The sequence below is a fragment of the Delftia sp. WSY_16 genome (genome assembly GCF_043104415.1).
In the GTDB taxonomy this organism is placed as follows: Bacteria; Pseudomonadota; Gammaproteobacteria; order Burkholderiales; family Burkholderiaceae_C; genus Comamonas; species Comamonas tsuruhatensis.
On sequence record NZ_JBICKS010000003.1, the window covers coordinates 1 to 224,592 of the forward strand.

General features: G+C 67.4%; 203 protein-coding genes, 1 pseudogene and 1 CRISPR repeat array (1 of these 205 only partly in view). Of the genes and pseudogenes, 74 read left to right on the forward strand and 130 right to left on the reverse strand.

Annotation, left to right across the window (positions count from 1 at the left end):
- Window positions 1-169: 169 nt before the first annotated feature.
- The 10 genes from ACF8O7_RS00820 to ACF8O7_RS00865 form a co-directional block, all read right to left on the reverse strand.
- Window positions 170-919, reverse strand: a complete 750-nt coding sequence (locus tag ACF8O7_RS00820) for an electron transfer flavoprotein subunit beta/FixA family protein (RefSeq protein ID WP_070080669.1) — start codon at window positions 917-919, stop codon at window positions 170-172.
- A 122-nt stretch (window positions 920-1,041) separates the two neighbouring features.
- The gene (locus tag ACF8O7_RS00825) at window positions 1,042-2,016 is read right to left on the reverse strand and encodes a nitronate monooxygenase family protein (RefSeq protein ID WP_013804143.1); all 975 of its coding nucleotides are present in this window, start codon (window positions 2,014-2,016) and stop codon (window positions 1,042-1,044) included.
- A gap of 7 nt (window positions 2,017-2,023) precedes the next feature.
- On the reverse strand, window positions 2,024-3,037 hold the full coding sequence (locus tag ACF8O7_RS00830; protein WP_392442034.1) for a Bug family tripartite tricarboxylate transporter substrate binding protein: 1,014 nt from the start codon (window positions 3,035-3,037) through the stop codon (window positions 2,024-2,026).
- Between the two features lie 65 nt (window positions 3,038-3,102).
- Window positions 3,103-4,122: a tripartite tricarboxylate transporter substrate binding protein gene (locus tag ACF8O7_RS00835; protein ID WP_016450303.1), complete on the reverse strand. Its 1,020-nt coding sequence runs from the start codon at window positions 4,120-4,122 to the stop codon at window positions 3,103-3,105.
- Window positions 4,123-4,240: 118 nt separating this feature from the next.
- Complete coding sequence (locus ACF8O7_RS00840) at window positions 4,241-5,497, reverse strand: CaiB/BaiF CoA transferase family protein (RefSeq protein WP_392442037.1); 1,257 nt, start codon at window positions 5,495-5,497, stop codon at window positions 4,241-4,243.
- A gap of 42 nt (window positions 5,498-5,539) precedes the next feature.
- Entirely contained in the window at window positions 5,540-6,340 is an 801-nt protein-coding gene (locus ACF8O7_RS00845; protein ID WP_013804147.1) for an oxepin-CoA hydrolase, alternative type, read from the reverse strand.
- 16 nt (window positions 6,341-6,356) lie between these two features.
- The gene (locus ACF8O7_RS00850) at window positions 6,357-7,493 is read right to left on the reverse strand and encodes an acyl-CoA dehydrogenase family protein (protein WP_392442040.1); all 1,137 of its coding nucleotides are present in this window, start codon (window positions 7,491-7,493) and stop codon (window positions 6,357-6,359) included.
- Between the two features lie 22 nt (window positions 7,494-7,515).
- The gene (locus ACF8O7_RS00855; RefSeq protein ID WP_016450299.1) at window positions 7,516-8,712 is read right to left on the reverse strand and encodes an acyl-CoA dehydrogenase family protein; all 1,197 of its coding nucleotides are present in this window, start codon (window positions 8,710-8,712) and stop codon (window positions 7,516-7,518) included.
- A 166-nt stretch (window positions 8,713-8,878) separates the two neighbouring features.
- Complete coding sequence (locus ACF8O7_RS00860) at window positions 8,879-10,075, reverse strand: acetyl-CoA C-acyltransferase (protein WP_012203324.1); 1,197 nt, start codon at window positions 10,073-10,075, stop codon at window positions 8,879-8,881.
- Between the two features lie 172 nt (window positions 10,076-10,247).
- Window positions 10,248-12,365 (reverse strand): 3-hydroxyacyl-CoA dehydrogenase NAD-binding domain-containing protein, encoded by a 2,118-nt coding sequence (locus ACF8O7_RS00865; protein ID WP_133073955.1) that lies wholly within the window; start codon window positions 12,363-12,365, stop codon window positions 10,248-10,250.
- 290 nt (window positions 12,366-12,655) lie between these two features.
- Here ACF8O7_RS00865 and ACF8O7_RS00870 point away from each other — a divergent pair, with 290 nt between their 5' ends.
- Window positions 12,656-13,567 (forward strand): LysR family transcriptional regulator, encoded by a 912-nt coding sequence (locus tag ACF8O7_RS00870; protein ID WP_267178189.1) that lies wholly within the window; start codon window positions 12,656-12,658, stop codon window positions 13,565-13,567.
- A gap of 1 nt (window position 13,568) precedes the next feature.
- Here the strand turns inward: ACF8O7_RS00870 and ACF8O7_RS00875 are convergent, their stop codons facing one another.
- The 8 genes from ACF8O7_RS00875 to ACF8O7_RS00910 form a co-directional block, all read right to left on the reverse strand.
- Complete coding sequence (locus ACF8O7_RS00875) at window positions 13,569-13,928, reverse strand: YXWGXW repeat-containing protein (RefSeq protein WP_026062496.1); 360 nt, start codon at window positions 13,926-13,928, stop codon at window positions 13,569-13,571.
- A 128-nt stretch (window positions 13,929-14,056) separates the two neighbouring features.
- Window positions 14,057-14,482, reverse strand: a complete 426-nt coding sequence (locus ACF8O7_RS00880; RefSeq protein WP_034365028.1) for a type II toxin-antitoxin system VapC family toxin — start codon at window positions 14,480-14,482, stop codon at window positions 14,057-14,059.
- On the reverse strand, window positions 14,482-14,739 hold the full coding sequence (locus ACF8O7_RS00885; protein WP_016450294.1) for a type II toxin-antitoxin system Phd/YefM family antitoxin: 258 nt from the start codon (window positions 14,737-14,739) through the stop codon (window positions 14,482-14,484). Before ACF8O7_RS00885 ends, ACF8O7_RS00880 begins: the two co-directional genes overlap by 1 nt.
- Before the next feature lie 153 nt (window positions 14,740-14,892).
- Window positions 14,893-15,771: a protease HtpX gene (gene htpX / locus ACF8O7_RS00890; RefSeq protein WP_013804154.1), complete on the reverse strand. Its 879-nt coding sequence runs from the start codon at window positions 15,769-15,771 to the stop codon at window positions 14,893-14,895.
- Window positions 15,772-15,853: 82 nt separating this feature from the next.
- Window positions 15,854-16,663: a DUF3025 domain-containing protein gene (locus ACF8O7_RS00895; protein ID WP_016451780.1), complete on the reverse strand. Its 810-nt coding sequence runs from the start codon at window positions 16,661-16,663 to the stop codon at window positions 15,854-15,856.
- Window positions 16,660-17,568 (reverse strand): NYN domain-containing protein, encoded by a 909-nt coding sequence (locus tag ACF8O7_RS00900; protein ID WP_043789946.1) that lies wholly within the window; start codon window positions 17,566-17,568, stop codon window positions 16,660-16,662. The genes ACF8O7_RS00895 and ACF8O7_RS00900 overlap by 4 nt, the downstream gene beginning before the upstream one ends.
- Window positions 17,569-17,601: 33 nt before the next feature.
- Entirely contained in the window at window positions 17,602-18,642 is a 1,041-nt protein-coding gene (gene pyrC, locus ACF8O7_RS00905) for a dihydroorotase (protein ID WP_047469741.1), read from the reverse strand.
- A 6-nt stretch (window positions 18,643-18,648) separates the two neighbouring features.
- Window positions 18,649-19,386: a Crp/Fnr family transcriptional regulator gene (locus ACF8O7_RS00910; protein WP_310035855.1), complete on the reverse strand. Its 738-nt coding sequence runs from the start codon at window positions 19,384-19,386 to the stop codon at window positions 18,649-18,651.
- Between the two features lie 153 nt (window positions 19,387-19,539).
- On the opposite strand from ACF8O7_RS00910, the gene ACF8O7_RS00915 reads away from it, so the two are divergent.
- Genes ACF8O7_RS00915 through ACF8O7_RS00945 form a run of 7 tightly spaced genes read left to right on the forward strand, consistent with a single transcriptional unit; the run spans window position 19,540 to window position 28,825 of the window.
- Entirely contained in the window at window positions 19,540-20,604 is a 1,065-nt protein-coding gene (locus tag ACF8O7_RS00915; RefSeq protein WP_154835735.1) for a porin, read from the forward strand.
- A 9-nt stretch (window positions 20,605-20,613) separates the two neighbouring features.
- Window positions 20,614-22,740, forward strand: a complete 2,127-nt coding sequence (locus tag ACF8O7_RS00920; protein WP_392411617.1) for an acetate--CoA ligase family protein — start codon at window positions 20,614-20,616, stop codon at window positions 22,738-22,740.
- The gene (locus tag ACF8O7_RS00925; RefSeq protein WP_392411619.1) at window positions 22,737-23,759 is read left to right on the forward strand and encodes a Bug family tripartite tricarboxylate transporter substrate binding protein; all 1,023 of its coding nucleotides are present in this window, start codon (window positions 22,737-22,739) and stop codon (window positions 23,757-23,759) included. Before ACF8O7_RS00920 ends, ACF8O7_RS00925 begins: the two co-directional genes overlap by 4 nt.
- 25 nt (window positions 23,760-23,784) lie before the next feature.
- Entirely contained in the window at window positions 23,785-25,170 is a 1,386-nt protein-coding gene (locus ACF8O7_RS00930; RefSeq protein ID WP_126311322.1) for a DUF1254 domain-containing protein, read from the forward strand.
- Between the two features lie 8 nt (window positions 25,171-25,178).
- Window positions 25,179-26,534, forward strand: a complete 1,356-nt coding sequence (locus tag ACF8O7_RS00935; protein ID WP_392411622.1) for a DUF1254 domain-containing protein — start codon at window positions 25,179-25,181, stop codon at window positions 26,532-26,534.
- Entirely contained in the window at window positions 26,531-27,784 is a 1,254-nt protein-coding gene (locus ACF8O7_RS00940) for an alkyl sulfatase dimerization domain-containing protein (protein WP_392411625.1), read from the forward strand. The genes ACF8O7_RS00935 and ACF8O7_RS00940 overlap by 4 nt, the downstream gene beginning before the upstream one ends.
- A 51-nt stretch (window positions 27,785-27,835) precedes the next feature.
- The gene (locus tag ACF8O7_RS00945) at window positions 27,836-28,825 is read left to right on the forward strand and encodes a Bug family tripartite tricarboxylate transporter substrate binding protein (RefSeq protein ID WP_392411627.1); all 990 of its coding nucleotides are present in this window, start codon (window positions 27,836-27,838) and stop codon (window positions 28,823-28,825) included.
- Window positions 28,826-28,829: 4 nt separating this feature from the next.
- Here the strand turns inward: ACF8O7_RS00945 and ACF8O7_RS00950 are convergent, their stop codons facing one another.
- The 3 genes from ACF8O7_RS00950 to ACF8O7_RS00960 form a co-directional block, all read right to left on the reverse strand.
- Window positions 28,830-29,858, reverse strand: a complete 1,029-nt coding sequence (locus ACF8O7_RS00950; protein WP_392442044.1) for a Bug family tripartite tricarboxylate transporter substrate binding protein — start codon at window positions 29,856-29,858, stop codon at window positions 28,830-28,832.
- A 76-nt stretch (window positions 29,859-29,934) separates the two neighbouring features.
- Window positions 29,935-30,951, reverse strand: a complete 1,017-nt coding sequence (locus ACF8O7_RS00955; protein ID WP_154835751.1) for a tripartite tricarboxylate transporter substrate binding protein — start codon at window positions 30,949-30,951, stop codon at window positions 29,935-29,937.
- A 14-nt stretch (window positions 30,952-30,965) separates the two neighbouring features.
- Complete coding sequence (locus ACF8O7_RS00960; protein ID WP_046987580.1) at window positions 30,966-32,135, reverse strand: M20 family metallopeptidase; 1,170 nt, start codon at window positions 32,133-32,135, stop codon at window positions 30,966-30,968.
- Between the two features lie 77 nt (window positions 32,136-32,212).
- On the opposite strand from ACF8O7_RS00960, the gene ACF8O7_RS00965 reads away from it, so the two are divergent.
- Window positions 32,213-33,160: a MurR/RpiR family transcriptional regulator gene (locus ACF8O7_RS00965; protein WP_016450279.1), complete on the forward strand. Its 948-nt coding sequence runs from the start codon at window positions 32,213-32,215 to the stop codon at window positions 33,158-33,160.
- Here ACF8O7_RS00965 and ACF8O7_RS00970 read toward each other — a convergent pair.
- The 8 genes from ACF8O7_RS00970 to ACF8O7_RS01005 all read right to left on the reverse strand — a co-directional run bounded on the left by ACF8O7_RS00970 (window position 33,153) and on the right by ACF8O7_RS01005 (window position 42,476).
- Complete coding sequence (locus ACF8O7_RS00970; protein ID WP_392442046.1) at window positions 33,153-35,567, reverse strand: TonB-dependent siderophore receptor; 2,415 nt, start codon at window positions 35,565-35,567, stop codon at window positions 33,153-33,155. The two genes, ACF8O7_RS00965 and ACF8O7_RS00970, sit on opposite strands and share 8 nt — an antisense overlap.
- Before the next feature lie 360 nt (window positions 35,568-35,927).
- Window positions 35,928-36,974, reverse strand: coding sequence for a FecR family protein (locus ACF8O7_RS00975; RefSeq protein ID WP_392442049.1), 1,047 nt, complete (start codon window positions 36,972-36,974; stop codon window positions 35,928-35,930).
- Complete coding sequence (locus ACF8O7_RS00980) at window positions 36,971-37,582, reverse strand: RNA polymerase sigma factor (protein ID WP_224986090.1); 612 nt, start codon at window positions 37,580-37,582, stop codon at window positions 36,971-36,973. Before ACF8O7_RS00980 ends, ACF8O7_RS00975 begins: the two co-directional genes overlap by 4 nt.
- 190 nt (window positions 37,583-37,772) lie before the next feature.
- A complete protein-coding gene (locus ACF8O7_RS00985; protein ID WP_016450275.1) occupies window positions 37,773-38,510 on the reverse strand; it encodes an amino acid ABC transporter ATP-binding protein in 738 nt (245 codons plus the stop codon).
- A 150-nt stretch (window positions 38,511-38,660) separates the two neighbouring features.
- Window positions 38,661-39,332 (reverse strand): amino acid ABC transporter permease, encoded by a 672-nt coding sequence (locus ACF8O7_RS00990; protein ID WP_016450274.1) that lies wholly within the window; start codon window positions 39,330-39,332, stop codon window positions 38,661-38,663.
- Between the two features lies 1 nt (window position 39,333).
- Window positions 39,334-40,086: an amino acid ABC transporter permease gene (locus ACF8O7_RS00995; RefSeq protein WP_016450273.1), complete on the reverse strand. Its 753-nt coding sequence runs from the start codon at window positions 40,084-40,086 to the stop codon at window positions 39,334-39,336.
- A gap of 113 nt (window positions 40,087-40,199) precedes the next feature.
- Entirely contained in the window at window positions 40,200-41,099 is a 900-nt protein-coding gene (locus ACF8O7_RS01000) for a transporter substrate-binding domain-containing protein (protein ID WP_016450272.1), read from the reverse strand.
- Between the two features lie 441 nt (window positions 41,100-41,540).
- Entirely contained in the window at window positions 41,541-42,476 is a 936-nt protein-coding gene (locus tag ACF8O7_RS01005; protein WP_193615942.1) for a LysR substrate-binding domain-containing protein, read from the reverse strand.
- A gap of 326 nt (window positions 42,477-42,802) precedes the next feature.
- Here ACF8O7_RS01005 and ACF8O7_RS01010 point away from each other — a divergent pair, with 326 nt between their 5' ends.
- From ACF8O7_RS01010 to ACF8O7_RS01020, 3 genes are read left to right on the forward strand one after another with little or no spacing between them, the layout of a single operon-like run.
- On the forward strand, window positions 42,803-43,342 hold the full coding sequence (locus ACF8O7_RS01010; RefSeq protein WP_016450270.1) for a TRAP transporter small permease: 540 nt from the start codon (window positions 42,803-42,805) through the stop codon (window positions 43,340-43,342).
- Entirely contained in the window at window positions 43,339-44,637 is a 1,299-nt protein-coding gene (locus ACF8O7_RS01015; RefSeq protein ID WP_126311313.1) for a TRAP transporter large permease, read from the forward strand. The genes ACF8O7_RS01010 and ACF8O7_RS01015 overlap by 4 nt, the downstream gene beginning before the upstream one ends.
- A 32-nt stretch (window positions 44,638-44,669) precedes the next feature.
- The gene (locus ACF8O7_RS01020) at window positions 44,670-45,713 is read left to right on the forward strand and encodes a DctP family TRAP transporter solute-binding subunit (protein WP_016451795.1); all 1,044 of its coding nucleotides are present in this window, start codon (window positions 44,670-44,672) and stop codon (window positions 45,711-45,713) included.
- Between the two features lie 170 nt (window positions 45,714-45,883).
- Here the strand turns inward: ACF8O7_RS01020 and ACF8O7_RS01025 are convergent, their stop codons facing one another.
- On the reverse strand, window positions 45,884-46,552 hold the full coding sequence (locus tag ACF8O7_RS01025; protein ID WP_126311312.1) for a TetR/AcrR family transcriptional regulator: 669 nt from the start codon (window positions 46,550-46,552) through the stop codon (window positions 45,884-45,886).
- Between the two features lie 116 nt (window positions 46,553-46,668).
- On the opposite strand from ACF8O7_RS01025, the gene ACF8O7_RS01030 reads away from it, so the two are divergent.
- Complete coding sequence (locus tag ACF8O7_RS01030) at window positions 46,669-47,109, forward strand: hypothetical protein (protein WP_227472485.1); 441 nt, start codon at window positions 46,669-46,671, stop codon at window positions 47,107-47,109.
- An 8-nt stretch (window positions 47,110-47,117) separates the two neighbouring features.
- Here the strand turns inward: ACF8O7_RS01030 and ACF8O7_RS01035 are convergent, their stop codons facing one another.
- From ACF8O7_RS01035 to ACF8O7_RS01065, 7 genes are all read right to left on the reverse strand, one after another.
- Window positions 47,118-48,065, reverse strand: coding sequence for a 2-hydroxyacid dehydrogenase (locus ACF8O7_RS01035; RefSeq protein ID WP_046240112.1), 948 nt, complete (start codon window positions 48,063-48,065; stop codon window positions 47,118-47,120).
- A 79-nt stretch (window positions 48,066-48,144) separates the two neighbouring features.
- Window positions 48,145-49,107, reverse strand: coding sequence for a PDR/VanB family oxidoreductase (locus ACF8O7_RS01040; protein ID WP_046986253.1), 963 nt, complete (start codon window positions 49,105-49,107; stop codon window positions 48,145-48,147).
- A 34-nt stretch (window positions 49,108-49,141) separates the two neighbouring features.
- Window positions 49,142-50,218, reverse strand: a complete 1,077-nt coding sequence (locus ACF8O7_RS01045; RefSeq protein ID WP_016451800.1) for a Rieske 2Fe-2S domain-containing protein — start codon at window positions 50,216-50,218, stop codon at window positions 49,142-49,144.
- A gap of 29 nt (window positions 50,219-50,247) precedes the next feature.
- A complete protein-coding gene (locus tag ACF8O7_RS01050) occupies window positions 50,248-51,600 on the reverse strand; it encodes an MFS transporter (RefSeq protein WP_016451801.1) in 1,353 nt (450 codons plus the stop codon).
- Window positions 51,601-51,854: 254 nt separating this feature from the next.
- Window positions 51,855-52,328, reverse strand: a complete 474-nt coding sequence (locus tag ACF8O7_RS01055) for a MarR family winged helix-turn-helix transcriptional regulator (RefSeq protein WP_016446419.1) — start codon at window positions 52,326-52,328, stop codon at window positions 51,855-51,857.
- 96 nt (window positions 52,329-52,424) lie between these two features.
- Window positions 52,425-53,516: an aromatic ring-hydroxylating dioxygenase subunit alpha gene (locus ACF8O7_RS01060; RefSeq protein ID WP_012203282.1), complete on the reverse strand. Its 1,092-nt coding sequence runs from the start codon at window positions 53,514-53,516 to the stop codon at window positions 52,425-52,427.
- Window positions 53,517-53,643: 127 nt separating this feature from the next.
- On the reverse strand, window positions 53,644-54,402 hold the full coding sequence (locus ACF8O7_RS01065; RefSeq protein ID WP_012203281.1) for a GntR family transcriptional regulator: 759 nt from the start codon (window positions 54,400-54,402) through the stop codon (window positions 53,644-53,646).
- A 230-nt stretch (window positions 54,403-54,632) separates the two neighbouring features.
- Between ACF8O7_RS01065 and ACF8O7_RS01070 the strand changes: the two genes are divergently transcribed.
- Window positions 54,633-56,525 carry a S9 family peptidase gene (locus ACF8O7_RS01070; protein ID WP_126311349.1) on the forward strand — a complete coding sequence of 631 codons (1,893 nt, stop codon included), beginning with the start codon at window positions 54,633-54,635 and terminating at the stop codon, window positions 56,523-56,525.
- 60 nt (window positions 56,526-56,585) lie between these two features.
- On the opposite strand, the gene ACF8O7_RS01075 is transcribed toward ACF8O7_RS01070, so the two are convergent.
- Entirely contained in the window at window positions 56,586-58,412 is a 1,827-nt protein-coding gene (locus ACF8O7_RS01075; RefSeq protein WP_016446422.1) for an ABC transporter ATP-binding protein/permease, read from the reverse strand.
- A gap of 41 nt (window positions 58,413-58,453) precedes the next feature.
- On the opposite strand from ACF8O7_RS01075, the gene ACF8O7_RS01080 reads away from it, so the two are divergent.
- On the forward strand, window positions 58,454-58,930 hold the full coding sequence (locus ACF8O7_RS01080; RefSeq protein ID WP_012203278.1) for an acyl-CoA thioesterase: 477 nt from the start codon (window positions 58,454-58,456) through the stop codon (window positions 58,928-58,930).
- A gap of 71 nt (window positions 58,931-59,001) precedes the next feature.
- On the opposite strand, the gene ACF8O7_RS01085 is transcribed toward ACF8O7_RS01080, so the two are convergent.
- Window positions 59,002-59,667 (reverse strand): polymer-forming cytoskeletal protein, encoded by a 666-nt coding sequence (locus ACF8O7_RS01085; RefSeq protein WP_016446423.1) that lies wholly within the window; start codon window positions 59,665-59,667, stop codon window positions 59,002-59,004.
- 218 nt (window positions 59,668-59,885) lie between these two features.
- Here ACF8O7_RS01085 and ACF8O7_RS01090 point away from each other — a divergent pair, with 218 nt between their 5' ends.
- Together ACF8O7_RS01090 and ACF8O7_RS01095 are read left to right on the forward strand one after the other, a co-directional pair.
- Complete coding sequence (locus tag ACF8O7_RS01090) at window positions 59,886-60,353, forward strand: MarR family winged helix-turn-helix transcriptional regulator (protein ID WP_043789930.1); 468 nt, start codon at window positions 59,886-59,888, stop codon at window positions 60,351-60,353.
- Complete coding sequence (locus ACF8O7_RS01095) at window positions 60,350-61,729, forward strand: MATE family efflux transporter (RefSeq protein ID WP_126311311.1); 1,380 nt, start codon at window positions 60,350-60,352, stop codon at window positions 61,727-61,729. Before ACF8O7_RS01090 ends, ACF8O7_RS01095 begins: the two co-directional genes overlap by 4 nt.
- 40 nt (window positions 61,730-61,769) lie before the next feature.
- Here the strand turns inward: ACF8O7_RS01095 and ACF8O7_RS01100 are convergent, their stop codons facing one another.
- The 15 genes from ACF8O7_RS01100 to ACF8O7_RS01170 form a co-directional block, all read right to left on the reverse strand.
- Window positions 61,770-62,261 (reverse strand): thioesterase family protein, encoded by a 492-nt coding sequence (locus tag ACF8O7_RS01100; RefSeq protein ID WP_043819902.1) that lies wholly within the window; start codon window positions 62,259-62,261, stop codon window positions 61,770-61,772.
- Window positions 62,255-63,049 carry an enoyl-CoA hydratase gene (locus ACF8O7_RS01105; protein WP_013804194.1) on the reverse strand — a complete coding sequence of 265 codons (795 nt, stop codon included), beginning with the start codon at window positions 63,047-63,049 and terminating at the stop codon, window positions 62,255-62,257. Before ACF8O7_RS01105 ends, ACF8O7_RS01100 begins: the two co-directional genes overlap by 7 nt.
- 16 nt (window positions 63,050-63,065) lie before the next feature.
- Complete coding sequence (locus tag ACF8O7_RS01110; RefSeq protein WP_126311310.1) at window positions 63,066-63,896, reverse strand: acyl-CoA thioesterase II; 831 nt, start codon at window positions 63,894-63,896, stop codon at window positions 63,066-63,068.
- Window positions 63,897-63,933: 37 nt separating this feature from the next.
- Window positions 63,934-64,836: an alpha/beta fold hydrolase gene (locus ACF8O7_RS01115; RefSeq protein ID WP_016451807.1), complete on the reverse strand. Its 903-nt coding sequence runs from the start codon at window positions 64,834-64,836 to the stop codon at window positions 63,934-63,936.
- A 176-nt stretch (window positions 64,837-65,012) separates the two neighbouring features.
- Window positions 65,013-66,209 carry an acetyl-CoA C-acyltransferase gene (locus ACF8O7_RS01120; RefSeq protein WP_126311309.1) on the reverse strand — a complete coding sequence of 399 codons (1,197 nt, stop codon included), beginning with the start codon at window positions 66,207-66,209 and terminating at the stop codon, window positions 65,013-65,015.
- A 167-nt stretch (window positions 66,210-66,376) separates the two neighbouring features.
- Window positions 66,377-68,779, reverse strand: a complete 2,403-nt coding sequence (locus ACF8O7_RS01125; RefSeq protein WP_016446430.1) for a 3-hydroxyacyl-CoA dehydrogenase/enoyl-CoA hydratase family protein — start codon at window positions 68,777-68,779, stop codon at window positions 66,377-66,379.
- A gap of 54 nt (window positions 68,780-68,833) precedes the next feature.
- Window positions 68,834-69,274 carry a DUF2147 domain-containing protein gene (locus ACF8O7_RS01130; protein ID WP_016446431.1) on the reverse strand — a complete coding sequence of 147 codons (441 nt, stop codon included), beginning with the start codon at window positions 69,272-69,274 and terminating at the stop codon, window positions 68,834-68,836.
- Window positions 69,275-69,354: 80 nt separating this feature from the next.
- Window positions 69,355-71,160 carry an acyl-CoA dehydrogenase C-terminal domain-containing protein gene (locus ACF8O7_RS01135; RefSeq protein WP_016446432.1) on the reverse strand — a complete coding sequence of 602 codons (1,806 nt, stop codon included), beginning with the start codon at window positions 71,158-71,160 and terminating at the stop codon, window positions 69,355-69,357.
- Between the two features lie 62 nt (window positions 71,161-71,222).
- A complete protein-coding gene (locus ACF8O7_RS01140) occupies window positions 71,223-71,930 on the reverse strand; it encodes a TetR/AcrR family transcriptional regulator (RefSeq protein ID WP_126311308.1) in 708 nt (235 codons plus the stop codon).
- 182 nt (window positions 71,931-72,112) lie between these two features.
- A complete protein-coding gene (gene slmA, locus ACF8O7_RS01145) occupies window positions 72,113-72,808 on the reverse strand; it encodes a nucleoid occlusion factor SlmA (protein WP_012203254.1) in 696 nt (231 codons plus the stop codon).
- 82 nt (window positions 72,809-72,890) lie between these two features.
- Window positions 72,891-74,378, reverse strand: coding sequence for an ATP-binding protein (locus ACF8O7_RS01150; RefSeq protein WP_279493426.1), 1,488 nt, complete (start codon window positions 74,376-74,378; stop codon window positions 72,891-72,893).
- Window positions 74,379-74,415: 37 nt separating this feature from the next.
- On the reverse strand, window positions 74,416-75,135 hold the full coding sequence (locus ACF8O7_RS01155) for a response regulator transcription factor (protein WP_016446445.1): 720 nt from the start codon (window positions 75,133-75,135) through the stop codon (window positions 74,416-74,418).
- Between the two features lie 121 nt (window positions 75,136-75,256).
- Window positions 75,257-76,147 carry an acetylglutamate kinase gene (gene argB, locus ACF8O7_RS01160; protein WP_012203251.1) on the reverse strand — a complete coding sequence of 297 codons (891 nt, stop codon included), beginning with the start codon at window positions 76,145-76,147 and terminating at the stop codon, window positions 75,257-75,259.
- A 109-nt stretch (window positions 76,148-76,256) separates the two neighbouring features.
- A complete protein-coding gene (locus ACF8O7_RS01165) occupies window positions 76,257-77,360 on the reverse strand; it encodes a glycosyltransferase family 4 protein (RefSeq protein WP_082001651.1) in 1,104 nt (367 codons plus the stop codon).
- A gap of 5 nt (window positions 77,361-77,365) precedes the next feature.
- A complete protein-coding gene (locus ACF8O7_RS01170) occupies window positions 77,366-78,139 on the reverse strand; it encodes a glycosyltransferase family 2 protein (protein ID WP_016451815.1) in 774 nt (257 codons plus the stop codon).
- 348 nt (window positions 78,140-78,487) lie between these two features.
- On the opposite strand from ACF8O7_RS01170, the gene ACF8O7_RS01175 reads away from it, so the two are divergent.
- A complete protein-coding gene (locus tag ACF8O7_RS01175) occupies window positions 78,488-82,279 on the forward strand; it encodes a methyltransferase domain-containing protein (protein WP_046987372.1) in 3,792 nt (1,263 codons plus the stop codon).
- 152 nt (window positions 82,280-82,431) lie between these two features.
- A complete protein-coding gene (locus tag ACF8O7_RS01180) occupies window positions 82,432-84,942 on the forward strand; it encodes a hypothetical protein (protein ID WP_279493432.1) in 2,511 nt (836 codons plus the stop codon).
- A 26-nt stretch (window positions 84,943-84,968) separates the two neighbouring features.
- On the opposite strand, the gene ACF8O7_RS01185 is transcribed toward ACF8O7_RS01180, so the two are convergent.
- From ACF8O7_RS01185 to ACF8O7_RS01275, 19 genes are all read right to left on the reverse strand, one after another.
- The gene (locus ACF8O7_RS01185) at window positions 84,969-85,829 is read right to left on the reverse strand and encodes a bifunctional 2-polyprenyl-6-hydroxyphenol methylase/3-demethylubiquinol 3-O-methyltransferase UbiG (RefSeq protein WP_016446450.1); all 861 of its coding nucleotides are present in this window, start codon (window positions 85,827-85,829) and stop codon (window positions 84,969-84,971) included.
- Between the two features lie 40 nt (window positions 85,830-85,869).
- Entirely contained in the window at window positions 85,870-86,766 is an 897-nt protein-coding gene (locus tag ACF8O7_RS01190) for a bifunctional 2-polyprenyl-6-hydroxyphenol methylase/3-demethylubiquinol 3-O-methyltransferase UbiG (protein WP_016446451.1), read from the reverse strand.
- Window positions 86,767-86,820: 54 nt separating this feature from the next.
- On the reverse strand, window positions 86,821-88,110 hold the full coding sequence (locus ACF8O7_RS01195; protein WP_046987374.1) for an ABC transporter ATP-binding protein: 1,290 nt from the start codon (window positions 88,108-88,110) through the stop codon (window positions 86,821-86,823).
- Window positions 88,107-88,907, reverse strand: coding sequence for an ABC transporter permease (locus ACF8O7_RS01200; protein ID WP_016446453.1), 801 nt, complete (start codon window positions 88,905-88,907; stop codon window positions 88,107-88,109). Before ACF8O7_RS01200 ends, ACF8O7_RS01195 begins: the two co-directional genes overlap by 4 nt.
- Window positions 88,908-88,987: 80 nt before the next feature.
- The gene (locus ACF8O7_RS01205) at window positions 88,988-89,917 is read right to left on the reverse strand and encodes a peptidylprolyl isomerase (protein ID WP_016446454.1); all 930 of its coding nucleotides are present in this window, start codon (window positions 89,915-89,917) and stop codon (window positions 88,988-88,990) included.
- Between the two features lie 87 nt (window positions 89,918-90,004).
- Window positions 90,005-91,714, reverse strand: a complete 1,710-nt coding sequence (locus tag ACF8O7_RS01210; RefSeq protein WP_016446455.1) for a hypothetical protein — start codon at window positions 91,712-91,714, stop codon at window positions 90,005-90,007.
- A 232-nt stretch (window positions 91,715-91,946) separates the two neighbouring features.
- Window positions 91,947-92,381 (reverse strand): hypothetical protein, encoded by a 435-nt coding sequence (locus ACF8O7_RS01215; protein ID WP_126311304.1) that lies wholly within the window; start codon window positions 92,379-92,381, stop codon window positions 91,947-91,949.
- A gap of 58 nt (window positions 92,382-92,439) precedes the next feature.
- A complete protein-coding gene (gene gspD, locus ACF8O7_RS01220) occupies window positions 92,440-94,911 on the reverse strand; it encodes a type II secretion system secretin GspD (RefSeq protein WP_126311303.1) in 2,472 nt (823 codons plus the stop codon).
- A complete protein-coding gene (locus tag ACF8O7_RS01225) occupies window positions 94,908-95,333 on the reverse strand; it encodes a hypothetical protein (RefSeq protein WP_223275138.1) in 426 nt (141 codons plus the stop codon). Before ACF8O7_RS01225 ends, gspD begins: the two co-directional genes overlap by 4 nt.
- A gap of 230 nt (window positions 95,334-95,563) precedes the next feature.
- Window positions 95,564-96,139: a type II secretion system protein GspM gene (gene gspM, locus ACF8O7_RS01230; protein WP_016451828.1), complete on the reverse strand. Its 576-nt coding sequence runs from the start codon at window positions 96,137-96,139 to the stop codon at window positions 95,564-95,566.
- Window positions 96,136-97,299 carry a PilN domain-containing protein gene (locus tag ACF8O7_RS01235; protein ID WP_223275137.1) on the reverse strand — a complete coding sequence of 388 codons (1,164 nt, stop codon included), beginning with the start codon at window positions 97,297-97,299 and terminating at the stop codon, window positions 96,136-96,138. The genes gspM and ACF8O7_RS01235 overlap by 4 nt, the downstream gene beginning before the upstream one ends.
- A gap of 95 nt (window positions 97,300-97,394) precedes the next feature.
- A complete protein-coding gene (locus ACF8O7_RS01240) occupies window positions 97,395-98,135 on the reverse strand; it encodes a helix-hairpin-helix domain-containing protein (protein ID WP_052151666.1) in 741 nt (246 codons plus the stop codon).
- A 47-nt stretch (window positions 98,136-98,182) separates the two neighbouring features.
- Entirely contained in the window at window positions 98,183-98,863 is a 681-nt protein-coding gene (locus tag ACF8O7_RS01245) for a prepilin-type N-terminal cleavage/methylation domain-containing protein (protein WP_034365088.1), read from the reverse strand.
- Window positions 98,860-99,234 carry a type II secretion system protein gene (locus tag ACF8O7_RS01250; protein ID WP_264675414.1) on the reverse strand — a complete coding sequence of 125 codons (375 nt, stop codon included), beginning with the start codon at window positions 99,232-99,234 and terminating at the stop codon, window positions 98,860-98,862. The genes ACF8O7_RS01245 and ACF8O7_RS01250 overlap by 4 nt, the downstream gene beginning before the upstream one ends.
- Before the next feature lie 29 nt (window positions 99,235-99,263).
- Window positions 99,264-99,710: a GspH/FimT family pseudopilin gene (locus tag ACF8O7_RS01255; protein WP_034365095.1), complete on the reverse strand. Its 447-nt coding sequence runs from the start codon at window positions 99,708-99,710 to the stop codon at window positions 99,264-99,266.
- Window positions 99,711-99,771: 61 nt separating this feature from the next.
- Window positions 99,772-100,212: a type II secretion system major pseudopilin GspG gene (gspG, locus tag ACF8O7_RS01260; protein ID WP_034365098.1), complete on the reverse strand. Its 441-nt coding sequence runs from the start codon at window positions 100,210-100,212 to the stop codon at window positions 99,772-99,774.
- A 32-nt stretch (window positions 100,213-100,244) separates the two neighbouring features.
- Entirely contained in the window at window positions 100,245-101,462 is a 1,218-nt protein-coding gene (locus ACF8O7_RS01265) for a type II secretion system F family protein (RefSeq protein ID WP_047469286.1), read from the reverse strand.
- On the reverse strand, window positions 101,455-103,161 hold the full coding sequence (gene gspE / locus ACF8O7_RS01270; protein ID WP_016446467.1) for a type II secretion system ATPase GspE: 1,707 nt from the start codon (window positions 103,159-103,161) through the stop codon (window positions 101,455-101,457). The genes ACF8O7_RS01265 and gspE overlap by 8 nt, the downstream gene beginning before the upstream one ends.
- A 199-nt stretch (window positions 103,162-103,360) precedes the next feature.
- The gene (locus ACF8O7_RS01275; RefSeq protein WP_016446468.1) at window positions 103,361-104,173 is read right to left on the reverse strand and encodes a type III pantothenate kinase; all 813 of its coding nucleotides are present in this window, start codon (window positions 104,171-104,173) and stop codon (window positions 103,361-103,363) included.
- Between the two features lie 185 nt (window positions 104,174-104,358).
- Between ACF8O7_RS01275 and lysM the strand changes: the two genes are divergently transcribed.
- The gene (gene lysM / locus ACF8O7_RS01280) at window positions 104,359-104,829 is read left to right on the forward strand and encodes a peptidoglycan-binding protein LysM (protein WP_016446469.1); all 471 of its coding nucleotides are present in this window, start codon (window positions 104,359-104,361) and stop codon (window positions 104,827-104,829) included.
- A gap of 169 nt (window positions 104,830-104,998) precedes the next feature.
- Here the strand turns inward: lysM and ACF8O7_RS01285 are convergent, their stop codons facing one another.
- Complete coding sequence (locus tag ACF8O7_RS01285) at window positions 104,999-105,757, reverse strand: maleate isomerase (RefSeq protein ID WP_016451831.1); 759 nt, start codon at window positions 105,755-105,757, stop codon at window positions 104,999-105,001.
- 1 nt (window position 105,758) lies between these two features.
- A complete protein-coding gene (locus tag ACF8O7_RS01290; protein WP_016446471.1) occupies window positions 105,759-106,733 on the reverse strand; it encodes a tripartite tricarboxylate transporter substrate binding protein in 975 nt (324 codons plus the stop codon).
- Between the two features lie 105 nt (window positions 106,734-106,838).
- Between ACF8O7_RS01290 and ACF8O7_RS01295 the strand changes: the two genes are divergently transcribed.
- Window positions 106,839-107,774, forward strand: a complete 936-nt coding sequence (locus ACF8O7_RS01295) for a LysR family transcriptional regulator (RefSeq protein ID WP_012203224.1) — start codon at window positions 106,839-106,841, stop codon at window positions 107,772-107,774.
- 22 nt (window positions 107,775-107,796) lie between these two features.
- Here ACF8O7_RS01295 and ACF8O7_RS01300 read toward each other — a convergent pair whose 3' ends face one another.
- The 6 genes from ACF8O7_RS01300 to glyQ all read right to left on the reverse strand — a co-directional run bounded on the left by ACF8O7_RS01300 (window position 107,797) and on the right by glyQ (window position 114,036).
- A complete protein-coding gene (locus tag ACF8O7_RS01300; RefSeq protein ID WP_012203223.1) occupies window positions 107,797-108,237 on the reverse strand; it encodes a rhodanese-like domain-containing protein in 441 nt (146 codons plus the stop codon).
- 90 nt (window positions 108,238-108,327) lie between these two features.
- Window positions 108,328-109,296, reverse strand: a complete 969-nt coding sequence (locus ACF8O7_RS01305; protein ID WP_126311301.1) for a M48 family metallopeptidase — start codon at window positions 109,294-109,296, stop codon at window positions 108,328-108,330.
- Window positions 109,297-109,309: 13 nt separating this feature from the next.
- Window positions 109,310-110,050 carry a 1-acyl-sn-glycerol-3-phosphate acyltransferase gene (locus ACF8O7_RS01310; RefSeq protein WP_016446474.1) on the reverse strand — a complete coding sequence of 247 codons (741 nt, stop codon included), beginning with the start codon at window positions 110,048-110,050 and terminating at the stop codon, window positions 109,310-109,312.
- Between the two features lie 150 nt (window positions 110,051-110,200).
- Window positions 110,201-110,770, reverse strand: coding sequence for an HAD-IIIA family hydrolase (locus ACF8O7_RS01315; RefSeq protein WP_013804243.1), 570 nt, complete (start codon window positions 110,768-110,770; stop codon window positions 110,201-110,203).
- Between the two features lie 181 nt (window positions 110,771-110,951).
- On the reverse strand, window positions 110,952-113,063 hold the full coding sequence (gene glyS, locus ACF8O7_RS01320; RefSeq protein ID WP_126311300.1) for a glycine--tRNA ligase subunit beta: 2,112 nt from the start codon (window positions 113,061-113,063) through the stop codon (window positions 110,952-110,954).
- A gap of 34 nt (window positions 113,064-113,097) precedes the next feature.
- The gene (gene glyQ, locus ACF8O7_RS01325; RefSeq protein ID WP_016446477.1) at window positions 113,098-114,036 is read right to left on the reverse strand and encodes a glycine--tRNA ligase subunit alpha; all 939 of its coding nucleotides are present in this window, start codon (window positions 114,034-114,036) and stop codon (window positions 113,098-113,100) included.
- 358 nt (window positions 114,037-114,394) lie between these two features.
- Here glyQ and ACF8O7_RS01330 point away from each other — a divergent pair, with 358 nt between their 5' ends.
- A complete protein-coding gene (locus ACF8O7_RS01330) occupies window positions 114,395-115,507 on the forward strand; it encodes an SPFH and helix-turn-helix domain-containing protein (RefSeq protein ID WP_016446478.1) in 1,113 nt (370 codons plus the stop codon).
- 73 nt (window positions 115,508-115,580) lie between these two features.
- Complete coding sequence (locus ACF8O7_RS01335) at window positions 115,581-116,756, forward strand: zinc ribbon domain-containing protein (RefSeq protein ID WP_034365104.1); 1,176 nt, start codon at window positions 115,581-115,583, stop codon at window positions 116,754-116,756.
- 16 nt (window positions 116,757-116,772) lie between these two features.
- Here the strand turns inward: ACF8O7_RS01335 and ACF8O7_RS01340 are convergent, their stop codons facing one another.
- The 6 genes from ACF8O7_RS01340 to ACF8O7_RS01365 form a co-directional block, all read right to left on the reverse strand.
- Window positions 116,773-117,888 carry a TIGR03364 family FAD-dependent oxidoreductase gene (locus tag ACF8O7_RS01340; RefSeq protein WP_047470349.1) on the reverse strand — a complete coding sequence of 372 codons (1,116 nt, stop codon included), beginning with the start codon at window positions 117,886-117,888 and terminating at the stop codon, window positions 116,773-116,775.
- Between the two features lie 33 nt (window positions 117,889-117,921).
- Window positions 117,922-119,694: a putative 2-aminoethylphosphonate ABC transporter permease subunit gene (locus ACF8O7_RS01345; RefSeq protein ID WP_043789909.1), complete on the reverse strand. Its 1,773-nt coding sequence runs from the start codon at window positions 119,692-119,694 to the stop codon at window positions 117,922-117,924.
- Complete coding sequence (locus ACF8O7_RS01350; RefSeq protein WP_016446482.1) at window positions 119,691-120,764, reverse strand: ABC transporter ATP-binding protein; 1,074 nt, start codon at window positions 120,762-120,764, stop codon at window positions 119,691-119,693. The genes ACF8O7_RS01345 and ACF8O7_RS01350 overlap by 4 nt, the downstream gene beginning before the upstream one ends.
- A gap of 14 nt (window positions 120,765-120,778) precedes the next feature.
- Entirely contained in the window at window positions 120,779-121,822 is a 1,044-nt protein-coding gene (locus ACF8O7_RS01355) for a putative 2-aminoethylphosphonate ABC transporter substrate-binding protein (RefSeq protein WP_126311299.1), read from the reverse strand.
- 178 nt (window positions 121,823-122,000) lie between these two features.
- Window positions 122,001-122,741 (reverse strand): GntR family transcriptional regulator, encoded by a 741-nt coding sequence (locus tag ACF8O7_RS01360; protein ID WP_061287146.1) that lies wholly within the window; start codon window positions 122,739-122,741, stop codon window positions 122,001-122,003.
- Between the two features lie 10 nt (window positions 122,742-122,751).
- Window positions 122,752-124,203, reverse strand: a complete 1,452-nt coding sequence (locus ACF8O7_RS01365; protein WP_126311298.1) for an NCS1 family nucleobase:cation symporter-1 — start codon at window positions 124,201-124,203, stop codon at window positions 122,752-122,754.
- 201 nt (window positions 124,204-124,404) lie between these two features.
- Between ACF8O7_RS01365 and ACF8O7_RS01370 the strand changes: the two genes are divergently transcribed.
- Window positions 124,405-125,286 (forward strand): LysR substrate-binding domain-containing protein, encoded by an 882-nt coding sequence (locus ACF8O7_RS01370; protein WP_017407333.1) that lies wholly within the window; start codon window positions 124,405-124,407, stop codon window positions 125,284-125,286.
- 6 nt (window positions 125,287-125,292) lie between these two features.
- On the opposite strand, the gene rfbC is transcribed toward ACF8O7_RS01370, so the two are convergent.
- From rfbC to ACF8O7_RS01420, 10 genes are all read right to left on the reverse strand, one after another.
- Window positions 125,293-125,841, reverse strand: coding sequence for a dTDP-4-dehydrorhamnose 3,5-epimerase (gene rfbC / locus ACF8O7_RS01375; RefSeq protein WP_016451844.1), 549 nt, complete (start codon window positions 125,839-125,841; stop codon window positions 125,293-125,295).
- A complete protein-coding gene (gene rfbA / locus ACF8O7_RS01380) occupies window positions 125,838-126,728 on the reverse strand; it encodes a glucose-1-phosphate thymidylyltransferase RfbA (protein WP_126311297.1) in 891 nt (296 codons plus the stop codon). Before rfbA ends, rfbC begins: the two co-directional genes overlap by 4 nt.
- Window positions 126,729-126,769: 41 nt before the next feature.
- Window positions 126,770-127,672 (reverse strand): dTDP-4-dehydrorhamnose reductase, encoded by a 903-nt coding sequence (rfbD, locus tag ACF8O7_RS01385; protein WP_392442068.1) that lies wholly within the window; start codon window positions 127,670-127,672, stop codon window positions 126,770-126,772.
- Window positions 127,669-128,739, reverse strand: coding sequence for a dTDP-glucose 4,6-dehydratase (gene rfbB / locus ACF8O7_RS01390; RefSeq protein ID WP_034365112.1), 1,071 nt, complete (start codon window positions 128,737-128,739; stop codon window positions 127,669-127,671). The genes rfbD and rfbB overlap by 4 nt, the downstream gene beginning before the upstream one ends.
- A gap of 164 nt (window positions 128,740-128,903) precedes the next feature.
- The gene (gene fabB / locus ACF8O7_RS01395) at window positions 128,904-130,127 is read right to left on the reverse strand and encodes a beta-ketoacyl-ACP synthase I (RefSeq protein ID WP_016446491.1); all 1,224 of its coding nucleotides are present in this window, start codon (window positions 130,125-130,127) and stop codon (window positions 128,904-128,906) included.
- Window positions 130,124-130,648 carry a bifunctional 3-hydroxydecanoyl-ACP dehydratase/trans-2-decenoyl-ACP isomerase gene (gene fabA / locus ACF8O7_RS01400; RefSeq protein ID WP_016446492.1) on the reverse strand — a complete coding sequence of 175 codons (525 nt, stop codon included), beginning with the start codon at window positions 130,646-130,648 and terminating at the stop codon, window positions 130,124-130,126. The genes fabB and fabA overlap by 4 nt, the downstream gene beginning before the upstream one ends.
- 178 nt (window positions 130,649-130,826) lie before the next feature.
- The gene (gene lnt, locus ACF8O7_RS01405; RefSeq protein ID WP_370690605.1) at window positions 130,827-132,434 is read right to left on the reverse strand and encodes an apolipoprotein N-acyltransferase; all 1,608 of its coding nucleotides are present in this window, start codon (window positions 132,432-132,434) and stop codon (window positions 130,827-130,829) included.
- 91 nt (window positions 132,435-132,525) lie between these two features.
- Complete coding sequence (locus ACF8O7_RS01410) at window positions 132,526-133,407, reverse strand: HlyC/CorC family transporter (RefSeq protein WP_016446494.1); 882 nt, start codon at window positions 133,405-133,407, stop codon at window positions 132,526-132,528.
- A 106-nt stretch (window positions 133,408-133,513) separates the two neighbouring features.
- Entirely contained in the window at window positions 133,514-134,239 is a 726-nt protein-coding gene (locus tag ACF8O7_RS01415) for a GNAT family N-acetyltransferase (RefSeq protein WP_016446495.1), read from the reverse strand.
- A 135-nt stretch (window positions 134,240-134,374) separates the two neighbouring features.
- Window positions 134,375-134,857: an Lrp/AsnC family transcriptional regulator gene (locus tag ACF8O7_RS01420; RefSeq protein WP_016446496.1), complete on the reverse strand. Its 483-nt coding sequence runs from the start codon at window positions 134,855-134,857 to the stop codon at window positions 134,375-134,377.
- A 374-nt stretch (window positions 134,858-135,231) separates the two neighbouring features.
- Between ACF8O7_RS01420 and ACF8O7_RS01425 the strand changes: the two genes are divergently transcribed.
- Window positions 135,232-136,350: a tripartite tricarboxylate transporter substrate binding protein gene (locus ACF8O7_RS01425; RefSeq protein ID WP_227472483.1), complete on the forward strand. Its 1,119-nt coding sequence runs from the start codon at window positions 135,232-135,234 to the stop codon at window positions 136,348-136,350.
- Window positions 136,351-136,414: 64 nt separating this feature from the next.
- Window positions 136,415-137,320 (forward strand): phenylalanine 4-monooxygenase, encoded by a 906-nt coding sequence (phhA, locus tag ACF8O7_RS01430; RefSeq protein WP_126311294.1) that lies wholly within the window; start codon window positions 136,415-136,417, stop codon window positions 137,318-137,320.
- On the opposite strand, the gene ACF8O7_RS01435 is transcribed toward phhA, so the two are convergent.
- Window positions 137,254-138,243 (reverse strand): triacylglycerol lipase, encoded by a 990-nt coding sequence (locus tag ACF8O7_RS01435; RefSeq protein ID WP_047217748.1) that lies wholly within the window; start codon window positions 138,241-138,243, stop codon window positions 137,254-137,256. The genes phhA and ACF8O7_RS01435 overlap by 67 nt on opposite strands.
- A gap of 202 nt (window positions 138,244-138,445) precedes the next feature.
- On the opposite strand from ACF8O7_RS01435, the gene ACF8O7_RS01440 reads away from it, so the two are divergent.
- From ACF8O7_RS01440 to ACF8O7_RS01455, 4 genes are all read left to right on the forward strand, one after another.
- Window positions 138,446-140,146, forward strand: coding sequence for an AMP-binding protein (locus tag ACF8O7_RS01440; protein WP_126311293.1), 1,701 nt, complete (start codon window positions 138,446-138,448; stop codon window positions 140,144-140,146).
- A gap of 81 nt (window positions 140,147-140,227) precedes the next feature.
- Window positions 140,228-141,187 (forward strand): MBL fold metallo-hydrolase, encoded by a 960-nt coding sequence (locus tag ACF8O7_RS01445; protein ID WP_126311292.1) that lies wholly within the window; start codon window positions 140,228-140,230, stop codon window positions 141,185-141,187.
- Window positions 141,188-141,860: 673 nt separating this feature from the next.
- Complete coding sequence (locus tag ACF8O7_RS01450) at window positions 141,861-144,161, forward strand: catecholate siderophore receptor Fiu (RefSeq protein ID WP_126311346.1); 2,301 nt, start codon at window positions 141,861-141,863, stop codon at window positions 144,159-144,161.
- 110 nt (window positions 144,162-144,271) lie between these two features.
- On the forward strand, window positions 144,272-144,952 hold the full coding sequence (locus tag ACF8O7_RS01455) for a Fe2+-dependent dioxygenase (protein WP_016446503.1): 681 nt from the start codon (window positions 144,272-144,274) through the stop codon (window positions 144,950-144,952).
- Window positions 144,953-144,966: 14 nt separating this feature from the next.
- Here the strand turns inward: ACF8O7_RS01455 and ACF8O7_RS01460 are convergent, their stop codons facing one another.
- Entirely contained in the window at window positions 144,967-145,530 is a 564-nt protein-coding gene (locus tag ACF8O7_RS01460) for a DUF4124 domain-containing protein (protein ID WP_046983872.1), read from the reverse strand.
- Between the two features lie 108 nt (window positions 145,531-145,638).
- Entirely contained in the window at window positions 145,639-147,618 is a 1,980-nt protein-coding gene (locus ACF8O7_RS01465) for a lytic transglycosylase domain-containing protein (RefSeq protein ID WP_016446505.1), read from the reverse strand.
- 15 nt (window positions 147,619-147,633) lie between these two features.
- Between ACF8O7_RS01465 and ACF8O7_RS01470 the strand changes: the two genes are divergently transcribed.
- A complete protein-coding gene (locus ACF8O7_RS01470) occupies window positions 147,634-148,206 on the forward strand; it encodes a 5-formyltetrahydrofolate cyclo-ligase (RefSeq protein WP_016446506.1) in 573 nt (190 codons plus the stop codon).
- A gap of 141 nt (window positions 148,207-148,347) precedes the next feature.
- On the opposite strand, the gene queC is transcribed toward ACF8O7_RS01470, so the two are convergent.
- On the reverse strand, window positions 148,348-149,106 hold the full coding sequence (queC, locus tag ACF8O7_RS01475; protein WP_017406441.1) for a 7-cyano-7-deazaguanine synthase QueC: 759 nt from the start codon (window positions 149,104-149,106) through the stop codon (window positions 148,348-148,350).
- Window positions 149,107-149,194: 88 nt separating this feature from the next.
- On the opposite strand from queC, the pseudogene ACF8O7_RS01480 reads away from it, so the two are divergent.
- A pseudogene (locus tag ACF8O7_RS01480) lies at window positions 149,195-149,886 on the forward strand (glutathione S-transferase family protein).
- Between the two features lie 212 nt (window positions 149,887-150,098).
- Entirely contained in the window at window positions 150,099-151,352 is a 1,254-nt protein-coding gene (locus tag ACF8O7_RS01485; protein ID WP_034367353.1) for a multifunctional CCA addition/repair protein, read from the forward strand.
- 25 nt (window positions 151,353-151,377) lie between these two features.
- Here ACF8O7_RS01485 and ACF8O7_RS01490 read toward each other — a convergent pair whose 3' ends face one another.
- On the reverse strand, window positions 151,378-153,330 hold the full coding sequence (locus ACF8O7_RS01490; protein WP_017406439.1) for a sensor histidine kinase: 1,953 nt from the start codon (window positions 153,328-153,330) through the stop codon (window positions 151,378-151,380).
- A gap of 73 nt (window positions 153,331-153,403) precedes the next feature.
- Here ACF8O7_RS01490 and ACF8O7_RS01495 point away from each other — a divergent pair, with 73 nt between their 5' ends.
- Window positions 153,404-154,087, forward strand: coding sequence for a response regulator transcription factor (locus ACF8O7_RS01495; protein ID WP_016451856.1), 684 nt, complete (start codon window positions 153,404-153,406; stop codon window positions 154,085-154,087).
- 42 nt (window positions 154,088-154,129) lie between these two features.
- Here the strand turns inward: ACF8O7_RS01495 and trxC are convergent, their stop codons facing one another.
- Together trxC and ACF8O7_RS01505 are read right to left on the reverse strand one after the other, a co-directional pair.
- Window positions 154,130-154,564 (reverse strand): thioredoxin TrxC, encoded by a 435-nt coding sequence (gene trxC / locus ACF8O7_RS01500; RefSeq protein WP_016451857.1) that lies wholly within the window; start codon window positions 154,562-154,564, stop codon window positions 154,130-154,132.
- A gap of 76 nt (window positions 154,565-154,640) precedes the next feature.
- Entirely contained in the window at window positions 154,641-154,835 is a 195-nt protein-coding gene (locus ACF8O7_RS01505) for a DUF2905 domain-containing protein (RefSeq protein ID WP_012203183.1), read from the reverse strand.
- 133 nt (window positions 154,836-154,968) lie between these two features.
- Between ACF8O7_RS01505 and ACF8O7_RS01510 the strand changes: the two genes are divergently transcribed.
- On the forward strand, window positions 154,969-155,859 hold the full coding sequence (locus tag ACF8O7_RS01510; RefSeq protein ID WP_016451858.1) for a hypothetical protein: 891 nt from the start codon (window positions 154,969-154,971) through the stop codon (window positions 155,857-155,859).
- A gap of 26 nt (window positions 155,860-155,885) precedes the next feature.
- On the opposite strand, the gene ACF8O7_RS01515 is transcribed toward ACF8O7_RS01510, so the two are convergent.
- The gene (locus tag ACF8O7_RS01515; RefSeq protein ID WP_016451859.1) at window positions 155,886-156,899 is read right to left on the reverse strand and encodes a class I SAM-dependent methyltransferase; all 1,014 of its coding nucleotides are present in this window, start codon (window positions 156,897-156,899) and stop codon (window positions 155,886-155,888) included.
- A gap of 116 nt (window positions 156,900-157,015) precedes the next feature.
- On the opposite strand from ACF8O7_RS01515, the gene ACF8O7_RS01520 reads away from it, so the two are divergent.
- The 6 genes from ACF8O7_RS01520 to ACF8O7_RS01545 all read left to right on the forward strand — a co-directional run bounded on the left by ACF8O7_RS01520 (window position 157,016) and on the right by ACF8O7_RS01545 (window position 160,779).
- On the forward strand, window positions 157,016-157,801 hold the full coding sequence (locus ACF8O7_RS01520) for an SDR family oxidoreductase (protein ID WP_026062653.1): 786 nt from the start codon (window positions 157,016-157,018) through the stop codon (window positions 157,799-157,801).
- A 42-nt stretch (window positions 157,802-157,843) separates the two neighbouring features.
- Window positions 157,844-158,215 (forward strand): dihydroneopterin aldolase, encoded by a 372-nt coding sequence (locus ACF8O7_RS01525; protein ID WP_016451860.1) that lies wholly within the window; start codon window positions 157,844-157,846, stop codon window positions 158,213-158,215.
- Entirely contained in the window at window positions 158,209-159,180 is a 972-nt protein-coding gene (ttcA, locus tag ACF8O7_RS01530; protein WP_016446517.1) for a tRNA 2-thiocytidine(32) synthetase TtcA, read from the forward strand. The genes ACF8O7_RS01525 and ttcA overlap by 7 nt, the downstream gene beginning before the upstream one ends.
- A gap of 77 nt (window positions 159,181-159,257) precedes the next feature.
- Window positions 159,258-159,953, forward strand: coding sequence for a DUF4136 domain-containing protein (locus ACF8O7_RS01535; protein WP_065345344.1), 696 nt, complete (start codon window positions 159,258-159,260; stop codon window positions 159,951-159,953).
- A gap of 146 nt (window positions 159,954-160,099) precedes the next feature.
- Window positions 160,100-160,459 carry a type II toxin-antitoxin system RelE/ParE family toxin gene (locus tag ACF8O7_RS01540; RefSeq protein WP_126311291.1) on the forward strand — a complete coding sequence of 120 codons (360 nt, stop codon included), beginning with the start codon at window positions 160,100-160,102 and terminating at the stop codon, window positions 160,457-160,459.
- Window positions 160,456-160,779, forward strand: coding sequence for a DNA-binding protein (locus ACF8O7_RS01545; protein WP_012203174.1), 324 nt, complete (start codon window positions 160,456-160,458; stop codon window positions 160,777-160,779). The genes ACF8O7_RS01540 and ACF8O7_RS01545 overlap by 4 nt, the downstream gene beginning before the upstream one ends.
- Window positions 160,780-160,806: 27 nt before the next feature.
- Here the strand turns inward: ACF8O7_RS01545 and ACF8O7_RS01550 are convergent, their stop codons facing one another.
- Genes ACF8O7_RS01550 through ACF8O7_RS01565 form a run of 4 tightly spaced genes read right to left on the reverse strand, consistent with a single transcriptional unit; the run spans window position 160,807 to window position 166,030 of the window.
- On the reverse strand, window positions 160,807-162,534 hold the full coding sequence (locus ACF8O7_RS01550) for a dipeptide ABC transporter ATP-binding protein (RefSeq protein ID WP_392442075.1): 1,728 nt from the start codon (window positions 162,532-162,534) through the stop codon (window positions 160,807-160,809).
- Window positions 162,531-163,469 (reverse strand): ABC transporter permease, encoded by a 939-nt coding sequence (locus ACF8O7_RS01555; protein WP_012203172.1) that lies wholly within the window; start codon window positions 163,467-163,469, stop codon window positions 162,531-162,533. Before ACF8O7_RS01555 ends, ACF8O7_RS01550 begins: the two co-directional genes overlap by 4 nt.
- Window positions 163,466-164,431, reverse strand: coding sequence for an ABC transporter permease (locus tag ACF8O7_RS01560; protein WP_016446522.1), 966 nt, complete (start codon window positions 164,429-164,431; stop codon window positions 163,466-163,468). Before ACF8O7_RS01560 ends, ACF8O7_RS01555 begins: the two co-directional genes overlap by 4 nt.
- Before the next feature lie 6 nt (window positions 164,432-164,437).
- Complete coding sequence (locus tag ACF8O7_RS01565; RefSeq protein ID WP_016446523.1) at window positions 164,438-166,030, reverse strand: ABC transporter substrate-binding protein; 1,593 nt, start codon at window positions 166,028-166,030, stop codon at window positions 164,438-164,440.
- Window positions 166,031-166,384: 354 nt separating this feature from the next.
- Between ACF8O7_RS01565 and ACF8O7_RS01570 the strand changes: the two genes are divergently transcribed.
- Together ACF8O7_RS01570 and ACF8O7_RS01575 are read left to right on the forward strand one after the other, a co-directional pair.
- Window positions 166,385-166,876 carry a DUF2501 domain-containing protein gene (locus tag ACF8O7_RS01570; RefSeq protein ID WP_016446524.1) on the forward strand — a complete coding sequence of 164 codons (492 nt, stop codon included), beginning with the start codon at window positions 166,385-166,387 and terminating at the stop codon, window positions 166,874-166,876.
- Between the two features lie 203 nt (window positions 166,877-167,079).
- A complete protein-coding gene (locus ACF8O7_RS01575; protein ID WP_277849371.1) occupies window positions 167,080-167,721 on the forward strand; it encodes a histidine phosphatase family protein in 642 nt (213 codons plus the stop codon).
- A gap of 24 nt (window positions 167,722-167,745) precedes the next feature.
- On the opposite strand, the gene ACF8O7_RS01580 is transcribed toward ACF8O7_RS01575, so the two are convergent.
- Window positions 167,746-168,750, reverse strand: coding sequence for a tripartite tricarboxylate transporter substrate binding protein (locus ACF8O7_RS01580; RefSeq protein ID WP_047217760.1), 1,005 nt, complete (start codon window positions 168,748-168,750; stop codon window positions 167,746-167,748).
- A 236-nt stretch (window positions 168,751-168,986) separates the two neighbouring features.
- Between ACF8O7_RS01580 and ACF8O7_RS01585 the strand changes: the two genes are divergently transcribed.
- From ACF8O7_RS01585 to ACF8O7_RS01605, 5 genes are all read left to right on the forward strand, one after another.
- On the forward strand, window positions 168,987-170,822 hold the full coding sequence (locus tag ACF8O7_RS01585; RefSeq protein WP_392442078.1) for a lysoplasmalogenase family protein: 1,836 nt from the start codon (window positions 168,987-168,989) through the stop codon (window positions 170,820-170,822).
- 292 nt (window positions 170,823-171,114) lie between these two features.
- Complete coding sequence (locus ACF8O7_RS01590) at window positions 171,115-171,351, forward strand: hypothetical protein (protein WP_392417572.1); 237 nt, start codon at window positions 171,115-171,117, stop codon at window positions 171,349-171,351.
- A 214-nt stretch (window positions 171,352-171,565) separates the two neighbouring features.
- On the forward strand, window positions 171,566-171,973 hold the full coding sequence (locus ACF8O7_RS01595; protein ID WP_392442081.1) for a hypothetical protein: 408 nt from the start codon (window positions 171,566-171,568) through the stop codon (window positions 171,971-171,973).
- Between the two features lie 18 nt (window positions 171,974-171,991).
- Window positions 171,992-174,751, forward strand: a complete 2,760-nt coding sequence (gene mgtA, locus ACF8O7_RS01600) for a magnesium-translocating P-type ATPase (RefSeq protein WP_392442084.1) — start codon at window positions 171,992-171,994, stop codon at window positions 174,749-174,751.
- A gap of 40 nt (window positions 174,752-174,791) precedes the next feature.
- Window positions 174,792-175,508, forward strand: a complete 717-nt coding sequence (locus ACF8O7_RS01605) for an MgtC/SapB family protein (protein WP_012203158.1) — start codon at window positions 174,792-174,794, stop codon at window positions 175,506-175,508.
- Window positions 175,509-175,515: 7 nt separating this feature from the next.
- On the opposite strand, the gene ruvB is transcribed toward ACF8O7_RS01605, so the two are convergent.
- Window positions 175,516-176,601 carry a Holliday junction branch migration DNA helicase RuvB gene (ruvB, locus tag ACF8O7_RS01610; RefSeq protein WP_126311284.1) on the reverse strand — a complete coding sequence of 362 codons (1,086 nt, stop codon included), beginning with the start codon at window positions 176,599-176,601 and terminating at the stop codon, window positions 175,516-175,518.
- Window positions 176,602-176,608: 7 nt separating this feature from the next.
- Window positions 176,609-177,181: a Holliday junction branch migration protein RuvA gene (gene ruvA, locus ACF8O7_RS01615; protein ID WP_016446532.1), complete on the reverse strand. Its 573-nt coding sequence runs from the start codon at window positions 177,179-177,181 to the stop codon at window positions 176,609-176,611.
- Window positions 177,182-177,306: 125 nt separating this feature from the next.
- Between ruvA and ACF8O7_RS01620 the strand changes: the two genes are divergently transcribed.
- On the forward strand, window positions 177,307-178,278 hold the full coding sequence (locus ACF8O7_RS01620; protein ID WP_016446533.1) for a PhoH family protein: 972 nt from the start codon (window positions 177,307-177,309) through the stop codon (window positions 178,276-178,278).
- Window positions 178,279-178,354: 76 nt separating this feature from the next.
- On the forward strand, window positions 178,355-178,813 hold the full coding sequence (gene ybeY / locus ACF8O7_RS01625; RefSeq protein WP_012203154.1) for an rRNA maturation RNase YbeY: 459 nt from the start codon (window positions 178,355-178,357) through the stop codon (window positions 178,811-178,813).
- A gap of 24 nt (window positions 178,814-178,837) precedes the next feature.
- Here ybeY and ACF8O7_RS01630 read toward each other — a convergent pair whose 3' ends face one another.
- Together ACF8O7_RS01630 and ACF8O7_RS01635 are read right to left on the reverse strand one after the other, a co-directional pair.
- Window positions 178,838-179,824, reverse strand: coding sequence for an MDR family oxidoreductase (locus ACF8O7_RS01630; protein ID WP_016451875.1), 987 nt, complete (start codon window positions 179,822-179,824; stop codon window positions 178,838-178,840).
- Between the two features lie 41 nt (window positions 179,825-179,865).
- The gene (locus ACF8O7_RS01635) at window positions 179,866-180,444 is read right to left on the reverse strand and encodes a CoA transferase (protein WP_043792967.1); all 579 of its coding nucleotides are present in this window, start codon (window positions 180,442-180,444) and stop codon (window positions 179,866-179,868) included.
- On the opposite strand from ACF8O7_RS01635, the gene ACF8O7_RS01640 reads away from it, so the two are divergent.
- Together ACF8O7_RS01640 and ACF8O7_RS01645 are read left to right on the forward strand one after the other, a co-directional pair.
- Complete coding sequence (locus ACF8O7_RS01640; protein ID WP_080650098.1) at window positions 180,443-180,748, forward strand: LysR substrate-binding domain-containing protein; 306 nt, start codon at window positions 180,443-180,445, stop codon at window positions 180,746-180,748. The genes ACF8O7_RS01635 and ACF8O7_RS01640 overlap by 2 nt on opposite strands.
- A gap of 190 nt (window positions 180,749-180,938) precedes the next feature.
- Window positions 180,939-181,697 (forward strand): sulfite exporter TauE/SafE family protein, encoded by a 759-nt coding sequence (locus tag ACF8O7_RS01645; RefSeq protein WP_392442088.1) that lies wholly within the window; start codon window positions 180,939-180,941, stop codon window positions 181,695-181,697.
- A 28-nt stretch (window positions 181,698-181,725) separates the two neighbouring features.
- On the opposite strand, the gene ACF8O7_RS01650 is transcribed toward ACF8O7_RS01645, so the two are convergent.
- Window positions 181,726-182,079 (reverse strand): Arc family DNA-binding protein, encoded by a 354-nt coding sequence (locus ACF8O7_RS01650; protein ID WP_080945400.1) that lies wholly within the window; start codon window positions 182,077-182,079, stop codon window positions 181,726-181,728.
- A gap of 112 nt (window positions 182,080-182,191) precedes the next feature.
- On the opposite strand from ACF8O7_RS01650, the gene ACF8O7_RS01655 reads away from it, so the two are divergent.
- Window positions 182,192-182,572 (forward strand): hypothetical protein, encoded by a 381-nt coding sequence (locus ACF8O7_RS01655; RefSeq protein ID WP_046240413.1) that lies wholly within the window; start codon window positions 182,192-182,194, stop codon window positions 182,570-182,572.
- Between the two features lie 149 nt (window positions 182,573-182,721).
- A CRISPR array of direct repeats spans window positions 182,722-185,753; the repeat unit is 22 nt; unit sequence AGCTGCCTACGCGGCAGCGAAC.
- Window positions 185,754-185,882: 129 nt separating this feature from the next.
- Here the strand turns inward: ACF8O7_RS01655 and cas6f are convergent.
- The 4 genes from cas6f to csy1 are packed head-to-tail and all read right to left on the reverse strand — an operon-like array spanning window position 185,883 to window position 190,059.
- Window positions 185,883-186,449 carry a type I-F CRISPR-associated endoribonuclease Cas6/Csy4 gene (gene cas6f / locus ACF8O7_RS01660; protein ID WP_034366869.1) on the reverse strand — a complete coding sequence of 189 codons (567 nt, stop codon included), beginning with the start codon at window positions 186,447-186,449 and terminating at the stop codon, window positions 185,883-185,885.
- 5 nt (window positions 186,450-186,454) lie between these two features.
- Window positions 186,455-187,483, reverse strand: coding sequence for a type I-F CRISPR-associated protein Csy3 (gene csy3, locus ACF8O7_RS01665; protein WP_071954293.1), 1,029 nt, complete (start codon window positions 187,481-187,483; stop codon window positions 186,455-186,457).
- 54 nt (window positions 187,484-187,537) lie between these two features.
- Window positions 187,538-188,656, reverse strand: coding sequence for a type I-F CRISPR-associated protein Csy2 (gene csy2, locus ACF8O7_RS01670; protein WP_392411739.1), 1,119 nt, complete (start codon window positions 188,654-188,656; stop codon window positions 187,538-187,540).
- Window positions 188,653-190,059, reverse strand: coding sequence for a type I-F CRISPR-associated protein Csy1 (gene csy1 / locus ACF8O7_RS01675; protein ID WP_016451883.1), 1,407 nt, complete (start codon window positions 190,057-190,059; stop codon window positions 188,653-188,655). Before csy1 ends, csy2 begins: the two co-directional genes overlap by 4 nt.
- A gap of 503 nt (window positions 190,060-190,562) precedes the next feature.
- On the opposite strand from csy1, the gene ACF8O7_RS01680 reads away from it, so the two are divergent.
- Complete coding sequence (locus ACF8O7_RS01680; protein ID WP_016451884.1) at window positions 190,563-190,874, forward strand: HigA family addiction module antitoxin; 312 nt, start codon at window positions 190,563-190,565, stop codon at window positions 190,872-190,874.
- A 3-nt stretch (window positions 190,875-190,877) separates the two neighbouring features.
- Here ACF8O7_RS01680 and cas3f read toward each other — a convergent pair whose 3' ends face one another.
- From cas3f to ACF8O7_RS01705, 5 genes are all read right to left on the reverse strand, one after another.
- Window positions 190,878-194,366, reverse strand: a complete 3,489-nt coding sequence (cas3f, locus tag ACF8O7_RS01685; protein ID WP_392442093.1) for a type I-F CRISPR-associated helicase Cas3f — start codon at window positions 194,364-194,366, stop codon at window positions 190,878-190,880.
- Window positions 194,363-195,385: a type I-F CRISPR-associated endonuclease Cas1f gene (gene cas1f / locus ACF8O7_RS01690; RefSeq protein WP_280047543.1), complete on the reverse strand. Its 1,023-nt coding sequence runs from the start codon at window positions 195,383-195,385 to the stop codon at window positions 194,363-194,365. The genes cas3f and cas1f overlap by 4 nt, the downstream gene beginning before the upstream one ends.
- Before the next feature lie 115 nt (window positions 195,386-195,500).
- The gene (locus tag ACF8O7_RS01695) at window positions 195,501-197,324 is read right to left on the reverse strand and encodes a dipeptidase (protein WP_392442097.1); all 1,824 of its coding nucleotides are present in this window, start codon (window positions 197,322-197,324) and stop codon (window positions 195,501-195,503) included.
- Window positions 197,325-197,446: 122 nt separating this feature from the next.
- The gene (gene dtd, locus ACF8O7_RS01700) at window positions 197,447-197,917 is read right to left on the reverse strand and encodes a D-aminoacyl-tRNA deacylase (protein ID WP_017406418.1); all 471 of its coding nucleotides are present in this window, start codon (window positions 197,915-197,917) and stop codon (window positions 197,447-197,449) included.
- Window positions 197,914-198,906, reverse strand: coding sequence for a cation diffusion facilitator family transporter (locus ACF8O7_RS01705; RefSeq protein ID WP_392442100.1), 993 nt, complete (start codon window positions 198,904-198,906; stop codon window positions 197,914-197,916). The genes dtd and ACF8O7_RS01705 overlap by 4 nt, the downstream gene beginning before the upstream one ends.
- A gap of 73 nt (window positions 198,907-198,979) precedes the next feature.
- Between ACF8O7_RS01705 and ACF8O7_RS01710 the strand changes: the two genes are divergently transcribed.
- The 8 genes from ACF8O7_RS01710 (at window position 198,980) to ACF8O7_RS01745 (ending at window position 208,752) form a co-directional block, all read left to right on the forward strand.
- On the forward strand, window positions 198,980-200,530 hold the full coding sequence (locus ACF8O7_RS01710) for a sensor histidine kinase (protein ID WP_392442103.1): 1,551 nt from the start codon (window positions 198,980-198,982) through the stop codon (window positions 200,528-200,530).
- Window positions 200,527-201,168, forward strand: coding sequence for a response regulator transcription factor (locus ACF8O7_RS01715; protein ID WP_016446543.1), 642 nt, complete (start codon window positions 200,527-200,529; stop codon window positions 201,166-201,168). Before ACF8O7_RS01710 ends, ACF8O7_RS01715 begins: the two co-directional genes overlap by 4 nt.
- A 157-nt stretch (window positions 201,169-201,325) precedes the next feature.
- Window positions 201,326-201,829 carry a heme-binding protein gene (locus tag ACF8O7_RS01720; RefSeq protein WP_026062812.1) on the forward strand — a complete coding sequence of 168 codons (504 nt, stop codon included), beginning with the start codon at window positions 201,326-201,328 and terminating at the stop codon, window positions 201,827-201,829.
- Window positions 201,830-202,039: 210 nt separating this feature from the next.
- Window positions 202,040-204,112 (forward strand): bifunctional diguanylate cyclase/phosphodiesterase, encoded by a 2,073-nt coding sequence (locus tag ACF8O7_RS01725; protein WP_016446545.1) that lies wholly within the window; start codon window positions 202,040-202,042, stop codon window positions 204,110-204,112.
- Between the two features lie 3 nt (window positions 204,113-204,115).
- Window positions 204,116-205,612, forward strand: a complete 1,497-nt coding sequence (locus tag ACF8O7_RS01730) for an AMP nucleosidase (RefSeq protein WP_016446546.1) — start codon at window positions 204,116-204,118, stop codon at window positions 205,610-205,612.
- Window positions 205,613-205,674: 62 nt separating this feature from the next.
- Entirely contained in the window at window positions 205,675-206,958 is a 1,284-nt protein-coding gene (locus ACF8O7_RS01735) for a GGDEF domain-containing protein (RefSeq protein ID WP_017407066.1), read from the forward strand.
- 24 nt (window positions 206,959-206,982) lie between these two features.
- Entirely contained in the window at window positions 206,983-207,924 is a 942-nt protein-coding gene (locus tag ACF8O7_RS01740; RefSeq protein ID WP_047326246.1) for an ATP-binding cassette domain-containing protein, read from the forward strand.
- 6 nt (window positions 207,925-207,930) lie between these two features.
- Complete coding sequence (locus ACF8O7_RS01745; RefSeq protein ID WP_017406567.1) at window positions 207,931-208,752, forward strand: ABC transporter permease; 822 nt, start codon at window positions 207,931-207,933, stop codon at window positions 208,750-208,752.
- A gap of 14 nt (window positions 208,753-208,766) precedes the next feature.
- On the opposite strand, the gene ACF8O7_RS01750 is transcribed toward ACF8O7_RS01745, so the two are convergent.
- Window positions 208,767-210,359, reverse strand: coding sequence for a GMC family oxidoreductase (locus ACF8O7_RS01750; protein WP_126311269.1), 1,593 nt, complete (start codon window positions 210,357-210,359; stop codon window positions 208,767-208,769).
- A 157-nt stretch (window positions 210,360-210,516) separates the two neighbouring features.
- On the opposite strand from ACF8O7_RS01750, the gene ACF8O7_RS01755 reads away from it, so the two are divergent.
- On the forward strand, window positions 210,517-211,365 hold the full coding sequence (locus ACF8O7_RS01755) for a 3-hydroxybutyryl-CoA dehydrogenase (RefSeq protein WP_126311268.1): 849 nt from the start codon (window positions 210,517-210,519) through the stop codon (window positions 211,363-211,365).
- A gap of 81 nt (window positions 211,366-211,446) precedes the next feature.
- On the opposite strand, the gene ACF8O7_RS01760 is transcribed toward ACF8O7_RS01755, so the two are convergent.
- Both ACF8O7_RS01760 and ACF8O7_RS01765 read right to left on the reverse strand, forming a co-directional pair.
- Window positions 211,447-212,775, reverse strand: coding sequence for a HipA domain-containing protein (locus ACF8O7_RS01760; protein ID WP_016446552.1), 1,329 nt, complete (start codon window positions 212,773-212,775; stop codon window positions 211,447-211,449).
- Entirely contained in the window at window positions 212,772-213,176 is a 405-nt protein-coding gene (locus tag ACF8O7_RS01765) for a helix-turn-helix domain-containing protein (protein WP_016446553.1), read from the reverse strand. The genes ACF8O7_RS01760 and ACF8O7_RS01765 overlap by 4 nt, the downstream gene beginning before the upstream one ends.
- Window positions 213,177-213,388: 212 nt before the next feature.
- Here ACF8O7_RS01765 and ACF8O7_RS01770 point away from each other — a divergent pair, with 212 nt between their 5' ends.
- From ACF8O7_RS01770 to ACF8O7_RS01780, 3 genes are all read left to right on the forward strand, one after another.
- On the forward strand, window positions 213,389-214,204 hold the full coding sequence (locus ACF8O7_RS01770) for a crotonase/enoyl-CoA hydratase family protein (RefSeq protein WP_126311267.1): 816 nt from the start codon (window positions 213,389-213,391) through the stop codon (window positions 214,202-214,204).
- Between the two features lie 110 nt (window positions 214,205-214,314).
- A complete protein-coding gene (locus ACF8O7_RS01775; protein ID WP_047218473.1) occupies window positions 214,315-214,785 on the forward strand; it encodes a MarR family winged helix-turn-helix transcriptional regulator in 471 nt (156 codons plus the stop codon).
- Between the two features lie 67 nt (window positions 214,786-214,852).
- Complete coding sequence (locus ACF8O7_RS01780) at window positions 214,853-215,269, forward strand: organic hydroperoxide resistance protein (protein ID WP_016451896.1); 417 nt, start codon at window positions 214,853-214,855, stop codon at window positions 215,267-215,269.
- Here the strand turns inward: ACF8O7_RS01780 and ACF8O7_RS01785 are convergent, their stop codons facing one another.
- Window positions 215,270-216,022: a 2'-5' RNA ligase family protein gene (locus ACF8O7_RS01785; protein WP_126311266.1), complete on the reverse strand. Its 753-nt coding sequence runs from the start codon at window positions 216,020-216,022 to the stop codon at window positions 215,270-215,272.
- Window positions 216,023-216,052: 30 nt separating this feature from the next.
- Between ACF8O7_RS01785 and ACF8O7_RS01790 the strand changes: the two genes are divergently transcribed.
- Window positions 216,053-217,117 (forward strand): serine/threonine protein kinase, encoded by a 1,065-nt coding sequence (locus ACF8O7_RS01790; RefSeq protein ID WP_280047548.1) that lies wholly within the window; start codon window positions 216,053-216,055, stop codon window positions 217,115-217,117.
- A 116-nt stretch (window positions 217,118-217,233) separates the two neighbouring features.
- Window positions 217,234-218,184 (forward strand): diguanylate cyclase, encoded by a 951-nt coding sequence (locus ACF8O7_RS01795; RefSeq protein ID WP_016446559.1) that lies wholly within the window; start codon window positions 217,234-217,236, stop codon window positions 218,182-218,184.
- Window positions 218,185-218,258: 74 nt separating this feature from the next.
- Here ACF8O7_RS01795 and ACF8O7_RS01800 read toward each other — a convergent pair whose 3' ends face one another.
- A complete protein-coding gene (locus tag ACF8O7_RS01800; RefSeq protein WP_016446560.1) occupies window positions 218,259-218,726 on the reverse strand; it encodes a hypothetical protein in 468 nt (155 codons plus the stop codon).
- 314 nt (window positions 218,727-219,040) lie between these two features.
- On the opposite strand from ACF8O7_RS01800, the gene ACF8O7_RS01805 reads away from it, so the two are divergent.
- Window positions 219,041-220,210, forward strand: coding sequence for an MFS transporter (locus ACF8O7_RS01805; protein WP_016446561.1), 1,170 nt, complete (start codon window positions 219,041-219,043; stop codon window positions 220,208-220,210).
- Between the two features lie 28 nt (window positions 220,211-220,238).
- Here the strand turns inward: ACF8O7_RS01805 and soxR are convergent, their stop codons facing one another.
- Complete coding sequence (gene soxR / locus ACF8O7_RS01810) at window positions 220,239-220,709, reverse strand: redox-sensitive transcriptional activator SoxR (protein WP_034400108.1); 471 nt, start codon at window positions 220,707-220,709, stop codon at window positions 220,239-220,241.
- A 128-nt stretch (window positions 220,710-220,837) separates the two neighbouring features.
- Here soxR and ACF8O7_RS01815 point away from each other — a divergent pair, with 128 nt between their 5' ends.
- The 5 genes from ACF8O7_RS01815 to ACF8O7_RS01835 all read left to right on the forward strand — a co-directional run.
- On the forward strand, window positions 220,838-221,365 hold the full coding sequence (locus ACF8O7_RS01815; protein WP_016451902.1) for a RidA family protein: 528 nt from the start codon (window positions 220,838-220,840) through the stop codon (window positions 221,363-221,365).
- Window positions 221,366-221,411: 46 nt separating this feature from the next.
- A complete protein-coding gene (locus tag ACF8O7_RS01820) occupies window positions 221,412-222,650 on the forward strand; it encodes an MFS transporter (RefSeq protein WP_126311264.1) in 1,239 nt (412 codons plus the stop codon).
- Between the two features lie 201 nt (window positions 222,651-222,851).
- Window positions 222,852-223,760: an urease accessory protein UreD gene (locus ACF8O7_RS01825; protein WP_392442111.1), complete on the forward strand. Its 909-nt coding sequence runs from the start codon at window positions 222,852-222,854 to the stop codon at window positions 223,758-223,760.
- Window positions 223,761-223,777: 17 nt separating this feature from the next.
- Complete coding sequence (locus ACF8O7_RS01830; protein WP_012203116.1) at window positions 223,778-224,080, forward strand: urease subunit gamma; 303 nt, start codon at window positions 223,778-223,780, stop codon at window positions 224,078-224,080.
- Window positions 224,081-224,238: 158 nt separating this feature from the next.
- A protein-coding gene (locus ACF8O7_RS01835) for a HupE/UreJ family protein (protein ID WP_016451905.1) crosses the window boundary here: on the forward strand, window positions 224,239-224,592 show its 5' portion. The gene runs 270 nt beyond the window's last position; only the first 354 of its 624 coding nucleotides appear in the window; its start codon is at window positions 224,239-224,241; its stop codon lies off the right edge, out of view.

The following is a 224,592-nucleotide window of genomic DNA, read 5'->3' on the forward strand; positions in this document are numbered from 1 at the left end:
AGCGTGGCGCTCTTGATGGAAGCGTTGTCGTGTTCTGCGATAACCAGTGCAGTCATGGAATTCCTTTCAGTTCAATGCTTGAGCGGCGCCGGGCCGCCCCAAGCCGCGAGGGCCCCCTTGGGGGGCAGCGGACCTTGCGCATGCAAGGGGAGCGTGGGGGCCTGTTGCTTTAGATCACTTTGGCTTCGTTCTTGAGCTTGCTGACCAGGGTCGCCACATCGGGCACCTTCACGCCAGCGCCGCGCTTGGCGGGCTCGGCCACCTTGAGCGTCTTCAGGCGCGGGGCGACATCGACGCCCAGCTCTTCAGGCTTGACGGTGTCCAGCTGCTTTTTCTTGGCCTTCATGATGTTGGGCAGCGTGACGTAGCGCGGCTCGTTCAGGCGCAGGTCGGTGGTGATGACGGCCGGCAGGCTCAGGGCCAGGGTTTCCAGGCCGCCGTCCACTTCACGCGTGACATTCACCTTGTCGCCAGCGACTTCGACCTTGGAGGCGAAGGTGGCTTGCGGCAGGTCGGCCAGGGCCGCCAGCATCTGGCCGGTCTGGTTGGCATCGTCGTCGATGGCCTGCTTGCCCAGGATGATCAGGCCGGGCTGCTCCTTGTCGACCAACGCCTTGAGCAGCTTGGCGACGGCCAGGGGCTGCAGCTCCTCGGTGGTCTCCACCAGGATGCCGCGGTCGGCACCGATGGCCATGGCCGTGCGCAGGGTTTCCTGGCACTGGGCCACGCCGCAGGAGACGGCGATGACTTCGGTGACCACGCCCTTTTCCTTGAGGCGAACGGCTTCTTCGACGGCGATTTCGTCAAAGGGGTTCATGCTCATCTTGACGTTGGCGATGTCCACGCCCGTGCCGTCCGACTTCACGCGGACCTTCACGTTGTAGTCCACGACACGTTTGACGGGTACAAGGATTTTCATGAGAAAGCTCTTTCCTGGTTTTTGAAGTACGACCTACGCAAGAAGGAACAAGGCAAGCGGCTTGCCATGGGGCGCAGCACGTTGTCGCATCCTGTTTGCGTAAGTCCTGTGAAGATGGGCGGTCAGCGGGCCAGGCCGGCCAACCGCTCGTTGATCAGTGCATGGGCCTGGTCCATGATGCCGGAGATCAGCTGCTGGACCGTGGGCACGTCGTGGATCAGGCCGGCCACCATGCCACAGGACCAGACGCCTGCGTCCATGTCGCCGTCATGCATGATGCGCGGATAGACGCCGGCCACCTCGGGCGCGATGTCGGCAAAGGTGATGGCCGCTCCCAGCTCGCGCTCCTTTTGCAGCAGGCGCTCGGTGGCCGGGTTGGTCAGCACGCGCTCGGTGTTGCGCAGCGGACGCATGACCAAGCGCGTGTCCAGCTCGCTGGCCGCGACGATGGCCTGCTTGACGTTGTCGTGCACGGGCGCTTCCTGGGTGGCGATGAAGCGCGTGCCCATGTTGATGCCCTCGGCGCCCAGCGCCAGCGCAGCCACCAGAGAGCGGCCGTCGGCCATGCCGCCCGAGGCGACGAAGGGAATCTTCAGTTCTTCGGCCGCGCGCGGCAGCAGGATGAAATTGGGGATGTCGTCCTCGCCCGGATGGCCGCCGCATTCGAAGCCGTCCACGCTGATGGCGTCGCAGCCGATGGCCTCGGCCTTGAGCGCATGGCGCACCGAGGTGCACTTGTGGATGACCTTGATGCCGGCTTCCTTGAGCGCGGGCAGCCATTTCTGCGGGTTGTTGCCCGCCGTCTCCACGACCTTGACGCCGCCTTCGATGATGGCCTTGACGTAGCCCGGGTAGTCGGGCGGGTTGACCGAGGGCAGGAAGGTCAGGTTGACGCCGAAGGGCTTGTCCGTCATCTCGCGGCAGCGCGCGATCTCGCGCGCCAGCAGTTCGGGCGTGCGCTGGGTCAGGCCCGTGATCAGCCCCAGGCCGCCCGCGTTGGAGACGGCGGCGGCCAGCTCGGCCAGGCCCACATGGTGCATGCCGCCCTGGATGATGGGGTGCTCTATGCCAAAGAGTTCGGTGATGCGTGTCTTCATGTCGATGTCACTCCACTGCAATGCCCTTGTCGCGGATCAGCTGGCCCCAGCGCGTGTAGTCCTGCTGGATGCGCTGGCCCAGCTGGGCGGGGTTCTGGAAGGCGGCGATGGCGCCTGCGTTGAGCAGCTTGTCCTGGATGTCCTTGTCGGCCAGGATCTGCTGCACTTCGCTGGCGATGCGATCGACCACGGCCTTGGGCGTGCCCTTGGGCGCCAGCAGGCCGCCCCAGGAGACGGCGTCGTAGCCCTTGATGCCCTGCTCGGCAATGGTCTTGGTGTCGGGCAGCATGGCCACGCGCTGGGGCGAGCCCACGGCGATGGCGCGCAGCTTGCCGGCCTGGATGTGGGGCAGCGCGGCCACGAGGTCGGCATACATGATGGGCACCTGGCCGCCGATGGTGTCGGTGATGGCGGGCACGCCGCCCTTGTAGGGCACGTGCTGCATGTCGAAGCCGGCCATCTGCTTGAGCAGCTCCATGCTCAGGTGGCCGAAGCTGCCGGCGCCCGAGCTGGTGTAGTTGAGCGCGACCTTCTGCGCCTTGGCGTGGGCGATCAGGCTCTTGAGGTCGGTGACATCGGGCAGCAGCGTGGGGTTGACCACGATGACGATGGGCAGGTCATAGACCGTGGCCACGGGCGTGAAGTCCTTGACGGTGTCGTAGCCGGCCTTCTTGTACAGGTGCGGCGCCAGCAGCGTGGGCGTGGCCAGCATCATCAGCGTGTAGCCGTCGGCCGGGCTCTTGGCGACCTGCACGGCCGCGATGGAGCCGGAGGCGCCAGGGCGGTTTTCCACCACCACGGTCTGCTTGAGGCGCTCGCCCAGCTTCTGGCCCACGATGCGCGATGCCGTGTCGGTGGGGCCGCCCGCCGGGAAGGGAACGACCAGCCGCAGCATCTTGCTGGGCCAGCCGGTCTCGGCCAGGGCGCCGCCGGCCAGGCCGGCCAGCAGCGGGGCTGCGGCCAGGGCCAGAACGCTGCGCCGCGTGGGGCGTGCCGGGGATGCGGGATTGCGCGTGTACATGAAGTCTCCTCTCAAAGCTGTCTCAGCAGTCGTCGGTGGCGGCCCGCTACCGCGGGCCGGAAAAATCAATCAAGCTTCGCGCCGGCTTCTTCCACCAGCGCCTTCCAGATCGGCATGTCGCGCTGGTAGTTCTCGCGGAAGGCCTGCGGGCTGTTCATCAGCGGCATGAAGCCTGCGCCCACGGTGCGCTCCAGCACCTTGGGGTCCTTGGCGATTTCGCGCAGGTGGCCGTAGAGCTGGTCCACGATCTCCTTGGGCACGCCGGCCGGCGCGCCCATGGCCACCCAGCCGTAGATGGCGTAGGCGTCGTCGGTGACGCCCTGTTCATGGATGGTGGGCAGCTTGGGCAGGATTTCCATGCGCTCCTTGCCCGTGACGCCGATGGCCTTGAGCTTGCCCGAGTCGATGAAGGGCTTGGTGTTGAGCGCGCTGGAAAAGCACATCTGCAGCTGGCCGCCGATCAGCTCCTGGATCATGGGTGCCTCGCCCTTGTAGGCGGCGTGGGTCATGTCGGCGTCCATGGTCTTGCTCATGTAGGCACCGGCCAGGTGGGCATACGAGCCCACGCCCCAGGAGCCGTAAGAGAGCTTGCCCTTGTTGGCCTTCACGTAGGCCAGCAGCTCCTTCATGTTGTTGGCCGGCACCGAGGGATGGACCACCAGGGTGACGGGCGCCGCTGCGATCTGGGTGACCAGGGCGATGTCCTTTTGCGGGTTGTAGGGCAGCTTGGTGTAGAGGAACTGGTTGATCAGCATGGAGGTGCTGAGCGAGACCAGCAGGGTGTGGCCGTCGGCGGGCGCCTTGACCACGGCGTCCGTGCCCAGGATGCCGGCCGCGCCCGCGCGGTTGTCGATGACCACGGGCTGGCCCACGCGCCTGGCCAGGGCCTCGCCGATGGTGCGCGCAATGATGTCGGTGGCGCCGCCCGCGTTGAAGGGCACGACCACGCGGATGGGCTTGGTGGGCCACGCTGCCGGCTTGCCGGCCTGTGCGAGGGCGCTGGTGGCGCCCGTGGCCAGCAGGCTGGTGCCGCCGATGGCGGCCAGCCCTTGAAGAATGTCGCGGCGTGTGACTTGGTTGCTCATGGCTTTGTCTCCTGGGTGTTGCTGTCTATGGGTGCCGTCTTGGTGCGGCATGCAAACCTGGCGGGTCGGGAGCCGGGCATCAATGGCCCCCGTGGAATCAGTCGCGTGATCGGTCCTCTTATCCCTGTTGCGCGGGGGTCTCGGGCAGGGTCAGCACGCCCTTGGACTGCAGCTGCTGCAGCTGCTCGTCGCTCAGGCTCAGCAGCCGGTGCAGCACCTCGCGCGTGCCCTCGCCCAGCGTGGGCGGTGCATGGCGGATGGGCAGGCGCTGGCCGTCCAGGCGGTAGGGCGGCGCGAACACGGGCGTGGTGCCGACCACGGGGTGGGGCATGTCACGCAGCAGGCCGCCACGGCGCGTGCGCTCGCTGGTCAGGGCCTCGTGCAGGCCGGCCACACGGCCGCAGGGGATGCCGGCGGCCGTCAGGCGCTCCAGCAGCAGATCGCGCGGGAAGGAGCGGATCAGTTCCTTGAGCATGGGGCCCAGCTCCAGGCGGTTCTTGGCGCGGTTGACGTTGGTGGAGAAACGCTCGTCCTCGACGATGTCGGGGCGCATCACCACCTGGCGGCAGAACTTGTCGAACTGGGCGTTGTTGCCCACGGCGATGATCAGCGGGCCGTCGGCCGCCTCATACATGCCGTAGGGAACGATGGAGGGGTGGGCATTGCCGTAGCGCTCGGGGTCATGGCCCAGCTGCATGGCGTCCAGGCCGTAGTAGCCGGTAATCATGATGCCGCTGTCGTACAGCGCCATCTCGATGAGGCGGCCCTTGCCCGTGCGCTCGCGGCGGAACAGCGCGGCCAGGATGGCCTGGGCCGCGTACATGCCGGTCATGAGATCGACCACGGCCACGCCGAACTTGAGCGGCGGCGTGCCGGCCTCGCCGTTGAGCGCCATGAGGCCGGCCTCGCCCTGGATGACCAGGTCGTAGCCGGGGCGCTTGGCCTCGGGGCCGCTGCTGTCATAGCCGGCCACGGCGCAGTAGATGATGCCGGGCTTGATGGCCTTGAGCTGTTCGTAGCCCAGGCCCAGCTTCTCGGCGCCGCCGGTCTTGAAGTTGTGGATGATCACGTCGAACTGGGGCAGCAGGTCGTGGACGATCTTCACGCCCTCGGGGGTCTGCAGGTCCAGCGTGATGGACCGCTTGTTGCGGTTCATGCTGTTGTAGTAGGTGGTCTCGGTCTTGCCGATGCGCAGGCCCCAGTCGCGCGTGTCGTCGCCGCGGCCCGGGTGCTCGACCTTGACCACTTCGGCGCCGAAGTCGGCCAGCACCATGCCGCACAGCGGCCCCGCGAACACGCGCGAGAGGTCGAGCACGCGCACACCCTCCAGCGGGAAGTCGATGTCCTGGTTCTGATCGTTGTGGCTGTCGGCCATGTGCGTTGTCTCCTTGGAAAGTCTTTTAGGTCTTGAGCGGTTTCAGCCGCGCAGCTTGGTGAAGTCGGCAGCGCGCTTTTCGAGGAAGGCGCCAATGCCTTCGCGCGATTCCTCGCTCTCCTGCGAGCGCACCATGTACTGCGCCTCCAGCTCCAGCTGCTCTTCCAGCGTGTTGCGCGGCGCCTGGCGGCACAGGTCCTTGATCAGGGCCATGGCCTGATCGGGGCCGGTGGCCACCTGGGCGGCCAGCGCCACGGCGTCGGCCTGGGCCTGGCCCGGTTCGGACAGGCGGTTGACGGGGCCCAGGGCATGCAGGCGCTCGCCGCTGATGCGCTCGCCGGTCAGGCACAGCTCGGTCAGCACCTGGCGCGAGACGAACTCGGCCAGGAAAGCGGTGGCGCCGCCATCGGGCGTGAGGCCGACCTTGACGTAGGCGACCGAGAACACGGCGTTCTTCGCCGCCACCAGCATGTCGCAGGCCAGGGCCAGCGACAGGCCCGCGCCGGCCGCCGCGCCTTCGACGGCGGCGATCACGGGCTTGGGAAAGTCGCGCACGCTGCGGATCAGGTCATGCAGGCCTTCGAGCTTGGCGCGTCGCTCCTGCACCGGCAGCTCGCGGCGCTTGGCCAGCTGGCGCAGGTCGCCGCCCGCGCAGAAGTGGCCGCCCTCGCCCGTGAGCACCACGGCGCCCACGGTGGGGTCGGTCGCCGCGCTCTTGAGCGCCGCCGAGACGGCCGCGTAGAACTCGGGCGACAGCGCATTGCGCGCAGCCACGTTGTTGTTGGACAGCACCAGCACGGCGCCTTCGCGGCGGGTCAGCAGGACTTGGTTCGCTTCGGTCATGGCGGCTTTCCTTGGCTCAGTGTTGCGAGCCGAGTGCGATGTAACGCGACAGATGGTGGTCCTCGTCGCCGAACTGGTGGTCGATCATGACCAAGCGCTTGGCGTAGTGGGCCAGGGGCAGCTCCCAGGTCATGCCGATGCCGCCATGCATCTGGATGCTTTCCTCGGCCACCAGGGTGCCGATGCGGCCGATGCTGTACTTGGCGGCCGACAGGGCCTTCTCGCGCGCCACGCGGTCTTCGTCCGCAATGGCGGCGGCCGCGTTGATCACGGCCGAGCGCGCCTGCTCCACTTCCAGCAGCAGGTCGGCCATGCGGTGCTGCAGGGCCTGGAAGCTGCCGATGGGCACGCCGAACTGCTTGCGCGTGCGCAGGTACTCCAGCGTCTGGTCCTTGGCCACGTCCATGGCGCCCACGGCCTCGGCGGTCAGCGCCAGCACGGCGTAGCCGCTGATACGTTCCAGCAGGGACAGGCCCCGGCCCTCTTCGCCCAGCAGGGCGTCTGCGCCGACCTGCACCTTGTCCAGCACCAGCTCGGCCGCGCGGCCGCCCTCGATGCGGTTGTAGCCGCGCTTTTGGATGCCTGCGGCAGTGCCGGGGACCAGGAACAGGCTGATGCCGGCCTCGTCGTACTGGCTGCCCGAGGTGCGGGCCGAGACCAGCAGCAGGTCGGCCTTCTCGCCGAAGGCGACCACGCCCTTGGCGCCGTTCAGCACCCAGCCGTCGCCGCTGCGCACGGCCGTGGTGGCGACGTTGTTGAGCTCGTAGTGGCTGCCGGGCTCGTCATGGGCCAGGGCCGCAATGGACGTGCCGCCGATGATGGCTGCCAGCTGTTCCTTTTGCGCATCGCTGCCGGCCGCGATCAGGGCCTGGCCCACGACCAGGGCGCCCAGCAGCGGCTCGGCCACCAGGCCGCGGCCCAGGCATTCGAAGACCACGCTGATGTCGAAGCCCTGGCCGCCGAAGCCGCCAGCGTCTTCCGGGAACAGCGCGCCGATGGCGCCGATGTCCGCGAACTGCCCGTACAGCAGCGGGCTGTGGCCTTCCTCGCCATAGGCGACGTGGTTGCGCGCCTCGATGGCGTACTGCTCGGAGACGAAGCGGTTGAGGCTGTCCGCCAGCATGCGGCGGTCTTCGGTGTGTTCGAAGTTCATGTTCCGTTTTCCTTGCTGCCGATCACAGGCCCAAGATCATCTTGGAGATGATGTTCTTCTGGATTTCGTTGGAGCCGCCGAAGATCGACAGCTTGCGGTAGTTGAAGTACGCGGCGGCGGCCGTGGCGGCAGCCGCGTCGCCGATGGCAGGCTGGTCGTAGCCGGCCTGCAGGGCCTCTTCGATGAAGGGCGCGGCGTAGGGTCCCATGGCGCGGCGCACCAGGGACAGGATTTCCTGGCGGATCTCGGTGCCGCGGATCTTGAGCATGGAGCTTTCGGCGCCCGGCACGCCGCCGCCGGCCACGGCGGCGATCACGCGCAGGTTGGTGGTCTTCATGTTCTCCAGGTCGATCTCGACCTTGGCCAAGCGGGCCGCGAACAGCGGGTCCTGCGTCAGCGGCTTGCCGTTGCGCAGCATGCGGCCGGCGACGGCCTTGAGCTTTTCCAGGCCGGCCACCGAGAAGCCCACGCCCGCGATGTTGGTGCGCTCGTAGGTCAGCAGGTACTTGGCGTAGGTCCAGCCCTTGTTCTCCTCGCCGACCAGGTTCTCCACGGGCACCCTGACGTCGGTGAAGAAGACTTCGTTGACCTCGTGCTCGCCGTCCAGCGTGATGATGGGGCGCACTTCCACGCCGGGCGAGTTCATGTCCACCAGCAGGAAGCTGATGCCCTGCTGCGCCTTGGCCTCGCGGTTGGTGCGCACCAGGCAGAAGATCATGTTGGCGTGCTGGCCCAGCGTGGTCCAGGTCTTCTGGCCGTTGACGATGTAGTGATCGCCATCGCGCACGGCAGACGTCTTGACCGAGGCCAGGTCCGAGCCCGAACCCGGCTCCGAATAGCCCTGGCACCACCAGTCGGCGCCATTGAGGATGCGCGGCAGCCAGTGGGCCTTCTGCGCCTCGTTGCCGTACTTGATCAGGACGGGGCCCAGCATGCTCAGCCCGAAGGGCACGATGCGCGGCGTGCCCGCCAGCGCGCATTCATGCTCGAAGATGAATTTCTGCACCGCGCTCCAGCCCGGGCCGCCGTGCTGCTCGGGCCAGTGGTTGGCCAGCCAGCCGCGCTCGTTGAGGATGGCGTGCCAGCGCTCCATGTCCTGCTTGGTCAGCTGCAGGCCGTTCTTGACCTTGTGCGACAGGTCCTCGGGCAGCTTGTCCTTGAGGAAGCCGCGAACCTCGTCGCGGAAGGCCAGTTCTTCAGTCGTAAATTGCAAATCCATTGCTATTCCCCAGTAATCCGTGGCGTTGTAAGCCGTTTGCAGCCCTGAAATTGGCGTTCCCTAAGCGAGGGACGCCGAGCAAGGGCCGCCCCGCAGCAAGGGCGTCGTTCCCCTCCCGCGAAGCGAGAGAGGGGGAAGCGGCGCCAGCCGCTCAGGGGGTGCTTATTCAATAAATTTCGAACAGGCCTGCGGCGCCCATGCCACCAGCGATGCACATGGTGACCACGCCCCACTTGACTGACGCGTCCCGGGCCTTGCGGCGCCGGCCTTCCAGCAGGATGTGGCCGGCAAGGCGCGCACCCGTCATGCCGAAGGGATGGCCGATGGAGATGGCGCCGCCGTTGACGTTCAGGCGCTCGTTGGGAATGCCCAGCTTGCGCTGGCAGTACAGGGCCTGTGAGGCGAAGGCCTCGTTGAGTTCCCACAGGTCGATGTCCTCGACCTTGAGGCCGTGGCGTGCCAGCAGCTTGGGGACCGCGAAGACGGGGCCGATGCCCATTTCGTCAGGCTCGCAGCCGGCCACGGCAAAGCCGCGGAAGGCGCCCAGCGGGGACAGGCCCAGGCGCTCGGCCTGCCTGGCCTCCATCAGCACGCAGGCCGACGATCCATCGGACAGCTGCGAGGCATTGCCGGCCGTGATGAACTGGTCCGGGCCCTTGACGGGTTCCAGCTTGGCCAGGCCTTCCAACGTGGTGGAGGCGCGGTTGCAGTTGTCCTTGGTGGCGACCACGTCGCGGTAGGTAATCTCGCCCGTGTCCTTGTTCTTCTCGGCCATGCGCGTGGCGCAGGCAATGATTTCGTCCTTGAACAGGTCGGCGGCCTGGGCGGCGGCCGTGCGCTGCTGGCTTTGCAGCGAGAAGGCGTCCTGGTCCTCGCGGCTGATGCCGTAGCGGCGCGCCACGATGTCGGCCGTGTCGATCATGGCCATGTACAGCGCGGGCTTGTGCTCGACCAGCCAGGGGTCCATGTCGGTGGGCAGGTTGTTGCCGGGGCGGATGCCCGAGATGGTCTCGATGCCGCCGGCCAGCATGGCGTCCACGCCCTCGGCCACGATGCGGCCCGCCGCGATGGCGATGGACTGCAGGCCCGAGGCGCAAAAGCGCGTGATGGTCGTGCCCGCGATGGACAGGGGCAGCTCGGCGCGCAGCACGGTCTGGCGGCCCAGGTTGCGGCCCTGGAAGCCGTCGGGGTTGCCGCAGCCCAGGATCAGGTCCTCGATCATGGCCGGGTCGATGCCCGAGCGCTCGACCGCGGCCTTGACCGAGAAGGCCGCCAGCTGGGCGGCGGGCGTGACGTTGAACTCGCCGCGGTGCGACTTGGTCAGGGGCGTGCGGGCAGTGGAAACGATGACGGCTTCGCGCATGGTCGGTCCTTGCTTGTCTCTTGGGAATTTCTATTACTTGTTGCCGGCGCGGCTCAGTCGGGGACACCGAGGAAGGGCCTACGCCGGCCGCGCCACCCCACACCGAGGGTGTCGTCCCCCTCCCGCGTAGCGAGAGAGGGGGAAGCCGCGCAGCGGCTCAGGGGGTGATCAGTTACGCTGCCTTGTTCAGGCTTTCGAAATCGCGGCCTTCTGCCACGAGCTTTTCGAGCAGGGGAGCGGGCTTCCAGAACAGCGCGTCTTCCTTGGCGAATTCGCGGATGTCGGCCAGCACCTTGTCCAGACCTTGCATGTCGGCCCACTTCATGGGGCCGCCACGAAAGCGCGGGAAGCCGTAGCCGGACAGGAAGGTCACGTCCACATCCAGCGGGCGCAGGGCAATGCCCTCCTCCACCACCTTGGCGCCTTCGTTGACCATGGCGGCCATGTAGCGGCGCATGATTTCCTCAGGGGTGAATTGGCGCGGCGTCACGCCCTTCTTGGCGCGCTCGGCATCGACGATGGCCAGCACTTCGGGGTCGGGCTGGCCGACGCGCGCGCCCTGCGGGTAGAGGTAGAAGCCACGGCCCGTCTTCTGGCCGAACCAGCCGCGCTCGCAGACGCGGTCGGCCACTTCGACGTATCGGGCCTTGGGATCGCGCGTTGCAGCACGCCGCTTGCGCGTGGCCCAGCCGATGTCGCCGCCGGCCAGGTCGGTGACCTGGAACGGGCCCATCGGGTAGCCGAAGCCGCGCACGGCCTCGTCGATCTCGTAGGGGCTGGCGCCGTCTTCCATGATGTAGTCGGCAGCCTGCTTGTAGACGGCCAGGATGCGGTTGCCGATGAAGCCGTCGCAGACGCCGGCGCGCACGGGCACCTTCTTCATGCGCTTGGCCAGCTCGAAGGCCGTGGTCACCACGTCGGGCGCCACCTTGGCGGGCACCACGATCTCCAGCAGCTTCATGATGTTGGCGGGGCTGAAGAAGTGCAGGCCGATCACGTCCTGCGGGCGCGAGGTGGCGGCGGCAATGGCGTCGATGTCCAGGTAGGAGGTGTTGGTGGCCAGCACGGCGCCGGGCTTGCAGACGCGGTCCAGTTCCTTGAACACGGCCTTCTTGACTTCGAGGTCCTCGAACACGGCCTCGATCACCAGGTCCACATCCTTGATGTCGTCATAGGAGGTGCTGGGCGTGTAGCGCGCCATGACGGCGGCCTTGGCCTCCTCGGTCATGCGGCCCTTGGCGATCAGGCCGTTGTAGACCTTCTCCACATTGGCCTGGCCGCGCGCGATGGACTCGGCGTCGCGCTCGATCATGGTCACCGTGAGGCCCGCGTCCAGCGCGGACACCGTGATGCCGGCGCCCATGGTGCCGCCGCCGATGACGGCGATCTTGGCAAAGTGGCGCGGCGCAGCGGCCTTGGCTTCGGGAATCTTGGCGGTTTCGCGCTCGGCGAAGAAGGCGTGGATCAGGCCGGCGCGCTGCGGGCTGTTCAGGCACTCCACGAACAGGGCGCGCTCCTTGGCGATGCCTTCGTCGAAGGGCAGCTCCACGGCGGCGCGCACGCATTCCACGATCTTCAGCGGCGAGAACAGGCCGCGGCTCTTCTTGGCGGTGTCGGCGGCCAGTGCGTCGAGTTCGGCCAGGGCAGCAGCCTTGTCGGCGATTTCAATGTCACGCGTGCGGCGCGGCGCGGTATTGGTTGCCAGCAGTTCGTTGGCGTAGGCCAGGCCTGCGGCCGTGGCATCCGTGCCGTCCACCAGCTTGTCCACCAGGCCGGCGGCGAGCGCGGCCTTGGCCGACAGGTGCTTGCCGCTGAGCATGAGGTCGGCGGCCGCCTTCACGCCCATCAGGCGCGGTGCGCGCTGCGTGCCGCCAGCGCCGGGCAGCAGGCCCAGGTTGACTTCGGGCAGGCCGAGCTTGGCAGCCGGCAAAGCCAGGCGATAGTGGGCCGACATGGCCACTTCCAGGCCGCCGCCCAAGGCCGGGCCATGGATGGCGGCGACCACGATCTTGTCGGAGGCTTCGAGACGATTGAGCACCTCGGGCAGCGAGGGCGGCATGGCGGGCTTGCCGAATTCGCGGATGTCTGCTCCGGCGATGAAGGCCTTGCCCTCACCCACGATGAGCACGGCCTTGACGGCGGCATCCGATTCGGCCTGCTCCACGGCAGCCAGCAGGCCGGCGCGCACGGCCTGGCCCAGGGCATTCACGGGGGGGTTGTTGATGCTGACCACCAGCACGGCGCCGTCAAGGCGGGTCTGGACCACGGAAGCCTGGGCTTGTTCGCTCATCTGCATGTCTCCGAACTTGGGTTTTCCACTCAAAACATCCATTCTTGCCACGACAATGGTTCTTTACAATCCCATGAATGATTGACAGACTGTAAAAACGTATTTGACAGTGTTGAACACCCCCTGAGGCGCTTGCGCGCCTTCCCCCTCTCTGCTTGCTTCGCAAGGGAGGGGGACGACAGCCTCGGTGCGGGGCGGCGCGGCCGGCGTAGGCCCTTCCTCGCTGCCCCTGGCTTTGGAGCGCGCCAGTTTCATAGGCTGTGGGCGAAGCAAAGTATCTGGACATACCTATGGATCTGAACTCGCTGACCCTGCTGGTGGAAATCATCGATAGCGGCAATCTGAGCCAGGCGGCGCGCAAGCTGAAGATGACGCGGGCCAATGTGAGCTATCACCTGACGCAGCTGGAAAAATCGGTGGGGGTGCAGCTGGTGCGGCGCACCACGCGGCGCGTGGAGCCTACCGAGGTGGGGATGCGGATGTACGAGCATGGCCGCGCGATCCAGAACGAGATGATGTCGGCGCGCGAGACGATCACGTCGCTGGGCCAGGGGATGGCAGGGCGCGTGGGGCTGAGCGTGCCCAGCGGCTATGGACAGATCGTGATGAGCGACTGGCTGATCGAGTTCAAGCGGCTGTATCCGGCCATCGTGCTGGATGTGCTGTTCGAGAACCGGGCCGACCATTTGCGCGACGAGGTGGACATCGCCATCCGCGTGATCCAGGAGCCGCCGCTGTCGGTGATTGCGCGCAGCCTGGGCAATGTGCACTACGTGGCCTGCGCCTCACGCGAGTATGCGCAGCAGCACGGCCTGCCCGCCACGCTGTACGAGCTGCGCAACAGCCCGCTGATCACGGCCGGCGTGATGGGCCGCCAGCTGCGCCTGTCGGCCTACCAGGGAACGGACCGCCAGGAGGTGCTGCTGGCGCCGACCATGATCTCCGAGCACTTCCCCTTCCTGCGCCAGGGCATTCTGGCGGGCCTGGGCGTGGGCCTGGTGCCCGACTACGTGGTGCAGGACAAGGTGGCCAGCGGCGAGGTGGTGCTGACCCTGCAGGAGTACCGCCTGAGCATCTTCGGCACCCACATGTACCTGCTGTACCTGCCCGACCGCCACCAGACGCGGGCCGTGCGCACCTGCATCGACTTCCTGCTGGCCAAGGCCGGCCAGGGTGGCAGCGCCGACGCCGCCGCCACCTGACTCAGCGGCGATACCAGCCGCCGGGACGCTGGTACCAGCCGCGCGGCCCATGGTCCCAGCGGTGCGGGCGCCAGGCATAGCCGGGATGCGGCGGCGCCGCCCAATAACCAGGACGCCAGGCATAACGGCCGCCACCCCAGCCCCAGGAGCCGCCGATCCAGACATGGACCGGCGAGGGAGCGACCGGAATGACCTCGGTCTGCACCGGCGGCGGCGCCATGGGCGCATAGACCACCTCGCCCGAAGGACCTACGGGATAGGCAGGCGCCACCACGCAGCCGGTCAACGCCACCGCAGCGGCAGCCAGGACCAGGGCCGGAACCAGGCGACGGCCCGGCGTTTGAATGAATACAGGCTTCACGATGCACTCCTGGCCGCGCTTAGTACGGCCATGCAGATACAACGAAAAAGCCCCTGCCGGTTGTTGACAGGGGCTTGTGAAGCCTGGGTAAAGATCAAGTCTGGCTGTACGTGGGGTTGAGACGGGCCCTACATCCAAGGGTTCAAGACGCGCACTCCATGAACTTGGAACGGCTCGAAGTCCTTGATGTTGCGGGTGACCACGCACAAGCCATGCACCTTCGCCGTGGCCGCGATCAGGCTGTCGGCCAGCGGCCGCGGCGCAGGCACGTGGTAGGCCGCATTTTCCATGGCCACCATCGCATCCACTGGCAGCACACGTCCCTGAAAGGCCGTGAACACGCGTTCCACCAGCCAGCGGCGCAGCACCTGCCCGGCAGCCGGGTCTTGCCGGGCTTTCAACTGCACGCCTTTCTCCAGCTCCATCAGCGTGATCGCGCTGATGAAAAGGGACTCGGCCGCGACCGATTGCGCCCAGGCCACAACGCCATCGTTCGCGCGGCCCGACGATGCCTTGCGCAGTTCGGAAACGATGTTGGAGTCCAACAGATACATCAGGACAGGTCCACGGCGCGCGGCAAATCCTTCGCGCGCTCAATGTCGAAATCGATATCGGCGGCCTCGGGCATGGCCAGCAATTGAAGAATGTTCCGGGTCTGCCCCGACAGTTCACGGAATTTCTCAATGCTCATCAGCACGTGGGCAGGTTGCCCCCGGTCCAGGATGTAGACCACGTCATCACCACTGGCCGCTTTCTTGGCAGCGGAAACATGCTGGTTGAATTCACGGCTGCTGAAGGTCGAAATCTGCATGACGCACCTCCGTCAAAGAAAATGCTTGTACGTTACTACATTCGCAAAAATGGAGTACCGGACAAGCATTTCTGATGGGGCTTCGGGAAGCGGAGCCCAGTCAATGACCGGGCCCCACTGGACAGGCTCCAGCGTGTCGAACCTGATCCTGAATCAGAGGTTCTGCGCGTTTTGCAGCGCGGCAATGCGCTCTTCGATCGGCGGGTGGGTCGAGAACAGCTTGCCGATGCCACCGGCAATGCCCATGGCGGCCACGCTCTTGGGCAGCTCGCCGGGGTGCATGCCGCCCAGGCGGGCCAGGGCGTTCATCATGGGCTGCTTGCGGCCCATGAGCTGGGCGGCGCCCGCGTCGGCGCGGAATTCGCGCTGGCGCGAGAACCAGGCCACGATGATGGCGGCCAGGAAGCCCAGCACGATGTCCAGCACGATGGTGGTCACGTAGTAGCCGATGCCGGGGCCCGAGCTGCTTTCGTCGTTCTTGCGCAGGAAGCTGTCCACGGCATAGCCGATGACGCGCGACAGGAAGACCACGAAGGTGTTCATCACGCCCTGGATCAGGGTCATGGTCACCATGTCGCCATTGGCGATGTGGGCGACCTCGTGGCCGATCACGGCCTCCACCTCTTCGCGCGTCATGCCTTCCAGCAGGCCCGTGGACACGGCCACCAGGGCCGAGTTCTTGAAGGCGCCTGTGGCGAAGGCATTGGGCTCGCCCTCGTAGATGCCGACTTCGGGCATGCCGATGCCGGCACGGTCGGCGAAGCCGCGCACGGTGTTGACGATCCAGGCCTCATCGGCGTTGCGCGGCTCATTGATCACGTGCACGCCCGAGCTCCACTTGGCCAGCGGCTTGGAGATCAGCAGCGAGATGATGGCGCCGCCAAAGCCCATGATGAAGGCGAAGCCCAGCAGGGCCCCGAGGTTCAGGCCATTGGAGGTCAGGAAGCGGTTGACGCCCAGCAGGCTGGCGACGATGCCCAGCACCACCACGACGGCGACGTTGGTCAATAGAAAAAGTGCGATGCGTTTCATCAGTGGGTTCTCCACAAAGTGGGGAAAGGGGGAAGGATCTGGGCCCTGCAGCGTTGAAAAGTGAGGGCCGCACCGGCTGTTTTCAAGCCGGGTCCTGCGCCGTTGTCATTCCTTGTTGTGATGCTTGTACGGAACGGGGCGCCCGGAACACGAGAGAGTCATCATAGAAGGAAAAGTTCTCGTTTTCGCGCCACCAGCCGGGCACGCCCAGCACCGGCAAGGGCGCAAAAGGCTTGGCCGCCAGCGTGTCCGGCTCCAGCCAGGCGCTGGCGGCCAGCCAGGCGTCGATATCCGCTGCGCCAGAAGCCGGCGTGACGCCTGCACCATCCGTGTGCACGCACAGCACATGGGCCGTGATGGGCTTGCGCGGCTGCACCAGCTTTTCCAGCAGCGCATGGCCTATGGGCAGCAGCCTGGCCTGGCGCCATAGTGCGCGCTGCTCCACGAAGAGCTGGTGCCAGCGCCGGTGGCGCAGCGCCTCGCACAGCGCGGCCGGCGCCAGCAGCAGGGCGCCGTTCTCGTCCAGCACGGTGACGGCATCGCGCAGCGGCCCGCGCTGCGCGCCCACGCCCGCCTGGGCAATGGCGCCGGCCTGCAGGGCATTGCAGCGCTGCTTGAGCGCGGGCCAGCGCAGCCAGATCAGGCCGTTGAAGAAGTCATGCAGGTTGTCGCGCGTGGGAATGCAGCGCGTCTCGAAGATGAATTGCTCGTAGGCCATGCCTTCGGGCAGGTCGTGCTGGGGCACAAAGCGCCAGGGCAGCGCCTGTGCGTCGGCCAGTGACTGCAGGGCCTGCCAGACCGGCCGGCCCTGCGCCACCCGCTGGCAGGCCGCCCTGCCCTGCGTTTGCAGCCCCTGCAGCCAGGGCGCATTCCAGTCGATGGGAAACGTCAATTGCCGGACGGCCTGGACTGCGCCTTGGCCAGGCGCTTGTCACGCACGGCCACGCGCGAGGTGCCCTCGTCGCGCATCTCGAAGGCCTGCGTGGCCGCCAGCAGCTTGGTGAGCGTGGCATAGCCGTAGTTGCGCGCATCGAACGAGGCCTTGTTGCCGATCTGCGCGCCCACGGCGCCCACATGGGCCCAGCCGCTTTCGTCCTGCGTGGCGTTGACGGCGCTGCGCAGCATGTTCAGCAGGCGCGTGTCCTGGCGCAGCTCCTGCGAAGGAACGCGCAGGCAGGGGCGCTGCGGCTCGGGAACGGACAAGGAGGCAGGTGCCTGCTCGGCCTGGGCCGGCGCGCGTTCCTTGCCGGCACCGTTGGGCGGCTGGGGCACGGCGGCGGCCGATGCAGCCACGGGCGGCACCGCCGCCTGGCTTGCCTCATGCGCGGCGTCCTGGCCATTGCCGTTGGCGGGCGCCGCCTCGCCCAGCGCTTCCAGGTACAGGAAGCGCGAGCAGGCATTGACGAAGGGTTGGGGTGTCTGCGCCATGCCGAAGCCGTAGACGGCCGCGCCCTTGGAGCGCAGGTGCATCACCAGCGGGGTGAAGTCGGCGTCGGAGGAGACGATGCCGAAGGCGTCGGGCCGCTCGGTGTAGAGCAGCTCCATGGCGTCCACGGTCATCGCCATGTCGGTGGCGTTCTTGTGCTTGGAGTAGTCGAACTGCTGCATCGGCCGCAGTGCGAAATCCAGCAGCTTGCGCTGCCAGCCGCTGAGCGAATGCTTGGTCCAGTTGCCGTAGGCGCGGCGGATGTCGATGACGCCGAAGGTCGACAGCTCGGTCAGGATCTCGTCGATCATCTCGGCCGGCGCGTTGTCGGCGTCGATCAGCAGGGCGATGCGCGGTTGCGGCTCAGGCATGGCAATCCTCTGGCGGGTGGCAGTCCCGCCAGCTTAAACCAGCTTCCAGGGCAGGGCTTCGCCGGAGCGCAGCGGCTTCAGTTGCGCCTCGCCGAAGGCGAAGCTGTCCGGCGGCGTCCAGCTCTCGCGCACCAGGGTGATCTTGCCGGTGTTGCGCGGCAGGCTGTAGAAGTCCGGGCCGTTGAAGCTGGCGAAGGCTTCGAGCTTGTCCAGCGCGCCGGCATTGTCGAAGGCCTCGGCATACATCTCGATGGCGGCATGGGCGCTGTAGCAGCCCGCGCAGCCCGTGGCGTGTTCCTTGAGATGGGCCGCGTGCGGCGCGCTGTCCGTGCCCAGGAAGAACTTGGGCAGGCCGCTGGTGGCCGCCTCCACCAGGGCCAGGCGGTGCGTCTCGCGCTTAAGCACGGGCAGGCAGTAGTAGTGCGGACGGATGCCGCCCGTGAAGATGGCGTTGCGGTTGAACAGCAGATGCTGGGGCGTGATGGTGGCGCCCACGAAGCGGTCGGCCTCGGTCACGTACTGGGCGGCTTCGCGCGTGGTGATGTGCTCGAAGACGATCTTGAGTTCGGGGAAGTCGCGGCGCAGCGGGATCAGGTGCTGGTCGATGAAGGCGGCCTCGCGGTCGAACAGGTCGATGTCGCTGCTGGTGACTTCGCCGTGCACCAGCAGCAGCAGGCCTTCGCGCTGCATGGCTTGCAGCGTGGGGTAGATCTTGCGCAGGTCGGTGACGCCGTGGTCGCTGTTGGTGGTGGCGCCAGCCGGGTAGAGCTTGCAGGCCACGACGCCGGCCGCCTTGGCGCGCACGATTTCCTCGGGCGGCAGGTTGTCGGTGAGGTACAGCGTCATCAGCGGCTCGAAGGCCATGCCCTCGGGCACGGCCGAGAGGATGCGCTGCCTGTACTCCAGCGCCTGCTCGGCAGTGGTCACCGGCGGCTTGAGGTTGGGCATGATGATGGCGCGCGCAAACTGCGCGGCCGTATGCGGCACCACGCTGCGCATGGCTTCGCCATCGCGCACGTGCAGGTGCCAGTCATCGGGACGGGTGATCGTGAGGGTGTCGGTGGAGGCGGTCATGGTGCGCTATTGTCCCATTGCCGGGCCGGCTGCGGCCGCGCGCCCCAGGCCGGCAAGATCGACCAGCGTCAGCCGGCCATAGGCGGCCTGCAGCAGGCCGCGCTGCTCCAGCAGGCGCAGCTCCTTGTTGATGGTCTGGCGCGAGACCGACAGCATGGCGGCCAGGTCGCTCTGCGAGATGCGCAGCACCACGCCCTGCCCGTCGGGCGCGGGCTGGCCATGCGTTGGGGCCAGCCGCGCCAGCAGCTCGGCCACGCGGTTGTCGATGTTGCTGAAGGCGTGGCGCTGCTGGACGACGATCAGCTCGTGCATGCGCGCCAGCACCAGCAGGCAGATGTCCTTCCACAGCAGCGGATGGGCATCGAGCAGGGCCAGGAAAGACTCGCCGGGGATCTCCACCAGCACGGTGGGCTGGTGCGCGTGGTAGTCGTAGACGAATTGCGTGTGCTCCAGCAGCCGCGCCAGGCCCACGATGTCGCCCGCGCTGTGCATGGACAGCACGAAGCGCGAGCCCGTGGCGTCCACGCCGCCCACTTCCACGCAGCCCGAAGCCACCACCAGCACCTCGCGCCGCTTGGGGTCGGCGGCGCGCACCTGCTGGTGGCGCTCGTAGCGGCCCAGGCGGGACAGCGCCGTCAGCTCATCGAGCACCTCGGGCGGCCAGTTGCGCAGCATGCGGCACAGGCCCAGGGCGCGGCGGATCAGCGCCGAAGGGTCGGCCAGGGGAGCAGGCTTGGAGCGCATGGTTCTCTCACGATGTCGAAGGCCCCGGGTTAGTCCGGTGCCCATGTACCGCCATTTGTCAATGGCTTGACAGAGTGCATCCCCTGTCGCTCGGGATAGTAGCAAGCAAGCCACCGGGCAAAGCATCCGGGGCGCTACCAAGGAGACAAGTTCGTGAAGCACAAGCATTGGCTGGCCGCCGGCGGCATGGCGGCCCTGGGCACGTCCGCGTGGGCCCAGGGCAGCGTGGAGATGTTCGGCATCGTCGACGTCCACATCAACAGCGCAAGGTCGGGCGCCACGCGCCTGAGCCGGCTGGAGGACGGGGGCAGCGCGGCATCGCGCATCGGCTTTCGCGGCAGCGAGGACCTGGGCGGCGGCCTGCGTGCCCAGTTCATGCTGGAGGCCGGCGTGGCGCCGGACACGGGCCTGGGCACCATTCCCGGCCCGGGCCTGGCCTTCACGCGCCAGGCCTGGGTGGGGCTGAACAGCGGCTGGGGCGCGGTGGAGATGGGCCGCATGTACACGCCCATGTTCGGCGCGCTGTTCCGGGCCGATCCGCTGGGCATGAACGCGCTGTTTTCCTCGCTGAACCTGGTGTCGGCCACCGATGCCCAGGCCGGCCTGCGGCCGTTTGCGGCACGGGCCAACAACCTGGTGCGCTACCGCACGCCGGCAGGCCAGCCCTGGCTGGCGGACCTGGCCTATTCCTTCGGCGAAGCGGCTTCACCGAACAGCAGCAACGGCCGCCTCTACGGCGCCACGCTGGGCTGGAACCAGAAGCCCTGGTTCCTGGCCTACAGCTTCCAGAAGTCCGTGGAAGGCAGCGCCGCCGCACCCGTGGCCGCGCCCGCCACCAGCCAGTACCAGGCGTTGTCGGCCAGCTGGGAAGCCCTGAATGGGCTGCGCCTGACGGGCAACTACGTCATCAACCGCGTGGACCGTGCAGGCACACCCAAGGCGAGGCTGGCCCAGCTGGGCGCCGATTGGAGCGTGGATGCGCGCTCCAAGCTGCTGGTCTCGGTGGCGCGGCGCGAGGTGGGCGGCACGGACCGCGCCCAGAACACCTGGACGCTGGGCTACGACTACGCGCTGAGCAAGCGCACCGTGCTCTACGCGCGCTGGCTGCAGCTGGGCAACGCGGCCAATGCCTCGGCCGCCATTGCCAACGTGCCGGTGGCCGCCCACAGCGGCGACGGCGTGCGGTCCCTGGCGCTGGGCGTGCGCCACAACTTCTGAGGGACACCCATGACCGACAGCCATTGCTTCGACACTTCCCGGCTCGACGCGCTGTTCGCGCCGCGCTCCATCGCCGTGGTCGGCGCCTCGGACCAGGCCAGCAAGATCGGCGGCATTCCGCTGGACTACCTGCTGCGCTTCGGCTACGGCGGCGCGCTGTATGCGGTGAACCCGCGCGCCAGCCGCGTGCAGGGCCTGCCCGCGCACGAGCGGCTGGCCGCCATCGGCGCGCCGGTGGACCTGGCCATCGTCGCCGTGCCGCAGTCGCAGGTGGCCGGCGTGCTGGAGGATGCGGCCGCCGCGCGCGTGCAGTCCATGGTGCTGTTTTCCTCGGGCTATGCCGAGACCGGCTCCGACGGCACGGCCGCCCAGCAGGCGCTGGCGCGGCGCGCGCAGGAGGCGGGCATACGCCTCATCGGCCCGAACTGCCTGGGCTTCATGCGCCCCGGCCACCAGGTCTACGCCACGTTCTCGCCCGCGCCGGGCGGCGGCCTGGTGCGGCCCGGGCGCATCGGCATGGTCAGCCAGTCGGGCGCCTTCGGGGCCTATGCCTACAGCCTGGCGCGCGAGCGCGGGCTGGGCCTGTCGCTGTGGGCCACCACGGGCAACGAGGCCGATGTGCAGCTGGCCGATGGCCTGGCCTGGCTGGCCCAGGACCCCGAGACCGACGTGATCATGGCCTACATGGAGGGCTGCCGCGACGGCCCCCGGCTGCGCGCGGCCCTGGCCCTGGCGCAGGAGCGCGGCAAGCCCGTGGTCATGTGCAAGGTGGGCACCAGCGCCCTGGGCGCGGCCGCCGCCGCATCGCACACGGCCTCGCTGGCGGGCAACGATGCCGTCTATGACGCGGTGTTCCGCCGCTACGGCGTGCTGCGCGCGCATTCCATCACGGACTTCTTCGCGCTGGCGGCCAGTGCCTCCATCGCGCGGGCCCCCAAGGGGCGGTCCATCGGACTGTTCACGGTCTCGGGCGGCGTGGGCGCCATGATGGCCGACGACGCCAGCGCAGCCGGCCTGGACGTGGCACCGCTGTCCGATGCGGCCCAGCGCCAGCTGCGCGAATGGGTGCCGTTTGCCGCGCCGCGCAACCCCGTGGACATCACGGGCCAGGTCACCAACGACATGACGCTGCTGGAGCGCAGCGCCCGCCTGATGCTGACCGACCGGCAGTTCGACAGCTGGCTGGGCTTCTTCGCGGCAGGCGGCCTGTCCGACGCCTTCTGGCCCGTGCTGCAAAGCCTGGTGCAGACGCTGCGCACCCACCATCCCGATACCCTGCTGGCCGTCAGCACGCTGTGCCCGCCCGAGCGCCGCGATGCGCTGGAGGCGCTGGGCTGCCTGGTGTTCGCCGACCCGGGCGCGGCCATACGCTGCATTGGCGCGCTGGCCCGCCTGCATGAAACACCGCAGGCGCTGCCCGCGATGGCCGATGCAGGCAGCGCACTGCACCTGCCGGCGGGCACGCTGTCGGAGCAGCGCAGCATGGCCCTGCTGGCCGAGGCCGGCGTGCCCGTGGTGCCGCACCGGCTGGTGCGCACGGCGGCCGAGGCAGCGCAGGCCGTGCAGGCCGCGCAGGAGATGGGCGGACGCATTGCCCTCAAGGTCTGCAGCGATGCCATCGCCCACAAGTCCGACGTGGGCGGCGTGGCACTGAACCTGGCGGATGCGGCCGGCGCCCAGGCCGCCTTCGACCGCATCCTGGCCAATGCGCGCCAGGCCCGGCCCGAGGCGCACATCGACGGCGCGCTGGCCGCCCCCATGGTGCAGGGCGGCGTGGAGTGCATCGCCGGCGTGCACCGCGACCCGGTGTTCGGCCCGGTGCTGATGTTCGGGCTGGGCGGCATCCATGCCGAGATCCTGCGCGATGTCTCGCTGCGCCTGCTGCCCATCGCGCGCGACGACGCGCTGGCCATGGTGCGCGAGCTGCGGGCCTTTGCCGTGCTGGACGGCGCGCGCGGCCGCCCCCGCGTGGACCTGGACAGCATTGCCGACACGCTGTGCGCCCTGGCCGGCTTTGCGCAGCGCGCAGGCGCCACGCTGGAAAGCGCCGAGATCAATCCCCTGATCGCCCGCCCGCGCGAGGACGGCGGCTGCGTGGCCGTCGATGCGCTGGTCATCGGCAGGGAGGCTGCATGAAAGCCAATGCCCATTCCATCTCCCGCCCGGAGGCCACCATGAATACCCCCCTGCTGCGCACCGCCGCACTGACCTGTCTTGCCCTGGCCTGCAGCGCCGCGCTGGCCCAGGACGGCTATCCCGCCCGGCCCGTGCGCATCGTCGTGCAATACCAGGCCGGCGGCTCCACCGACACCGTGGCGCGCATCCTGGCCGAGGGCCTGGCCAAGCGCCTGGGCCAGCCCGTGGTGGTGGACAACCGCAGCGGCGCGGGCGGCATCATCGGCACCGAGCATGTGGCCAAGAGCGCGCCCGACGGCCACACCCTGCTGCTGACCGTGCCCGGGCCCATCACGGCCAACCTGGTGCTCTACAAGAAACTGCCCTACGACCCGCGCACCGAGCTGCGCATGGTCTCGGACGTGGTCTCGCCCTCCATGGTGATGGCCGTCAACCCGGCCGTGCCGGCCAAGGACTTCAAGGGCCTGGTCGAGGCCGTGCGCCAGTCGCCGGGCAAGTACGCCATGGGTTCCTGGGGGGCGGGCACGCAGCCGCACCAGGTCCAGGTCTTCATGGACAAGGCCTACGGCCTGCAGTCGCTGCACGTGGCCTACAAGGGCGAAGGGCCCATGTCCATCGACCTGGTCAGCGGCGTGATCCAGATGACGCTGGGCTCGGCCGCCACGCTCAAGCCCTTCATCGACGCCGGCAAGCTGCGCGCCCTGGCCGTGGCCGGACCGCGCCGCAGCAAGGCCCTGCCCGATGTGCCCACCTTTGCCGAGCAGGGCTACCGCGAGCCCGTGTATGCCATCACGGGATCGATCTCGCTGATGGCGCCCGCGCGCACGCCCGACGCCATCGTCGAACGCCTGGGCCGCGAGGTCGCCGCCGTGATGCGCGAGCCCCAGGTGCGCCAGCGTGTCGAGGCGCTGGGCCTGGAGGCCCAGGGCAACAGCCCGGCCGAGGCCAGCGCCGCCTACGCCGCCTTTTTGCCCGTGGCGCTGGACCTGGCGCGCTCCACGGGCGTGACCCTCGACTGACCCCCCTCCTGCCCTGAAGAAAACAATGGACATGAACCCGACCCCTCCCTCCCTGCCCGAAGTCCGCCGCGCCCTGGCGCGCTCCATCGGCCTGGCCGCCTTTGTCTACGGCTATCCGCTGATAGAGACCTACCGCACCTGCCGCCTGCAGACCGATGCCGGCGCCGCACGTGCTACCGGTTTGGGCCTGGACATGCGCGGCGACTTCGACACGCTGCACCACAGCCAGCGCCCCTCCACCCATGAGGACCGCGACGTGGTCACGCCCGCCAACGACCTGCTGTACTCGCTGGCCTGGATCCACCTGGCCGACGGCCCGCGCCTGCTGACCGTGCCCTCCAGCGCCGCGCATCCGGGCCGCTATTTCGTGCTGGCCCTGTACGACGCCTATACCGAGAATTTCGAGAACCTGGGACCGCGCAACTGCGCGCCCGAAGGCGAGACCGTGGTCCTGGTCGGGCCGGGCGGCCAGGTGCCGGAACACCTGGCCGGCCACCGTCTGGTGCACTGCCCCAGCAACCTGGTCTGGCTGATCGGCCGCACCGTGGTGGGCGATGCGCCCGACTGGCCTGCAGCCCGCGCGCTGCAGGCCGACATCCGGCTGGAGCCCGCGCCGGGCGTGCCGAAAGGAGGCCGCCCGGCCGCCGTCGCGAACTGGGTCGGCCCGCCCGTGGACGCCATGGCGGCCGCCTTCGAGAACCAGGAGCCTGCGGCCGAGGTTGCGCCGCGCTTTTTTGCCAACCTCTGCCATGCGCTGGCCGAGGCGCCTGGCCGCAAGGAGGACCAGGGACTGCTGGCCTGGTTCGGCCAGGCCGGCCTGGTGGCCAGCGCCCACATGGCGTGGGAGCAGCTGGAGGAGCCCGTGCGCGAAGGCCTGACCGAGGGCTTTGCCGACGGCGTGCGCACCGTGGCCGCCATGGGGCGCAACCGCCGCCCCCGGCCCTGGACCATGACGCCGTCCACCGGCCGCTACGGCAGCGAGTACCTGGGCCGCGCACGCACCGCCTACCTGGGCCTGGGCGCGCTGGCCACCAGCGAGGCCATCTACGCCGCCGCCCACCACGACGCAGGCCTGCAGCCGCTGGACGGCAGCCAGCGCTATGTGCTGCGCTTCAATGCCGCCGACATGCCGCCGGCCGACGCCTTCTGGTCCGTCACCCTGTACGACGCCGACCGCTTTCTCTACGGCAACGAGATCGGCCGCCACTCCATAGGGGACCGCACGCCGGGCTTGCTGCGCGAGGCCGACGGCAGCCTGCAGATCGACCTGGGCCATGCCCGGCCGGCACAGGGCGCCGCCAACTGGCTGCCCACGCCGCACGGGCGCTTCTACCTCATCCTGCGCATGTACCACCCGCAGGCAGGCGCGCACCAATGGCCTGTTCCGCCCCTGCAGCCCGTGGCCGCATGAGACACGCCATGGACCTGAGCACCCTGGCCGAAGAGGCCGTCATCCACACCTGCCCGCTGTACGAGATGCGCCGCATGCGCGCGGCCACCTCGCCCCGGCGCAATGCGGCCGGCGAGGCTGCGCCCGCACCGCTGCGCTGGTGCAACCAGTTCGTGCATGCGCGCCAGCTGCTGCGCGCCGGCACCAGCCGCGTGGTCACGCCCAACAACGACACGCTCTACACCAACGCCTGGCTGGACCTGGGCGCCGGGCCGCTGGTGATCGACGTGCCCGACACGGCGGGCCGCTACTACGTCCTGGGCCTGCTGGACTTCTTCACCAACCCCTTCGCCCACCTGGGCCAGCGCCTGACGGGCACGGCTGCGCGCTCCTTCCTGATCACGCCGCCCGGCTGGCAGGGGGCGCTGCCGCCACCGTTCGATGCGCCCGGCGCACACATTGCCGCGCCCACTCCCTGGCTGTGGGTGATAGGCCGCATCCTGGTCGATGGCGAGCATGACCTGCCCGCCGTGCACGCGCTGCAGGACGGCTTTGCGGTGCGCCCGCTGGCCGACTGGCAGGCGGGCACTCCCTCGCAGGCCCGCGCCTTCGACCCGGACTGCGATCCCCAGGCCGCACCCAACGCCGTGCCCAACGCTGCGTACTACGCCGCCCAGGTCAATGCCGCGCTGCGCGACAACCCGCCACCAGAGGAACACACCGCACGGGTCGCGCGCTTTGCGGCCGTGGGCCTGGGCGCCGGGCTGGGCGCACCCGATGCGGAACAGCAAGCCGCACTGCAGCGCGCCCTGGACAGCGTGCTGCCCCGGCTGCGCGCGGCCAGCACGGGCCGGCGCCTGGACTCGGGCTGGGAACTCCCCGCCCTGGTCGAAGGCAGTTTTGGCGACGACTTCCAGGCCCGCGCCGAAATTGCGCTCAAGTACATCGGCATGCTGGAAAGCCGCGAGGCCATCTACCCGCTGGCCTGGCATGACGCCCAGGGCCTGCCCCTGCACGGCAGCCGCCGCTACCGGCTGCGCTTTGCCCCAGGCGCGCTGCCGCCCGTGCAGGCCTTCTGGTCCCTGACCCTCTACGGCGCCCACGACTGCATGCTGGTGGACAACCCCATCGACCGCTATGCCATCGGCGACCGCACGCCGGGCCTGCGCCCCGACGCTGATGGCGATGGCGATGGCGATGGCGATGGCGGGTTGACTATCCACATCAGCCACGCGCCGCCGGCCAGCGAAGACCACCGCGCCAACTGGCTGCCCGCGCCGCGCGAAGGCTTTTACCTGTGCCTGCGCGCCTACATGCCACGGCCCGAACTGCTGGACGGCCGCTACGCCCTGCCCCCCATCGAACCAGACCCGGAGACCCCATGAACGCCAGAGACGACGACAAGCCCTTCTTGCTGGTGGGCACCGGCAGCGAAACCGTGGCGCCGGGCCTGCACATACTGCGCGGCCAGGGGCAGTCCTTCGTGGCCGAGACCGACGCGGGCCTGGTGGTGATCGACGCCGGCCCCGGCGGCAAGGTCAGCCAGGACATGATCGCCAGCCTGCGCCAGCTCAGCGATGCGCCCGTGCATGCGCTGTGCTACAGCCACGGCCACATCGGCTACAACGCGGGCGTGCCCGCCTGGCTGGAGCATGCGGCCGCGCGCGGAGAGCCTGTGCCGCGCCTCATCGCGCACCGCAACCTGCCGCGCCGCCAGGCGCGCTACCGCGAGACCCGGGCGCTGCAGCACCGCATGGCCGAGATCCAGTTCAACCGCAGCGCGGGCTTTTTCGAGCACCGGCTGGACATGCACGAGCCCACCGAAACCTTCGACACGCGGCTGGAGATAGGCAGCGGAGACAGCCGCATCGAGCTGTTCTGGGCGCCGTCCGAGACCGACGACGCCATCGCGCTGTGGAGCCCCGGCCAGCGCGTGCTGTACGGCGGCGCGGCGCTGCTGGACTCCATCCCCAACATCGGCACGCCCTTTCGCACGCTGCGCGACACCGTGCGCTGGGCCGACACGCTGCAGGCCATGGCCGCGCTGCGCCCGCTCAAGGCCGTGCGCGAGTTCGGTCCCGTGATCGAGGGCGAGCAGGCCGTGCAGCAGGTGCTGCTGCACACCGCACAGGCGCTGCGCTGGCTGCGCGCCGAAGTCGTGCGCCTGATGAACGAGGGCCTGAACGAGCAGCAGGTGCTCGCGGCCATGGACTATCCGCAGGAGCTGTTCGGCGTGGAGTGGATGAAGCCCACCTATGGCGACCCCAGCTACATCGTGCGCGACATCTACCGTTCGGAAAACGGCTGGTGGGACCGCAACCCGACCACGCTGCACCCGGCCCCGCCCGAGGCCGCAGGCGCCGCCATTGCCCAGGCCATCACCGACAAGCCCGGCCTGGTGGCCAGCGCCCAGGCGCTGGCCGACGCGGGCCAGTGGCAGCTGGCCCTGCATGTGATCGACGTGCTGGCCACGGCGGCCGGCGACGCGCCCGAGATCGGCCAGGCCCGCAGCCTCAAGGCCGCCTGGCTGCGCGAGCGTGCGCGCGAGGTGGACAGCTATGTCTCGCGCAACCTCTACCGCGTGGGGGCCGACATGATCGAGCAGGGCCGGCAGGCGCGCCTGGGGCTGCGCTGACGGGGCCGCGCACAGGCAAGGCGACACACGGCGACACAAGGAGACAAGTGCATGAAGACGATGAAGAAGCACGGCATGGCCCTGGCACTGCTGCTGGCCATGGCCTGCACAGGCCACGCCCAGCCGGCACAGGATGCCGGCAACTACCCCGCCCGCCCCGCCACGCTGATCGTGCCCACGGCCGCCGCCGGCGGCACGGACACCATCGCGCGGGTGTTTGCCGAAGGCCTGACCCGGCTGCTCAGGCAGCCCTTCGTGGTGGACAACCGGCCCGGCGCCAACGGCCTGGTCGGCGTGGAGCAGGCCGCGCGCGGCGCGCCGGACGGCTACCGGCTGCTGTTCACCTACACGGCGTCCATGGCCGTGAACCCCAGCCTCTACCGCAAGGTTCCGTATGACCCGATCAAGGACTTTGCGCCCATTGCGCAGATCGGCCGCGCCGGCAATCTGCTGCTGGTCTCGCGCGATCTGCCCGTGCATTCGCTCAAGGAGTTCGTGGAGCATGTGCGCGCCCGGCCCGGCCAGCTCAGCTACTGTTCCTGGGGCCAGGGCTCGGGCGGGCACCTGACCATGGAATTCCTGCTCAAGCAGGCCGGCCTGCAGATGCAGCATGTGCCCTACAAGGGCAGCAGCCCCTGTGTGCAGGGCCTGCTGGGCGGGCAGGTGCAAGCGGCGTTTGCGGACACCTCTTCCACCGTGGAGCTGGTGCGTGCGGGCCGCGTGCGCGCCATCGCCCACAGCGGCGACAAGCGCATTCCCAGCCAGCCGGACCTGCCCAGCCTGACCGAGGCGGGCTACCCGTTCCACAACTATTCCTGGTACGGCGTCTTCGCGCCCGCCAAAACGCCGCAACCCATCGTGGACAAGCTCAACGCCGCCATCAACCAGTTGCTGCAGGACCCGGCCACGGCCAAAAAGCTGGGCGAGCTCAACCTGACCGACCTGCCCCGGACCACGCCCGCGCAATTCGCCGACACGCTGCGCCAGGACCTGGCGGACTGGGGCCGGCTGGTGCGCGAGGTGGGCGTGCAGCTGGACTAGCAGCTCACTCGGCGACGATGCCCGTCCTGCGCACCACCTCGCCAAAGCGCTTGAGGCGCTCGGACATCATGGCCTCGAAGGCGGCGGGGCTCATTTCCTCGGGCGGGGTCACGCCACGGTCCTGCAGGCTGGCCACCATGGCCGGCGCCGTGGCGGCCTGGCGCACGGCCTTGAAGAGGGCCTGCACCACGGGCGCTGGCGTGCCGGCCGGCGCGGCCAGGCCGGTCCATGAGCTCATGTTCAGCTGCGGGTAGCCCACCTCGGCCAGCGTGGGCACATCGGGCAGCTGCGCCACGCGCTGCTCGGAGGCCACGGCCAGTGCACGGACCTTGCCTGCCTGGATGTGGGGCAGCATGGAGATGAGGTTGTCCAGGAACACCTGCACCTCGCCGGCCAGCACCGAGGTGACCAGCAGCGTGCCGCCCCGGTAGGGAACATGGGTGATGTCCAGGCCCGCATCGGCCTTGAACATCTCCATGTTGAGCTGGCCCATGCTGCCCGTGCCGCCGCTGCCGTAGTTGAGCTGGCCAGGGTGCTTTTTGGCATAGGCGATGAACTCCGCAAAGCTGCGGATGGGCAGGCTGGCGGGCACGACCAGCACATTGGGCAGGCGGCCCAGGATGGCGATGTTCTCGAAATCCTTGATGGGGTCGTAGCCCACCTTGGGCTGGGTCAGAGGATTGGCCAGGTGGCTGCTCTGCGAGGACACGACCAGGGTGTAGCCGTCCGGCCTGGCGCGCGCCACGGCCAGCGCGGCCACCGAGCCGCCCGCGCCGGGCCGGTTCTCCACGACGATGGGCACGCCCAGGATGCGTGCCATGGGCTCGGCATACTGGCGTGCCATGGCATCCACCGAACCGCCCGGTGGGAACGGCACGATGAAGCTGATCTGGCGCGTGGGGTAGCCGGCGGCCTTGCCTTCGGCGGCCAGCGCCGCAAGCGGCGCCAGCATACCCAGGCCCAGCCCCGCGCCAAGCACACGGCGGCGGGAAGGGTGGCTGGCAGCCTGGCGGGCGATAGGGGTCATGCTCATGTCTCCTCCTTATGGAAATACGTCGGCTGCGTCCGGCCATCCGGGGCGCCCTGGGGGCGCCCTGGGCGTGCCCTGCTTACTCGGCCACGATATGGGCCTTGCGCACCACCTCGCCGAAGAGCTTCAGGCGCTCGGCCATCATCTTCTCGAACGCGGCGGGGCTCATCTCCTCGGGCGCGACCACGCCGCGCTCCTTGAGGCTGGCCACCATGGCAGGCGCGGTGGCGGCCTGGCGCACGGCCTTGTGCAGCGTCTGCACGATGGCGTCGGGCGTGCCCGCAGGCGCCGCGATGCCGGTCCAGGAGCTCATGTTGAGCTGGGGATAGCCGACCTCGGCCATGGTGGGCACGTCGGGCAGCATGGGCAGGCGCTGCTCCGAGGCCACGACCAGGGCTCGCACCTTGCCCGACTGCACATGGGGCAGCATGAAGACCAGGTTGTCGAGGATGAACTGCACCTCGTTGCCGATGGCCGCCGTGACCAGCGGCGAGCCGCCGCGGTAGGGAATGTGGGTGGCGAAGATGCCCGTGGCGGCCTTGAGCATTTCCACGTTGAGCTGGCCCATGCTGCCGATGCCGGCGCTGCCGTAGTTGACCTGGCCGGGACGCTTTTTCACGTACTCGATGAACTCCTGGAAGTTCTTCACGGGCAGGCTGGAATGCACCATCAGCGCATTGGGCTGGCGGCCCAGGATGGCGATGTTCTCGAAGTCCTTGATGGGGTCGTAGCCGATCTTGGGCTGGGTCAGCGGATTGGCCAGGTGGCTGCTTTGCGAGGACACGACCAGGGTGTAGCCGTCCGGCTTGGCGCGCGACACGTACTGCGTGGCGACCGAGCCGCCCGCGCCGGGACGGTTCTCCACCACGATGGGCACGCCCAGGATGCGCGACAGGGGCTCGGCGTACTGGCGGCCCATGATGTCCACCGAGCCGCCGGGCGGAAACGGCACGACCAGCGTGATCGGGCGCGAGGGGTACTTGTCATCGGCGCGTGCGGCCATCGGCGCCAGCGCGGACAGGCCCGCCAGGCCAAGGCCTGCGCCCAGCAGCTTGCGGCGGGTGGGGAAGGATGCATTCACGGACAGATTTTTCATGGGTATCAGCGGAGTCAAGGATGGTCGAAGATGGCGAGGGCCACGGCCTGGGCGCGCGGCACGAAGGTGGCCAGCTCGCAGTACTCGCGCTCGGTATGGGGATGGCCGCCCACGGGGCCGGTGGCGCACAGCGTGGGCACGCCCACCGAGGCCGTGAGGCCGCTGTCGGCCGCGCCGCCCGTGAACTCGCCCTGCACGTCGAAGCCCAGCGACTGCGCGCCGCGCCGGTACAGCTGCAGCAGCGCATCGGGCGTGGGCGCCATGGGCAGGGTGCGGCGCACGGCGGTGACGCGGCCCTGGGTGCGGGGCACGGATTCTTCCTCCACGATGGCGCGGATGCGCTCCATCAGCGCATCGGGATCGGTCTGGGCCGTGTAGCGCACATCGAGCTCGGCCTTGGCATGGGGCGCCACCATGTTCGGCACGATGCCGCCCTGCAGCACGCCCACATTGGTGGTCGTGCCCGTGGCGGGATCGGTCAGCGCATGCAGGGCCAGCAGCTTGCGCGCCATGGCTTCCAGCGCGCTGGCGCCGGCCGCGTGGTTGATGCCGGCGTGGGCGGCCACGCCCTGCACCTCGAATTCCACGGCCATCGATCCCTTGCGGCTGGTCACCAGGTTGCCGCTGACGCGGCCCGGCTCGGCGTTGAAGACGGCGCGCGCACCGCGCACCGTATCCATGATGGTCTGGCGCGTGGCGGGCGAGCCGATCTCCTCGTCGCACGAGAAGAACAGCTTGAGCGGCGCGCCCAGGCCGCCGCAGCGCGCAAAGGCCTCGGCCACGAAGACGTTGAGCACCAGGCCCGACTTCATGTCGGCCACGCCGGGACCGTAGGCCCGGCCTTCTTCCACGCGGAAGGGGCGGCGCGCCACGGTGCCGGCCGGAAAGACCGTGTCCATGTGGCCCATCAGATAGATGGGCGCGCCCTCGCCGGGCCCGGGCACGTCGGCATGCAGCAGCACGCCGTAGCCGGGAACGTCCTCGAAGCGCACGGCCACGCCGGCCGTCTCCAGCCGCTCGCGCAGGGCCTGGGCCACGGCCAGGATGCCGGCTTCATCGCGGCTGCCGCTGTCGATATCGACAATCCTGTGCAACAGATCTTGCATGGCCTGCTGCTGGCCGCCCAGCCAGTCCAGCAGTCTCGCGCGCTGCTGCACGCGGCTTTGTTCGAGGGTATCGTGCATGGTGGAATCTCCAGAGTGCATGCAGTGTTGCACGCGACCCCCTATTTTGCAACACACGTTGCATATACAAGAAAAACATGAAATCACCATTGCAAAAAGCCGCGCTGCTGCTGCCGCAGCGCCTGGCGCAGCAGGGCGCGGAACTGACGGCCAGCGAGCAGACGCTGGCCCAGACCCTGGGCAGCGACTACCCGCATGCGCTGCTGGAATCGGCCACCGCCCTGGCAGCGCGCACAGGCACCAGCGCCTCGACCGTGGTGCGCCTGTTCGCCAAGCTCGGCTATGCCAGCTATGCCGAGGCCCAGCGCGAGGCGCGCGGCGAGGTGACGGCGCTGCTGCAGACGGCTGCCCAGCGCGCGCCCGTGCTGCTGGGCGCGCAGCGCAGCCTGAGCGAGTGCGTGGACGATGCACTGCTGCACGACCAGCACAACATCCAGTCCACGCGCGAGGGGCTGGACATGGCGGCCTTCGAGGCCATGGCCCGGCAGCTCGCGCAGGACGAGGGCCGGGTGTTCGTGCTGGCCCAGCTCAACAGCTCGCCGGTCTCCGCCTGGCTGGCCCTGCACCTGAACATGTGCCGCCCCGGCGTGCAGCAGCTGGATGCAGGCGCCATCGCCCCGGCCGACCAGCTGCTGTGGGTAGGCCCCACCGACACGCTGCTGGCCTTCAGCGTGAGCCAGTATTCACGCGGCACCTACGAGGTGGCGCAGCGATTTTCGGAAGCCGGCGCCCGGGTGCTGGCCATCACCGACAGCCCCACGGCCCCCCTGGCCACCGTGGCCCACCACTGGCTGCAGGTGCGCACGGCCAATGCCTCGCCCTTTCACTCCTACACGGCCGCCTTCTACCTGTGCAATGCCCTGGTCTCGGCCGTGGCCCAGTTGCGCCATGCCGATGTGTCCGAGGCGCTGGCCCGGCGCGACGCGCTGTGGAGGGAGTTCAACCACCAGCTGATCAGGACGCCCGAGCCGCGCGGGCCGGCTCGCGCCGCGCGCAAGCCACCCGCGCGCAGGTCTTCTACATAGACCAGTAGTACTTGAAGCTCAGCGTGGCCTCGCGATCCACGCCGCGGAAGATGCCTGCGAAGTACTTGCGGTTGAACAGGTTGTTGATGTTCAGCGCGATGCGGTACTGCGGCGTCTCGTAGGCCAGCGCCAGGTCGGCCAGCGTGGCGGAGTCGTTGATGTTCAGCGTGCCGTCCGCCGCCACGTTGTAGGGAGAGCGACCCTTGTAGCGCAGGCCGCCGGCCACCATCAGGCCCGGCACCGCGCGCGGGCGGTAGTCCAGCCACAGGCTGGCCATGTGGCGTGTGGTCTGTATGGTCTGGCGGCCGATTTCGGCGGGCCGGTTGCTCTGCGTGGTGCGCGGGTCCAGGTAGGTGTAGCTGGCCAGCGCGTTCAGCTCGCGCGTGAGCGCGAAGCGGCCTTCCAGCTCCAGCCCCGTGGAGCGCACCTCGCCCGTCTGGATGCTGAAGCGCGGATGGTCGGGGTCCAGCGTGGTGACGTTGGTCTGGCGCAGGTCGAAGACCGAGGCCGTGATCAGCGAGGTGCTTCCCGGAGGCTGGTACTTCACGCCCGCCTCGTACTGCTTGCCGCGCCGGGGCTCGAACGGATTGCCGTCGTACTGCAGGCCCGTGACCGGATCGAAGGAGGTCGCATAGCTCGCATAGGGCGCCCAGCCGCTGTCGAACAGGTAGAGCAGGCCCGCGCTGCCGGTGGTGGCGCTGTCGCTCATGCGCGGCTGGGTGCTGCTGTTCTGCGTGGTGCGCGTCTGGTCATGGCGCAGGCTGAGATTGGCCACCCAGCGGTCCCACTTGAACTGGTTGAGCGTGTAGATGCCGGTCTGGCGCAGGTCCGTGCGGCTGTCCTCCAGCTCTGGATAGGCGATGGACTGGCCATAGGCGGGGTCGAGCATGTCCAGGTCGGGCACATCCCAGCCAAAGCCCAGGCCGCCGCGCTCCCTGTACTTCACATGGTCCATGCCGAAGGCCAGCCGGTGCTGCAGCCCGCCCCATCGCAGGTCCTTGTGCAGGCGGGTGTCCAGCGCCAGCGTGCGGCCCTTGGTGCGCTGGGCCAGGCTGGCGCGCGAGACGCTTCGGCCGTCGGCCAGCACGTCCATGGCGTAGATATGGCGGTAATCGATGTCGATGGTGGAGTAGCGCAGGTTCTGCGTGAGCTGCCAGCCGCTGTCGGTCTGGTGCGAGAACTCGTAGCCCAGCGATCGCGTGTCGCGGTCGAAGCGGTCGAAGGACGGGTCGCCGGCCGTCAGGTGCGCAGGCAGGTCCTTGATCTGCGGGTAGGTGAACAGGCTGGGCCACCAGGACTTGGGCGTGCCGCGCTCGCGCGAGTAGCTGCCCAGCACGGTCAGGTGGGTGCGGCCGGAGAGGTTCCAGCGCAGCGAGGGCGCGATGGAGATGCGGTCATCGCGCGAGCCCACGGTGCGTCCGTCGCTGTCACGCGCCTTGAGGTTGAGCCGGTACAGCAGGTCGCCCGAGGCATCCAGCGCGCCGCCCAGATCGGCCGTGGCCTGGGCGCGCTGGTAGCGGCCATAGGACAAGCCCACGCTGTTCACATGGTCGGCCTCGGGTTTCTTGGAGACCACGTTGATCACGCCGCCCGGCCGCCCCTGGCCAAAGAGCACGGAGGCCGGGCCCTTGATGACCTCGATGCTGTCCAGCTCGTCGATCTCGTCGTTCCACGAACCATAGGTGCCGGCCGAGAACTGCCGCAGCCCGTCCTTGTAGTAGGAGCTGCCATCGCTGAACCCCCGGATGATGGCGCCCGTCATGCGCAGGTCCGCGCCCGTGACTTCGGTGGACACGCCGGCCGTGTACGACAGGGCCTGCTCGATGCTCTTGGGCGCCTGGTTCTGCAGCTGCTCCTGGGTGACGATGGAGATGGAGCGCGGCGTCTCGATCAGCGGCGTGTCCAGCTTGGTGCTGGCGCTCCTGCCGCTGCCCACGTAGCTGCCCGGCGCGGCCATGCGCTGCGAGGTCACGTTGACCGTGGACAGCGTGGTGCCCGCCGACGCCTGCGGCGCAGGCTCAGGCGCAGGCGCCTTTCGCAGCGTGAACGTGCCCTGCTCGGTGCTGTGCGCGGTCACGCCGGTGCCGGCCAACAGCCGGTCCATGGCCTCCTGCGGCGTGAAGCTGCCCCGGAGGGCCGGCGCCTGGCGGCCGCCCAGCACGGCTTCGTCGTACAGCACCTGGAACTGGGTCTGGCGGCCAAAGGCGCGCAGCGCGTTGATCAGCGGCTGGGCCGGCTGGTCAAAGGCCAGCCGCTGTCCGGATGACGGCATCGGTGAAGAGGCGGCCGGCTGCTGAAGCTGTTGCGCACGGGCGGACGGCGCGGCGCCCATGCCGGCCACGGCACCGGCCACCAGCCACGCCAGCAGGCGCGGACTGGCCTGCGGGCCGGCGCCCTGCTCCTTCATGTTCCTGCGTCGGGCATGTGTGCCCCTGCCTGCGAATTCCCTGCCTGCTGCTTCTTGCGCTCTCATTGCCACTCCGTTGCTGTGCCGTTGCACGGGCACGCGACGGGCAGGCCGCAGGCAGCCGTCGCGGGCGATCAGGAACCGCGCCGGACAAGCCATGCCAGCCCACCCGCGCATGCGCGTCAGGTGTTGCGGCCGTTGGCTGGGGCGTGAGGGACGAGCGCCCTCGGTGGTCCTTGGCTGGCAGCCGTACGGGCCTGGAAAATCCACGCCCCTGCCCCTATAGAAGCCAAGACCGGTGCAAAGCTGGAACCTGGGGTTGGCCATCAGTTTGAAACAAATTGTTTCCGAACCTTCGATTCATCCCCGCACGATCAGCCAACCTCCGCCGCTGCGCGGCTGCACGCGTACCGCAATCAAGGCCGGCAGCGCGCGCACAAAGCGCTCGGGCGCGGCCGTGGCCAGCAGGCCCGAGACACGCAGGCGGCCCAGCGACTCGTCGCCCAGCTCCACGGGCGCACCCAGATAGCGCGACAGCTCCTGCGCCACCTCCGCCAGCGGCGTGCCGCTGAAGCGCACCTGGCCCGTGCGCCAGTCGCCCACGCTGTCCGCATCGGCCACCACGGTGCTGTGCCGGCCGGCGCCGTCCACAGCCACGCCCGCGCCTGCCGCCAGCAGCAGGACATCGCCACCGGCCCGGTCACGCTCGGGCCGCAGCTGCACCTTGCCCTCCAGCACCTTCACCACCAGCCGCGGCGGCCCGGCGCGCACATTGAACGCGGTGCCCACCACCCGGACGCGGCTGGCGCCGGAGTCCACGGTGAAGGGCCTGTCCGGGCCGGGCGTGACCTCGAAGAAGGCCTCGCCCCGATCCAGCACCACCTCGCGGCGGCGCGGGTAGTAGCGCACCTGGAGTTCGCTGTCCACGTTGAGGGCCACGCGCGAGCCATCGGGCAGCTCGATGCTCTGCGTCTGCCCGGGCGCCGTGCGGGCCTGCAGCGTATAGCCTGGCGTGTGGTCCCAGCGGTACCAGCCACCCCAGGCCAGCAGCGAGACCACCGCCAGCACGGACAGGGCCGCCGCAGGGCGGCCGGGCCAGCGGGCAAGAACGCGATGGCGCGGCGGCGCGGCCGCTGGTGCAGCGCAGACGGCAGGCGCGGCGGGCGGCACCGCTGCGCCGAACTCATCGGGAAACAATTCCCTGAGCTGTGGCGCGCCATGCCAGTGGCGCGACATGCCTTCGAAGATGCTGCGGTGCAGCGGGTGGGCGCCCAGCCACGCATCCAGCGCGCGCTCATCGGCGCCCGTCCAGTCCGGCTGCTGGCGGCGCACGAACCAGTCGGCCGCCCTGTCATGCAGCCCCACCAGCTCCTGCGGCGAAACGCCCGGGGGAAGTTCGTTGCTCATCGTGTGTTCTCTGCGGCGCCCGGCCGCTGCTCGTCTGCGCGCAGCAGGGCACGCATTTGCTCGGCGCTGGCGTAGCGTACGCGGATCTCGCAATAGGACAGTGCCCGGCTCAGGTGGCGCGAGACCATGCGCACGGTGATGTCCATGCGCTCGGCCGTCTGCTCCAGCGTCAGTTCCTGCACGCGGTGCAGCACGAAGGCCTGGCGCTGGCGCTCGGGCAGCTCGTTCAGGGCATCGCGCAGCCGGGCCAGGCGCTGGCGGCGCTCATCGTCCAGCGCATGGTCGGCTCCGTCGCGGGCCGGCAGGGCCTCGACCTCGTCGCGGCAATCCTCCACGGACACCAGCCGCACACCGGCCTGCTGCGGCGCCGTGCGGTGCGCGAAGGCCGCCACGCTGCGCACGACCTGATGCAGATAGGGCCGCTCTTCGTCCACGGGCAGGCGCTTGTCGGCCGACAGCATGCGCACGAAGACTTCCTGGGAGGCATCCTCGATATCGGCCGGGCTCTTGAAGTACCGCGCCAGCATGCGCTGCAGCGGCTTGCGCCAGCGGGTGTAGAGACTGCGGGAATGGCCACCGGGCTCTCCCGGGGCGTCGTCGCGCTTCATGGCAGGCATGGCACGGCGGACGTGGAAGTTGTCCGGTGGCGGGGAAATGGGGGCGGGATCTGGAGCACGGTGCAAACAGCTGAGCCGGCGATTGTATCGAGAACGATTCTCATCATCGTCTCGCCGCGGCCACAAAAAAGGGGCGCCGAAGCGCCCCCTTGATTGCCGTGCCCGCAAGGGCCGCACCGGTTCAGTGCTGCAGGATCTTGTTGAGGAATTCCTTGGTCCGGGGCTGGCGCGCTTCCGGGTTGCCGAAGAATTCGTCCTTGGAGCAGTCCTCCAGGATCTTGCCGCCCACGTCCATGAAGATCACGCGGCTGGCCACCTTGCGCGCAAAGCCCATTTCGTGGGTCACGCACATCATGGTCATGCCTTCGTTGGCCAGGCCGATCATCACGTCCAGCACTTCGCCGACCATTTCGGGGTCCAGCGCGGAGGTGGGTTCGTCGAACAGCATCACGATGGGGTCCATGGACAGCGCGCGCGCAATGGCCACGCGCTGCTGCTGGCCGCCCGACAGCTGGCCCGGGAACTTGTCCTTGTGCGCCGTCAGGCCCACGCGGTCCAGCATCTTGAGGCCGCGCTTCCTGGCGTCGTCCGCGCTGCGGCCCAGCACCTTGACCTGGGCGATGGTCAGGTTCTCGGTCACCGACAGGTGCGGGAACAGCTCGAAGTGCTGGAACACCATGCCCACGCGGCTGCGCAGCTTGGGCAGGTTGGTCTTGGGATCGTGCACGGCCACGCCGTCCACGAAGATCTCGCCCTTCTGGAAGGGCTCCAGCGCGTTGATGGTCTTGATCAGCGTGGACTTGCCCGAGCCCGACGGGCCGCAGACCACCACGACCTCACCCTTCTGGATGTTGGTGGAGCAGTCGGTCAGCACTTGAAAGCTGCCGTACCACTTGGAAACGTTCTTGAGTTCAATCATTGGTTCACTCCGACTCGTGTCAGTTGTCCATCGCCGCGCCGACAAGGGGCGCGGTCATGGGGGCGGGACGGCCAGCAAGGGCCGCCCCGCAGCCAAGGCCGTCGTCCCCCTTCAAGGGGGAAGGCGCGAAGCGACTCAGGGGGTGGTGTGTCATCGAATGATGGCAATCTTTTTGTGCAGGCGCTTCACTGCCCAGGACAGCGAATAGCACAGCACGAAGTAGGTCACGCCAGCGGCCAGATAGGATTCGATGGGACGGCCGTAGTTCTTGCCGGCCACTTCGAAGCCCTTGAGCATGTCGTAGGCACCGATGGCATAGACCAGCGAGGTGTCCTGGAACAGGATGATGGTCTGCGTCAGCAGCACGGGCAGCATGTTGCGGAAGGCCTGGGGCAGCACCACGAGGCGCATGTTCTGCCCATAGGTCATGCCCATGGCCTGGCCCGCGAAGACCTGGCCGCGCGGGATGGACTGGATGCCCGCGCGCATGATCTCGCTGAAGTAGGCCGCCTCGAAGGCGATGAAGGTGATGATGGCCGAGACCTCGGCGCCGATGGGCCGCCCGATGATCAGCGGCATCAGCAGGAAGAACCACAGGATCACCATCACCAGCGGCACGGAGCGCATTCCGTTGACGTAGAGCGTGGCGGGCACATCGAGCCATTTCTTGCCGGACAGGCGCATCAGCGCCAGCAGCGTGCCGAAGAGCACACCGCCGATGGTGGCGATGACGGTCAGCGTCAGGCTGAAGTACAGGCCCTTCAGCACGAAGTTGCTGAACAGGTCCCAGGTGAAGAACGACCAGTCGATTTGCAGGTTCATGTCAGTGTCCTCCGCCGCTGGCAGCGATCAGGCCCGGGACGCGCGAGCGCTTCTCGATGAAGGCCATGATGCGGTTGATGGCAAAGGCGGAGACCACGTACAGGCCGGTGACGGCCAGGTAGATCTCGATGCCGCGCGAAGTCTCTTCCTGCGCCTGCATGGCGAACATGGTCAGTTCGGCCACGGACACGGCAAACGCCACGGACGAGTTCTTGAACACGTTCATGGTCTCGCTGGTCAGCGGCGGAATGATGATGCGAAACGCCATGGGCAGCAGCACGTAGCGGTAGTACTGGAACGTGGTGAAACCCAGCGCCATGCCCGCGTACCGCTGGCCGCGCGGCAGCGCCTGGATGCCGGAACGCACCTGCTCGGCGATACGCGCCGAGGTGAAGAAGCCCAGCGCAAGCACCACGAGCACGAAGCCCGGCAGGGACTTCAGCGCGGGGAAGATGGACGGCACCACGTGGTACCACATGAAGATGTGGACCAGCAGCGGAATATTGCGGAACAGTTCGACCCAGGCATTGCCCAGCCGCACGATCCACGGCCGGTCGGGCAGCGTGCGCAGCGTGCCGATCAGCGAGCCGACGATCAATGCGATCAACAGCGACAGCAGCGACACGGAAATGGTCCAGCCCCAGGCCGACAGCATCCAGTCGAGGTAGGTGATGTCGCCGTTCTTGCCGAAGCAGCTTTGACCGACCTCTTGGGTAATGGTGTCCTGGCAGAACACCTGCCAATCCCAACTCATAGGAGCACCTCTTTATTCAGATTCTTGAAAAATGCACTACCGGCAAAAACGGCGCCGCAACAAAAAACGCCCCTTCCAACCGCATGGCAGAAGGGGCGGCATTCAGCTGGTGCTTACTTGACTTCGTACGACTCCATGGGCTTGTCGTTGGGGTTGGCCCATGCGTCCTTGGTGGCGTCGGACAGCGGCAGGCCGACCTTCACGTTGGCCGGGGGAATCGGCTGCATGAACCACTTGTCATAGAGCTTGGCCAGGGAGCCGTCGGCGATCTGGCGCTTGATGGAGTCGTCCACGGCCTTCTTGAAGGCGGGGTCGTCCTTGCGCAGCATGCAGGCGATGGGCTCGACCGACAGGGTTTCGCCGACGATCTTGTAGTCGGCAGGTGCCTTGGACTTGGAGATGTTGGCGGCCAGGATGGAGCCGTCCATGATGAAGGCGTCGGCACGGCCGGTTTCCAGCATCAGGAAGCTGTCGGCGTGGTCCTTGCCCATGACTTCCTTGAAGGTCAGGCCGTCGGCGCGCTTGTTCTTGCGCAGGGTCTGCACCGAGGTGGTGCCCGTCGTCGTGACGATGGTCTTGCCGTTCAGGTCCTTGATGCCGGTGATGCCGGAGTTGCCCTTGACGGCGATGCGCACTTCTTCCACATAGGTGGTCACGGCGAAGGCCACATCCTTTTGGCGGGCCTGGCTGTTGGTGGTGGAGCCGCACTCGATGTCCACGGTGCCATTGGTCACCAGGGGGATGCGGTTCTGCGAGGTGACGGGCTGGTACTTGATGTCCAGCTTGGCCAGGCCCAGCTGCTTCTGGATGTCGGCCAGCACGCGCTCGCCCATCTCGGTGTGGAAGCCCACGTACTTGCCATTGCCCAGCGTGTAGCCCAGGCCGGAGGATTCACGCACGCCCAGCGTCACGGCGCCGGAGGACTTGATCTTGGCCAGGGTGTCGCCAGCCTGCGCAAAAGCGCTGCCTGCAGCCAGGGCGGTCACGGCGATGGCCAACAAATGCTTCTTCATACGGGTCTCCTGAGATGAGAACGAAAACGGTCTTGATGAGAACGGTCGAGTCGCCTTGTGGGCTGTCTCGAACTATCAACGATGTGACACATATTGTGCAATCACGCACGGTGCTGGAGCACCGACACGTGCTAGGGCTTTCCAGCACGTCAGCCAGATTCAGGTAAGCAACTGCCGTGCCATGGCACGCGTTTTTTGCCCGATCCAGCGCGCCTGGGGGCCTGCACACGGCGTGGCTGCTGTGCGCGCACTCTAATGCCAGGCGTGGCAGCACAGCCAATGCCGTTTGCAGAAACCCTTATGCATGCCATGCATAATAGGTGTTTACCCTAGGCATAACCCATGCACCAAGTCGGTCTCTTGAAGGGCTTTGCCATGCACCAGCGTGCAGCAAAAAGGGGCTCGAGAGCCCCTTTGTCTTCATGAGTGCCGCCTGGCGTGTCAGCCGATGGTCTCGCCCTGCTCCAGCAGGAAGTTCCACAGCGCGCCGGCCACGCCCTGGGGCGCATCCTTGCTGGTGGGTTTTTCGCGGTAGGCGCGCACTTCCATGTCCATGCGGAAACCGTCGTCACCGGCAGGTGCGGCGCTGACCAGGCGGCCGGCCTCCAGCTCGTTGCGCACGGCGCTGAATGGCAAAAAGGCCACGCCATGGCCTTCCAGCGCCATGGCCTTGAGGCCTTCGGCCATGTCGGTCTCGTAGACGCGTTCCAGGTGCACGGCCTCGGCCGCTTCCTTGAGGATGAGTTCCGTCACGCGGCCCAGGTAGGCGCCCGGCGCATAGCCCAGGTAGGGCAGCGGCTGGCCCTGGCGGCCCGGCAGCTGGTGCAGCGGCAGGCCGTCGGCGTCGGGCTTGGCGTAGGGGGCGAGCACCTCATGGCCCAGGCTGACCATCTCGTAGCGCGCCGGGTCAAGCTGGAAGGGCTGGGACGGATGGAAGTAGGCGATCAGCAGGTCGCAGCCACCCTCGACCAGGCGCATCACGGCGTCGTGCACGTTGAGCGCGAACAGCCGGCTGCGGAACGGCCCGAACTTGGCCTGCACGCTGGAGACCCAGTTCGGGAAGAAGGTGAAGGCCAGCGTGTGCGGCACGGCAAACCCCACCATGCCCTTGCCCGCGCTGACATGGGCCCGCAGCATGGTGCGCGTGCTCTGCAGCGACTGCAGCATCTCCAGCGCCTGGTCATACATGGTCTTGCCGGCCGGCGTGAGCCGGGTCGGGTAAGAGCTGCGGTCCACAAGGTCGGTGCCGGCCCAGGCCTCCAGTGCCTGGATGCGGCGCGAGAACGCAGGTTGCGTCACATGCCGCAGTTGGGCGGAGCGGCTGAAACTGCGTGTTTCAGCCAGGCTGACGAAATCTTCTAGCCATTTGGTTTCCATGCCCGCCATTATCCGCTGTGATGGAAGGCACCCCCTGAGCGGCTACGCCGCTTCCCCCTCTCTCTCCGGGAGGGGACGGCACCCTCGGTGCGGGGCGGCCCTTCCTCGGTGCCTCCACGCCGGGGCATGCCCGTATCAACGTCCCGCATGGGCCGCCACACTGAGGAAACCGCCATCTGATGCGGCGCTCGTATGCGCACATAATGGCGCTGCGCCGCATTTACCCAATGTGACATTTTTTCCTCACGGCCCCCGGCACACGACGCCGAGGAAGCTCAGTGACTGCATCTGCCCCGCCATGTGTAATTTTCTGACTCCCCGCGTCCATGTCATCCCCTCCCACCGAAAACGGCGCCGCTGAGACGCCTTCCCAGCCGGACGAGCCGCGTTCGCTGCGCATCGAGGACTGGCTCACCGTGGTCATCATGGCCCTGCTGGCCCTGATCACCTTCGCCAATGTGCTGGTGCGCTACTTCACCTCCTCGTCCTTCGCGTGGACCGAGGAAATCTCGGTCTTCCTGATGATCCTGCTGGCCATGGTCGCGGGCTCGGCGGCCGTGGCGCGCAACGCCCACATCCGCATCGAATACTTCGCCGAAGGCGGCAGCGCCCTGCGCAGGAAGCGCCTGGCGCGCTTCGGCACGCTGATGGTGGCCCTGCTGTTCGCGGTGATCGCCGCACTGAGCGTGCGCGTGGTCTGGGACGACTACCGTTTCGAGGAAACCTCGCCCGGCATCGGCGTGCCGCAGTGGTGGTATTCGATGTGGCTGCCCATCTGCTCGGCGCTGATCACGCTGCGCGCGCTGCAACTGTTCCTGCGCCAGGGGCGCCCCGGCGCCTTCGTGGACGAGGAGAAGGCGCCATGATCGCGACCCTGCTCTTCATCGCCTTCCTGGGCCTGATGCTCCTGGGCGTGCCCATCGGCGCGGCCCTGGGCCTGGCAGGTGCGGCCGCCATCGCGCTGGCCAGCCCCGACACGCAGTGGTTCGGCCTGCTGGCCGTGCCGCAGAACTTCTATGCCGGCCTGGGCAAGTACCCGCTGCTGGCGATTCCGATGTTCGTGCTCGTAGGCTCGATCTTCGACCGCTCGGGCGTGGCGCTGCGCCTGGTGAACTTCGCCGTGGCCATCGTGGGCCGCGGCCCCGGCATGCTGCCCCTGGTGGCGATTGCCGTGGCCATGTTCCTGGGCGGCATCTCGGGCTCGGGCCCGGCCAATGCCGCTGCCGTGGGCGGCGTGATGATCGCGGCCATGAGCCGCGCCGGCTATCCCGGCAGCTTCTCGGCCAGCGTGGTGGGCGCGGCTGCGGCCACCGACATCCTGATCCCGCCGTCCGTGGCCTTCATCATCTACTCGGTGCTGGTGCCCGGCGCCTCGGTGCCGGCGCTGTTTGCGGCCGGCATGATCCCCGGCATCCTGGCCGGCGTGGCGCTGATCGTTCCGGCCGTGTGGATGTCGCGCAGGCACAGGATGGGTGCGCTGGAATCGTCCATGCCGCGCCCGCCGTTCTGGCGCAGCCTGCGCGAGGCTTCCTGGGGCCTGGCCGCCCCGGTGCTGATCCTGGGCGGCATGCGCGCCGGCTGGTTCACCCCTACCGAGGCCGCCGTGGTGGCCGTGTTCTACGGCCTGTTCGTGGGCATGGTGATCCACCGCACCATCACGCTGCGCCACCTGTATCCCATCCTGCGCGAGGCCGGCGAGCTGTCGGCCGTGATCCTGCTGGTGGTGTCGCTGGCCGGCATCTTCGCGTTCTCGCTGTCCACGCTGGGCGTGATCGATCCGGTGGCCAAGGCCATCGTGGAATCGGGCCTGGGCGAGTACGGCGTGATGGCGCTGCTGATCCTGCTGCTGATCACCGTGGGCATGTTCCTGGACGGCATCTCCATCTTCCTGATCTTCGTGCCGCTGCTGCTGCCGATCATGCAGCACTACCACTGGGACCCGGTGTGGTTCGGCGTCATCCTCACGCTCAAGGTGGCGCTGGGCCAGTTCACGCCGCCGCTGGCCGTGAACCTGATGGTGTCCTGCCGCATCGCCGGCGTGCGCATGGAGTCCACCGTGCGCTGGGTCGGCCCCATGCTGCTGGCCATGTTCCTGGTGATGATCGCCGTGATCGCCTTCCCGCAGCTGGCTCTCTGGCTCCCAGCACGCCTGGGCTACTGATTTCCCAAAAATTCAACAAGGAGACCTTCGCAATGAAACTTCGCACTTTCCTCGCCAGCGGCCTGGCCGCAGCGGCGGCCCTGGCCCTTTCGTCCGCTCCCGCAGTGGCGCAGACTCCGGCCAAGTACAAGAGCGAGTACCGCATGTCGCTGGTGCTGGGCACGGCCTTTCCCTGGGGCAAGGGCGGCGAGATCTGGGCCAACAAGGTGCGCGAGCGCACCAACGGCCGCATCAACATCAAGCTCTACCCGGGCGTGTCCCTGATCCAGGGCGACCAGACGCGCGAATTCAGCGCGCTGCGCCAGGGCGTGATCGACATGGCCGTGGGCTCCACGCTGAACTGGTCGCCCCAGATCAAGGAGCTGAACCTGTTCGCCCTGCCCTTCCTGATGCCCGACTACGCGGCCGCCGACGCGCTCACGCATGGCGAGCCCGGCAAGCGCCTGTTCCAGCGCCTGGACAAGGCCGGCGTGGTGCCGCTGGCCTGGGGCGAGAACGGCTACCGCGAGATCAGCAACTCCAAGCACGCCATCAAGACCCCTGCCGACCTCAAGGGCCTGAAGATCCGCGTCGTGGGCTCGCCGCTGTTCCTGGACACCTTCACCGCGCTGGGCGCCAACCCCACGCAGATGAGCTGGGCCGATGCCCAGCCCGCCATGGCCAGCGGCGCCGTGGACGGCCAGGAAAACCCCGTCTCGGTCTACATGGCCGCCAAGCTGCAGTCCGTGGGCCAGAAGCATCTGACGCTGTGGGGCTACATCAACGATCCGCTGATCTTCGTGGTCAACAAGGACATCTGGGCCACCTGGACCAAGGAAGACCAGGACATCGTGCGCCAGGCCGCCGTGGACGCCGCCAAGGAGCAGGTCGTGATCGCGCGCAAGGGCATGATCGAGGCCGACAAGCCCCTGCTCAAGGACCTGGCCGCCAACGGCGTGACCGTGACCCAGCTCACGCCGGCCGAGCGCGAAGCCTTCGTCAAGGCCACGCGCCCCGTCTACGACAAGTGGAAGCAGCAGGTCGGCGCCGACCTGGTGGATGTGGCGGAGAAAGCCATTGCCGCGCGAACTCGTTAGAATGCTATCGGTTGATCGCACACTCCGGTAGAAGCAAAAGGCCCCGCTCTGCGGGGCCTTTTTTTCGCCATCCTGCTTCGCAAGGACGACCAGGACTTCAGCCCGCCCATCAAGGCATGCCTTGCTGCGAAGCCGGTCCAGCGAAATGACACAGGCACAGCCCCTGCTGCCTATGGGGCAGGGGCACGGGCAGCGGCTCCCGCGTCCGTCGCGCCACCCAGCAACATATCTGCCCCCATCTCGCACAGCAGCTCCTCCAGTGCGCCCGAGGCGATCAGCGGCGAAGCCTCCAGCGAGGCAAAGCGCACCGTGCCCAGCACGGCCCGCGTGGCCACGTAAAGGCGCGCATAGGACAGCGAGGGGCCACCCCAGCGCTGCAGGTGGGCGGCCATGCGCTCTGCGGTCTCGCGCATGGACAGGGCAATGCGCTCGTCACCATCCTGGCGCCAGGCAAAGCGCGCCAGCTTGCGCCGCGCAGGCGTGCGGCCCGCAAAGCCCTCGACGATACAGGCGACCACGCCGCGCGCCACGGCCTCGCGCGGCAGGCCCTGCTCCGACGCCTGCTCCAGCCAGGCCTCGATGGCCGCGACGGCCGCACGGCGCTGGCCATCGACCATGGCGCGCAAGACGGCCTGCTTGTCGGGGAAGTACTGGTAGAGCGTGCCGATGGAAACGCCTGCGCGCTCGGCAATGCGATTGGTGGTGAGCGTGGCTTCGCCCTCCTTGACCAGAATCTGAGCTGCTGCCCGAACAATGGCCTCCAGCGTGCGCTGCGCACGGGCCTGTACGGGCTGTCTTCTTCTCTGGGATTCAGTGGTAGCGGAGGTATGGGAGGGCATGCGGCAAAACCTGAGCACAAGGCGAGTTTTCTGCCCGGAGTTTAAGCACTACAGTGGCCGGCCATTGCAGCAAATCCCAAGGAATACACCATGAAGAAGCATCAGCACACCGGCGCGTGGGAAGCCCTGCCGTGAAGGGCGTGCAACTGCTGGCCCTGGCCGCCGCCCTGTTCGACACGGCGGCCGCGCTGGCCCACTTCGCCTGCATCGTTTGGGGGGGACGTGGGCTGCGGCTCATGGGTGCCGGCGAGCGCATGGCGCGCATGGCCGAGGCCGGGCACTGGTATCCGCCGCTGGTGTCGGCGGCCATCGGCGTGGTGCTGTCGCTGCTGGCGGGGTATGCGCTGGCAGGCGCGGGCCTGCTGGGTCCCCTGCCCTTCATGCGCCCGGTGCTGGCCGGGGCCGGCCTGGTGCTGGTGGCGCGGGCCGCGGCCTTTCCGTGGCTGAAACCGCGGTTCCCGAACAACAGCGACCGCTTCTGGCATGTGTCCTCGGCCATCTGCCTGGTCATGGGACTGCTGCACCTGGCAGCAGCTGCCGGGATGGCACAGGGCTGAATCCGGCCTCAGGCCGTGACCGGCGAGACCAGCGGGCGGCCTTCCAGGTGGCAGCGCATGTTGGCGATGAAGCGGTCCACCGAGGCCTGCACGGCTTCGGGCGACCAGCCGCCCACATGGGGCGTGAGCACCACGGCGTCCAGGTCCAGCAGTTCGGCCGGGGGCGCGGGTTCGCTTTCGTAGACATCCAGGCCCGCTCCGGCAAGGCGGCCTTCGCGCACGGCGGCGGCCAGGGCGGCGGTATCGACCACGCTGCCGCGCGCGATATTGACCAGGTGGCCCTGCGGGCCCAGTGCGTCCAGCACCTGGGCGTTGACGAGATGGCGCGTACCCGGGCCGCCCGGCGTGGCGACCAGCAGCACATCGGCCCATTGCGCCAGGGAAAGCAGGTCGCCGAAGTAGCGGTGGGGCAGCCCGCTGCGCTGGCTGCGGTTGTGGTAGCCGATTTCCATCTCGAAGCCCAGCGCGCGCTGGGCGATCTTGGCGCCGATGGCGCCCATGCCCAGGATGCCCAGGCGCTTGTGCGAGACATTGGGCGGCAGCGGCATGGCGGTGCGCCAGACGCCGTCGCGCGTGGCGCGGTCCAGGCGCACCAGGCCGCGCACGGAGGCGATCAGCAGGCCCATGGCATGGTCGGCCACGCAGTCGTCATTGGTGCCTGCGCCATTGCCCACGGCAATGCCGTGGGCCTGCGCATGGGCGACATCGATGTTCTCGTAGCCCGCGCCCAGCGCGCAGACCAGCCTGAGGGCGGGCATGCGCTGCATCTGCGCGGCCGACAGGCCGATGGAGCCTATGGTCAGCACGGCCTGTATGCGCGTGCCGTGCTCGGCGATGGCGGCCTCGCACTGGGCGGCGTCGGGCGCGTAGAGCAGGTCGAAGGAGGGAAAGGCCTGGGCCATCTGGCGCAGATGGGCCTCGGTATTGAAGTTGAGGACGAGCAGGGCAGGTTGCATGGCAGGAAGGCGGCGCCCGCCGCCACAGGGCGGGCCTTGGGGGAAAACCTCATTGTGCGCCGGCCGGCCGGGTCCAGCGCTACAGGTCCAGCACCAGCCGGGCGGATTTCGCGCGCGAGCAGCAGGGCAGGAACTGGTCGCAGGCGGCCTGCTCGTCCTCGGTCAGGTACATGTCGCGGTGCTCAGGCTCGCCCGAGAGCACACGCGTGAGGCAGGTGCCGCACACGCCCTGCTCGCACGAGGTCTGCACCTCCACGCCGATGCCGGCCAGCGCCTGGACCACGGTCTGCTCGGGCGCCACGCGCACCACCTGGCCGGTGCTGGCGATCTCGATCTCGAACCCGGCATCGCCCTCGCGCTGCACGGCCTCGCCTGCAAAGAATTCGTAGTGCAGGCGGTCCTCGCTCCAGCCCGATGCGCGAGCCATGCCCAGGGCCGCGTCCATGAAGCCGCGTGGGCCACAGACATACAGGTGCAGGCCCGCCTGCGGGGCGCCTAGCAGCTGCGCCATGTCGAGCGCGCCCTCGCCATCCACATGCAGGTGCACGCGGTCGGCCCAGGGCATGGACTGCAGCAGGGCCGTGAAGGCCATGCGCTCGCGCGAACGCGCGCAGTAGTGCAATTCGAAGTCGGCACCCTCGCGCGCCAGCTGGCGCGCCATGGCCAGCACGGGCGTGATGCCTATGCCGCCGGCCAGCAGCAGATGCCGTGCGGGCTGGCCCGCATGCAGCGCGAAGTGGTTGCGCGGCGCGCCAATGGCGATCTGCTGGCCTTCCTGCACCTGTTCGTGCACGGCGGCCGAGCCGCCGCGCGAGGCGGCCTCGCGCAGCACGCCGACCACGTAGCGGCCGGTGTCCTGCGGGTCGTTGCACAGCGAGTACTGGCGCACCAGGCCGCCGGGCAGGTGCAGGTCGATGTGCGAGCCGGCCGTGAAGGCGGGCAGGCTTTCGCCGTCCAGCGGCACGAGTTCAAGGCTGCAGATGTCCTGCGCCTCGGCGCATTTGCGCGCGACGCGCACCTGGAGGATGGGGTTGGCTTGCATGGGAAAAAAAGCGGAAAGGGATGGGTTCGGAAAATCAGGCCGCCGCCAGCGCCCGGGCGCTGGCCTCGCGCAGCCGGCTGATCACGCGGCGCGCGCGGTTGGGGCCGGCGTCCACGTGGATGTCGATGACGGGGCGCGCGCCAAAGCGCTGCTGGTTGCGGAACTGGGCCTCGATGACGACCTTGTCCTCCTCGAAGGTGGCAGCCGTCTGGTCGATCACCAGGCGCGTGGTGTCCTGCATGTCGGGATGCGGGTTGGTGGCAATGGTCCAGAAGTAGTGGGCCGAATGCTCGGTCTCCGGCGTCACGCCGTGAAATCCCCGCATGTGAAAGCCCTCGCGCTGCGGATCGTCGAGCCGGCCGCTGCCTGTGTCCATGGCGCCGGTCCAGATGCACACGTGCGAGGGGTGGAACTCCACTTCCTGCCAGCGGTCGATGCGGCCCGCGAACGGCCAGGCCGCCGCATAGGTGGGCGGCGGGTCGGAGTCGGGCATCCAGCGCAGCACGGTGACGCTGTCCCCGTCCTGGCGGACCTGCAGCTCCGCATTCATGTGGATGCCGGCATTGCCGCCAATGGTCTTGAGGTGCACATAGCCCAGGTGGCTGAGGTCCAGCAGGTTGTCGTGGATGAGCTGGTAGGGCGCGTCGTAGTGGTAGACATCGCCGCCGAAGCGGTAGCGCGCATCGCCATGCACGGGATAGGCGGGCGGCTCCTGCGCGGGCACGGAATCGGGCGTGGCGCCCATCCAGATCCAGAGGATCTGGTCACGCTCGCGCAGCTCGAAGGACTTGACGCAGGCCTTGGGCGGTATGCGCTGCTGGCCCGGAATCTCCAGGCACTGGCCGGCGCGGTCGAACAGCAGGCCGTGGTAGCCGCAGCGCAGGCCGCGCGCCTCCACCGTGCCGCAGGACAGCGGCAGCTCGCGGTGGCAGCAGCGGTCCTCCAGCGCGGCGACGCTGCCATCGGGCGTGCGAAACAGCACGACGGGCCGGCCCAGCAGGGTGCGTGCCAGTGGCGCGTCCTGCAGCTCCCAGGCAAAGCCGGCGACATACCACTGGTCCAGCGGGAAGGCAGGCGTGGAGGCAGGTGCAATGGTGGTGCATTCGGTCATGGGTTCTCCTTCTTGTCTGCAAGCCGCGCTCAATGCGCCGACAGCGTGCGGCCCGTGGCTGCGGGCCTGCCGGCTTCGGGCCCCTGCAGCCGGTGCAGCGACACGATGCAGGCCGCGAACACGAAGGCCAGGCCATAGCCCACATAGAGCTGGCTGGGCGACCACGCGGCGTCCAGCAGCGAGCCCGCGACCATGGGCGAGACGATGGCGCCGATGCGCCCTATGCCTATGCCCCAGCCCACGCCGGTCACGCGCACCTCGCCGCCATAGACCATGGGCGCGATGGCATAGAGCCCGGCCACGCAGCCGTTGACGAAGACGCCGATCAGAAAAGCCAGCGCATACGACAGCAGCAGCGAGCCCGGATTGCTCACGATGAAGCACAGCAGCACGGCCGTGGCCAGCATGAAGCCGGCCAGCGCACGGTGCACGGGATAGCGCGCCGCCAGCAGGCCCAGCAAGGTGGCGCCCAGGATGCCGCCCAGGCTCAGCAGCACCCCGCCGGTCACGCCCTGCTCGGGCGTGAGGCCCGAGGCGGCCAGCAGCTTGGGCGTCCAGCTCATGACGAAGTAAAAGCCGAACATCACCGCGAAGAACGACAGCCAGACCAGCAGCGTGGGCCGGCGCAGGCCCGGTGCGAACAGCTGCAGCGGGCCCCGCCGCGCCGGCCCCGCCGATGCGGGCGCGGCAGGCGGCAGCGCAGCCAATGCGGGCAGGCCCAGCCGCCCGACCAGGGCGTTGAGCCGCTGCAGCGCGCCGGCCGGGCGCCGCGCCAGCAGGAAGTCCATGGATTCTGGCAGTCGCCACCAGGCCAGGACCAGCACGCCCAGCGTCACGCAGCCGCCGAACAGGAAGACCGCGCGCCAGTCATGGCGCCCCAGCAGCCACACCGCGATGGAGCCGCCAATGCTGGCGCCCAGCGCGTAGCCCGTGGACTGCAGCGTGACGGCCAGGCTGCGCCAGCGCTGCGAGGCGTATTCGCTGGCGATCACGTTGCTGCAGGCCAGGATGCCGCCCACGCCCAGGCCCGTGAGCACGCGCAGCGCCGCCAGCTGCGTGGCGCTCTGGCTGAAGGCCGAGCCCAGCATGCCCACGCCCGAGAGGGCCAGGCAGGCCAGGATCAGCGGCCGGCGGCCCAGCCGGTCGGCCCAGGGCGCGATCAACAGCGATCCGCCCGCCATGCCGAACAGGCCTGCACTGAGCAGAAAGCCCAGCTGGGCGCCGCTGAGCTGCCAGTGCGCCGACACGGCAGAGGCCGTGAACGCCATGACCAGGACGTCGAAGCCGTCGATCATGTTGAGCACCATGCACAGGGCTATGACCGACCACTGGAAGCGCGTCATGGGCCGCTGGTCGACGCTTGCACGCAGGTCGGCGCTCATGGCCGCAGCTCCCGCAACGGGCAGTTGGACGATGCGGCGGCGCAAGGCCGCTGCAGCCATGGAACAGGGGTAGAGGCAGTCATCGTGGGTCTCCTTGGGTTGAAGCTCTGTGGGAGCTTTCTTGTGTTCTCAACACATCATTACGTATGCTGAATGTGATTCAGTTTACTGAATGAAAATCGGCGCCAGATACCGGGATTTCCCCGATCAGGCGGGGCCGCGCAGTCTCGGACGCGGAGGCGGCCGGGCCGCTGTCAGTCGGATGAGGAAGCGTCGAGGGCGTCGCGTGCGTCGTGCAACTGCACGAACTTGCGCAGCAGGCGCTTGAACTCGGCCTGCTCCTCGGGCTCCAGCGCGGCCAGCATGCGGTTGTGCAGTTCGTGCACATTCGGCACGAAGCCGCCCAGCATGGCCTCGCCCTCGGCCGTGAGCGTCAGGCGCCGCTGGCGCCGGGGCAGGATCTCGCGCAGCACCCAGCCCTTGGCCTCCAGTCGCGCCGCGATGTCGGCCGTGGTGGAGTTGTCCAGCGCCACCAGCCGCGCCAGCGTTACCTGGTCGATGCCCGGTTTTTCCTGCAGCATGCGCAGGATGGCGTACTGCACGGGCGTCACGTCCGGCCCCAGCACGTCGCGGAACAGCTGCGCCGCGATCTGCTGCGCGCGCCGGATCAGGTGGCCCGGCTGGTCGTAGAGGTCGATGGAAAGCGGATCGGAGGCGGAGTGGACCATCGGTGGCGGCAGGCCTTGCGGCCCTGGGGTTGAAGCCCGCCGAGATTACCCCATCCCCGGCGCCGGTCCTGGATGCGCGCCGGGCCATGGCCGGCCTCAGGCCACCGCGGCGGCAGGCTGGGCCGCTGCTGCGGCCACCGCCGCCGCCTGCTGTTCCTGCGCAATCCATTTGTCGATGACCTTGCGCGACTGCACGCCGCCCGCATCGATGTTGAGCTTGAGCAGCTTGCGGTCGGGGTGGGCACTGAGGTTGCGCTGCTGCAGCTCCAGCATCTGCAGGTCTTCGCTGAAGATCTTGTGCTGGCCCTCGCGTATGCGGTCGGTGACTTCGGCATCGCCCGGATTGAAGCGGCGCGCCATGCCCCAGAAGTACCACATGGACTCCTCGGTCTCCGGCGTGATGAAGTCCACCACCATGCTGTAGACCTTGTGCTCGTCGGGCGCGTCGTAGCCGCCGTGGCCTGCGTGGGCCACGCCGACCTCGATCAGCACATGGCTGGGCGGGGTGAAGCGGCAGACCTGCCAGCGGTCCACGGGCACATCGTCGGCCAGGCCGTTGCTGCGCAGCGCCATCTTCCAGAACGGGGGCGCGGGAATGTCGTTCATGAAGCGGCTGGTGACCACCTCGACATCGGCGCCCTCGCCGCGCGTCTCGGTCTTGCAGGGCGTCTCGTCGATCTCGGCCTGGCCGATGGAGCTGGCGTGCACATAGGTCTCGTGCGTCAGGTCCATGAGGTTGTCGATCATCAGCCGGTAGTCGGCCTGGATGTGGAACATGCCGCCGCCATAGGCCCATTCGGGGTTGTCGTGCCAGGGCAGCTTCGGGATGAGCGCGGCATCGGCCAGCGCCTTGTCGCCGGGCCAGACCCAGATGAAGCCATGGCGCTCCTCGACGGGATAGCTGCGGATCTCGGGGAAGCCGCGCACGCGCTGGCCCGGCATGGCAATGGTCTTGCCGTCGCAGCCCATCTCCAGCCCGTGGTAGCCGCAGACCAGCTTGCCCTCGCAGACAAAGCCCAGCGACAGGGGCGCGCCGCGGTGCGGGCAGAAATCCTCCACGGCGGCAATGCCGTGCTGCGCGCGGTAGAACGCGATGCGCTCGCCGCAGATGCGACGGCCCAGCGGCTTGTCCTGGATCTCGTCGGACGTGGCGGCCACGTACCAGGTGTTCTTGGGGAATGTGCTCATGGGGGGTCTCCTTTATGGGTGGGGTCCGCAGTCCTTGGCGCTGCGGTGGCTGGGGCGCAGGCGGCCGAGGCCGCCAGCGCACATCAAGGGCAGATCAAGCGCAGATCAAGCGCGGGTCAGACTCGAATCAGGCTCGGATCAACTGCACGCCAGGAACCGCATGGCTGCCGGGCTCGCTCACGGCTTCGCGCAGGTTGCGGCGCGCAATGCGCGAGTGCTCTTTCATCAGCGCCTCGGCCCGGGCGCCCTCGCGCGCGGCAATGGCGTCCAGCACCTGGCGGTGCTGGTCCTGGGCCACCATCAGGCTGTGGCGCGCACGCGGGGATTCGGCCCGCGCCAGCACAAAGCCCGAGGGCGAGGCGAAGGGCATGCGCACCACGCGCTCCAGCTCGCGCTGCATGACGCTGCTGCCGGCCATGGAATGCAGCAGGTCGTGGAATTCGGAGTTCAGCGCCACATAGCGCGAGAAGGCCTCGTCGCCCCAGTCGGCCGTCTCCAGCACACGGTCGATGGCATCCAGGCAGCGCCCGGCCTGCGCCAGCAGCGGCTCGGCCACGCCGCGCTCGGCCGCCCAGCGCGCGGCCAGGCCTTCCAGCGTGCCGCGCAGTTCGATGGCATCGGCCACATCGGCCTCGGAGAACAGCCGCACGCGGTAGCCGCGCCCGCCGGCCATGGCTTCGAGCAGGCCTTCCTGCTCCAGCCGCATCAGCGCGGCGCGCACCGGCGTGCGCGAGATGCCCAGGCGCTGCACCACGGTGAGCTCGGCGATGCGCTCGCCTGCGGGCAGTTCGCCCGCAAGAATCATCTCGCGCAGTTGCAGCTGGGCCTTGATGACCTGGGAATGGCTTTCCGCTTCGGAGGCGGCGGGGGCAAGCTGGGGGCTCATGGGGCTTTGTCTGGATGGAATGGCGTGAATGTATACATCCAAGGCGATTCATGGTGCACTTTTCCGCAAAAACACGGGAAAACACCAATCAAATGTATACAACCAATCCCAGCAAAGACAGTGGCCCGCCTGTTTGTATACAGCACCATGGCATCATGGCCGGCTCCCTTTTTCCCCTGCCGCTGCAACCCAGGAGGTCACCCTTGCCGACGTTTTCCCGACACCCCGCCATGGCCGCCCACATCCTCAACCTGGCACGGGATGCCAGCGCCGATGCGCAGGCTCCGCAGGCCTATCCGATCAAGGACTTCTTCCGCAATCCGGAACGCGGCTTCTTCCGCCTGGCCGATGACGGAAGCATGCTGGGCTTCATGCAGCCCGTCAGCGTGGACGGCCATCCGGCGCGCATGAATATCCATGTGCAGGCGCTGGAGGGCAGCACCCCTGTGGGCGAGCCGCGCCGCATCACGGCCGAGACCGAGCGCGACATCAGCAACTTCTTCTGGAAGGGCCCGGATGTAGTGCTCTACCAGAAGGACTTCGGCGGCGACGAGAACTTCCACGTGCTGGCGGTCAACGCGCGCAGCGGCGAAGCCACCGACCTGACGCCCTGGGAAGGCGTGCGCGCCAGCATCGAGGACGACCTGGAAGACGACCCCGACCATGTGCTGATCAGCCACAACCGGCGCGATGCCGAGGTCTTCGACGTGTACCGCGTGAACGTGCACACGGGGGCGGCGCAACTGGTGGCGCAGAACCCCGGCAACATCGTCGGCTGGCAGACCGACCACGCAGGCCGCGTGCGGGCCGCCGTGGCCAGCGACGGCCTGAATAGCGCCCTGCTCTACCGCGACGACGAGGCCGGCGAGTTCCAGCCCCTGATCACCACCGACTACCGCACCAGCGTCAGCCCGGCCTTCTTCACCTTCGACGACCAAAAGCTCTACGCCCTGTCCAACCGGGGCCGCGACAAGCTGGCCCTGGTGGTCATCGACCCGGCCCGGCCCGACGAGGAAGAGGAAATCTTCGTGCCCGAGGAAGTCGATCTGGGCGCGGCGGCCTATTCACGCAAGCGCCGCGTGCTGACCCTGGCCGCCTACCAGACCGACAAGCCGCAGTACCGCTTCTTCGATGCCGAGACCGAAGCCCTGTACGGCCGGCTGGCCGCGCAGTTGCCGGGCTACGACTTCGCCATCCAGGGCGCCAACCGCGCCGAGGACAAGTTCATCGTCGCCGCCTTCAACGACCGCACGCCGGGCGCGCGCTACATCTACGACGCGGCCGCTGACGCGCTGACCAAGCTGGCCGACATCAACCCGGCCATCCCCGAGTCCGCCATGTCGCGCGTGCAGCCCGTCAGCTACACCAGCCGCGACGGCCTGACCATCCACGGCTACCTGACCCTGCCGGCCGGCCGCGAGCCCAGGAACCTGGCCTGCATCATCAACCCGCACGGCGGCCCCTGGGCCCGCGACGGCTGGGGCTACAACCCCGAGGTGCAGTTCCTCGCCAACCGGGGGTTCTGCGTGCTGCAGGTGAACTTCCGGGGCTCCACGGGCTATGGCCGCGCGTTCTGGGAAGCGGGATTCGGCCAATGGGGCCTGAAGATGCAGGACGACATCACCGACGGCGTGCACTGGCTGATCGACCAGGGCATTGCCGACCCTGCGCGCATCGGCATCTACGGCGGCAGCTATGGCGGCTATGCCACGCTGGCCGGCGTGGCCTTCACGCCCGACCTGTATGCGGCGGCCGTGGACTATGTGGGCGTGTCCAACCTGTTCACCTTCATGAAGACCATTCCGCCCTACTGGAAGCCGCTGCTGGACCAGATGCACGCCATGGTGGGCGATCCCGAGCGCGACAGGGAGCGCCTGGCCGCCACCTCGCCGGCCCTGCACGTGGACCGCATCAAGGCCCCGCTGTTCATCGCCCAGGGCGCGCGCGATCCGCGCGTGAACAAGGACGAGAGCGACCAGGTGGTGAAGGCGCTGCGCGAGCGCGGCGTCGAGGTGCAGTACATGGTCAAGGACAACGAGGGCCACGGCTTTCACAACGACGAGAACAAGTTCGAGTTCTACGAGGCCATGGAGCAGTTCCTGGTCACGCACCTCAAGCCCTGAAGCCGTCCAGGCGCCCGGCCACCCGGCCACCCGGCCACCCAGTCCCTCGGCCGCCCCGCGCTACAGCACGGCGGGCTCCCCGCTTTGCTGCAGCGCCCACATGTCCGCATAGCGCCCGCCCGCCGCGACCAGCTGGGCGTGGGTGCCGCGCTCGACGATGCGGCCCGCCTCCATGACCAGGATCTCGTGCGCATCGACCACGGTGGACAGGCGGTGGGCAATCACCAGCGCCGTCTTGTTGCGCGCGGCGCTTTGCAGCTCGGCCTGGATGGCGCGCTCGTTGGCCGAGTCCAGCGCCGACGTCGCCTCGTCGAAGATCAGGATGGGCGGGTCCTTGAGCAGGGTGCGCGCAATCGCCACCCGCTGCTTTTCGCCGCCCGACAGCTTCAGGCCGCGCTCGCCCACGCGCGTGGCATAGCCCTGGGGCGTGGCCTCGATGAAGTCGTGGATGCGCGCGGCGCGCGCGGCCGCCACCACCTGCTCGCGGCTGGCGCCAGGGCGGCCGTAGGCGATGTTGTATTCCACCGTGTCGTTGAACAGCACCGTGTCCTGCGGCACGATGCCCACGGCGCCGCGCACGCTGTCCTGGGTCAGCTCGCGCAGGTCGTGCCCGGCGATGCGCACATGGCCGGACTGCACGTCGTAGAAGCGGAAGATCAGCCGCGCCAGCGTGCTCTTGCCCGAGCCCGAAGGGCCGACCACGGCCACGGTCTTGCCGGCGGGAATGGTGAAGCTCACGTCCTTGAGGATGGGCCGCTCGGGGTCATAGGCAAAGTCCACATGCTCGAAGCGCAGCTCGGGCGGTGCGCCATGGGTCTGCAGCGGCTGGGCGCCGGGCGCGTCGGCCACCTCGCGTTCCTTGTCCATGAGGGTGAACATGCGCTCCAGGTCGGTCAGGCTCTGCTTGATCTCGCGGTAGATCACGCCCAGAAAGCCCAGTGGAATGTAGAGCTGGATCATGAAGGCGTTGACCATGACCAGGTCGCCCAGCGACAGGCGGCCATCCACCACGCCCTGCGTGGCCCGCCAGAGGATGGCGACCAGGGCCGTGGCGATGATCAGCTGCTGCCCGCAGTTGAGCAGGCTCAGCGTGCTCTGGCTCTTGAGGCGAACGCGGCGCAGCGCCTCCAGGTTCTCGTCGTAGCGCCGCGCCTCGAAGCCCTCGTTGCCGAAGTACTTGACGGTCTCGTAGTTCAGCAGCGAGTCGATGGCCTTGGTGTGGGCCGCCGACTCCTGGGCATTGGCCTCGCGCCGAAAGCGCGTGCGCCACTCGGTCACCGTGACCGTGAACGTGATGTAGAACACCAGCGCCGCCAGCGTGATGGCCGCGAACCAGATGTCGAAGCGCAGCGCCAGGATGCCCAGCACCAGCGCCATCTCGATGAAGGTGGGCAGGATGCTGTAGAGCGAATACGAGATCAGCGACTCGGTGCTGCGCACGCCGCGCTCGATGTCGCGCGTCATGCCGCCGGTCTGGCGCTCCAGGTGAAAGCGCAGGCTCAGCGCATGCAGGTGCTCGAAGGTGGACAGCGCAATCGCCCGCGAGGCGCCCTGCGTGGCCTTGGCAAAGACCAGGTCGCGCAGCTCGGTGAACAGCGAGCTGGAAAAGCGCAGCAGCCCGTAGGCCAGCAGCAGGGCCACGGGCACGACGAGCACCGCGCGGGCATCGCCGGCCTTCAGATCCAGCGCATCGACCAGGTGCTTGAGCAGCACCGGCACGCCCACGTTGGCGAGCTTGGCCCCGATCATGAAGCCCAGCGCCGCCAGCACGCGCCACTTGTATTGCCACAGGTAGGGCAGCAGGCGCCGCAGCGCGTTCCAGTCCCGCGACGGTGCCGGGGTTGGGACTAAGGGTAAATCCGTAGGGGAAGCGCTCTCGCGTCGCATGAAAGACAATTCTCGGTTGTTATATTGACCCGATTGTGCCCATGCCACCCCGCCCAGACCTCCCGCCCCATCCCTTGCCCGCAGACAAGGAGCTGGTTCTCAAGGTCATTCCCATGCCTGCCGATGTCAACGCCAATGGCGACATCTTCGGCGGCTGGGTCATGGCGCAGGTTGACTTGGCAGGTTCCGTGCTGCCCTCGCGCCTGGGCCAGAGCCGCATGGTCACCGTGGCCGTGAACGAGTTCATCTTCAAGCAGCCCGTGCGCGTGGGCGACATCCTGTCGTTCTACTCCAGCGTGCAGCGCGTGGGCCGCACCTCGGTCACGGTCGATGTCGAGGTCTATGCCGAGCGCTTTGCCGACCAGGGCCGCTTCGTCAAGGTGACCGAGGCCCTGCTGACCTACGTGGCCATCGACGGCCAGGGCAAGCCCCAGTCGCTGCCGGACAACGACCAGGTGCGTTCCTGGCGCGCAGCGGCCGAGCGCAATGCAGAACGCAAGCAGCAGCAGGCCGGCTGAACCCGCCCATCTGCAGCCATGAAAAAAGCGACCTTTGCAGGTCGCTTTTTCATTTCCGGCGCAGGGGTGGCTCAGGCCAGCGAGGGCGTGACGCGCGGCTGCAGCGAGGCGGCCGCGCTGGCCGCGGCCAGCGCAGCGGAGCTGCTGGCGGCGCTGTCGCTGGAGGCGGCCGACGAGGAAGACAGGCTGGAGGCGCTGGATGCCACAGCCGAACCCGACGAGGACGAGCGCGGCGAGGAGCCGGCCTCGATCTGGCCCGTGAGCTCGCCGCCCTCTTCGATCACCACCTTGCCGTAGCGGATCTTGCCGCTGACCTTGCCCGTGCCGTAGATGACCAGCTTCTCGCGCACGGTCAGCGTGCCGTCGAACACGCCATGGATCTCGGCGATGTCGATTTCGGCCGTGCCATGGAAGGCACCCTGCTCGGCGATCTGGATCACGCGCGAGTCCATGGTGGCTTCCACCGTGCCTTCGACGACCAGCGTGTCGCAGTCGGTGATCTCCACGCCCTTGAGCTTGATATTGGGGCCTACGGTGAGCTTGCTGCCCTGGGAGTCCTGCGCCACGGCCGATGCCTGGCGCTGGGCGGTCGACGGACTTGTCACGCTGGAGCTGGGCGTGACGGCACCGGAGGGGCTGCCGCCCGTACCGGTGGCGCCTATGCCGCTGCCCAGGGTGTTGCGGGAGGTGAAAGCATCGTTGTCGCGCTTGCCAAAGAACGGGTTCTGAACAGCCATGGGTGGGTCTCCTTCGGAAAAACCCGATGCTACGCACACGAACTGGCAACAAATGCCGGCATCTCGCAAGAAAAGTAACCAGATGGTTCTCCCGTTTCATGTGCTTGCAAGCCTTTCTCGATCACACACCGCGCATGCGCAGGTCGCGCAGCGGACATGCGCAAATCAATAGGTGCATCTACACTCATTCCCATTCCAGGCCACCTGCCCCACGCCCCATGACCTCCTCCACCTCAAGCGCCGCCAGTCCGGTCTGCACCTGCTTCATGGTGCGCAGCCTGTCGCGCAAGATCTCCCAGCTCTATGACGACACGCTCGCGCCCAGCGGCCTGCGCGGCACGCAGTTCAGCCTGCTGGTGCAGGCGCGCAATGCGCCCGACGGCCCGCCCACGGTCTCGGCCCTGGCCGAGCAGTTGCACACCGACCGCACGACGATGACGCGCAACCTGCGCACGCTGCAGCAGGCCGGCTTCATCGACCTGGTTCCCGGCGCGGATGCGCGCAGCCGCTGCGTGGTGGTCACGCCCGAAGGCCGCGCCCGCATCCGCGAGGCTGCCGCCCTGTGGCGCCAGGCCCAGCTGCGCGTGCGCGAGCTGTGCGGCAGCGAGCAGATCGGCGCGCTCGAAAGCCTGGTGCTGGGCATGCTGCCCGTGCTGGAAACCGCCACGCAGGAGAGCGCGGAATGAGCGCCGCCCTGTCCTCCGCAGCCCCTGGCGCTGCGGTCAGCGGGTCCGCGCATCCGTTGGTCAGTGGCCCCATCGCCTCCACCCTGATGCGCCTGGCCGTGCCCAACATGGTGGCGCTGAGCATGTCGGTGCTGGTCGCCGTGGCCGAGACCTACTACGTAGGGCAGCTGGGAACCGTGTCGCTGGCGGCCATGGCCCTGGTGTTTCCGCTGGCCATGCTCACGCAGATGATGAGCAACGGTGCCATGGGCAGCGGCGTGTCCTCGGCCATCAGCCGCGCGCTGGGTGCGGGCGACGGCGCGCGTGCCTCGGCACTGGCCCTGCACGCCATCGTGATCGGCACCATCGCAGGCCTGCTGTACTCGCTCATCTTCGTGCTCTGCGGCGCCACCTTCTACAGCTGGCTGGGCGGGCGCGGCGAGGTGCTGGCAGCGGCCACGGGCTTTGGCGCCGTGCTGTTCAGCGGCGCCATCCTGGTGTGGCTGTGCAATACGCTGGCCTCGGTGGTGCGGGGCACGGGCAATATGCGCATGCCGTCGGCCGTGATCTTTGCGGCCTCGCTGGTGCAGATCGTGGTGGGCGGCACGCTGGGGCTGGGCCTGGGGCCCATGCCGCGCTGGGGCATGCCGGGCGTGGCCGTGGGCAACATCGTGGCCATGGCACTGGCCGTCGCAGTCTTCCTGGCCTATCTGCAATGGGGCCAGCAGCGCCTGCAACTGGACTGGCGCAGGCCCCGCCTGGCCTGGCCCATGTTCCGCGACATCCTGCGCGTGGGGGCCCTCGCCTGCCTGTCCCCCGTGCAAACGGCGCTGGCCGCGCTGCTGCTGACAGGCATGGTCGCCCGCCTGGGCCCGCTGGCACTGGCCGGCTACGGCATTGGCCAGCGGCTGGAGTTCCTGCTGATCCCCATGGCCTTCGGCGTCGGCATGGCCGCCGTGCCCATGGTGGGCATGGCCATGGGCGCCGGCCAGGTGGCGCGCGCGCGCCGCGTGGCCTGGTCGGGCGGCGCCATGGCCGCAGCCCTGCTGGGCGTGCTGGGCCTGGTGGTCATGGTCTGGCCGCAGCTGTGGTCGGGCATCTTCACCGGCGACCCGGCCGTGCGCGCCTACGCCGACCTCTACCTGCGCACCGTGGGCCCCGCCTTCGGGCTGTTCGGCCTGGGACTGGTGCTGTACTTCGCGTCCCTGGGCGCAGGCCGCGTCTGGGCGCCCGTGCTGGCCGGCACGGTGCGCCTGCTGATCGTGGTGGTGGGCGGCGGCTGGCTCATGTCCAGCGGCCTGGGCAGCGCCCAGTCGCTGTTCATCCTCGTGGCCGTGGCCATGGCCGCCTATGGCGCAGGCACGGCCTGGGCTGTGTGGCGCGCGCGCTGGGGGTGAAGAAACGCAAAAAGAAGGCCCGCAGTCAGCGGGCCATGCTTCAAGAAACGATGTACGCCGCCGTCCCCGTGGACAGCAAGCTGCCATCGGCCCCCAGGAATTCCATGCGCGTGTTGGCCACGCGCGAACCCAGCCGCAGCACCTCGGCGCGCAGGATGAATTCGCTGCCGATGCCGGGGCGCAGGTAGTCCACGCGCAGGTCGATGGTGCCCAGGCGCGAGAAGCGGTGCAGGCGCTGCAGCGGTGCGTCGTCCATGTGCTTGGCGCCGATGGCCGCCATGACGGCCAGGCCGCCCATGGAGTCCAGGCCGGCGCTGATCACGCCGCCGTGGATGCGCTGGTAGGCCGCGTGGCCTATGAGCTCGGGCCGCATGGTGATGCGGCCTTCAACCCGCTCGGGCAGCACTTCGGTGATGCGCAGGCCCAGCACCTGGTTGAAGGCGATCTGGCGCTCGAACACCTCGCGCAGCCCGGCGATGAACTCGGGCTCGAACTGCACGGGCGCCTCAGAGGCCTTCGTGGATTTCAGCACTGGCTGAAGTCCGGCTTGCGCTTCTCCATGAACGCGGTGAACGCCTCCTTGGCAGCAGGCCCGCCCATCAGCTTGCCGAAGCTCGCACCCTCCTCGGCCATGCGCTCGCGCACCAGGCCGGACTGGCCGGCCTTCATGAGGCGCTTGGTCTCGATCAGGGCCGACAGCGGCTTGGCGGCCAGCTTCCTGGCCTGGGCCTGGGCCAGCGCATTGCATTCGCTGGGCGGCACGACGCGGTTGACCAGGCCCACTTCCAGGGCGGCCTCGGCCAGGAAGGGCTCGCCCAGCAGCAGGGCCTCGGCCGCCCGGTGGTAGCCGAGCATCTGGGGCAGCAGCAGGCTGGAGGCCGCTTCGGGGCACAGGCCCAGGTTCACGAAGGGCAGCGAGAAGGCCGCGTTGTCGCCCGCATAGACCAGGTCGCAGTGCAGCAGCAAGGTGGTGCCGATGCCCACGGCCGGGCCGCAGACGGCGGCGATCACGGGCTTGGGAAAGGCGGCGATGTTGTGCAGGAAGCGCCAGACGGGGCGCTGCTCGCCCTCCGGCCTGGCGGCGCCGCCGGCCGACTGCTTGAGGAAGTCGGCAATGTCGTTGCCCGCGCTGAAGATGGCCATGTCGCCCTGGAAGACCACGCAGCGCACGGCGGCGTCTTCGCCGGCCTGGGCCAGCGCATCGGCCATGCTGGCGTACATGGCCTCGGTGATGGAGTTCTTCTTGTCGGCGCGGTTGAAGGTGATGGTGCAGACACCGGCTTCGGTGTGCACGAGGATGTCCTGGGTGGTTTCGCTCATGATGGTCTTGCCTTGCTTATTCCTTGAAATACACGATCTGGTGGCTGCTCGCCAGCATCACGCCGGCCTCGCTCCACAGCTGGGCGCTCTGGTCGAAGAAGCCGTTGCGAAATTCCTGGCCGCGCGCCTGGGCCAGCAGGTGGCCCGTGCCTGCGGCGGCCAGTTCCTCGCGCCCCGCATGGAAGTAGACGGTGATGGACACCGTGCCCGCCGGGGTGCGCTGTGCGCGGCGCAGCCACACGCGCGGGAAGAATACGTCAGCCAGGCCGGCCAGCGCGCAAAAATCCAGTGCGCGCGGCGGCTCGTCGCGCACCCACAGGCGCGTGAGGCTGTCGGTCTCGCGGCCATCCCAGGTCTGGGGAATGATGCCTTCGAGAAAGCGCATGTCGTAGCGGTTGAGCCATTCCACGCCGCCCAGCGGCGGCACGCGCGGCACGGCGGCGGGCGACGGCACCTCGGGCATGGCCAGGTCGGTGCCGCCCCAGGTGCTGCGCCGCACGGCCGTGACGGCCGTGGCCGTGGTGACGACCTGGGCATCGCCATCCTGGTCGGGCTGGGTGATGGTCAGCAGCCAGTGCTGGGTGGAGCGGTTGGTGCGAACGGGGCGGGCCTCGATGTCGAAGCGCCCCGCGCCCAGCGCGGCCGCGTAGTTGACGGTGATGGACAGCGGATCGCCCAGGCACAGCGGATGCTGCTGGATGGCCCGCACCAGCGCGGCGGCGGTGATGCCGCCGTACGGGCCCACCATGTTCCAGTAGTCCTGCGTGGTCTGGCCCTGGTAGTGGCCCACGGCGCCGGTGGGCGTGAGCGCCACGGCCTGGTCGAGAGGATGGATGTCTGTGCTCATGGCAAACGAGTGTGATGGCAAGCGGCGCCCGCGTCCGTCAAGCCGGCGACTCTGCGGGTGAGGGAAAGCGCGGGTGGGCCGCGGCGGCCGGCGCCTTGGTCCAGCCCGAGAACACGTCCACGGCCCGGCCCCAGAGCGCGTCGCGCATATCGGCGCGGAAGAAGCCGAAATGCCCTATGCGCCGCAACTGCAGGGCCTTGGGTTCGATGCGCTCGATGCGGCTGGGGGCATTGGCGTAGAGCGCGAACAGGTGCTCGGTGCCGCGCCAGGTCATGAGTTCGTCGTCGCTCATGGACAGCGCCATCACCGGAAAGCGCACGGCGGCGTAACTGCGCGCGGCGGCCTCGCCCTCGGCACCCACGCTGTAGCGCGGATTCAGGCACCAGCGGCGCCACTGCAGCATGACGCCGGCCGGCAGGTCGCCCACCTTGCGCAGGCGCCGGCCCGGAAAGTAGCCGCACAGGCGCGTGGCCACGGGCACCAGCACATGCCAGAAATAGGGAACCATGCGCTTGAGGCGGGGCGCGTTGTCGCGCCAGTAGCCGCTGCCGGCCGCAATGCTCAAAAGGCCGTCCACCAGCTGCGGGGAGCGCAGCAGGCCCGGCAGCTGGGCGCCCAGGCTGTGGCCGATCAGGAACAGCGGCTGGTCCGGCAGCTGCGCCTTGGCATGGGCGATGACCGCCTCGTAGTCGCGCGCCCAGTCGCACAGGTCGGCACGCACCTGGCGCAAAGAGCCTTGCAGGGAATCGCCATGGCCCCGGTAGTCAAAGCTGGTCACCCGATAGCCCTGGCCCGCAAGCCAGGTGGCAAAGGCCTCGTAGAAGGCCTGGCGCACCCCCATGGCCCCGCCGATGACCACGCTGGCGCGCGGCGGGCCAGCGGGCGTGTAGACGCGCAGCGCCAGCGTGGCGCCATCGCTGCTGAGTTGGTGTTGTTCCATGGCTGTCTCCTGGTCGGTGCCGCAATGTGCTGACACCAAGTCAAAAACCGGCGCGGCCCCACGCCAGGGACACCAAGGAAGGGCCGCCCCGCACCGAGGGTGTCGTCCCCCTCCCTCGCGCAGCGAGTAGAGAGGCGCCGTGCAACGGGGGAAGCGGCAAAGCCGCTCAGGGGGTGCTACATCCTCTCGAAGATGCCGGCGGCGCCCTGGCCCATTCCGACGCACATCGTCACCATGCCGTAGCGCAATTGCTTGCGGCGCAGCGCATGCACCACGGTGGCCGAGCGGATGGCGCCCGTGGCACCCAGCGGGTGGCCCAGGGCAATCGCGCCGCCCATGGGGTTGACCTTGGCGGGGTCCAGACCCAGCGTGTTGACCACGGCCAGCGACTGGGCGGCAAAGGCTTCGTTGAGCTCGAACCAGTCGATGTCGTCCTGCTTGAGGCCCGCATAGCGCAGCGCGGCCGGGATGGCTTCGATGGGGCCGATGCCCATGATGGCCGGCGGCACGCCCTTGCTGGCATAGCTCACGAAGCGCGCCAGCGGCGTGAGGCCGAAGCGCTGCACGGCGGCGCCGCTGGCCAGGATCAGCGCGCCTGCGCCATCGCTGGTCTGCGAGCTGTTGCCGGCCGTCACCGAGCCGCGCGCCGCGAACACGGTGCGCAGCTTGCCCAGGCCTTCCAGGCTGGTGTCGGGGCGCGCGCCCTCGTCCAGCTCCACGGTGCGCGTGCGCACCACGGGTTCGCCCTTGGCCAGGTCCAGGCCCCGGTCGGCGACCTCGATGGGCGTGATCTCGTCCTTGAACTCGCCGGCCTGCTGCGCGGCCAGGGCACGGCGGTGCGACTCCAGCGCAAAGGCGTCCTGCGCATCGCGCGAGACCTTCCACTGCTGGGCCACCTTCTCGGCCGTCAGGCCCATGCCGTAGGCAATGCCCACGTCGCCATCGCGCTCGAAGATGGACGGCGACAGCGAGGGCGCGTTGCCCATCATGGGCACCATGCTCATGCTCTCGACGCCGGCCGCGATCATCACGTCGGCCTCGCCCACGCGGATGCGGTCCGCCGCCATGGCCACGGCCGACAGGCCCGAGGCGCAGAAGCGGTTCACGGTGATGCCACCCACGCTGGTGGGCAGGCCCGCCAGCACGGCGCTGATGCGCGCCACGTTCAGGCCCTGCTGGGCCTCGGGGATGGCGCAGCCGCAGATGATGTCCTCGATGGCAGCCGGGTCCAGCCCCGGCACCTGGGCCAGCGCGGCCTTCAGCGTGGTCGCCAGCAGGTCGTCGGGACGGTAGTTGCGGAAAAAGCCCTTGTGCGACTTGCCGATGGGCGTGCGCGTGGCGGCGACGATGTAGGCGTCTTGGATTTGTTTCATGGAGATTGCTCCTCGATCTCAGTTATTCATCACCCCCGCAGCCCCCGAAAAGGGCGCGCCCCAGACAACTGGCGTGCTCCAGACCAGGGACAGCAAGCAAGGGCCGCCCCGCCGCGAGGCTGTCGTCCCCCTGGGGGAAGGCGCGAAGCGACTCAGGGGGGGACATATCAATTCCGGACGGGCTTGCCGGTGTTCAGCATTCCGAGAATGCGTTCATGTGTCTTCGGATGGCCGATCAGGTGGCAGAACGCCTTGCGTTCGAGCTTCATCAGATAGGCCTCGTCCACCAGGGTGCCCGCATCCACGTCGCCGCCGCAGACCACGTTGGCGATCAGGCTGGCCACATGCTGGTCGAACTCGCTGATGAAGCCGCCGTCACGCATGTTGACCAGCGAGCCCTTGATGGTGGCCACGCCGCTGCGTCCCGCCACGGGGAAGCTGCGCGGCAGCGGCGCCCGCCAGCCGCCTGCGGCCATGGACTTGGCCTCGTTGATGGCGACGAAGAGCAGCTCGTCCTTGTGCGGCACGATGAGGTCGCTGTCCAGCAGGTAGCCCAGCTTGCGCGACTCGATGGCACTGGTGCCCACCTTGGCCATGGCCGCGGCCGTGAAGCCTTCGGTCAGGAAGGGCAGCAGGTCCTTGCCCGTGCTGGTGGCGGCGTTCTCTGCCGCGCGGCGCGCGATGTAGGTCAGGCCGCCCGCGCCAGGCACCAGGCCCACGCCGACTTCCACCAGGCCGATGTAGCTTTCCATATGCGCCACGCGGCGTGCGCTGTACACAGCCAGCTCGCAGCCGCCGCCCAGCGCCATGCCATGGATGGCCGCAACCACGGGCACCTGGGCGTAGCGGATGCGCAGCATCAGGTTTTGCAGCTCCTGCTCCACGCTTTCGATGGCGTCGGCGCCGCCGATCACGAAGGCCGGCATGGTGGCTTCCAGGTCGGCGCCCACGCTGAACGGCGCATCGCCCGACCAGATGACCATGCCCTGGAAGTCGGTCTCGGCCACGTCCACGGCCTCCATCAGCGCTTCCATGACTTCGGGGCTGATGGCGTGCATCTTGTTCTTGATGCTGGCGATCAGGATCTGGCCGTCCAGCGTCCAGGTGCGCAGCGCCTTGGATTCGGCGATCGTGGTACCTGCCGTCTTCCAGTCGGGCAGGCTGTCTTCGCCCAGCAGCCTCTCAGGGAAGATCTGGCGCTCGTAGACGGGCAGCACGCGGCGGGGCACGAACTGGCCCTTGGCAGGGCTCCACGAGCCCTGCGCCGTGTGCACGCCGCCGGCCTCGGCCACCGGGCCTTCGAAGACCCACTTGGGCAGAGGTGCCTTGCTCAATGCCTTGCCGGCATCGATGTCCTCCTGGACCATCTTCGCCACTTCCAGCCAGCCGGCTTCCTGCCACAGCTCGAACGGGCCCTGCTTCATGCCGAAGCCCCAGCGCATGGCCTGGTCCACGTCGCGGGCGGACTCCGCAATGCTCTCCAGGTGGATGGCCGCGTAGTGGAAGCTGTTGCGCAGGATGGCCCACAGGAAGCGGCCCTGCGCCCCCTCGGCATTGCGCAGCAGCTTCAGGCGCTCGGCAGCGGGCTTCTTGAGCATGCGGCCATAGACCTCGTCGGCCTTGCCGCCTGCGGGCACGTAGTCCTCGCTGTCCAGCTCGAACTGCAGGATGTCGCGGCCGACCTTCTTGTAGAAGCCCTTCTTCGCCTTCTGGCCGAGGTTGCCCAACTCGATCAGCTTGGCCAGCACGGGCGGCGTGCCGAAGCTGGCGTAGAAGGGATCGGTCTCGGCGCTGAGGTTGTCCTGCAGCGTCTTGATCACATGGGCCATGGTGTCCAGGCCCACCACGTCGGCCGTGCGGAAGGTACCGCTGGATGCGCGGCCCAGCTTCTTGCCGGTGAGGTCATCGACCACGTCGAAGGTCAGTCCGAAGTTCTCGACCTCCTTCATGGTGGCCAGCATGCCGGCGATGCCGATGCGGTTGGCGATGAAGTTGGGCGTGTCCTTGGCGCGCACCACGCCCTTGCCCAGGCCGCTGGTGACGAAGGCTTCGAGCTGGTCCAGCACCACGGGCTGCGTGGTCGGCGTGGCGATCAGCTCCACCAGCGGCATGTAGCGCGGCGGGTTGAAGAAGTGGATGCCGCAAAAGCGCGGCTTGATCGCGTCGGGCAGCGCCTCGGACAGCTTGGTGATGGACAGGCCCGAGGTGTTGGACGCCACGATGGCGTGCTTGGCCACATGGGGCGCGATCTTGGTGTACAGGTCGAGCTTCCAGTCCATGCGCTCGGCAATGGCCTCGATGATCAGGTCGCAGCCCTTGAGCAGCTTGAGGTGCTCCTCGTAGTTGGCGGGCTGGATCAGGTCCGCGTCCTCGGCCACGCCGATGGGCGAAGGCTTGAGCTTCTTGAGGTTGGCGATGGCGCGCTCGGCGATGCCGCTTTTCGGGCCTTCCTTGGCAGGCAGGTCGAACAGCACCACGGGCACCTTGACATTGACCAGATGGGCCGCGATCTGCGCTCCCATCACGCCAGCGCCGAGCACGGCGACTTTCTTCACATTGAATCGGGACATGGATGTTCCACAAGTGGGAGGGAGGTGGCCGCTGCGGCCGCCTTCCGGAATGGTTTACTGCACGCGCACCCAGGTCTGGGTGCGGCCAAAGGGGCCGATGGAGCCGCGCACCTCGAGCTTGGCGCCGCCCTCGATGGGCGTCAGGCGCAGGGTGTAGGTCTTGCCGTTTTCGGGGTCGAGGATCTTGCCGCCTTCCCAGACGTCCTTGCCCTCGGCCTTCTTGGCGCCGCGGATGATCTCCAGCCCCTTGAGCGGCTGGCCCTTGCGGTCGTCAGAACACTCGGTGCAGGTGGCGGCCGGATCGGCGCCCTTGCGCAGGATCTGCTCGATGCGGCCCGTAACCACGCCGTCGTTCTCGGCCACGCGGATCTCAGACTTGGCTTCGCCGCTCTTGTCGTCCACGCTCTTCCACAGGCCCACGGGCGTCATCTGCGCCTGCGCCGCGACGGCCGTGAGGCCCAGCACCATTGCTGCCAGTGCTTGATATGCCTTCATTTCAAACCCCTTTCGCCTAGAAAGGCGCACAGGCCACGCTGATGCGCACAGCCCGTGCTCCCATGTTGGAGTGAAGCCGTTCAGGCCAGCGCTGCGTCCGTATCCATCAGGGACTTGCTGCCCGCGCGGGCCGTGCGCATCAGCGTCGCGGTCTCGGGGAACAGCTTGGCGAAGTAGAAACGCGCGGTCTGCAGCTTGGCCTGGTAGAACGGGTCGGTGTTGCCCTTGGCGATTTCACGCAGCGCCACCTGGGCCATGCGGGCGAAGAAGTAGCCGAACACCAGGTGGCCCGCCACACGCAGGTAGTCCACAGAGGCGGCGCCCACCTCGTCGGGGTTTTGCATGCCCTTGAAGCCGATCTCGGTGGTGAACTTGGTCATCTGGTCGCCCAGGTAGGCGATGGGATTGATGAACTCGGCCATCTTCTCGTTGACGCCCTCTTCCTCCACCAGTTGCGCCACCAGCTTGCCGAACTTCTTGAGCGATGCGCCCTGGTTGCCCAGCACCTTGCGGCCCAGCAGGTCCAGCGCCTGGATGCCGTTCGTGCCTTCATAGATCATGTTGATGCGCGCATCGCGCACGAACTGCTCCATGCCCCATTCGGTGATGAAGCCATGGCCGCCATAGACCTGCTGGCTCATGGTGGTGGCCGTCCAGCCGTTGTCGGTGATGAAGGCCTTGACGATGGGGGTCAGCAGCGCCACCAGCTCGGCGCTGTCCTTGCGCACCTTTTCGTCGGGGTGGTTGAACTCCTTGTCGATCAGGAAGGCGCAGTAGGTCACCAGCGCGCGGCCGCCTTCGGCATAGGCCTTGGCCGTCAGCAGCATGCGGCGCACGTCGGGGTGGACGATGATGGGGTCGGCCGGCTTGTCCTTGGCCTTGGTACCCGACAGGCTGCGCATCTGCAGGCGGTCCTTGGCATAGGCCAGGGCGTTCTGGTAGGCCACCTCGGTCAGGCCCAGCGACTGGTTGCCCACGCCCAGGCGGGCGGCATTCATCATCACGAACATGGCCTGCAGGCCCTTGTTCGGCTGGCCCACCAGGGTGCCGATGGCGCCGTCGATATTGATCTGAGCCGTGGCATTGCCATGGATGCCCATCTTGTGCTCCAGCGCACCGCAGAAGATGGGGTTGCGCTCGCCCAGCGAGCCATCGGCCTTGACCACGAACTTGGGCACCACGAACAGGCTGATGCCCTTGGAGCCCGGGGGCGCATCGGGCAGGCGGGCCAGCACCAGGTGGACGATGTTGTCGGTGAAGTCGTGCTCGCCAGCGCTGATGAAGATCTTGTTGCCGGTGATTTTGTAGGTGCCCTCGGGCGCGCCGGCCACGGGCTCGGCCTTGGTGCGCAGCAGTCCCAGGTCGGTGCCGCAATGGGGCTCGGTCAGGCACATGGTGCCAGTCCACTCGCCGCTGGTCAGCTTGGGCAGGTACAGCTTCTTTTGCTCTTCCGTGCCATGCACATGCAGGGCCTCGTAGGCGCCGTGCGACAGCCCGGGGTACATGGTCCAGGCCTGGTTGGCGCTGTTGAGCATCTCGTACAGCGCCGAGTTCACCGCAAAGGGCAGGCCCTGGCCGCCATAGGCCGTGTCGCAGGACAGCGAAGGCCAGCCGCCTTCCACGTACTTCTGGTAGGCCTCCTTGAAGCCCTTGGGCGTGGTGACCTCGTGGGTTTCCTTGTTCAGCACGCAGCCCTCGGCATCGCCGCTGATGTTCAGCGGAAACGTCACATTGGCCGCGAACTTGCCCGCCTCTTCCAGCACGGCGTTGATGGTGTCGGCATCGACCTCGGCATGCGCCGTCATCTGCCGGTAGTCATCCGTGACCTTGAACACCTCGTGCATGAGGAATTGCATGTCGCGCAGGGGCGGGTTGTAGCTGGGCATTTGTCTTCTCCTGTGTTGGCGGGGTTTGCAGTGGATGCGGTGAAAACGGTGAAACTGAAAAATCAGGTCGGGCTGGCGTAGCGCACCAGAATGCTCTCGAAGCCGTCGATGGCGCGCTGCATGGAGCCTTCGTTGCGCAGGAAGCGCGCCTCGTAATGCAGGGCCAGGATCAGGCCGTGGATCTCGAACAGCAGCTGGTTCTCGTCCAGGTCGGCACGCAGGTCGCCGCATTCGCGGCACTGCACGATGGTGCGGCGCATGGCTGCGTGCCAGGTCTGGACCGAGGCCGTCAGCGCATCGCGCACCGGCCCCGTGCGGTCATCGAACTCCACGGCGCCGCTGATATAGATGCAGCCCGAGTCCAGCTCGATCGACGTGCGCTTCATCCAGTTGTCGAACAGCGCGCGCAGACGCGCCACGCCGCGCGGCGCCTGAAGCGCCGGGAAGAACACTTCCTGCTCGAAACGGTCGTGGTATTCATGCACCACGGAAATCTGCAGCTCCTCGCGCGAGCCAAAATGCGCGAACACGCCCGACTTGCTCATGCCCGTCAGCTCGGCCAGAGCGCCGATAGACAGGCCCTCAAGGCCAATGTGCGTGGCCAGGTTGAGGGCAGCCTCCACAATGGTGGCCTTGGTCTGCTGACCCTTGTGCAGCGCGCGGCGCGGCGCGGGAGCAGCCGCTTCGTGCACGGAAGAGCCGGCCTTGGGATCGGCATTGGAGTTGGCCGGAGAGCGGGCGGCGCGGCGTGGGGCGGAAACGCTGGACATGCGAAATTCTTGTTAAAACGAACGTTCGTGCTATTTTGCATGGAAAGCTTGTCGCGGCGAAGACATGCGGGGGAAAACACCTAGCAACCCGAAGCCCCTCCACCGCGTGCCCATGAAAAAAGCCACCGGCGCAAGCGGGTGGCTTTGCTGCAAAGCGGACCCTGGGGTCCGCTGGGCCATGTTCAGACCATCAAGGCCAGGCTGGCTTCCAGATGCTCGGTCGGCAGGCGGCGGAAACCCGAGCGTGCGTAGCGCTGCAGGCGGCCCAGCGCGAACGACGTCAGCACGCTGGCGGCGACCTGGGCATCGACCGTCGGGGCGGAGGAGCCCAGCGCACCGGCGGCGGGGCGCAGGCACTGGCGCAGCGTGGATTCGATGCGGTCGAAGAACTGGTTCATGCGGGCCTGCAGACGCTCGTGCTCGAAGACGATGGCATCGCCCACCATGACGCGCACCATGCCGGGGTTGCGCTCGCCGAACTGCAGCACCAGCGAGATCACGCGGCTGGCCTGGCGCATGCCATCCACTGCGGGACGCTCTTCCTCAGGCACATCCCGCCCGACGATCTGCTGCACCAGCGTGAAGACGGATTGCTCAATGAACTCGATCAGTCCTTCGAACATCTGGGCCTTGCTGGCGAAGTGGCGGTACAGGGCCGCCTCGCTGACGCCCAGGTGAGCGGCCAGCGCTGCCGTGGTGATGCGTTCTGCGCCGGGCTTTTCCAGCATGGCCGCAAGCGCCTGAAGGATCTGCTCGCGCCGCTCCCCGGGTTTGGGGCGTTTGCGCGCAGGCGTGGGGGCGGAAGCGGAGGCGGCTTCGTCGGAAACGACATCAGCGCCAGGAGCGGATAAAGGCGACAGGACTTCAGACTCGGACATAAGCAGATCAACTATTTGTAAGTAATTCTCTCACAGCCCTCGGCGGCAACTCCGCACAAAGCTGTCCCCATGAGCGCAACCGTCAGGATCGCGTCCCTGTTGGCTGCGCTGCTACTGTTTCCGAGAGCACGGCCGGCATTTGCAATGGAAGCTCCAAGCGTACCAGCAGGCCCTTGCCCTGCGCGCCGGCGCCAAAGGCCAGAGTGCCCTGGTGCAACAGGGCGATTTCATCGGCAATCGCCAATCCCAGCCCCGTTCCATCGCCTGACGCACCCTGGGCGCGGTAAAAGCGCTGCGTGATCTGCGAGCGCTCGGCCTCGGGCACGCCGGGGCCATCGTCCTCGATCTCCAGGAAGGCCCACCCTAGCGGCTCATCCGCAGACTGCCCCGCGCCATGGTACATGCCGCAGCGCAGCGTGACGCTACCGCCGGGCGGCGTGTACTTGATGGCGTTGTCCACGAGATTGGACACCAGTTCGCGCAGCAGCCAGCTGTGACCCCAGACACTGGCCGGAGCAACGTCAAGGCCGAAGTCCAGCCCCTTGGCGCTGGCCTGGTCGAAGAACATTTCCAGCATGCTTTCGCACAGGTCCTTGAGGTCCACCTGCTGCAGCGGCTGGACTTCGGCATTGCGGGCGTCGGCACGTGACAGCGCCAGCAACTGGCGTGCCAGCTGCGAGGTGCGCCGCGTGGCGTCGCGCAATTGCTCGATCTGCGTCACGCTGAGCACCACCTGGGCCTCGGTGCCCTTGCGCCTCGCTTCGGCCTGGGCAGCCTGCGCGCTCAGCGCCCAGGCCTCGACCTGGGCTTGCAAGGCCGCCAGAGGCGTGCGCAATTGATGGGCGGCATCGGCCACAAAGCGCCGCTGGCCTTCGGCCTGGGCGTTGACCAGTGCAAACAATCGGTTGAGCGAGCGCACCAGCGGGCGGACCTCGGCCGGCGAGCTGTGCTCAGAGATGGGACTGAGGTCGCGCGGCGAGCGCCGCTCCACAGCCTGGGTCAGGGTCAGCAGCGGCCGGAAGGCCCGGCTGACCGACCAGTAGATGGCAATGCCAGCGCCCGCGATCAGCAGAACGCTGGGCAGCAGCACATGCAGCAGCAACTGGCGCACCCATTGCTGGCGTACGTCGCCACCGTCGGCCAGCACGAGCACCATTTCACCGGCGCCATAGGTTTCGGCGCGCATGACGGCCACGCGGTAGGTCAGGCCGTCATGCTCCTGGCTGTGGAACTCGGCCAGCGGCGTGGAAGGCACATCGAAGCGGATCCAGGTGTCGCCGGCAACGACATGGCCCTGCAGGTCGCCCACGGCATATCCGACGTCGTTGCCGCGCTGGCGCAAGACTTCCTCGATGGCGGGCGTCAGCGCGACCAGCGGCGGCGTTCCCTCGGCAATCGACGGTGCCAGCACGGAGTCGGCCAGCGCGGGCAGCAGGCGCAAAAGGCGCTGGTCATGCTGGGTGGAGGCCTCGTCTGCCGAGCGGTAGCCGAACCAGCCGCCCATCAGCGCCAGCAGCGTCAGCGGCACCACCAGCAGCACCAGCAGGCGAAGTCGCAGATTGGCTGTCATGGGCGGTCAGCGCCTGGGGCCATGCGCCATGTCTGCATCAGGCAACGGTATGCGAGAGTTCCAGCCGATAGCCGAAGCCCCGGATGGAGCGCAGGGCCACGCCGTGCGGCTCCAGCTTGCTGCGCAGGCGAGAGACATAGACCTCGACCGCATTGGGTGTGATCTCTCGGTCCCAGCCCGTGAGCGCCTGCAGCAGCTTGTCCTTGCTGGCCGGCTTGGGCGCGTGGATCAGCAGGTATTCCAGCACGGTCCATTCGCGCGGGCCCAGGTCGATGGGCAGCAGCTTTCCCTCGCTCTCATCGTCTTGCGCAGGCTGGCGCGCGCCGGCGCGGCGGCCTGCCGTGTCCAGCTCGATGGGACCGAAGCTGAGGACGGCCGATGTGGCTGCCTGTGATCGGCGCAGCAGCGCGCGCAGCCGGGCCAGCAGTTCAGGAAGCTCGAAGGGCTTGACCATGTAGTCGTCGGCGCCCTGGTCCAGGCCCTGCACGCGGTCCTGCAGCGCGTCGCGCGCCGTCAGAATCAGCACGGGCATGGCCGAGCTCTCCACCGCGCTGCTGCGTAGGCGGCGCGTGAGCTCCAGCCCGTCGATACCGGGCAGGCCGATGTCGATCACGGCCAGGTCGAAGGCTTCCTGGGCCAGCACCTCCAGGGCGCGCTCGGCACTGCCGACCCAGTCCACGGCATACCCCGCATCGGACAGCCCCAGCTTGATGCCGCTGGCCACCATCACATCGTCTTCCACAAGAAGCAAACGCATATCAAACCTAAAAAACAAAAGCCGCCCAAAGGCGGCTTGCAGCAGACCGGCCCAGGCCGTCAGACCACGCCCGGGCCATGCGCGATGGTAACGCGAACCGCAAAGTCCGCGCCATCGGGCCTCAATGGCTGCGGATCATGGTGCCGTAGGCCTGGTCGGTCAGGATTTCCAGCAGCATGGCATGCGGCACGCGGCCATCGATGATGTGCACGGCGTTGACGCCGGCCTTGGCGGCATCCAGGGCGCCGCTGATCTTGGGCAGCATGCCACCCGAGATGGTGCCGTCGGCGAACAGGGCGTCGATCTCGCGCGCCGTGAGGTCGGTCAGCAGGCTGCCTGCCTTGTCCAGCACGCCGGGAGTGTTGGTCAGCAGCACCAGCTTTTCGGCCTGCAGCACGGTGGCCAGCTTGCTGGCGACCACGTCGGCGTTGATGTTGTAGCTCTCGTTTTCCTCGCCAAAGCCGATGGGGCTGATCACGGGGATGAAGGCGTCATCCTGCAGCGCGCGCACCACGCTGGGGTCGATGGAGACGATGTCGCCCACCTGGCCCACGTCGTACTCGATGTTCGGATCCTTGTTGTCGACCATCTTGAGCTTGCGTGCGCGGATCAGGCCGCCATCGCGCCCTGTCAGGCCCACGGCCTTGCCACCGGCCTGGTGGATCAGGCCCACGATGTCCTGCTGCACCTCGCCGGCCAGCACCCATTCCACGACTTCCATGGTCTCCGCATCGGTCACGCGCATGCCCTGGATGAACTCGCCCTTCTTGCCCAGGCGGTTAAGGGCCGTCTCGATCTGCGGCCCGCCGCCATGCACCACCACCGGATTCATGCCCACCAACTTCAGCAGCACCACGTCTTCCGCGAAGTCGGCCTGCAGGGCCGGATCGGTCATGGCGTTGCCGCCATACTTGATGACCATGGTCTTGCCGTGGAACTTGCGGATGTAGGGCAGGGCCTGGGCGAGGATTTCGGCCTTGTCGCGGGGGGCAATCGAGAGGATATCGTTCATGGTGCTAGCCCTGGGGCGTGGAAGTAGTCAACAACAAGGCGGGCATTGTGCCGCAACTGCGCCGCAGTGTTGCATGCCCGGATGACGGAACGCCCATGGCGCCCGGTCATCATCCATTGTTCTGCATCCAGCCCGGCAGCTTGAAGCGCACGATGGCCAGATAGGCCACCACGTAGCTGACCACGAACAGCAGGCAAAAACCCACCAGAACGGGCGTATTGCTCCAGAACAGCAATGCCGGCACCACGGTCAGCAGCGTGAAGGCCCACAGATAGGGGGAGGTCCGGTTATTGCGGCGAAGCATGCGCCGGGCCAGATCATCGTCGAACACGCCGCGCACGATGCGCCGATAGATGAGCTGGTGGAAATGCAGGGCATCCGCCATGCCCGGCGACATGCCGCGCATCAGCTTGCGGTAGATGGAGAACACCGTCTCCCAGACCGGATAGATCAGCAGCAGCATGGGAAACCATGGAGAGACTGCGGAATTGCGCTGCACCAGGGCGATGCTGGCCAGGGCAATCGCCAGGCCCCAGACATAGGCTCCGCCATCGCCGGCAAACATCATGCCGCGCGGGTAGTTCCAGACCAGGAAGCCGCAGGTGGCGGCGGCCAGCGTCACCAGCATGGCGGCCAGCGTGCGGTCGCCCACCTGCAAGGCCACATGGGCCAGCGCCAGGCAGATGATGGTGGCCACCATGCCCGCCAGCCCGTTGTAGCCGTCGATGATATTGAAGGCATGGGGCAGGCCCGTCAGGGCCAGGACGGCCAGGCCCATGCCCAGCCAGGGCATGGCAGGACCCAGCGCCTGTTCCAGCCAGGGCCAGCCGAGCCGGGGCACGGTGAGGCCGCACAGCAAAACCGCCAGCACGGCGCTCAGCAGGGTCAGCACCAGCCGGTAGCGCACGCTCAGGCGCTGCGAGACATCCTCGATGATCCCCCCGACCACGGCCGGCAGCATGGCGGCCAGGCATACGACGACCCACAGCTGCATGCGCAGCGACGAAGGATCTCCGCGCATGCTCAGCCAGGTGCCGACTCCCCAGGAGACAGCCAGCCCGAGGTACATGGGCACGCCCCCCAGCCGGGGCACCTCGCCCATGTGGAAACGCTGAGGCTTGTCGTATCCGTAGGAGGACGTTGCGGACCGCCGGGCCCAGCGCAGCAGCAGCGCACAGCCGATGAAGGAGACCATGAAGGCCAGTACCGACATCCAGATCACGATGGTTCTCCACGCAGGCTGCGCAGCGAGGGCGCTGCCTGCGGCAGGGCCCTGGCCTTGCGGTAGGCCGGGCGGCTCCACAGCCGCAGCAGGCTGGCCACGTGCCATGCGCCGTGGCGCAGGCTGCGCCGGCTCGCCCTCTGGCCCGCATGGACCACAGGCAAACCGCCGCGCCTGAGCTCTCCGCCCAGCACCCGCAGGCGAAGGCACAGATCCACATCCTCACAATACATATAGAAACCTTCGTCAAACCCACGCAGCCGCAGCCAGCTGTCCCTGCCCAGCACCAGGCAGGCCGCATTCACCCATTCCACACGCCGCTCCACGCGCCCACGCAGCTTGCGCCGCAGCAAATTCCACAGCGATGGCAACTCCCGTTCGAAATCCTGCAGCGCGCCGTCTTCACCGATCTGCGGGGGATAGGCCAGGGCCAGTCCCGGACGGGCCACCAGCGCCAGAAGGTCTTGCAACGGCTCCTCCTGCTCGCTCCAGAACACATCGGGATTGATCACGCAGACAAACGGCTCCCGTGCGCTCGCCAGCGCCCGGTTGTGGTTGCAGCCGAACCCCAGAGGCTGCGCATTGCGCCGGATCTCCAGAGCAAAGGGCCAGCCGGCCACGGGCGCCTGGGGCTCCGCCTCGGGAATGTTGAGCGTCAACACCACACGGGACACCGGCGCAAGGCGCGCCGAGGCCAGGCACTCAAGCAGCCTCTGGATATGAGCGCCATGTCCGTGGCTCACCACCGACACGACCAACGATGAACCCATCAATGCCGCCCTTCAGATCTTCAAATTCCCGCACGGGAATCACGCGCCGCAGAAACGGCGGCACAGAGTATTCCGCCGACGGCCTTCGTCAAGCGTCAGCGGCCATGCCGTAATGCAAAAAAATGCAACAGCCGCGCAATATGTCATTACCCGGCCATGCCATGCAGTCACTGCAGTGGCCGGCATTATGATGCGCGACAATCTGCCGCCCGGACTTCCGGGATTTTTTGCGCCCTGACGTGGGCGCAGCTTGCTGCCCGCTGCGGACTGGCCAAGGCCGTCTGGCGTGAATGAATATGGCCGCGGCACCTGCTCCCAGCGGAGAGATTGCCCGGCACCCCTTTTCCTATGACCACACCCATTCCCGATCCCCACGTCTACCTGCGCACTGTCGATCTGAACGAGCGCACGTCGCTGTCCGTGCTGGCCGGCCATGTCCGGGCCCAGGCGCACATACTGGATCTGGGTTGCGGCAGCGGTGCACTTGGAGCCTTTCTCGCCGAGCACAAGCAATGCGTCTGCGATGGCGTCACCCTGAGCCAGGAAGAAGCCCGCCATGCAGCGCCCTTCTACCGCCATGTCCATGTGGCCGACCTGGAGGATTGCGATCTGGACCAGCTCTTCGGCGATGCGCGCTATGACTACATCGTCTGCGCCGACGTGCTGGAGCACCTTCGCCAGCCCGAGCGCATCCTGGCTGCATGCCGCAAGCGGCTGACGCCCGAAGGCCGTCTGCTGATCTCCGTGCCCAATGCAGGCTACAGCGGCCTGGTGGCAGAACTGCTGCATGGCGAATTCCGCTACCGCGAAGAAGGCCTGCTGGACCGCACCCACCTGCGTTTTTTTACGCGGCGCTCGCTGTCGCGCTTTCTGGCCGAGCAAGGCTGGCAGGTGGACGACATCGACACCATCGAACGGGCGCTCCCCGAATCCGAATTCCGCGTCGCCTACGACAGCCTGCCCCCTGCCGTTGCGCGCCACCTGCTGGCCACACCCGATGCACTGGCCTACCAGTTCATCGCCAGTGCCGCCCCGGTGGCCCAGGCACAGGCCATCGAGCCGCCGGTGAACTATCCACAGGCACATGCCCTATTCACGGCACAGCTCTACATGGCACGCGCTGGCCGCTATGACGAAGAAAGCAAGCTTTCCACCACGGGCATCATTGGCCAGGCACGCCAGACACTGCGCTTTGCGCTGCCCGACCACAACACTTCACTGAGCCATCTGCGTCTGGACCTGGCCGACCGGCCGGGCTTCATACACCTGCACCGGCTGGCCTTGCTCGATGCGCAAGGCGCCGTCGTCTGGCAATGGCTGCCCGAGGATTCGGACGCCGCCCTGCTGGGGCAACGCCCTCATCATCAGCTCGTGTGGAATGGACTTCATCCGGCAGGCGCCTTCTCGCTGATGCTGCTTCTGACCGGCGATGACCCCTGGTTCGAACTGCCCATTCCCGCAGAAACCCTGGCTGCACTGCGTGGCGCCTCGCTGGAGATCGAGATGGGATGGCCCATGTCGGCCGACTATCTGGCGCTGGCGGGCGCCGTGCAGCCGCTTGAACGGCAGATCGCGCAGGAGCGCAGCCGGGCCAATGATCTGCAGGATCAGTGGCACACACAGCGCATGCTGCTTGAGCAGCAGCACGCGCAGGATGTCCAGCAACTGGAAGAGCGAAGCGCTGCGATCCATAGGCTTCAGCACCGCAATGCCCTCCTGGAAGACAGCCACCAGTCGCAGAGCAAGGAGCGCGCCATCTGGCAGCAAGAGGCCACCCGCGTGCAGCGGGACTTCGCGCGCCTGGAGCAGCACCTGCGCGATATCGAGAACTCCACCGTCTTCCGGGCCACGCGCCCTCTCGTCCACGCCAAGATGCGCATTGACCGCCTGCTGGGCCGCACGCCAGTGCCTGCCCCCGTCCTCCACACACCCGTGCCCCAGCCGATGCCGCAGCAGCCCGTCGATGTGATCGTGCCCGTGTACCGCGGCCTGGACGACACGCGCAACTGCATCGAATCCGTTCTGGCCAGCCCCTGCCGCACGCACTGGCAACTCGTGGTCATCAACGATGCCAGCCCGGAGCCCGAAGTCACGACCTGGCTGCGCGAGAAGGCTGCGCAGGAGCCCCGCATCACTTTGTTGGAGAACGAGGAGAACCTCGGCTTCGTCGGCACCGTCAACCGCGGCATGGCGCTGAACATCGCCCATGACGTGCTGCTGCTCAACAGCGACACCGTGGTTGCCAATGACTGGCTGGACCGCATCCGCCAGGCTGCCTACGGCGATGCACGCATCGCCTCCGTCACGCCGTTTTCCAACAACGCCACCATCTGCAGCTACCCGCGCTTTTGCGAGGGCAACGACCTGCCGCCCGGCATGGACACGGCCGCCATCGACGCACTGTGCGCGCGCACCAACCCCGGCCAGGTGGTGGACGTGCCGACCGGCGTGGGCTTTTGCATGTACATCCGCCGCGACAGCCTGAACGCCGTCGGCCTGTTCGACACCGAGCACTTCGGCAAGGGCTATGGCGAGGAAAACGACTTCTGCCAGCGTGCCGCAGCCGCTGGCTGGCGCAACCTGCATCTGCTGGACACCTTCGTGCTGCACACAGGCGGCGTGAGCTTCGGAGAAAGCAAGAGCCCGCGTGAACGTGCCGCCATGGAAACCCTGCGCAGGCTGCATCCGCGCTACGAAGCCGATGTCATGGCCTTCGTCCAGGCCGACCCTGCGCGCACGGCACGCCTGGCGCTGGATGTGGCACGCCTGCAGGCCGAGGCAGCGCAGCAGCCCGTGGTGCTGGCCGTGCTCCACGATCGGGCGGGCGGCACCGTGCGCCATGTCCGCGAACTGGCGCAGTTCCTGCAAGGCAAGGCACTGTTCCTCATGCTGTCCCCAGCCGCAGGTGGAGTCGTGGTCCTGCGCCGTGCCGAAGAGAAGGAAGCCTTCGAGCTCGCCTTCCGCATCAACGACCAGATGGAGGAGCTGGTGCAGGCCCTGCGCCAGCTGGGCGTGGTGCACGTGCACTACCAGCATCTCCTGGGCCACAGCGAAGCCATCCTGGACCTGCCCGCACGCCTGGGAACGGCCCATGACTTCACGGCCCATGATTTCTACACCTACTGCAAGAATATCTCGCTGACCGGCATCGACAACCGCTACATCGTGCCGCCCCGCGCGGGCGAATGCGGCTGCTGCGAACCAACGGACACAGCCCCCTATGCCGGCACCGTGGCCCAGTGGCGCCACCGCAATGCGCTGCTGCTGAACAACGCGCGCCATGTGCTGGCCCCCAGCCAGGACACAGCCAGCCGGATCGCCGGCTTCGTGCCCGGGGCACGCGTCCAGGCCGTTGCCCACACCGACATGCCGGCACAGTTGCCGACCCCAACGGCACGCACATTGGCCGCCACGGCCCCACTCAAGATCGTCGTGCTGGGAGCCATGAGTGCCATCAAGGGGGCCGACGTGCTTGAAGCCGTGGCTATCGAAGCCGCCAAACGCGGAGCTCCTGTGGAATTCCATCTGCTCGGCTATGGCTACCGCAGCCTGCAGACCCAGCCACGCGCACGCCTGACGGTGCATGGTGGCTACAAGGAAGAGGAATTGCCTGCGCTGCTGGAGTGGCTGCAGCCCGACCTGGCCTGGTTCCCCGCCCAATGGCCGGAGACCTACAGCTACACGCTCAGCGCCTGCCTGGCCGCCGGACTGCCCATCGTCGCGCCCGACATAGGGGCCTTCCCCGAAAGGCTGGCAGGCCGCGACTGGTCCTGGGTCATGCCCTGGGACGCCAGCACCGCCCAATGGCTGGACTTCTTCGCGCAAATACGCGAACGCCACTTCATTGAAGGACAGCTGCCGCAGCAACCGGCCGCAACAGGGAGTGCCGCCGCCCAGCCGGGAGCGGCTTTCTATGGCGACGGTTATCTCCAGGGGCTGCAGCCGCGCGATCAGGCCCTGCTCCAGCCACTGGATGCGGCCTTCCTGGCCACACATCGCCTGCAACGCCAGGACCATGCTGCAAGATCGGGGGCCTTGATCCTGCTGGCCCACCTGCGCTCGCTACCCATCCTGCGCGGCGTGGCCAGGCGTATTCCCGCGCACTGGCAGCGCCGGGTCAAGAATTGGCTGCAGGCCTGAGTCAGCAGGCAAGACCGTCGCTGGCGGGCTTGCAGCCCCGACTGCCCTGAACCTTGCGCGCTTCAAGGCAAGGTCCGCATCGCACAAAGGTTGACAACGCTTCTCAGGCCATGCACTCCATACGCCAGTCATTCCACAGGGTCATCCATCGGATGTCCTTCCTGCTGCTGACCATACTGCTTTGCGGCTTCCTTCTACCGGCCGGTGCAACTGATACGGCCTTCCATGACCAAGGAGTACTGGAGGATATCCATTTCGATGCGGCCAAACAGCAGTTGATCGCCAAGGGTTGGAGCGCCTCCGGACGCAGCCACGCCTTTCCGACCCAGGCTTCGATCTTCCTGGACGACCACCTTGTCTACCAAGGCCGGCTCAATGCCCTGTCGTATCCCAGGCCCGACGTTGTGGCGGCTACAGGCAATCCGAACTGGGCCAACGCCGGATTCCACATCCGTGCCCCGCTCGACCCGGACTTTGCCTCCGGCACCTACACCGTACGCATGGAAATCATGACCACGGACGGCAGGCGTTTTGCGCTGACCACCATGGACAAGGCGCGACAGATCACGCTGCACCAGGCTGCCCGCGCCAGCCTGCTGCCCAGAGCCGGCGCCCTTGTGGCCTTCTGCCTGCCTGCGCTGCTCCTGTTGCTGTCCCTGTCCGGATGGCAGTCCAGGCTGCGCATTGGTGCCAGGGCTTTTGGTGCGGCAACCGCAGCAGCCTTCATCATTCTGGTGGCGGGTGGATGGACCGGCTCCTCCGTTGCCCTGCTCTTTCAGAACGACGAGCTTGTTACCCATGACGAAAATGCCTGGCTTGGTACCCCCCAGATCATTCGCAGCGATGAATGGCAGGTCATCACCGCCATGGCCATCAGCCAATACCATGCCGCCGCACCCGGACACCTGCTGAAGAGCTTCGAGAACACCAGCACGGTTTTTTCCAGCGCCGGCCACAACATGAACACTGTGGGCATGAGCGGCGTGCCCGTCTCCAACCTGTCTGCGCTTGCCAAGCCAGCTACTTGGGGCTTTTTCATCCTTGACCTGCGGCGGGCGCTCGCATGGTACTGGTGGTTTCCTTACTTTGCCGGATTCGCTGCATGCCTGTGGGTCCTGGTGCGCATCGCACAACTGCGCTGGCAGCCCGCAGCTGTTCTTGCACTTAGCGTAAGTGCGTCCCCCATGTCAGTTGGCTGGTCGGGCTGGCCTGTCTACATCCTGTTTTTCGCACTGCTCGCCTTCGGCATGTTCCTGACCGCTTGGACAAGGCAATCCATCCGGCAGGTGCTGCCCAGGGCGTTGGTGGCAGGCTGGGCACTGGCAGGCTTTGCCCTTACCCTGTACCCGGCCTGGCTCGTAGTGGTGGCCAGCCTGCTGGGCCCGCTCGCCATAGCATGGCTGTATATGCACCGCGGGGACTGGCGCTGGAACTGGCAACAGGCACTGCTCGTGGTGGTCATGGCGCTTGTGCCCGCCCTTTTGCTCTACGCATGGTGGCTTCATGCTGCAGACGCCGTGTCGTCGATTGCTGCCACGGTCTACCCGGGAAGGCGCATGGAGACAGGGGGATACATGGATCCCTGGTATCTGACCAGAGGGCTTTTCGGTCCGGATCAGATGTTCCACATCACCGACATGCTTGTACCCAGCGATGCCGGCTCCTACATTTTCCTGGCCATTCCGCTGGCCTTGCTGTTTGCCTGGCAGCAAACGCAGGACATGCGGTGCAGGACGCCACGGCAACTGGATCTGGCGGGGTGCCTCTGCCTGACCTTCATTGGCTGGACCCTGTACTTTTCATACCAAGGCATACCTGCCTGGCTGGCTCAGGCGACGCAATGGGCCAAGGTTCCTGTCTACCGCACGGATATCGGCTTGCTGCTGGCTCAGACCTGGCTGCTGGCCAGCGTGCTCAGGAAACAATGGCCCACCCAGGCCTCGGAAATCATTCCAACCATCCCGGAAAGGCAGCGCCAGTTGTCGGCACTTGCGGTAACGGGAGCAACCGCCTGCGCATGGCTTGCGGTTTTCACCTATTCAACGCTGCCTGCGGCGATCTCCGAGACCATCAGTCCTGGGGTCGCCGTCATCACGGCAACGGCCTTTGCCGTCCTGGCCCTGCTGCTGGCAAACCGGCAATTTGTTGCCGCAATGGCCATCTACATGGTCTGGATGCTGGGAACAGCCCTGCCCTTCAACCCCTTGCTGCAGGCGCCATTGCATGTGGAACCAGGGCCAAAGCTGCAACAGCTGGACGCCGATGCCACGAGCCGCCAGGCCCGCTGGGTCGTGCTGGACAACAATCGGCAGGCCATGGCGCTGGCGGCATCTGGCATCAGGATCAGTTCAGGGATCTTCTACCACCCGCCTCTCGCGTTCTGGGAAAGACTGGACCCCGGGAGAAAATACTACGGTATCTACAACCGCTATCAGCACCTGACCATAGAAGGCGCCGAACTGCAAGGCACGGATTTCGAGCCCGTCCTCCATAGCCTGGACCATGTGCTGCTGCGTGTGAACACACGCAGCTTCGACTTCTCGAAGATTGCTGCCACCCACATCGCAGCACCGCAACGGCATGAGCAGGGCCTGAATCAGAATCCGCACCTGCGGCACCTGAAGTCCGAGGGCAGCTGGAGCTTCTATCGCACGATAGATTGATGGACGGGCCTGAGGCCCGATCCCGGCTATGGTTTACCCAGCAGCAGCAGGATCTCGTTGTTGCGCAACCAATCTTCGGGATAACGTCCCTGCAATGCCTCGGGAATGGGCATGTCCACATGGCGCCGCTCCTCACGCAACACCTCGAAACCGGCCTGCCGGGCGATATCGATCAGTTCATCAGCAGTGAGCCGGTTCAGCGCCTGGTATTCCTTGAACACGAAGCGCTTGTAGCCATCCGCACCGAAATCCGCAAAGCCAAAATCCACCTCGGCGGCATCGAGAGGGCCCTCATGCTTTTCGATGGTGTTCCACAACTCCTCTTCCGAGGCCATCAAATGGTGCCAGGGCATATCATCATAGCGACGCAGATGCGAGCCCCAAGGGGAGTGGAACAGGGGCTCGATCTGCAGGAAGAAGACGCCACCCGGCCGCAGACAGGCATGCAGGTCCGCCAGGATGGGCAGCACCTTGTCTCGCTGCACATGCTCGAAGGTGGACCAGCTCAGCAAGCCATCGTAGCCTGCATGCCTGCCCGCCAACGGCGAGTTTGGCACGATGGTCTCGAAGCTCAGCGCGGCGGGAATGCGCGACATGCCCAATTGCTCTCGTGCAATCCGGGGCAGCTTGGCATACTCCTGTCGAATGTCTATGCCGTGGATGGATGTCGCGCCGTGGCGCAATACCAAAGCTAGGTCGGTGATGCCGTCGCCACAGCCGAAATTCAGCAATTTGGCCTGGGACAGATTCAGCGACCGTCCCAGCCAGTCGTGGGCCAGATCAGCCGCATAGTTGAAATGCGCACGAAACCATTCATCCGTGATCTTGTCGGCATTCCATGGGGAAATGCCTAACAGCCGCTCCTGCAAACGCAGCATCCAACTCATGCGATCGTCCTCTTTGTTCTTTCTTTAGCCCAGATAACGTCTACAACAGCTGCAGTACATAGGCATCCTGGTGATTCCAGAAATGCACAAGAGAGCGATGGCGCAGCGCATCACTGCCCCAAGTCTCGGCAATGCGGTCCAGCACAAAGCGCTCAGAGGTAAAAGCTGTTCCGTATTCATTGGCGTCGATGGCGCTCGACTCGCTGGATGGGGCGAAGAAAAAACCATCATCATCGAGCTTCACGCTATCGAAGTCCGCCGCCTTCACACCATGCGTGCTGAACACCAGCAAACCGCCTGGTGCCACCGCATCGCGCAATACCTTCAGCCAGCGTGTCCAGGTCGAGCGCGGCAGATGGCTGAACAGCGACAGCACAAACACCAGCTCGTACTGCTGGGGCCAGCGTACCTGCTCCGGCACGCTGGCCGACGCAAAGCCGTTCACGCCGAATGTCTGCTGCGAGAAATCCACGGCATCGGCCACGATATCCGAGACCGTGACGCGTTCAGCCCCCAGGGCCTTGACCAAGTGCCGCGTGAAGCGGCCATGGCCGCTGGCGAACTCCAGCACGCTGGCCGTGCGCAACAGCGGCTTGTCCACGGCCTCCAGCAGCAGCATGAGTTCCGACAGCGTGCGCCAGCCGTCGGCGAAGTAATCGCGCAGCGGATTCACACTGGACGGATGACCTCGGAAGAAGCCAAAAATATCGTCCTTCGGGGAAATTCTGCAGTCCAGTCCCATTATGTTGGAGAACGAGCCCACAAGCCCATGGGCTTCTATCAGCGCATGCGCCTGCAGCAGGCTGTCGTCGTTTTCGCGTGCACGGACCAGCACCTGCGCAGCACCTGCGCGATCGCCACGCTCCAGGAGATGCAAAGCCTCCTGCAGCAATCGCTGCCCTTCACCGAGGGGATTCGAAGAATTGTCGGATGTCATGGGGTGTGGATTATGGAGCCAACGACAGGCAGCCGTGTATCCCGCCGTACGGGCTCAGCTCCAGTGGTGGGGCAACCGCACCAAGCCCGGCAAGGGTTTGGGAAAGATGAAGCGCAGGTGCAGGAACTGGAACCACTCGTCATAGACGGCCAGCCCTGTCTCATCGAACAGGAAAGCGCTGATCACGTAGTCGCCGCTGTGGAGCGGCAGCTCCGGGAACGTCAGTACGGTCTGCCAGGTTCCATCGGGCAACTGGCGAGGGACCGCTCCATCCTCATGCGTGGCCAGGGAGGTGATGCCCACGCCCTTGGACTGCTCGATCATGAAGCCGATATGGGGCCGCTCGCTCCCCCGGCCGCGCGCTGTGATGGTCACGACCAGATCCTGGCTTTGCAAGAGACCGGGCTGGTCGCCGGCAGGTTCGGCCAGATCCTTCACATCCACGGAAAGAATGCAGGCCGAACCACTGTCAACGGCCGCGACGGGACCTGCAGGCTCAGGCTGTACCTCCTGGTGTCCGGCACCCTCGCCCGCAGACACCTGCAGTGCGGCGACGGGAGCCTCCAGCGACTGCTGCTCACGCTCCTGGCGCTCGCGCGTATGCAGATCGTACGCGGCCAGCACTGGTTCGGTCGGGCCGAACTGCGCCACTTGGCCACCCCGCAGCCACAGGGCGGCATCGCAGAGATGGCGAATGTGATAGGGGCTGTGCGAGCAAAACAGGATGGTGCAGCCGCTTTTGCGGAACGCCATGATGCGTTCGATGCATTTCTTCTGGAAATGCTGGTCGCCCACAGCCAGGGCTTCATCGATGATCAGCACGTCCGGCTGCACCGCCGTCACCAGCGCAAACGCCAGCCGCACCGTCATACCGGATGAATAGGTCTTGACGGGCCGGTCCAGTGCTTCGCCCAGCTCGGCGAACGCCGCGATCTCGGGCTCGAGCTCGCGCATACGCTCATGGCTAATGCCGATCAGGCTGCCGCCGAAATACAGGTTGTCGCGCCCACTGAAATCAGGGTGGAAGCCCGCGCCCAATTCCAGGATGGCCGTCACCCGCCCCACGCGCTCGATCTGTCCGCAACTGGGCTGCAAGGTCCCCGCCAGCAGCTTGAGCAGTGAGCTCTTGCCAGCGCCGTTGTCACCGATCACGCCAATGCACTGCCCGCGCCGCAACTCGAAGGACACGTCCCGCAGTGCCCAATGGCTGCGGTGCGTGGCAGCACCTGTCAACAGCGCCTTCAGGCGCGAACGCGGAGAGGGATAGAGCTTGTATTCCTTGCCCAGTTGGCGCACACGCAGCACCATGTCATCGGGCAGGGCATTGCCATGCTTCATGCTCATAGCCAATCCACCAACTGGTCACGGCTGCGCCGCACCAGCGCATTCAAAACGATGGCGCCGCCCGCAAGCCAGGCCAGCGACACCCACCACACACTCAGCGGCGGCCAGGCCCCCTGCAAAAGCACCTGCTGATAGCCCTGGACCAGCCCCGTCATCGGATTGAGCCAGAGCACCCAGCGCCAGCGCTCGGGGAACATGCTCAACGGAAACAGAACAGGGGTCAGGTAGATACCTACGGACAACAGAAAGCCCACCACCTGTACTGTATCGCGCAGGGCGGCGGCCAGAATGGCCAGCACATACGCAAGCACCAGGCACAGCAGCACCTGCAATGCCAGCAGTGGCAACAAGGCCAGGACGGCGGGCTGCAGTCCATGGGAGGGAATATAGGCCAAGGCCACCAGCAGCAACAGCGGGCCATAGATCAGCGCACTGGCCAGCACCGAGCGCGTGACGAAAAGCACGGGGGGCAAGGGGTTCTTCTGCAACAGCCCGCCTGCGTCGATCAGGCTGTTCATGCCCCGCGAGACGGCATCGCAGAAGGCCATCCAAGGCAAAGCACCCACCACGAGAAATGCCCCCACCGCAGGTGTTGGTGCGTGCTCACCCAGCCGCATGCCGAACACCACATCGAATACCAGGTAATAAGCTGCCACAGTCAGCAGCGGCTGCAGGTAGGGCCAGGCAATGCCCAGGGCCGTACCGGTGTGGCGCGAAGCGATCTCGCGGCGTATCAGCACCCACGCCAGACCGCGCCCGCGCCACAGCGCAAGCGCCTCATTCCATAAAGCGTTCATCGTAGAAAAACTGGAGGCTGCCCGCCAGCGCCATCGAGGCACAGGCAGGGCAGCCTTTGGATCAGACAGGATACGCCGTATCAGCGCTGTGTCGCGGCAGCTTTCTGTGCAGAAGGTGCCTGGCGTTCGACAAACGCGTCGAGCGCCTTGTCATCGGCCACCATCTTTTCCTGCACCTTGCGCACCAGCGCCATGCGGGCCTCGTTGGCAGACTCGGCTCGCACCTCGCGCAGCAGTTCTTCCTTGACTTCATCAAACGGACGGACCGAGGGCGCGCGCCGCTCCTCCAACTGGATCACATGGTAGCCGAACTGGGTCTGGACCACTTCGCTCAGGTCTCCCTTTTTCTGAAGGGCGAAGACAGCCTTGTCGAACTCTGGAACCATGCGACCCTGCGTGAAGAAGCCGAGATCGCCACCGCGCGCCGCGCTGCCCTTGTCGGCTGAATTTTCTTCAGCAAGTTTCGCGAAATCGGCACCCTTCCTGGCCTGGGCCAGCAGTTCTTCCGCTTTGGCCCGCGACTCGGGCGTCGTGCCAGAAATCAGGATGTGCCGAGCCTTCACCTGCTCACCCACCTTGAAGCGCTCAGGCTTGGCCTGGTAGATAGAACGCGCCTGTTTCAGCATGGCCGCCTCGCTGGCCACGCTGTTGCCAGCCGCACGGTTCAACAACTCGTCAGACAGCACCTTGTCGCGTGCCACCTGCAGGGCAGCAGCCACCACAGGATCCTTGTCCAGCCCATCGGCCAGAGCCTGCTTGCCCAAGGCCCGGCGGACAAAGAGATTCTGTGCAATCTGCCCCACAGTCTGCTTGCTGGCCAACGCCTGCGAACGCACCTCGACAGGCAAGCGCATCTGCACATCGGCCTCTACATCAACCGCAGTGACGGCGGCCTGGCCATCGTGCACCAGCGTGACCGCATCGGCGGCGTGCACCACTGGTACAGCAGCTACCAGCGCTGCCACGGCCCAGGCTTGCAACGGAGAGAAACGGATGGTCGAAAGCTTCATGGAATTGAAAACGTATAGTGAAATAAAAAAAGGCAGGGGAAACCCCTGCCTTTTCGGATCGCGTTACCGCGAAAAAGTGCCCACTAATTAGGGAGCAACGCGCGTGTAGCGGTGAGGCCAAGTCACGCCGTAGGTGCCGGACATGCCTTGACGAGCGGAGGGGTTCTCCAGCTTGATGAAGGCGGAGCCGATCAGGGGCAGGCCCAGGCCGGAGTTGGTGGTCGTCAGAACACCCCAGCCGTTTTCGTAGGTGCCGGAAGTAGCCGTGGTACGGGCCACCGAGGCGCCCAGCACGGAGTTGCCGGTGTCCTTGAATGCCAGCACGCTGACTTCACCGCAGAACTGCACGAAAGAGGTACCGCCGGGCGAGAACTCGGGGATCACGCCGCTGGTGGTTTCTTCACGGTCCCAGAACTTCTGTGCGTCAGCCAGCACGCAGATGTTGCCCTTGGCATCAACCGTCGTGTTGCCGTTGCCCTTGTAGCCTGCGCCAGCGGCAATATCGTTAGCAGCAGCGGGGTAGAACCAGTTGTTAGTTTGCTCAGCTGCAACAGTGTTCAGGTTGGTGAACAGGCGGTAGTTAGCGTCGCTGGTCTTCTCAGCAGCGTAGTTGGCCACCACGTTGTAACGGCGTGTGGGCATGGAGAACACCCAATCCGTCTTGGCCGAGATGATGGCGTCCGTAGCGTACTGGTTGGTCACCGAGGTGGCAGCCAGGGCCGTGGTCAGGTTGGAGGCCTGAACGCGGGGATCGGTCACACCGCCAGTGTAAGGCGTGGACATGTCGGGCAGGTCGCTGTAGTTCATCGTCAGCGCTGCAGTCGCGATGTTCTTGCCATCTTGACCGTACACGTTGGCCGTACGGAACAGCGGATCAGCCGTGGTAGCGTTGGCAGAGACGCCAGCAGCTTCCTGGTTGACCTGCGGGAAGTGCACGAAGTTGCCACGGCCCGTAGCCTGGATGGCGGTTGCAGCACCCGAGAACGTGGTGGTTTGAGCCACGTTCAGGATGTACCAGTCAGCCATCAGGCCGCTGGTGGGAGTCTGCAGGCCAGCTTGGGCAGCAGTGGCTTCTGTGAAGTTCGTCACGGCCACGGTGTCGACCAGCGAGCGGGCGGCAGAGCCAGCCACCGAGCAAGGCGCCACTGCGTTCACGTGCTTGACAGCAGTGTACAGGGGCGAGCGACGGTTGCCGCTCAGATCAACAGGAGCCACGCCGTCAGCGTTCCATGCAGCAGCGCTGGTGATGTCAGCCATGTTGAAGATTTCAACGTAGCCTTCACGGGTCTGGTTGGCCTTGTCTGCATCAGACAGGCTGGGATTCAGACGACGGGTGCCGAAGGGCACGGCCACGTTCTTGGTCAGAGCGGGCACCGTGCAGGTGTTGTCGGCGCTGACCAGAGTGGCACCATCGGTACCATTGGCGGACACAGCACCGGTCCACACGTCGCCAGGCGACAGGTAGATCTGGAAGTCCAGCAGGTCGTCGGAGTTGGCGGCGCTGCGGAAGCGGATCTTCACAGCCTTACCGTTCACGGTGTCCGTGTTGGTCAGGTGCAGAACGGTAGCGTTGCCGTTCTGGGCGTTGAAGTAAGGCACGACCAGAGCGTGACCGACACCACCGTGGGCGAGAGTCAGGCCGCCGTTGGTAGCCTGCAGCAGCTGCGAAGCAGCGGCAGCAGCCTTGGCATCCGTGCCGGCGTTCGAACCGCCGATAACGGCAGCCGAAGCCACGCCGGCAAAGCCCAGGCCACCAACCATGGCAGCAATGCTCAGGGCCAGAACATTTTTCTTCATAAGAACTATCTCCAGTAAAAAGATAAGGTAGTTGCAACCACCACGATTGATCGCCGAGGAATCGTAGCACAGCCATTTGCGCCACTTACCGCTTATTTCGGGCACTCAAATCGTGTTTCGGAAAAAAACAACACTTTCAGGGCACCCACAAGTGGAGGACCGGATTATTGCAAACATCTGCGTCCCTGCCTAGCGTTTGCGAGCGGCCAGAGGCGATCTGCCGATTCCCGGCCTACTCCAGGAACAGCCACCACTGGCCGTCCTCACGGATCCAGACCTCCTGCATGCCCATGGGCACGACAGCCCCCTTGGCCATGGGCAGTTGCGCCTTGAACTTGATGTTGAACTCACAGCGATCCGCCTCGCACTGCGCCTTGCCTGCTTCAAGGTCATCGACAGCAGGCGGGGTGCCATAGGCACGGCGGAACTGCTCCTGGGTCTTGATCGCACGGTAGCCAGGCGAGGTGAAGCCATAGGCCTTTGCCACATTCCCATCCACGCGTGCTTGCCAGTAGGCCAGCGAGCGCTCGGCCACGATGGTTTCCGGGTCCTTGGGCTTGCCCAGGCCTGCACAGCCGGCCAGCACGGCAACGCCGGCCAGGGCTGCGCCCCATTGCAGCCAGCGCACCCGGCCCGGCACAGGACGTTGGTTCGTCAAGAGATTCATGAGCTTGTTTTCTCCAAAAAGAAAGTTTCGAGGCATGGCGCCTGCATTGGTTCCGGCCTCAGCGCCCACTGCCCGACGACAGGGGACCGATCTCCACCTCCGCCTTGGACCCGGCGGGCTCCGGCGTTTTGAGCAGCGGGACCAGGGCACGCATCTGATCGCGCAGATCATCGCTGACGCTGCGGATATCCACATCGGAGCGCACCACGCGCGGAGTGATGATGACCAGCAACTCGGTGCGCCGCCCGGAGTTGGAGGTAGAACCGAACAGGTTGCCGACCACGGGCAGGTCGTGCAGGAACGGCACGCCATTGCGGCTATTGGTATTCGTCTCCTGGATCAGGCCGCCCATGACAATGGATTCGCCGGAGCGAACAGACACTCGGCTGGAGAGTTGGCGCTGCAGGAAGGCAGTTTGCTTGGTAATCTTGTCCTCGCTACCCACGTCAATGACCTGCTGGTTGACCGTCATGGTGACGAGGTTGCCGGCATTGACCGAGGGCGTAACCTGCAGGTTGACGCCCGTGTCCTTGTACTGATAAGAATTGGTCGTGGTAGTGCCCACCGTCGCGCTAGTGGAGGTCTCGCCGGACCGATAGGGCTGCTGCGTGCCCACGGCGATGGCGGCCGTGTGGTTGTCCAGCACCATGAGGGAAGGGCTTGCCACCACCTTCACATTAGTTTTGGTCGACAGCGCGTTGAGCGTAGCTCGCACCCTGCTGGCAGAAGACCTCACCGTGTAGTTGAAGCCCATGCCCAGGGCCTCACCAAGGTCGGATGTCGTGCTATCCGCTGTGCGCAGCGTACCGGTGCCGTCGGCATTGCTGTTATGCAATCCACCATTGAAGGACCATTGCAAACCGAATTGCAGTCCATCATTGAGCGTCACCTCGACGATGCTGGCCTCGATCAGCACCTGGGTTGGAGGCAGGTCCAGCTTCTTGAGTGTTACCTCGATGCGCTCGAATTCTGCCGGTGTTCCCCAGACCAGCACGGAGTTGTTGAGTTCGTCGGCCATGACGCGGATGTTGCCGATGCTGGCCGTGCCGCCGCCCTGACCGCCTACACCGGTTTGCCCCAGGCGCTGCTGGTTGTTGCCGAAGCCACTGTTGCCAAGGCCACTGCTACCGAAACCGCTGTTGCCGAAGCCGCTGTTGCCGAAGCCGCTGTTGCCGAAGCCGCTGTTGCCGAAACCGCTGTTGCCGAAGCCGCTGTTGCCGAAGCCGCTGTTGCCGAAGCCGCTGTTGCCGAAGCCGCTGTTGCCGAAACCGCTGTTCCCCATGGAGGTCCCCAGCCCCGGCGCCACGCCGCTGTTGGTTGATGAGCCACCACCCGGTCCGCCAAAGATGCCCGACAGGACGCCCGCCAGATGCTTGGCATTGCCGTTCTGTACGTGATAGATGTTCAGTTGGGGCTGCGCGCCGCCCGAACCGGGCTGATCCAGCTTGGCGATCCAGCGGCGTGCTTCCTCGAGGTAGGCAGCGCGGGGCGTGATCACCAAAATGCTGTTGAGCCGCTCGATGGGCATGATGCGCAATGCGCCAAACAGCGGGTTGCCTTCGCCCAGGGCGGTTGCAGCATTGGGTGCGGCTGCGGCCGCAGCCCCCCCCGGCCGAGCGGCGCCGGCCGTGCCCGCCGCGCCTGCAGCCGGTGCCGCCGCCTGGGCAGCAGCGCCCCCGCCGCTCATCAATTGCAGAGCAGCATTGACTTCCTGGATGGTCACATACTTGAGCGGGAACACGCCCACCGACATGCCCTCCAGCAGGTTCACGTCAAAGGTGCGCACCATCTCCAGCCAGCCTTCGGCCTGGGCGCGCGACCCCACCATGACTAGCAGGTTGCGGACATTGTCCACGCGCACGATGGCATCACCCGGCACCATGGGGCGCAGGATGGACGCCATCTCGTTGGCGCCAATGTACTGAAGCGGAACGATGATGGTCCCATACCCAGGCGCAAGCGGTTTGTCGACCACTGCCTGGCGCACCGTTGCGCCGATGCTCTTGAGCGCATCGACACGACCCACATGGTAGGTCCCTCGCGCGTCGCGGACCATGGCCATGCCATTGGCCTGCAAGGCCGTCTCGAGAAGGTTCAGCGCCTGGTCGGCGGGAACTTCCTTTTGCGTGCTCAGCGTGACGGTGCCTGCAATGGGCGGATGCAGCACATAGTCCAGCGACAGGATGTCGCCCAGCACGGTACGGACCACTTGCGCGAGCGGAGCATCTTCGAAACTGAGCTTGACCGGCGCGCCGGAGACAGGAGGCAGCGCCTTGGGCTCGCCGATCAGCCTGCCCGTCCCTTCCATGATGCGGGGCTGGCGGCCTTCGTCCGCTTTGGAGTCGGATTTCTTTTCCTCCTCCGGCTCAGTGAAGAAATATTCCTGGGTGTGGCCGGTGCCGAAGTGGCTGACGAAGCTCTTCTGGGCCGGTTGCGCGCACGCCAGCAACAACTGGCATACAGCGACGGCCAATACGGTTTGGACGGGACGGTAGTGGAATTTCATGATTTTCTGACCGATCTCTTTCATTTCTGCGGCTTGGCAACGGCAGGGCCACTGCTGCCGAACGACGGCACAGGCGCTCCCTGGCCGCTTCGGGTCAGCCCGGCGGGCAGCGGGAACTGCGGCTCTTCCGGCGCGGAGTTCGCCTGGGCAGGGGATCCCGGCCGTGGAGCGGCTCCCTTGTCCATACTGGATCTGGCGATGGTGAGCGTGCGCCGGCTGCCTTCACGCTCCAGCTCAACCTCACGTCCATCCACCCGGATGAGCTTCCAGCCATTGAGGCTCTGGTTCACCATCAGACGCTGCTCCTTGCCGTCGACGCGCAGGATGATGCCCGTCACCTTGCCCGCGAACGAGCCCAGCACCTGGGCATTGGCCAGGCGGTCGGGCTCGGGCTCCTTGGCAGGTGGCGGCGGTGGTGGCGGCGGCGGCGGCGGGCGGCGTGTCATGGCGAACAGCGGACGCTCCTGCATCTGCAGGAGTTGCCGGTCATCCTGGCGGGGGGCAGACCCGGACGGAGACTGGGGAACCATGGCCTGGATATCGCCTCGCTGCACTCCTGGCGGTTGCCAGGTCGTGTTCCGAAGTTGAAGCTCGGGCGTCAGCCACAGGGCAGCCAGCCCTGCGCACAGTATGAGCTGGGTGCCTGCAATGCCCCAGACCGGTAAATTAGGCCGCCTCACGAGATTTTGCTCCGGAGAATGCTGAACGTGAATTGCGCGCTGAGCTTGGGTACGGCCTTGGGATCATTGCTCAGCAGGCTGCCCTGCAGGCTGATTTCCAGATCGTCGAGCCATACGGTGGGAGAGAGGTCCTTGAGAGCCACCAGCGCCAACTGGATGGCGGACCATGCGCCCTCGGCCGTCATGGCCACGCTGATGCGTTCATAGGCGCCATCGTCGGTCACCGGCTTGACCTGGCTGCTGACCACCGACAGGCCCGCCGCATCGAGCATGGTGCGCAACCTCTGCTGCATGCCATTGCCGGTCTGGGTCGCATCCAGCTCTCCGGGATAGACATGCTTGGCCTTGATTTCCGCCACCTGGACCAGGGCCTGGCGGATTTCATCTTCCTGGTCGCGCATTCCCAGCAGCCGCGCATACCGGGGCGCCAGCGTATCAAGGGCTTCCTGCGCGGCCTGATGCCGGCCATAGATCCAGAGTCCAGCCAGGCTCACAGGAACGAGCACCAGCAAAACGAGCGCGCCCAGCAGCAGCAACTGGCGTGCCAGGGGGGCAGGTATCGCGATTTTCATTGGCCCTCCTTGGCAGCCGGGGGCACAGAGGCAATACCAGGCTCCGCAGAGGTGCCTTCCGCCGGCGTGGCCGGCTCGTCAGGCAGAGCATGGGAGCCAAACACCTTGGGGTCGATCACGGCCTCCAGGACAAAACTGTCCTTGCTGGTCCCTGCGGCCCGCGTGACGGCACTGGGCAGTTGCACATCGACGAACCCCGGCACCTTGGAGAGCAGGTCCACAGCGTGCGACACATTGCCGCTCAACCCCAGCACCGTGAGCTTGTTTCCCTTGAATTGAATGCGCTGCACAGCGGTGTCGTCGGGCAAGGTGGCCGTCAACGCGGACAGGACACGCAGGTGGTCGAGTTGCTGGCGCTGGCGGTCCAGCAAGGTGGCCACATCCTGCCCCCCTTCCGCCAGACCCTGCCGGGCAGCCACGACCTCCGAGACAGAACGTGAAAGCTGGGTGAACTGCCGCTGGGCATCCAGCGCGCGAAACCGCAGTTGCAAAGAGGGCGTGGCAGCGATCGCCAGAGCCAGGGCCAGCACGGCGCCCAGGCCTAGCATCAGCCAGCGCCAGCGCCATGCTTCTTTTTTCAGGCGCTGCTGCTCGCCGAAGCCGTCAAGCATGACCGGGATACCCGATGCGCTCATCGCCCAGACCTCGGGCTCGGCGCCCTTGGCCAAGGCCGGATGGTCGGCGAACGCCTTCAGAAGCCCGTCGATGTGAGCACGCGAGACGATCACCACATCGACCGGACCCTGCGACGGAATAGCGCCATGCGCCGCGTCGGGGGCCTTGCGCCGGACGTAACCGCAGACGGTGTCCAGCGCGGAAAACGGGGACATGGTCTGCACGTCCAGCGCAACCGCCCCCTGCAGTGAGGCAGGCGGCATGGCAGGCAGGCGAAGGCTGCGTGACAGGACATTGCCTTCATCCACGAGCACCGCCACGCCAGCGGGGACGGAGCTGCCCTGCCCCGGCTCCTGCCAGCTCAGCCAGCGGCCTGCACGCACCCATGCACCTGCCTTGTGGCCCAGCACCTCGATCCCAGAGGCGGGCATGAGGCGGCGGAGCACCGGCCAATCCATCATCTGCGGCCATGCTTCCTGCCATTGGCGCCCCAGCGCCGACAGGTCCAATCCAAAAAGCTTGGCGTCGGAGGTCATCAATCCCATGAAGCCTGCCATTTCCTACAAAAAAACTGTCTCATCACGACGAATCCTTCTAGCAATTGCAGCGCGCTGCCCTGTACATCGCCACGGGGCACCCACTACATACGTCCTTGCCATACCTGCATGGAAGAGAAATCCGTCCACGGCAATTGCCCCATAGGCCGCTGCTGGCGCACGTCCACCTGGCGCATGACCAGCACCGCCCCCGCTGCATCAAAAGGAACGCGCGCTATCACGGTGTACCGCGAACTGGACTGCGCCTGGCGAATCCCACCCACGTCCGCCGTCTCCAGCACCGCCCTCAGTGCCAGGGGCGATGCTTCGAGGTTGACGCCCGGGCGCCCATCTGAATCCGCGACGACGAAATGGCGCAGAGGTGCGTAGATGGCATAGGTCATACCGGGCACCTGCAGCAGGTCTTCAGTGGTTTCGAAAGGCACTCTTATAGAGCGCCGCCTCATCTCCTCGCGGGTCTGGACAATGGCCTGGGCCATCGCTTCCGCCTGCCCGCTTCCGAGTCCCGAAAACCGGGACAGCACCAGTGCCAGCAGGGCAGGCGGCGCATTGTTGATGTTGACCAGGCCACTCCAGGGTATGACTTCGACCGGGATTATCCGTCCCGCGACCGGAACCGTCACCGATTCAAAGGCCTTCAGGTTTGTCGGGCTGGCCGCCATGCGCTGCAAAGTCAGGTAAATCGCCGCCTCACCCACGGCCCGGCCTTCGGCCATGTTGCGGGTCACCCCTCCAACCGCAGCCTCCTGGCGGACGACCCCGCCCAGGCTGCTGGCAAAAATGGCCAGTGCAGCGACAATCCAGAGCACCAGCACCAGCGCCATGCCCTGATCGCCCCTTGCCACGGCCGCCCGCCGTCTGACGCGCGACATCATTGCTGACCTCCACCGAACGAAGGCATCAGAACGCTTCGAGGGTTCGATCCAACCGGTGTGCGCATGGCGATGACCATCATGGGCCACACACCCGACGCCGCCTGCAACTCGATCTGCACAGCGGATGGCAGCTCCTTTTCATTGTCTTTCTCGGGTCCCCATTGCGGCTGCCAATGTGCCACGCCCAGCTTGGCATTCTGGTAACGCAAGGCAAAAGCCGTGACACCGCGATCAATCACATAGGACTGGCTCTGCCCCCAGTCGGGCATGACATCGGGCCCCTGCCAGGGCGCGAAGCGCAACACCAGAGCATCCCCCTCGACCGAGAGCTGGAAGTGGGTTCGGCCACCCATGCCGAAGCGCGCGGGCATGATACCCAGCCAGCGCATACCTTGTGGGCCGCCTTCGAAGAACAGTTCGCTCTCGCCCTGCTTGCGCAGACCCGCCTGCCGCCGTATGGCAGAGGCCTGGCCCAGGACGGAACGCAGAAAAGCGACGGACACGCGCTGATGGTCCATGCGGTCCAGCCGCGCATCGACACGCTCCTGCGTCTGCGAAACCGTGGACATGGCCGATGCCAGTCCAAGCATGAGCAGGGACAGCAAGGCCATGACCACCAGCAACTCGACCAGGGTGAAGCCCCGCTGGCCTGCCGGCAAACGGCCATGCCGGCTCATCGTGCCACCTCGCCCTGCTGCAATGGGCGCTGGGGGCGCAGAGTCTCGAAGACCCAGCTGCGCCCTTCGGCGGAGATGGTGATGCGCAAGGCATGGAGCGGAACTGCGGTCTCGGGCAGATCGGCCACGGGAAAAGGTGCCGAGGCCACCTGCCATGCATAGGCGCCATCCTGGCCCGAAGCCTGCGTGCCTCCAGGATCTACCATGGGAAATGCATCCATCAGCGAATCTGCCAGCAGGGCCACGCCCTGGTTCTGCTCCAGCTTGGCCACGCCCCGCGCAGAGCCGCCGACCGCGCGATAGATGAGGGCCAGTGAGAGGGCCATGATGGACAGCGCCACCAGCAACTCCAGCAGGGTCATGCCCCGCATCCTGGGGCGGAAACCGGCGTGCCGACTCACTACAGGGCCTCTTTGGTGACCTGGCCGGACAGCCAGTCAACGCGCAGGCGCACGCCACCGCCGCTTTGCGCGCGGGCCAGAGAGATGCTGCCCCCCGTGGCACCGCCTTCCGGCAGGAAGACGATGGTCTGGCTGCCGTCGGCCAGGGCCATGCCCGCCGCCGTGGTCAGTTGCACGGTCAGGCTGTCCGGCAGCCTCACCGAGGCCTGCCCGGCGATACCGTACTGGCGGCTATTCGTATTGACCGCAAAGGTCACGGGCATGCCCTGCAGCGTGGCCTGCTGGCGTGCCTTGCGCAGCAGGGCCGTGACATCCTGTACGGTCTGTCGGTAGTCCACGGCATCGCGCAGCTTGCCCATGGCAGGCGGGATGATGCCGATGATCGCGCCGAGAATGGCGAACACCACCAGCAGTTCGATCAGCGTGAAACCCTGGACGCGATTCAAGACTCATCCTTGGCGAAACGGTACGGCAACGGCTGCTGCTGAAAGGGTGTTGCGCAACGCGTTACTTGGTGTTGCGCACGTCAGAGGCCTCGCCCTCGCCGCCAGGAGCACCGTCCGAGCCCAGCGAGAGGATTTCCACATCGCCGTTGGCAGCCGGATAGGTGTAGCGGTAGGGATTGTTCCAGGGGTCGTTGGGCACGCCACCCTTGAGGTAGGGGCCAGCCCAGCCTGCTGCACCTGCCGGCTGCTTGACCAGCGCGTCCAGGCCCTGCTGCGAGGTGGGATAGCGGCCCACGTCGAGCTTGTACAGCTCCAGCGCCTTTTCGATGTCGGCAATCTGCACGCCGGCCGTCTTGGTCTTGGCTCCACCCAACTGGTTCAGCACCTTGGGGCCGACCAGGCCGGCCAGCAGGGTCAGGATGGCCAGCACGACCAGCAGTTCGATCAGCGTGAAGCCACGCTTGCGGGCGCGGGAGGACAGTTGCTTTTGCATGCGCATCATCTTCTACATACCTTTCAGACAATTCAGATTCATCAGACGGCCAGATCGTTGACGGACAGGATTCCGAGCAGGATCGACACGATGATGGAGGCGATAAGGATACCGAGGACCAGGATCAGCGCCGGCTCCAGCATGGTCAGGAGGCGTTTGATCGCGTTTTCGACCTCGCGGTTCAATATGTTGGACAGCTCCAGCATCATGTCGCCCAGGCGGCCGGTTTCCTCGCCCACCCGCACCAGATTCAGGGCCAGGGGCTCGAATTCTCCGGTTTTCTGGGCAGCATGGGCCATGCGATGGCCTTCCTTGACCATGGGACCCATTTTTTCCAGGCGCTCGCGGATGGCGACGTTGGAGACCGTGTCGCTGGCAATGCGCAGTGCGGTCAGCAGCGTGACGCCGTTACCCAGCAGCGTGCCCAGCGATCGGCTGAACAATGTGAGCTGGTACTTGCGCACCACGCCACCCAGGCCCGGCAGGCCCAGCAGCCACGATTGCCAAGTCTGGCGGCCCTTGGGGCTCTTGACCCAGCGGGAAAAGGCCCAGCCCAGCGCGCCCAGCACGATGAACACCGCCCAGCCGTAGCTGCGAAACGCATGGCCCAACCCCATCACGAACTGCGTGGGAAGGGGCAGCGCGTCGCCCATGTCGTTGAAGAGTTGCTCGAACTGCGGGACCACGAAGCCCAGCATGGCCACCAGGGACAGCACGGCCACGCCCAGCAGGATGGCCGGATAGATGGTGGCCGAGACCACGCTGTCGCGCAGGGCACGCTGGCGCGCCATGTGTTCCACCAGCCGGTTGAGCACGCCCGACATCTGGCCGCTGGCCTCGCCCGAGCGCACCATGTTGATATAGAAGTCGCCGAACAGGTCATGGTGCTTGCCCAGCGCCTGGCTCAGCGGCATGCCGGCCTTGACGCTGTCGAGCACGGACTGGAGCATGGCCTGCATCTGCACCTTGTGGCTCATCTCCACCAGGACCTTGAGCGCATTGTCCAGCGACAGGCCGGCACGCATCATGATGGCCAGTTCGGTGGTCATGCCCTGGATGTCGTCGGCCTTGATGCGGCCTTTCTTGAGCGCACGCGCCGCCAGCGGCACATTGCCCAGGCTTGCGGCTTCCTCGACCTTGATGGGCGACAGGCGGCTCTTGCGCAGGTGCACCACCACCTCGGCCACGGCCGCAGCGGAAAAAGTGCCCTTGACCATCTGACCGCGGCTGTCCACGGCCTCCCAGCTGTAATCAGGCATCGCTCTGGTCCTGGGTCACGCGCAGCACTTCGTCGAGCGTGGTGACGCCCGAAGCCACCTTGCGCAGGCCGTCGTCATAGAGGCTCAGCATGCCGCTCTTGGCGGCCATGGCATGCAGGGCGTTGGCATCCTGGCCTTCGATGATGGCGCGGCGCAGCGGCTCGTCGATGACCATGAGTTCGTGGATGCCGGTACGCCCCTTGTAGCCCGTGCCGCGGCAGTGCTCGCAGCCGACGGCGCGGTAGATGGGCGAGCCCTCGCGCAGAAAGCGCTTGAGGCCGCTGCCCTCGATGGCGGCCGTCGGCAGTGTGTCGGGCTGCTTGCAGCGCGAGCACAGCGTGCGCACCAGCCGCTGGGCCAGCACGCCGTTGACCGAGGAGGTGATCAGGTAGCTCTCCACCCCCATGTCGCGCATGCGGGTGACTGCGCCTGCGGCGGTGTTGGTGTGCAGCGTGGACAGCACCAGGTGACCTGTCAGGGCGGACTGCACGGCGATCTGCGCGGTTTCTCCGTCACGCATTTCGCCGATCATGATGATGTCCGGGTCCTGGCGCAGGATGGAGCGCAGGGCGTTGGCGAAGGTCAGGTCGATCTGGGGATGGACCTGGATCTGGTTGATGCCGTCGAGCTGGTATTCGACCGGGTCCTCGACGGTGATGATCTTGTTGGAAACCGCGTCGATCTTGGACAGGGCTGCATACAGCGTGGTGGTCTTGCCAGAGCCCGTGGGGCCCGTGACCAGCACAATGCCGTGCGGCTTGGCCAGCAGCGTGTTGAATTTCTCGAGCGTGTCCGCCTCGAAGCCCATGCTTTCCAGGCGCAGCCTCACGCTGGCGCGGTCCAGCACCCGCATGACGATGCTCTCGCCATGCACCGTGGGCGCGGTGGAGACGCGCAGGTCCAGTTCGCGGCCCTTGGCGCGGGTCTTGATGCGGCCGTCCTGCGGCAGGCGGCGCTCGGCAATGTCCAGATGGGCCAGCAGCTTGACGCGCGAGCCGACGGCGGCGCTCAGGCGCGGCGGCACGAGTTCGGCCGCGTGGATCACGCCGTCCATGCGGTAGCGCACCTGCAGGCCGGCTTCAAAGGGCTCGAGGTGGATGTCGGAGGCGTGCAGCTCGATGGCGCGGGAAATGATGCCTGTGACCAAGCGGATGACGGGCGCCTCGCTGGCCAGGTCCTTCAGATGTTCGACGAAGTCGCCACCCGTGGCGTCCGATTCCCAGTCCTGGCCTTCTTCCCCTTCGGGTTCCTGGCCTGCTTCGGACAGTGCCTTGCGGATGTCGGCCTCCAGCGCCAGCACGGGCTTGATCTGCAGCCCCGTGGCCAGGCGCAGCGCCTTGGTGATGAAGGGGTCCTGCGGCACGGACATGGCCACTTCGAGCACGCCGTCCTGCAGCGAAATCGGGCAGACGCACTGCGCATCCAGAAAACTGGCCAGCAGGCCAGGCACGTCGGGCAGCAGGTCGGGAAACTCTTCCGCACGCAGCCAGCGCATCTGCAGTTGCTCGGCCAGCGCCTGGGCCACGTCGGTTTCCGCCACCACACCCAGCTGTACCAGCACCTGGCCCAGGTAGCCGCCCAACTCCTGCTGCGCCTGCAGGGCGTTTTGCAGATCGCGCTCGTTCAGCTTGCCGGCGGAAAGGAGGCGTTCGCCCAGCCGCCCCTTGATCGGGGCTTCGACAGCGGCAATCGGTTCCATGAGGTGATTGGTGGAAGACATTGCCGCGGATTATCCACTGTCGCCGCATCCCCCGCCAAAGGCATAGCATGCGACACCCAGGGGCGCCGCCTTCCCGTCATCAACTGTTACGTGCGCAATCGTGCGGCGCGATGCTGCGCTGCACGATGAAAAGTGGCCTCAGGCGGTTTCAGGCGTTGTCAGGTGGTTCAAGGCGGCTTCAGGCCGCCTTCACCGCCTCCGCGGGCAGGCCGCTGGCATCACCCCAACGGCGCTGGGCCATGACCAGCAGCCCCTCGAAGATGAGGTTGTCCACCAGTTCGAAAGGCCGCGTCATGCTGGGCACCATCTTCCAGCCAGCGCCGCCGGCCATGACGCAGGCAGGCTCCATGCTGCAGTGCATGTAAAGATGCTGGTACATGCGCTCCACGGCACCGGCGATGGCGTAGGTGCCGCCGCTGGTCAGGGCGTCGCTGGTGTTGGTGGGAAATGGCGTGACCGCGCCCGTAGGCACATGCAGGCCGGCCGTGCCGCTTTCCAGGGCGCGCAGCATGATGCCGTGGCCCGGAAGAATCAGCCCGCCCATGAAGTGGCCATGCTGGTCCAGCGCGTCCACGGTGACGGCCGTGCCGACCATGACCACGATCAGGGGCCGCTCGGGGCCGCGCTGCAGGATGTGCTGGCGCGCACCGATCATGGCCACCCAGCGGTCCGCACCCAGGCGCGACGGAAAATCGTAGCCATTGGTGACGCCGGCCTCGGCTGCGCTGGGCACGGCCCACTGCGGCTCGAAATCCCAGCCCAGCATCATGTCGATCTGGTCGTGCACGCGCCGTCGCGCCGTGTCGCCAGCCACCACGCAGCCCAGCATGCGCGTGGGCGTGGGCAGGTCGCTCCACGGCCCTTCGGCCAGGTGCTCGATGTGCTCAAGGAACTCGGCGCCGTGCGCCAACAGGGCAGCGCCAGGCCGATGCGCGTCGTACATCGCCCATTTCAAGCGGGTGTTGCCGATGTCTATGGCCAAAAAAGTCATGGGCGGGATTATCGGAGTTTTCCGGAGGATAGCGTCAGCCATGGACGACAACTGAGTGAGGACGTGAACGCAAGAATGGCGCAAATGTCAAAAATCCGGGAGCGCTCCTGCCCGGCAGCGCGCGCTGCCACTGTTAGGCGTTACATTGGCCTTTCCGTTTTTCCACCCACCAACAGGAGTCACCCATGGGACTTTTCAGTTTCATCAAGGAAGCCGGCGAAAAGCTGTTCGGCGGCAGCGCCGCACAGGCAGCCGAGCCTGCGCAAGACCTGAATGCCAAGGCGGCCAAGGCCATCGAGACCTATATCGGCACGCAGAACCTGGGCGTCAGTGACGTGAAGGTGCAGTTCGACGGCTCGCAGGGCAAGGTCACGGTGCTGGGCACGGCACCTACCCAGGCGGCCAAGGAAAAGGTGACGCTGTGCTGCGGCAACGTCTCCAGCGTGCAGTCCGTGGACAACCAGATGACGGTGACCAACCCCGAGCCCGAAGCCCAGTACCACGACGTGGTGCGCGGCGACACGCTGTCGGCCATTGCCAAGAAGTTCTATGGCGATGCCAACAAGTACCCGGTGATCTTCGAGGCCAACAAGCCCATGCTGAGCCACCCCGACAAGATCTACCCCGGCCAGAAGCTGCGCATTCCGGCAATCTAAGCCCCCCCTGAGCGGCGTCGCCGCTTCCCCCTGAGGGGGACGACACCCTCGCGGCGGGGCGGCCCTTGCTCGGTGTCTCTGACCTGGCTCATGCCAGTTCTGGATGCCGCGAATTAGACCTACCCCGCTCCGAGAAAGGCCGCAATAGCGGCCTTTCTCAATGAAAGATTCAGTATTTACCGCTCAACAGCGCACCGAATCCCGGAACGGCTGTCGGCAAGCCCAGGCGCTTGAGCATCATGAACGTCGTGGCCACCGAGGAAGACAGTACCGGCAGGCCCACGCGGTCCTCGATGGGCTGCACCGAGGCCAGCGAGGGCATCTGCACGCAGGCCGAGGCGATGACCGCGTCGGCATTGGCCGTGTTCAGGCGCCGCGTGATCTCGATGGGTGCGCGCGCATCCTGGGCGCCCACCTGCAGGTTGTCGGCAATCTCCAGCGAGATGCTGTCCACCACTTCGATGCCTTCGTTCTCTATGTAGTCGATGACCAGCTGCGTCAGCGGCTTCATGTAGGGCGCCAGCAGCGCCACCTTCTTCGCGCCGATGGCGTGCAGGCCATCGACCAGGGCGCCGGCGCTGGTGACCACAGGCGCGGGGCCGCCGTTGTCCACGGTGCGCTGGTGCAGGCGCGTCTCGGAGACACGGTGGTAGCCGCGCCCCATGCTCATGATGGCCACCAGGCAGGCATAGCCGAGCACATCGACACGCGCATCCGACAGTTCCAGCGCGCAGCGGTCGCTGTCGCCGTCCATGGCAGCCAGCTCCTCCTTGGTCACATGCTTCATGCGCATGCGGCTGGAGTGAAAGGTGAAACGCTCGGGCGCCAGGGCCTCGCGGGCCCGCAGGATGGCGGGGATCTCGGTCTCCATCGTGGTGTTGGAGCTGGGCACGATCTGCCCGATACGGAAATGGTTTTTGGCTGTCATGTCAATCCATCGTGATGTGGTTGGCCTTGATGACCTTGCCCCAGTGGTCCGTCTCGCGCTGGACCAGGGCGGCCAGCGCCTGCGGGCCGAGGAATCGCGGCTCCACGCCCTGCAGGGCCGCGCGCTTTTGCACGTCAGGCGACTCCAGGGAGGTCTTGAGCGCGTCCGACAGCCTGGCGATGGCGTCGGGCGGTGTGCCCGCAGGCGCGAACAGGCCGACCCAGGCCTCCAGCTCGAAGCCCGGCAGGCCCGCTTCTGCGGTGGTGGGCACATCGGGCAGCATGGGATGGCGCGTCTTGCTGGTCACGGCCAGGGCCCTGAGCTTGCCCGTCTGCACATGGCCCAGCACCGAAGGCGGCGTGGTGATGAACATCTGCACCTGGCCGCCCAGCACGTCCTGGATGGCCGGGCCGGACCCCTTGTAGGGCACATGCGTGATCTGGGTCTGGGTCACCTGGGCGAACACGGCCGTGCCCACGTGCGACAGCGAGCCATTGCCCTGCGACGCATAGTTGACCTTGCCCGGGTTCTTGCGCAGGTAGGCAATGAATTCCTGCAGACTGTTCGCCGGCACCGAAGGATGGACGGCGATCACATTGGTGGCGGCCACGATCAGTCCCACGGGCACCAGCTCGGACTGGGCCCAGGGCAGCTTGGGAAACAGCGCCGGATTGCCCACGTGGTAGGCCGAATACGAAGCCAGCAGCGTGTAGCCGTCCTTGGGTGCCCTGGCCACCATCTGGTAGGCAATGTTGCCGCTGGCCCCGCCCCGGTTGTCCACCACGACCGACTGCCCCAGCAGGCGCGACATCGGATCGGACGCCAGGCGTGCCGCCGTGTCCACCACGCCTCCGGGCGGATTGGGGACCACGAGGGTGATGGACTTGGCTGGAAAGGCCTGGGCCTGGACGGTTCCTGCGCCCAGCAGGGCGGCCGCTGCCAGGCCGGCGGCCTGCAGCACAATGCGTCGATTCATGCTTGTCTCCATGTTCTCTTTGTACCGGCGCATTCTTGCGGGCCTGCTCGCGGTCGAACAGCCGTATCTCGTTGATCCATCCTTCGTCTCTGGTGGAGGATGCGAATGATCAACCTGCACCGATTCGATCTGCTGACGCTGCGCCTGTATGTGGCCGTGGTCGATGCCGGCAGCCTGACGGCGGGCTCGCGCACGCTGGGGCTGTCACTGGCAGCCGCCAGCAAGCGCGTGGCCGAGCTGGAGCAGCACTGCGGCGTGACCCTGCTGGTGCGCAGCAAGCGCGGCGTCACGCCCACGCCCGCCGGCCAGAGCATGTACCACCATGCCGTGGACGTGGTGGCCCGGCTGGAACATCTGGCCCTGGCCATGGACGACTTTCGCAGCGGCGCCACGGGCCAGTTGCGCCTGTGGGCCAACAACTCGGCGTTCGCAGGCTTTCTGCCCCGGCTGCTGGCCGACTTCATGGCGGCCCACCCGGGTGTGTCGGTGGACCTGGAAGACGCGCTCAGCGAGGAATCCGTGCGCGCTGTGCTCAGCGGCGTGGCCGAGCTGGCCATCATCGGGGAGAACACGCCCCTGGAAGGGCTGAGCACCCAGGTCTGCGATGTGGACGAGCTGGTGCTGGTCATGCCGCGCGGCCATGCGCTGGACACGGACGACGACTCCCCCGTGCCCCTGGCCACCGTGCTGGACCACGACTTCGTGAGCCTGGCCCGCTCCACCTCGCTGATGCGGCGCATTGCGGCCGAGGCCGAATCCATCAACCGGCCCGTGCGGATCCGCATCCAGGTGCGCAGCTTCGATGCCATGTGCCACATGGTCTCGGTGGGCCTGGGCCTGGCCATCCTGCCGCGCGCGGCCACCGCGCCGCACCTGGCCGCGCGGGCACTGCGGCTGCGCCCGCTGGGGGCGCTCAACACCCGGCGCCGGCTGTTGCTGGCCATGCGCTCGCAGGCCACGCTGTCGGGACCGGCCCAGGCCCTGGTGGACATGGTGGCCGCCCGGGCGGCGGCGCTGGGGTTCGCGCAGCCGCAGCGCTGAGCGACGACAGGCTGGCGCCGGCTTACTGGCGCCAGGGCAGGCCGCGCAGGCGCCAGCCGCCGACATGGCCGCGCTGGCCGCTGGCGTCCACATCGCCCTCAAAGCCTTCGAGGATGTTGTAGGCCTCGATGCCCAGTTGCGCTGCGCGTTGGGCAGCGGCCACCGAGCGCACGCCGCTGCGGCACAGCAGGACCACCTTGCCGCCTTCAGGCACGGCGGCGCGCAGCTGGCTATCGAAATCGGGGTTCATGGCCATGGACGGCCACTGCTTCCAGGCCACGGCCACGGCGCCGGGTACGCGGCCCACCCACTCGCGCTCGGCATCGGTGCGCACGTCCACCAGCGCGGCTTCGCCGGATTGCAGCCATTGCCAGGCAAGTTCGGGTGGAATGTCGCCGGCATAGCCCTGTGCGGGCTGGACGGTCAGGGGAATGGCTGCGGGAACGGGAGCGTTTGCGGACATGGATGGGCTTTCTTGATAGGACGCGGTTGTGTGCCCGGCAAGAATAACCGTCCAGCCCGACTGGCGCCGCCTCGCCGGTGCCCGGATCGCCTACTCCCAGGGCGGCAGCAGCTTGTCACGCAGCACCTGGCGCTGCGCCTCCCAGCCCGGCATCACGCTGGCCACCGTGGCCCAGAAGCGCGGACTGTGGTCCATGTGGCGCAGGTGGGACAGCTCGTGCACGACCACGTAGTCGATGACCTCGGGCGTGTGCTGCATGAGCCGCCAGTTCAGGCGGATGGCCCCTGCGGTGTTGGCGCTGCCCCAGCGCGTGCGCGCGCTGGTCAGGCGCAGGCTGGTCCATTGCACGCCCAGCAGCGGCGCATGGCGCTGCAGGCTGGCCGTGAACCAGGAGCGGGCCTCGCGCAGCATCCAGGCCTGCACGCAGGCACGCACCTCGGCAGCTGATGCGTCTGGCGCCAGGGGCAGGTGCAGGGACTGGCTGCCGTCGGCCGCCTGTTCGCGGTGGACCTGGCGGGTGCGCAGCGGCTGGGCTTCGCCACCGGTGAGAAGCAGTGCCAGGGGACGCCCCAGATAGTCGATCTCGCCGCCGTGCTCCCACCGGATGCGTGCCGACTGCTGGGCCCGCTGGCGCTGCCCGGCCTCCTGGAGCTTGCGCAGTATCCAGCCCGACTTCGCATCCAGTGCCTGCCCGATGGCCGTCATGCTCACCCATGCGGGCGCGCTGACCACCAGCCCCTGTGCGCCGATGGTGAAGCCTATGGTGCGCCGGCGCGACCGCTGCAACCGATAGTGCAGCACCTGCCCCTGGAGAACCGCCTGCTGGTTGGCTTGCGGATGAACGAAGGAACTGTGCACGGAGCCGGCGGGCGGGGTGGGTGCAGGTGCAGGTGCAGGTGCAGGTGCAGGTGCAGGTGCAGGTGCAGGTGCAGGTGCAGGCAAAGCCTGCGGCGCTTCGGGTTGAGCGGATCGCTCACGGCGCGGCCTCAGCCCGCCGTCCTGTCTTTCCACGGCGGGCGGCACCAACCAGTCCCAGGAACGCTGTGCCGTGTCCGCCATGCCGACTCCTGCCTCAGGCGCGGTAGGCCTCGGGGTCGAGGCGCTGCATCTCGGATTCGATCCAGTTTTCGACTTCCACCATCAGCTCCTCGTGCTTGCGGCCCACGGAAGGGATGGGCTTGCCTATGGAGACATCGACCACGCCCGGGGTCTTGATGAAGGCCTTGCGCGGCCAGCACTTGGCCGAGGTGACGGCAATGGGCACCACGGGCACGCCGGTCATGATGGCCAGGCGCGTGGCGCCGGTCTTGTACTCGCCGCGTTCGCCGCGCGGGATGCGCGTGCCTTCGGGGAACATGATGACCCAGGTGCCCTGGGCCAGCAGGCGCCGGCCCTGCTCCACGACCTTGTGGAATGCGCGCGAGCCGTGCTTGCGGTCGATATGGATCATGTCCATGCTGCCGATGGACCAGCCGAAGAAGGGCACCATGAGCAGTTCCTTCTTGAACACATAGGCCAGCGGGCGCGGCATGATCGCCGGCATGAGGAAGGTTTCGTAGGTGGATTGGTGCTTGACCAGCAGCACCACGCCCTGCTTGGGATCGGTGGGCAGGTTCTCCATGCCCTGCACGCGGTGGCGCACGCCCATGATCACGCGGGCGCTGTCCACCGACAGCTTGAGCCAGGCGCGCGCCACGGCATAGACGCGGCGCGGCCCGCCGCCCAGCCAGCGCGTGAGCAGCACGGCCAGGGTGTAGGGGATCACGGTGATGCCCATCCAGAGCATGTGGAGGGTGGAGCGGATCAGGGACATGGCGGCAGTGTGGTGCAGAAAGCGGCGCAGGGGCCGGGCGGCAGGCCCGGGCCTTGCGCCCTCAGGAATCGGAATTCACAAAGATAGCATTGTGCGCAGGACGGCAGGCCGGCGGCGCATGGGCAAAGCGCCATTCGGACGTTCAGGCGTTCAGGGAGCGGGTGCGGCATCTGCCGGAACCAGCGCATCGGCCAGCGCGGCCAGGCTGGCATGGCGCTGGGTGCCGGGCGGCAGTCCAGGCGGCAGCGCCCCGTCCAGAGACACTCCGGCGCTGGCGCCCGTGCAGACCAGGTGCAGGCGCGCGCCCATGGCGGCGCCGGCCTGCAGGTGGGCCACGCAGGAGCCGACCACCCACAGCTGATGCCCCTCGACGCCGAAGCGCTCGGCAATCTGCTCGAACAGCGCCGTGCCGGGCTTGCGGCAATGGCATTCCTCGTCCGGCGCATGGGGGCAGTAGAAAACCGCATCGACGCGCGCGCCTGCCGCCGCCATTTCGCGGTGCATGCGCGCGTGCACGGCATTGAGCTCGGTCACGTCGAACAGGCCCCGGCCCAGGCCTGGCTGGTTGGTGGCGACCACCACATGCCAGCCCGCCCGGTTCAGGCGCGCCACGGCTTCCAGCGCACCGCGCTGGGCCTTCCAGGCCTCGGCCGAGCCGATGAAGCCCTCTTCACCGATCTGGTTGAGGGTTCCGTCACGGTCCAGGATCGCAATTTTCATGGTCGGGTCCCAAGAATGTCAGAACTCAATTGCGCGCGTCCCAAGACGAGGGACACCGAGGAAGGGCCTAGGCCGGCCGCGCCGCCCCGCACCGAGGGTGTCGTCCCCCTCCCTTGCGAAGCAAGTAGAGAGGCGCCGTGCCACGGGGGGAAGGCGCGAAGCGCCTCAGGGGGTGCTCCATTCACGCCAGTCGCGAAAGGTCCGCCACGCGGTTCATGGCTTCGTGCAACGTGGCCAGCAGGCCCAGGCGGTTGGCCTTGAGCGCCGGGTCTTCGGCGTTGACCATCACATGCTCGAAGAAGGCATCGACCGGGGCGCGCAGCGCGGCCAGGGTCTGCAGGCTGGCCGTGTAGTCGCCGGCAGCAAACTGCTGCTGCGCCTTGGGCGCCACCGATTGCAGGGCTGCGTACAGGTCCTTCTCGGCCACCTCGGCCAGCACGGCCGCGTCGACCTGGGCCTGCACGGCCTGCTCGGTCTTCTTGAGGATGTTGCCCACGCGCTTGTTGGCGGCGGCCAGGGACGGTGCCTCGGGCAGCTCGCCGAAGGCGCGCACGGCTTCCAGGCGCTTTTGCACGTCGGACAGGCGCTGCGGGCGCAGGGCCAGCACGGAGTCCACTTCCTGGGCCGAGAAGCCCTGCTCGCGCAGGTTGCCGGCCAGGCGGTCGTAGATGAAGTCGGCCAGCTGGGGCGTGGCGTCCTCGATCTTGTCGCCGAAGGCGGGCAGCACGCTGACCAGCAGGGTTTCCAGATCCAGCGCCAGGTCCTTCTCGACCAGCATGCGGATCACGCCCAGGGCGTGGCGGCGCAGCGCGAAGGGGTCGCGGTCGCCCGTGGGCAGGTTGCCGATGCCGAACATGCCGACCAGGGTTTCCAGCTTGTCGGCCAGGGCCACGACCACGCCGGCGTTGCCGCGCGGCAGTTCGTCGCCCGCAAAGCGGGGCTTGTAGTGGTCCTCGATGGCATCGGCCACGGCCACGTCCAGGCCGTCGTTGAGCGCGTAGTAGCGGCCCATGGTGCCCTGCAGTTCGGGAAACTCGCCCACCATGTCGGTCACGAGGTCGGTCTTGGCCAGTTGCGCGGCCAGGTCGGCCTGCTGGGCCAGGCCCGTGTCGCCCAGCTGGCGGGCAATGCTCTTGGCGATGGAGCGCACGCGCTCCACGCGCTCGCCCTGGGTGCCGAGCTTGTTGTGGTAGACCACCTTGCCCAGCCCGTCCACGCGGGAGGCCAGGGTCTTCTTGCGGTCCTGGTCGAAGAAGAACTTGGCGTCGGCCAGACGCGGGCGCACCACGCGTTCGTTGCCGCCGATGACGGCGCTGGCATCCTGGGGGCTGATGTTGCTGACCACCAGGAACTGGTGGGTCAGCTTGCCGGCGGCGTCCAGCAGCGGGAAGTACTTCTGGTTGGCCTTCATGGTGAGGATCAGGCATTCCTGCGGCACGTCGAGGAATTCCTTCTCGAACTCGCAGACCAGCACATTGGGGCGCTCGACCAGGGCCGTGACTTCGTCCAGCAGGGCATCGTCCTCGATGGGACGGACACCGCCGCCCACGCGCTCGGCAGCGGCCTGCAGCTGGCGCGCGATCTCGGCACGGCGCTCGGCGAAGCTGGCAATGACGGCGCCTTCCTCGCGCAGTTGCGCGGCGTAGTCATCGGCGGAGCGGATGACCACGGGATCGACCGCCGCCTCGAAGCGGTGGCCATGCGTGGCCGTGCCGGCCGTCAGGCCCAGGGCCTTGACGCCGATCAGCACCTCGGTGCCGTGCAGCACCACCAGGCCGTGGGCCGGGCGCACGAAATGGACGCTGCTCCAGCCGTCGGCCAGCTGGTAGCGCATGACCTTGGGGATGGGCAGCCGGGCAATGGCTTCGTCCAGCGCCTTTTGCACGCCGTCGGCCAGCATCACGCCGCGCACGGTGGAGGCGTGGAACAGGGCCTCGGCCTTGCCTTCGCCCTGGCGGGTCAGGCTGGCAACGGCTTCTTCGCCGGCGCCCAGGGCGGCCAGCTTCTTGATCAGTGCGGGCGTGGGCTTGCCGTCGGCGTCCAGGCCCACGGAGACGGGCATGAGCTTTTGCGACACGGCCTTGTCCTCGGCCTGGGGCAGCACTTCGGTGATGTGGGCGGCCAGGCGGCGCGGCGAGGCATAGGCCGTCAGGCGCGCTTCGCTGGAGGCCAGCAGGCCCTGGGCCTTGAGCTGCTCGAACAGCACGCCGGCAAAGGCGTCGCCCAGCTTTTGCAGCGCCTTCGGGGGCAGCTCTTCGACAAACAGTTCAACAAGAAGATTCGATGCGTTCATGGTCTGGTGTTCTCTCGGTGCAGCGGTGTCCGCCTCAGGCGGCCTTCTTGCCCTGTTGTTCGGCGGCCTTGGCCAGCTCGGCCAGCACTTCGTCGGCATGGGCCTTGGGCGCCATGGGGAAGCCCAGGCGCGCACGGCTGTCCATATAGGCCTTGGCCACGGCGCGGGCCAGGTTGCGGATGCGGCCGATGTAGGCGGCACGCTCCGTCACGCTGATGGCGCCGCGCGCATCGAGCAGGTTGAAGGTGTGGGCGGCCTTGAGCACCTGCTCGTAGGCCGGCAGCGCCAGCTGTTCGCCGATCAGGTGGTTGGCCTGCTTTTCGTGGGCGCTGAAGGCGGTGAACAGGAAGTCGGCGTCCGAGTGCTCGAAGTTGTAGGTGGACTGCTCCACCTCGTTCTGGTGGTAGACGTCGCCGTAGCTCAGGCCGTCGGTCCAGGTCAGGTTGTAGACGTTGTCCACGCCCTGCAGGTACATGGCCAGGCGCTCCAGGCCATAGGTGATCTCGCCGGTGGCGGGCTTGCAGTCGATGCCGCCGACCTGCTGGAAGTAGGTGAACTGGGTCACCTCCATGCCGTTGAGCCAGACTTCCCAGCCCAGGCCCCAGGCGCCCAGCGTGGGGTTTTCCCAGTCGTCCTCGACAAAGCGGATGTCGTTCTTCTTGAGATCGAAGCCCAGGGCCTCGAGCGAGCCCAGGTACAGCTCCAGGATGTTGTCGGGCGCGGGCTTGAGCACGACCTGGAACTGGTAGTAGTGCTGCAGGCGGTTGGGGTTGTCGCCGTAGCGGCCGTCCTTGGGGCGGCGGCTGGGCTGCACGTAGGCGGCCTTCCAGGGCTCGGGGCCCAGGGCGCGCAGGAAGGTGGCGGTATGCGAGGTGCCCGCGCCCACTTCCATGTCATAGGGCTGGAGCAGCGCGCAGCCCTGGTCGGCCCAGTAGGACTGCAGCTTGAGGATGATTTGTTGGAAAGTGAGCATGACTTGTTTCAGGCGTCGCACGCAGGCCGGGGCCGCGCCGGTGAATGAGAGGCGGCTCGCGCCGCGCAAACGACGATTTTAAGGCGCCGCCCGGCCCTGCGCCGTGGCGCGGGCCTGCGGCCCCACGGCAGACGCTCCACAGGGCGATCTGCATCAAAAAACGGAGCAGGCGACACATGCCGGCAAAGGCCGTGGCGCGCGAAGACCCGAAAGCCCGCCTTGCACGACGCATCCGGATCATTTTTTGACAATTCACCGGGGCAGCGGCCGGTGGCCGTTCTCCCCGCCGCCATGCACGCCGCCTAGAATGGCCCATTGACCTTTTTTGTCGTGGACCAACACCGTTTCGGAGCCTGCCATGAACCTGATGAACATCATCACCAAGCAACTGATAGAGATCATCGAGTGGACCGATGACTCGCGCGACACGCTCTCCTACCGCTGGCCCGACGACGACAAGGAAATCAAGAACGGCGCCCAGCTCATCGTGCGCGAGTCGCAGCAGGTGCAGTTCGTCTCGGCCGGCCAGTACGCCGACCTGTTCAGCCCCGGCAAGCACACGCTGACCACGCAGAACATTCCCATCCTGTCCACCATCCAGGGCTGGAAGTACGGCTTCAACTCGCCGTTCAAGTGCGATGTCTACTTCATCAACACGCGGCTGTTCACGGGCAACAAGTGGGGCACCTCCAACCCCGTGATGGTGCGCGACCAGGACTTCGGCGCCGTGCGCCTGCGCGCCTTCGGCACCTATGACTTCCGCATCGTCGAGCCGGCCAAGTTCCTCAAGGAAGTGGCGGGCACGGACCAGAACTTCCGCATCGACGAGTTCGCCGACACCATGCGCTCGCGCATCATCAGCGTGTTCACCGAGTCGCTGGCCAAGGCCCGGGTGCCCGTGCTGGACGTGGCCCAGCGCTATGGCGAGCTGGGCGATGCGCTGCTGCCGCTGATCAACCCGGCCATGACGGACAAGTACGGCCTGGAGATCACCAGCTTCGTGCTGGAGAACGTGTCCGTGCCGCCCGAGGTGGAGCAGGCCATCGACAAGCGCTCCAGCATGACGGCCATCGGCAACCTCAACGACTACGTCAAGTACCAGATGGGCCAGGCCATGACCACGGGCGGCGAAGGCGCTGCCGCAGCCACCCTGCCCGCCACCATGGCCATGGGCTTCGGCATGGCGCAGGAGATGATGAAGAGCATGCAAAACGGCGGCGGCGCCGGTGGCGCACCGGCCGGCCAGGCCTCCGACCCGTTCTCGCCTGCCGCCGCCCAGGCCGCCCAGGCGCCGGCAGCGCCCGCCGCCGGTGGCCTGCAGGTGCTGACTCCGGCACAGGCGGCCCAGGTGCTGGGTGTCAGCGAGGCCGATGTGCTGGCCGAGATCCAGGCCGGCAACCTCAAGGCGCGCCAGATCGGCAGCCAGTGGCGCATTGCGCAAGCCGCACTCGATGACTTCCTGCGCGGCTGACATTTCCGTGGTTTGACCCTTTGCGGCGCCAGGCCCTGCTTGGCGCCGCGTCCCGTTTTCCAGGACCGATGCCGTGAGCGCGCCCTCCTCCAGTTCCTCCAGCACCTCGACTTCCCCCGCCTCCGGTTCCTGGGAGGCCGCTGCCGCCGCGCCGGCTATGGTGCGCAAGCACCCCTGCCCCGAATGCGGCGCCAACCTCGAATGGAATGCCCAGGCCCAGGCGCTCAAGTGCCCGTACTGCGGCACCACGGTGCCCTGGAGCGAGGAAACGCGCGAGGAACTGGGCCGCGATGTGGTCGAGCAGGACCTGGCCGAGGCACTGCGCAACCCCAAGTCCGGCCGGGGCTGGGGCACGGAGGACCGCTACGAGGTCCAGTGCCAGAACTGCCGCGCGATCTCGGTCTTCGTCAACCGCACCGTGGCCCAGCGCTGCGACTTCTGCGGCTCGCCCTCCATCGTGGCCCACGAGGGCCAGGGCGATGCCATCACGCCGCAGAGCATCCTGCCCTTCAAGATCAGCGACGGCCAGATCCGCGACCGCATACGCCAGTGGTACGGCAGCCGCTGGTTCGCGCCCAACCGCCTGAAGTCCGCCGCGCTGACCGACACGCTGCACGGCGTGTACCTGCCGTACTGGACCTTCGACGCCCACGCCAGCGCCGACTGGCAGGCCGAGGCGGGCTTCTACTACTACACCACCGAGTCCTACCGCGACAGCAACGGCAACGTGCAGACGCGCCAGGTGCGCCATGTGCGCTGGGAGCCGGCCTCGGGCAGCCTCGCCCATTTCTTCGACGACGAGCTGGTGCCCGGCACCGTGGGCGTGCACGCCAACCTGCTGCGCCAGGTGGAGCCCTTCCCCACCACCACCGACCTCAAGCCCTACACGCCCGAGTTCGTGCGCGGCTGGACGGTGGAGCGCTACCAGATCGACCTGGGCAAGGCCGCGCAGGTCAACGTGCAGGACATGGACGAGCAGCTGCGCGCCCTGTGCGCGCGCCAGGTGCCCGGCGACACCTACCGCAACCTGCAGATGCAGCGCGAGTACCAAGGCCGCACCTTCAAGCACATCCTCGTGCCGGTCTGGCTGGTGGGCTACACCTACGGCAGCAGGACCTTCCAGATCATCGCCAACGGCTACACGGGCCAGATCGCGGGCGAGCGCCCCTACAGCGCCCTCAAGATCACGCTGGCCGTGCTGGCCACGATCATGGTGCTGGCGCTGCTGTGGGTGATGTTCGGCCAGTAAGTAGGCCGGCTGCCGCTCACCACGCGCTCCAGACCTCCTCGGCCAGACCGAACGCCGTGCTGGCGCCGGACCCACCCGTCACAGCGACCACGCGCGTGGCCTCGTCGGGCGCATGCACCACGCAGGGCGCGTCCTGCGCACTCGGGTAGACGCCCACCCAGCGCTCCACCACCTGGGCATCGCGCAGGTGCAGGGCCTCGTTCATGTGGCGCAGCATCAGCCGGTCCACGGCTTCGCTGGCAAAGGGCTGGGGCGCTGCGCCGTAGTGGTGGGAGTCGCCCACCACCAGGCTGCCGTCGGCGCTTTGCACGGCGATCAGGTGGATGCCGTGGGCCAGGCTCTCGCCCTCCTCCCGCTCCAGTTCGGCGCGCAGCGCGGCGGCTTCGGGCAGGGCGCTGTAGCCCTCGTATCTGACCATGCTCAGGTCCCCCATGACCGAGCCCTTGAGCTGCAAGCCCGGCTGCGGCCGCACGCGCAGCATCTGCAGCTGGCACAGCTGGATGCGGTGCGGCGTCCACAGGCCGGCGAACAGGCCGCCCGGGTCGGCGTTGTTGCAGACCACCACGCGTTCGCCGTGGTAGCTGGCGCGGGCGCTGCGCACCCGGGGTGCTGCCACCTCGAGCACGGCCTCGCCAAAGCGGAAATCCACGCCCATGGCCTGCTCCAGCCACTGCGCCAACCTGGCAATGGCTGTGCGCGACTCCACGCGCAGCTCATGCGGGCTGTAGAGCACGGCGCTGAGGTCTTCGGTGCGCAGTGCCGGGTGGCGTTCGGCGGCCTGGGCCGGCGTGAGCAGCTCGCAGCGCTCGCCCATGGAGGTGCTCAGAAAGGCGTGGAGCACGGCCTCGGCGCTGGCCCGGCGCGCCGTCAGCCACAGCCCGCGGTGCACGACCTCGATGCCGGCCTGCGGCGCGATCTCGGCCCAGGTATCGCGCGAACGCATGGCCCGCTGCCAGTGGGCGCCCGCCTGCTGCCCCGTGACAGTGACAAAGCCGAAATTGCGGATGGAGGCGGAGATGCAGGCCGCGTCGCGCTCGATGACGAGCACGCTGCGGCCACGGCGCGCAGCCGCATAGGCGTGGGCCAGGCCGACAATGCCGGCCCCCACCACGATCAGGTCGTAGTTCTTCATGGGAGAAAACAGAGGAGAGGGAAAGGAAAAAAGTCAGCGCTGGCGCCAGCGCTGCGTGCGCCGCTGCACCCAGGCATCCAGCGCCGCGATCAGCAGCCGGCCCGCAGCGGCCGTGGCAAAGATCAGCGTGGCCATGGCGGCGGCCGGCGCGGTGTCGCCCGCGTCGTCCATGGCCAGCACGGCCACCGAGGCCAGCGTGGTCTCGGGCGAGTACAGGAACACCACGGCCGACACCGTGGTCATGGCGTTGACGAAGAAATAGCCGGCCACCTGCATGACCACGGGCAGGCATACCGGCAGGTGCACGCGCCACAGCAGCGTCCAGAAGGCCACGCCCATGGAATCGGCCACGCGCTCGTACTCGGCATCGAGCTGCTGCAGCGCGGCCAGTTGCGTGATGTGCGCCACCGAGAAGAAATGCGCCACCGAACACAGCACCAGGATGGCCATGCTGCCGTACAGGAAGTGCAGCGGATTGCCCTGGGCATTGAAGAACAGGATGTAGCCCAGGCCCAGCGCCAGCCCCGGCACGGCCATGGGCAGCGTGGCCACGGCATGCAGCCACTGGCGCGTGCGCGCCCAGCGTACGGGCTTGGCCACCAGGTAGGCGGTCACAAAGCTCAGCACCGCGCCCAGCACGGCCGTGGCCAGCGCCATGGACAGCGAGTTGCCATAGCTGGCCCAGCCGCCGCCGTCCATCATGTCGAAGCGGTAGTTCTTGAATGTCAGCGTGAGGTTGTACGGCCAGTAGCTGACCAGGGAGGCCAGCACGGCCGTGCCCATGACGGCCAGCAGCGCCAGCGCCACCAGCGCGCAGTAGGCGAACAGCGCGCGGTCCAGCGGCGCATGGGGCTGGGGCACCAGCGGCACGGAGCGCACGCCCATGGTGGCCGCCTGGCGCGCACGCAAATGGCGCTCGGCCGCAAAGGCCAGGCCGGCCGGCACCAGCAGCAGCATGGCCACCACCGCACCCATGGACAGGTTTTGCTGGCCGATGACCTGCTTGTAGATGTCGGTGGCCAGCATGGCCGTGTTGCCGCCAATGACCTTGGGCACGCCGAAGTCGGTCACCACGAGCACGAAAACCACGATCCACGAAATCATCAGCCCGTAGCGGCTGGCCGGCAGCGTGACCTGGCGGAAGCTGCGCCAGCGGCTGGCGCCCAGCGTGGCGGCCGCCTCGTACAGGCGCGCATCGCCCGAGGCCAGCGTGGTGCACAGGATCATCAGCGCATGCGGAAAGGTCCAGAGCACCGAGCCCACGATGATGCCGAAGGGCCCGTAGGCCGAGCCCCCCTGCAGCCAGCCCTTGAGCAGGCCCTGGCTGCCGAACAGGTAGATCAGGCTGATGGCCATGAGCAGCGAAGGCGCCAGCAGCGGCACCAGGGCCAGCGCGCGGAACCAGCGCGCCAGCGGCATGCAGCTGCGCACCACGCCATAGGCGTAGGCATAGGCCAGCAGCACGCACACCGTGCTGCTCACGGCCGACAGCCACAGGCTGTTGAACAGCGATTGCGCCACGCCCGGCATGCGCGCATAGGTGATGAACTGGGCCAGGCCCGTGAAGCGGCCCGTGTCGTCCCAGAAACTCCTGCCCAGCAGGCTGGCCACCGGCAGGGCGATGGTGGCCAGCAGCCAGGCCAGTGCGCCCAGCACCAGGGCGCCCAGCCACCAGCGCTCCCAGCCTGCGCTGCGCCCCTGCGGACGCACGGGCCCTGCAGGCGCGCTGCGGCGGGCGCAAGCGGAGCGGTCCACCGGCACCGGCACCGGCACGGAAACGGCCGTGTCCATGGGATGCGCGCTCATGCGGCCTTCCTCGCGTCGGGCGCCGCCAACGGCTGCAGCGCAGCGGCGGGCAGCTCCATCAGCACCTCGCCCTGCAGCCAGTCGGGCAGGCCCACGTCGTGGCGCAGGGGCCACTGGGCGTCAACCTGGCATTGCAGCGTGGGGCTGTACAGGCGCACCAGGGCCATCGATCCGAGGAAGGAGGTCTCCACCACGCGGGCGCGCAACAGGTTGGGCAACGCCGTGGGCTGGGCCGGGTGCAGCACCACGCTTTCCGGACGCACGCCGACCAGCAGCGCGTCGCCACGCTCGAAGCCGGCCAGCGCACAGCGCAGGCTGGCTTCGCCGATGCGCACCTGGTCCGCCCCCTCGGCCGTGGCCGGCAGCAGGTTCATGCGGCCCACGAAACCGGCCGCGAACTGGCTCACGGGCTGGGCATAGAGCTGCTCGGGCGAACCCTGCTGCTCGATGCGGCCCTGGTGCATGAGCACCACGCGGTCGGCCATGGACAAGGCCTCTTCCTGGTCGTGCGTGACCATGATGGAGGCGATGCCCAACTGGCGCTGCAGCTGGCGGATCTCGCTGCGCAGCTCGGTGCGCACCTGGGCATCGAGCGCGGACAGCGGCTCGTCGAGCAGCAGCAGGCGCGGCCGGGGCGCCAGCGCGCGGGCCAGTGCCACGCGCTGCTGCTGGCCGCCCGACAGCTGGGCCGGGTAGCGCTGGGCCTGCGCGCCCAGACCCACCAGGGACAGCATCTCGGCCACGCGCTCGCGCGCCTGCGCCGCAGGCTGCCCGTTCAGCCCGAAGGCCACGTTCTGCGCGGCCGTCAGGTTGGGAAACAGCGCATAGCTCTGGAACACCACGCCGAAGCCACGGCGCGCGGCCGGCCAGCGCGTGATGTCATCGCCCTGGAACAGCACCCTGCCCTCGTCAGGCATGTCGATGCCGCAGACGATGCGCAGCAGCGTGGTCTTGCCGCAGCCCGAAGGGCCGAGCAGGCTGACGAACTCGCCCGCCTCCACGTTCAGGTCAATGCCGCGCAGCACCTGCTGCTCGCGGTAGCGCTTGGCGATATGGTCTATGCGCAGCATGGCGTGGCTCCGGCTTACTTTTTCTCTGCCTTGGCTTCGTAGCGGCGGCTCCACTCGGCCAGGATGCGCTCGCGGTTGGCCGCGGCCCAATCGAAGTCGTTCTTCGCCAGCCGCTTTTCGAGGTCGGCAGGAATGAACTCCAGCTTTTCCTGCGCCTCGGGCAAGGCCAGCACGGCGAAGTTGGCGGCGTAGAGCTTGTTGGCCTCGGGCGTGACGGCCCAGTCGGCCAGGGCCTTGGCGGCTTCCTGCTTCTTGCTGGTCTTGAGGATGGCCGTGGCCTCCACATCCCAGCCCAGGCCTTCCCGGGGAAAAACGATGTCGATGGGCGCACCATCCTTCTTGGTCTTGCTGGCGCGGTATTCGAAGCTCAGGCCCACGGGAAACTCGCCGGCCCCCGCCTGGCGGCAGGGCTTGGAGCCGCTGTGCGTGTACACGCCCATGTTCTGGTGCAGGCCGTCCATGTAGGCCCAGCCCTTGTCCTCGCCCATGATCTGCAGCCAGGCCGCGACCATCAGGTAGCCCGTGCCGCTGGAGGCCGGGTGGGGCATGGTGATCGTGCCCTTGAACTCGGGCCTGACCAGGTCGGCCCAGCTGGCGGGCACCGGCAGCTTGCGCTTGCCGGCCTCCACGGTATTGAAGCAGATGGCCGACGACCACAGGTCCATGCCCACCCAGGTCGGCTGGGCGCGCGGATCGCGCATGTTGGCGCGCACCTTGTCCAGGCCCTTGGGCGCATAGGGCTGCAGCATGCCCTGCTTGTCCAGCAGCATCAGCGAGGTGGCGGCCACGCCCCAGATCACGTCGGCCTGGGGATTGGCCTTTTCGGCCAGCAGGCGGGCCGTGATGATGCCCGTGCTGTCGCGCACGAACTTGAGTTCGATCTCGGGATGGGCCTTCTCGAAGCCGCTCTTGTAGGCCTTGATCTGGTCGGCCTCCAGCGCGCTGTAGACCAGCAGCTCGGTCTTGGCCGCATGGGCCAGGGAGGCGAAGGAGGCGACGGTCAGCGCCGCAGAGGCAATGGCAAGGCGGCGGCCCAGGGAGGCAAGGGTGTGGCGCATGGCGTGTCAGTTCCGTTGTGGGTTCGTGGACAGGCGGCAGGGTCGCCACCTCTGACACCCACTGTAGAAAGCGCAGGTGAAACGTCCGTGTCACACAACGGAAATTTGGCGAAGCGGGTATTGGCGGATTTGGGTGCCCTCCGCCCCTCGGCGCCCCCTCGCCCCGCTCCCGCCTTCTTCAGCGGCGCGGCTTTACCCTGCCCGGGCGCTCAGCCTGGGCCGTCTGCGGCTGCAGCGCATCCAGCAGCCGGTCCTGCAGGCGCGCGCGGTGGGCAAGGTTCTGATCCAGCCTGGCGGCCAGCGCGTCGATGTGCTCGCGCATCAACTGCTCGGCGCGCGCCATGTCGCCGGCCGCCAGCGCATCGACGATGGCCTCGTGGTCGGCATTGGAGTGCTGTGCCTCGGTCTGCGACTGGTACAGCGCAGACACCAGGGTGGTGCGCGCCGACAGGTCGGCCATCATGGCCGTGAGAAAGCGGTTGCCCATCTGCTCGGCCAGGCAGACGTGGAAGTCGGCCAGCAGCACGCTGCGCTGGCCGGCGTTGTCGGCCTCTGCGATGGCGCCGCGCTCCTGGGCCACATGCTCGCGCAGCGTGCGTATGGCCGCCTGCAGCGGCCGGCCCGCGTCGCGCAGCATGCCGGACTCCAGCACGCGGCGCGCGGCATAGGTTTCCTGGGCTTCCTCGAACGAGGGCTCGACCACGTACCAGCCCTGGCGCGAGCGCACCTCGACGAAGCCGCGCGCCTGCAGCTGCATCAGCGCCTCGCGCACCATGGTGCGGCTCACGCCGAAGACCTCGGCCAGTTCCTTTTCGCCCAGGCGTTCGCCAGGACGCAGCTTGCGCTCGACGATGGAGCGCATCACGCGCTCGGCGATCAAGGCCGGCCCGGTGGCCGGCGCATCCTGCGGCTCGGACATGGCGGCCTCCTCAGGCCGCGGCCGGAATGCGGCGCGGGCGCAGCGTGGCCATCACCCAGTACACGCTGCCGCCGATCAGCACGCCGAAGAACCAGCCGTAGGTGCCCCACCAGACCGGCAGCAGGCTGGTGAAGTTGGGCAGGATGGTGGAGAACACGCTGCCGATGCCGGTGGCGATCAGCGCGTTGACGTTCCAGCCGCCCTCGTAGCGGTACTCGCCATGTTCGTCATACAGCGCGGCCACGTTGATGTTGCCCTTGGCCACCAGGTAGTAGTCCACCAGGATGATGCCCAGCAGCGGCCCCATGGTGGCGCCGATGGCGTTCACGAAGTGGGCAGCGCCGCCCTCCCATGGTGCAAAGGGATAGAGAGCCAGGGCAATCAGTGCGGCGATGTATCCGCCGCGCTTGAAGTCGATGCGCTTGGGAAACACGTTGGAAATATCGAACGCCGCCGAGACGAAGTTGGCCACCACGTTGATGCCCAGCGTGGCCACGGCAAAGGTGACGGCGGCCAGCAGGGCCAGCACCCAGCTGTCGAACTTGGCCGAGATCTGCTCGGGGTGCAGCAGCACCTCGCCATAGACCTTGAAGGCCGCAATCGTGGTGATGCCGGCCACCAGCGAGAAAGCGATCAGATTCACGGGCAGGCCCCAGAGGTTGCCCTTGGCCACCGCCTCCTTGTTCTTCGCATAGCGCGAGAAATCGCAGAAGTTCAGGTACAGCGCCGCAAAGTAGGTGATCCAGGTCGCGCCCACGGCCATCAGCGCCCAGAAGCTGCCCGGCGCGCCGCTCACCCCCGCATCCTTGGTCTTGTCCAGCAGCACATCCACGGGAATGCCGTGGTCGAAGCTGAAGCCACCGGCCTTCACGCACAGGCCGATGGCCAGCACCAGCATGGCGATCCACACGGCAGGCCCGGCCCAGTCCTGGAATCGCCGCACGGTCTCCATGCCCCTTTGGATGATCAGCAGCTGCAAGGCCCAGATGACCACGTAGCAGATCACCTCCAGACCCGAATGGCCCAGCCAGTGCGTGGTCTGGTGGAAGGACAGCAACGCCTCATTGCGCACCAGCAGCGCCACCATGGCGCCCGAGGCGGCCGCCGTCTGCGCCCCGTACCAGAAGCAGGCCACGATGGCTCGCACCAGGGCAGCCAGATTCGCGCCCCATACCCCGAAGGACGCACGCGCCAGCACCGGATAGGGCACGCCGGTCTTCTCGCCCGCATAGCCCACCAGGTTCATCAAGAAGAAGATGACCAGGGAGCTGATGCCGATGGCGATCAGAAAATTGACGAAGCTGCCGCACAGCAGAAACAGGCTGGCCGCCAGGTAGTAGCCCCAAAGGCTGTGCACGTCCGAAGTCCAGACGTTGAAAATGCTGAAGGCGCCCCAGCGGCGGTCCTTGGTGGGCGCCAGGTCTTCGTTGTAAAGACCCGGCGAAGGATTGCGAATATCCATTGCTGCGCTCCTTGATCACGAGCAATCACTGACACAAGACCAGCCGAGACCCATGAATCAGCTGGCACGCAAACTGGTATGCAAGAAGTGTGCCTTCAGGCGCAGGAGTTGTTTCCAGGGACATACCCGGCCACGCCGGCCCTGCGCATCACGGCGCCATGTTGAAATGGCGCCAGGCATTCCTGACCCCAACACCCCGCCATGTTCGTCACGCAGCTCAAGTCCTTCTTCTGGGTGGCCCGCCTGGGCAGCATCACGCAGGCGGCACGCCAGCTTTCGCTGAGCCAGCCCACCGTGACCACCCAGATCCGCGCGCTGGAAGAGCACTACGGCGTGGAGCTGTTCCATCGCCAGGGCGGGCGCCTGTCCATCACCGATGCCGGGCTGCGCCTGCTGCCCCAGGTCGAGCAATTGCTGCTGCAGACCATCCAGCTGGAGTCGGCGCTGCGCCATTCGGGCGATGCCAGCCAGGGCCAGCTGCGCATCGGTGCGACGGCGCCCTACTACGTGCTGGACATCGTCAAGCGCTACCAGCGGCGCTTCGAGCGGGTGGAAGTGGCCATCGTGGGCGGCAACTCGCGCCAGATGGTGCAGGCGCTGGTGGACTACCAGGTGGACCTGGCGACCTCATCGCACCTGGAAGGTGATCCGCGCCTGCTGCGCGTGGAACTGGGCCAGGACCCGCTGGCCCTGCTGGTGCACCGCAGCCACCGGCTGGCGCAGCGCACCATGGTGCAGGCGTCCGATCTGGTGCAAGACACGCTGATCCTGCGCGAGCGCGGCTCCATGACGCGCCAGCTCACCGAACAGATGCTGGCCGCCGCCGGCCTGGCACCGCGCCACATCATGGAAATCGCCAGCCGCGAAGCCATCCGCGAGGCCGTGATCCGCGACATGGGCATCAGCGTCTTCGCCCGGCATGAAGCCTCGGCGCACCCCGACATCGTCGTCCTGCCCTTCGCAGGCCCCGTGCCGCGCCTGCCCGAATACCTGTACTGCCTGCGCGAACGCCGCCAGGCCCGGCTGATCGCCGGCTTTCTGGAGGAAGCCGTGCCGGGCGGGGTGCTGCCGGACCAGATGTGAACTGGCTCAGGCCAGCTCGGCATCCGCCAGCAGCGGCTGCCTGAGGTCCTTGTCCGACAGCGACAGCTCCACATCGAGCTGCGGCCACTGCACGCCGATGGCCGGGTCGTCCCAGGCAATGCCGCGATCGGCCTGGGGCGCGTAGAAGGCCGTGGCCTTGTAGAGGAAGTCGGCGCTGTCGCTGAGCACCATGAAGCCGTGGGCAAAGCCTGGGGGCACCCACAGCTGGCGGTGGTTGTCTTCCGTCAGCTCGGCGCCCACCCATTGGCCGAAGGTGGACGAGCCCTTGCGGATGTCCACGGCCACATCGAACACGGCGCCGCGCACCACGCGCACCAGCTTGCCCTGGGCATGGGGAGGCAGCTGGTAGTGCAGGCCGCGCAGCACGCCCTTCTTGCTGCGGCTGTGGTTGTCCTGCACGAACTGGTGGTCCGTGCCCGTGGCCTGGTTGAAGGCCTGCTGGTTGAAGCTTTCGAGGAAGAAGCCGCGATCGTCACCAAAGACCTTGGGCTCGATCAGCATCACCTCGGGAATGGCCAGGGGTGTTGCCTTCATGCGTGCACCTTTTCCTTGAGGATCTGCAGCAGGTACTGGCCGTAGCCATTCTTGGCCAGGGCCTGGCCCAGCGTCTCGAGCTGGGCACGGTCTATCCAGCCCTGGCGGAAGGCGATCTCCTCGGGGCAGGAGACCTTCAGGCCCTGGCGCTGCTGCAGCGTGGCAATGAACTGCCCTGCTTCCAGCAGGCTGTCGTGCGTGCCCGTGTCCAGCCAGGCATAGCCACGGCCCATGAGCTCCACATTGAGCTGGCCCTTGTCCAAGTACAGGCGGTTGAGGTCGGTGATTTCCAGCTCTCCGCGCGCCGAGGGCTTGATGGACTTTGCCAGCTCAACGACCTGGCTGTCGTAGAAATACAGGCCCGTGACCGCGTAGTTGCTCCTGGGCTGCCTGGGTTTTTCCTCCAGGGAAAGCACGCGGCCCTGGGCGTCGAACTCGGCCACGCCATAGCGCTCGGGGTCCTGCACGTGGTAGGCAAACACCGTGGCGCCCTCGCTGCGCGCGTCAGCGCGTTCGAGCAGGCGGGGGAAGTCGTGTCCGTAGTAGATGTTGTCACCCAGCACCAGGGCGCTGGGGGCGCCGGCCAGGAAGTCCTCGGCGATCAAAAAGGCCTGGGCCAGTCCATCCGGGCTGGGCTGGACGGCGTACTCCAGCTTCAGGCCCCACTGCGAGCCGTCGCCCAGCAATTGCTCGAAGCGCGGCGTGTCCTGCGGGGTGCTGATCACGAGGATCTCGCGGATGCCCGCGAGCATGAGGGCGCTCAGCGGGTAGTAGATCATGGGCTTGTCGTAGACCGGCAGCAGCTGCTTGCTGATGGCCAGCGTGGCCGGGTGCAGGCGGGTGCCGGAGCCGCCAGCGAGGATGATGCCTTTGCGTTGCGCGTTCATGGGGTGGGTCCTGTCGTTCGTGCTGAGTCGCAAGACCGCGCTCAGATGATTTCCTGCAGCATGCGGTCCACGCCTGCCTGCCAGTGGGGCAGGCGCAGGCCGAAGGTCTGCTGCAGCCGGTCGGTGTTCAGGCGGGAATTGTGCGGACGCTGCGCCGGGGTGGGAAAGGCGCTGGTGGGCACGGCAGCTATGCGCCGCACCTTCCAGGGCCGTTCGGGCGCGAGTTCGCGGGCGCGGGCGATCACGTGGCTGGCATAGGCATGCCAGGTGGTCTCGCCACCGGCCACCAGATGGTGCAGGCCTTCGCCGCCGGACTGGCGCAGCACCTGGCGGATGGCATGGGCCGTCACGTCGGCGATCAGGTCTGCTCCCGTCGGCGCGCCCCATTGGTCATCGATCACGCTCAGCACCTCGCGCTCCTGGGCCAGGCGCAGCATGGTCTTGGCGAAGTTGCCGCCGCGCGCCGCATAGACCCAGCTGGTGCGAAAGATCAGGTGGCGGCAGCCCGAAGCCTGGATCAGCTGCTCGCCTTCGAGCTTGCTGCCGCCATAGACGGACAGCGGCGCCGTGGCCTCGGTCTCCGTGCGCGCAGCGCTGCCGCTGCCGTCGAAGACGTAGTCCGTGCTGTAGTGCACCAGCAGCGCGCCGGTCTGCGCCGCCTCGCGGGCCAGCACCTGGGGAGCCAGCGCATTGAGCAGCCGCGCCTGTTCCGGCTCGCTTTCGGCCTTGTCCACGGCCGTGTGGGCGGCGGCATTGACGATGACATCGGGACGCAGAGCGCGCACGGTACGTGCGAGTTCATCGAGGCGAGAGAGATCGCCGCACAGGCCCTGGCCACCGGCGTCGTCCTGGCGGTCCAGCGCAATCAACTCGCCCAGCGGCGCCAGGCTGCGCTGCAGCTCCCAGCCCACCTGTCCATTGCGGCCCAGCAGCAGCAGCTTCATGCGCCGGCTCCCTCCGTGTACTGGCGGCTGACCCATTCGCGGTAGGCGCCGGACTGCACATCGGCCACCCACTCGGGATTGTCCAGGTACCACTGCACGGTCTTGCGGATGCCGGTCTCGAAGGTCTCCGCGGGCTTCCAGCCCAGTTCGCGCTCGAGCTTGCGCGCGTCGATGGCATAGCGCCGGTCGTGACCGGGGCGGTCCTGCACATAGGTGATCTGGGCAGCGTAGCTGGTGCCATCGGCCTTGGGGCGCAGCTCGTCGAGCAGCGCGCAGACGGTGTTCACGATCTCGACGTTGGGCTTTTCGTTCCAGCCGCCCACGTTGTAGGTCTCGCCCAGCTTGCCGGCCTCCAGCACGCGGCGGATGGCGCTGCAATGGTCGCGCACATAGAGCCAGTCGCGCACCTGCATGCCATCGCCATAGATGGGCAAAGGCTTGCCGGCCAGGGCGTTGACGATCATCAGGGGGATCAGCTTCTCGGGGAAATGCAGCGGGCCGTAGTTGTTGCTGCAGTTGGTGGTCAGCACAGGCAGGCCGTAGGTGTGATGCCAGGCGCGCACCAGGTGGTCGCTGGCGGCCTTGCTGGCCGAGTACGGGCTGTTGGGTTCGTAGTTATGGTCTTCGGTGAAGGCCGGTGCCGCTGGCGCCAGGCTGCCATAGACCTCGTCGGTGGAGACATGCAGGAAGCGGAAGGCCGCCCTGGCCTCGGCATCCAGCGCGCTCCAGTAGCCGCGCACGGCCTCGAGCAGGCGGAAGGTGCCGACCACGTTGGTCTGGATGAAGTCCTCTGGGCCGTGGATGGAACGGTCCACATGGCTTTCGGCCGCAAAGTTGACCACGGCGCGCGGCTGGTGCTCGGCCAGCAGGCGGGCCAGGACTTCGCCATCGCCGATGTCGGCCTGCACGAAGACATGGCGCGCATCGCCCTGCAGGCTCTCCAGGCTCTTGAGGTTGCCCGCGTAGGTGAGCTTGTCCACGTTGAGCACCGGCTCATCGCCGGCAGCCAGCCAGTCCAGCACGAAATTGGCGCCGATGAAGCCGGCGCCGCCTGTGACAAGAATCATGGTTCAACCTTGCAAAATTTCATTGTTCTTGGTTCGGGGTTCAGGCAGCAGCCTGCAGTGCTGCCTCCCGCGCGACCTGGGCATTGTCGGCGTTCACCAGTGAAAAAGCCCGCAGGAGGCGGGCTTTTTCCTTCAGGACACGCCTTTTACACACCAGGGCGTATTCACTGGCCCTGCCAGCGGCGCAGCACCAGCGAGGCGTTCGTGCCACCGAAGCCGAAGCTGTTGGACAGCACGGTGTTCAACTGGGCATCGCGTGTGCGCGTGACCAGGGGCATGTCGTTCAGCGCGGGATCGGGCGTGTCCACGTTGACCGAACCCGCGATGAAGCCCTTGTTCATCATGATCATGCAGTAGATGGCTTCCTGCACGCCGGTGGCGCCCAGCGAGTGGCCGGTCAGCGACTTGGTGGAGGAGAACGGCGGCACCTGGTCGCCGAACAGCGCGCGCATGGCGCGCACTTCCTGCATGTCGCCCACGGGCGTGGAGGTGCCGTGGGTGTTGATGTAGTCCACGCCGCCTTCGAGGCCTTCAAGGGCCTGCTGCATGCAGGCGATGGCGCCGTCGCCCGAGGGCGCGACCATGTCCTCGCCATCGCTGGTGGCGCCAAAGCCCACGACTTCGGCCAGGATGTTCGCACCCCGGGCCTGGGCGTGCTCCAGGCTTTCCAGCACCACCGCGCCGCCGCCACCTGCGATCACGAAACCGTCGCGGTGGGCGTCATAGGCGCGCGAAGCCTTTTCGGGCTGGTCGTTGTACTTGCTGGACATGGCCCCCATGCCGTCGAACAGCAGTGCCATGCCCCAGGACAGCTCTTCGCCGCCGCCGGCAAACATCACATCCTGCATGCCCCAGGCGATCTGCTGCGCCGCTGCGCCGATGCAGTGCGCCGAGGTGGAGCAGGCCGAGGTGATGGAGTAGTTGATGCCCTTGACCTTGAAGTTGGTCGCCAGGCAGGCGGACACCGTGGAGCTCATGCAGCGCGTGACCTGGTAGGGCCCGACGCGGCGAATGCCCTTTTCGCGCAGCGTGTCGGCCGCCTCGATCTGGTTGGCCGGCGATCCGCCGCCCGAGCCCATGATCAGGCCGGTACGCGGATGGCTGACCTGCTCGGGAGCCAGGCCGGCCTGGGCGATGGCATCTTCCAGCGCGATCTGCGCATAGGCAGCGGCATCGCCCATGAAGCGCAGCTGCTTGCGATCGATACGTGCCTCGACGTCGATCTCCGGCACACCGGCCACCTGGCTGCGCATGCCCAGTTCGGTGAACTTCGGCATGGCCTTGATGCCCGTGCGCCCCTCGCGCAGCGAGGTCTCCACGGTATCGAGGTCGTTGCCGATGCACGAGACAATGCCCGCGCCGGTGATGACTACGCGACGTTTGGTCATGCTGCCGTTCCCTGGCCTTCACCCTCGCGCAGGAACAGGCCCACGCGCAGGTCATTGGCGACGTAGATTTCCTTGCCGTCGGCCAGCAGGCGTGCATCGCCGATGGCCATGTTGAGCTTGCGCTTGATCACGCGCTTGATGTCGATTTCGTAGGTCACGAGCTTGACGTCAGGACCCACTTCGCCCGTGAACTTGACTTCGCCGGCGCCCAGCGCACGGCCCCGGCCGGGAAGGCGCAGCCAGGTCAGGTAAAAGCCGATCAGTTGCCACATGGCGTCCAGACCCAGGCAGCCGGGCATGACGGGGTCGCCCCGGAAATGGCAGTCGAAGAACCAGAGATCAGGCTTGATGTCGAGTTCGGCGACGATCTTGCCCAGGCCGTGGGCGCCACCATCCGTGTCGATGTGCGTGATGCGGTCGAACATCAGCATGGGAGGCAGTGGCAGACGCCCGCTGTCTGCGGAAAACAGCTTGCCTTCGCCCGAAGCGATCAGTTGCTCATACGAAAAAGAATCGGCCATTGTCTAACTTGCTCCACGGCGGCACTGACGCCACCTCTATCTCTGAATGGGTGCGGCCCGCAGCGGACCATGCAGCCGCGCATTATCGGGGCTGAACGTTGCCAGACTGCAACAAAACCCCGAGGCCGCATCAAAACTCTGCCACAAAAGCCACGCCGACCCAGGTCGCGGGACTTGGCTACAGCCCCTGAACCGAGGCCCTGCGGCGGCCCATCCAGGCCACCAGCAGCACCGCCGCAGCAGCGGCGCACAGCGGGACCAGGCCTGCTGCATTCACCCAGCGCGCAAACGGTGTCAAGGCCTCGCGGCCCTGCACACTGGCCTCAAGCACCGCGCGCTCGTAAGGCACCAGCGCGTGCGTCACCACGCCCCGGTGGTCGATGGCCACCGTGGCGCCGGTATTGGTGGCGCGCAGCATGGGGCGCTCGAACTCCAGCGCCCGCATGCGGCTGATGGCCAGATGCTGGTCGATCGCCACGCTGTCGCCAAACCAGCCGATGTTGCTGAAATTCACCAGCACCGTGGGCGCCGTCGCTGCATTGCCGAAATGTGCACCCAGCTCTTCGCCAAACAAATCCTCGTAGCAGATGTTGGGTGACAGCCGCTCGCCAGCCCAGGCCATGGAAGGCTGGCCCAGCGCGCCGCGGTTGAAATCGCCCAGCGGTATGTTCATCATCTGCGTGAACCAGCGAAACAGCGGCGGGATGAACTCCCCGAAGGGCACCAGATGGTGCTTGTCGTATTGGTAGTCCTGGATCTGGCCAGGCTGCCAGCCCACGACCGAGTTCGTATAGCCGGCCTCTTCCGAGCCCAGCGGGATGCCCAGCAGCGCCGCCTGCCGGCCATCCTTCTTCAGATATGGTTCGCGCAGCAGGTCCAGGTATTCCTCGGGCAACTGCTGGGGCAGCAGGGGCACGGCCGTCTCGGGTGCGACCACCAGCTGCGCCGTGGCCGCGCGCAGCTCCCGCCCGTACCAGCCCAGGGCCAGCGGAATGCCGCTGCCGGCCTCGAACTTCTCATCCTGCGGGATATTGCCCTGCAGCATGGCCACGCTCAGCGCTGGCCGTTCGGCCGATGGTGCATTGATGGCGGCATCGCGAAGCCACCACAGCCCGCCCCAGGCCAGAACCAGGGCCGCCACAGTGGCCGCGCACCGTGCAGGCCGAAGGGCTTGTCCGCCCCGCGAACCGGCCGCCAAGGCGGCCAGCCAATACGCCAGCCAGGACGCCACCGCCCCCGTGCCGTAGACGCCGATCCAGCGCGGCAGCACCGACAGGGGCCCTTCGACGTGGGCATAGCCCCCCGCGCCCCAGGGAAAGCCGGTCCACAGCCAGCCACGCGCCAATTCGGCCAGCAGCCAGACGGCGGCGAAAAGCAAGGCGCCGCCCGCCGTGCTGGTGGGGCGCAGCTTGTGCCAGCCCCAGGCGGCCACCGCGTAGTAGCTGCCCAGGAAGGCCGCAAGCGCCAGCACGGCGGCAACGGCCAGCGGCGCAGGCAGTCCGCCATAGACATGCATGGAGATGAACAGCCACCAGAAGGTGGCCACCAGCCAGGCGGTGGCATAGAGCATGGCCCGCCCCGCCGCCTGGGCCGGGCGCTGTGCCGTCTGCAGGGCGCGTGCCAGCACGGCCAGCGACAGAATCTGCAGCCACCACAGCGGGCGGCCATAGCCGCCGACCAGGCTCAGCGGCCCGTCGCCCTGGCCGCGCGCCCAGGGCCAGGCCAGCGACAGGGCCTGGGCTGCACCCGCAAGCAGCAGCAGCACGCCCACGGCGAGCCGGCCCATGCGCCGGCCGTCTTGCGAAAAAGCGGAAGAACTGGACAGGGGCATCGGCCAGGTACGGGAGAGATGTCGGTGGGGATAGAAAGGGGCAGCCTCAGCTGCGCAGCAGACTGTCGGCTGCGGGATCGCGCACCACCTTGAACCAGCGCACGGCGCCGCCCTTGGTGTGCAGCACGGTGAATTCCAGGCCGGCCAGATGGATCTGCTCGCCGCGCTTGGGCACATGGCCCATTTCGTGGGCGATCAGGCCTCCGATGGTGTCGAACTCATCTTCGGGATCGCGGGCATGCAGGGCGACCTCGAAGGCTTCGTTCACATGCTCGATGGTGGTGTCGCCCGCCACGCGGTAGCTGTTGTCGGCCAGGGCGAAGATGTCGCCCTCGTCCTCGGGGATGTCGAACTCGTCCTCGATCTCGCCGACGATTTCCTCCAGCACATCCTCGATGGTCACCAGGCCTGCCACGCGGCCGAACTCGTCGATGACCACGGCCAGATGGTTGCGGTTGCCCCGGAACTCGCGCAGCAGATCATTCAGGCCCTTGCTCTCCGGCACGAAGGCGGCGGGGCGCAGCAGGGCGCGGATGTTCAGGTCCGGTGAACGCTGCAGCTTGAGCAGGTCCTTGGCCAGAAGGATGCCGATGATGTTCTCGCGCTCGCCCTGGTAGACCGGGAAACGCGAATGTGCAGTGGTGATGACCTGGTGCAGCAGTTCATCGAACGGAGCGTCGATGTTGACCAGGTCCATGCGAGGGGCTGCGACCATGACGTCGCCGGCCGTCATGTCGGCCATGCGTATCACGCGTTCGAGCATGACGCGGGACTCGGGGCCGATGACCTGGTTGTCCTCGGCGTCGGCCAGGGTCTCGATCAGCTCGTCAGGAGAGTCAGGGGCCGGGTGGATGAACTCGGCCACCTTTTGCAGGAAGCTTCGCTTGCTTTCCTTCTCGGAAGAGCGCGCAGGATGGGGGTCGGACACTGTCTTGGAGTGCAGGACGTGCGGTAGTGAAACAAGCCGCAAGGATAGCGGATTGCTCCGTCACCCCTGCATGCGCTGCGCCAATTCCCTTTGCGGCGTTTTGCGCCTATTCGCCGGCCTGGTGGCGGCCATCCTGCACGCCACGGCGGATTTCCTGCACGTCGGCCAAGAAATCCCAGAACTGCTTGGCCTGCTTCTTGAGCTGGTAGTCCACCTCGCCGATGTGCTCGGTCATCAGCGACGCCATGTGCGTGTCGATGCCGGCGGGCGGCAGCTGCAGGTAGGCCTCGGACTCGGAGCCATCGCGCTTGATGGTGGCGCCGGCCTTGCGCGCAATCTTGAGCATGGCCGTGTTCTCCGACAGCGCGTGGATGAACATCATGGACACGCCCTTGGTGCGTGCATGGATCACCGCGCGGTTGAACAGGCGCCCGCCGTAGCCGCGGCCGCGTGCCTGCTTGAGCACGGAAACGCCGAATTCGGCGCAGCTCTTGTGCTCGGGATGCGAGGCAAAGGCCAGATGCGCCATGGCGATCAGCTCGAGCCGGCGGTTGTAGATGCCGAAGATGTCGTCGCGCTCGAAATCAAGCTGCATCGCATAGCGGCGAACCTGCTCGTCGCTGGCGGCATAGCCGAAGCGCAGGTAGCGGTCGCCTTCATCGAGCTTGAGCAAATGCGCCACCACGCGTTCGCGGTGGGACGGGCCCAGCGAACGAATGGGCACCATGGACGCGGAGCGCCCATCGGGACGGTGCGGCTGGCCTGCGCTCGCACGCAACATGTCCCGGCCGGCCTGCCAGGACGCCTTCAACCAGTCTTTGGATGCATTCATGGCTCAAATATAGGTAAAAACCCGAGGTCGAGCAACGAAGATATTGCAATGCAACAAAACCGTAAGGTTTTGGCATGCAAACCAATTCCCCCTCCCTGCAACACCCAACGGCCTGGCGCCTGTCGAGCCCGAAGGCTACAAAGGCACGGCCGTGGTCACCTTGACGCGGTCCATCACGAAGCTGGTCTTGCAATCCTGCACGCTGGGATGCTTGAGCAAGGTGTCCATGACGAAGCGCGTGTAGTGCTGCATGTCGGCCACGACCACACGCATCAGATAGTCCATCTCCCCGGTCAGCGACACGCACTCCACCACTTCGGGCCAAGTCTGCACGCTGGCGCGGAACACGTCCATGGGGTTGCGCTTGCTGGTCTCGGTGTACTTCTCCAGGCGCACGTTGAGATAGGCGGTCAGCCCCAGGCCCACGGTCTCCGGCTGGACCAGGGCCACATAGCGGTCGATCACGCCGCTGTCTTCCAGGCGCTTGACCCGGCGCAGCACGGCACTGGGAGACAGGCCGACCTGCTCCCCGATGACGTCATAGGTTTCCCGGCCGTTGGCCTGCAGGCGGCGCAAAATGGCCCGATCCAGTTTGTCGATGGTGTGCGTGGCGCTCATGGCGGTGGACTCGTAAATAAGTACGGATTTCTTCAGGGTTAACCCGAATTAACCAGTTAAATTGCGATAAACAAAAGAATTCCGCAATTTTCATGCATTCCGCATTTTCCCACCAAGGGCAAACGGCAAAAAGCTGAAGCCCCTCCCGCCTACAGTGACAGCACTGATCGCAAGCCCGCAGGCCATGCCTGGGGCGCCCGAAACACTGTCCTGCACAAAAAGGCCGGAGACCCCCATGAAAGCCCCGCTGAACCTGGCCCAGTTCCCCGCCCGCGCACAGACGGCCCGGCGCGCGCAGGACATGGGCGCGTGCAGCCTCAGCGGCAGTCGGCGCTGCCTATACTGCGGGGATCGCCTCCATTTCGCTTCACGCCATGACGCCCCGCCACGACGCCACCCGCGCCATGCCACGCCATGCCCGTGCATCTGCGCCAGTACGTGCACCTGCGGCAGCCGGCCCGCAGCCGTCGGCCCGGATGGCGCGGCGCAGCCTGCTGGCGGCCCTGGCCGCCCTGCCCTGGCTGCCGGCTTCGGCACAGCCCCAGCCGCCCCCGACAGCCTCGACAGCCTTGACAGCCCCGGCGCGCGACGCGAAATCCGACGCCCTGACCCTGATCGTTCCCTATGCAGCCGGCGGGCCCCTGGACCGCACGGCGCGTCCTCTGGTCGAGGCCAGCTCCGCGAAGCTGGGGGCCATCCACATTCTTTACGTGCCGGGCGACGGCGGCGCCAAGGGCTCGAACATGGTGGCCCAGGCCACGGCCCAGGACCGCTTGCTGCTGATGGGCGCGGCCGCCACGCACGCCGTGCTGCCCTGGCTGCAGCCCCAGCTGGGCTACGACCCGCTGCGCGACTTCCAGCCGCTGGTGCTGGTGGCGCGCATGCCCAATGTGCTGGTGATGCGCAGCGATCTGGCGCGCCAGTGGCGCATACGCACGGCGCTGGACCTGCAGCGCTTTCTTGCCAAGCACCGCCAGCCGCTGCGCTATGCCTCGGGCGGGCCGGGCAGCAGCGGGCACCTGTCGGGCGAGATGTACCAGATGCTCACGCGGCTGCCGCTGCTGCATCTGCCGTTTGGCGGAACGCAGCCGGCGCTGTCGGCCCTGCTCGACGGATCGGCCGATCTGCTGTTCGACAGCCTGGCGTCCTCGCTGCCGCACATCCGTGCAGGCCGGCTGCAGGCCCTGGCCGTGACCACGCTGGAACGCGTGCCGCTGCTGCCCGAGGTGCCCAGCCTCAACGACACGGTACCGGGCTTCAACCTCGCCAACTGGTTCGGCCTGTTCGCGCCTGCCGGCTGGCCCGCCGACCTGGCCCAGCGCCATGCCGCCGTGTTCTCGAAGGCCATGCGCAGCAGTCCGGTGCAGGAAACGCTGACCGCCATGGGCGTGCTGCCCGAAGACCTTCAACTGCAGGAGTTCGCGCGCTTTGTGCGCTCCGAGCACAGCAAATACGGCCTGCTGGTGCAGGCCGCCCGAATCCGCCAGCTCTGAGCCGCGCAGGTGCCTTGCCTGCCCCCGGCCCGGGGCAGCAATGACAAGATCCCTGGAGAGCACCATGATGAGCACCGCAGCGACCCCCACCTCGTCCCACGCCCCCGCCCCCGGTGTGGCACCCGTGGTCTACGGCCAGGCCGACCGCCCGCCGCGCGGCGACTACAGCCGCGCCAGCGACGACTACACCTGCGCGCAGGACTACGACGCCTACACCGAGGCCGACCACGACACCTACCGGCGCCTGTACGAACGCCAGTCCGCCCTGCTGCCGGGACTGGCCAGCCAGCACTTCATCGACGCCCTGCCCTCGCTGGGCGCCAAGGACCGCATTCCGCGCTTCGAGGAAGTCAACGAGCGCCTGCGCCGCGCCACGGGCTGGGAGATCGTCGGCGTGCCGGGCCTGATTCCCGAGGTGCCCTTCTTCTCGCTGCTGGCCAACCGCAAATTCCCGGTCACGGACTGGATCCGCAAGCCCGAGGAGTTCGAGTACATCGTCGAGCCCGATGTCTTCCATGACCTCTTCGGCCATGTGCCGCTGCTGTTCAACCCCGTCATCGCCGACTATATCCAGGCCTATGGCCAGGGCGGGCTCAAGGCCGCCGAGCTGGGCGCCTGCGAGATGCTGTCGCGCCTGTACTGGTACACCATCGAGTTCGGGCTGATCCGCGAGCAGGGCGGCCTGCGCGCCTACGGCGCGGGCATTCTGAGTTCTTCGGGTGAGCTCAACTACTCGGTGCGCAGCCCCGAGCCGCAGCGCCTGCCGCTGTCGCTGGAGCGCGCCATGCGCACGCTCTACAAGATTGACACCTACCAGCACACCTACTTCGTGATCGACGACCTGCAGCAGCTGTTCGACCTCACGGCCGCCGATTTCGAGCCGCTGTACCGCCAGCTGCGCGATCAGCCGACCATCGCGGCCGATGCGCTGCTGCCCGGTGAAGTGGCCCTGCAGACTTCCGCGTCCTGAAGCCGCTCGCGCAGCTCCAGGCAAAAGCGCCAGACGCGCTCGTCGAACACCAGCTGCACATGGGCCACGTCGTCCAGGCGGTGCGCGTGCTGCCCTGGCAGCGTGGCCACGGGGAAGGGAAAGACGATGTTGTCGCAACAGCTCCACCAGCAGCTGAAGGCCACCTCGGGCGGCGGCGGCCCCAGGCGCTGCAGCCAGGGACTGTCCTCGCGCATCTGAAGCGCCGGCAGGCCATGGGCGAAGCGCGCCATCCAGGTGCCGCGGTGCGGCGTGGCCAGGGTCACCACATGGGCAGCCAGTTGCCGGCGCTCCTGCGCGGACAACCGGCCCAGCCAGGCACGCACCACCAGCCCGCCCATGCTGTGGGCCACGATCAGCGGCGCCCGCCCCGTGGCCTGGGCCATGCGGCGTGCGCAGGCATCGAGGTCGGCCACCATGGCGTCGATGGATGCGCCGTGCGCCGGCTCCAGCGTCATGGCCGCGCAGGCAATGCCGCGTTCCTTGAGCCGCCGCAGCCATGGCGCCCAGACCGCGCGATTGCAGAAGAAACCGTGGACCAGCACCATGCCGACCTGGCCTGTGACCGGGCTTGCGTTTTGTCCTGCGGCCGGGTCACCTGGCCAGCCGTCGGCCTCGGCATGGACCCGGAAGGGCAGGCGCCAGCCAAACACCTGCACGGCCAATGCCCACTCGGCGAGCCAGGCTGCCGCCACCGTGCGCCATGCGGGCACGGGTGCGCCGGCCTTGCGCACCACGCGGCGCATCAACACCATCTGCAGGCCCAGATGCAGGCCCGGCCAGCACAGGCCCGGCAGCGCTCCTGCCAGCGCCAGCCCGCGCGATTCCGGCCACCACCATGCCAGCCAGGCCATGGCGCCGGCCAGCGTGCCCAGCGCCACCATTTGCAGAATGCGTGCGTTCACGGCAGCCCGCCCTCCCTGAAAAAAACGCCAACGTAGCACAGAGCGGCCGCACTTTCGTGGGGGACGGCGGCCCCTGCCTAGGACAACCCCGCGTAGACCGCAAAGCACCCGCCTGACCAGAATCAGCCGCAGCGGTGGCCGGCCGACCGGCGCCTGCCCCTTTGCCGTTCCCCTGTCTCACCAGCAACCCAAGGTACCCTGCATGGACGCTGCGCCCTGGCTCAAGAACTATCCCGCCGATGTGCCCCACGAGGTGCATCCCGAGCAATACCGCTCGCTCACACATCTGCTGGAGGAAGCCTTCACCCAGCATGCGGACCTGCCCTTCTCGGTGTGCATGGACCGCTGGATGAGCTACCGCGAGCTGGACCAGCTGTCCACGCGCCTGGGCGCCTGGCTGCAGGGACTGGGGCTGGAGCCCGATGCGCGGGTGGCCATCATGCTGCCCAATGTGCCGCAGTTCGCCGTGAGCATGGCGGCCGTGCTGCGCGCGGGCTACACCTGCGTCAACGTCAATCCGCTGTACACCCCGCGCGAGCTGGAGCACCAGCTCAAGGACTCGGGCGCCACGGCCATCATCATCCTGGAGAACTTCGCCCACACCCTGGCCGACGTGATCGAGCGCAGCGCCATCCGCCATGTCTGCGTCACGGCCATGGGCGATCTGCTGGGCGGCATGTATGGCAGCTGGATCACCTTCGCCGTGCGCCACCTGGCCAAGATGGTGCCGGCCTACAGCCTGCCGCTGGACGGTGAGGGCGGCACCGTGCGCGAGGTCACGACCTTTTCCCAGGCGCTGGCGCGCGGTGCCCAGAAAGAGCTGCGGCCCAGCCAGGCGGGACTGGATTCGGTGGCCTTCCTGCAATACACGGGCGGTACCACCGGGCTGTCCAAGGGTGCCGTGCTCACCCACCGCTGCATCGTGGCCGCCACGCTGCAGGCGCATGCCTGGTTCACGCCGGCCCTGCACGGGCGCGTCAGCGCGCAGGACACGCACATCATCGCGGCGCTGCCGCTGTACCACATCTTCGCCCTCACGGTGAGCCTGTTCGCCATGCGCATGGGGGCCAGCCTGAGCCTGATCCCCAATCCGCGCGACATCCCCAAGTTCGTCAAGGTGCTGCAGAAACGGCCTTTCCACATCCTGCCGGCCGTCAACACCCTGTTCAACGCCCTGCTCAACAACGCCCAGTTCCGCGAGCTGGACTTCTCGCAGCTGCGCGTGTCGCAGGCCGGGGGCATGGCCGCCAGCGAGGGCACGGCGCGCCAGTGGCAGCAGGTCACGGGCAGCGTGATGATCGAGGGCTGGGGCATGAGCGAGACCTGCGCCATCGGCACCAACAACCCCGTCACCGCCACCGCCTTCAGCGGCACCATCGGCCTGCCGCTGCCGGGCATCTCCATCGCCATCAAGGACGACGAAGGCCGCGATCTCCCGGCCGGCGAGGCCGGCGAGCTGTGCATCAAGGGCCCCAACGTCATGCGCGGCTACTACAACCAGCCTGACGAGACCGCCAAGGCCTTCACGGCCGACGGCTACATGCGCACCGGCGACATCGGCGTGATGGACCAGGAAGGCTACACCCGCATCATCGACCGCAAGAAGGACATGATGGTGGTCAGCGGCTTCAACGTCTATCCGAACGAGCTGGAGAACGTGATCTCCATGTGCCCCGGCGTGCTCGAATGCGCGGCCGTGGGCGTGGCCGACGAGCGCCAGGGCGAAGCCATCAAGGTCTACGTGGTGCGCAGCGACCCGGCGCTGACCGAGGACCAGGTGATGCGCTTTTGCCATGACCAGCTCACCGGCTACAAGCGCCCGCGCACGGTGGAGTTCCGCGACGAACTGCCCAAGACCAACGTAGGCAAGATCCTCAGGCGCGCCCTGCGCGATCCCGCCTGAAACCCGCACGGCCGCAGCTGTAGCCCACGCGTCAGCCGTGGCTGCCTGCGGCTGTTAGCCTTGGGAAAGGCTTCTCCCCCCATGACCTCCTTCGCCCCCACAAGCGCCACCGCTGCGCTGCCCTGCGGCATGACCGTGCTGGAGCGCGGCTGGCTGTCGGCCAACAACATCGTCTTCGCGGCCGACCCTGCCGATCCGCAGGACGACGGCGCGGCCGTGGTCGATACCGGCTACGTCAGCCATGCCGATCAGACTGTGCTGCTGATCGAGCGGACGCTGGCTGGCCAGCCGCTGGCGCGCATCCTCAACACCCATCTGCACAGCGACCACTGCGGCGGCAATGCCGCACTGCAGGCGCGCTGGCCGCAGGCCCGGACCTATGTCGCGCCGGGCCAGGCCGAATTCGTGCGCCACTGGAATCCCGAGGCGCTGAGCTACACCCCCACCGGCCAGGAATGCCCGCCATTTGCGCTGACCGGCGTACTGCAGCCCGGCGCCAGCGTGCGGCTGGCCGGGCGCGACTGGCAGATCCATGCCGCGCCGGGGCATGACCCGCACTCCATCATCCTGTTCGAGCCTGCCAGCCGCACACTGATCTCGGCCGATGCGCTCTGGGAAAACGGCTTCGGCGTGGTGTTTCCCGAAATCGAGGGCCTGCAGGCCTTCGAGGAAGTGGCCGCCACGCTGGATGTGATCGAGGCCCTGGCACCGCTCACCATCGTCCCCGGCCACGGCGGCGTTTTCACGGGCGTGGCCGCGGCGCTGGACACGGCGCGCCGCCGCCTGGACGGCTTTGTGCGCGCCCCCGAGCGCCATGCCCTCTACGCGGCCAAGGTGCTGCTCAAGTACCGGCTGCTGGACTGGCAGCGCGTGCGCACCACTGAACTGCTGGCCTGGCTGGACGCCACGCCCTACTTCGGCATGCTGCATGCAGGCTATTTCAGCCACGAGACCGCCGAGCACTGGAGCCGCACGCTGGTGGATGCGCTGGTGCAATCGGGCGCGGCGCAGCGCGAGGGCGAATGGGTTCACAACGCCTGAACGAAACAGATCCGCGATAGGCGCAAACCACGCCAATCACATCACCGGCCGCAAGCACTGCGCAGCTGCGGCACCACGGGCAGCATCTTCATCGACCGCGTGCGCAACCTGGGCAGCCCGATGCGCGACACCTTCAACATCGAGGACATCGAGATCGTCAAGGGCGCCTCGGGTTCCGAGTACGGGCGCAGGCGCCCTGGCGCCCGCCAATCTCTACGATCCCGGCGTCAGCGATGCGATCACGGGCCAGGACATCCGCTATGCCGGCCAGATCAACGAAGGCCACACCAAGACCCTTGCGCTGTACGCCTTCATGGCCTGGGAGCTCAGCGCGAACCTGAGCCTGCAGCTGAACGTCTACAACCTCGCCAACCAGCGTTACATCGCCAGCCTGAACAGCGCGCGGCGCGCGCCACATCCCGGGCGGGGCGCGCTCGGCCAGGCTGGTCGCCGCGCTGAAGTTCCGAGACAGGGCTGTTGCTGGGCGGCAACGGCCATCCATTCACTTATCAGATTATTCTTATATTTTTATTAGGAATCATTACCATTCTCAATCCAGGCAAAACTGCCTGATCCAGCCAGCACCGGCAAGCCAAGACAGCTCTCCAGCCGCCCGCGCAACGCCGGCCAGCAAGCCAGCATGTTCACTGCCCATCCCGCTTTCCGTTCAACCATGGCGAACTCCAACTCGTACATCAAAAGCCGCAAACACGACAGCGCTGGCCGCTCGCCGTCGGCCGGCATCATCGCTGCAGCCGCGGCCCTGGCCACCCTGGGCCTGCCGGCCGTGGCCCAGACACAGACGCCCGGCGCCAGGACCGCACCCAGCCTCAAGGAAGTGACCGTCGAAGGCTCGCGCAGCACCGGCTACGAACCCGCACAGGTCTCCTCCCCCAAGTTCACGCAGCCGCTGGTGGACACGACGCAGACCATCTCCGTCATCAAGGAGCAGGTGCTGCAGGAACAAGGCGCCACCACGCTGACCGAGGCGCTGCGCAACGTGCCCGGCGCCGGCACCTTCTACGCGGGCGAGAACGGCAACACCAGCACGGGTGATGCCATCTACATGCGCGGCTTCGATACCTCCAACAGCATCTATGTGGACGGCGTGCGCGACGTGGGATCCATCTCGCGCGACGTGTTCAACACCGAGCAGGTGGAAGTCACCAAGGGCCCCGCCAGCACCGACTACGGCCGCAGCGCGCCCACCGGCGCCATCAACATGGTCACCAAGCAGCCCAGCCTGGCCGACAGCTTCGGCGCCTCGGTGGGCGCGGGTTCGGGCAGCTACAAGCGCTCCACCGTGGACTGGAACAAGAGCCTGACCGGGATGGGCGGCGCGGCCTTCCGGCTCAACGCCATGGTGCAGGACGCCGGCGTCGCCGGCCGCGACCGCGTGGCCAATGACCGCTGGGGCATCGCACCGTCGTTCGCCTTCGGACTGAACACCGACACGCGCACCTACCTGAACGTGCTGCACGTCAAGCAAAGCAATGTGCCGGACGGCGGCGTGCCCACCATCGGCCTGCCCGGCTACAGCAACACCGATGCGCGCCTGAACGCGGGCCGCCCCGTGGACCCCAGCCGCTTCTACGGCACCAGCGCCGACCACGACGACGTGACGGCCGACATGGTCACGCTGCGCGTGGAGCACGACTTCACGCCCGACACCACGCTGCGCAACACCACGCGCTGGGGCCGCACCAAGCAGGACTACCTGCTCACGGCCTTCATGACGCTGTCCAGCAACAACAGCAGCAATCCCGCCGACTGGACCGTGTCACGCAGCCTGCCGACCTTCAAGAACCAGGTCAACGACATCGTCACCAACCAGACCAACCTGACGACCAAGCTGGCGACAGGCAGCGTGCGGCACGAGCTGAGCACCGGGGTGGAGATCACGCGCGAAAAGCAGAGCAACTACGGCACGGGCACCACGGGCGCCTGGCCCAATGCCAGCCTCTATGACCCGCAGGTGCCCAGCTCCGGCCTGAACTGGTCGCGCAACGGCGCCGACAGCAAGGGCTCGACCGACACCTTCGCGCTGTACGCCTTCGACACGCTCAAGTTCAACGAGCAATGGCAGGCCAACGCCGGCCTGCGCCTGGACCGCTACAAGACGCAGTACGACGCACGCGCCGTCTGCGGCGGCCGCAGCGGCCCGGCCTGCGGCAGCAATCCTGCAGGCACCGTGCTGCCCAGCGCCGTGGGCCTGGAGGCCTCCGACACCCTGCTGAGCTGGAAGATCGGCGGCCTCTACAAGCCCGCGCCCAATGGCAGCGTGTACGTGAACTACGCCCTGTCGCAGCAGCCACCGGGCGGTGCCAACTTCACGCTGTCCACGGCCGCCAACAACGCCAACAACCCCAACATGGACCCGCAAAAGGCCAAGACCGCCGAACTGGGAACCAAGTGGGAGCTGATGGACAAGCGCCTGCTGCTGACAGGCGCGCTGTTCCGCACCGAGATCACCAACGAGATCGTCACCAACCCCGACGGCACCGTGGGACAGACCGGCAAGAAGATCGTGCAGGGCCTGGAGCTGGGCGCCACGGGCCAGATCACGCCCGCCTGGGGCGTGACTGCCGGCTACACGCTGCAGGACACCAAGGTGGACACGGGCGCCACCGTGGCGCAGGACGGCTCCAGCGGCCTGACCTATACGCCCAAGAACGCCTTCTCACTGTGGACCAGCTACCAGTTCCCGTTCGGCCTGACGCTGGCTGGCGGGGCGCGCTACTCGGGCGGACTCAAGCGTGGCACCGACGGAGCCGTGGGCACGCCCAACTTCACCGATGCCTACTGGGTCTTCGATGCCATGGCCAGCTACCGCATCAACAAGAACGCCGACATCCAGCTGAACTTCTACAACCTGTTCGACAAGGAATACGTGGGCGCCATCAACAAGAGCGGCTACCGCTATTTCCCGGGCACTCCGCGCTCCGTGCGCGTGTCCGCGAACTTCCGCTTCTGAGTGAATGCAAGACGGGCCGCCGCGCCGGCCTTGCCGCGCGCAGAGCGCCGACAATCCCAGTACCGCCCCGGCCCCGCCGGGGCTTTTTCCATGCGAGGAGGACCCGCACCATGATGCTGCACATTCCCGACGTGCTCACGCGCCAGCAGGTCACTGCCATCCGCACAGCCATCGACGCCGCCGACTGGGTGGATGGCCGTGCCACGGCGGGCAGCCAGGGCGCCCGGGTCAAGCGCAACCGCCAGTTGCCCGAAGACTCGCCCGTGGCACTGGAGCAGGGCCGCACCATCGAGCAGGCGCTGGCGGCCAATGCGCTGTACTTCAGTGCCGCCCTGCCCGCGCGCACCATGTCGCCGCTGTTCAACCGCTACGCGGACAGTGAAACCTATGGCCTGCACGTGGACGGTGCGGCACGGCGCCTGCCAGGCGCGCAGCAGTGGATGCGCACCGATGTGTCCTGCACCCTCTTCCTCTGCGATCCCGAGGACTACGATGGCGGCGAGCTGGTCGTGGTGGACACCTACGGCACGCACGAGGTCAAGCTGCCGGCCGGCGACCTGATCCTCTACCCCTCCACCAGCCTGCACCGCGTGGAGCCCGTCACCCGGGGCGAGCGCGTATGCGCCTTCTTCTGGGCACAGAGCATGGTGCGCGACGACACACGCCGGGCCATGCTGTTCGAGATGGACCAGACCATCCAGCGCCTGCGCGAAAAACTGGGCGAGACCGATGAAACCCTCAGCCTCGCGGGCCAATATCACAACCTTCTGCGCATGTGGGCCGAGACCTGAGGGATCGGATCCCTTCAGGGCTTGTGCTTTTCCGCGCAGCCGATCAGGTGGTTGTAGCTGTTGGACATGCACTGGTACATGGCCTTGGAGCGGCCCGTGGCGGCCTGGCAGTCGGCCACGGTGGCGTGCGTGCGCGCCTCGCGGAACTTGCCCGCGGTTGCATCGAACTGCGCCTGCGTGATGTAGCCGCCCTTGAGGTTTTTCTGGCCGTTCTCGACCATGGTGTCCACCTGGCTGCGGATGTTGTCCACGGCGGCTGCGCAGTTCAGCGGCACCTCCTTGGAATCGACCTTGCTCAGGCCCTTGGCCACGCCGTCCGCCAGCTCGCGCACCTGCTTGGGCAGCTTCTTCGTGCCGTCGGGATTGCGCTCTTCGCCAAACCGGCCCGAGCCTGCGCCCGAGCTGCCATTGGGCGAGACCTTGATCTGGCCGGCATCGGCCTGGTCGACGGGCAGCTGCGAACCGTAGTGCGTGCGCCCTTCGGCATCCACCCATTTGTAGACGGGCTGCGCCGCCGCCGTGCACGCCCATGCAAGACCCAGCGCGACCCAGGCCGCGCGGCTCCCTGTTGTTGTCATTCTTGAAACCCCTGCGGTATCCGGGGCCGCGGCATGCGGCCCGCCAGTCGGTAACCAAGTGTAGCGCCGACAGGCATCGCCGCATCCCGCAGGAATGTCAAGTGCGGCTCAGGGCAGATCCTTGCTGGGGTCGGGCGTGGCCGCATCACGCGGGCCGATGGTGCCCAGGCGGCTCTTGAGCGACTGGGGCTGGCCCGTGATCAGCGCCGCGTAGTTGGTGGTGTTGGACAGCACCTTCTTCACATAGTCGCGCGTCTCGGTGAAGGGCACGTTCTCGGCCCAGATGGCGGCGTCGAGCACCGGGCCGTTGCGCCAGTTGCGCGGGCGGCCGGGGCCGGCGTTGTAGCCGGCCGCAGCCAGCGCCATGGAGCCGTCGAAATCGTCCAGCGCCAGCTTCAGATAGGCGGTGCCTATGGTGATATTCACATCGCGGTCATTGATCATGGACGGGGAAAAGTCCGTCATGCCGATCTTGCGCGCCGTCCACCGGGCCGTGGCCGGCATGACCTGCATCAGGCCCGAGGCGCCCACGCCCGAGCGCGCATCCATGATGAAGCGGCTTTCCTGGCGGATCAGTCCATAGACATAGGCAGGGTCCAGCCCGATGGAACGCGAGCGCGCCAGCACCGTGTCGTGGAAGGGCATGGGAAAGCGCTGGCTCCAGTCGGCAAAGCTGCGCGTGCGCTCGCTGGTGTTGATGCAGCGGTCCCAGACCTGCTGCTGGCAGGCCAGGTCGGCGGCGGCCAGCAGTTCGCGGTCGTTCATGCCGCCGGCCTGGTGCAGGTTGGTGGCGTAGTTCCATTCACGCACGCCTTCGCTGCGCAGGCCGTTCTGGATGGCGTAGAGGCCGCGCACCAGGCTGGGGTTGGCGCGGGCGGCGGCCTTCTCCTGTGCCGTGGGCGGCGCAGGCGGCGGTGGGGCCGTCACGCGCTGGCCGATGTCCTCCAGCGCCAGCTGCTCGTAGAAACTGCCGGGGCCGGCCATGTCCTCCAGCAGCTGGCGCGCCTCGGAGCGCTCCTGCTCGCTGGGGCGGCCCGACAGCAGGGCGCGGGCCTTCCAGTAGGTCCATGTGTGTTCGGTGCGCTCAGGCCCCATGGCGTCGATGGCGCGGCGCACCGTGCGCCAGTCGCCTGCACGCAACGCGGCACGCACCTTCCAACCCAGCAGTTCGTCGCTGAGATCGCCGTCCTTGCGCACCTTGCCGAAATAGGCCGCAGCCTCGGGCTGCAGCTTGAGCGCGGCCTGCTTGCCGATCACGCCCCAGGCCCAGTTGTTCTCTTCGGCCGTCAGCCGGGCACCCCAGCCGCCTTCCAGCTGGGTGGCCGCCGCCGCCGGGTCGCTGGACGCCATGCGGATCAGCGCCAGCAGCGCCAGTTCCTTGGGCACGGCACCGCGCACGCGCGTCTGCCCGGCAAGGTATTTCGCCGGCGAGGCGAATACCTGCGCCACCTGGGGCAGGGCCTCGGGCGCGACGATGGCCACGGCATCGCGCGTGGCCTTCTGGCGATTGGCCTCGGCCGACTGGCGTGCCTTGCGCCAGACTTCGGGCTCGCTGATCTGCTTGGCTGCGTACAGCTCGCCGGCAGCATAGGTGCAGCCGTCGTCGGCGTCGCGCTGGGCCCACCACAGGTCGCGGACCTGCTGGCCAAGATTGGCAGCAGGCTGGCCCTTGAGGTTGTCGATCAGCAGGGCATAGCAGTTGACGGAACGGTCATCGCGCATGCGAAACGCCCCGTGCACCTGATCGAACATGCCCCAGTCGCGCCGCTGCCCCAGCAGCAGCAGCCAGTCATTGCGCAGCCGGTCTTCCTGGTAGGTGCCGGGCCAGCGCTTGAAAAACCCCAGAATCTCGTCGGCACTGGCTTCTTCGAGCCGGGCCTTGAGTTCCCAATAGGCGGCCCAAGGTTCGAGCACATGGCCACGCGCAGAAGGCAGCAGCTGCGTGAGCTTGGCCTTGTCGCCCTTGCGAAAGGCCTGCTGCATTTCCAGCAGGACGTCATCGCCACGGTTTTGCGCCAGCGCAGGCGTGGCTGCGGTGGTCCAGAGGGAAGCCGCCAGAAGCGGTGTCAAAATCTTCAGCCAGTGCATGGAGGAAATTATCTGATGGACAAAGCAGCCCTGCGCCGCAGCTTGATAGACCAGCGCCTCAACCTTCCCGACCGATTGCAGCGCGCCGACGCGCTGCAGCAGGTCATGCGCTTTTGGCTGATACAGCGGCCCGACAGCATCATCGGCGCCTATTGGCCGATCAAGGGGGAGTTCGACCCGCTGCCAGCGCTTCACCGGTGGAAGGAAGATGGCGAGCTACAGGGTACCCCACAAAGACGCCGCATCGGATTGCCGGTGATCGACAAGCAGCGTAAGACACTCAGCTTTCACGCCTGGTACCCGGGCTGTCCCATGGAAGAGGACGCCTATGGCATCCCCAAGCCCAAGGACACCGAAACCCTCACCCCCACCCTGCTGTTCGTGCCCTGCGTGGGCTACGCGGCCGGTGGCTACCGCCTGGGCTATGGCGGCGGTTTCTACGACCGCACCCTGGCCGAGCTGCAGCCCAGGCCCTTCACCGTGGGTCTGGGCTACGGCTGCGGCTATGTGGACGAGTTCGAGCCCGAGCCGCATGACCTGCCGCTGGACGCCATCTTGAACGACCACGGAGTCGTCTGGCCGGTGTAGAACAAGCACCCCCTGAGGCGCTGCGCGCCTTCCCCCTCTCTGCCCGCTTCGCGGGGGAGGGGGACGACACCCTCACTGCGGGGCGGCCCTTGCTCGGTGTCCCTCGCTTTTGGCCGCGCCGGTTTTTAGCGCTGTGCTTCTTTAGTTTGCTGTCTCGCGCTGCGCCTGCCATTGATGCCAGCCGCGGGCTCGCAGGTCGCAGGCGGGGCAGGTTCCGCAGCCGTAGCCCCAGTCGTGCAGCGTCTCGCGCGTGCCCTGGTAGCAGGTGTGGGTGTCGCGCTGGATGAGGTCCACCAGGGTGTCGCCACCCAGGTCGTGGGCCATTTGCCAGGTCTGGGCCTTGTCTATCCACATGAGCGGGGTTTCGATGCGCAGGCGCCGCTCCAGGCCCAGGTTCAGGGCGAGCTGCATGGCCTTCATGGTGTCGTCACGGCAGTCGGGGTAGCCGGAGTAGTCGGTTTCGCAGACGCCGGTGACGATGACCGACAGGCCGCGACGGTAGGCCAGCGCGCCGGCCAGGGTCAGGAACAGCAGGTTGCGGCCGGGCACGAAGGTGTTGGGCAGGCCGTCGGCCTGCATGGCGAAGGCCACGTCCTCGGTCAGGGAGGAGCCGCCGATCTGCTGCAGCACGTCCAGCGAGAGGACATGGTCGTCACCCAGGCGCGGTGCCCATTCGGGAAAGTCCCTGGCCAGCCGCTCGCGCACCTGCTGGCGCACCTGCATTTCCACGCTGTGGCGCTGGCCGTAGTCGAAACCCAGGGTCTCGACGCGCTCGTACAGCGACAGTGCCTGCGCCAGGCAGGTGGTCGAATCCTGGCCGCCGGAAAACAGGACCAGCGCAGCCGTGTGGCGCCCCGCTGGCGCCTGGGGGGAAGAGCTATCGTTTTGCATGGCACGCATTAGAGCGCGCCCAGGCAGCGCCCGGCTCCTACATGGGTTTTCCTGCCATGCTTGCTAAGCTGTAGGGCCTATCGCGGAGGTTGCGGCCATGCTCACGCTCTATATCGGCAACAAGAATTACTCATCCTGGTCCATGCGCCCCTGGTGCTGATGCGCCAGGCCGGCATTGCTTTCGAAGAAGTCATGCTGCGCTTTGACAGCTTCGACGAGCAGTCCGCCTTCAAGCAGCGCGCCCGCGCGCTGTCTCCCTCGGGCCGCGTTCCCGTGCTCATGGACGAAGGCATGGCCATCTGGGACAGCCTGGCCATCTGCGAGTACCTGGCCGAGAAATTCCCTGAAAAACACCTGTGGCCGACCCTGGCCCTGAACCGCGCCCGCGCGCGCAGCCTCTGTGCCGAGATGCACAGCGGCTTCGGCGCGCTGCGCTCGCTGTGCCCCATGAATATCGAGGCCCAGTTGCCCGAGGTCGGCGCGCGGCTGTGGGCCGAGCGCGCGGACCTGCGCGACGATGTCCAGCACCTGTCCGAGCTGTGGCAGCCGCTGCTGTCCACGGCCAGCGGCCCCATGCTGTATGACCAGTTCAGCATCGTCGATGCCTTTTTCGCGCCCGTGTGCATGCGCCTGACGACCTACGAGCTGCCGCTGGCCCCGGCCATCGACGCCTACGTGCGCCGCGTGCGCGCCTTGCCGGGCGTGCAGGACTGGGTGCAGGGCGCACTGGCCGAGCACGATTTCCGGCCGTTCGAGGAACCCTACCGCAGCGCGCCTGCGGCCGGCTGAGCGGCGCACCAGCAAAAGTCGGAGCACTGCTGCGCTGGGGTGGGCGCGGCCTGCGCAATGCCGCGGTTGCGGAGGCAGTGCAGCGGCCGTCCGGCTGGCGCTGCTTGAGTTCGTCTCTAGAAAGAATCCGGAAGAAAGCATGCGCTCGGCACTCCATCGGTGCGTGGAGGCAGCCCGCCATCATGTCACCGCCCAGGCCCTACCATTGCGGCATGAGCGAATTTCAGGTGTACATGGTGGGCGGCGCGGTGCGCGACCGTCTTTTGGGGCGGGCCGTGCATGACCGCGACTGGGTGGTGGTCGGCGCCACGCCCGAACAAATGTCCGCGCGCGGCTTTCTGCCTGTGGGGCGGGACTTCCCGGTCTTCCTCCATCCCGAGACGCACGAGGAATACGCGCTGGCGCGTACCGAGCGCAAGAGCGGCCTGGGGTACCGGGGTTTCGTCGTGCAGGCGGCGCCCGATGTCACGCTGGAGCAGGATCTGGCCCGGCGCGACCTGACCATCAATGCCATGGCCGCTCCTGCGGACTGGGATGGTGAAAGCGCCATCACCGATCCCTACCACGGCCAGGCCGATCTTCAGGCCCGGGTGCTGCGCCATGTGACCGGGGCCTTCCGCGAAGACCCGGTGCGCATCCTGCGCGTGGCGCGCTTTGCGGCACGTTTCCACGAATTCACGGTGGCGCCGGAAACCATGGCCCTGATGCGGGAGATGGTGGCCGCCGGCGAGGTGGATGCCCTGGTGCCCGAGCGCGTGTGGCAGGAGATCAGCCGTGGCCTGATGGAGCGCCGCCCCTCGCGCATGTTCGAGCTGCTGCGCGAGTGCGGTGCGCTGTCCGTGCTGCTGCCCGAGCTGGAGCGGCTGTGGGGCGTGCCCCAGCGCGCCGAGTACCACCCTGAGGTCGATACCGGCGTGCACGCCATGATGGTGCTGGACATGGCCGCACAGCTCGACGCCCCCCTGCCCGTGCGATACGCCTGCCTGGTGCACGACCTGGGCAAGGGAACGACGCCGGCCGATGTGCTGCCGCGCCACATAGGCCATGAGCAGCGCAGCGCCCGGCTGGCCGAGAAAGTGGGCGAGCGTCTGCGCGTGCCCACGGACTGCCGCGAACTGGGCGACGTGGTGGCGCGCGAGCACGGCAACATCCACCGCAGCGGCGAACTCAACGGCGCCGCCATCGTCCGCCTGCTGGAGCGCTGCGACGCCATCCGCAAGCCCGCGCGCTTCGAGCAGGCGCTCATGGCCTGTGAGTGCGATGCACGCGGAAGACTGGGTTTCGAAGACCGGCCCTATCCCCAGCGTGCCCGCCTGCGCGAAGCGCTGGCCGCAGCGCTGTCCGTCTCCACCTCTGACATCGCCGCCCAGGCCGCTGCGCGCGGCAAGCAGGGCAAGGCCATCGGCGAAGCCGTGCAGGCGGCGCGCGCACAGGCCGTGGCAGATTGGCTGGCGCAGGCGGCCTGAGCGCAAAGGCCGCCACACACGGGAATCAGGCTCGCGCCACGGGCAGGACCAGTCGCAGGCACACGGGCTGCTCGCCTCCTGCCGTCAACAAGGCCACGCTGCCGCCCAGCCGCTCGGCGATGCGCCGCACCAGGTACAGCCCCAGCCCGGCGCCGGGCCGGTGCTGGGCGTTGCGGCCACGGTAATACCTTTCGAACAGCTGGTCCTGGTCCGCCTGGGCAATGGGCTCTGCCGGATTCGAGACCTGGATCTCCAGACCCTCGCCCTGCCTGGTCACGTCCAGGCGGACCGATTCGCCCTCGGGCGTGTGGCGGTCTGCATTGGCCAGCAGATTGCGCAGCGCGATGCGCAGCAGGCCGGCATCGGTGATCAATTGCTGCGTGCCCCCGCCCAGTTGGCAGACGATGCGGCCGGGCGCAAAGTCCAGGCACAAGCCATCCACCAGCGCATGCAGGTCGCACGGCTGCAGGCGCGGCTCGGCATGGGGCTGGGGGTCGGCCATGCGGTCGTCGGCCAGGCAGTCGTCCACCAGGGCCAGCAGGCGCTGGGCGGCTTCGCGGATGTTGCGGCTGCGTGCCAGCGTCTTGTCGGGCGGTGCAGCCAGATTGCGCGCCAGTTGCTGCGCACTGGTCAGGATGATGGCCAGCGGCGTGCGCAGTTCGTGCGAGACCATGGCGACAAAGTCGCGCTGCTCCTGGCGCACCCTGCGCTCCAGCGCCAGCGCCTCGCTGAGTTCGCTTTCGCGCAACTGTCGCTGCCGCAGTTCCGCCTCCAGCCGGACCTGCTCGTGCTCTCGAATGCGGCGCCTGCGCTCGTATCCGCCGATGATCCAGCCACTGAGCAGCAGCATGTGCGCCATGGTGCCCAGCGCGGACGCATGCGTGGACACCAGCGCGGTCAGCGCGTTCATGGGCAGCCAGCCCAGGTTGCGCAGGAAAGAGATCAGCACGCCGGCATAGAAGATGCCGAACGCCAGCATGAAGAACCGTGCCGGGGCGTGGCCGCGCCGCCACAGCCAAAGGGCGAATGCGAGAAAGCCCACGGTCAGCGGCAGGGTCATGGCCTGCACCGGGACCATGCCCGCCGAGTAGTGCCCCGACACCACCAGCAGCATGCAGCACAGGCTGAACAGCCACAGCAGCGGCACGATCTGGCGCACCAGCCGCGGATACAGCGATGCCAGCTCCAACTGCCTGCAGGCCAGTTGCATGGAGATCGCCAGGGCGCCGGCAATGCCGCATCCCAGCAGGCGGTCGCTCCAGAAACCCGGCAGGCCCGTCAACTGCTGCACCAGCCCCAGCGATACCACCTCATTGAGCACGCAGACGCTGAGATAGGCCAGAAACAGGCCGCTCACCGGAGCCCGCGTGCCCAGCCAGAACACCAGTTGCACGCCAATCAACAGCAGGTACAGCCCGAAGTACAGGCCGAACGAGAGGGCCTCGCGCCGCGTATGGTTGTCGAACGCCAGTCGCTGCCACAGATCGATACGGGTGACGAGCGCGTTGCGCGCACGCAGGCGCACCAGCAACTCGTATGACCCGGCGGCAGCAGGTTCGAACTGGAATGCGGGACTGCGGTAGTCCACCGGCCAGGCGTGACGCGGAATCTCTTCGCCGCTGCGACCCAGCAGCTGCCAGGGGTCGCCAGGCCGGCGCACATGGACCTCCACCTCATCGAGCAGGGCATTGCCCAGCAACAGCATCCAGCTGCCGGGCTGCTGCACCTGCAGCGGCATGCGCAACCAGACCGCCGCCTGCGTGAAGCTGGCGTTCAGGTGCCCTGGCATCGCCTTCCACCCGGGCGCCAGGTCGGCCTGCCGGACATCGAGCAGGCCCGAAGCGTCATCGAGCCGCTGCCACTGCCCTGCGGTCTCCTGCATGGGCACATCGGGGTCCAGCACGAGGGTCCGGGCCTGGAGCAGCAGTGGGCACAGCAGCCAGGCCAGCACGATGAGGGTTGCACGGTAATATCGCATCTGAAGTCCACCACGGGGCCGCCAGCGTACACCAGCTGTCTGCGCTGTCACCCGCCTGCCCTCCTCCCAGTCCATGCTTGATGTGATCCTGCTCGAAGACGAGCCCGTGCTGCGCCATGAACTGGGCGAGTTCCTCGAATCCCTGGGCTATGCACCGCAGTGCGTGGCCAGCCTGCAGGAGTTCGACCGCCATTTCGATGCGCGGCGCCACCGGCTGGCCATCATCGACATCGGCCTGCCCGACGGCAACGGCCTGGCGCTGATCCAGCGCCTGCGCCAGCAGGGCCAGCAACTGGGCATCATCGTCTTCAGCGCGCTCAACAGCAGCGCCAACCGCATCGACGGCCTGGAGATCGGCGCCGACCACTACCTGGGCAAAGGCTGCGATCTCGACGAGCTGGAAGCCACCCTGGCCGCCCTGGTGCGGCGCCTGGGCCTGCAGCAGCGCCAGGCGCCGTGGCTGCTGCAGCTTGGCCCCAGCCGCCTGCAGCCCCCCGCTTCGCCCCCTGTGGCGCTGTCACACCAGGACCTGCTGGTGCTGCACTGCCTGATGGGCAAGGCAGGGACCAGCGTCAGCCGCCGCCAGATCGTGCAGGCGCTGGGTGGAGACTATCTGGTCTACGACCAGCGCCGCCTGGACACCCAGATGCGCCGGCTGAGGCGCAAGGTGCAAGAGGCCAGCGGCCAGCAACTGCCTGTCAAGACGCTGCGCAACAGCGGCTATTGCTTCTATCTGCCGGGTGAAGTGCAGGCCTGAGGAAGGGCCTGAAGGCACCCGGTCCTTGTGGCCCGGCAACCATCAGACGACCGAGCGCACCCAGCGCACGATCTCGCCGGCAGGCAGCGCGCCGGAGACACGGGCGATCTCGCGTCCTTCCTTGAACACCACCATGGTCGGGATGCTGCGGATGTTCCAGGGCGCGGCAGCGTGGGGGTGCGCCTCGGTATCGAGCTTGGCCAGTTGCACGCCGGGCGCCAGCGCCTGAGCCGCCTGTTCGAAGGCAGGCGCCATCATGCGGCAGGGGCCGCACCAGGGGGCCCAGAAATCGACCACCACGGGCACCTGGCTGCGCCCCACATGCCTGGCGAAGCTCTGCGCATCCAGCGCCACGGGCTGGCCGGTGACCAGCGGTTGATGGCAGCTGCCGCAATCAGGCGCGCTACCCAGCTGATCGACCGCAATGCGGTTGGTGGTGTGGCAATGGGGGCAGACGAAATGCAGCTTGTCGGACATGGGCGGCCTCTTGTTGGCGAGTCATGGGGGCAATTGCATGCATATACGGGCGCTGCGCCCATGCTTCAAGCCATGCTCAGACCAGCTTGGCGATCAGGGCGGCAATCACGCTGAGCAACACGGTGCTGGCAATGGGCAGAAAGATCACGCGGCCGAACAGGCGAAAGCGGAAGTCGCCCGGCAGGCGGCCCAGGCCTATGCGTTCCAGCCAGGCGTGCAGGCCATTGAACAGCAGCAGGGCCAGAAAGATGACGAGGAGCCAGCGGATCATGGCGCCGAGTGTACGGCGACGCGGGACCGGGCCATACAGAGTACACCGCGTCATGCACACGACATATGGACTGCCTACATTGCCGCTGTCCCCCCCTCTTCATCGCCTCCAGGCCGACCACCACGAATTCGCCATGCAACGCAACCGCCGCCTTCTTCTTGCCGCAGCCCTGCCCGCCGCCTTGCTGATGACCGCCTGCGCCAGCGCACCTGCGCCGGCAGCCCGACCCGGCGCCATCGACAACAGCGCCCTGCAGCGCAGCGACTTCCGCGCGCACCAGGCCACCTATGGCCTGGTCTACCGCCTGCCGGCCGATGCCACCGCCATCCTGGACAGCCAGGTCGCACCCGTGGTGCACGAGCAGTTGCTGCGCCTGAAGCTGGTGGCCGAGGCCAACACCTTCAATCTGCCCCATGTCACCGTGGTGCATATCCATAGCGCCGACCCGTCCACGCCGCGCAAGATGCTGGCGGCCCTGCCGGCGCTGCCGCCCGTGCTGCAGGACGTTCACCTGAAGAATTTCTACACCACCGAGGCCGCCAAGGGGGCCGGCAAGCCCTGGTGGCTGGACCTGGGCATCGTCAAGTCCGGCCCGGCCTACGATGCCATGATGGACTTCAACACCCGCGCCACCGCCGCCATGGCGCCGCTGCGCGACGGCCCGCTGCCGCGCGTGACGGGACCCGTCTATGCCCGCATGAACGACTCTGCCAAGGCCATGGTGCAAAGCGTGGGTGTCAGCGGCATCAACCAGGTGCAGGCCGGCAAGGAGGTGCGCAGCCACAACCCGCACAACACCCTGGTCTACAGCGAAGCCACCTTCACGCCCGAGATCGAGCGCGCCATGGGCGAGACCGCCGCGCGCCTGAACCGCATCCTGCCCGGCGGCTTCACGACCACGTTCGAGAACCTGTCCATCGTGGAGCTGGGTTTCTCGGGCAACGTCACGCGCGAGATCTACCGCATCAACCTCAAGGACCAGACGGCCTACGAGGTGAGCAACGGCCGAAGCGTCCAGCGCTGAGGCCGGGGCAGAGCTCTGGCCGGCGGCTACAGGCGGTGCGTGCGGTCGCCGCGCACAAAGCCCATGGCGTCCCAGGGCTCCACGCCCTTGGCCAGGCCGATGACCTTGAACAGCTCGCCCATCTCGTGCTCCATCATCAGCTTGGTGGCCATGGCGCGCGGGCCCTGGGCCAGTGCGTCGAGCTTGGGGCCCAGGCCGCAGTTGATGAGGAAATGGGCCTGCGAGGTATAGCCCAGCACCTCGAAGCCCGCCTCCTGCGCTGCCACGGCCGTGCCCGTGAAGTTCACATGGGCCGTGATGTCCTTGAGGCCGACATCGGCCAGCGGATCGTCGTCCACCTTGTGCAGCCGGTGGCACACCAGGGTGCCCATGTGGCGCTGCGGGTGGAAATACTCGGATTCGCCAAAGCCGTAGTCGATGAAAAATGCCGCGCCGCGCGCCATGCGCTCGCCCAGCGTGCGAATGAAGGCCTCGCCCTGCGGGTGGATTTCGGTCAGGTAGTCGTGCTCGCCCTCGATGTCCATCGGCGGGCGCAGTGGCGTGGGCCTGTCTTCCCAGCCCAGGCTGCCGTCCGGCTGCAGCACCACGCCGCGCTCATGCCAGACACCTGCCTTGCGCACCAGCAGCTGCACGGGCATGGCATCCAGCACCTCGTTGCCGATGACCACGCCTTCAAGCCTATCGGGCAGGGCATCGGCCCAGTGCACCAGGCCTTCGTACTTGACCAGCCTGAGCTGCTGTCGCGCACGCAGCGTGCCCGACAGGTCGACGATGGTGTAGCGGTCCGGCCGCACGCCCAGGGCCGCCAGCTCGTCCAGCACCTGCAGCGCCAGCGCGCCCGTGCCGGCACCAAACTCCCAGACTTCGCGGGTGTGCGTGCGCTGCAGCGCCTCGGCCACCTGGGCGGCCAGCAGCTGGCCGAAGACCGGGGACATCTCGGGCGCGGTCACGAAATCGCTGCCCGACGATGGCATCAGCCCGAACTTGGCGGTGTCATTGGCGTAGTAGCCCAGGCCCGGCTCGTACAGCGCCAGGGCCATGAAACGGTCGAAAGCCAGCCATCCGCCCGAGGACGCAATCTCTTGCGCAATACGGGTTTGCAGGGCGGCCGTTAAAATTGAGGGTTCTGTCGTCACGATCCGTACATTGTCCTCGAATGTCCACACCTGCCCGAACACGCACAGTTTTGGTGACCGGCGCGGCCCGCCGCCTGGGGCGCGACATCGCGCTCGCGCTTGCCAGCGCCGGCTGGCAGGTGGCCGTGCACTACCGCGATTCCCACGACGAGGCGCTGGAGACGGCCGCCACCTGCGCTGAACTGGCCGGCGACAGCGCCGCCCTGGATGCCGATTTCTTCAACGAGGACTCGGTGCGCTCCCTGGTGCCGCGTGCCGTTGCGCACTTCGGCCACCTGGACGCCGTGGTCAACAACGCCTCCCTGTTCGAGCATGACGACGCCGGCAGCTTCAGCTACGTGGCCCTGGAAGCCCACCTGCGCAGCAACACCGGCGCGCCCATCCTGCTGGCCCAGGCGCTGCATGCCCATATCGAGGACCGCGTGGCGGCCGGCGAGGAGCATGCCAGCGGCGCCGTGATCAACATGCTGGACCAGAAGCTCTGGAACCAGAACCCCGATTTCCTCAGCTACACGCTGTCCAAGGCAGCGCTTGAGGCCGCAGGGACCATGCTGGCGCTGGCCCTGGCGCCGCGCGTGCGCGTGGTCGGCGTGGCCCCGGGCCTGACGCTGACCAGCCACATGCTGAGCCAGGAGCGCTTCGAGGCCCTGCACCGCCTCAGCCCGCTGGGCCGCTCGTCCAGCGCGGCCGACGTGGCCGCCACCGTGTGCTTTGCGCTGGACAACCAGTCCATCACGGGCACCACGCTGCTGGTCGATGGCGGCCAGCACCTGCAGCGCTTCGAGCGCGACTTTTCCATGATGTAGGCGCCTGCCCGCGCCCATCCCCACACTCCACGGCTTTTCCCCATGAACTCCGCCACCGGACAACAGACCCTGACGCTCACGGGTTTGCGTTTCGACGCCAACCTGGGCATCCTCGCCCACGAAAAACAGATGCCCCAGCCCATCCAGGTCGATGCCGAGCTGAGCCTGGGCACCCAACCGCTGGCTCCGCGCGACGACGACATCCTGCATGTGCTGGACTACCGCAAGGTGCGCCAGATCATCATCGATGAATGCACGGCCGAGCATGTGAACTTGCTGGAGAGCCTGATCGGCAAGCTGGCCCAGCGCCTGATGCAGCTGCCCGGCGTGATGGGCGTGCGCGTGAAGATCGCCAAGCTCGAAATTTTTGACGACTGCGAAGTGGCCATTCGCGTCGAGACAGGACAATGGTGAACCCCATGAACGCAGTGACCGACAACCCCTGGCTGGCCGAAGAAGCCGCCGCCGACGCCCCCGCAGACACCGCAGGCGGCAACCGCATCAAGATCGAGCGCGAGCAGATCAAGCTCGAAAAGCGCCTGTGCCGCGAGGTGGGCCGCGCCATCACCGACTTCAACATGATCGAGGAAGGCGACAAGATCATGGTCTGCATGTCGGGCGGCAAGGACAGCTACACGATGCTGGACGTGCTGCGCAAGCTGCAAAAGCGCGCGCCCGTCAAATTCGAGCTGGTGGCCGTGAACCTCGACCAGAAGCAGCCCGGCTTTCCCGACCATGTGCTGCCCGAGTACTTCAAGAGCATCGGCGTGGACTACCACATCGAAACGCAGGACACCTACAGCGTGGTCAAGCGCGTCGTGCCCGAGGGCAAGACCACCTGCGGCCTGTGCTCTCGCCTGCGCCGCGCCATCCTGTACAAGGTGGCCGACGAGCTGGGCTGCACCAAGGTGGCCCTGGGCCACCACCGCGACGACATCGTGCAGACGCTGATGCTCAACATGTTCTACGGCGGCCGCATGAAGGGCATGCCCCCGAAGCTGGTCTCGGACGACGGCAAGCATGTGGTGATCCGCCCGCTGTGCTACGTGCCCGAGAAGGACACCGTGCGCTGGGCCCAGTACCAGAACTTCCCCATCATCCCCTGCAACCTCTGCGGTAGCCAGGACGGCCTGCAGCGCGTGGCCGTGGGCGAGCTGCTGCGCGAGTGGGACAAGAAATTCCCGGGCCGCGTGGAAAGCATGTTCCGCGCCATGGGCCACATCGTGACCACGCACATGATGGATCCCGAGCTGCACGACTTCAAGAACGCCAAGGCCACCGGCATTGCCGACCCCAACGGCGACATGGCCTTCGACCATGAAGAGATGCCAGTGTCCGCATCGCTGCCCGGTCTGCAGGTGGTACAACTGTCGTCCTGACGGCTGAACCTATAACAATCGCCCCACTCCAACCAAGGCCCGTGCAAACGGGCCTTTTTTCGACCAAGGAGTACACCATGAAGCTGCGCTGCATCCATGTCCTGGCCATCGTGGCCACGGCCTTGCTTACGGGCTGCGCCAGCGTGCGCGAAGTCCAGAGCACCGTCCAGAGCTATTCCACGCTGGGCGCCCTGCCCGCGCCGCCCACCTACCGCCTGGAAGTGCTGCCCTCGCAACGCGAGGCGCAGACGCACTTCGCGGCCATCGAGTCCCAGGCCCAGCAGGCACTGGGCCGCGTGGGCCTGCAGCGCGACGACTCCCGGGCCAGCCTGATCGTGCAGATCGGCGCCGACGCACGCTATGCGCGCGACTACGCCGCCTGGCCCTACTACGACCGCTGGGGCGGCCCGCGCTGGGGTTGGGGCGTGGGCTACGGGCGCGGCTGGGGCATGGGCTTTGGCGGCAGCTTCATGTTCGACGGCCCGCCGCTGGAGTACTACCGCGCCGTCAGCATCGTGATGCGCAACGCCACCACGCAGCAGATCGTCTACGAGACCTCGGCCCAGCGCCAGGATGTGTGGACCGACGACCCGGCCATCTTCGGCATCCTGTTCGACGCTGCGCTCACCGGCTTCCCCAACCCGCCCAAGGGCTCGCGCGTGGTGCGCACCACCATCGGTCCGGTGCAGCAGGGTGGCGCGCCGGCGCAGCCGCCGGCCCAGGGGGCACCTGCAGCGCAGGCAGCACCGGCCACGCCAGCACCCGCCCGGTGAGCCATCGTGTCTCAGAAGCAAAGGCCTGCATCCGCAGGCCTTTTTTGGGTCCATCGCTGTCATTCGTTCCTGGGAACATGAGAACGCTGTAGGTAATGTGGACAGCGCCTTGCAGCGTTGGTAACTCATAAGTTACCATCCAATCCATGCGAATCCAGCTCCAGGAGTACGTCCGCGAAGACGGCAGCAGCGCGTACCAGACATGGTTCAACGGGCTGGATGGCCAGGCGGCCGCCAAGGTGGCCGTCGCCATGGCCCGCATGGAGTTGGGCAACACCTCCAATATCGAATGGTTCCGGGGTATTGGCGAATACAAGATCGACTGGGGCCCGGGCTACCGCATCTATCTCGCCAAGGACGGGGAAAGATTGATCATCCTGTTCGGGGGCAGCACGAAAAAGGGCCAGCAGAAGGCCATCGACGAAGCCGTGGCCCTGCACAGCGAATACAAGGCTCGCAAGAGGCAACGCCCCTCGGACAATGCCAAAAAAGGAACGAAGGCATGACGCTCACCCGCGATTTCAAACAAACGGTCATTCAGCGCATTGAGCGCGACCCTGCTTTCGCACAGGCGCTGCTTGATGAGGCGGCCACTCTTTTTCTGAGCGGTGAGCCAGAAACGGCACGCCTCGTCCTGCGCGATCTCGTCAACGCAACGGTGGGTTTCGAGACGCTGGCCGACCTCACGCACAAGCCGAGCAAGAGCCTGCACCGCATGCTTTCGCCGAAAGGCAACCCCAGCATGGACAATCTTGCCGCGATCTTTGCCGCCATCAAGAACTGGCTTCAGGTCCGGTTCGACGTGCGGGTCGTTGCCGCGACCTGAACGCCAGGCCATTACAGTGCACTTTGCTCAGTGCACATGCTCCATATCAGGCACGGCAGCCATCAGCGCGCGCGTGTACGGATGCTGCGGCGCATCGAGCACGGCGCCAGCCTCGCCGGTCTCGACCAGGCGGCCGCGCTGCATGACGCCGATGTCGTCGCACATGTGGCGGATCACGGCCAGGTTGTGGCTGATCAGCAGGTAGGTCAGGCCGAATTCCTCCTGCAGGTCGCGCATGAGGTTGAGCACCTGGGCCTGGACCGAGACGTCCAGCGCCGAGGTGGGCTCGTCGCAGATGATGAACTCGGGCCGGCTGGCCAGGGCGCGCGCAATGGCGATGCGCTGGCGCTGCCCGCCCGAGAACTGGTGCGGATACTTGCGCGCATCGTCGGGCTTCATGCGCACGCGGCGCAGCGCCTCCTGCACGCGCTCGGCCGTCTCGTCCTTGCCGGCCGTCAGGGCCAGCACCTGCAGGGGTTCGGCAATCAGCTCCTGCACGGTCCAGCGCGGGTTCAGGCTGGCATACGGGTCCTGGAAGATCATCTGGAAGCGCCGGCGCATGGCCACGGTCTGGGCGGCCGGGCTCCACTTGTCCACGCCGTCGAACAGCACGGTGCCGCTGGTGGGCGGCGTCAGCCCGGCCACCATGCGCGCCACCGTGGATTTGCCCGAACCGGACTCGCCGACCAGGCCGAAGGTGGAGCCCCTGCGGATCGAAAAGCCGACGCCGTCCACGGCCTTGAGGATCTTTTTGTCCTCGCGCGCCAGCAGCCGGGCCAGCCAGCCGCTGGACAGGTCGAACTCCTTGCACAGATCCCTGACCTCCAGCAGGGCAGCCGCGGGCTCCTGCGCTCCGGCCCCGGGCTGCCAGGGCACGGCGGGCGCGGCCGGGCCGCCGCCCACCTCGGGCACGGGCAGGCGCTGCACGCGGTGGTGCACGCTGGGAATGGCGCCCATCAGCACCTGGGTGTAGGGCTGCTGCGGCGCGTCCAGCACCTGGCGCACGGGTCCGGTTTCCAGCACGCGGCCTTGGTACATAACCATGACGCGGTCGGCCGTCTCGGCGATCACGCCCATATCGTGCGTGATCAGCATGGCGGCCGCGCCGCGCTCCTTGCACACGCGGCGCAGCAGGGCAATGATCTGCGCCTGCACGGACACGTCCAGCGCCGTGGTGGGCTCGTCGGCAATGATGAGTTCGGGCTCGGCGCACAGCGCCAAGGCAATGGCCACGCGCTGGCGCATGCCGCCCGAGAACTGGTGCGGATACTGGGCCATGCGCTCGCGCGCCTGCGGGATCTCCACCTCTTCGAGCAGGGCCAGCGCGCGGGCTTCGGCCTCCTTCTCGGAGACGGGCAGGTGCGTGCGGATGGTCTCCACCAGGTGCCGGCCCACGGTATAGACCGGGTTCAGGCTGGTCAGCGGGTCCTGGAAGATGGAGCCAATGCGCCGGCCGCGTATGCGCCGCAGGTCCTCGCCGCGCAGCGTGTCGATGCGCTCGCCGCGCAGTTGCACCGTGCCGGCCGAGATGCGGCCCGGCGGCTCGATCAGGCCGATCACGGCGGCGCCCGTCATGGACTTGCCCGCGCCCGACTCGCCCACCACGCCCAGGATCTCGCCGGGCGCGATGTCGAAGCTCACATCGTCCAGCACCTGCACGGGGCCCTTGTAGGTGTCGAATGTGACGGACAGGCCGCGAACGCTCAGCACCGGAGGCTGTGCAGGGGGCTGCCCGGATTCTTGTGTCGTGCTCATTGCAGCTTGGGGTTCAGTGCGTCGCGCAGCCAGTCGCCGACGAGGTTGACGGACAGCGCCAGCGCCAGCAGCACCAGCGAGGGGAACAGCAATATCCACCACTCGCCCGAGAACAGGAAGCCCTGGCCGATGCGGATCAGCGTGCCCAGCGAAGGCTGGGTGGGCGGCAGGCCCACGCCCAGGTAGGACAGCGTGGACTCGGCCACGATGGCATGCGCGAAGCTGATGGTGGCGATGACCAGGATGGGCGCCAGCAGGTTGGGCAGGATGTGGCGCACCAGGATGGCCACGCGGCTGCGGCCTATGAGCTGGGCCGCCAGCACGTAGTCCTTGTGCTTTTCCACCATCACCGCGCCGCGCACGGTGCGCGCGTACTGCACCCAGTCGGACAGGCCGATGGCCACGATGATCACGAAGACCGCCATGTCGTCGCGGTAGCCCTCGGGCAGCAGGCCGCGTGCGATGCCGAAGACCAGCAGCGCCACCAGGATCACGGGAAAGGTCAGCTGCACATCGGCGATGCGCATCATCAGCGTGTCGAACCAGCCGCCCGCATAGCCGCAGACCAGGCCCAGCGGCACGCCGATCAGCAGGGACAGCCCCACGGCCGACACGCCCACCAGCACCGACATGCGCAGCCCGTAGAGGATGGCGCTCCAGACATCGCGGCCCTGGTCGTCCGAGCCCAGCGCGTACAGCGTGCCGCTGGTGCCCGCCTGGCCCGGCGGCGTGAAGGCATCCATCAGGTCCAGATTGGCCGGATCGAAGGGGTTCTGCCAGGCCAGCCAGGGCGACAGCAGCGTGGCCGCCACGATCAGCGCCAGCACCAGCGCCGCCGCCTGCACCAGGCGCGAGCGTGCAAACGCGCGCTTGACCGGCGAGTCGCTGGCGCGCCAGCCCGTGGGAGGGATTGCTTGTTTGGCGGAATCGGTCATCGGTTTCTCAAGCGGGGGTCCACGATCACGTACAGGAAATCGACGAGCAGGTTGATGCCCACGTACAGCAGCGCGATGAACATCAGGTAGGCGGCGATCAGCGGCACGTCCACGCCCTGGATGGAGGAGATGAACAGCAGGCCCACGCCGGGCCACTGGAACACGGTCTCGGTGACGATGGCAAAGGCGATCAGCGAGCCGATCTGCAGGCCCGCGATGGTGATCACGGGAATCAGGGTATTGCGCAGCGCATGGCCGAAGTACAGATCGCGCTCACGCAGCCCGCGCGCACGGCCGAAGCGCATGTAGTCGGCGCGCAGCACCTCCAGCATCTCGGCGCGCACCAGGCGCATGATCAGGGTCATGTTGTAGAAGCCCAGCGTGATGGCCGGCAGGATCAGCGCCGACCAGCCCGAAGCCGTCAGCAACCCGGTCTCCCAGCCGCCCAGCTTCACCGTCTCGCCGCGCCCGAAGGACGGCAGCCAGCGCAGCTCCACGGCAAACAGGTAGATCAGGGCGATGCCGATCAGGAAGGTGGGCAGGGACACGCCCACCAGCGACACCGTCATGATCGAGCGGCTCAGCCATCCCTCGCGCCGTATGGCCGTGTACACGCCCAGCGCCACGCCGATGACCAGGGCGAACAGCGCCGCCGTCATCGCCAGCTCCAGCGTGGCGGGCAGGCGCTCGGCAATGATCTCGGTCACGGGGCGCTTGAGCCGGTAGGAGATGCCCAGGTCGCCCTGCAGCACCTTGCCCACGTATGCCAGGTACTGCAGCGGCACGGGCTTGTTGAAGCCCAGGCTTTCCGTCAGCGCCTCGCGCTCGGCAACCGTCGCGTCCTCGCCCAGCAGGCTGATCGTGGGATCGCCGATATGGCGGAACACCATGAACGAGACAAAGGAGACGGCCAGCAGGACCAGGGCGGACTGGCCCAGCCGGCGCAGCAGATGGACCAGCATCGGCGCTTACTTCTTCTCGAACTTGACGAACTTGAAGTGCAGCGCGTTGTCCGGGTGCACGGGCACATTGAGCCGGGGCACGGACGCGAAGTGGATCACCTGGTCATGCAGCGCAATGTAGAAGCGCTCCTTTTGCACGGTCTCCCAGATGCTCTTGATGGTGGCATCGCGCTTTGCCTTGTCGCTCTCCGAGGACAGGGACAGGATCTTGGCATCCACATCGGCATTGCTGTAGTGCGTCGCGTTCTGCGCGCCACGGCTGTCCTTGCCGCGCGTGTGCACCAGGAAGTCGAAGATGTAGGCCGAGTCGTAGGTGGGCACGCCCCAGCCGTACAGGTAGAAGTCGCTGTCCGCCTTGGTCAGCGAGACGCTGTGCATGGCGATCGGCCGGGCCGAGACTTCGGTCTTGATGCCGATGCGGCCCAGGAAACCGGCCACCGCCGTGGCGATGGCCTCGTCGTTCACATAGCGGTCGTTGGGCGTGTTCAGCGTGATGGTGAAGCCGTTGGGGTAGCCCGCCTCGGCCAGCAGTTGCTTGGCCTTGGCGGCATCCGCCTTGGGATAGGCCGCGAAGGCCTTGTCGTACCCGTTGACGAACGACGGCGCGATCACGCCGGTGGGAATCGACAGGCCGCGCATCACCGAGCGCTTGATGGCATCGCGGTCGATGGCCAGCTCGATGGCCTGGCGCACCTTGGGATCGGCCAGCGGATTCTTGCCCTTGACGTTGCTGCTCTTGAGCTCGGCCGCACCCACGTTCAGGCCCAGGAAGATGGAGCGGTTCTCGGGGCCTTCATTGATGCGCAGGCGCTTGTCCTGCTTCAGGCGCGCCACGTCCTGCGCGGGAATGTCCTGGGCGAAATCCACCTCGCCCGACAGCAGGGCCGCCACGCGCGTGGCCGGCGACTTGATGGGCAGGTAGACCAGCTCGGTCACCTGCAGCGGGAACTGGCCCTTGCCCCAGTAGTCGGGATTGAGCTTCATCACCGTCTTCGAATCGACCTCGCGGCTGGCCAGCACATAGGCGCCCGTGCCGTTGGCCGCGCGCGTGGCGCCGTTCTCGGTCTTGCTGGCCGTGTCCTGCGTGGTCTCGGCGCCGTTGGCCTTGGACCACTTCTCGCTCATGATGAAGAGATTGGTCAGGTTGTCGGGGAAGATCAGGTTCGGGCCCTTGGTCTTCACCTGCACCGTGAGATCGTCCACGGCCTTGGCCTCCTCCATCGAGGACAGCAGGGACTTGACCTGGGCGTTCTCGCCCTTGGCGCGGTTCAGCGAGAAGACCACGTCGCGCGCCGTGAACGGCGTGCCGTCATGGAACTTGACGTTGGGGCGCAGCTTGAACTCCCAGACCGACGGGTCGGAGGTCATCTTCCACGAGGTCGCCAGCGTGGGCACCAGCTTGCCGTCGGCCGAGCGGATGACCAGGGTTTCGTAGATCTGGTGCAGCAGCACGAAATTGGTGCCCACATTGAAGGCATGCGGGTCCAGCGAAGTCGGATCGGAGCCGCGCGCCCAGCGCACGGTCTCGGCCTGGGCCAGCGCGGCCGAGGTCAACAGGCCTGCGGCCAGCAAAGAACTGCCCAGAATCTTCATGATCATTTGTCTGCTCCCCTGTGGATTGATTGGAAGGGCGGCGGCCATGCGACGCAGCAGCCCGGGCGCCGCAAGAAGCGGGCCATATAGGTGCGCCCCACTTTAAATAACTTTTTCAGCTTGTTGAATTGATTTTTATACTTAAAAGCCATTTCCAAATAACAAGACTGCCGCCGCGGCCCGCCAATGGTGTGCGGCCATCATGGACAGGCCAACGGCTTTGACAGCTAGTGAAAACGCGAAAGACCGACACGGCCCGCTCTGGCAAAGGTTTGCAATCGGGCACAGGTCTGCGCCGCACGGCGTGCTAATTTCAGGCCCTGTATCGAGCCTGCGGGTTTCCGCGGAAAGGAAGCATCCATGAAGACATCCATTGCCAGCGCACTGCTGTGCGCCATGCTGGGCCTGGGCGCCCTGCCTGCCCAGGCGTCGGGCCTGGGCGACTCGCTTCGCCAGGCCTCGGGCCTTGGCGGTGACAAGGCCGCCGCCAGCAGCGAAGGCGCCGGCTCCGGCCTTGGCGGCATGCTGGGTGCGGGGGCAGGCGGTGCGGGCGCGCTGTCCGCCCTGGGCCTGAGCCCCTCGGCCACGGCCGGCAATGCGGCAGGCGTCATCTCCTACTGCATGAAGAACAACTACCTCAATGCCGACAAGGCGGCCCAGGTCAAGGACCAGTTGCTGGGCAAGCTGGGCATGCAAAAGCAGGAAGAGCCCAAGGACACGGGATTCCAGAACGGCCTGGGCGGCCTGGTCACCGGCTCCAACGGCAAGAGCTTCAGCATCGACAAGCTCAAGGGCGACCTCAAGGAAAAGGCCTGCGACTTCGTGCTGGACAACGCTAAATCGCTGATCTGACCCCCTGAGCGGCTGCGCCGCTTCCCCCTTCTCGCTTCGCGGAGGGGGACGACGCCTTCGGCTGGGCGCCCCCGCCGCGAGGCGGCTCTTGCTCGGCGTCCCTGAGTTGGGCCGCGCCAGTTTCAACGGCGGCGCGCGATGCAGGCTTGCCTGGCTTGCGGGACAATGCCTGCTCTTTTTGCAGCACCCCACGCCAGCCCCTCATGCAAGCCACGCGCATCATTGCCATCCGCCACGGAGAAACCGCCTGGAATGTGGACGCCCGCATCCAGGGCCATCTGGACATTCCTCTGAACGACATGGGACTTTGGCAGGCCGCCCAGGCCGGCAAGGCCCTGGCGGGCGAGCCGGTGGCCGCCATCTACAGCAGCGACCTTCTGCGTGCCTATGCCACGGCCGAGGCCGTGGCCGCGACCACGGGCGCATCGCTGACGGCCGACAAGGGCTTGCGCGAACGCTGCTTCGGCAGCTTCGAGGGCCAGACCTTCAACGATATCGAGGCGTCCCACCCGGAGGATGCGCTGCGCTGGCGCAAGCGCGATCCCGAGTTCGTGCCCGCAGGCGGCGGCGAGTCGCTGCTGATGCTGCGCGACCGCATCTCGGCCACGGTGGACCGCCTGGCCGGCCGCCACGCAGGCGAGCAGATCGTGATCGTGGCGCATGGCGGCGTGATGGATGTGCTCTACCGCCTGGCCACGCACCAGGAAGTGCAGGCGCCGCGCACCTGGGCGCTGGGCAATGCGGCCATCAACCGCCTGCTGTGGACGCCCCAGGGCCTGGGCCTGGTTGGCTGGGGCGATGTGCAGCACCTGGAAGGCGGTGCGCGCGACGAGGTTTTCAGCTGAATTCCCGCACTGCAGCGCAGTCCCTCATTCCACCTGGATATTGGCGGACTTGACGATCTGCGTGTAGCTCGCCTTTTCCTTTTTCAGGAATTGGGCGAACGTGGCCGGCGTGCCCGAGCCGGGCGTGGCACCGCTGTCCTGCAGGCGCTTGCGGACCTCGGGCAGCTTCAGCACCTCGGCCAGTTCGGCGGCCAGGCGGCTGACCACGGGTTCGGGCGTGCGGGCGGGGGCGAACAGGCCGGTCCAGGCCTCCAGTTCGAAGCCCTTCAAATCAGGAGCCTCCGCAAAGCTCATCACCTCGGGAATCACGTCGATGCGCTGGGCCGAGGTCACGCCCACGCCTTCCAGCTTTTTCTGCTGCACCAGCGGCGTGGCGCCGGTGGTCATCAGAATGCCCAGGTCGACTTGGCCGCCCATGACCTCGCTGGTGACCTGTGCCACGCCACGATAGGGCACATGAACCAGGCGGATGCGGGCACGCTCCTGCAGCCGCTCCATGGCCAGGTGCAGCACCGTGCCCACGCCCGGGGTGGCATAGGTCAGCGCGCCGGGCCGGGCGCGGGCCATGCTGATCAGCTCGTTGAGGTTGTGCACGGGCAGGCCAGGGCGGGCCACGATCACCATGGGCGCCACCGAAGTCAGGCCCACGGGAGCCAGATCACGCTCGGCGTCATAGCGCACGGAGGAGTTCACCAGTTGCGCAATGCTCACCGGCCCGTCAAAGCCCAGCAGCAGCGTGTAGCCATCGGCATGCGAGCGCGCCACCTTGCTCACGCCCAGCACGCCGCCAGAGGCCGGCACGTTGTCCACCACCACCGACTGGCGCAGCCGCGCACCCAGCTTTTCGGCCACCAGCCGCGCCGTGGCGTCCACATCGCTGCCCGCGCCGAAGGGCACGATCAGCGTGATGGGCCCGCCTGCCGGCCAGGGCTTGCCCGCGCCCGGCGCGGCATGGGCGGCGGGTGCAGCAGCAAGGGCCGCAGCCACTGAGGCGGCAGCCGATAGCAGGGAGCGTCGGGACAGGTGCATGGAGCGTGGGCATGCGCGGTGCATGCCGGCGAAGGCGGTGCGGGCTGGCAATGGCCTGCAGGGCAGGGACGGCCAGCGCGTGGAAAGCGGGCGATTCTGCCATAGGGCGCAATTTTCCTGCCACACGCTTGCCACGAAGCCCTATTTATTGCAATCCGTTTCAACCCTTGTGATTCCGTGTCCTAGGGTTCTCGCCTAAGGCGCTGCCCCGCCGCCATGCCCAGAATCGGCTGACCATGCTCTCACCCAGCCAAGTCATTGTCTTCGCCACTCCTGCCTTTTTGCTGCTGATCGCGCTGGAATGGGGCGTGAGCCTGTGGCGCGGGCGCAATGCCTACCGGCTGGCCGACGCCATCAGCTCCATCAGCCTGGGCATGCTCAGCCAGACCAGCGCCGTCTTCACCACGCTGCTGCGCGTGGGCCTGTACACGCTGGCCTTCGAGCACCTGGCGCTGTGGCGCAACGATGCCTTCTGGACCAGCATTCCCGGCTGGCTGCTGGCCCTGCTGTTCTACGACTTCTGCTACTACTGGCTTCACCGCATGGGCCACGAGGTGGCCGTGCTCTGGGCCGCGCATGCCGTGCACCACCAGAGCCAGGACTACAACCTGTCGACGGCGCTGCGCCAGACCAGCTCGGGCGCGCTGCTGGGCTGGCTGTTCTACCTTCCCATGGCGCTGGCCGGCGTGCCGCCGCTGGTGTTTGCCATCGTGGGCCTGATCGATCTGCTCTACCAGTTCTGGGTCCATACCGAGCAGGTGCGGCGCCTGGGCTGGTTCGACCGCTGGTTCTGCGCGCCCAGCAACCACCGCGTGCACCACGCCGTCAATGACTGCTACCTGGACAGGAACTACGGCGGCATCCTCATCGTCTGGGACCGCCTGTTCGGCACCTTCAAGCCCGAGGACGACAGCGAGCCCTGCGTCTACGGCACGCGCGGCCTGCTGCAAAGCTGGGACCCGCTGTGGGCCAACGCCGTGGTGTACCGGCAACTCATCCATGACAGCTGGTATGCGCGGCGCTGGGGCGACAAGCTGCGCGTCTGGCTCAAGCCGCCCGGGTGGCGCCCTGCCGACGTGGCGCAGCGCTTTCCCAGGCCGGCCTTCGACCTGGACGCGCACCGCGTGCTCTACGCACCCGACATGCAGCGCAGCCTGCGCTGGTTTGCGGGCCTGCAGTTCGTGGCGCTGATCGCCGGGGTGTCGCTGTTCCTGTGGCATGCCGACCAGTCCTCGACGGCGCGCAATGCGCTGTGGTTTGGCGTGCTGCTGGCCTGCCAGTGGGCACTGGGCGCGGCCATGCAGGGGCGTATCAGCCTATGGGTGGCCCTGGCCATCGAGGCCGGCGCGCTGGCCACCGCCACCAGCGTGCTGGACATGCTGCACTGGCACTGGCTGTTCAAGCCGCTGGCCATGGTCTTTGCGCTGTTCGCTGTCATGCAGATGTGGCGCGGCAGCGCGGCGTTCTCGGCGCTGGCGAAACCCGCGCGCGGCGCCTGCTGGCTGGCCGCGGCGCTGGCGGCCTCGATGGCGGGCGACGTGTTCCTGATGCTGCCCGATCTGTTCATCCCGGGCCTGGCCAGCTTTCTGCTCGCCCACCTGGCCTATATCGTGCTGCTGCGCCAGGATGCGCCCTGGTTTGCGCACCGGCCCTCGCTGGCCGCCACACTGGTTCTGGGCGTTGCCATGTATGCCGTGCTCTGGCAGGGCGGGCTGCCCGCCGCGCTGCGCCTGCCCGTGGCCGCCTATGTGCTGGTCATTGCGCTGATGGCGGCCCAGGCCCTGGGCCGCGCCAGGCACCTGGGCGGCCAGCCCGCCTGGACCGTGGCCATCGGCGCCTGCTTCTTCATGGTCAGCGACTCGCTGCTGGCCATCAACCGCTTCGTGCAGCCTTTCGACGGGGCGCAAGCCGCCGTGCTGTCCACCTACTACGCGGCGCAGTTGCTGATCGTGCAGGGCTGGCTGGCCCGTGGCGCATCGACATCAGGGTTGACCCGAGGCAGCTCGCAAGGCACAATGGCGGGATCGCATTTTCAGGAGTCCTTCCGTGGACAGTGCCAGTTCAACCAGTGACAAACAGCGCGCCGCAATGGCTACGCTGCTGGCTGACTGACCGACTCCTGTGAAGGGAGCGGCCATGTCGGCCGGCTTCCTTCCATTGCTGCGTTTCCCCTTGGATCTTCGCGCCCGCCCGGCGCTGCAGTTGCGCTTGGCATGCATCAGGTAGGCCGCTCCTGCACCGAAGATTCCAATGGCTGTTGATCACTGACCGCGTGCCCGTGTGGCTGTCATCGAGCAGCGCGCGGCCCACGCTGCTTGACGGCCCTGCCCGCGGCAGTCTTCCTGGTTCGCCAAGGAGAAAGCCATGTCCACACCGTTCGTCCGCCCCGCAATGCAACGCCTGCAGCCTGCCACTGCCGCGCCCTGCCCCGGCGCCACCGGCACGCGCGTGGCTGCCTCCCAGGCAGCAATGCAGGCCAAGGCACAGCCACAGATGCAAGCCCAGGCCCCATCGGCCATGGAGCACGCCATGCACCTGGACCTGCAGACCCACTGGCCCACGCACCGCATCCGCAGCTTTCTGAGCCTGCAGCCGCGCTGAGCGCGCGCCGCAGCCTTGTCCGCCCCATCGTCAGAAAGGAGTTCCCCCATGGACCCCGATCCGAGTCGATCTTGCCCTGACCCCTCCGATACGGTCCGGCCGCACATGCCTGCGGCCCTTCCGCCCCTTCCCAAGGCCCCGGCCGGGAGACCCGCGCACGTCCATTGATGGATAGGTGCCGGGCTTCTTTCGGCCGCAACGAAAGAAGCCCGCCATGCAACACGTCATCACCGCGCTGCGGACCACGCCCGCAACAGCATCCGTCTCCACGCGCGCCAGCCGCACCTCCCACACCACCCGCGCCAGCACCTTGCAGCTGGCCCTGCAAGCCGCCATTGCGGCACGCCACACTGGGCAACTGCACACCCTGCTGCAGCAACACGGCCCCGATCTCTTCGCCCATTCCCTCGTGGCGCTCACGCAGCGCCAGCAGGCCGACGTTCTGTCCCTGCTGGCGGCGCAGGAGCGCGCCGAGGTCTACCGCCACCTGCCTGCCCATGCGCGGCGCCAATGGCTGCAGTCGGCCACCGTGGCCCGCCCGCCGCTGCGCCGCCGCCTGCTGTGCGCCTGCCAGCGCAACTGGCACTGGCTGCGCGCCACCCTTCGCTCGAGCCAGGCCTGAGCCACCGGGGAGGTCGCCATGAAAAACCTCAAGCACCTGTTCCAGGCCTTTTTGCGCAGCCGCCACGCCCTGGGGCTGTTCCGGCGCAATGCCCTGCCCTCGGGCACGGCCGTGCACCACTCGCGCTCGGTATCGCCGACCCTCACGCGCGAGCTGCTGCGCGCCTCGCGCGATGACATCGCCGCCGTGCTGGCGCGCACCAGCTCCAGCGAGGACGGCCTGACCCGCGAGCAGGCCCGCGCCGCGCTTGCACGTCTCGGCCCCAACGAGGTCGAGCACGAAAAGCCGCTGCCCGGCTGGCTGCACCTGTGGTACTGCTACCGCAATCCCTTCAACCTGCTGCTGACGCTGCTGGCCGTGGTCTCCTACGCCACGGAGGACATGAAGGCCACGGTCGTCATCGCCTCCATGGTGCTGCTGTCCACGCTGCTGCGCTTTGTGCAGGAAGGCCGCTCCAACCGCGCCGCCGCGCGGCTCAAGGCCATGGTCAGCAGCACGGCCACGGTGCTGCGCCGCAATGGCGGCCCACCGGCCCCTGCAGATGCCGACTCCGCAGACGCCCCGCACAGCGGCTTCGGCCAGCAGGCGCGCCGCTACGAGGTGCCGCTGCGCGAGGTCGTGCCCGGCGATTTCGTGGTGCTGTCGGCCGGGGACATGATTCCTGCCGACTGCCGCGTGCTCAGCGCCAAGGACCTGTTCGTGAGCCAGTCCGCCATGACCGGCGAATCCCTGCCCGTGGAAAAGCGCGCCGACGCCAGTGCATCGAATGGCACCGGCGTGCTGGACGCCAGCAACCTGCTGTTCATGGGCACCAACGTGGTCTCGGGCACGGCGCTGGCCGTGGTGCTGGCCACGGGCAACCGCAGCTATTTCGGCACCATTGCCACGCGGGTGACCTCCAACGACCGCGCGCCCACGGCCTTCGAGACCGGGGTCAACAGCGTCAGCTGGCTGCTGATCCGCTTTGCGGCCGTGATGGTGCCCGTGGTGCTGTTCATCAACGGCTACACCAAGGGCGACTGGGCCGAGGCCTTCCTGTTCGCGCTGTCCGTGGCCGTGGGCCTGACGCCCGAGATGCTGCCCATGATCGTGACCTCCACCCTGGCCAAGGGTGCCGTGGTGCTGTCGCGCCGCAAGGTCGTGGTCAAGCGGCTGGACGCCATCCAGAACTTCGGCGCCATGGACGTGCTGTGCACCGACAAGACCGGCACGCTGACCCAGGACCGCATCGTGCTGGAGCGGCACACCGACGCCTTCGGCCAGCCCTGCGACGAGACGCTGCGCTTCGCCTACCTCAACAGCCACTACCAGACGGGCCTGAAGAACCTGCTCGACCATGCCGTGCTGGAACACGTGGAGCTGCACACCCAGATGCGCGTGGCCGAGGACTACCGCAAGGTCGATGAGATCCCCTTCGACTTCGAGCGCCGCCGCATGTCCGTGGTGGTGGCCGAGCGCGGCCACCACCACGAGCTGATCTGCAAGGGCGCGGTCGAGGAAATCCTGGGCGCCTGCACCCGGCTGCGCGAGGGCGATGGCACGCGCCCGCTGGACGAGGAGCAGCTGGCCCGCGTGCGCCGCGTGACGCGCGAACTCAACCGCGAGGGCCTGCGCGTGGTCGCCGTGGCCATGAAGGAAGTGCCGCCGCACAAGAGCGACTACGGCGTGGCCGACGAGTCGGAGCTGACCCTGATCGGCTACATCGCCTTCCTGGACCCACCGAAGGAAACCACGGCCGAGGCGTTGGCCGCCCTGGCCGCGCACGGCGTGGCCGTCAAGCTGCTGACCGGCGACAACGAACTGGTGGCCGCCAAGGTCTGCCGCGATGTGGGGCTGCCTGCAGACCACATCATCCTGGGCACGCAGATCGAGCACATGAACGACGAGATGCTGCGCCAGACGGTGGAACGGCACCAGCTGTTCGCCCGGCTCACGCCGCTGCACAAGGAGCGCATCGTGCATGCGCTGCGCGCCAACGGCCACATCACCGGCTTCATGGGCGACGGCATCAACGACGCCCCGGCCCTGCGCGCGGCCGACATCGGCATCAGCGTGGACAGCGCCGTGGACATCGCCAAGGAGGCGGCCGACATCATCTTGCTGGAAAAAAGCCTGATGGTGCTGGAGCAGGGCGTGATCGAGGGCCGGCGCACTTTCAGCAACATGCTGAAGTACATCCGCATGACGGCCAGCTCCAACTTCGGCAACGTGTTCTCGGTGATGGTGGCCTCGGCCTTCATCCCCTTCCTGCCCATGCTGCCGCTGCACCTGCTGGTGCAGAACCTGCTGTACGACCTCTCGCAGATCGCCATCCCCTTCGACAACGTGGACGACGAACTGGTGCGCCAGCCGCTGCGCTGGAACCCGGCCGACCTGGGCCGCTTCATGGTGTTCTTCGGGCCCATCAGCTCGCTGTTCGACATCCTGACCTTCGCGCTGATGTGGTTCGTCTTCGCCGCCAACACGCCCGAGCAGCAGACGCTGTTCCAGTCGGGCTGGTTCGTCATCGGGCTGCTCACGCAGACGCTGATCGTGCACATGATCCGCACGCCCAAGATCCCCTTCCTGCAAAGCCGCCCGTCCTGGCCGCTGCTGCTGGCCACGGCGGCCGTGATGGCGGCCGGCATCTTCCTGCCGATGGGGCCGCTGGCCGGCTACTTCAAGCTGCAGGCGCTGCCGGCGGCCTACTTCCCGTGGATGATTGCCATATTGCTGGGCTACGCTTGCCTGGCCACGCTGCTCAAGCGCGTCTACATCCGCCGCTACGGCTGGCAGTGACGCACCCTTCAACCCATTCACCAGGAAAGCCAGGAACCCCATGCAGGCCCTGCAGAACCTCAACCCCGGCGCCATGCTGGACACCTTCGTCAGCCTGACCACGGCCTTCGTGTTCGGCGCCCTCATCGGCCTGGAGCGCCAGGTGCGCCAGCGCACGGCGGGGCTGCGCACCAACACCCTGGTCGCCGTGGGCGCGGCCGTCTTCGTGGACCTGGCCGTGCGCCTGGGCGGGGCCGAGGGCGCCACGCGCGTGGTGGCCTACGTGGTCTCGGGCGTGGGCTTCCTGGGTGCGGGCGCCATCATGAAGGAAGGGGCCAACATCACCGGGCTGAACACCGCGGCCACGCTGTGGGGCTCGGCCGCCGTGGGGGCCTGCGCGGGCGCCAGCCTGGTGGCCGAGGCCGGCCTGGCCACGCTGTTCGTGCTGGCCAGCAACACCTTGCTGCGCCCCGTGGTCAACCGCATCAACCGCCGCCCGGTGGATGACGAATCCACGGAGTCGACCTACTACGTCTACGCCATCTGCCACCGCGGCGCCCAGGGCGATGTGCGCGAGCAGATGCTGGAGCTGCTGGAGAACGCCAGCTACCCCGTGCGCGGCGTGGAAACCCATGCCTTCGGGCCGCAGGACACGGAGATCGAGGCCATGCTCTACGCCACCTCGGTGGACTCCGACGAGCTGGACCGCGTGATCGCCGCCATCGAGGCCCTGCCCGGCGTGCTGCAGGCCTTCTGGAACGCCGGCACGGAGGAATGAGCCTGCGTCAGCTGGCGTCGTCGCCCGGCACGGAAAGGCCCAGGTGGCGGTACGCCGCCTGGGTCGCCATGCGCCCGCGCGGCGTGCGCTGCAAAAAGCCCTGCTGGATCAGGTAGGGCTCGATCACATCCTCGATGGTGCCCGCCTCCTCGCCGATGCTGGCCGCGATGTTGTCCAGGCCCACGGGGCCGCCGTCGAAGCGGTGCACCACGGCCTCCAGCAGCTTGCGGTCCATGATGTCGAAGCCCTGGGGATCGACATCGAGCATGGCCAGCGCACGGTCGGCCAGCTCGCGCGTGATGCTGCCGTCGCCGCGCACATCGGCATAGTCGCGCACGCGGCGCAGCAGGCGGTTGGCAATGCGTGGCGTGCCGCGCGAGCGGCGCGCGATCTCGAAGGCGCCCTCGTCGTCAATCGGCGCGTTCAACAGGCCTGCACTGCGCCGCACGATGCGCGCCAGCTCCTCGGCCGTATAGAACTCCAGCCGCGCCACGATGCCGAAGCGGTCGCGCAGCGGGTTGGTCAGCATGCCCGCGCGCGTGGTCGCGCCCACCAGCGTGAACGGCTGCAGGTCCAGCTTGATGGAGCGCGCCGCCGGCCCTTCGCCGATCATGATGTCGATCTGGTAGTCCTCCAGCGCCGGGTAGAGGATTTCCTCGACCACGGGCGACAGGCGGTGGATCTCGTCGATGAACAGCACATCGTTGGCTTCGAGGTTGGTCAGCAGCGCCGCCAGGTCCTTGGGCTTTTCCAGCACGGGGCCGCTGGTCTGGCGCAGGTTCACGCCCAGCTCGGCCGCGATGATGTGCGACAGCGTGGTCTTGCCCAGGCCCGGCGGGCCGAACAGCAGCACATGGTCCAGCGCCTCGCTGCGCTTTCGGGCCGCGCCGATGAAGATCTCCAGCTGCTCGCGCGCCTTGGCCTGGCCCACGTACTCCTGCAGCAGCTTGGGGCGCAGGGCGCGCTCCATGGCCTCTTCCCCGCGCGAGACCGGCGCTGCCGAAATCATGCGCGGCTTTTCCGGTGCCTTGTCGGGCGCGAAACCGCCCTGCGGAAAGCCGCCCTGCCCGAAATCGTCGGTATGGATGCTCATGCGCCGCTCACTTGGCCAGCGCCTTCAGCGCCAGCTTGATGCCTTCGGTCACGCCCACGTCGGGCGGCAGCTTCTTGAGCGCGGCGGCCGCATCCTTGTCGGAATAGCCCAGCGCCATCAGCGCCTGCACGATGTCGTTCTGGTCGTTGTTCACGAACAGCGACTGCGCGCCCGTATCGGCGCCGATCTTGCCCTTGAGCTCCAGCAGCAGGCGCTCGGCCGTCTTCTTGCCGATGCCCGGCACCTTGACCAGGCGGCCCACCTCCTGCAGCGTCACGGCCTGGGCCAGGTCCTCCACGCTCATGCCGCTGAGCACCGACAGCGCCATGCGCGGGCCGATGCCGGTGATCTTGATCAGCTCGCGGAACGCCTGGCGCTCGCTGTGCGTGCCAAAGCCGTACAGAAGCTGCGCATCCTCGCGCACCACGAAGTGCGTCAGCAGGCTGACCCTGGCCCCGCTGGCCGGCAGGTTGTAGAAGGTGCTCATGGGCACCTGCACCTCGTAGCCCACGCCGCCGCAGTCCACCAGCACCTCGGGCGGGTTTTTTTCCAGCAGCGTTCCTGTCAATTTGCCTATCATTGGTGTCCTTTGCCGCCCCAGGGGCGGCTTTTCATGCCCGTCCGCAACCGAACGCCGGCCCATTCACAGGGTATGGCACCACGCCCTCGCGCTGGCCGCCGCCCGGAATCTCTGGAATTATCCGCGTGATCCTGCGCCACACCTTCACACCCCACGACAACAACCGGTTGAGCCATCTGTGCGGCCCGGCCGACGCGCACCTGCGCACCATCGAGATCGCCCTGGGCGTCAAGATCGCCCACCGCCACGAGCAATTCAAGATCGACGGCCCCAAGGCCAAGGCCAACGACGCACTGGAGCTGCTGCAGGCCCTCTACGAGATGGCCGACGACCCCATCCTGGACGATTCGCTGCAGCTCATGCTGGCCGGCGACACCGAACTCATCGAGCAGCCCCTGGACGCCATCCAGCTTTCCACGCGCCGCCCCGACCTGCGCGCGCGCACGGCCAACCAGTCGGCCTACCTGGAGAACATCGCCCGCCACGACATCACCTTCGGCATCGGCCCGGCCGGCACCGGCAAGACCTACCTGGCCGTGGCCTGCGCCGTGGACGCGCTGGAGCGCAGCGCCGTGCAGCGCATCGTGCTCACGCGCCCGGCCGTGGAAGCAGGCGAGCGCCTGGGCTTTCTGCCCGGCGACCTCACGCAGAAGGTCGACCCCTACCTGCGCCCGCTGTACGACGCACTCTACGACCTCATGGGCTACGAGAAGGTGCAAAAGGCCTTCGAGCGCAATGTGCTGGAGATCGCGCCGCTGGCCTTCATGCGCGGGCGCACGCTGAACAACGCCTTCGTCATCCTGGACGAGGCGCAGAACACCACGCCCGAGCAGATGAAGATGTTCCTCACGCGCATCGGCTTCGGCGCCCGCGCCGTGGTCACGGGCGACGTCAGCCAGATCGACCTGCCCAAGGGCGCCCTGAGCGGCCTGATCGATGCCGAGCGCGTCTTGAAGCGCGTCAAGGGCATCGCCATCAACCACTTCACCAGCGCCGACGTGGTGCGCCACCCGCTGGTGGCCCGCATCGTGGACGCCTACGACGCACGCGGCCAGGCCCCTGCGCGCCGCGCCGCACCGCGCCTTGCAGCGCCTTGATCCCGACAGCCACAGCAGACGCCCGCCCACGGGCGCTCCAAAGCTCAAGCCCAAGCACACGCCCACGCACTCCCCCATGTCCCTGAACCAACTGCAACTGTCCCTGCAATTCGCGCGCTTTGCCGAGGCACCTGTCCACCGCGCCGTGCTGTCCCGCAGCAAGGTCACGCGCTGGATACGCCATGCCCTGGCCGTCGATGCCGAAATCACCGTGCGCATCGTCGATGCCGAAGAAGGCCAGCAGCTCAACCGCGAATACCGCCAGAAGGACTACGCCACCAACGTCCTGACCTTCGACTACCAGCAGGAGCCCACCGCCATGGCCGACCTGGTGCTGTGCGCCCCCGTGGTCGAGCGCGAGGCGCGCGAGCAGAACAAGACGCTGGAGGAGCACTACGCCCACCTGCTGGTGCATGGCACGCTGCATGCCCAGGGCTGGGACCATGAAACCAGCGAGCAGGACGCCGAGGAAATGGAAGCCTACGAGACCGAGATCATGGTCGAGCTGGGCTTTGCCGACCCCTACGCCAAGTAGGCGGCACCAGGCCCCGCGCGGGCCTCAGCGCGCCGTATCGATGACGACCCGGCCGCGCACCTGGCCGGCAAGCAGCCGGGGCGCCAGCGCAACCGCATCGGCCAGGCCCGCCTCTTCGGTATTGCGCTCCAGCACCTCGCGCGGCAGTTCGGCAGCCAGCCGCGCCCAGGCCTGCTCGCGCCGCGCCTGCGGCGCATAGACGCTGTCGATGCCCAGCAGCGACACGCCGCGCAGGATGAACGGTGCCACAGAAGCCGGCAGGTCCAGCCCCTGGGCCAGCCCGCAGGCCGCCACGCAGCCGCCGTAGCGCAGGCTGGCGCACACATTGGCCAGCGTATGGCTGCCCACGCTGTCCACGGCCGCCGCCCAGACCTCCTTTTGCAGCGGCTTGCCGGGCGCATCCAGGCTGCTGCGCTCCACGATCCGCGCCGCGCCCAGCGCCTTCAGGTGCTCGGCCTGTTCGGGCCGCCCGGTGCCGGCGTGCACCTCGAAGCCCAGGCGCGACAGCAGGGCCACGGCAATGCTGCCCACGCCGCCATTGGCCCCCGTCACCAGCACGGGGCCGCTGGAGGGCGCGATGCCATGCGCCTGCAGCGCCATCACGCACAGCATGGCCGTATAGCCGGCCGTGCCTATGGCCATGGCATCCCGTGCGCTGAAGGCCTCGGGCCGGCGGATCAGCCAGTCGCCGTTCACCCGCGCCTGCTGGGCGAGCCCGCCCCAGTGGGTCTCGCCCACGCCCCAGCCGTTGAGCAGCACGGCATCGCCGGGCTGGAAACGCGCGTCCTCGCTGTCCAGCACCGTGCCGGCCAGGTCGATGCCCGGCACCATGGGGAACTGGCGCACCACGGGCGAGCGCCCCGTGATGGCCAGTGCATCCTTGTAGTTGAGCGTGGAATGCGAGACGGCCACGCGCACCGCGCCGGCGGGCAGGCTGGCTTCGTCCAGCTCCACACACTCGGCACGGGTTTCACGCGGTACGGGTTGGGTCAGCAGCAAGGCTTTGAACATGGGATCTCCAGCAAGGCAGTGGCAAAGGAATCCAAAGGCAATCAGGACTGCGGCGCGCCCAGCACGCCGCTGCGGCACAGGCGGGCGATGGCCTCATCCGCCATCCCCAGCTCCCGCAGCAGCGCAAGGTTGCCATCGCCCAGGGCGGGGGCCGGCGCACCCGGCAGGGGCTCGGCATCCATCCACCGGAACCCCAGCCCCGGAGTGTCCACCGCAGCGCCGCCGGCGCCATAGCTCACAGGTGACACGGTGCCGGCAGCGCGGGCCTCGCCCAGGAATTCACCCAGGCGCCGCACCCTGGCGGCAGGCACGCCCACGGCGTTGAGCCGGGCTTCCATGTCCCGTGCGCTGCGTGCGGCGAAGGCCTCGGCCAGACAGGCCTGCAGCCGCTGCAGCGCGGACGCATCACGCGCGGCGACAAAGCCGCCCTCGGGCGCATTGAAGGCATCGAGGTCCAGCAGCGTGGCGTCCTCGCACAGGGCATCGAGCCCCAGCACGCTGGCGAGCCTGCGGAACTGCTGCGGCGTGTTGGCGGCCGTGGACAGCCAGCCGTCGGCGCACCGGTAGGTGTCGGCCGCCGGGCTGCCCGTATAGCCCCGGTTGCCCACGCGCAGCTCCATGCTGCGCCGCATGATGGAAGAGGTGTTCCGCCGCGAAGGCGTGATCGCGCCCACGCCCGTCATCGAATCCACCAGCCCCTTCACCAACCTGCAACTGGTCCGGGCCGGCCTGGGGCTCAGCGCCGTGCCCGACTCCACGCTGCAGGCCTCGCCCCGGTCGCTGGGGGTGCGCAGGGTGCATGTCACACCCGCCATCTCCATGGGCCCCGTGGCGTTGATCTACCGCAGCGCCGTCGCCAACCCGCGCGTTGTCCTGCTGCGCGCCACGCTGGGCCTGCCCGGCCCGGCGGTGGAGCCGCCCTAGTCGTCAGGCGGCCGCCACGCCGGCGCGATCCTGTCCTTTTGCGCAAAGCAGCCCTGACCCCGCCGCCATGCCGGTGCGACAGCCCGGCCGATGGTCCGGCACTAAGATCGGCCTCGACCTATAACACCGGCCTGGCCGCGCAAGGCCACGGCGGCCTGCCGATGCCCGGCCCCAGGAGGAGACAACACCCATGTGGGACATCGCACTGCTCATGAGCGCCGCCTTCGTGGCCGGCGCGCTCAATGCCGTCGCCGGGGGCGGCAGCTTCCTCACCCTGCCCGCCCTGGTCTTCACCGGCGTGCCGCCCGTGGCCGCCAACGCCACCGGCACCGTCGCCCTGCTGCCCGGCTACATGGCCGGTGCCTGGGGTTTTCGCCAGGACATGGAGCCGCCGCCCGGCCTGGGCATGCGCGGCGTCATCGTGCTGTCGCTCATCGGCGGCTCGCTGGGCGCGGCCCTGCTGCTGGTCACGCCCGACCACCTGTTCCGCAAGGTCGTCCCCTGGCTGCTGCTGGCCGCCACCGCCATGTTCGCCTTCGCGCCCCAGCTCAGGCGCATGGCATCAAGCGGCAGCGCCGAGCATGCCGCCCATGCATCGCCCCTGAAGGCCGGCGCCGGCATGCTGGCCGTGGCCATCTACGGCGGCTACTTCAACGGCGGCCTGGGCATCCTGCTGCTGGCCCTGTTCGGCCTGCTGGGCCAGACCAGGCTGCATGCCATGAACGGCATGAAGAACCTGGTCTCCGCCCTGCTCACGGCCATTGCCGTCGCCATCTATGCGGCCGGCGGCGTCGTGCAGTGGGAACAGGCCCTGATCATGATGATTGCCGCCACCGCAGGCGGCTACGGCGGCGCCCGCCTGGCGCGCCGCATCCCGCCCGAATGGCTGCGCGCGGGCATCATGCTGACGGGGCTGGTGATGGCGGGGGTGTTTTTCTGGAGGCAGTGAGGCGGGGCTTTTGAAGAAGGGCCGCGGCTCAGGCCTTTCTTGGCCGCTGCCTGGGCCTTGGCGGCTGTGCATCCGTCTCAGCAGACACCAAAGGCACTGCACGCAGGCTTTCAGCAACCCTGCGTGCGACGTCCTCTTTCCATGACTCGTCCTGGGTCAGCGTCAAAACGGCCACATCCGCAAGCGACGCCGCCATCGCGGACCGAACGGCCACATCCTGTCCAAAGTCTGCTTTGGCGCCGGTTGCGTCAAGGCTGCTCTCCAGCCTCGCAATGATTTCTGCGTTCACGCTGCGATTGTTGTTCTTGGCAACGAGGGTGAGCTTTTCACGCAGCTCCACAGGCATACGCAACGGGTAGGACGGCACTTGCTTGTCAGTCATCCGCCAGATTCTGGACATCAGAAAGATTCATGACAAAGAATCTATTTGACATCTAATATTGATAGATATCCAATAGATTCAGTACCCAATACATGCAGGAGAAGGGATCAATATGAATGCCACGCCGAAGGCCACCGCAGACAAGCCCAGCATGCAGCAGATGATTGCCCTGTCCATAGACCGCGCAGAAACCGAGCTGGCCGCCCTGATCGACCAGCGCTGCGCAGACATGGACTGGGTTGACGAAGACGCCGACGTGGACATGGCCACGGAACTGGCCCTGAACCACATCCGGCAGATGAAGCTCACCCACTTCGACGCGGCATGGAAGTTTGACAACGCCTGGTTCCTCGCCCGCGCCGCCATCGTCCTGGCCGACCAGGCGTTCAGCCGGCCCCAATGCGCCTATGGCCTGCGCCTGGCGCAGCTCGTGCAACTTTTCAATGAAGCGCCCTCCTTCGTGGAGCACGTGGAGGAAAGCCGGGTGAATTAGGCGCGGCGCCCTGCTGCCGCGTGGCACCAGCAGGCTCCGTGAGAGCGCCGGTCTGTTCGCTCATTGCCGTCACGGCCTTTAACCGGATCGCATTGGGCACCGCGTAGTCGCGCATCTGCCTCTGGCTAGCCAAGAGAGGGGGTGCGTGCTTTCTGAGCTGCCTATGCGTCAGCGAACAACTCGCAGGCCAGATCGGTAATCTTTGGGGATTTCTGAGCTGCCTACGCGGCAGCGAACCAGCTGATGGCCTGCTGATTCTCCGCGCCATTTTTCTAAGCTGCCTACGCGGCAGCGAACAAAGAAAACCGGCCTACACCTTGCATTTGCTTTTTCTGAGCTGCCTACGCGGCAGCGAACCGGGCCGCCAGCTCGATGGCCGCACCTGGGATTTTCTGAGCTGCCTATGCGGCAGCGAACATGATCCGTTGTACCGGCCCTGAAGGCTCCAATTTCTGAGCTGCCTATGCGGCAGCGAACATCGACCCGACCAAGTTCACGCCCGAGTCGCTTTTCTGAGCTGCCTATGCGGCAGCGAACCCGAAACGCGCCCCACACTGAGAGTGATTGAATTTCTGAGCTGCCTATGCGGCAGCGAACTTGTCATAGCCTGGCCCAGACGCAGCCAGATATTTCTGAGCTGCCTATGCGGCAGCGAACCCGGGCCGACACGCTGTTCAGGGTGATCTGATTTTCTGAGCTGCCTATGCGGCAGCGAACGGCAGCGCCCACGAAACTGCCGTGCACCACCTGTTTCTGAGCTGCCTATGCGGCAGCGAACATGCCGAAGCCGCGGATCTGGTGGCAATCACATTTCTGAGCTGCCTATACGGCAGCGAACCTCCTGTGTTGAAAAACCGAAGGCGCCGCAACTTTCTGAGCTGCCTATGCGGCAGCGAACCTGGCCGCCGAGCTTGTACGCCGGCACGGGCATTTCTGAGCTGCCTATGCGGCAGCGAACTTAGGAGCCCCTTCCGCCAGACAACTGGCTTATTTCTGAGCTGCCTATGCGGCAGCGAACGGGGCAGATTCGTGGTCGGGGTTGATCCCGTTGTTTCTGAGCTGCCTATGCGGCAGCGAACCGCTCGGGATGGCTGGCCCTGGAGCTGGCCGATTTCTGAGCTGCCTATGCGGCAGCGAACTTACCTGACTTCCTAACTTCAGCTGAAGTCCATTTCTGAGCTGCCTACGCGGCAGCGAACTCGCGTGCGTATGCGCATGGGCTTTCACTGGCTTTCTGAGCTGCCTACGCGGCAGCGAACTTTGCGTATTGCTGGGCTTGGGGCCGCAGGTTTTTCTGAGCTGCCTACGCGGCAGCGAACCATCAGGCGGCGCTGCGATGCCTGTTTGTCCTTTTCTGAGCTGCCTACGCGGCAGCGAACAGGTAGCTCTCCAGCACTCCCACTGCCACCGTTTTCTGAGCTGCCTACGCGGCAGCGAACGAGGCCGCCGCCAGCGAGCTGATACGACTGCATTTCTGAGCTGCCTACGCGGCAGCGAACTCCCTGGAAGCCAGCGACGACTCGCTGGTGAACTTTCTGAGCTGCCTACGCGGCAGCGAACCAAGCCCAGGCATCGCGTCTGGCTTTCGAGCATTTCTGAGCTGCCTACGCGGCAGCGAACCCCATTCGCAAGCGTCTTGGCCTCACCCAGCATTTCTGAGCTGCCTACGCGGCAGCGAACCTGGAGGCCTGGCGCGATGACCCGCCCGAGCTTTTCTGAGCTGCCTACGCGGCAGCGAACGGCCTTTTTCGTTTCTGGCCTGCGGGCCGCAATTTCTGAGCTGCCTACGCGGCAGCGAACTCACAGACCACGGCGATGTATTCCGCTGGTTCTTTCTGAGCTGCCTACGCGGCAGCGAACCTGCACGCCCTGGCCAAAGAGCGCGGCGTGAATTTCTGAGCTGCCTACGCGGCAGCGAACCGCCACCCTGCCCTGGCCGAGTTCCGGCTGATTTTCTGAGCTGCCTACGCGGCAGCGAACACATGGTCGATCAGGTACTGCGCGTCACGGTTTTTCTGAGCTGCCTACGCGGCAGCGAACCATAGCTGCGTACCTGATTCCGGGCACCGAGTTTTCTGAGCTGCCTACGCGGCAGCGAACCGCGGCGACTGATCGCCAAACCAGGGCCGGCATTTCTGAGCTGCCTACGCGGCAGCGAACTGGGGCTCCTGAGCTTCTGCCTGGCTGCAGCCTTTCTGAGCTGCCTACGCGGCAGCGAACCGCCTCGATATCCCGGCGATCCTTCTGGATCATTTCTGAGCTGCCTACGCGGCAGCGAACCGCTTCTGCATCAGCCTGAAGGTCCACCTGGATTTCTGAGCTGCCTACGCGGCAGCGAACTTGGGGAGCCGACCCCTCGCGCCAGCCATGACTTTCTGAGCTGCCTACGCGGCAGCGAACTGCGCATCGCCGCCATCACAGGCGCTCCCAATTTTCTGAGCTGCCTACGCGGCAGCGAACGTCCAGGTGCACCACGCGGCTGGCGCTGAAAATTTCTGAGCTGCCTACGCGGCAGCGAACGTTGGTGCGGCGGCGCGTCTCGTCCGCCAGTTTTTCTGAGCTGCCTACGCGGCAGCGAACTTCCCCGAGGCTCTGCAGGCCGCCATCGACATTTTCTGAGCTGCCTACGCGGCAGCGAACGATCGCGCGCTCGCCGAACTGCGCGTCGTCGTTTTCTGAGCTGCCTACGCGGCAGCGAACCCTCCTTTACTGCTTGGTGCGCCAGGCGTTGATTTCTGAGCTGCCTACGCGGCAGCGAACTCCGATGCGCTGGTCAACGAGCTGACGGAGCATTTCTGAGCTGCCTACGCGGCAGCGAACTCCGATGGGGTGACTATCAACACGGCCTCGCTTTTCTGAGCTGCCTACGCGGCAGCGAACGGCTTCATCGATGGCGAAGCAGGCGCGCGCAATTTCTGAGCTGCCTACGCGGCAGCGAACATACTGCAGGGCGCAGTACGCGGCATCGGGGATTTTCTGAGCTGCCTACGCGGCAGCGAACGCTTCAGGCCAGCGGGTTGCGTACATCTCGTATTTCTGAGCTGCCTACGCGGCAGCGAACACCATGGCCAACATGGCCTCCCTGGTCTTCGATTTCTGAGCTGCCTACGCGGCAGCGAACGCGTTGCCCAGTCCAGTGCTGATCTTCCTGGTTTTCTGAGCTGCCTACGCGGCAGCGAACTAGGCAAAAAATTCTCCAATCCATTGATTTTGAAAGAGCTTTCACCTCCAGCAGGCAAACACCCCAAATTCCGGGGTATCTGCCAAGCTGTTGATTTACAAGGCTGTCTTCAGGCCTCCAGAAAAAGGGTCAGAACCAGGGAACAGCAGTTCCCAGGCTCAGCCCGTAGGTGTTGAAGCCTTCCTGGCCCGCCGTTCCCTGCACCGCTTTCTGCTCCACGAACAGGCAAAACGGCTGGCCGGTGCTGGCGCTGCGCAGTTGAACGTAGGGCAGGTCCGGGGTGCGCTCCACGCTGTCGGGGATGGCGGCCGCGGCCTGTTCAGCGGTTTCTCCCTTGCGCCGCATGCGGCGGCGGCGCAGGCGGTCGGGGCTGGTCTTGAACTGCCGGCGCTGCACCAGGTAGGGCACGGCGCCCTCTGGCACCAAAGCTGGCGGCGTGCAGTGCACGTGATCGCGCATGCCCTGCAGCCAGGGCTGTTCCATCAGGCCGCGCAGCGCGGCTTCACTGCCATGCAGGCGCAGGATGGTGCCCAGAGTGCGTGGACGCAGGCTGTAGCCGGGAAAGCTGATGCCTATGTCCGCGCTGCCCAGTTGCACGAGCGCGCGGTGCAGCTTGGCGACCAGCGCGCCCAGCAGGTGGGCGTGGCTGAATTCCGGGTCTGGCAGCAGCGTGATGTCGATGTAGTGCGAGGTCATGGCCATCAGCTCGCATCGCCGAAGACACCACCGCGGATCAGCACGGCCATCACGAAGTGCTGCTGCTCGACGGGCGGCACCTTGTCCTTGAGCAGCCAGTCGTCCAGCAGGGTGTAGAAGTCCTGCTTTTGCTTGGGCTGGCGCCAGGCCTTGCCCTGGGTGGTGACGGAGCCGTAGGGCTCGACCGCGATGGGTCCCAGGTCCTGCGCGCCGTCGTACCAGGTGTCGATGGTGCGCAGGGCGTTGCCGATTTTCTGGGAGTGGATGGCGGCGACCTCCTGGCCTTTTTCACCGATCTGGTAGAGCGTCTTGCTCTTTTTGGTGCTGCCCTTGTCGAGGATCAGTTCCTGCGAGGGGAAGACTTCCTGGCCCGCGCCCAGGCGCACAAAGGCGGTGATCTGCAGCAGCACATGGGCCTTGCCCTCAAGCCCCTGCGCGATCACGCTGCCCAGCGCAGCCACTTTCTCGTCAGGCCGCTCCAGCGTGCGCAGGTTGTGGGCCAGCGCATCGAACGACCATGCCTGCCCGGCCTTGCCATCCTTGAGCTGCACCACCTGCACCTGCACGCTTTCCGCGCCCACGCGATTGCGCCACAGAAAGCGCCCGTTCGCCAGGTTGGCCGCATAGCGGTTGGCCAGTTCGGCAAAGCCCTGGGCCGAGGCATAGGTCTGGACGGTCTGCGCGAGCCTGGCCTGGTATTCGGCGCTGTTGCAGGCAGACGGCGTGCCCGCGCCAGACAGCACGCGCAGCGTGAACTGCACCTTGAGCGTGTCGGCATCGGCGGGCAGGGCTGCCACGTCCACGGTCTGCAGGTTGGGGTTCTCGATGGCGGCGTCGAGCTTGGCCGGGTCCTGGTCCTTGGTCTTGAGGCGGTTGGAGATGGTGCCGCGCACGGATTTCTCGCGCAGCTTGACGGAGGGCCAGGAGGCGGAGGCCGCCCGGTCATCCCAGTTGCCTGCGTGGAAGACAGCGTCGGAGGGGTCGAGCTTGCGTTCGAAGGCGAGGACGGATGCGGTCTTGAGGGTGCTGGACATGGTGTTCAATCCTTTGGCAATACGGTGTGAAAGGCGGCGGTGCAAGGACGCTGGTCAGGTGTATGCATAGCTGTCGTCGTCTTCCTGCTCCTGGGCTGCGGCGTCATCAGGGTCGGCCACGGCTGCGGGGTCTGGCACGTAGCCGCTGCGGCAGCGGTAAAGGCCCCGCTTTTCATCGGTGTGCGCATGCCACAGCAGTTGCTCCAGATGGGTGAGGCGGTGCGGGCTGATCCATTCGCCCAGCGAATAGACCGACTCCACGAAGCGCAGCGGCGTGGCGGCATCGCGGGCGTTGAGCACTTCGCCCGCGACATGTGATGGCGAGAGTGCCGCGTAGCCCACGGGCACAGGCACGATCCACCCGCTGCCCGGGCCGCGCCAGGGGTCTGCCCATGGCTGCTTGCCATCGGCAGGCGGGGGCTGGCCTTCGGCCGCTGCCACGGGCTCATGGTTGAAGCGCGATGCATGCAGCCAGGCGTCGAGCAGCGTGGTGTGCGCCGCTTTGTCGCGCAGCCTGTGCAGGCGGTCGGCCAGCAGATCGTCACGCCCCACCAGGGCGAAGCCCGGCAGCCACTGGCGCCGCCATTCGCGGAACTGGCGGCTGCGCTCCGTGGCGTCTTCTGCCAGCACGGACAGCCTGGGGCGCACGCGCCTGCCGGGCGCGGCGCGTGATGGCAGCAGGCTGCCGCCGGCCACGCGCATTTGCGACAGGATTTGCCCGGCTTCATCGGCCCATTGCTGCATCTGCGGCCCGGCACTCTGCACCAACGTGGCCGCAGCGCCTGCGGCGCGTTTTTCCGAAACGGCGAAGACCAGGGAGATGTCGAGGTGGATGCGGCCTTCCTCGACGATAGAAGGAGGGGTACCTTCCTCCAACTTTCTAGCTTGGTCTGCGGTAGCAACGTAAGGCTTGCGCAAATGAAAAGTGTGAGGGTCGTACAACTTCCCTGAACCTCTGACCTGCTCCTGATGGTGGTGGCAGACCACGCCCACTGCGTGCAGGCGCAAGGGGATGCCGGCCTGCGCCAGCTTGCGCTCCAGCGCCCACATCAGGCCGGTGAAGGCGGTGATGGAGGGGAAGCCATGGGTGAGCGGGCTGGAGATGGCGTTGGCGTTCTGTACGCGCAGATGGGGGAAGGTCAGGATGGCCTGCGGTTGTGGGGATTGCCTCATACCACGCCCCCCCTGTGCATCACCAGTTCATCATGCGTTTTGCGGATAGGGATATAGGCCGGGGCGTCCAGCCTTTTGCGCAGTTCACGCAACTGCTGCACAAAACCATCCTCATCGGTCAGCAGCTCTTTCCGCCACACACGCGCCTCGGCGTCGCCCACAGGCAACTGGCCGAACAGCTGGCTGTTGAGCCAGTTGGCAAAGCGTTTGCCTACCTCGGCAGGCCAGTCCATCCAAAGCCATTCGCGGGCGAAATCTGCTTCATCGCGCAGTTCGGCCCGCAATGGGTCCAGCCACAGTTGCTCTTCGCGCACCAGCTTGCCGAAGCGTTCCGAGTCGCAGCTCCAGCCAGCTGGCAGGGCCTGCTGCACTTCGCCGGCGAGCGAGACCATTTCATCGATCAGCGCATCGACGAAGGCTTCGCGGCGCTCGCGCGTTTGCAGGTTGGGCTCCGGGTCGGTCGCAAGGAAGGCACGCAGCTTGCGCACCGTGCTTCGCACCTCGGGACGACCGATGAACAGCTTGTCGAACACGGAGCTGGCATGCACCGGCAGCCGTACATCGCTGCTGCGCCAGACCGGTGGCAGCGAAGCCAGCAGGTAGTTGACCCCGCCACGCTCGCTGTTGAGCTGGGAAATATTCTGTGGCTTTGTCCCTCCCATCTTCTGGACGGCCAGCCCCGGGTAGTCATGGAAGACGCGGTCATGCGCCTTGCGCTCGCGCCGCGCCTGCCGGGCCGCCTTGTTGCTTTCCCCAAAGCGGTCTTCCTGCACCTGCGCATGCACGGCATGCGCCAGCGAGGTAGCAAACAACGGCGCCAGCAATTCATAGCCTTCATCGGCACAGGCATCGCTGCCCGTCAGCCAGTACAACTGCTTGGCCCGCGTGTGCGAACTGGGTATGCCCGCGCGCGGCTGGGTCAGGCCGACGAAGGCATCGCGCAAGCCCATGGCCTGCTGCGGGTCCTCATGCAAGGCCTGGAGCGCGCCCGGGTCTTGCGCCAGCAGCGCGGCCAGCAGGCTGGTGCCGTCCACCTCGACCTTGAGGAACTTGTAGACGTCGAGCGCCGCCGCATTGCCCACCACATCGCCAGAGAAGGACTGCCCCAGCGCATGGCTTCCCAGTTCCTGCAGCACGGGCAGGCCGGCCGGCTCCACATAGAGATTGGTGCCGCGCGCATCGGGATGTATGGGCTTGAGGGAGTGGGTGACGGCCTGGATTTGATCGACGCGCTTGGCAGCACTGGCCACCCAGGTATCACGCAGGAATGATGCGACGAGTTCGTCACGCTGAGGATCGTCAGGCTTGAGCTTTTCGAGCTTGGATTGCAATCGTTCTTGCAGGAACTGGTCGATTGCCGCACGAAAACCTGCCTTGCGCCCTGTTGCCGGGGCGTTGGACATAGGGATCACCTTTCGTGAGAAATGAAAGATAATTCCTCGGTCAACGAACTGACCGAGGAACTTGATGTTGCGACTGGAAAGTCGTCATAACGCTCTTCTGAGCGCGTGATTGCTAGCCACTGTGACCTCTCTTTCTTGGTTAGCGCCTTGAGAGCACGTTGTTGACACAGTCACCACCTGTTGTTAGCGCAGCAGGTGGTGGCATTCCATAATTCCAACCAGTCAACTCTTCACGATAAACCGCAGGTTTAAATAACCAACTTGGCAGCTGGATCGTAGCCGCTACGTGGTATCTTCGCAACCGCTTTCGAACAGGAAGCTCAGAAAAGTCACCTCTTCAAGATGACCGCCACATTTCTGCTGAACAAGCAGCGCCTTTGCCACTGAAGTGCTTCAACAGGCTGCCAAGTGGCAACCTTGCCAACCCAAAGATCAAGCGGCACTGCCAATCCGTGCAACACAGATAGCCGAAATCGACTCGCCTTCATGGAGTTGGAGTTTGGATGATCAAAGCAGAGATGCGCCCCATACACCCAGGTGAAGTCCTGCGCGAGGACTACCTGAAGCCCATGGACATGAGCGCCAACGCGCTGGCCAGGCACCTGCACGTTCCCGCCTCGCGCGTGAACGACATCGTGCTGGAGCGGCGCGGCATCACGGCCGACACGGCGCTGCGGCTGAGCCGCTTCTTTGGGGGCGACGCGCAGTCCTGGCTGAACCTTCAGACCGCCTACGACCTGCGCACGGCAGAGCTGAACGCGGAGTTGCAGGCGTCCGTGAGGCAAGTTCATCCGATGCAGCTGCATACCGCCTGATCCTCAGGCCCGGCCCACAAAGCCCAGCGCGCCATGCCAGCGCCAGCCCTGTGCCTTGTCGGGCAGGCTGGCCGTGGCGTACTTGCTTGCACAGGCATCCAGCGCCAGCCCCTTGCCCTGCGCCAGGGCAAGCAGTTCATGCATCAGGTCGGCCTGCCCCCATGCAGTGACAGACCCCTTCCGTGGGTCCAATGGCTCCCGGTGCAGCAGGCTGTCCTGCACCAGCACATACAGCTTGTCACCCCGCCGCTGGCCATCGACCACGCGGTGCAGTTGCAGGCCCTCTTCCTCCTCGTCCGGCAGAAACACCACATCCACGCGCGGCAGCGGGTCGTAGCGAAAGCGCTGGAACTGCGGCAGCAGGCCCGTGAGCCAGAAGCAGGCTGGGCTGGCCCAGTGCAGGCTGGCGGCGCGCAGCACCGGCGTGGCATCCTGGCTGTCTGCGGGGCGCGGCAGCATGGTGTCGTGCATGCGGGCGTGTTCCAGGTCCACGAGGTTCCTGGCCGGGTGGAACTGCTCCCTGGCCACTTCGATGCGTGCGCGGGCATCCACGGGCCAGAGGGGCTCGCCCTTGGTGTGCTTGGCCAGCAGCGATTGCAGGTCATGCGAGCGCAGGTGGAAGTACCGCGCCGTATCTGCCTTGTCATCCACCGGCTCCATCTCGAAACCCGGCTTGCAGAATGCCGCCCTGCCTGGATGCTCGAAAGCGCGCAGGTTGCTGTCCAGCACCCGCATGTTGGCCTCCTGCACCGCACCCGGCCGGTGGCGCCGCACGCGTCCGGCCAGCTGGATCAGCGAGCGCATGGACGAGGGCTCGACCACGGCCCAGTCATAGTCATGGTCGCGGCCCACTTCGGTGACGGGGGAGCCGAGCACGATGAAGAGGTGGTCGACCTCATCGTTGGCATCAAGCAATGCGCGGATGGCCGGCCTCTGGAAGATGGGGTCTGCGCCGTCGGAGGAGCGGCGGTCCAGCACGTTGTCCAGGTGCCGCTCGATGCTGGAGCGCGCCAGCAGCGGAAACTGCGAGTGGTAGACGCACAGGTGCACCCGCACACCCGGCGCAGGAGCGCCCTGGCCATACATGGCCACGGCCACGTCGAACAGCGGTTCGATGTTGGCCATGCGGATGAGGCCGAAGCTCACACGCTTGCCGCTGGCGGGGTCAATGCCATGGTTGCCCGGCTGCTGGTGCAGCTGCCATGCATGCTCCAGCGCGATGCGCGCAAAATCCCGGCGCCGCGCGGCCGGGTCCAGCCCCTGCCAGCCGGCAGGCAGGGGAGCGATGGCCGCCAGGCGCCGCACCTCGGCCCGGGCGAGCTGGGCCACGCGCTTTTGCACAAAGCTTCCGTGGCCTGTGCGAAACCCTGCGCCATCGGCGCAGTCCAGTGCCTGCTGGTGGAATTCGTCCACCCACAGGCAGCAGATGGCCACGGGCTCGCCGGGCCGCTCGCCGCGATGGCGCTGGAAGATCTCGCGCCCGGCGCGGTAGGCCAGGTAGAGCCCCTCCACCAGCGCTGGCGGCAAGGTGGCCGAGGACAGCAGCACGCGTGAGCCCAGCAGGCCCGCCCAGTGCACGAGTCGCGTGAGCGCGGGCAGGTCGGCCATGTCGAAATCATCGGGCTCGTCCAGTACGAGGTCGCCCGTCATGAGGCGCAGCATGGGCGCGATCTGGCGGCCGCCGCGCAGGCTTTCGGTGGCGGGCGTGAGGTGGTCCACGGTGCAGGCCAGCACGGGCGCGGCGATCAGCGAGCGCACCTGCGCATCGTCGGTCAGGCGCTGCAGCAGCGGGTGCTGGTCATTGCCGTCGAACAGGACTTGCCCGCCTTCGTCGAGCAGCGCCTGGCGCGAGGCCGAACCCGTGGCCTCGGCCTGCGCTTCCCAGTACTCGAACAGCGCGCGGCTGGCCGCGCCGCCGACCTTGATGGCGAGCTGGTCGTCGCCCAGTCCCAGGTCGTTCTGGAACACCCGCCCCGTCTGCAGCGTGAGCGTGCGCAGGCCGATGGCGAAGGCACAGCGCATGCCCACGCCCGGGTCGGCCAGCGCGTTCATGATGCGGGCATTGCCCAGCGTCTTGCCGCAGCCGGTGGAAGCCATGTTGACGATGAAGCCGCCCTGGCTGGCGGCCCGGTGGCGCACGCTGGCAGCCAGGTCGGCAGCCTTGTCCTGCCACTGGAAGCGCGCGTTGCTGCTGCGCTTTTTGAGGCCGCGATGGCTGCGCAGTGCCGGCAGGCTGCGCGCCAGCGTGGGCAGCGAGCGCGCCACCAGCGTGGCATGGGCCTGCACGCCCAGCAGGTGTTCGTCCAGCGTCTGGTTGAAAGCGGACGCGGCGCCTGGAGCTGTACTCTTGCGCCGGGTGTTGGCGTACAGCGGATAGCCCGCGTTGCGGAAAGGCTGGCGGCGCGCTTCGTCCTCGATGCTGGAGTAGTGGTGGTCGGCCAGCATCAGGCACAGGCGCGAGAGGTGCAGCGTGAACGGATCGCCCAGGCTTACAGCGTCAAGCGACCGGCCCGCCAGCTCCTGCAGCTTGAGCGCGTAGCGCGCCGCCTGCTTGCGCCAGGCGGCCGTGGTCACTGGAAGGCCCTGCGGGAAGTCCCAATGGGAGCGCACTTTCGCCGGGTCGGCTTTCTCGCGCGGCTCGTTCCAGTCGGCGCTGATGCACTGCAGCAGCTGCTCGATCTCATTGCTGTTGACGAAGCGCGGGCGCGCGCCGAAGCGGCACCATTGGCGGCGGTCGGGCTCCAGCTCGTCGTCGGACTCCTGCCGGCCTGCAGCGACCGGCATGCAGGGCAGCCGATGGTGTGTCAGAACCAGCCAGGCCACGGCGGTGGCCAGCGGCGGCAGCGCCTTGAACGGCAGATGCTGGCTGGCCTGCGGCTCGTCCAGGCCATCGCGCAGAAGGCGGCCGCTGCGGTGATCCAGCCATTGCGCCTCAAAGGCCCGGGCATCGGCGGCCTCATCCACACAGGCTGCCAGCCTTTGCAGCCATGCCGCGTCGCTGTCGCCGCCCACGAACGCCTGGAACAGCCGCACCGACACCCATTCATGGCGGTAGTGGTTGCGCTCGCGCAGGCCCGGATTCTTCAGCCGGTCCTGGAATGCCCTGGTGGCCTTGCCCAAGTCATGCACCAGGGCCGCCAAAGCGGCCAGCGCCGTGATCAGTGGCAGGTGGTGCCAGTGGCTTTCATCGTCGGCGCGCAGCACGTTGCTGGCCGAGGTGTTGGTGGGCACGGCGCCTTCGGCGTTGAACTGGCGCCCGTCGCCCACGACCCACAGCAGTTCGCTGTGGTCGCGCCCGCGTATCCAGTGGCAGGCCACGGCGGTGTTCTTGCGCGCGGTCTGGCGCAGCAGCTTGCGCACGGTGTCGAGCCCGGCCGCGGTGATGGGCGTCTGCCAGGTGCGATCGCCGCGCCGCTCGGCAAACTGGTCGAGGATGCGGCGCGTTTCGGTGAGGGCGCGCTTGCTGCACTGGGAGACGAAGAGCACGTTCATGTGTCGGCCTCCTGCGCAGCGCCGGGCGTTGTGGGCGTGGTGGGCGCGCCGGCCATGCGCGCCGTGTCGACGGCAATGCGCTTGAGCGTGTCGATGATGAAGTCCAGCGATTCGCTGCGCGTAAGGGCCTCTATGCATTGGCGGCGAAATTGCGGCTCGTCGTCGCCGCGCATGGCCGACAGGAAGGCCTGGGGCAGGATGGCGGCATCCTTGACCAGGTCAGCCGCATCGAACACCAGGCCGCCGCGCCGCGTCTTGCCATGCAGCACGGCCAGGCCGTGGGGCAGGCCCAGCACCCAGGTGGCCGTGGCGCCCAGCCCGTAGGCCAGGTAGTTGCCATGGTCCAGATAGCGGTTGGCCGCATCGGCGCCCGTGCCGCGCTTGGCGCGCGTGAATTCGCCATATCCCACGGCGTCCACGGCGAGCTTGAACAAGGCCTTGGTCAGCCGTGCCTCATCGGTCAGCAGTGTCATGACATCGGGCGCATTGGCCATCAGCGCCGCAAATTGCTGCACCAGCGCCTTGAGGCGCTCCATGTCCACGGCAAAGCCCGCTTCGCGCAGCGCACGCGTGCCCCATTCCTGCTGCAGCCGCTGCAGGCGGCAGGCCTGCAATTGCCGGGCTGCGTGCAGGCGCAATTCTTCATCGAACCAGAAGCGGACCCAGGCCTGCAGGTATTCGGTAGGCCGGTATTCGCTTTGCGGAGTTAGCCAGGCGACTTCCACATCGACTTCATTGGCGCTGAACAAAGGCGTGCCGCCGCCACCGCAAAAGCCCACCAGTACGCCCGCCTTGGCCAGCTCCCGCATGGCCGCCTGGGTGATGGAGGTGCCCGTGCCCAGCAGGATACTGGTGGTGTTGGCAATGGGAATATTCCAATACAGGCTGCGCTTACCGGCATCGGTCACATATTCCACCCGCCCGCCATTGACCAGGACACGGCAGTGCTCAAGGTAATAGATGTTGGCGCGTTTGGAATGGAGAATGGTCTTGAGATCCTGGCCCTTGATATCCTGCATTGCAGCCTCCCACAGGCAGTTGTATCAAATTGCCAATCCCCTTCAATGGCCTGCCCCAGGAATAAAAAGGCGCCTTGCTTCCACAAGGCGCCTTTCTTTACATCCCAGTGAATGATCACTGCATCTGCTTCAGATTCCCGATGCGCACCAGCATTTCCGTGAACATCTGCATGTCGGCGCGCAGGTCGGGCAGTTCCTTGTATTCGAGCGCGTTGTGCGCCGTGTACTTCTTGCCGGGCATGGCGGGGCCGAAGTTGATGGCGTTGGGCATGAGCTTGGCCGTGGTGCTGCCGGCCGTGGGCACGGGCTTGGCGTCCAGGCCCGTGGTGTCGCCGAAGATGTTGAGCAGGGTGGACAGCCAGGCGCCCTTGGGATCGCGCGCCATCCAGTTGCCCTGGGTGTACTGCAGGGTGAGGGGAACCTTGGCGGCCTCGCTCCAGCGGGTGATGCGCTGCTCGACTTCGGTGCGCAGTTGCTCTGGCGTCTTGCCGCGCGGCATGCGCACGTTGGTGGTGACTTCGAGCTTGCCGTCTGCCGCCTTGATGAGGTTGGGCGACAGGGTCAGCGGGCCCATGAAGTCGTCGGCATAGGCAACGCCCAGCTGCTTGCCGAAGTAGTCGAGGCCGAAGGCGCCGTTGATGTAGCGCAGGGCGTTGCTGTAGGCATTGGGCTGGACCAGGGCCACGCCATCGGTGGGAATGAGCACCTGCTGCAGGAACAGCGTCAGGCGCGGCACGGGGTTGACGCCTTCCTCGGGGCGCGAGCCGTGGGCCGAGGTGCCCGTGACCTTGACGGTGGCCGTCGCGCCGCGGTGCTGTATGTCGATGGTGAACGGCCCGCCCTGCCCGGCATAACTGGTGGTGAAGTCACCCTTGGCCGCCTGCAGGCGCGCGGCGATGGCGGCAATGGCGGCTTCGTCGCTGGCCGTGATGGTGGCGGTGGCGGTCTGGGCAATGGCGTTGGCCGAGGCGGCGCCGGCCATGGCGGTGATGGCCGGGCGGGCGGGGTCGGTCTTCACGTCGTCGAACACGGCCTTGAGCGCGCCCGAGCCTTTTTCCGCGACGACGGCTGGGTACTTGCTGTCCAGCACGATGTTGTAGGCAGGCAGCGTGGTCTTGCCCTGGTAGTACTTCATGGCGTCGCCGCCGGTTTCCTCGGTGGTCTCGATCATGAGGCGTATGCCGCGCGACAGGGGCAGGCCGCTGTCCTTGACGGCCTTCATGGCGAACAGCACGGTGGCGATGGAGCCCTTGTCGTCGATGGTGCCGCGCCCGTAGATCCGATCAGGCATGGGTGGGACAAGCACCGGGGGATGGCTCATCAGGGTGATCCCGCTGTTGCCGGGCACAAAGGTAACCTCGAATGGGTTGATTTGCTTGCCGTCCAGCACCCATTCGGCGGCCACGGCAGGTACGACGTCGGCATGGGTGAGGATGCCGAATTCATCGGTGCCCGCGTTCGCTGCGTTCGCAGGCAGGGTGACCTCGAAGATGCGGTTGTCCACGTTGCGGTACTGCAGGCCGAAGTCCCTGGCCATCTGCTGCACCAGTTCGCCGAAGGCCAGGATGGCCGGGCTTTCATGGGGCGGCACCTTGGCATCGCGCACCGTGGGCAGGGCGACCATGCGCTCGATGCTGGCCAGCACGGCCTGCTCCTGCGTCAGCCGCGTGTACAGGCCCAGCAGGCGGGCGATGTGGTTGAGTTCATCCCCCTTGAGCGCGGCGCCTGCGGCATGGCGCTGCACGGCCTGGGCGATGGCAGGCTGCGCGGCCGCGGCCTGCTTCAGGAAGCTGGCGAAGTCGGTAGGTGCCGGCTGCGCCTGGGCCAGCGCGTCCAGCGCGGGCTTCTTGAGGGTGTCGGCGCCGGCCGCGCCGCTCCACGCCAGGGCCATGCTCATGGCAAGGGCCAGGGTGGAGGCTTTGAACGGATGGTTCTTCATGGTCGTCGGTCTGTCGATGAATGCTGAGGCCGCAAGAATACGGTCTTTGCAGCCCTTTTCCGGCCAGGACGTGCTCGCAGATCGCGCCAGAATCCGCCCCAGAACAGCAGGTCTGCGGCGCGCTATGCCGCGGTGGCCGGAGCTATCGACAGCGGGATGGTCACGGGCCCGTCGTTGAGCAGGTGCACCTGCATGTCGGCGCCGAAGCGGCCCGTGGCGACTTCCGGGTGCAGGGCGCGCGCCCGCTGCACGATGTAGTCGTACAGGCGCTCTCCCTCGGCCGGTGGCGCGGCGCGCGTGAAGCTGGGGCGGTTGCCGCCGCCGGTGTCGGCCGCCAGCGTGAACTGACTGACGATGAGCAGGCCGCCGCAGGCGCCCTGCCCGTCCAGGTCCTGCACGCTGCGGTTCATCTTGCCCGCGTCGTCGGCAAAGATGCGCAGCTTGAGCATCTTGGCCAGCAGCTTGTCGGCTTCGGCCTCTGTGTCGCCGCGCTCTGCGCAGACCAGGGCCAGCAGGCCAGGGCCTATGCTGCCGGCGACCTGGCCATCGATTTCCACGCGGGCCTGTTGCACGCGCTGCAGGATGCTGATCATGGTTCGGGGTTCGGGTTCTTGTCGGTGGATGGGGAAGAAGTGTCCGCCTGGCCTGCCGCCTCGATGGCGGCTTCCATGGCTGTCTGCATGCCCAGCGGCAGCAGCTCTATGCGCGCGTACAGGCCGGGCACGGCCTGCAGCAGTTCGGCCTCTATCTCGGTGCGCAGCCGCGCGGCGCGGGCCACGCTCCAGTCGCCGGGCACGTGCATGTGCAGGTCGGCAAAGCTGCGCTCGCCGGCGCGCCGGCTGGAGATGTTGTCAAAGACCACGCCATGCGCGCGGCGCGCGTGGCGGTCCAGAACGGCGTCGATGCGCAGGCGCTCGGGCGCGTCCAGCGCCTGGTCCATCAGGCCCTGGGAAGACTGCCAGACCAGTTGCGCGCCCTGCACGCAGATGTTGATCGCAACCCCGATGGCCACGGCCGCGTCCAGCCACAGCCAGCCTGTGAGCGCTGCGCCCATCAGGCCGATGACGACGCCGGCCGAGGTCCAGACATCGGTGAGCAGGTGGCGGGCATCCCCCTCCAGCGCCATGGAGCGGTGCTGGCGCGCCGAGCGCAGCATGGCCACGGCCAGCAGCCCATTGAGGGCGGAGCTGACCACGGACAGCGCCAGGCCCCAGCCCAGTTGCTCAAGCGGCTGCGGGTTCCACAGCCGCGCCAGCGCCGCCCAGGCGATGGCCAGGCTGGCGCCGATGACCAGGATGCCCTCGAAGCCCGCAGAGAAGTACTCGGCCTTGTGGTGGCCATAGGGATGATCGGTGTCGGCCGGCCGCTTGGCGATGGTGACCATGGTCAGGGCGAACACGGCACCGGCCAGGTTGACGAAGGATTCGAGCGCGTCCGACAGCAGGCCCACCGAGCCTGTGAGCCACCAGGCCAGGGTCTTGAGCACGATGGTCAGCAGCGCCACGACCACCGAGATGCGCAGCAGGCTGTGCGGCGCCATCCAGTCGGGTGCGTTGGCGGTAGATGGAGTGGACTCGGCCATGCTGCGCTGCGATAGGTGGGGGTGCTGCGGATTAGACCACTGCCTGCGCGGGCCGCATGCCAGAATCCGCGCCATGAATGGATGGCAGCGATCAGCGGGGTGGGTGCTGGCCTGGGCCGTGGCCGCAGGCTGCGGCGCGGCCTGGCTGGCGCATGGGCGCCTGCAGTCGCTGCGCGAGGTCTTCGATACCGATGCCCGCATTGCCCACCGGCTGCTGAGCCAGCGCATGGTGCAGCACGATGCCATCCTGGGCACGCTGGCGCTGCTGCAGCCCCGCCAGCCCGCGCCAGACCAGGCCTCATGGAAGCAGTTGCCGCGCCTGTATCCGCAGGTGCTGGATGTGGCGCGCCGCTCGGCCGCCGCAGGCGAGTCCTGGCCCGCGCCCTGGCCGCCCGGCATGGCCGAGGCCGAGCGCCGCTCCCAGGCCAGCGGCCAGGCCGAACTGGCCCTGGCCGACCTGGTCCGGGGCCGGCTGTACCTGGTGCAGGCCGGGCTGCCGGCCAGCTACGCGCTGCTGCTGGACCTGCGCGCCACGATTCCCGCCGACGAGTGGCCGCTGCCGCCCGCCACCAGCCCGGTGCGCGCATGGCTGGCCCTGGGCGGGCAGGAATTCGTGATCCAGCCGGGCCGAGCCGCCGCGCACGGCTGGAACACATGGTCGTGGGAGGTGAGCAAGCCCCTGGCCTCGCCCAGCCAGCCGCTGGTGCTGTACCTGCGCAAGCCGCTGGACGCCTCGGTACTGCCCTGGACGGCCATGCTGGGCTGGGCCCTGGGCTGCGCGCTGGCGGTGGGCGCGCTGCGCACCCTGCTGCGCCAGCGCGTGGCCCGCCGCCGTGCCGAGCAATTGCTGCAGTTGGGCCAGGTGGCGCGGCTCAATACGCTGGGCGAACTGGCCGCAGGCATGGCGCATGAGCTGAACCAGCCGCTGACGGCCGTGCTGTCCAACAGCCAGGCCGCGCGCCGCCTGCTGGCCGAGGACCCGCCCGAGATGGACGCCGCACGCCAGGCCATGGGGCAGGCTGCCGAGCAGGCCAAGCGCGCATCGGCCGTGGTGGGCAGGCTGCGCCGCCTGGTGGAGCGGCCGGGGCTGGCGCCCCAGGCCGAGCCGCTGGATCTGGGCCAGGCCGTTGCCGAGGCGCTGTATCTGCTGGAGCCCGAGCTGCGGCGCCGCCAGGTCCAGGTCAAGGTGCAGATGAAAGTGCAGGCCGCCGATCTGCCCGCCGCCCAGGCCGACCCCGTGGCCGTGCAGCAAATACTGCACAACCTGCTGGTCAATGCATTGCAGGCCATGGACGAGCAGCCGCCCGCAGCCCGCCATCTGCGGGTGGAGCTGGCACGCCGCGACAGCCGCCTGATGGTGGCCGTGCACGACAGCGGCCCCGGCGTGGCGCCCGAGATGCGCCAGCGCCTGTTCACCCCGTTTGCCACGGGCCGCGCCCAGGGCCTGGGACTGGGCCTGACGCTCAGCCAGAGCCTAGCCGAATCCATGGGCGGCAGCCTGGAGCTGGCCGCATCCGCCGCCACCCCGCCGCAAGGCGGAGCGCGCTTCGAGCTGCTGCTGCCTGCGGCCCATGGCCCGGCACCTGCCGCACCCAACGCCCCTCAGGAACCACTGACCCCATGACTGCCGCGCCCGCCCAAGACCTGTCCCCGCTGATCCATCTGGTCGATGACGACGAGGCCGTGCGCGACAGCCTGGCCCTGCTGATCGGCACCGTGGGCCTGCGCGTGCAGTGCTGGGCCGATCCGCTGGCCTTTCTCGACGGGCTGGACCGCCAGGGCATAGGCGCCATCGTGCTGGACGTGCGCATGCCCGGCATCGGCGGGCTGGCCCTGCTGGGCCGGCTGATGGAGCAGGGTGTGGACCAGCCCGTGATCATGCTCACCGGACATGGCACGGTGGACATGTGCCGGCGCGCCTTCAAAGCCGGCGCGGCCGAGTTCCTGGAAAAGCCCGTGGACGACGAGGTGCTGATCGATGCGCTGCAAAGCGCCGTGCGCCAGCATGTGCAGTCGCGCGAACGCCAGCAGGCCGACCGCGATGCCCAGCAGCGCTTTGCGCAGCTTTCCGCGCGCGAACGCGAGGTGCTGGGGCTGATCGTGCAGGGGCTGACCAACAAGGAGATAGGCCGCAGCCTGGAGCTGTCGCCCCGCACGGTGGAGACGCACCGCGCCAACCTGTTCGCCAAGCTGGATGCGCCCAGCCTGGCGCAGCTCATACGCCGCTACGCCAGCCTGGCCGATCCGGCGGCAGGCGCCTGAAGCTCCACCGCCGCGCCCAGCGCGCCTGGCTTCTCCGTATTTCTACGCAGCGGCGCGCGTAACCGTCCGAATGGTGCGCGGCGACGGCATTTTCTACAGTGCATGCATGCCGTCCGGGCTTGTGTCCCGGGCCGTCCTGACCCCCAAGGAGAAGACCATGCAACGCCGCACCACCAAGCTCGCCACCCTCGCCGCCCTGACCCTGGGCCTGATCGCCACCGCCGCCCAGGCCGATGCCGTGCGCACGGAAAAGAACATGTCGCTGGAGCTGGCCAACCAGATCGCCGCACGCAGCGTGGCCGCCTGCGCTGCCGACGGCCATGCCGTCACCGCCACCGTGGTGGACCGCGCCGGCACCGTGCGCGCCGTGCAGCGCGCCGACAATGCCGGCCCCCACACGCTGGAGGCCAGCCGCCTGAAGGCCTACACGGCCGCATCGGCCAAGAACAGCACGCTGGCCATCATGGAGGGCGCGCAGAAGAACCCCGGCGCCGCCAACCTGGTGAATATTCCCGGCTACCTGCTGCTGGGCGGTGGCCTGCCGGTGAAGGTGGGCAACGAGGTGATCGGCGCCGTGGGCATCGGCGGCGCGCCTGGCGGCCACCTGGACGACAAATGCGCCCAGGCCGCGCTGGGCCAGGTGCAGGAACTGCTCAAGTAAGGCGCCCGCAAGGGCTACCACACTGCGCCGCACCGCGCCCGGCCGCGCCTGCCCTTGATGCGGCGCTGCAAAAAAAAGACAGGCCGCCACGGCGGCCCCTGATGCCCGACAGCCGCACGCGCCCCCACGCGTCAGCGGCCGCTCACCCTCGCACAAGAGCGCTATCAAAATCTCTGCGATTCCGCTATAAATCCCCAGCGAGGGGGACGCATGCCAGAGAACATCGATGCGCAAGACACGGGGCCCGATGATGCGCTGTTGCGGCTGATAGCAGACACGGCTCCGGCCATGCTGGCCTATTTCGATGCGCGCACGCTGCGCTGCCGCTTCGCCAACATCAACTACGCACGCAATTTCGGCTTGACGCCCGCCGAGGCCGTGGGCAAGACCGTGCGCGAGATCGTGGGCGAGGCCGTGTGGCAGCTCATCGCGCCGCAGGTGGAGCGCGGCCTGCGCGGCGAGCATGTGCGCTACGAGCGCGAGGTGCCCCAGCCGGATGGACCGCCGCGCCATATCGAGTCGCTGCTGATGCCGCACTTCGAGCAGGGCCGGCTGCAGGGCGCCGTGGTGCAGATCACCGACGTGAGCCACCACCACCATGTGGCGCAGAAGGTGCGTGACAGCGAAGAGCGCATGCGCAAGTTCACCGAGGTCACGACCGAGGCCATCGTCATGCACCGCGACGGCCTCATCATCGACGGCAACGAGGCCCTGTCCCGCCTGGCCGGCTACACGCTGGACGAGCTGATCGGCCGCCCCATCCTCGACTACATCTGCCCGGAATTCCGCCTCTACGCGCTGCAGTACATGCGCAGCGGCCGCGAGGACCGTTTCGATGGCGCCCTCCAGCACAAGGACGGCCACCGCATTCCCGTGGAGATCGAGGCCAAGACCATGCCGGCCGGGGGCAGGCCCTACCGCATCGTGCTGGTGCGCGACATCACGCTGCGCCAGCTGGCCCAGGAGCGCATGGACTTCCTGGCCCAGCACGACCAGCTCACCCAGCTGCCCAACCGGGTGCGCCTGATCCAGATGCTGCGCCAGGCGCTGTCGCTGGCCTCGGTCAAGCAGCGCACGCTGGCCGTGCTCCTTATCGACCTGGACCATTTCAAGACCATCAACGACTCGCTGGGCCACCAGGCCGGCGACCTGCTGCTGTGCGAGGTCGCCCAGCGCCTGCGCGGCAGCGTGCGCGCCCATGATCTGGTGGCGCGCGTGGGCGGCGACGAATTCGTGGTCGTGCTCACCGATGATCCCGATCCGCAGGAGACCGAGACCCAGGCCAGGCACCTGCAACGCATCATCGAGGCACCCTGCACCATCGACGGCACGCCGCTGGTGGTCTCGCCATGCATGGGCATCGCCATGTACCCGGGCGACGGAAAAAGCGCCGAGGAACTGCTCAACCGCGCCGAAAGCGCCACGCACACGGCCAAGGACAGCGGCCGGCGCAACCTGCAGTTCTACGCACCCGCGCACGGCGGCCAGGCCACCCAGATGCTGATGCAGGAGCAGCAACTGCGCGGCGCGCTGGAGCGCGGAGAGTTCGAGCTGCACTACCAGCCCCAGACCTTCACGGCCGATGGCCGGCTGGCGGGCTTCGAGGCCCTGGTGCGCTGGCGCCACCCGCAGCGCGGCCTGGTGCTGCCCGGCGAGTTCATCGGCTTTGCCGAGGCGCGCGGCCTGATCTCGGCCATAGACCACTGGGTGCTGCGCGAGGCCTGCCGCCAGGCTCGCCAGTGGCAGGACGAGGGGCTGCGGCCCGTACCCCTGTCCGTGAATGTCTCCGCGCTGGAATTTCGCCAGCGCAACATGGCGCGCGAGGTGGCCCTGGTGCTGGAGGAAACCGGCCTGGAAGCGCGCTGGCTGCACATCGAGCTGACAGAGTCCACGCTGATGCACACCAGCGGCCAGGTGCAGGACACCTTGCAGGCGCTGCAGGCCCTGGGCGTGGGCCTGGCCATCGACGACTTCGGCACCGGCTATTCCTCGCTGGCCTATCTGCGCCGCCACCCCATCAACCAGCTCAAGATAGACCGGTCCTTCATCGCCGACGTGCCCGATAGCGAGGACGACACGGCCATCGTCACCGCCATCGTGCAGATGGGCCACAGCCTGCATCTGGACATCGTCGCTGAAGGCGTGGAAACACCTGCCCAATTGGAGCTTTTGCGCGACCTGGGCTGCGGCATGATGCAGGGGTACCTTGTGGCGCCGCCCATGCCGGCCGACAGAGCGCGCGCCTGGCAGTTGCACAACAGTCATCCAGTCCAACGACAATAGCCCATGGTTTCGCTTCACAACCCCTCGCAGGCCTCAAGGGCCGCAGCCACCTTGCACACCGACCCCCAGCGGGCCCTGGAGCACGTACAGCAGATCTACCGCGAGCAGATAGAGCACCTGCGCACGAACATGCAGCGCTTCGTCTCCGGTGAAACCCCGGCCGCCCCCGTCCACGCCTACTACCCCTTCGTGCGCATGCATACGGCCACCGTGTCACGCGCGGACACGCAGCTGGCCTACGGCTTTGTCGAGGGGCCGGGCACGCACGAGGCCACGCTCACGCGGCCCGACCTGTTCTCGCGCTACTACGCCGAGCAGTTCCGCCTGCTGATCAAGAGCCACGGCGTGCCGCTGGAAGTGGGCCTGAGCGACAAGCCCATCCCCATCCACTTCTCGTTTGCCGAGAACGACCACATCGAAGGCACGCTGTCGCGCGAGCGCCGGCAGCTGATGCGCGATGTGTTCGACCTGCCCGACCTCGAGGCCATGGACGACGGCATCGCCAACGGCACCTGGCGCCCCCAGCCGGGCGAGGCCCTGCCGCTGTCGCTGTTCACGGCCCCGCGCGTGGACTATTCGCTGCACCGGCTGCGCCACTACACGGGCACCCAGCCGGAGTGGTTCCAGAACTTCGTGCTGTTCACCAACTACCAGTTCTACATCGACGAGTTCATCCGCCTGGGCCACGCCGAGATGGCCCGGGAAGACAGCGAGTACGTGGCCTTCATCGAGCCCGGCAACGTGGTCACGCGCCGCACCGGCCTGCCGGCCCAGCCCAATGACGAGCTGGGCACGCCGCCGCCGCGCCTGCCGCAGATGCCGGCATACCACCTGGTGCGCGCCGACCACAGCGGCATCACCATGGTCAACATCGGCGTGGGGCCGGCCAATGCCAAGACCATCACCGACCACATTGCCGTGCTGCGCCCGCACGCCTGGATGATGCTGGGCCACTGCGCGGGCCTGCGCAACAGCCAGCAGCTGGGCGACTACGTGCTGGCCCACGCCTATGTGCGCGAGGACCATGTGCTGGACGAGGAGCTGCCGCTGTGGGTGCCCATTCCCGCGCTGGCCGAGATCCAGCTGGCCCTGCAGCAGGCCGTGGCCGACGTCACGCAGATGGACGGGCCCGACCTCAAGCGCATCATGCGCACCGGCACCGTGGCCAGCACCGACAACCGCAACTGGGAGCTGCTGCCCAACAACCTGCCCCAGCTGCGCTTCAGCCAGAGCCGCGCCGTGGCGCTGGACATGGAAAGCGCCACCATCGCGGCCAACGGCTTCCGCTTCCGCGTGCCCTATGGAACGCTGCTGTGCGTGTCCGACAAGCCGCTGCACGGCGAGATCAAGCTGCCCGGCATGGCCAACCACTTCTACCGCGAGCGCGTGGACCAGCATCTGCGCATCGGCATGCGCGCCATCGACATCCTGCGCGAGGGCGGCACCCAGCGCCTGCACAGCCGCAAGCTGCGCAGCTTCGCGGAGGTGGCGTTCCAGTAGCGCCCCGCCACCGGCCACCTGCTGCCAAGGGCCCCGCTTCGCACCGCCATCCAGGGACGCACATGCCATCCACGCTGCCCACCCTGGATTTTTTCTCCATGACCTCGGTCGTGGCCCTCAACATGATGGCCATGTCGGCCGCCCTGCCGCTGGCCATGGGGCGGCGCGTCAGCGGTGCCGCGCGCCATGCCCAGCATTTCTTCCTGATCCAGGCCGGTGCCTGGATCTTCATCCTCATCGCCAGCCGCCTGCCGCAAGGCCTGCTCTCGCGCGAACTGCTGTCGCTGGGCGCAGCAGCCTGCGCGGCATCGGCACAGTGGCAGATGGCGCGCGCCTTGCGCGAATGGCTGGGGCCCCGGCCGCCCTGGCTGGAACGCGGCCTGATCGCGCTGTGCTTTCTGGGGCCGCTGGGCTTCACCCTGCTGCTGCCCCACTTGTCCTTGCGCACCGGCTGGTTCAGCGCCGCCCACGGACTGAGCCTGCTGGCGCTGGCCGGCCTGTGCCTGGAGCCACGCCGCCCCGTGGCACGCAGCTGGCGCTATCTGATGTGCGGCGTGGCCGTCTTCATGGGGCTGGTACTTCTGGTGCGCAGCTACCTGGCCCTGGCCACGCCCTTCCTGCCCAGCTTCACGGCCGACAGCGGCGCCAACCAGATATTCGCCCTGCTGGTCACGCTGAGCAGCACGCTGCTGATGGTGGCCGTGCTGGTGGCTTGGCGCGACGAGACCAACCAGCAGCTGCGCGACATGGCCTTGCAGGACATGCTCACCGGCCTGCCCAACCGCCGCGCCCTGCTGGAGCGCGCCCCCGCCATGCTGGCGCATGCCCAGCGCCACCGGCAGGCCCTGGCCCTGGTGATGCTGGACCTGGACCACTTCAAGCATGTCAACGACGAATACGGCCATGCCACGGGCGACCGTACGCTGTGCCTCTTCGCCCGCCTGCTGCAGCAGCAATTGCGCAGTGACGAAATCGCTGCGCGCTGGGGCGGCGAGGAGTTCTGCCTGCTGCTCTACACCACGGACGACGGTGTGGATACCCTGTGCACCCGGCTGCAGTCCGCGCTGCTGCAGGCCTCGACGCAGACGCTGGGCTTCGAAGTCCGCTTCAGTGCCGGCTGCGCCCACGCGCCCCAGGTCTGGGACGGCCTGCGCCTGGAAATGCTGCTGCCCGCCGCCGATGCCGCCCTCTACGCTGCCAAGCGCCGCGGGCGTGACTGCTGGACGCAGGTGCGGCTGAGCCCACCGCAGCAGCAGGCCTGCGCCGATGCGCCAGCTGTATCGGAGACGCCGGAGACGCCGGATGCGCCGGCCAGGCCCGCCCTGGCCGCCAAGCCTGCGCGCTAGCCCCGGACCCCAGGAAAACGCTCCATGCCCGCGCTCTTCGACGCCCTGAACCTGCGCAAGCGCTACGGCGACACCACGGTGGTCGATGACCTGTCCTTTTCCATCGCTCCCGGCGAATGCCTGGGCGTGATCGGCCCCAATGGCGCGGGCAAGACCACCACGCTGCGCATCTGCCTGGGCCTGACGGCACCCGATGCGGGCCATGTTCTCTACCACCCCGAAGACGGCTCGCCGCCGCTGCACATGCCTGCCGATGCACTGGACATCAAGGCGCGGCTGGGCGTGGTCTCGCAGAACGACACGCTGGACCCCGACTTCAGCTGCGCGGAAAACCTGGGCGTCTACGCGCGCTACTTCGGACTGGGTACGGCGCAGATGCGTGACCGCATACCGCAGCTGCTGGACTTCGCGGCGCTGTCGCACAAGGCCGCGGCCAGGCCGGGCGAGTTGTCCGGCGGCATGAAACGGCGCCTGTCCCTGGCGCGCGCCCTGGTCAACGACCCGCGCCTGCTGCTGCTGGACGAACCCACCACGGGCCTGGACCCGCAGGCACGCCACCTGATCTGGGAGCGTCTGCAGTGGCTGCTGCAGCAGGGCAAGGCCATCTTGCTGACCACGCATTTCATGGACGAGGCCGAGCGCCTGTGCTCCCGGCTGCTGGTGCTGGACCACGGCCGCAAGATCGCCGAAGGCCGCCCGCGCGAACTCATCGCCGAGCACCTGGAGCCCGAAGTGGTCGAGGCCTACGGCAACGGCGCCCTGGGCCTGGCGCATGACGCGGCACTGCGCCCCCTGGCCGGGCGCACCGAGGTCAGTGGCGACACCGTCTTCTTCTATACGCACGACGCGCGCCCGCTGCTGCAGGCGCTGGCCGCGCACAGCCACCTGCGCACCCTGCACCGCCCGGCCAACCTGGAGGACCTGTTCCTCAAGCTCACCGGCCGACAGATCAGAACCGACGGCTGAACCACCATGACCGAACCCGCATCGGACACCCCCAGCATCTGGCGCCCGCCCGACCTGTCGCTGCGCTGGTGGCCGGTGTTCCTGCGCAACCTGCTGGTGTGGCGCAAGCTGGCCCTGCCCAGCCTGATCGGCAACATCGCCGAGCCGCTGATGTGGCTGGTGGCCTTCGGCTACGGCATGGGCGCCTTGGTGGGCGAGGTCACCGTGGGCGCCACGGGCCGGCAGGTGCCCTACATCCTGTTCCTGGCCAGCGGCTCCATCTGCATGAGCGCCATGAATGCCGCCAGCTTCGAGGCGCTGTACTCGGCCTTCTCGCGCATGCATGTGCAAAAGACCTGGGACGGCATCATGAACGCGCCCATCAGCCTGGACAGCGTGCTGCTGGCCGAGATGCTCTGGGCCGCCTTCAAGGCGCTGTTCACGGTCACCGCCATCCTGGGCGTGATGCTGGCGCTGGGCATCAGCCACTCGCCCAGGCTGCTGGTGGCCTGGCCCGTGCTGCTGTGCGTGGGCATCATGTTCTCCAGCATCGCGCTGATCTTCAACGCCCTGGCCAAGGGCTATGACTTCTTCACCTACTACTTCACCCTGGTGCTCACGCCCATGATGTTCCTGTCCGGCGTGTTCTTCCCGCGCGAGCAGCTGCCCGAGGCCGTGCGCCTGGCCTCGGACTGGCTGCCGCTGACCAATGCCGTGGAGCTGGTGCGCCCGCTGTTCATGGACGAGTGGCCGGCCCACCCGCTGCGCCACGGCCTGGTGCTGGCCGCCACCACGGTGGCGGCCTACTGGTTTGCGCTGGCGATGACGCGCAGGCGCTTCAGGGCCTGAGATCCGGCCGTTCTTCAGCGCGCTGCGGCGCGGATCATGTCCACCGCCTTCTCCGCGATCATCACCGTGGGCGCATTGGTGTTGCCGCTGACGATGCGCGGCATGACCGAGGCATCGACCACGCGCAGGCCCTTGAGGCCGTAGACACGCAGCTGCGCATCGACCACGTCCATGGGCCCCGGCCCCATGCGGCAGCTGCCCACGGGGTGGTAGATGGTGTCGGCATGGCTGCGGATGAAGGCCTCGATGCCCGCATCGTCCTGCGCGCCGGCCGAGGCCGGCATCTCGCGCCCGCCCAGGGCCGCCAGCGCCGGCTGGGCCAGGATCTCGCGGGCGCGGCGCACGCCGTTCACCATGCGCCGCAGGTCCTGCGCATCGGAGAAAAAGGCCGGATCCACCAGCGGCAGGGCCAGCGGGTCGGCACTGGCCAGGCGCAGGCTGCCGCGGCTGGCCGGCTGCAGCACGCAGACATGCAGCGAATAGCCATGGCCCCAGACCGTCTTGCGCCCGTGGTCCACCAGCTTGGCGACGACGAAGTGCAGCTGCAGGTCGGGCGCAGCCTCGCCGGGGCTGCTGCGGATGAAGCCGCCCGCCTCGGCAAAGTTGGTGGTCAGCATGCCGCGCCGCTGGCTGCGCCATTGGCCCACGGCGGCCAGCAATCTGCGTGCGCCCCCCAGGGACAGGCCGAAGCTGTCGGTCAGCTGCGCGCCATCGACCACCAGCACCACATCCGGGTGGTCATGCAGATGGGCGCCCACGCCGGGCAGATGGTGGACCACATCGATGCCCAGCGAACGCAGGTGATCGCCCGGCCCCACGCCAGACAGCATCAGCAGCTGCGGCGACAGCAGTGCGCCGCCGCAAAGCAGCACCTCGCGCCGGCAGTGCAGTTGCTGCACCGTACCGCCCTGCAGGTACTCCACGCCCACGGCGCGCCGGCCCTCGAACAGAATGCGCAGCACCTGGGCACCCGTTTCCACGCGCAGATTGGGCCTGGCACGGTGCGGCGCCAGATAGGCCTTGGCGACGTGGTGGCGCTCGCCATTGCGCTGGGTGACCTGGTACAGGCCCACACCCTCCTGCGCCTGGCCGTTGAAATCCGCGTTGTGCGCATGGCCGGCCTGCACGCCCGCCTGCACGAAGGCCCGGGACAGCGGGTTGGGATCGCGCAGCTCGGCCACGTTCAGCGGCCCGCCCGTGCCGTGCCAGGCATCGGCGCCGCGTTCGTTGTGTTCGGCGCGCAGGAAATAGGGCAGCACCTCGCTCCAGCTCCAGCCCGGATTGCCCTGGGCCGCCCAGTGGTCGTAGTCGGCCGGCTGGCCGCGCACATAGACCATGGCGTTGACCGCGCTGGAGCCGCCCAGCACCTTGCCGCGCGGCTGGTGGCCACGCCGCCCGCCCAGGCCCGGCTGCGGCACGGTGGACAGGCCCCAGCTGTGGCGCCCGCCCTTGGCCATGGCGGCCATGCCTGCCGGACAGTGGATGAGCACGCTGGAGTCGGCCAGCCCGGCCTCCAGCAGCGCCACCTGCGTCTGCGCATCCTCGCTGAGCCGCCCGGCCAGCACCGAGCCCGCCGAGCCGCCTCCGATCACGATGTAGTCCAGCATGCCTCCCCCTCCCCTGCGGTGTAGCCATCCACTGTTGCAGTCGCCTGCGCGGCGCCGCAAGCCGGGGCAAACCCGGTGGATGCTCCGAATCCCGCTACGATCGCTGGATCGCATTCACATTCGCATTCACTTTGTTCGTTTGAGGAGACTGACAGTCATGGCAATTCAAACCGTAGGCATCATCGGCGCAGGCACCATGGGCAACGGCATCGCGCAGGCCTGCGCGGTATCGGGCATCGACGTGGTCATGGTGGACATCTCCGATGCCGCCGTCCAGAAGGGCGTGGCCACCGTCTCGGGCAGCCTGGACCGCCTGATCAAGAAGGAAAAGCTGACCGAGGCCGACAAGGCCGCCGCCCTGGCCCGCATCAAGACATCGACCGACTACGCGGCGCTCAAGGGCGCGCAACTGGTCATCGAGGCCGCCACCGAGAACTACGAGCTCAAGGTCAAGATCCTCAAGCAGCTGGACGCCCTGCTGGATGCCGACGTCATCGTCGCCACCAACACCTCGTCCATCTCCATCACCCAGCTGGCCGCCGTGACGGGCCGTGCCGACAAGTTCATCGGCATGCACTTCTTCAACCCCGTGCCCATGATGGCGCTGGTGGAGATCATCGTCGGCCTGCAGACCAGCGACGAGACGCACGCCACGGTCAAGGAACTGTCCGAGCGCCTGGGCAAGAGCCCCATCACCGTGAAGAACGCCCCCGGCTTCGTGGTCAACCGCATCCTGGTGCCCATGATCAACGAGGCCTTCTTCGTGCTGGCCGAAGGCCTGGCATCGGCCGAGGACATCGACGCCGGCATGAAGCTGGGCTGCAACCAGCCCATCGGCCCGCTGGCCCTGGCCGACATGATCGGCCTGGACGTGTGCCTGGCCGTGATGGAGGTCTACCTCAAGGAATTCGGCGACAGCAAGTACCGCGCCTGCCCTCTGCTCAAGGAAATGGTCGCCGCCGGCCGCCTGGGCCGCAAGACGGGCCGCGGCGTGTACAGCTACTGATACACCGCCCCCAAGGCCAAGCGAAGGCGAAGGCGAAGGCAGCTCAGGCTGGCCTTCGCCTTTTGTTTTGGTGGCCGCGCGCTACTTGGTTTTGCGCACCAGCGCCAGCATGTCCTCGATGACGATGTGACGTATCGACCTGAGCATTCTCAGGTGGGCACTTCTTGTGGAATGGTCCATTGCAGAGTCGGCAGGCTGGTGGAGCTGGCCAGCCTCGAATTCTGCGATCAACGTATCGGCCTGCGGAGCCAGCATGCCAAGCATCCTGTCGAGCACACGTCCGCTTGTGCTCTGGGTCAGGCCCAAGGCCGTACCTGCGGCCAGCAGCTTTCCGTAGGTCACGTCGGCAAAGAAGGCCGCACCCGCAAGCGGAACCGTCAGCCGCTCCTGTGGCCATACCGCATGTTCATCGGCGTAAGCCCGCGTGTGATAGACGGCGGTGCTCAGGAGATCGTAGAACGGCGCCAGCCTGACGCCGCCCCGGTCCACCAGGAACGACAGATTCTTCAGATGACTGTCGCTGTTGCCCACCAGGGTGTTGAACAGCAGCCACTGATAGATGCCCATCCGGGCTTGCGCCTTTTCGCGGCAGCGGTCCATCAACGACGCCAGTGTCTGGATGCTGGCTCCTTGATATTTGAAAGTCCGGGCCAGGTCGAGCAGTTGGCAGGCATCCACCACATGCAGTCGCAGCCACTCTTGGGACGCTTCATCAAACACGCGGTCAAAGCGGTTGATGACATAGGCCGGCTCGGGCGTGTACAGCAGGTGTACCGGCGGCACATCAAGCCCCAGGCGCCCGGCAAGCTTCATGGTGAAGGCCTCGTTGACGGTCGAGTGCGGATAGCCTTCGGCCGTGGAGTCCGGCTTGAGGATATGGCTGGAAGCCGTCCCTTGGAAGGGTTCCTGCAGGCGAGCGGTTTTCTCGTCGTACAGCACCACCATTTTGTGCTGCGCTCCAGCCAGGGACATGCGCTTGGGTGATCCGGCATGCAAGGATGTGCGCGGCAAGTTCCTGAGTCTTAGTGACAGTTCGCCGAACTCCAGCCTCCTTGCGCCGCGCTCGGCTGCACCCGCCCCAGGCGGCAGCAGGACCAGGGATCCGGCCGATTCCGCGCCAAGGGCCTGCAAAAGGCCGAAGGCATCGTGCTCATTCACCTCCAGCTCTTTGCTGATCGCACTGCGCAGTGCTTCCTCGGGCAGCAGGTTGTCGAAGAACCATTGGACGCTGCGGTGCGTAGATCCGTCGATGTGCCTGCGCTTTGCCAAGGAAATGCCGGGCGCCAATGGGAAAGCGCGAGGGTCGCCCATCCACTCCTCCTCATAGGCAAAGCCCCAGACATCCCTGTTTTCGACCAGCTTTCCGGCAAGCCGGCCGTTGATGAATACGTCCAGGATGCGTGCGGTCACGGCCTGTTCTTTTCGAAGGCGGTGCGGAAGAACGCATCGTCCGAGTCGCGGGCACCGGGCTCCTCCCTGACTTCAGCGGCTGGCCCTCCGTCCGGTGCGCCCTGGCGCGTTCGGTACTCGTGGGAACCATGGGACTCAGGTGGCAGCCTGGCCTGGCGGCGCTGCAGATAGGCCTGCTCGGTTCCCTCGGGAAGGTCGATGAGCACCTCGATTCCCAGTTCGGACAGCAGTTGCAGCACGCGCCCAAACTGGACCGTGGGCTTGCCGCGCTCCACGTCCCGCACAAAGACATGGCTCACGCCTGCGGCGCCTGCTGCATCGTCCTGGCGCAAGCGCCGCGCCTTGCGAACGGCCCATACCGCGTCACCGAGTGCATCCACAGAGTCGATGGAGATCTTCATGGCTTCAATGAAATCGAAAGCATGGTTTCGATCTTATCGATCGGCAATGGCGCTGGCAATGAATCGAAACGAACTTATCGATTTTCATCGATCAGCTTCCCAAACCTCAGAAAACGAAAGCATTGCTTAGATATTCATTTCGTTTTCAACCGTCCTCTGCGCGACTGCACCCATCCCTGGCCTGCTCTAAGGTCCATGCGCAGGAGACACGCATGGACATCAACACCCCCACCCCGCCGCCCGAAGGCTGCATCAGCTGCGAAGTGCGCGGCCATGTGCTGCTGATCGGCATCAACCGTCCCGCCAAGCGCAACGGCTGGACGCCCCCCATGTTCCAGCAGCTGGCCGAGGCCTATACCCGGCTGGACGACGACCCCGAGTTGCGCGTGGGCGTGCTGCATGCGTTCGGCAGCCATTTCACGGCGGGGCTGGACCTGCCGGTGATGGCGGAGTACCTGCGCTCGGGCAGGAAGGCCATCCCGCAAGGCCTGGTGGAGCCGCACGACTACGGCCTGGTCGGCTACCGGCGCCGCGCCAAGCCCATGGTGGTGGCGGTCAAGGGCATTTGCTTCACGGTGGGCATCGAGCTGATGCTGGGCGCCGACATCGTGGTCGCGGCCGATGACTGCCGCTTTTCCCAGCTGGAGGTGCAGCGCTGCATCATGCCCACGGGCGGCGCCACGCTGCGCATGGCCGAACGTGCGGGCGTGGGCAATGCCATGCTGCACCTGCTGACGGCCGACGAATTCGGCAGCGCCGAGGCCTATCGCCTGAACTTCGTGCAGAAGGTGGTGCCGGCCGGCCAGGAGCTGGCCGAGGCGCTGCGCATTGCCGAGCGCATTGCCGCCCAGGCCCCGCAGGCCGTGGTGGCCACGCGGCTCAATGTGCTCAAGGCCATCGAGCTGGGCCAGGCCGCCGCCGTGGCCGACTTCATTCCCGTGCAGCAGCGCCTGGCCAGCAGCGAGGATGCGGCCGAGGGCGTGCGCTCCTTCATCGAGAAACGCCCCGCTCGCTTCACGGGCCGATAGGCCCCCTCGGTCCCTCGACCCCTCGACCCCTGCGGATCTTCACCTTCCGATCCGAAGGGGTTTTTCAAATTAAGTTGTGCACAATTTAATTGACAGCAATAATTCAACCCATGCCCAGCAGCCACCCCCTTCCTCTCGACAGCTCCGAGCTTCTGCGCCTGGACAACCAGGTCTGCTTCGCGCTGTACTCGGCATCGCTGGCCATGACCAAGCTGTACAAGCCCCTGCTCGATGGCATCGGCCTGACCTATCCGCAGTACCTGGTGATGCTGGTGCTGTGGGAGCGCGACGGCCTGACCGTGTCCGAGATCGGCGAACAGCTGTATCTGGATTCGGGCACGCTGACCCCGTTGCTCAAGCGCCTGGAAGGCGCGGGCCTGCTGGAGCGGGTGCGCGATGCGCAGGACGAGAGGCGCGTGCGCATCACGCTCACGCCGCAAGGCCGGGCGCTGCGCGATGCGGCTGAAAAGATTCCCGCCTGCGTGCTGCAGAGCACGCAGTGCACGCTGCCCGAGTTGCAGGCGCTGACGCAGCAACTGGGCGCACTGCGCCAGCGGCTGGTGCCGCGCCGCAGCGATTGACGACCACCCGCAGACGATTTCCTCCACCCGTCCGCACCGCCGGACAACTTTGCAAAAGGAAGACACCATGGCCCAGCTCGAAAAAGTCCTGTACACCGCACGTGCCCACACCACCGGCGGCCGCGACGGCGCCTCGCGCACCGATGACGGACGCCTGGATGTGACCCTGTCCTCGCCGGGCACCAGCGGCACGGGCACCAACCCCGAGCAACTGTTCGCCGCCGGCTACTCGGCCTGCTTCATCGGCGCCATCAAGGCCGTGGCCGGCAAGCAGAAGATCAGCCTGCCGCAGGACCTGGCCATCGACGCCGAAGTGGACCTGGGCACCATCCCCAACGCCTACGGCATCGCCGCGCGCCTGAAGGTCAGCCTGCCCGGCATGGACAGGGCCGCCGCCCAGGCCCTGGTGGACGCGGCCCACCAAGTCTGCCCCTACTCCAACGCCACGCGCGGCAACATCGACGTGCAGATCACCCTGGCCTGATCAGGCCCAGTCCGGCCTCTGCAGCCAGTGCAGCCTGCGGCGCAGGAGGTCGTAGCGGGCGTGACAGGTCAACGGCCCGTGCAGCACATCGGCTGCATAGCTGACCAGCGCGATCTCGCCCACGGCGGCCTGCCAGTGCTCCTGCATTGGCAGGCCGCTCATCCATTGCAGCACCTGGTCACGGGGCCAGGCAGCGCTCCAGGCGCCCAGCGTCACATGGGGCACGTAGGGGCGCATCGTCTCGGTCAGCGCCAGCCCTGGCCCTGTCTGCGCGAGCACGCCATGCAGTCCGTGCAGCGTGCAGCCGTCCGGCCTGACGTCGCGCACCTGAAGGTAGGGCGCCATCTCGAAACTTCCCCAGCCACCGAACTCCAGCTGCAGCGGCGCGGCCGGCAGGTGCTGCAGCGCGAGCAGGTCGCGCGACAGTTGCGCCGCGCCGTAGGCCTGAGGCAGTTGCGCACCGCCATCCAGAAAGCCCGCGGTGGCCAGGGTCACGTGCAGTTGCCGCTGGCAGTGCGGGACCAGCGCCGCGCCCAGCCAGCGGCGTGCCTGCGCACAGGCGGCTTGCACGGCGTCGCGCACAGGCGGGGCCAGCGCCTGCATCGTCACCACCCAGACCGCATAGCGGCCACGGCCGAGGTGCCAGGCGCTCCAGTCGTCGGATGGCCCGGCCGCACTGGCGATGGCATGGGATTGCAGGAAGTGGGGCAGCAGCGGCACGGCGGGCGGATCGGCGTTGTCGGGCGGACGCAAAGCTTAAGCCAGCCCGGCGACAATCGCCCCATGTCTGCCACACCATACGATCCTGATCTGAGTGCCGTCCCCGATGCCGGTTCGCACGCCTATGCCCGGCTCACGCCCGACGCCGTGCTCGACGCACTGGCCTCGGTCGGCCTGTGGGGCGATGGCCGGCTCACGGCCCTGGCCTCCTACGAAAACCGTGTCTACCAGGCCGTGCTGGAGGACGGCGAACGCGTGGTGCTGAAGTTCTACCGCCCGGGCCGCTGGAGCCGCGTTCAGATCCTGGAGGAGCACGCCTTCAGCGCCGAGCTGACGGCCGCCGAAGTGCCTGCCGTGCCCCCGCTGGTGCTGGCAGGTGCCACGCTGCACAGCTACGCGGGCTTTGATTTCTCGGTCAGCCCCTGGCGCGGTGGCCGCCCGCCCGAGCTGGACGATTTCGAGGTGCTGGAGTGGACCGGGCGCTTCCTGGCCCGCATCCACACCGTGGGCGAAGCGCGCCCGTTTGTGCACCGGCCCGCGCTGGACCTGGCCACCTTCGGCCACGACTCCATGCAATGGCTGCTGGACCGGAAAATGATTCCGCTGGAGGTGGAATCCACCTGGAAAGCCGCCTGCCAGCGGGCCCTTGAGCTGATGGCACCCGCTGCCGACGGCCTGAGCGCAGCCGGCCACTTCGGCCTGCACAGCGCGCGCACGCTGCGCCTGCACGGCGACTGCCATCCCGGCAACGTGCTGTGGACGCCGCTGGACGACGAAGGCCATGGCGGCCCGCATTTCGTGGACCTGGACGATGCGCGCACGGGCCCGGCCGTGCAGGACCTGTGGATGCTGCTGTCGGGCGACCGCAGCCAGCGCACGCGCCAGCTGGGGGCCCTGCTGGATGGCTATGAGCAGTTCCGCCCCTTCGACCGCCGCGAGCTGGCCCTGATCGAGCCGCTGCGCACGCTGCGCCTCATCCACTACAGCGCCTGGCTGGCGCGGCGCCAGGACGACCCGATCTTTGCCATCAACTTCCCCTGGTTCGGCTCGCCCGACTACTGGCGCGGGCAGGTGGACATGCTCAACGAGCAGATCGAGGCGATGCAGGAAGAGCCTCTATACGCCTGAGGTCACCGGGCCGCCTGCCTGCCGAAGACAGAGATCTTTACAAATTGTCCACACCCCCTGCGACCTATCCAGGGCTGCGGGTTCCGGGGTATTCTCGGCCCGAAATCCCACCGGCCATGCCCTACTCCGCCTTCCCCCCTACGCTGCCCAACCCGCTACAGCCCTTGCCTGCCGGGCAGAAGGTGCTTGTGGTGGACGACGTCCCGGACAACGCCGCCATCATCTGCCAGGTGATCAAGGATCTGTGCAGCGTGCTCATGGCCCACACGGGCGAGGACGCGCTGACCCTGGCCCGCCAGTACCTGCCCGACCTCATCCTGCTGGACATCCGCATGCCCGAGATGGACGGCTTCGAGGTCTGCCGGCGCCTGAAGGCGGACCTGGAAACCGCCCACATCCCCGTCATCTTTCTCACGGCGCTGACCGAGCCCCATTGCGAGGAACTGGGACTGAACCTGGGCGCGGTGGATTTCGTGACCAAGCCCTTTCGCCCGCCCGTGCTCAAGGCGCGCGTGCGCACGCATCTGGAGATTGCACAGCAGCGCAAGATGCTGCAGCTGCTCTCGCACAGCGACGGGCTGACGGGCACGGCCAACCGGCGCTTTTTCGGCGCCCAGCTGGAGCGCGAGTTCATGCGCCTGCAGCGGCTGGGCGAGCCGCTGTCGCTGGTGATGATCGATGTGGACCACTTCAAGGCCTACAACGACCACTACGGCCATCTGGTCGGCGATGAATGCCTGAGCCAGCTGTCCCAGGCCATACAGGGCGCGCTGCACCGGCCTGGCGACCTGCTGGCGCGCTATGGCGGCGAGGAATTCGTCTGCCTGCTGCCCCATACGGCGCTGGACGGCGCGGTGCTGGTTGCGCAGGGCATCGTCGATGCGCTCAGGGCGCTGGACCTGCCCCACGCCGCCTCGCCCCTGGGCCATGCGCTGACCGTCAGCCTGGGTGTGGCCAGCATGGCGCCTTCGCCCGACAACAGCGCCGACCAATTGCTGGCCGATGCCGACCGGCGCCTGTACCTCGCCAAGAACGCGGGCCGGGACCGTATCGTCTGGGCGGGGTGAACCGAAGTACCCCCTGAGCGGCTGCGCTAGGCTGGGCCAGGCGCACCTTCCAGGGCGACGCATACCCTTAAGCGTCAGCAACGCCCGTCGACGCGGCAGGCCGGTACGACCTGACCGCTGGCGTCGCGCCATTGCAGCTGGCCGGCGGGGGTCTGGGAGGGCGCTGCAGGTGCGGGCTCCTGCGGTGTTTGGGTGGCGGAGCGCTGCGGGTCGTGCAGCACGGTGGACGAGCCCACGCCCACACCCACCCGCGCGCCGCCCACGCCCGTGGAGGCGCCCACGCCGGCGCTGCCCAGGACCTGGCCACTCTGGTTGACGCCCACCCCAACGCCCAGCGGCCCCACGCCCGTGCCGACACCGGCGCTCAGCCCGCCGCTGCCCAGCCCGACGCCCACCGATACCGGGCCGACGGGAATGCCTATGCCCACGCCGCCGCCTACCGAGCCGCAACCGGCCAGCAGCAGCGCGCAGGCGGCAAGCGCGGCCCCAGCCGCCTTGCGCAATGGCGGGCAGGTGATGAAGGCGGTGGGTGGAACTGGCATGCCGGACTCTCAGGACAAGGGGAAAACACAGGGACGGCCACAGGGTACACCCGCCCGCCTGGCGCACGATGCCAGCGGTATGCCCGGGTGCATGCCAGGGGCTCGGAGGCGGCGAAACACCCAGGACACGCGGGTTTCTTAGAATTCACCCATTGGCCTGCGGGTCATTCCAGATTCCATGCGCTCCCGGACAGTGCCGCGGCGCCTCGGGGCGCAAGGCCTGCGCGGCGCCTCTTTCCCTCGCTTTCGTCTTCTTCGCGTTCCCTTTTTCTATGCAAACCCGTTGGCCACCCTATGCGTGGGTGTGTTTTTCCATGTGCGTGGGTGTCATGGGCACGGCCCTGGCCAGCCCGCTGTACCCGCTGTACCAGCAGGCCTGGGGGCTGCAGCCCAGCCACATCACGCAGATCTTCGTGGCCTACATGTTCGGCGCGCTGGCCAGCCTGCTGTTCCTGGGCCGGCTGACCGACCGCTTCGGCTTTGTCGCCGTGCTGCGCGCCGGGCTGATCCTGATGACGCTGGGCGTGCTGGCCTCCACCGTGGCCTGGAACGTGCCCAGCTTTGCGCTGGGCCGCGTGGTGATCGGCGTGGCTTCGGGGCTGATCACCACCTCGGCCTCGGTGGGCATGACCCGGCTTAACAACCGGGGCGACCTGCAGCGCGCCGCGGCCACGACCAGCCTGACCATTGCCTTCGGCTTCGGGCTGGGCCCCGTGGTGGGCGGGCTGATCGCGCAGTGGCTGCCCTGGCCGCTGGTCACGGCCTATATCCCCTCGCTGGGGCTGGGCCTGCTGGCCATCTATGCGCTGTACCAGGTGCGCATTGCCGAGCCGGCGGAGCTGGCCTCCACCCAGGCACGCGCGCTGCACTGGCGTGATTTCATGCCCACCATCACCCTGCCCGAGCGCCGCTTTGCGCGCCACTACGCGCTGGGCGGCATGTGTGCGTTCTGCGCCTTCGGCATGTTCAGCCTGTTCGCATCGCTGGCGCCCAGCTTCATGCAGCGCATGGTGCCCTGGCATGGGCCGGCCGTTTCGGGCCTGTCCATCGGCGTGATCCTGTTCCTCTCGGCGGGCTTCCAGTACCTGGCGCGCCCGCGCCCGACCAAGGGCTCGGCCATTCTGGGCTTTGCCTGCCTGGTGGCCTGCAACCTCCTGCTGCTGGTCAACAGCTTTGCGGGCTCGGCCCTGCTGTTCGCGCTCAGCGTGATCGCCACGGCGGCGGGCCACGGCCTGTGCAATCTGGCGGGCATGTCCATCGTCAACAAGGTCTCGACACCGGCCACGCGCACGGGCCTGCTGTCCACCTACCTGGTGGTCGGCTACCTGGGCACCATCGTGCCCATCCTGGGCCTGGGCTGGCTTTCGGACCACATCGGCATCACCGAGGCCCTGGTCGCCTACTGCATCGTCATGGGCGTGCTGGCCGGCTGGCTGTGCTGGATGTGCACGCGCACGCCAACGCTGCCCATGCCCAAGCACTAGGACCTGTTCACGCCCAAGCGCAGGCTGTTCAGCGAAAGTGCGGCCCCGGCCCGTCCTTGGCCAGGCAATCGCCGTCATTGCGCAGCGGGCAGACCTTGAGGGACAGGCAGCCGCAGCCAATGCAGCCGTCGATCTGGTCGCGCAGCTGGGTCAGCCCCTGGATGCGCGCATCCAGCGCATGGCGCCAGCGCGCGGACAGCGCGCTCCAGTCGGCCTGCGTGGGCGTGCGGCCGCTGGGCAGCTCCTGCAGCGCCTCGGCAATCTCGGCCAGCGGCACGCCCATGCGCTGGGCCACCCTGATGACGGCCACGCGCCGCAGCACGGCACGCGCATAGCGGCGCTGGTTGCCGGGCGTGCGCAGGCTCTCGATCAGCCCCTGGCGCTCGTAGAAATGCAGGGCCGAGACGGTGATGCCACTGCGCCGGGCCACTTCGCCCACGGAGAGGATGGCCGGCCCGTCATGGTCGGACGCGGTGACACCGGCAGAAGACAGATTCATGGCAGCAGAAAATAGGCGCAGGAAAAATAGGTCCAAGCAGGCCTGCATTTGACCTCAACTTTGGTTGAGGTTTCACACTGGCAAGCCTCGCCGGTCCAGCCGGCGCACTTTCGGACTCCAGGCCCACCATGCAACACGACGCACTTCCAGCCGCCTCGGCACAGCCCGCCGCTTCCACGGCCCCGCAACTGCACCATCTGCAGCCCGCCGGCCTCTACGACGCCACGCCCAACGGCTACACCCATGTGGTCACCGTGCACGGGCCGGCGCAATGGGCCTTCGTCTCGGGCCAGGGCGGCGAGAACCAGGCGGGCGACTTGCCCGACAGCTTCGCGGACCAGGCTCAGCAGGCGCTGTCCAACCTCAAGCTGGCGCTGCAGGCGGCGGGCGCGGACATGGGCCAGGTGGTCAAGCTGACCCTGCTCATCGTCGACCACTCGGAGGCCCGCTTCAACGACTGGCAGGCCGCCGTGCGCCTGCATTGGAGCGACGGTGCCCCCGGCGATGGCGCCCCCAGCAATACCCTGCCGCGCTTTCCGGCCTGCACCCTGATCCCCGTGCCCCGGCTGGCCCTGCCCGGCATGCTGATCGAGGTCGATGCCGTGGCCGCACTGCCCGCCACCGCCCAGCCGGCGCGGCCGCCGCTGTGGGTCTGAGCCATCCGCTTGCCACCCATCAGCAGATACCACAGGCATTCGTCCGATGAACAGATCCTCCCCGGCCCCCGCCCTGCCCTCGCCGCCCATGCAGGCCACCGCCGCGCCCGTGCTGCCCCAGAGCACCCTGCTGCTCATGGCCACGGCCTGCGGCCTGTGCGCGGGCGGCAACTACTTCAACCAGCCGCTGCTGCACTCCATCGCCATCGACCTGGGCATCAGCGAGGCGCGTGCCTCGCTGACGGTGACCATGGCCCAGGTCTCCTATGCGCTGGGACTGCTGCTGCTCGTGCCCCTGGGCGACATGCTGGAACGCCGCCGCCTGGTGCTGGGCCTGATGCTGCTGGCCGCGCTGGGCATGCTGGCCAGCGGCATGGCGCACAGCTTTGCGCTGCTGGCGGCGGGCACGCTGATGACCGGGCTGTTCTCGGTCGCGGCCCAGGTGCTGGTGCCCATGGCGGCCAGCTTTGCGGCGCCCGGCGCCGGCGGGCGCGCCGTGGGCCTGGTCATGAGCGGGCTGCTGATCGGCATCCTGGCCTCGCGCAGCGTGGCCGGCGTGCTCTCGGACCTGGGCGGCTGGAATGCCGTGTACTGGGTCGGTGCCCTGGCCACGGCCGGCGTGGCCCTGCTGCTGCGGCGCGCGCTGCCGCTGGCGCAGCCGGCCCAGCGCATCGGCTATGGCGCGGTGATGCGCTCCCTGCTCACGCTGGCGCGCGAGCAGCCGCGCCTGCGCAGCCGGGCGCTGATCGGCGGCATGGGCTTTGCCACGGTGAGCGTGCTGTTCTCCACCATGGCGCTGCTGCTGGCCGGGCCGGGCTACGGGTTCGGCGATGCGCAGATCGGCCTCATCGGTCTGGTCGGCGTGGCCGGCGCCCTCATGGCCAACATGGCCGGCCGGCTGGCCGACCGGGGGCTGGAGCAGCGCACCACGCTGGCCGGCGGCCTGCTCATGCTGGCGGGCTGGGGGGCGCTGTGGCTGGGCGGCACCAGCCTGTGGTGGTTCCTGGCGGGGCTGCTCATCGTCGATGCTGCGCTGCAGGCCCTGCACATCAGCAACCAGAACGTGATCTACGCGCTGGCGCCTTCGGCGCGATCGCGCATCAATGCGGTCTACATGACGGGGTACTTCATCGGCGCCTCGCTGGGCTCGGCCGTGGGCTCGACGGTGTGGCTGCACTGGGGATGGACGGGTGCCGGCGTTGCAGGCCTGGCCCTGAGCCTGTGCACGCTGGCCGTGGTCGCCTGGGACAGAAGCCTGGCGCGCCAGGCCAAGGCACGGGCGTAGGGCATCGCACCAACCTGCGGCACGGCGGCGCAGGAATGCACCGCAAGCGTGCCGCATTCCGCCCCGCGCATGGCAGCGCACGCACCAATCCGATGCGCCAGCGCACCAGCAGGGCGCAGCCGCCACTGCACCGGATTGGCACGCTAAATGCATGACGGAAGGCCGTTACCACCCACACGCCCTGTACCGTCCGCCCCGCCCATGTCCGCAGCGCTACCGATCACCGCCGTGCCCACGTCCGCCTCGGGCTGGCAGGCCATGCTGGAGCTGCGCTTCGGGCACCGTGCCGGCCAGGGCAGCGTGCTTTCCCACGCACGCCACAGCGGCCCGCTGCGCGTGCAAAAACCGCTGCACCCCGAAGGCCCCGGCATCTGCCATGCCGTGCTGCTGCACCCGCCCGGCGGCGTGGCCGGCGGCGACCAGTTGCACATCGATGTGACCGTGGAGCCCGGCGCCCACGCCCTGCTGACCACGCCAGGCGCCACGCGCTGGTACAAGTCCCAGGGCCGCCCGGCCGCGCAGCGCGTGCGGCTGCGCGTGGAAGAAGGCGCCATCCTGGAATGGCTGCCGCAGGAAAACATGCTGTTTGCCGGTGCCGACGCCACCATGGCGCTGGACCTGGATCTTGCGCCGGGCGCGCGCGCCATCGGCTGGGACGCCACGGTGCTGGGCCGCTATGGCGCAGGCGAGCACTGGAACCATGCCGACGCACCGCCTGCGCGGCTGCAGCTTCACAACCGGCTGACCCATGCGGGCCTGCCACTGTGGCTGGAACAGGGCGAGCTGCACGCCGGCCATGCCCTGCTGTCCAGCCCCGTTGCCTGGGCAGGCTTGCCCATACAGGCCAGCCTCTGGGCCGTGGCCCCCGAACCCCTGGCGGCCATGGAGCCATTGAGCGAGCAACTGGCCGCCAGCCTGCCCTGGAGCGATGAAGTGCGCGCCGGCGCCAGCCTGCTGGCCGGCCAGGGCGGCGCGCCCTCGGTGCTGCTGCTGCGCGTGCTGGCCCGCCGCATGGAGGCGGCACGGGCCGTGCTGCATGAAGGCTGGCGCCTGCTGCGCCCCGCACTGCTGGACATGCCTGCCCGCCCTCCCCGCCTCTGGGCCACCTGATCAACGGAGACTCATCCATGGAACTCACCCCGCGTGAAAAAGACAAGCTGCTGCTGTTCACCGCAGCCCTGGTGGCCGAGCGGCGCAAGGCGCGCGGCCTGAAGCTCAACTACCCCGAGGCAGTGGCGCTGATCAGCGCTGCCGTGCTGGAGTGGGCGCGCGACGGCAGGACCGTGGCCGAGCTCATGCACCTGGGCACCACGGTGCTGACGCGCGCCGATGTGATGGAGGGCATTCCAGAAATGATCCCGGACATCCAGGTCGAAGCCACTTTCCCGGACGGCACCAAGCTGGTCACCGTTCATCACCCAATAGTTTGACCCCCTGAGCGGCTACGCCGCTTCCCCCAAGGGGGACGGCGCCATCGCTGCGGGGCGGCGCGGCCAGCTTAGGCCCTTGCTGGGCACCCCCAACCAGCCCGCTGCATCCGCTTGTGCCGTGGGCAGATCCAGTCTCGATAGCGATCAAGGAGATCTCCATGTTCAGATTCCGCAACACTTTCAACTACCTGCTCGCCCCGGCCCTGCTGGCCGCCTCCACGGCTGCCAGCGCCCATACGGGGGCCGGCGCCCACCTGCATGCCGGCGACGGCGCCATGCAGGCCCTGATGGCCGGGCTGTCCCATCCCATCGCGGGCCTGGACCATCTGCTGGCCATGCTGGCGCTGGGCCTGTGGTGCGGGCTGATGCTCAAGCGCCAGTGGCTGCCGCCCGTGGCCTTTGCCGCCTGCATGGCGCTGGGCCTGGCGCTGACGCAGACCCCGCTGGAGCTGCCGGCCGTGGAGCCCATGGTGGCCGCCTCGCTGCTGGCCTTCGGCCTGCTGCTGGTGGCC

Bases quoted from the DNA above. Each gene is read 5' to 3' on its own strand.
- ACF8O7_RS00820 (WP_070080669.1), bottom strand. From the start codon at position 919: ATGAAAATCCTTGTACCCGTCAAACGTGTCGTGGACTACAACGTGAAG.
- ACF8O7_RS00825 (WP_013804143.1), bottom strand. From the start codon at position 2,016: ATGAAGACACGCATCACCGAACTCTTTGGCATAGAGCACCCCATCATC.
- ACF8O7_RS00830 (WP_392442034.1), bottom strand. From the start codon at position 3,037: ATGTACACGCGCAATCCCGCATCCCCGGCACGCCCCACGCGGCGCAGC.
- ACF8O7_RS00835 (WP_016450303.1), bottom strand. From the start codon at position 4,122: ATGAGCAACCAAGTCACACGCCGCGACATTCTTCAAGGGCTGGCCGCC.
- ACF8O7_RS00840 (WP_392442037.1), bottom strand. From the start codon at position 5,497: ATGGCCGACAGCCACAACGATCAGAACCAGGACATCGACTTCCCGCTG.
- ACF8O7_RS00845 (WP_013804147.1), bottom strand. From the start codon at position 6,340: ATGACCGAAGCGAACCAAGTCCTGCTGACCCGCCGCGAAGGCGCCGTG.
- ACF8O7_RS00850 (WP_392442040.1), bottom strand. From the start codon at position 7,493: ATGAACTTCGAACACACCGAAGACCGCCGCATGCTGGCGGACAGCCTC.
- ACF8O7_RS00855 (WP_016450299.1), bottom strand. From the start codon at position 8,712: ATGGATTTGCAATTTACGACTGAAGAACTGGCCTTCCGCGACGAGGTT.
- ACF8O7_RS00860 (WP_012203324.1), bottom strand. From the start codon at position 10,075: ATGCGCGAAGCCGTCATCGTTTCCACTGCCCGCACGCCCCTGACCAAG.
- ACF8O7_RS00865 (WP_133073955.1), bottom strand. From the start codon at position 12,365: ATGAGCGAACAAGCCCAGGCTTCCGTGGTCCAGACCCGCCTTGACGGC.
- ACF8O7_RS00870 (WP_267178189.1), top strand. From the start codon at position 12,656: ATGGATCTGAACTCGCTGACCCTGCTGGTGGAAATCATCGATAGCGGC.
- ACF8O7_RS00880 (WP_034365028.1), bottom strand. From the start codon at position 14,482: ATGTATCTGTTGGACTCCAACATCGTTTCCGAACTGCGCAAGGCATCG.
- ACF8O7_RS00885 (WP_016450294.1), bottom strand. From the start codon at position 14,739: ATGCAGATTTCGACCTTCAGCAGCCGTGAATTCAACCAGCATGTTTCC.
- htpX (WP_013804154.1), bottom strand. From the start codon at position 15,771: ATGAAACGCATCGCACTTTTTCTATTGACCAACGTCGCCGTCGTGGTG.
- ACF8O7_RS00900 (WP_043789946.1), bottom strand. From the start codon at position 17,568: ATGCCTGAGCCGCAACCGCGCATCGCCCTGCTGATCGACGCCGACAAC.
- pyrC (WP_047469741.1), bottom strand. From the start codon at position 18,642: ATGACCGCCTCCACCGACACCCTCACGATCACCCGTCCCGATGACTGG.
- ACF8O7_RS00910 (WP_310035855.1), bottom strand. From the start codon at position 19,386: ATGCGCTCCAAGCCTGCTCCCCTGGCCGACCCTTCGGCGCTGATCCGC.
- ACF8O7_RS00920 (WP_392411617.1), top strand. From the start codon at position 20,614: ATGACCGACAGCCATTGCTTCGACACTTCCCGGCTCGACGCGCTGTTC.
- ACF8O7_RS00925 (WP_392411619.1), top strand. From the start codon at position 22,737: ATGAAAGCCAATGCCCATTCCATCTCCCGCCCGGAGGCCACCATGAAT.
- ACF8O7_RS00930 (WP_126311322.1), top strand. From the start codon at position 23,785: ATGGACATGAACCCGACCCCTCCCTCCCTGCCCGAAGTCCGCCGCGCC.
- ACF8O7_RS00935 (WP_392411622.1), top strand. From the start codon at position 25,179: ATGGACCTGAGCACCCTGGCCGAAGAGGCCGTCATCCACACCTGCCCG.
- ACF8O7_RS00940 (WP_392411625.1), top strand. From the start codon at position 26,531: ATGAACGCCAGAGACGACGACAAGCCCTTCTTGCTGGTGGGCACCGGC.
- ACF8O7_RS00945 (WP_392411627.1), top strand. From the start codon at position 27,836: ATGAAGACGATGAAGAAGCACGGCATGGCCCTGGCACTGCTGCTGGCC.
- ACF8O7_RS00950 (WP_392442044.1), bottom strand. From the start codon at position 29,858: ATGAGCATGACCCCTATCGCCCGCCAGGCTGCCAGCCACCCTTCCCGC.
- ACF8O7_RS00955 (WP_154835751.1), bottom strand. From the start codon at position 30,951: ATGAAAAATCTGTCCGTGAATGCATCCTTCCCCACCCGCCGCAAGCTG.
- ACF8O7_RS00960 (WP_046987580.1), bottom strand. From the start codon at position 32,135: ATGCACGATACCCTCGAACAAAGCCGCGTGCAGCAGCGCGCGAGACTG.
- ACF8O7_RS00965 (WP_016450279.1), top strand. From the start codon at position 32,213: ATGAAATCACCATTGCAAAAAGCCGCGCTGCTGCTGCCGCAGCGCCTG.
- ACF8O7_RS00970 (WP_392442046.1), bottom strand. From the start codon at position 35,567: ATGAAGGAGCAGGGCGCCGGCCCGCAGGCCAGTCCGCGCCTGCTGGCG.
- ACF8O7_RS00975 (WP_392442049.1), bottom strand. From the start codon at position 36,974: ATGAGCAACGAACTTCCCCCGGGCGTTTCGCCGCAGGAGCTGGTGGGG.
- ACF8O7_RS00980 (WP_224986090.1), bottom strand. From the start codon at position 37,582: ATGAAGCGCGACGACGCCCCGGGAGAGCCCGGTGGCCATTCCCGCAGT.
- ACF8O7_RS00985 (WP_016450275.1), bottom strand. From the start codon at position 38,510: ATGATTGAACTCAAGAACGTTTCCAAGTGGTACGGCAGCTTTCAAGTG.
- ACF8O7_RS00990 (WP_016450274.1), bottom strand. From the start codon at position 39,332: ATGAACCTGCAAATCGACTGGTCGTTCTTCACCTGGGACCTGTTCAGC.
- ACF8O7_RS00995 (WP_016450273.1), bottom strand. From the start codon at position 40,086: ATGAGTTGGGATTGGCAGGTGTTCTGCCAGGACACCATTACCCAAGAG.
- ACF8O7_RS01000 (WP_016450272.1), bottom strand. From the start codon at position 41,099: ATGAAGAAGCATTTGTTGGCCATCGCCGTGACCGCCCTGGCTGCAGGC.
- ACF8O7_RS01005 (WP_193615942.1), bottom strand. From the start codon at position 42,476: ATGGAAACCAAATGGCTAGAAGATTTCGTCAGCCTGGCTGAAACACGC.
- ACF8O7_RS01010 (WP_016450270.1), top strand. From the start codon at position 42,803: ATGTCATCCCCTCCCACCGAAAACGGCGCCGCTGAGACGCCTTCCCAG.
- ACF8O7_RS01015 (WP_126311313.1), top strand. From the start codon at position 43,339: ATGATCGCGACCCTGCTCTTCATCGCCTTCCTGGGCCTGATGCTCCTG.
- ACF8O7_RS01020 (WP_016451795.1), top strand. From the start codon at position 44,670: ATGAAACTTCGCACTTTCCTCGCCAGCGGCCTGGCCGCAGCGGCGGCC.
- ACF8O7_RS01025 (WP_126311312.1), bottom strand. From the start codon at position 46,552: ATGCCCTCCCATACCTCCGCTACCACTGAATCCCAGAGAAGAAGACAG.
- ACF8O7_RS01035 (WP_046240112.1), bottom strand. From the start codon at position 48,065: ATGCAACCTGCCCTGCTCGTCCTCAACTTCAATACCGAGGCCCATCTG.
- ACF8O7_RS01040 (WP_046986253.1), bottom strand. From the start codon at position 49,107: ATGCAAGCCAACCCCATCCTCCAGGTGCGCGTCGCGCGCAAATGCGCC.
- ACF8O7_RS01045 (WP_016451800.1), bottom strand. From the start codon at position 50,218: ATGACCGAATGCACCACCATTGCACCTGCCTCCACGCCTGCCTTCCCG.
- ACF8O7_RS01050 (WP_016451801.1), bottom strand. From the start codon at position 51,600: ATGAGCGCCGACCTGCGTGCAAGCGTCGACCAGCGGCCCATGACGCGC.
- ACF8O7_RS01055 (WP_016446419.1), bottom strand. From the start codon at position 52,328: ATGGTCCACTCCGCCTCCGATCCGCTTTCCATCGACCTCTACGACCAG.
- ACF8O7_RS01060 (WP_012203282.1), bottom strand. From the start codon at position 53,516: ATGAGCACATTCCCCAAGAACACCTGGTACGTGGCCGCCACGTCCGAC.
- ACF8O7_RS01065 (WP_012203281.1), bottom strand. From the start codon at position 54,402: ATGAGCCCCCAGCTTGCCCCCGCCGCCTCCGAAGCGGAAAGCCATTCC.
- ACF8O7_RS01070 (WP_126311349.1), top strand. From the start codon at position 54,633: ATGGCCGCCCACATCCTCAACCTGGCACGGGATGCCAGCGCCGATGCG.
- ACF8O7_RS01075 (WP_016446422.1), bottom strand. From the start codon at position 58,412: ATGCGACGCGAGAGCGCTTCCCCTACGGATTTACCCTTAGTCCCAACC.
- ACF8O7_RS01080 (WP_012203278.1), top strand. From the start codon at position 58,454: ATGCCACCCCGCCCAGACCTCCCGCCCCATCCCTTGCCCGCAGACAAG.
- ACF8O7_RS01085 (WP_016446423.1), bottom strand. From the start codon at position 59,667: ATGGCTGTTCAGAACCCGTTCTTTGGCAAGCGCGACAACGATGCTTTC.
- ACF8O7_RS01090 (WP_043789930.1), top strand. From the start codon at position 59,886: ATGACCTCCTCCACCTCAAGCGCCGCCAGTCCGGTCTGCACCTGCTTC.
- ACF8O7_RS01095 (WP_126311311.1), top strand. From the start codon at position 60,350: ATGAGCGCCGCCCTGTCCTCCGCAGCCCCTGGCGCTGCGGTCAGCGGG.
- ACF8O7_RS01105 (WP_013804194.1), bottom strand. From the start codon at position 63,049: ATGAGCGAAACCACCCAGGACATCCTCGTGCACACCGAAGCCGGTGTC.
- ACF8O7_RS01110 (WP_126311310.1), bottom strand. From the start codon at position 63,896: ATGAGCACAGACATCCATCCTCTCGACCAGGCCGTGGCGCTCACGCCC.
- ACF8O7_RS01115 (WP_016451807.1), bottom strand. From the start codon at position 64,836: ATGGAACAACACCAACTCAGCAGCGATGGCGCCACGCTGGCGCTGCGC.
- ACF8O7_RS01120 (WP_126311309.1), bottom strand. From the start codon at position 66,209: ATGAAACAAATCCAAGACGCCTACATCGTCGCCGCCACGCGCACGCCC.
- ACF8O7_RS01125 (WP_016446430.1), bottom strand. From the start codon at position 68,779: ATGTCCCGATTCAATGTGAAGAAAGTCGCCGTGCTCGGCGCTGGCGTG.
- ACF8O7_RS01130 (WP_016446431.1), bottom strand. From the start codon at position 69,274: ATGAAGGCATATCAAGCACTGGCAGCAATGGTGCTGGGCCTCACGGCC.
- ACF8O7_RS01135 (WP_016446432.1), bottom strand. From the start codon at position 71,160: ATGCCCAGCTACAACCCGCCCCTGCGCGACATGCAATTCCTCATGCAC.
- ACF8O7_RS01140 (WP_126311308.1), bottom strand. From the start codon at position 71,930: ATGTCCAGCGTTTCCGCCCCACGCCGCGCCGCCCGCTCTCCGGCCAAC.
- slmA (WP_012203254.1), bottom strand. From the start codon at position 72,808: ATGTCCGAGTCTGAAGTCCTGTCGCCTTTATCCGCTCCTGGCGCTGAT.
- ACF8O7_RS01150 (WP_279493426.1), bottom strand. From the start codon at position 74,378: ATGACAGCCAATCTGCGACTTCGCCTGCTGGTGCTGCTGGTGGTGCCG.
- ACF8O7_RS01155 (WP_016446445.1), bottom strand. From the start codon at position 75,135: ATGCGTTTGCTTCTTGTGGAAGACGATGTGATGGTGGCCAGCGGCATC.
- argB (WP_012203251.1), bottom strand. From the start codon at position 76,147: ATGAACGATATCCTCTCGATTGCCCCCCGCGACAAGGCCGAAATCCTC.
- ACF8O7_RS01165 (WP_082001651.1), bottom strand. From the start codon at position 77,360: ATGTCGGTACTGGCCTTCATGGTCTCCTTCATCGGCTGTGCGCTGCTG.
- ACF8O7_RS01170 (WP_016451815.1), bottom strand. From the start codon at position 78,139: ATGGGTTCATCGTTGGTCGTGTCGGTGGTGAGCCACGGACATGGCGCT.
- ACF8O7_RS01175 (WP_046987372.1), top strand. From the start codon at position 78,488: ATGACCACACCCATTCCCGATCCCCACGTCTACCTGCGCACTGTCGAT.
- ACF8O7_RS01180 (WP_279493432.1), top strand. From the start codon at position 82,432: ATGTCCTTCCTGCTGCTGACCATACTGCTTTGCGGCTTCCTTCTACCG.
- ACF8O7_RS01185 (WP_016446450.1), bottom strand. From the start codon at position 85,829: ATGAGTTGGATGCTGCGTTTGCAGGAGCGGCTGTTAGGCATTTCCCCA.
- ACF8O7_RS01190 (WP_016446451.1), bottom strand. From the start codon at position 86,766: ATGACATCCGACAATTCTTCGAATCCCCTCGGTGAAGGGCAGCGATTG.
- ACF8O7_RS01195 (WP_046987374.1), bottom strand. From the start codon at position 88,110: ATGAGCATGAAGCATGGCAATGCCCTGCCCGATGACATGGTGCTGCGT.
- ACF8O7_RS01200 (WP_016446453.1), bottom strand. From the start codon at position 88,907: ATGAACGCTTTATGGAATGAGGCGCTTGCGCTGTGGCGCGGGCGCGGT.
- ACF8O7_RS01205 (WP_016446454.1), bottom strand. From the start codon at position 89,917: ATGAAGCTTTCGACCATCCGTTTCTCTCCGTTGCAAGCCTGGGCCGTG.
- ACF8O7_RS01210 (WP_016446455.1), bottom strand. From the start codon at position 91,714: ATGAAGAAAAATGTTCTGGCCCTGAGCATTGCTGCCATGGTTGGTGGC.
- ACF8O7_RS01215 (WP_126311304.1), bottom strand. From the start codon at position 92,381: ATGAATCTCTTGACGAACCAACGTCCTGTGCCGGGCCGGGTGCGCTGG.
- gspD (WP_126311303.1), bottom strand. From the start codon at position 94,911: ATGAAAGAGATCGGTCAGAAAATCATGAAATTCCACTACCGTCCCGTC.
- ACF8O7_RS01225 (WP_223275138.1), bottom strand. From the start codon at position 95,333: ATGACACGCCGCCCGCCGCCGCCGCCGCCACCACCGCCGCCACCTGCC.
- gspM (WP_016451828.1), bottom strand. From the start codon at position 96,139: ATGAAAATCGCGATACCTGCCCCCCTGGCACGCCAGTTGCTGCTGCTG.
- ACF8O7_RS01235 (WP_223275137.1), bottom strand. From the start codon at position 97,299: ATGGGATTGATGACCTCCGACGCCAAGCTTTTTGGATTGGACCTGTCG.
- ACF8O7_RS01240 (WP_052151666.1), bottom strand. From the start codon at position 98,135: ATGGCGCTGGTGCTGGTGCTCTGGATTGTCGCTGCACTGGCCATTTTT.
- ACF8O7_RS01245 (WP_034365088.1), bottom strand. From the start codon at position 98,863: ATGAGCCGGCATGGCCGTTTGCCGGCAGGCCAGCGGGGCTTCACCCTG.
- ACF8O7_RS01250 (WP_264675414.1), bottom strand. From the start codon at position 99,234: ATGCGGGGCATGACCCTGCTGGAGTTGCTGGTGGCGCTGTCCATCATG.
- gspG (WP_034365098.1), bottom strand. From the start codon at position 100,212: ATGATGCGCATGCAAAAGCAACTGTCCTCCCGCGCCCGCAAGCGTGGC.
- ACF8O7_RS01265 (WP_047469286.1), bottom strand. From the start codon at position 101,462: ATGCCTGATTACAGCTGGGAGGCCGTGGACAGCCGCGGTCAGATGGTC.
- gspE (WP_016446467.1), bottom strand. From the start codon at position 103,161: ATGGAACCGATTGCCGCTGTCGAAGCCCCGATCAAGGGGCGGCTGGGC.
- ACF8O7_RS01275 (WP_016446468.1), bottom strand. From the start codon at position 104,173: ATGACTTTTTTGGCCATAGACATCGGCAACACCCGCTTGAAATGGGCG.
- lysM (WP_016446469.1), top strand. From the start codon at position 104,359: ATGGGACTTTTCAGTTTCATCAAGGAAGCCGGCGAAAAGCTGTTCGGC.
- ACF8O7_RS01285 (WP_016451831.1), bottom strand. From the start codon at position 105,757: ATGACAGCCAAAAACCATTTCCGTATCGGGCAGATCGTGCCCAGCTCC.
- ACF8O7_RS01290 (WP_016446471.1), bottom strand. From the start codon at position 106,733: ATGAATCGACGCATTGTGCTGCAGGCCGCCGGCCTGGCAGCGGCCGCC.
- ACF8O7_RS01295 (WP_012203224.1), top strand. From the start codon at position 106,839: ATGATCAACCTGCACCGATTCGATCTGCTGACGCTGCGCCTGTATGTG.
- ACF8O7_RS01300 (WP_012203223.1), bottom strand. From the start codon at position 108,237: ATGTCCGCAAACGCTCCCGTTCCCGCAGCCATTCCCCTGACCGTCCAG.
- ACF8O7_RS01305 (WP_126311301.1), bottom strand. From the start codon at position 109,296: ATGGCGGACACGGCACAGCGTTCCTGGGACTGGTTGGTGCCGCCCGCC.
- ACF8O7_RS01310 (WP_016446474.1), bottom strand. From the start codon at position 110,050: ATGTCCCTGATCCGCTCCACCCTCCACATGCTCTGGATGGGCATCACC.
- ACF8O7_RS01315 (WP_013804243.1), bottom strand. From the start codon at position 110,770: ATGAAAATTGCGATCCTGGACCGTGACGGAACCCTCAACCAGATCGGT.
- glyS (WP_126311300.1), bottom strand. From the start codon at position 113,063: ATGAACGCATCGAATCTTCTTGTTGAACTGTTTGTCGAAGAGCTGCCC.
- glyQ (WP_016446477.1), bottom strand. From the start codon at position 114,036: ATGCTCACTTTCCAACAAATCATCCTCAAGCTGCAGTCCTACTGGGCC.
- ACF8O7_RS01330 (WP_016446478.1), top strand. From the start codon at position 114,395: ATGAACCTGATGAACATCATCACCAAGCAACTGATAGAGATCATCGAG.
- ACF8O7_RS01340 (WP_047470349.1), bottom strand. From the start codon at position 117,888: ATGAAGAACTACGACCTGATCGTGGTGGGGGCCGGCATTGTCGGCCTG.
- ACF8O7_RS01345 (WP_043789909.1), bottom strand. From the start codon at position 119,694: ATGAGCGCGCATCCCATGGACACGGCCGTTTCCGTGCCGGTGCCGGTG.
- ACF8O7_RS01350 (WP_016446482.1), bottom strand. From the start codon at position 120,764: ATGCTGCGCATAGACCATATCGCCAAGCGCTACCGCGAGCAGCAGGTG.
- ACF8O7_RS01355 (WP_126311299.1), bottom strand. From the start codon at position 121,822: ATGCGCCACACCCTTGCCTCCCTGGGCCGCCGCCTTGCCATTGCCTCT.
- ACF8O7_RS01360 (WP_061287146.1), bottom strand. From the start codon at position 122,741: ATGTCCGAGCCGCAGGATGCGCCGGCCACCGGGCCGGCCTTGATCGCC.
- ACF8O7_RS01365 (WP_126311298.1), bottom strand. From the start codon at position 124,203: ATGGATATTCGCAATCCTTCGCCGGGTCTTTACAACGAAGACCTGGCG.
- ACF8O7_RS01370 (WP_017407333.1), top strand. From the start codon at position 124,405: ATGTTCGTCACGCAGCTCAAGTCCTTCTTCTGGGTGGCCCGCCTGGGC.
- rfbC (WP_016451844.1), bottom strand. From the start codon at position 125,841: ATGAAGGCAACACCCCTGGCCATTCCCGAGGTGATGCTGATCGAGCCC.
- rfbA (WP_126311297.1), bottom strand. From the start codon at position 126,728: ATGAACGCGCAACGCAAAGGCATCATCCTCGCTGGCGGCTCCGGCACC.
- rfbD (WP_392442068.1), bottom strand. From the start codon at position 127,672: ATGAAGCTGCTGCTGCTGGGCCGCAATGGACAGGTGGGCTGGGAGCTG.
- rfbB (WP_034365112.1), bottom strand. From the start codon at position 128,739: ATGATTCTTGTCACAGGCGGCGCCGGCTTCATCGGCGCCAATTTCGTG.
- fabB (WP_016446491.1), bottom strand. From the start codon at position 130,127: ATGACCAAACGTCGCGTAGTCATCACCGGCGCGGGCATTGTCTCGTGC.
- fabA (WP_016446492.1), bottom strand. From the start codon at position 130,648: ATGGCCGATTCTTTTTCGTATGAGCAACTGATCGCTTCGGGCGAAGGC.
- lnt (WP_370690605.1), bottom strand. From the start codon at position 132,434: ATGGGCCGGCTCGCCGTGGGCGTGCTGCTGCTGCTTGCGGGTGCAGCC.
- ACF8O7_RS01415 (WP_016446495.1), bottom strand. From the start codon at position 134,239: ATGAATGCATCCAAAGACTGGTTGAAGGCGTCCTGGCAGGCCGGCCGG.
- ACF8O7_RS01420 (WP_016446496.1), bottom strand. From the start codon at position 134,857: ATGAGCGCCACGCACACCATCGACAAACTGGATCGGGCCATTTTGCGC.
- ACF8O7_RS01425 (WP_227472483.1), top strand. From the start codon at position 135,232: ATGACGCCCCGCCACGACGCCACCCGCGCCATGCCACGCCATGCCCGT.
- phhA (WP_126311294.1), top strand. From the start codon at position 136,415: ATGATGAGCACCGCAGCGACCCCCACCTCGTCCCACGCCCCCGCCCCC.
- ACF8O7_RS01440 (WP_126311293.1), top strand. From the start codon at position 138,446: ATGGACGCTGCGCCCTGGCTCAAGAACTATCCCGCCGATGTGCCCCAC.
- ACF8O7_RS01445 (WP_126311292.1), top strand. From the start codon at position 140,228: ATGACCTCCTTCGCCCCCACAAGCGCCACCGCTGCGCTGCCCTGCGGC.
- ACF8O7_RS01450 (WP_126311346.1), top strand. From the start codon at position 141,861: ATGGCGAACTCCAACTCGTACATCAAAAGCCGCAAACACGACAGCGCT.
- ACF8O7_RS01455 (WP_016446503.1), top strand. From the start codon at position 144,272: ATGATGCTGCACATTCCCGACGTGCTCACGCGCCAGCAGGTCACTGCC.
- ACF8O7_RS01460 (WP_046983872.1), bottom strand. From the start codon at position 145,530: ATGACAACAACAGGGAGCCGCGCGGCCTGGGTCGCGCTGGGTCTTGCA.
- ACF8O7_RS01465 (WP_016446505.1), bottom strand. From the start codon at position 147,618: ATGCACTGGCTGAAGATTTTGACACCGCTTCTGGCGGCTTCCCTCTGG.
- ACF8O7_RS01470 (WP_016446506.1), top strand. From the start codon at position 147,634: ATGGACAAAGCAGCCCTGCGCCGCAGCTTGATAGACCAGCGCCTCAAC.
- queC (WP_017406441.1), bottom strand. From the start codon at position 149,106: ATGCGTGCCATGCAAAACGATAGCTCTTCCCCCCAGGCGCCAGCGGGG.
- ACF8O7_RS01485 (WP_034367353.1), top strand. From the start codon at position 150,099: ATGAGCGAATTTCAGGTGTACATGGTGGGCGGCGCGGTGCGCGACCGT.
- ACF8O7_RS01490 (WP_017406439.1), bottom strand. From the start codon at position 153,330: ATGCGATATTACCGTGCAACCCTCATCGTGCTGGCCTGGCTGCTGTGC.
- ACF8O7_RS01495 (WP_016451856.1), top strand. From the start codon at position 153,404: ATGCTTGATGTGATCCTGCTCGAAGACGAGCCCGTGCTGCGCCATGAA.
- trxC (WP_016451857.1), bottom strand. From the start codon at position 154,564: ATGTCCGACAAGCTGCATTTCGTCTGCCCCCATTGCCACACCACCAAC.
- ACF8O7_RS01505 (WP_012203183.1), bottom strand. From the start codon at position 154,835: ATGATCCGCTGGCTCCTCGTCATCTTTCTGGCCCTGCTGCTGTTCAAT.
- ACF8O7_RS01510 (WP_016451858.1), top strand. From the start codon at position 154,969: ATGCAACGCAACCGCCGCCTTCTTCTTGCCGCAGCCCTGCCCGCCGCC.
- ACF8O7_RS01515 (WP_016451859.1), bottom strand. From the start codon at position 156,899: ATGGCCCTGGCGCTGTACGAGCCGGGCCTGGGCTACTACGCCAATGAC.
- ACF8O7_RS01520 (WP_026062653.1), top strand. From the start codon at position 157,016: ATGTCCACACCTGCCCGAACACGCACAGTTTTGGTGACCGGCGCGGCC.
- ACF8O7_RS01525 (WP_016451860.1), top strand. From the start codon at position 157,844: ATGAACTCCGCCACCGGACAACAGACCCTGACGCTCACGGGTTTGCGT.
- ttcA (WP_016446517.1), top strand. From the start codon at position 158,209: ATGGTGAACCCCATGAACGCAGTGACCGACAACCCCTGGCTGGCCGAA.
- ACF8O7_RS01535 (WP_065345344.1), top strand. From the start codon at position 159,258: ATGAAGCTGCGCTGCATCCATGTCCTGGCCATCGTGGCCACGGCCTTG.
- ACF8O7_RS01540 (WP_126311291.1), top strand. From the start codon at position 160,100: ATGCGAATCCAGCTCCAGGAGTACGTCCGCGAAGACGGCAGCAGCGCG.
- ACF8O7_RS01545 (WP_012203174.1), top strand. From the start codon at position 160,456: ATGACGCTCACCCGCGATTTCAAACAAACGGTCATTCAGCGCATTGAG.
- ACF8O7_RS01550 (WP_392442075.1), bottom strand. From the start codon at position 162,534: ATGAGCACGACACAAGAATCCGGGCAGCCCCCTGCACAGCCTCCGGTG.
- ACF8O7_RS01555 (WP_012203172.1), bottom strand. From the start codon at position 163,469: ATGACCGATTCCGCCAAACAAGCAATCCCTCCCACGGGCTGGCGCGCC.
- ACF8O7_RS01560 (WP_016446522.1), bottom strand. From the start codon at position 164,431: ATGCTGGTCCATCTGCTGCGCCGGCTGGGCCAGTCCGCCCTGGTCCTG.
- ACF8O7_RS01565 (WP_016446523.1), bottom strand. From the start codon at position 166,030: ATGATCATGAAGATTCTGGGCAGTTCTTTGCTGGCCGCAGGCCTGTTG.
- ACF8O7_RS01570 (WP_016446524.1), top strand. From the start codon at position 166,385: ATGAAGACATCCATTGCCAGCGCACTGCTGTGCGCCATGCTGGGCCTG.
- ACF8O7_RS01575 (WP_277849371.1), top strand. From the start codon at position 167,080: ATGCAAGCCACGCGCATCATTGCCATCCGCCACGGAGAAACCGCCTGG.
- ACF8O7_RS01580 (WP_047217760.1), bottom strand. From the start codon at position 168,750: ATGCACCTGTCCCGACGCTCCCTGCTATCGGCTGCCGCCTCAGTGGCT.
- ACF8O7_RS01585 (WP_392442078.1), top strand. From the start codon at position 168,987: ATGCTCTCACCCAGCCAAGTCATTGTCTTCGCCACTCCTGCCTTTTTG.
- ACF8O7_RS01590 (WP_392417572.1), top strand. From the start codon at position 171,115: ATGTCCACACCGTTCGTCCGCCCCGCAATGCAACGCCTGCAGCCTGCC.
- ACF8O7_RS01595 (WP_392442081.1), top strand. From the start codon at position 171,566: ATGCAACACGTCATCACCGCGCTGCGGACCACGCCCGCAACAGCATCC.
- mgtA (WP_392442084.1), top strand. From the start codon at position 171,992: ATGAAAAACCTCAAGCACCTGTTCCAGGCCTTTTTGCGCAGCCGCCAC.
- ACF8O7_RS01605 (WP_012203158.1), top strand. From the start codon at position 174,792: ATGCAGGCCCTGCAGAACCTCAACCCCGGCGCCATGCTGGACACCTTC.
- ruvB (WP_126311284.1), bottom strand. From the start codon at position 176,601: ATGAGCATCCATACCGACGATTTCGGGCAGGGCGGCTTTCCGCAGGGC.
- ruvA (WP_016446532.1), bottom strand. From the start codon at position 177,181: ATGATAGGCAAATTGACAGGAACGCTGCTGGAAAAAAACCCGCCCGAG.
- ybeY (WP_012203154.1), top strand. From the start codon at position 178,355: ATGTCCCTGAACCAACTGCAACTGTCCCTGCAATTCGCGCGCTTTGCC.
- ACF8O7_RS01630 (WP_016451875.1), bottom strand. From the start codon at position 179,824: ATGTTCAAAGCCTTGCTGCTGACCCAACCCGTACCGCGTGAAACCCGT.
- ACF8O7_RS01640 (WP_080650098.1), top strand. From the start codon at position 180,443: ATGCTGCGCCGCATGATGGAAGAGGTGTTCCGCCGCGAAGGCGTGATC.
- ACF8O7_RS01635 (WP_043792967.1), bottom strand. From the start codon at position 180,444: ATGGAGCTGCGCGTGGGCAACCGGGGCTATACGGGCAGCCCGGCGGCC.
- ACF8O7_RS01645 (WP_392442088.1), top strand. From the start codon at position 180,939: ATGTGGGACATCGCACTGCTCATGAGCGCCGCCTTCGTGGCCGGCGCG.
- ACF8O7_RS01650 (WP_080945400.1), bottom strand. From the start codon at position 182,079: ATGACTGACAAGCAAGTGCCGTCCTACCCGTTGCGTATGCCTGTGGAG.
- ACF8O7_RS01655 (WP_046240413.1), top strand. From the start codon at position 182,192: ATGAATGCCACGCCGAAGGCCACCGCAGACAAGCCCAGCATGCAGCAG.
- cas6f (WP_034366869.1), bottom strand. From the start codon at position 186,449: ATGACCTCGCACTACATCGACATCACGCTGCTGCCAGACCCGGAATTC.
- csy3 (WP_071954293.1), bottom strand. From the start codon at position 187,483: ATGTCCAGCACCCTCAAGACCGCATCCGTCCTCGCCTTCGAACGCAAG.
- csy2 (WP_392411739.1), bottom strand. From the start codon at position 188,656: ATGAGGCAATCCCCACAACCGCAGGCCATCCTGACCTTCCCCCATCTG.
- csy1 (WP_016451883.1), bottom strand. From the start codon at position 190,059: ATGTCCAACGCCCCGGCAACAGGGCGCAAGGCAGGTTTTCGTGCGGCA.
- ACF8O7_RS01680 (WP_016451884.1), top strand. From the start codon at position 190,563: ATGATCAAAGCAGAGATGCGCCCCATACACCCAGGTGAAGTCCTGCGC.
- cas3f (WP_392442093.1), bottom strand. From the start codon at position 194,366: ATGAACGTGCTCTTCGTCTCCCAGTGCAGCAAGCGCGCCCTCACCGAA.
- cas1f (WP_280047543.1), bottom strand. From the start codon at position 195,385: ATGCAGGATATCAAGGGCCAGGATCTCAAGACCATTCTCCATTCCAAA.
- ACF8O7_RS01695 (WP_392442097.1), bottom strand. From the start codon at position 197,324: ATGAAGAACCATCCGTTCAAAGCCTCCACCCTGGCCCTTGCCATGAGC.
- dtd (WP_017406418.1), bottom strand. From the start codon at position 197,917: ATGATCAGCATCCTGCAGCGCGTGCAACAGGCCCGCGTGGAAATCGAT.
- ACF8O7_RS01705 (WP_392442100.1), bottom strand. From the start codon at position 198,906: ATGGCCGAGTCCACTCCATCTACCGCCAACGCACCCGACTGGATGGCG.
- ACF8O7_RS01710 (WP_392442103.1), top strand. From the start codon at position 198,980: ATGAATGGATGGCAGCGATCAGCGGGGTGGGTGCTGGCCTGGGCCGTG.
- ACF8O7_RS01715 (WP_016446543.1), top strand. From the start codon at position 200,527: ATGACTGCCGCGCCCGCCCAAGACCTGTCCCCGCTGATCCATCTGGTC.
- ACF8O7_RS01720 (WP_026062812.1), top strand. From the start codon at position 201,326: ATGCAACGCCGCACCACCAAGCTCGCCACCCTCGCCGCCCTGACCCTG.
- ACF8O7_RS01725 (WP_016446545.1), top strand. From the start codon at position 202,040: ATGCCAGAGAACATCGATGCGCAAGACACGGGGCCCGATGATGCGCTG.
- ACF8O7_RS01730 (WP_016446546.1), top strand. From the start codon at position 204,116: ATGGTTTCGCTTCACAACCCCTCGCAGGCCTCAAGGGCCGCAGCCACC.
- ACF8O7_RS01735 (WP_017407066.1), top strand. From the start codon at position 205,675: ATGCCATCCACGCTGCCCACCCTGGATTTTTTCTCCATGACCTCGGTC.
- ACF8O7_RS01740 (WP_047326246.1), top strand. From the start codon at position 206,983: ATGCCCGCGCTCTTCGACGCCCTGAACCTGCGCAAGCGCTACGGCGAC.
- ACF8O7_RS01745 (WP_017406567.1), top strand. From the start codon at position 207,931: ATGACCGAACCCGCATCGGACACCCCCAGCATCTGGCGCCCGCCCGAC.
- ACF8O7_RS01750 (WP_126311269.1), bottom strand. From the start codon at position 210,359: ATGCTGGACTACATCGTGATCGGAGGCGGCTCGGCGGGCTCGGTGCTG.
- ACF8O7_RS01755 (WP_126311268.1), top strand. From the start codon at position 210,517: ATGGCAATTCAAACCGTAGGCATCATCGGCGCAGGCACCATGGGCAAC.
- ACF8O7_RS01765 (WP_016446553.1), bottom strand. From the start codon at position 213,176: ATGAAGATCTCCATCGACTCTGTGGATGCACTCGGTGACGCGGTATGG.
- ACF8O7_RS01770 (WP_126311267.1), top strand. From the start codon at position 213,389: ATGGACATCAACACCCCCACCCCGCCGCCCGAAGGCTGCATCAGCTGC.
- ACF8O7_RS01775 (WP_047218473.1), top strand. From the start codon at position 214,315: ATGCCCAGCAGCCACCCCCTTCCTCTCGACAGCTCCGAGCTTCTGCGC.
- ACF8O7_RS01780 (WP_016451896.1), top strand. From the start codon at position 214,853: ATGGCCCAGCTCGAAAAAGTCCTGTACACCGCACGTGCCCACACCACC.
- ACF8O7_RS01790 (WP_280047548.1), top strand. From the start codon at position 216,053: ATGTCTGCCACACCATACGATCCTGATCTGAGTGCCGTCCCCGATGCC.
- ACF8O7_RS01795 (WP_016446559.1), top strand. From the start codon at position 217,234: ATGCCCTACTCCGCCTTCCCCCCTACGCTGCCCAACCCGCTACAGCCC.
- ACF8O7_RS01800 (WP_016446560.1), bottom strand. From the start codon at position 218,726: ATGCCAGTTCCACCCACCGCCTTCATCACCTGCCCGCCATTGCGCAAG.
- ACF8O7_RS01805 (WP_016446561.1), top strand. From the start codon at position 219,041: ATGTGCGTGGGTGTCATGGGCACGGCCCTGGCCAGCCCGCTGTACCCG.
- soxR (WP_034400108.1), bottom strand. From the start codon at position 220,709: ATGAATCTGTCTTCTGCCGGTGTCACCGCGTCCGACCATGACGGGCCG.
- ACF8O7_RS01815 (WP_016451902.1), top strand. From the start codon at position 220,838: ATGCAACACGACGCACTTCCAGCCGCCTCGGCACAGCCCGCCGCTTCC.
- ACF8O7_RS01820 (WP_126311264.1), top strand. From the start codon at position 221,412: ATGAACAGATCCTCCCCGGCCCCCGCCCTGCCCTCGCCGCCCATGCAG.
- ACF8O7_RS01825 (WP_392442111.1), top strand. From the start codon at position 222,852: ATGTCCGCAGCGCTACCGATCACCGCCGTGCCCACGTCCGCCTCGGGC.
- ACF8O7_RS01830 (WP_012203116.1), top strand. From the start codon at position 223,778: ATGGAACTCACCCCGCGTGAAAAAGACAAGCTGCTGCTGTTCACCGCA.